Source organism: Frateuria sp. GZRR35 (genome assembly GCF_051900415.1).
GTDB lineage: Bacteria > Pseudomonadota > Gammaproteobacteria > Xanthomonadales > Rhodanobacteraceae > Frateuria_A.
On record NZ_JBHZGL010000002.1, the window covers coordinates 275,940 to 443,446 of the forward strand.

Below are 167,507 nucleotides of genomic sequence, written 5' to 3' on the forward strand. Positions count from 1 at the left end.
TATTCAAGATCATCGAGGCGCGGATGGATTCGAAGATGCAGGCGGACCTGCACCTCGCGCCGGCGCAGCGGTTCCTGCTCCGCGTGGACACGCCGCAGGGCCCGTTCATGCTGCCGGTGAACAACGCGACCTCACGCCTGCCGTTCGGCTTCCTGTGGCCGGTCACGCTGGCGCCCGGCTCATCCAACCAGGTGCGTTTCGCCTTCCAGCTGCCCGCGGCGCTGAAGGACGCGCCGATGGGCCTGTACTGCGACCTGGCCGGCGGCGCGTCGCTGCTTCCGGTCGCGGGCGGCAGCGCAGGCACCGCGGCGACGACCGGGCCGACCTTCCACGCCAAGGGCATGGACCTGACCGTCAATGCCTTCGCGCCCGCCACGTCACCCAACTGGCCCTACGGCAACTACGTGGTCGCCGACGTCACCGTGGCCAACACCCAGCCCGGTACTGGCCTGTCCGGCCTGCGCGGCGCCTTTACGCTGGTGCCGGACGGCACACCGCCCGCGGACGGCCCGGCGCAGGCATGGCCCGATGCGCTGACCGACCGCACGGCCCTGGGCATCGACCGCGACTGGCAGGTGTTCGACGGCGGCCGCCGGCGCGGGCTGCTGGTGTTCGCCATCCCGCGCGCCTGGGGCAAGCGCGGCGTCACGCTGCAATCGAGCTTCTTCCCCGACCTCAGGCTGCCGCTCGCGAAGGCCGCCTACGCGCAGGGCGGGCTGCTGGTCGATCGCGTCGAGCCGGCGGTCGACCGCCGCTTCGAGCACGCGCTGGCGATCGCCCTGAAGGACACCATCGCCACCCATCGCGCGCAGGTGGCCGCCAGCCAATCGCCACCGACCACGGCCGCCGGCCCGGCGCAGGATGCCCCGGTGCCGCCGCCGGCGCTGGCCGGCACCATCAAGCTCAACGCCGTCGCCAGCCTCGCCGGCGCACAGGCGCTGCTGCGTTCGTTGCGCTGGCTGCCTTCGCCTGACGCCTACTGGTATTACCGCAGCGCGCCGGAGTCCGTGCTCACCCAGGGCTGGGGCAACGAGGGCGACCTGGCCCACCTCGCCGGCGGCCTGCTCGCGCGGCTCGGCTATGCACCCCAGCTGCGCGCGGTGACGCTGACCGACGCCGGACGCAAGGCGCTCGCCACACTCGGCCACATCGACCAGGCGAAGGAGACCTCCCTGCCGGCCTGGTCCTACACCGACGCCAAGGGCGACGCGAAGCTGCTGTTGGTGCCGTTCATGCGCGACCTGTCCGAACTCGGCGGACTGGCCTTCCTCCCGGCCGACCAGGACGACCGCACGATGACGCCGCAGGAAGCACAGATCCGCGTCTACTTCCAGGTCCACCCGCGCCAGGCACGCGGCCTCACCGCCATGACCGGAACCATGGCCGACGCGCTGACCGGCGCCAGCGCCGGACCGGCCAGGGACAAGGACGTGCGCGTGCTGCGCACCACGCTGGCGCTGGACGCACTGGGCCGCGCGCCGGTCGACATCCGCGTCGGCGCGCAAAAGGGCTCTACACCGCCGTGCTGGAAAACCAGACCCTGCAGGTGCCCGGCGACGCCTACGTCGACCCGCACCAGTACACCGTGACCGGCGCGCGCATCGAACTGGCCCTGCCCGGCCACACGCTTACGCATGCGATCACGCTCAAGAAAGGCCAGGACATCGCCGGCGTGTTCTTCACCCTCGCCGCCAACCTGCCGGACCTGCCGCCGGAGGCCGCCGCACCACTGCAGAAGGCCGCCGACGCCGCCTACCACGCGGTCGCCAGGCCCACCGTGCATACGGCCCTGGACTGGTACACGCGCAGCATCGTTTACCGCTTCGTCGCCGGCCAGAGCCGTTACGAGTCCGACCTGGCGCAACAGCTCGGCGTCACCGCCGGCCGCACCGACCGCGCCCGCGCGCTGTTGATCACCGTGCAGCGCTACGGCGATCCGTCGCGCCTGCGCACCAGCGTCGACCTGATGCAGTCGGCCAACGACCTGCACAGCGGCGAGCCGGATGCGCGCCACGCCTTCAACCTGATGAGCGGCATGTTCGCCTCGCATCTGGAAGGCGCCGCACTGCCACTGCAGGGCGCTGACTATGCCGAAGTCTGGAGCCGCAGTCCCGCCGACACCCGGTTCCTGATGAGCCTGCGCGAGGGCCGCGCCGACGATGTGAAATACATGCAGGCGCAAGCCATGCCCGCCACGCTGATCGCCCGGGCGAAGGGTTCGGACAAGGTGCTGCTGGTGCCCACCAGGCCGGCCCGCATCTACGGCGAGGATCGCTGGGCCTGGTTGGAAATCGACCCGGACACCTACGAAACCATCGCCCTGACCGATACCGGCGAGCACGGCAGCTTCGCCGACTACGTGATGGCGCTGGAACCGGTCGCCCCGAACAACGGCGACTATCTGCAGTTCATGGTCGGCGGCCTGGTCGGCATCGACACCGCGGTCTGGAGCGTGAGCGCCTTTTCGCTCGAATCACAGGACTACCCCCAGGTCCTGGCCGCAGCCCAGGCCTATACGGCGCAGATCGGCAAGGTGATCGCCGGCGTCAAAGCCATCAAGGACATCAAGGTCTACGAAATCGACCTGGGCCTGATCAAGGGGTCGGTGAAGATGAGCCTGCCCGACATGTCGGCCGACACCTTCGAGCAGTTCATGACCAGCCCGCAGATGAAGGTCGGCGTCAAACAGAACGTGATGACCTTCGCCAAGGGCTTCCAGGCCGGCGCGGCCTATTACTTCAAGCAGGCCCGCGGACCGCGCGGACCCCATTGATCCGGTTCCCGGCACTCAACCAAAGGAAAAAGCCCATGCGCACATCCACGCTTCTCGCCCTGTCCCTCGCCTGCTGCGCGGCAGGCGCCAGCCACGCCTCGACGCTGGGCGACCAGTGCCTCGCCCTCGCACCCAAGTTCACCGAGGCGTTCGTGTCCGGCGACTACGCCACCGCCCACCAGCAATTGAACGGCTTCGCCAGCGCCATGTCCTCGCCTGAATCGCTCAAGAGCGACTGGGCCGACATGAACCGGGAATTCGGCGCCTACGTCTCCCACGGCAAGCCGACCGTGTTCCAGGACGACGGCAAGGACGCCTTCGTCCGCACCCCGATGACCTTCGCGCACCGTGCCGTGACCGTGCAGGTCGTATGCAGCAAGGACACCCACGGAAAGATCGGCAGCCTGGCGTTTCTGTGACGCCCCCGGGGCGGGACGAGGCTCGACCTGTCCCGCCCGCGGCCGATCTGGCACCATCGGCCGGTTATCCGTGCACGAAAGCCCCCGCATGAACCTGCAAGCCAACTTCGAACAGATCCCGCTCAAGGAATACGCCGAGCGGGCCTACCTCGACTACTCGATGTACGTGGTGCTCGACCGCGCGCTGCCCTTCGTGGGCGACGGCCTGAAGCCCGTGCAGCGGCGCATCATCTACGCGATGAGCGAGCTGGGCCTGGCGGCGACCGCCAAGCCGAAGAAGTCCGCGCGCACCATCGGCGACGTGATCGGCAAGTTCCATCCGCACGGCGATTCGTCCTGCTACGAAGCCATGGTGCTGATGGCCCAGCCGTTCTCGTACCGCTACCCGCTGGTCGACGGCCAGGGCAACTTCGGCTCGCCCGACGACCCGAAGAGCTTCGCGGCGATGCGCTACACCGAATCGAAACTCAGCCCGATCGCCGAGGCGCTGCTGGGCGAGCTGGCGCACGGCACGGTCGACTGGGTGCCGAACTTCGACGGCACGCTGGAGGAACCTTCCTGGCTGCCCGCGCGCGTGCCGCACGTGCTGCTCAATGGTTCGATGGGCATCGCCGTGGGCATGGCCACCGACATCCCGCCGCACAACCTGCGCGAGGTGGTGGCCGCCTGCATCCACCTGCTGGAAAACCCCGACGCCACCGTCGCCGACCTGGCGCAGCACATCCCCGCCCCGGACTATCCGACCGCGGCGGAGATCATCACCCCGCGCAAGGAACTGCTGTCGATCTACCAGACCGGCAACGGTTCGCTGCGCGCCCGCGCGGTGTACCAGGTGGAGGACGGCAACATCGTCATCACCGCGCTGCCGCACCAGGTCAGCCCCTCGAAGATCCTCGAGCAGATCGCCGCGCAGATGCGCGCGAAGAAGCTGCCGATGGTCGAGGACCTGCGCGACGAGTCCGACCACGAGAATCCGATTCGCCTGGTGGTGGTGCCGCGCTCCAATCGCGTGGATTCGGCCGAGGTGATGCAGCACCTGTTCGCCACCACGGACCTCGAGAAAAGCTACCGCGTCAACCTCAACATGATCGGCCTGGACGGCCGCCCGCAGGTGAAGGACCTCAAGAAGATCCTCACCGAGTGGCTGACCTTCCGCACCGACACGGTGACCCGCCGCCTCACCCATCGTCTGGGCAAGGTGGAGCGGCGCCTGCACCTGCTCGAAGGCCTGCACATCGCCTACCTCAACCTGGACGAGGTGATCCGCATCGTGCGCTCGGAGGACGAGCCCAAGCCGGTGCTGATGAAGCGCTTCAAGCTGTCCGAGGAACAGGCCGACTACATCCTGGAAACCAGGCTGCGCCAGTTGGCTCGCCTGGAAGAAATGAAGATCGAGGCCGAGCGCAACCAGCTGGAAGAAGAGCGCGCGCGCATCAACGTGCTGCTCAAGTCGCCGGCCAAGCTCAAGACCCTGATCAAGGGCGAACTGCAGGCGGATGCCGCCAAATACGGCGACGAGCGTCGCTCGCCGCTCATCGAGCGCGAAGTGGCGCAGGCGCTGGACGAAAGCGCGCTGGTCGCCAGCGAACCGGTGACCGTGGTGCTGTCCCAGAAGGGCTGGATCCGCGCCGCCAAAGGCCACGACGTCGACGCCGAGGGCATGAACTACCGCGAGGGCGATGGCCTGCTCGCGGCGGTGAAGGCGCGCACGACCCAGCAGATCGCGGTGATCGACTCCACCGGCCGCAGCTACTCCACACCGGCCCATACGCTGCCTTCCGCGCGCGGCAACGGCGATCCGCTGACCGGCCGCTTCAGCCCGCCGGCCGGCGCCAGCTTCGACGCATTGACCGCCGGCGACAACGACACGCGGCTGATCCTGGCCACGGATTTCGGCTACGGCTTCGTCACCCGCTTCGAAGCGCTCACCGGACGCAACAAGGCCGGCAAGCAGATCATCAGCCTCAGCGAGGGGGCGAAGATCCTGGCGCCCCAGGCGAGCGCCGACCCGGCACGCGACCGCATCGTGGTGGTCACCACCGAGGGCCACCTGCTGATGTTCTCCGTCGCCGAATTGCCGGAACTGGACAAGGGCAAGGGCAACAAGCTGATCGAGGTGCCCAAGGCCAAGCTGACCAGCGGCGAGGAACGGGTGGCCGGCATCGCCGTGGTGGCCGAGGGCAAGGGCGAAGTCACGCTCTACGCCGGCCAGCGCAAGCTCACGCTGCGCTGGAACGATCTGGTCGAATACGGCGGCAACCGCGCCACCCGCGGCGGCCTGCTGCCGCGCGGCCTGCGCCGCGTCGAGCGGATCGAAACCACCGGCTGACGCGATGTGCTTCCTCTCTTTCCCGGGAGAGGAAGCAAAGCTGACGCGTTGTGCACGCGCTCCCCTCCGGGGAGAGGGTTGGGGCGAGGGGCCACTCTTGCGGCAGCCTTCCGCCAGTGCGTGAGGCCTGATCAAACATCCCCGCGAGCTCCGGCCCCTCACCTCGGTCCTCTCCCCGGAGGGGTGAGGAAGAAGTGCTGACGCATGTGCTCCCTCCCCCCTCCGGGGAGAGGGTTGGGGTGAGGGGCCCACTCTGGCGGCAGCCTTCGCCGGTGCGTGAGACCTGATCGCACATCCCCGCGAGCCCCGGCCCCTCACCTCGATCCTCTCCCCGGAGGGGAGAGGAAGAAATGTTGTCTCCCGCCACTCCGAACTTTCCTTCCCACCACCACTCCAACCCCGGTACACGCGACCGCGCCCCGCCCGTTGAATACAGGCACCGCCCGACCGGATCCCCGCCCATGCGCTCCCTGCTTCCCGCCGCCACCTTTCTTGCCACCCTCCTGGCCACGCCAGCCTGGGCACAGAGCACCGGCCATCCGCTCAACCTCAAGCTCCCGCCCAGCGACCTGCCTGCGCCGGCCAGCACGGCACCGAAGCCATCCAGCGCCCCGGGCGTCTACTACGGCGACCACAGCGGTCGCACCGCCGCCGACGAAAGCATTGCCACCGACGACTGTGACGACGCCACCTACAACCAACCGCAGGTCCACGGCAGCGTCGGCATGGGCGTGATGAGCGGCAGCCACGTCGATGGCAACTACCAGCGCGGCACGGTCAGCCTCAGCAAGGCGTTCGGCAGCTGCGACCATCCCACCGGCGGCGTCAGCGTCTCGATCGGTGCCGGCAGCGGACATTTCCACCACCACGGCCACTGACGTCCGTCGGCCGGACATCGCACCCCGCACCACCGCGCTCGACCCCGCGCCGCCCAACGGTGGCATCCGCGCACATCGTTGTGCTCCACTTCGGGCGATGACGCCCCCCGGCCCACCCGCTCCCGCCACGCACTTGCGCGATCTCGCGCGCCTGCGCCGCGTGCGCGACCGCATCGACCGCGAATACGCGCAACCGCTGGACGTCGAAGCCCTCGCCCGCGGCATCGGCATGTCGGCCGGCCACCTCAGCCGCCAGTTCAAGCTCGCCTACGGCGAATCCCCCTACGCCTACCTGATGACCCGGCGCATCGAGCGCGCCATGGCGCTGTTGCGTCGTGGCGACCTCAGCGTCACCGAAGTCTGCTTTACGGTCGGCTGCGCCTCGCTGGGCACGTTCAGCACGCGCTTCACCGAACTGGTGGGCATGTCGCCCAGTGCCTACCGCGCCCGCGAAACACAGGCGACATCCGGCATCCCTTCCTGCGTAGCCAAGCAGGTCACGCGACCGATCAGGAATCGAGAAGCGCCCGCCGGCGAGCCGCACCTAGACTGAGCGCTCCCCACACAGGAGCGAACGCCATGGACCTGACCATCCACTCCACCTTCCTGCCGCACAACGACCCGAAGGCCTCGCTGGCCTTCTACCGCGACACCCTCGGCTTCGAAGTGCGCAACGACGTCGAGTACAACGGCCTGCACTGGATCACCGTCGGCCCGCACGGCCAGCCCGGCACCTCGATCGTGCTGCACCCGCCGGCCGCCGCGCCCGGCCTCACCGACGACGAGCGCCGCACCATCGGCGAGATGATGGCCAAGGGCACCTTCGCCATGATCATCCTGGCCAGCCGCGACCTCGATGCGACCTTCGCGCGTCTCGAAGCCAGCGGCGCCGAAGTCATCCAGGAACCGACCGAGCAACCCTACGGCGTGCGCGACTGTGCCTTCCGCGATCCGGCGGGCAACCACGTACGCATCAACGAGGTGCGGTGACCGTCATGGCAAAACCGCCACCCATGCCCCGGACCGCCGATCCCCTGACGCCTTCCCGGCTCCTCGACGCACGCATCGAGGAGCTGGCGGACTGGCGCGGCGAGACGCTCGCCCGCCTCCGCACGATCATCAGGCAGGCCGCCCCCGGGGCGGTCGAGGAATGGAAATGGCGCGGCGTCCCGGTGTGGTCCCAGGCCGGCATGCTCTGCACCGGCGAGACCTACAGGAACGTCGTGAAGGTGACCTTCGCCAAGGGCGCCAGACTGGTGGACCCGGCAGGTCTGTTCAACGCCAGCATGGAAGGCAACACGCGGCGCGCCATCGATTTTCACGAGGGTGACGAAATCGACGAGAAGGCATTGAAGGCACTCGTTCACGCCGCCGTGGCCTTGAACACGTCCCCGGGAACCTAGCCGGAAATACCGCAAGGATCTGCCGCCGGCACGCGCACGCCGGCGCAATCCTTCGCGGGAAAAAGCATTACCCTTCCCCGCCAGCGACAAGGCCCGGAGCGGCGGATGCACGGCGAATACAAAATGCCCGGCGGCAAGCTGATCGTGGCCGACCTGGCCATCGAGAACGGCTGCCTGGCCCGGGTCCAGGTGAGCGGCGACTTCTTCCTGGAACCCGACGACGCGCTGCACGCCATCGATGCCGCCCTGGAAGGCCAGGACGCCGGCGCCGACGAACACATGCTGGCCGCCGCCATCCGCGCGCAGCTCGCACCCGGCGTGATGATGTACGGCATATCGCCCGAAGCCGTCGCCGTGGCGGTGCGTCGCGCCATCGACCAAGGAACGGAAGCATGACCCGCACGCTCTGGCGCGATCACGACTGGCACCTGATCCACACCGATCCGCAATCACCCGCGCTGCACATGGCGCTGGACGAGGTGCTGACCCACGAGGTCGGCGCCGGCCGCCGACCGCCCACCTTGCGCATCTGGGAATGGGGCGGCCCCGCGGTGGTGATCGGGCGGTTCCAGTCGCTGCGCAACGAGGTCGACGGCGAGGCCGCGCGTCGCCACGGCATCGAGGTGGTCCGGCGCGTCTCCGGCGGTGGCGCGATGTTCATCGAACCGGGCAACACGATCACGTATTCGGTCTACGCGCCGCTGTCGCTGATCAAGGGCATGAGCTTCCAGGAGGCCTACGCCTGGATGGATGCCTGGACACTGGAAGCGCTGGGCGAGCTCGGCATCAAGGCCTGGTACCAGCCACTCAACGACATCACCTCCGAGGGCGGCAAGATCGCCGGCGCCGCGCAGGCCCACCGCGGTGGTGCGGTGCTGCATCACGTCACGATGGCCTACGACATCGACGCGGCCAAGATGCTCCAGGTGCTGCGCATTGGCCGCGAGAAACTCTCGGACAAGGGCACGCAAAGCGCAGCCAAGCGCGTCGACCCGCTGCGCAGCCAGACCGGCCTGCCGCGCGCGGCGATCATCCAGCACATGATCGCCACCTTCCGCCGCCTGCACGGAATGGTCGACGGCGCGCTGCGCGCCGACGAACTGGCCCAGGCCGGGATGCTGGCCCGGGAAAAGTTCTCCAGCACCGCCTGGACCGCCGACGTCCCGTGAGACGGCGGTCGCGACCCGCGCCCCGCGCTCCCCGTCACTGAGCCTTCCCCCGTAAACGGGCGAAAGGATCGGGCCTGCGCCCGCCCCTCCCAAACGTCACTTGCACCCCCTGGCCCGCCGCCGCAGGATCGGGCTTCCGTTCGCGTGGACAGAAGGAGATGCAGATGCGCGTTTTACGCACGGCCGCCCTGGTGGCGGGATTGGGCCTGGCCCTCGGGGCGCAGGCCGCCGACAGCGATACGTGGACATTGCCGGTCGCCGTCAAGAAGCTCGACAACGGCATGACCGTGGTGGTCTCGGAGGACCACAGCTCGCCCACCGTGGGCATCAGCATGGTCTACCACGTCGGCATGCGGCTGGAGCCGCAAAACCGCACCGGCTTCGCCCACCTGTTCGAGCACCTGATGTTCGAGGGCACGCCGGACGCGCCCAAGGGCACCTTCGAGCGCGTGATCCAGGGCGGCGGCGGCGTGTTCAACGGCTCGACCCGCGCCGACTACACCAACTACATCGCCTCGGCGCCCTCCTCCGCGCTGGCACCGATCCTGTGGCTGGAAGCCGATCGCATGAAGTCGCTCGACTTCAGTGCCAAGAACCTGGCCAACCAGCAGAACGTCGTCAAGGAAGAAATCCGCGTCAACGTGAAGAACCAGCCCTACGGCCTGTTCTTCTGGACCGACCTGAACGCGCTGGCCTTCGACAAGTGGGCCAACAAGCACGATGGCTACGGCTCGTTCAAGGACCTGGACCACGCCTCCATCGCGGACGTGAAGACCTTCCACGATACGTTCTATCAGCCGGCCAACGCGGTGCTGGGCATCGCCGGCGACGTCACGCCGGATGAAGCGTTCAAACTGGCGCAGGAGTATTTCGGCGACATCCCCGCGCGCGATCTGCCCAAGCGCCCGGATGTGTCCGAGCCGCTCAACACCAAGCCGCGCCACGCCGAGGAAACCGACGCGCTGGCCAAGGTGCCGGCGCTGGCGGTCGGCTGGAAGATGCCGCCTCGCGGCAGCACCGACCAGGTACCGATGATGGTGCTCTCGCAACTGCTGGTCGGCGATGACGCTTCGCGCTTCTACCAGGGCCTGGTCAAGGGCCGCCAGCTGCTGCTCAACATCCAGGGCGGCATGAACTTCCCGCTGGGCGACGGCAGCGACTACGCTGGCCCCGCGCTGCTGGGCCTGTTCGCCATCTACAAGCCCAACGCCACGCCCGACCAGGTGCTCGCCGCGCTCGATGAGGAGATCGCCAAGGTCGCCAACGACGGCGTGGACGACGCCACGCTGGCCAGCGTGAAGACCAAGATGCTGTCCGACTGGTACGGCGGGCTGGAGTCCTTCATCAACCGCGCCGACACCATGGCCAAGCTGCAAACGCTGTGGGGCGATGCCAACGTCGCCAACAAGATGCCGGGCTGGATCGAGGCCGTGAGCGCCGACGACATCCGGCGCGTGGCCCGCACCTATCTCACCGACGCCAACCGCAGCGTGGTCGTGCGCCGTCCCGTCGCCGCCGCGAAAGCCCCCGCCAAGTGAGGACCGCCATGAAGACGAACAAGACGTTCAAGCTGCTCGCGCTTGCCGTGGGCCTCTCGCTGGCCGGCTTCGCGCAGGCCTCCACCCAGCCGCTGCCGAAGGACCTGCCCGCCTACGGCCCGGAAAAGCCGCTGCCCACGCCGCAGATCCAGCAACGTACGCTGCCTAATGGGTTGACCGTGTGGGTCGTACCGCGCGACGGGTTGCCCAAGGTCAACGTGGAGCTGGCGGTACTCGGCGGCACCGCCGCCGATGACGCCGCGACGCCCGCACTGTCGGAGATGGTGGCGCGCCTGCTCGACGAGGGCACCGCCACCCGCAGTTCGCTCCAGATTGCCGAAACACTGCGCTCCATCGGCGGCGACTACCGCACCGGCGCCTACGCCGATGCGATCACCATCCGCGCCGACGCGCTGGCTTCGCATGCACCCGAACTGATCGCGCTGGTGGCCGACACCGCGCTGCATCCGAGCTTCCCGGCCAAGGAGGTGGCGCTGGCCCAGGCCAACGCCATGCAGGAGCTGAAGGTGCAGGAGTCCAGCCCGGCCTGGCAGGCGCAGCGCGCGTTCGACCATGCCGCGTTTGGCTCGCACCCGTATTCGCGCGACGCGTTGAGCGAGGCCACCGTGAAGGCGAGCGACCCGGCGGCGTTGCGCGCGTTGCACGACGCACGCTTCCAGCCGGACCGCGCGCTGCTGGTCATCGTCGGGCACATCGATGCCGGGCAGGCGTTCAAGCTGGCCGGCGAACAGTTCGGCGCGTGGAAAGCCGACGGCAAAGCCATGGCGACCACGCCCCCGGCGCCACACCAGGCCGCGGCCAAGCGGCTGATCGTCCCGCGCGAAGGCGCCGTGCAGAGCAACATCCGCTATGGACGTCCGTTGATCGCCGCCAGCAACCCGGACTTCATCCCGCTGACCGTGGCCGACACCATCCTCGGCGGCGGCTTCACCAGCCGCATCACGCAGGACATCCGCGAGGATAAGGGCTATTCGTACAGCCCGTTCTCGCAGTTCGACGCCCAGCGCGCCGGCGGCAGCGCGTTCGCCCGGGTCGACGTGCGCAACGAGGTCACCGGCGCCACGCTGGCAGAACTGGCCAAGCTGTACGACAGCATGGCCACGCAGGCGCCCAGCGAGGAGGAACTGACCGGCGCCAAGCGGCTGGTCGGCGGCATCTACCTGCTGCGCAACCAGATCCAGAGCGCGCTCACGGCGACCATGGCCGGCTACTGGATCGACGGTCTGCCGCCGGACTTCCTGGGCCGCTACGTCGCCGAAGCCAACAAGGTCACCGCCGACCAGGTGCAGGCCATGGGGCGCAAGTACTTCGCCTCCAGGGACCAGAGCATCGTGGTGGTCGGCGATCCCAAGGCGATCGACGCGCAGTTGAAGCCGTTCGGCACGTTCCAGGTTTACAAGCCCTGAGCGTAACCATGCGGCCACGGCCAAGCCCGTGGCCGCATGACCTTTTGCAGGAGCGCACCCAGTGCACGACCGCCATCCACATGGCCGGCGAGGCACCGCCATACACCGCGGTCGCGCACAGGGTGCGCTCCTACATGGAAAGCCGCGGCGGCGGCTCAACATGCGATCGTGAGAAATCCCCGGCACAACGCCACCCTGTAGGAGCGCACCTGTGCGCGACCGCCATCTACACGGCCCGCGAGACGCCGCCGTGCACCGCGGTCGCGCACCGGGTGCGCTAGCCGCAGCGGCGACGGCTCAACATGACGATCGCGAGAGATGCCCGGCACCGACGCCATCCTGTAGGAGCGCACCCTGTGCGCGACCGCCATCCACACGGCCTGCGAGGCACCACCAGGCACCGTGGTCGCGCACAGGCGCGCTCCTACACGGGCGTGTGTGCCGGCAGCAACGGCAGGATGTGCTCGCGGCTCAGCGTGGCGATCGGCAACTCGCCTGGCGCGGCCGGGTCGATCCAGCGCAACTGGGCAATCTCCGCCTGAGCGACGGGCTCGCCGCACACGTCCACCGTGTAGACCGCCGCCTCGACCCGATGACCCGGCTCGTTGGCGGCCGCCGCGCCTGCGTGGCACAGCAGCCGCGCGGAACCGGGCAAGAGCTCGCAACCCAGCTCCTCGCGCAATTCGCGCGCCAGCGTGGCCAGGTCGTCCGCATCGTCCGGATCACGCTTGCCGCCGGGCTGCTGGAACACCGTCGCGCCACGCTTGCGCACCAGCAGCGTGCGGCCGGCGCCGTCGCGGATCACCGCCGCGACGATGCGTATGACCGGCGAGCTCACAACCGCGTGACCGACCACGACTGCATCCGGCCATTCTCGTACGGCATCACGCCATGGAATGGCCGCGGGTCCTGGTCGAACACCAGCGGCAGGAAATGCCGGTCGCCCTCCCACATCGGCAGCTCCATCAGCCGTGCGCGCGGTACCCACTCCAGCGTGCCTTCGTGGTTGCCGGTGTGGCAGGTCCCCTCGAAGCCGTCGATCAGGAAGATGAAACCCAGCCAGTCCTCGCCCTGCTTGCCGAAGCCGGGCCAGTTGAGCGTGCCGCGCAGGCACATCGAGGTGCACTCGATGCCGGCCTCCTCGCGGATCTCCCGGCGCATGCAGGCGGCGATGTCCTCGCCCGGCTCCATCTTGCCGCCCAGGCCGTTGTACTTGCCCAGGTGCTGGTCGTCCGGCCGGGCGTTGCGGTGGATCATCAGCACGTGTTCGCGGTCGGGCGAGAGCACGTAGCCGAGCGTGGCGACGATCGGGCAGTAGGCGGTCGACATCGGCAGGAGGGCGGCGGCAAAGCGGCAAGTGTAGCGCCGGGCCTGAACATGCGCCCGCGCGCACACTTGCGTCTGTCGCGTCCGGGCGGCGACCATCGGGACATGATCCGCTTCGTCCCCCGCCTGCCGTTCGCCCCGATCGTCTCCCTGCTGCTCGCCGCCCTGGCCGGCTGCGCGCCGCAAGCGCGCGCGCTGGACAGCGAAGAGCGCGCGTTCGAGGGGCAGAACTACCGCGTGGTCAGCATCGACCTCAAGCGCGAGCCGCTGACCCTGCACTGGCGCGCGCCCGACAGCGGCGAAGCGTTCGGCAGCATCGACAGCCTGCGCCAATGGGGCGAGAGGCACGGCCGGCGGCTGCTGTTCGCCGCCAACGCCGGCATCTACGACGCGGCGTTCAAGCCACTCGGGCTGTACGTGGAGGACGGCAAGGCGCTGGTGCCGCTCAACATGGCGCACGGCAATCCCGCCGCCGGCAACTTCTCGCTGCTGCCCAACGGCGTGTTCGCGATCTACCCGGATGGCAAGGCAGCGGTCGAAACCAGCGCGGACTTCAAGGCCGATGGGCGCAAGGCGCAGTGGGCCACGCAGTCGGGGCCGATGCTGGTGATCGACGGCGAGATCAACCCGGCCTTCATGCACGATTCGGACAGCCTGAAGTGGCGCAGCGGCGTATGCGCCCGCACGCCGCGCAATGTGGTGTTCGCCGTGAGCGAGGCGCCGGTCAACTTCCACACCTTCGCGCGGCTGTTCCGCGATGAGCTGGGCTGCCGCGACGCGCTGTTCCTGGACGGCACCATCTCGCAGTTCTACCTGGGCGACGAAGGCTACGCCGGCGCGCCGGCTTTCATGGTCAAGCCCTACGCCGGCATGTTCGCGGTGTTCGCGCCGGAATGATTCGCCGCCGCTTTCCGTGGTGGCGTGCCCTCGCACTGGTGGTGCTGGTGCTGCTGGCCGCGGTGTTCGCCACCGGCTGGTACCTGCTGGCCGGCAGCCGCGCGCGGCTGGATGGCGGACTTCGGGTAGCGGGCCTGTCAGCGCCGGTGAAGATCGCGCGCGACGCCAACGGCAGCGTCACCATCGACGCGCGCAGCCGCGCCGACGCGACCTTCGCGCTGGGTTTCGTGCATGCGCAGGAACGCTGGTTCGAAATGGACCTGATGCGCCGCGTGGCGGCCGGCGAGTTGGCCGAACTGGTCGGCCCGGCGGCGCTGGACACCGACCTGGACATCCGTCGCCACCGCCTGCGTGCGGTCGCCGAGGCAGCCTACGCGGCGATGACGCCCGAACAGAAGCAGGTGCTCGACCGTTACCGCGACGGCGTCAACGCCGGCCTGGCCGACTTGCGCGAGAAGCCGTGGGAATACTTCCTGCTGGGCGGCACGCCCAAGCCCTGGCGGTCGGAGGACTGCCTGCTGGTGATCGGCGCGATGTACCTGGACCTCAACGGCCACGGCCGCAACACGCGCGAGCTGGACATCGCGCGCATGCGGGCCGCGTTGCCGGCGCCGCTGGTGGATTTCCTGCTTTCGCCCGATCCGAATTGGGAAGCGCCGCTCACCGGCACGCTGTCGCGCCCGCCCGTGCTGCCCGGCGCGGGCGTGTTCGACCTGCGCGCACAGCCGGCGCCTGCCACGCCGGTGGCATCGGTGGCCGCCGCGCTCGCGCCGGCGCTGGAAGAGCGCCATCCCGGCAGCAACAATTTCGCGGTCGCCGGCCAGCTCACCGACACCGGCGCGGCCATGCTCGCCAACGACATGCACCTGGGCCTGCGCGTGCCGGACATCTGGTTCCGCGCGCGCCTGCGCTATCCGGATGCCAAGGCGCCCGGCGGCACACGCGACGCGGTGGGCGTGACCCTGCCCGGCACGCCGGCACTCGTGGTCGGTTCCAACGGGCAGATCGCCTGGGGCTTCACCAACAGCTACGGCGACTGGCTGGATTGGGTGCGGGTCACGCGCGACCCGGCCGATCCCTCGCGCTACAAAGTGCCCGGCGGCTGGGCGACGATCGAGCACCACGCCGAACGCGTCCACGTCAAAGGCGCGCCCGACCGCGTGCTCGAAGTGCAGGACACCCGCTGGGGACCGATCCTCGCCAAGGACACCGACGGCACGCCGCTGGCCCTGGCCTGGATCGCGCAGGACCCGCATGCCTACAACCTGGGCCTGATGCAGCTGGAGCGCGCACCCAGCGTCGCCGCCGCACTGGACCTGGCGCCGACCCTGGGCATGCCGCCGCAAAACCTGCTGGTCGCCGATCGTGAGGGGCATATCGGCTGGACGCTCGCCGGCAATGCGATTCCCGTGCGCCCGTTCGGCAGCGAACCGCAGCAGCCGGCGGACTGGTCGCAGGCGGGCACGGGCTGGCAGGGCTGGGCGCCGCCCTCGCAGTACCCGCGCGTGGCCGACCCATCCGGCGGGCGGCTGTGGACCGCCAACAATCGCACCGTCGACGGTCCCGCGCTGGATCTGCTCGGCAACGGTGGCCATGACCTCGGCGCGCGGGCGCAGCAGATCCGCGACGATCTGAGGATGCACAGCGTGTTCACCCCCGGCAACCTGCTCGACATCCAGCTCGACGATCGCGCGGTCTTCCTCACCCCCTGGCAGCGGCTGCTGCAGGACACGCTGGCGGGGACCTCCGATCCCGTGCTCGAGGCGCTGCGCGAGCGCACCGCGACCTGGCGCAACCGCGCCGCTCCCGACAGCGTGGACTACCGGCTGGTGCGCGCCTTCCGCACCGAAGTGCACCGGCTGGCGCTGGCACCGTTCGTGGCGACGGTAAAGGCGCGCTACCCGGACTTCGGCTGGCCTTCGGGCACCGGCAACGCGGAGGCGGCTGTGTGGTCGCTGCTGCGCGACCAGCCCGCGTGGCTGCTCGACCCGCACTATCGGAACTGGAACGCGCTGCTCCAGGACGCCGCGCGTCGCGTGGCCACGGAGCTGGGCGGGCAGCCGGGCGGGCTGGCCGCGCGCACGTGGGGCGAGGTCAACCCCGCAGATATCCACCACGCGCTCTCGCCCGCACTGCCGCACTTCCTGGCGCGCTTCCTGGACATGCCCGACACGCCGCTGCCGGGGGACGCCAACATGCCCCGCGTGGCCGCGCCCGGTTTCGGCGCCTCCGAACGGCTGGCGGTTTCGCCCGGTCACGAAGCGCGAGGCATCCTGGAGATGCCCGGCGGCCAGAGTGACAACCCGCTCTCGCCCTATTACGGCGCGGGACACGCGGAATGGGTCGACGGCCGGCCCACCCCGCTGCTTCCCGGTCCCGCCAGGTGGACTCTGACGCTGAGCCCCGGCACGCCGTAACAGCGCCCCTCCGGGAGAGAGCTGGGGTGGGGGCGACCTGGCGAAAGGCTCACCGGCAGCCAGCAGGGGCTTCGAGCTGAAAGCAACGGCCAGCTTCCCCGCGAGCCCGGCCCCTCACCCAAACCCTCTCCCCGGAGGGGAGAGGGCTTCAATGCGGCCGCGGCTTCCCAAAGGGAACGAGCATTGCCTTTGCTCCCTCTCCCCTCCGGGGAGAGGGTTTGGGTGAAGGGCCGGGGCTCGCGCGGAAGCCCGCTCGTCAGACAGCAACCTCCCGGAAAGCCACCGCCATACCGGCGACGCCACGCGAAGAGCTTTACGCCAATTCGTACTCCAACGCGTACTCGTGCCGCCCCTGCTCGATGCGGATAGCCAGCTCGCCCTTGATGCCCACCAGCTCCCCGGTGCCCGAGTCCGGCACCACCGACACCCGCAGGCTCGGCGCGCCGCGCTCCATCAACCCGTAATGCATCAGCACGAAACTGCCCTGCCGCCCGTGCAGCGACCCGCTTACCCGCTCGATCGCCACGTAGCCGGCCGAACCGGGCACCCCGGTGCCCGCCGAGAGCATCTCGCCCAGGCTGGTGGCGTCCAGATCGCCCTGGAAGCGCTTGTCGATCGACAGCCGACCGAGCTGCGCTGCTTCGGTGCCGGGCGCGGCTGGCTGTGGCGCAAGCTTCACGTCGAAGGTTCCGCTGGCGTGCATGGGTAACTCCGGTCGGTGATGGCGGCCGTCCATCATGCCGCAGGCGCGGCGCGACGCGATGTCGAAAATGCCGGCGCCCGCGCGTCGTATCAACGGAAGCCGGCATCCGCCGGCGCACGAAGGAGAAAAGCGATGCGCTGCATGGTGATGGTCCGCGCCACGGCCGAATCGGAAGCCGGCGTGATGCCGAGCGAAAAGCTCATGCGCCAGATGATGGCGTTCAACGAAGAACTGGTGAAAGCGGGTGTGATGCTGGCCGGCGAAGGCCTCAAGCCCAGCGCCGCTGGCAAGCGGGTTCATTTCGCCGGCAACGGCCGTAGCGTGGTCGACGGACCTTTCGCCGAGGCCAAGGAGCTGATCGCCGGTTTCTGGCTGTGGCAGGTGCGCTCGATGGACGAGGCGCTCGAGTGGGCGCGCCGCTGCCCGCCGCCGTTCGAGGGCGAGTGCTCGATCGAGATCCGGCCGTTGTTCGAGGCCGACGACTTCGGCGAGGCGATGACGCCCGAGATGCGTGAGACCGAAGAGCGCCTGCGCGCCGAAGTGGCCGGGAAGGCGTAGCGCTCCGTAGGGTGGGCTGATGCCCACCCTGCCGTCACGACTTGCCGGCCCATGCGCGCGGTGGTCTGATCGGCCGCATGAGCCAAGCCGAAACCCACCGCGCGATCGAAACTGTCTGGCGCCTGGAAGCGCCCAAGCTGATCGCCGCGCTGATCCGCGTCGTACGCGACATCGACCTTGCCGAAGAACTCGCGCAGGACGCGCTGGTCGCGGCACTGGAGCGCTGGCCGACATCGGGCGTGCCGGACAACCCCGGCGCATGGCTGATGACGGCGGCCAAGCGGCGCGGCATCGACCTGCTGCGGCACCGCCAGCTGGTCGAGCGCAAGCACGCGGCGCTGGATGGCGACCCGGAGCACGAGGCGTTCACGATGCCCAACCTCGAAGCGCTCGACGACGACATCGGCGACGACCTGCTGCGGCTGATCTTCACCGCGTGCCATCCCGCGCTGTCCACCGAGGCGCAGGTGGCGCTCACCCTGCGCCTGCTCGGCGCCCTGACCACCGCGGAAATCGCCCGCGCCTTCCTGACCGCCGAGCCGACGATCGCCCAGCGCATCGTGCGCGCCAAACGCACCCTGGCCGACAAGCGCGTGCCGTTCGAGGTACCGCGCGGCGCCGAACTCGAGGCACGGTTGGCGGCGGTACTGGGCGTGATCTACCTGGTCTTCAACGAGGGCTATACCGCCACCGCCGGCGACGACTGGATGCGTCCGGCGCTGTGCGAGGAAGCCCTGCGCCTGGGCCGCACCCTGGCCGGGCTGATGCCACGCGAACCGGAAGTACTCGGGCTGCTTGCACTGATGGAGATCCAGGCTTCGCGCAGCCATGCACGCGTGGGCGCGGATGGTCGCCCCGTGCTGCTGCTGGAGCAGAACCGCGCGTTGTGGGACCAGTTGCTGATCCACCGTGGACTGGAGGCGCTGGAACGCGCCGGCCGCCTCGGTGGCGCCGGAGGCCCGTACGCGCTGCAGGCAGCGATCGCCGCCTGCCACGCGCGTGCGACCACGGCCGAGGCCACGGATTGGCCGCGCATCGCCGCACTCTACGCCCGGCTGGCGCAAGTGGCGCCGTCGCCGGTGGTGGAACTCAACCGCGCAGTGGCGGTGTCCATGGCCGAGGGCCCTGCTGCGGGGCTGGCGCTGGTCGATGCCTTGCGGGAGGTCGCGGCGCTGGCCGGCTATCACCTGCTGCCGGCGGTGCGCGGCGACCTGCTGGCCAGGCTTGGGCGAAGCGACGAGGCTCGCACTGAATTCGAGCGCGCTGCGGCGCTTACGCACAACGCGCAGGAACGCAGTGTCATGCTGGCGCGTGCCGGAGCGTGTGGGTGACGGCGGCGGGTTGGGCAGGGCTCCCGCCAAGGCGCCCTCATCCGCCCTTCGGGCACCTTCCCCGCAGTCGCGGGGGGAAGGGTCGGCAGCGCAAAGCCACCCATCGAGGCCTTCCCCTGCGAATGCGGGGGAAGGTGCCGACAGGCGGATGGGGGCGCTCTTGCGCCTTAGCCCAGCAACCTTTCGCAGATCGCCTGGTATAGCCCCGGCAACCGCTCCAGGTCTGCTACCGCCACGCACTCGTCCACCTTGTGGATGGTCGCGTTGACCGGCCCCAGCTCCACCACCTCGGCACCCAAGGGCGCGATGAAACGCCCGTCGGACGTCCCGCCGCCGGTGCTTTGCTCCGGCTCCACGCCGCATAGCTCACGGCACACGCCGAGCACGGTTTCGCGCAGGCGACCGCCCGCGGCGCTGAGGAACGGCTCGCCTGAGAGGTTCCAATCCAGCTGCCAGTCCAGGCCGTGGCGATCGAGGATGGCCTCGGTGCGCGCGCGCAGGTCCGCGGCCGTGCTCGCAGTCGAGTAGCGGAAGTTGATCAGTGCGACGAGCGTGCCGGGAATCACGTTGGTAGCACCCGTACCGGCGTTGAGGTTGGAGACCTGGAACGAGGTCGGCGGGAAGTCCGCGTTGCCCGCGTCCCAGCGGGTAGCCACCAGTTCGGCCAGCGCCGGGGCGAACGCGTGGATGGGGTTCCTCGCCTTTTCCGGATAGGCCACGTGGCCCTGCACGCCACGCACGGCGAGCGTGCCGGAAAGCGAGCCGCGGCGGCCGACACGGATCAGGTCACCCAGCCGCTCCTTCGACGAGGGCTCGCCGACCACGCACCAGTCCAGCCGCTCGCCACGCGCGCGGAACGTCTCGGCTACGCGACGCACGCCATCGAGGTTGGTCGGACCTTCCTCGTCGCTGGTCAGCAGCAGCGCGACGCGGCCGGTGTGTTGCGGGTGCGTCGTTACGAATCGCTCCAGCGCCAGCACCATCGCCGAAACCGAACCCTTCATGTCGGCCGCCCCGCGGCCGTAAAGACGGCCATCGCGCACGACCGGTTCGAACGGCGGGCTCTGCCACGCGTCCTCCGGACCGCTGGGTACCACGTCGGTATGGCCCAGGAAGATTAGCGTGGGGCCCTGACCGTGCGTAGCCCAGAGGTTGTCCACCACGCCGTGGCGAAGATGCTCGATGGCGAAGCCCGCCCGCGCGAGCCGTTCGGCGATCAGCGCCTGGCAGCCGGCATCCTCGGGGGTCACCGAGCGGCGGCCGATCAGATCACGGGTTAAGTCCAGTATGTCGCTCAAGCGAAACTCCCACCTGCTTACGAAATCCCTGTAGGAGCGCACTTGTGCGCGACCGGGTGCATGGCGGTCGCGCACAAGTGCGCTCCTACAGGAAGACTCCCGACGCGGGAACTTTATTTGCCGAACAGCTTCTTGAACCCGTTGTCGGTAAAACCGACGCTCACCGCCCCGTCGTCCTGCACCACCACCGGCCGGCGCACCAGCGCCGGGTATTCCTTCAGCAGCAGCGTCCACTCCGGATCGGAACCGGGGTTCTTGCGCTGCGGCAGCAGGTTGCGCCAGGTGGTGGAGGACTTGTTGACCAGTTTCTCCCAGCCGCCCAGCTGTTGCGCCCAGGCCTTGAGCGTCGCCGCCGGCACGGGATTGGCGCGGTAGTCGACGAACGCGTGCGGCACCTCGAAACGGGCGAGCCAGTTGCGCGCCTTCTTGCAGGTATCGCAGTTGGGCAGGCCGTACAGCGTGGTGCTCATTCGGCGCTCCTCAGCAGCTCGTTGATGCCGGTCTTGGCGCGCGTCTTCTCGTCGACCTGCTTGACGATCACCGCGGCGTACAGGCTGTGGCTGCCATCCTTCGCTGGCAGGCTGCCGGCGACCACCACGCTGCCGGCCGGGATGCGGCCGTAGCTGACCTCGCCGGTGGCGCGGTTGTAGATGCGGGTGGACTGGCCCAGGAACACGCCCATGCCGATGACGCTGCCCTTCTCCACCACCACGCCCTCGACCACTTCGGAGCGTGCGCCGATGAAGCAGTCGTCTTCGATGATGGTCGGGTTCGCCTGCAGCGGCTCGAGCACGCCGCCGATGCCCACGCCGCCGGACAGGTGCACGCGCGCGCCGATCTGCGCGCAGGAGCCGACCGTCGCCCAGGTATCGATCATGCTGCCGGCGCCGACATAGGCGCCGATGTTGACGTAGCTCGGCATCAGCACCGCGTCCTTCGCGATGTGCGCACCGCGGCGCACCAGCGCGCCAGGCACCACGCGGGCTCCCAGGCCCTCCAGCTCCGCGTCGTTGCCGTGGCCGAAGCGCAGCGGCACCTTGTCGAAGGCCAGCGCGGGCCCCCCGTCGACCACCCGGTTGCCGTTGATGCGGAAGTACAGCAGCACGGCTTTCTTGAGCCAGGCGTTGACCTTCCAGCCGCCCTGCCCGTCCGGCTCCGCGACACGCTGCTCGCCCTGCTCGAGCAGCTCCATCACTTGCGCGAGCGCCGGGCGCAGGTGGGTTTCGATCTCGCTCTGGCTGAGCTCGTTGCGGCGCTCGAAGGCGTCGTCGATCAGGGCGTCGATGGAAGGCATGGACTATCCGTCAGCAAACGTGGCGCTCCGGCCGCGGGAACGGGCAAGTATACGGAGAGCCAGGGCCACGGGCCGCGATGTTCGATCGCAGCGCAGGCAGCCGCCCTCGTGCTGCGGCCGTTCAATTTCCCTGCCGCCCAGCCGATAACGAAGCGTGGCCGGTCAAGCCGTGTCCGATGGGAGATCGCCCGGGGCGACGGACGGTTGATGCCGAGGTGGCGATGAACGACAGCAATATCCGCGGCAACACGGCACGCCCGCGCCTGTGGGCGTGGCTGGCGCTGCTTCTGCTGTGCGGCGCGTCGCCGCTGCTTGCCGCGCCCGCGATGCCCGCCACCGGCGCAGCGCTCGCCACCGAGGCGGGGCAGCCGGCCATCCGCAACTTCACACCCGCCGAGTACGGTGGCGCGCCGCAGAACTGGTCGGTCGTGCAGGGGCACGACGGCGTGATCTACATGGGCAATGTCGACGACGGCCTGTTCGCGTTCGACGGCTCGCGCTGGCAGCGCATTCCGATCCCCAATCGCAGTGCGGTGCGCTCGCTGGCGGTGGATGCCAGCGGCCGGGTCTACGTAGGTGCGGTCGGCGACTTCGGCTACCTGCAGCCCGATGCCGGTGGCCAGATGCATTACGTCTCGCTGCTCCACCGCGTGCCCTTGGCCGAACGGGAGTTCGCCGACGTATGGAAGATCCTGCCCGCGGCCGACGGCATCTGGTTCACCACCCGTAGCCGTATTTTCCGGTTGCAGGACGGACAGCTGAAGGTGTGGCGCGCGCGCGAGGCGTTCCACCTGGCCTTTCTGGTGCGCGATGCGTTGTACGTGCGCGAGATCGGCCACGCCCTGGTGCGGTTGACCGACGACGGCGGCGAGGCGCCGGTGCCGGGCGGGGAGCGCTTCGCCGAGCAGAAGATCTACGTGATGCTTCCCCTGGACGGCCCGGGAGCGGCGCCGGGCAGCATCCTGATCGGTACCTACACGGACGGCTGGTACGTGTTCGACGGCAACGGCTACCGGCCGTGGTCGGACGAAGCCAACGCGCTGTTCGCCGGCAAGCTGCCGTACTTCGGCCTATGGTTGCGCAACGGCCTGCTGGCGGTGGCCACGCCGCCGGATGGCCTGTTCCTGCTCGACCGCGAAGGCCATCTGGTCCGGCATCTGACCCGCGCCAGCGGGCTGGCGGACGACGCGGTCAACGCGTTGTACGAGGACCGCGAGGACGGCCTGTGGGCCACCAGCGACGTGGGCATCAGCCGTATCGCCATCGACAGCCCGCTGACCCGCTTCGACGAACATGCGGGCCTGGGCGGGGCCGTGTTGACCATGGCGCGTCACGCGGGCCGGCTTTATGTCGGCAGCACCGCCGGGTTGTTCCGGCTCGATCCCGGCGTCGCGGGCGATGCGCGGTTCCAGCAGATTCCGCTGGGCACGCACTCCGTCGTCTGGTCGCTGTTGGACAGCGGCCACGGCTTGCTCGCGGCCACCTTCTCCGGCGTGTTCCAGGTCGGTGAACACGGTGCCCCGACGCTGGTGCTGCGCAGCGACACCAGCGCCTTCTCGCTGCTGCACTCGCGGCGTGATCCGTCGCGAGTGTTCGTGGGCCTGCAGGCCGGGCTGGCTTCCCTTCGCTGGGACGGACAGCGCTGGGTCGACGAAGGCCGCATCGAAGGCGTGCACGACGAATTGCGCAGCCTCTACGAGGACGCCGATGGCCGCCTGTGGGCCGGCACCTGGAACAGCAACGTCTTGCGCCTGAGCTTCCCTGCCGGATGGGCCGGCACGAAGGCCGGCGGCACGCCCGTCCGGGTGGAGCGGTTCAACGCACGCCAGGGGCTGCCGGCCGGGCAACCGCTGCTGGTACCCATCGACGGGCAGCTGCGTTTCGCCACTTCCGCTGGCATCTACCGATTCGACGAGGCGAACGGCCGCTTTGCAGCGGACGCGCGCTTTGCCGGGCTGTTCCCTGACGGCGCGCGGCAGGTGGCGGCAGCACGCCAGGATCACCGGGGCCGGCTGTGGATGTACACCGCCGACCTCACCCGCGGCATCAAGGAAACCGGCCGTGCACAACGCGACGCCCACGGCGCGTGGCACTGGTCGACGACGCGGCTGCAGCCGATCGCCGGCAGCGCCATGACCTCGATCCGCGACGATGGCGAGGGCGTGCTCTGGTTCGGAGCGGAGCACGGCATGTACCGTTACGAGCCGTCGTCCGGCGCGCAGGTCGATGCCGATTTCCACGCCTTGTTGCGCGGAGTCCTCACTACCGCCGATGGCCGCCTGCTGCCCCGCCAGGGCCCGGCGGCCGAGGTGCCGTATGCACGCAACGCGCTGCGCTTCATGTTCGCCGCACCCAGCTTCGACACGCCCGAAGCCAACCGCTTCCAGGTCATGCTCGAGGGCCTGGACACCGGCTGGTCGCCATGGACCGACGAGGCCTACCGCGACTACACCAACCTGCGCGAAGGCGACTACCGCTTCCGCGTACGGGCGCGCAACGTGTACGGCGCGATCGGCAAGGAAGCCACGTTTGCCTTCCGCGTGCTGCCACCCTGGTATCGCACCGGCTGGGCCTGGCTGGCCTGGATCGCCGCGGGCATGCTGTTGCTTGTGCTGACGCTGCGCTGGCGGCTGGCCGCACTGCGCCAGCGCAACCAGGAGCTGGCGGCGCTGGTCGAGCGGCGCACGGTGGAGCTGAAGGCCGCCAACGAGGCGCTGGCCGAGCAGACCATCACCGATCCGCTCACCGGCCTGAAGAACCGTCGCTACCTGCACGACCATATCGAGCAGGACGTGGCGTTGGCGCGCCGCCACTTCCAGGAGCGCCAGCATCCGCCGCAGGCGCTGGGCCTATTGTTCCTGATGGTCGACATCGACCACTTCAAGGAGATCAACGACACCTACGGCCATGCGGCGGGCGACCGCGTGCTGCAACAGTTCCGCGACATCCTGCTCGCCGTGACCCGCGAGTCCGACACGCCGGTGCGCTGGGGCGGCGAGGAGTTCCTGATCGTGGCCCGGTTCGCGCCGCGCGATGCGGGACCGCAGTTCGCCGAACGGATCCGCGCCGCGGTGGCGAGCCATCGGTTCGACTTGGGCGAAGGCCGCCGGCTGCATCGCACCTGCTCGATCGGCTTCGCCAGCTACCCGGTGTTTGCCGCCGAGCCCGACCAGCTCAACTGGGAGCAGGTGGTGAACCTGGCCGACGAGTGCCTGTATGCGGCCAAGCGCCACGGCCGCAACGCCTGGGCCGGCGTGGCGCCGATGGATGAACCGCTGCAGGGCAACGTCATCGAGGCGCTGCACGCATCGTTTGCCTGCATGCCCGAACCCGGGCCGTTGCGCCTGATTGCCTCATGGGCCGAACTGGCGACCGCGTGAGGCGGCGCTAAAGTTTGGCGCGTACGCTGCCGATCAACTTGCGCCTCGCCTCGAACCGCCGGGCGGCGGCAACCGCATACGGCGAGAACGGCAAGACGGAAAAACCATGCCACGGCGTCCGATCGACCCGGCCGAGATCACGGTCGGCCAGCCATTGCGATTCAATGCCTACGACGCCCGGGGCAAACTGCTGATGCCCCTGGGCCAGGTGATCGGCACCGAAGCGCAACTTGAGAAGCTGCTCGAGCACGGCCTGTTCTACGGATCGGAAGAAGAGTGCCGCGGCCCCTTCCTGCCGCCACCGCCTTCGCCGCTGGCACTGGTGCTTCAGGCGCGCGAACAACTGCAGTCGCTGTTGGCCGACCCCTCGCCGACGGACTTCCCCGGCACCCTGGCCGAGATCGCCGAGCGGGTGCGCGAGGCTTGCCGCCGGAACCCGGACGTGGCGCTGGCCAGCATCCTGCTGCGTCCCGAGGGACCCTATGGCTCGCGCCATGCGGTCAACGCCGCGATCGCCTGCCAGCTCACCGGCGCCGCCATGGCGCTGGAGCCGGTCGAACTGGCGGCCACCGTGTCCGCCGCGCTGACCATGAACATCGGCATGTTCGAACTGCATGAGCAACTGGTCGCGCTGGAGGGGCCGCTTTCGGACGAACAACACCTGGCGGTGCGCGCACACTGCCGGCTCGGGGTAGCCCGACTGCGCGACCACGGCATCGCCAGCGCCGCGTGGCTCAACGCCGTGCGCGACCACCACGAGCGTGCCGACGGCAGCGGCTACCCGGGCGGCAAGATGGGCGAGGAGATCGGCCGGCCGGCGCGCCTGCTGGCGCTGGCGGACGTCTATTGCGCGCGGGTCTCCGGACGCGACTACCGGCCGCCGCTGCAACCGACGCTCGCCTTGCGCTGGCTGTTCCTCAACGAGGGAGCCGCGCTGGACGAGCGGCTGGCGCGGATGTTCATCAAGACGCTGGGCATCTATCCGCCCGGCACCGGCGTGCGCCTGCGCAATGGCTCACTCGCAGTGGTGATCCAGCGCGGAGCGGCCGGCCACCAGCCGGTGGTCGCCTCGCTCACCACCCACGACGGGCTGCGCGTGGGCTCCCCGATCCGTCGCCGCGGCGACGTGGAGGCCCACCACGTCAGCGAGGTGGTCGATCTGGCCGCGCTGGATATCGAGGTGGACATGCAGGCGCTCTGGGGTACCGACGCAGTGGCGTGACCGATCCCCCGTAGGAGCGCACCTGTGCGCGACCGCCATGCATCCGGTCGCGCACAGGTGCGCTCCTACAGGGGCCTCAGTTGCTCTGCCCCAACCGCGCCAGCAAGGCCTGGCGCAACCGTTCCTGCTGCGCCTCGCCCAGCGGCGCGTCGTGGCGGTCGGTGAGCTGGAAGAAATCCTCCACCCGCTCGCCGAAGGTGGCGATCCGCGCGTCGTGCACGCGCACTTGCGCTTCCACCATCGCCTGCGCCACTGCGGCCAGCAGGCCGGGGCGGTCCGTGCACACCAGCGCCAGCTGGGTGCGGCCGCCGGCGGCGTGGAAGCCGATCCGCGGGGTCATCTGGAAATGCTTGAGCTGGCGCGAGGCACTGCGTCGCGCCGGGTGCACCGGCACGGTCTGCGCCAGCGCGCGAGTCAGGCGCTGCTGGAGTTCGTCCGCGCGCGCCGGGGTGGCCGGTTGCTGCGTGTCGGTGTCCAGCAGCAGGAATGTGTCCTGCGCCATGCCGTTCGGCGAAACCAGCACGCGCGCCTCCAGCACCGACAGGCGCAGGCGATCCAGCATCGCGGTCACGGTGGCGAACAGGCCGTCGCGGTCGGGCGTGTAGACGAACAGTTCGGTGGTGCCGCGCACCGACAGCGGATGCACCGCGATCAGCGGCAGCACACCGTCGGCTCGCAGGATCGCGGCGGTCTGCCAGGCGATCTGCTCGGGCCGGTGGCGCAGGAAGCTCGCCTGCGGAAAGCCGGCCCACACGCGCTCGACGGTGGCCGTGTCGAAGCCGTCGGCCTGCAACAGCGGCAGTGCGTACTCCTGGCATTCGCGCACGCGGGTGGCGGCGTCGCGGGGCAGCTCCACGTCGCTGCGCAGGGCGTAGCGCGTGGCGCTGTAGAGGTCGGCCAGCAGGCGGTCCTTCCAGCCGTTCCACAGCCTGGGGCTGGTGCCGATGATGTCGGCGATGGTGAGCAAGTAGAGCTGGCCGAGCTGTTCGCGGTTTTCCACTACCTGCGCAAAGCGCGCGACCACGTCCGGGTCGGTGATGTCCTGCCGTTGCGCGGTGACGCTCATCAGCAGGTGGTGACGCACCAGCCAGGCCACGCGCTCGACGTCGTTGGGCGGCAGCCCGAGCTTCGTGCAGAACGCGCGCGCCTCCTCCTCGCCCAGCACCGAATGGTCGCCGCCGCGGCCCTTGGCGATGTCGTGGAACAGCGCCGCGAGCAGCAGCACCTCGGGCGTGGGCAAGGTCGGCCAGATCTCCCGGGCGAGCGGGAACTCGGCCTGCGCGGCCGGGTCGGCGAAACGCGCGACGTTGTGCAGCACGCGCAAGGTGTGCTCGTCGACCGTGTAGACGTGGAACAGGTCGTATTGCATGCGCCCGAACACGCGACCGAACGCCGGCAGGATCGCGGCCAGCAGGCCGTGGCGGTTCATCCGCCACAAGGCGTCCACCGAGCGGGCGCCCTGGCGCAGCAGGCGCAGGAACGCGGCAAGCACCTCCCGATCGTCGGCCAGTGCGCCGTCGAGCTGCGCAGTGGCCTGGTGGATGCGGCGCATGGTGTCGGCGGTGAAACCGACGATGCCGGGCTCGTCCAGGCGTGCGAAGAAGGCCTCCACCAGCGCGGCGGGGCGGCGCAGGAACACGTCCGGATCGCGCGCGGCCAGCCGCGAGCCGTAGCGCAGAAAGTGCTCGCCGACCGGCGCCGCCGTCTCGGCCGGCTCGAGCATTTCCTCGAAGCGTTCGACGATCTGCACCCCCAGCCGTTCGATCTGGCTGGCGGCGCGGTAGTAGCCCTGCATGAACTGCTCCACGCCCAGGTTGGTGGCGTGCTCGTCGACGAAGCCCAGTCGCGCGGCGAGCGCACGCTGGTAGTCGAACAGCAGCCGCTCCTCGGCGCGTCCGGCTTCCAGGTGCAGCGCGTAGCGGTAGCGGCGCAGGGTCGCTTCGGACTGCTCCAGGGTGGCGCACTCGGCAGGATCGAGCAGGCCCTCGCCGACCATCGCCTCGAAACCGTCGGCATGCGCCAGGCGCTTGCCGAGCCAGCGCAGCGCATCGAGCGTGCGCAGGCCGCCGGGGCCCTCCTTGATGTTGGGTTCGAGGTTGTAGGCGGTGTCGTCGTAGCGCGCGTGGCGTGCGTCGCGCTCGGCCAGGCGCACGGCGAGATAGGCGGACGGTGGCCACAGCGCCGGGTCGTCCACGATCGCCTGCAGCTCGGTGTCCATGGCCGGGTCGCCGGCCAGCCGGCGCGCGTCGAGCAGGCTGGTGAAGACGCTGGCTTCCTGCGCGGCCAGCGCCCGGCACTGCAGCGGATCGCGCACGGCGTGGCCGACCTTCAGGCCGACGTCCCACAGCGTGGCGAAGCATTGCTCCAGCGCGCGCAGGCGGGCCGGTTGCGCCTCCCGCACCAGCGCCAGCAGGTCGACGTCCGAATGGGGAAACAACAGGCCGCGGCCGAAACCGCCGACGGCGAACAGCGCCGCGCCGTCGACCTCGCCCAGGCAAGCGGTCCAGACGTGGGCGACCACGCGCGCGACCGCTTCGCCGCGGCGCCGGGCGAGCGCGCCGGCGTCGACACCCTCGCGGAAGGCGGCGGTCAGCGCGCGGTCGACGTCTTCAAGCAGCTGGCGCAGGGCGCGACGGGCTTCCACCGAGACGCCCGAGCGCGGCACGGCCGGGGGTAGGCGGGGAAGTGCGGGAAGGGTGGGTGGAATGGTCACCCTGGAAGCTTAACGGCCAGCGGTGGATGAGGCATGGTCGCGAGGCTTCCCCCATCCGCCCTTCGGGCACCTTCCCCCGCGGGCGGGGAAGGATCACGTGACGCGCACCGGGCTATCGGGCCTTGCCGTGCGGGCGAGGCGAGGCCCACGTGCCGCACACCCAGCTATCGAGCCTTCCCCCGCTCACGGGGGAAGGTGCCGACAGGCGGATGGGGCCGCCTTGCCTCAGGCATCCGGCCAGGGCGTCAGGATCTCGAAGCCGTCGTCGGTCACCGCCACGGTGTGCTCCCACTGTGCGGAGAGCGAGTGGTCCTTGGTGACCACCGTCCAGCCGTCCGGCAGCTGCCGGGTCTGCGGCTTGCCGGCGTTGATCATCGGCTCGACGGTGAAGGTCATGCCCTTCTTGAGCTCCACGCCAGTGTCGGGCTTGCCGTAATGCAGCACCTGAGGCTCGTCGTGGTAGACCTTGCCGATGCCGTGCCCGCAGTACTCGCGCACCACCGAGAAACCAGCCGCCTCGGCGTGCTTCTGGATCGCGTGGCCGATGTCGCCCAGGTGGGCGCCAGGCCGCACCTGCTCGATGCCGCGCATCATGGCCTCGTGGGTAGTCTCGACCAGGCGTTTTGCCAATACCGAAGGCGTGCCGACGAAGTACATGCGGCTGGTGTCGCCGTGCCAGCCGTCCTTGATGACGGTGACGTCCAGATTGATGATGTCTCCGTCCTTCAGGACCTTGCCCGGCGTCGGGATGCCGTGGCAGATCACGTGGTTGACCGAGGTGCACAGCGTCTTGGGAAAGCCGTTGTAGCCCACGTTGGCCGGCACCGCCTTCTGCACGTTGACGATGTGCTCGTAGGCGATCCGGTCCAGGTCCTCGGTGGTGACGCCTGGCTTGACGTGCTCCTTGAGCAGCGCCAGCACTTCGGCCGCCAGCTTGCCGGCGACGCGCATGCCTTCGAGGTCCTGGGGAGATTTGAGGGTAATGGCCATGGAATCCGCTTTGGAGAAGGCGGCAGCGCCGAGAGGCCGGCAGCTTGCCGCGGAGCCGGCGTACCGGCTACAATTGCACGGTTTTGCAAGCCGTTGAAGTCCTTCGAGAAGGTCCACGGCGCAAGACGAAACGGGATTGTAGCGCCCACGCGCTGCCAAGCCCAACCAACGCCACACACGCATCGGCACCGTCTTCGGGGTGCCGCGGTCCGTCGTTCGACGGTCGCGGTCGAGGCCGGGGATGCGTGGAGGTCCCAACCCCCGGGTCGTTTGCTTACGGCCCAACAATCGAGAACAGAACCATGGCACAAGTCACCATGCGCCAGATGCTTGAAGCTGGCGTGCATTTCGGTCACCAGACCCGCTACTGGAACCCGAAGATGGCCCCGTACATCTTCGGCGCGCGCGGCAAGATCCACATCATCAACCTCGAGAAGACCCTGCCGCTGTTCACCGACGCGATGAACTTCCTGTCGGGCCTGGCGCAGAAGCGCGGCACCATCCTGTTCGTCGGCACCAAGCGTTCCGCCCGCGAGCCGCTGGCCGAAGAGGCCGCCCGCGCCGGCATGCCGTTCGTGACCGCCCGCTGGCTGGGTGGCATGCTGACGAACTTCCGCACCGTCAAGCAGTCGGTGGCCCGTCTGAAGGAGCTGGAAGCGGCCGAGACCGACGGCACCTTCGACAAGCTGGTCAAGCACGAAGTGCTCTCGCTGCGCCGCGAGCGCGACAAGCTCGAGAATTCGCTCGGCGGCATCAAGAACATGAACCGCCTCCCCGACGCGCTGTTCGTGGTCGACATCGGCCACGAGGACATCGCCGTGCAGGAAGCGAAGAAGCTCGGCATCCCGGTGATCGCCGTCGTTGACACCAACTACAACCCGGAACTGGTGGACTACGCCATCCCGGGCAACGACGACGCGATCCGCGCGATCCAGCTGTACGCCCGTGCCGCCGCCGACGCGATCCTGGAAGGCAAGGCTGCCGCCCCGGACGCCGCCCACGGCGACGCCAACGAGTTCGTCGAGCTGGACGAGGAAGGCAACCCGGTCGCCAAGGACGAGCGCAAGGCCGCCCCGGCCCGTCGCGAGCGCGACAACCGTGGCCCGGCCAAGAAGGGCGCCGGCGCGCCGCGTCGTGATGGCGGCCGCGGCCGTGGCGGTCGCGAATCGACCGAAACCGCCGAGTAAGCCTTTCACGCTGCCGTGGCGGCCCGGCCGCCACGGCACACCAAGATTCGAGGATTCAAGATGAGCAATATCTCCGCACAACTGGTCAAGGAGCTGCGCGAGCGCTCCGGCGCCGGCATGATGGAATGCAAGAAGGCGCTGGTCGAAAACAATGGTGACATCGACGTCGCCATGGAATGGCTGCGCAAGTCGGGCCTGGCCAAGGCCGACAAGAAGGCCAGCCGCGTCGCCGCCGAAGGCCGCGTCGTCACCGCCCAGGACGGCGGCAAGGCCGTGCTGGTCGAGGTCAACTGCGAGACCGACTTCGTCACCAAGAACCCCGACTTCGTGAAGTTCAGTGACACCGTCGCCGACGTCGCGCTGAAGTCCGGCGCCGCCGACGTGGCCGCGCTGAACGGTGCTGCCTACCCGGGTGCCGGCAGCGTGGAAGAGGCCGCCAAGGGCCTGGTCGCGACCATCGGCGAGAAGATCGAAGTGCGCCGCATGGCGCGCGTCGAGACCACCGACGGCAAGATCGGCAGCTACGTCCACGGCGGCCGCATCGGCGTGCTGGTGGCGATCAAGGGCGGCTCCGAGGAGCTCGCCAAGGGCGTGGCGATGCACGTGGCGGCGATGAACCCGCCGTACGTGCGCGCCGATGACGTCCCGGCCGATTTCATCGCCAAGGAAAAAGAAATCGCGCTGAGCCAGATGTCGGACAAGGACAAGGCCAAGCCGGCCGAGATCCTGGAGAAGATCATCTCCGGCAAGATCAACAAGATCGTCTCGGAAGTGACCCTGCTGGGCCAGGCCTACGTGCTGGACACCAACATGACCGTGGGCGAGGCGCTGAAGAAGGAAGGCGCGGACGTGCAGCAGGTCGTGCGCCTGGCCGTCGGCGAAGGCATCGAGAAGGTGGAAGAGGACTTCCACGCCGAAGTGATGAAGCAGGCGGGCCTGGCGTAAGCGCCACCTGCACCGCTCAAAAAGGCCGCGGGCAACCGCGGCCTTTTTTTGTTCTTCACCCGATTAAGCGGCGCCCGTGCAGGCGCGCACCGTGTGCGCGACCGCGCGTGGCCGCTCTGGGCATGGTGCGGCCTGCGGTCGCGCACACGGTGCGTTCCGACGGGGTTCTCGGGGTTCAGGGGGTGTCCCGCAATGCGAGGCTCGCCTCTGGCGAACTCGCGGTCACGGGCATTCGCCCTTTCCGCCCATCGTGACCGCCGCGCCCCTCAGCCCCGCGGCTGCAACAGGTCCCAGCGGTTGCCGTAGAGATCCTCGAACACCACGACGGTGGCGTACGCCTCCTCCCGCGGTTCTTCAAGGAAGCGAACGCCCTTGGCGCACATCGCCTCGTAGCTGGCCCGGAAGTCGGCCGTCTGCAAAAACAGGAAAACACGTCCGCCCGACTGATTGCCCACCGCCTGCAACTGCTGCGGATTGGCAGCCTTCGCCAGCAGCAGACGCGTTTCGTGCGATCCCGGCGGAGCCACGATAACCCAGCGCTTGCCTGCGCCTTGCGGCGAGTCCTCGATCAGCGTGAGCCGAGGGAACCGGTGAAGTACGCGATGGCTTCGTCGTAGTCGCGTACAAGCAAGGCGATCGCGCCGAGGTGCATGGGAACTCCAGAGGTTGGCGGTTCTGCAGCATGAACGATTCGTCCCGTTCGCGCGGCCCTGCGCCTGACGTCGTACCGCCGCGCGGCTACAATATGCCGGTTTACCCACAATCCGGAGACCCCATGAGCGACCAGCCCAAGTACCGCCGCATCCTGCTCAAGCTCTCCGGTGAAGCATTGATGGGCGAGGCGGACTACGGCATCGACCCGAAGGTGATCGGCCGGCTGGCCAACGAGATCATCGAGGTGCGCAAGGCCGGCGTGGAAGCGGGCGTGGTGATCGGCGGCGGCAACATCTTCCGCGGCGCGGGCCTGGCGGCGGCCGGCATGGATCGGGTCACCGGCGATCACATGGGCATGCTCGCCACCGTCATGAACGCGCTGGCGATGGCCGACGCGATCGAGAAGCGCGGCGGCTATGCGCGGGTGATGAGCGCCATCCAGATCCACGACGTGGCCGAGGACTTCATCCGCCGCCGCGCCATCCGCCACATCGAGAAGGGCCGTATCGCGCTGTTCGCCGCGGGCACCGGCAACCCGTTCTTCACTACCGACTCGGCCGCCGCGTTGCGCGGGGTGGAGATCGGTGCCGACCTGCTGCTCAAGGCCACCAAGGTCGATGGCGTGTACACCGCCGATCCGGCGCGCGACGCCAGCGCGACCCGCTACGAACAACTGACCTACGACGAGGTCATCCAGCGCAACCTGCAGGTGATGGACACCGCCGCGATCGCGCTGTGCCGCGACCATGGCATGCCGCTGCGCATCTATGACATGACGGTGCCGGGCAACCTCATGCGCATCATGCGCGGCGACCAGGTCGGCACGCTGGTCACCGCGAGCTGATTTCCCTGTAGGAGCGCCCTTGGGCGCGACCGGCAACGGCGGGCCGCCAGGCAAGACCCGGGTGGCGGTCGCGCCCAAGGGCGCTTCTACACGGGACCGGGCGCGCCGGGCCGCTCACACTCCGCACTGCTATACTTGCCCGCTTCACGCAACGCCGGGTGACTCCCATGCTCAACGACATCAAGACCGATGCCCAGACCCGCATGGGCAAGAGCATCGACGCGCTAAAGCACGACCTGACCCGTCTGCGCACCGGCCGCGCCAGCACGGCGCTGGTCGACCACATCAAGGTGCCCTACTACGGTTCGGACATGCCGCTGAACCAGGTCGCCTCGGTCTCGCTGGCCGACGCCCGCTCGATCCAGATCTCGCCGTTCGAGAAGAGCATGGTCGCCCCGATCGAGAAGGCGATCATGGCCTCGGACATCGGCGTCACGCCGACCACCGCCGGCACCGTGATCCGCCTGAACATGCCGCCGCTGACCGAAGAGCGCCGCAAGGAGCTGGCCAAGCACGTGTCGCACGAAGGCGAGAATGCCAAGATCGCCATCCGCAACATCCGCCGCGATGCCATGCAGAAGGTCAAGGACCTGCTCAAGGACAAGCAGATCAGCGAGGACGACGAGCGCCGCGCCGACGACGAGATCCAGAAGCTGACCGATCGTTTCGTCAAGGAAGTGGACGGCGTGGTCAAGGCCAAGGAAGACGAGCTGATGGCGATTTGAGCGGCTTTCCGCTCATTGCCATGAACGCGACGCGGCGCTTTTGCTTCGCTCCCTCTCCCCTCCGGGGAGAGGGTTGGGGTGAGGGGTCACTCTTGCGAAGTATCCTCATCAGGGCCCACACGGACGACCGTCCCGGCGAGCCACGACCCCTCATCCGACCCTTCGGGCCACCTTCTCCCCGCAGGGGAGAAGGGATGATTCGCGCATGAGCATCCCCGGCCACATCGCCATCGTGATGGACGGCAACGGCCGCTGGGCGAAGGCGCGCCTGCGCCCGCGCAGCTTCGGCCACAACGCCGGCCGCAAGGCCGTGCGCGAGGTCGTCGAAGGCTGCCTGCGCCAGGGCGTGGAGGCGCTGACGTTGTTCGCCTTCTCCAGCGAGAACTGGCGCCGTCCCGATGAGGAAGTCGGCGCGTTGATGGAACTGTTCCTGCGGGCCCTGGACAAGGAAGTCGACGAACTTCACGAACAGGGCGTGCGCCTGCGCTTCATCGGCGACCTCAGCGCATTCAACGCCGAGCTGCGCAAGCGCATGGAGCTGGCCATGGCGCGCACCGCCGGCAACCTCAAGCTCGCGCTGAACATCGCGGTGAACTACGGCGGCCGCTGGGACATCGTGCATGCCGCCCGCCAGGCCGCCATCGCGGTGGCGCAGGGCGAGCTTCGGGTGGAGGACATCGACGAGGCACGCCTGGGCGGCTACACGTCCCTGGCCGAACTGCCGCCGCTGGATCTGTTCATCCGCACCGGCGGCGAAGTGCGCGTCAGCAATTTCCTGCTCTGGCAGATCGCCTACGCCGAGCTCTACTTCACCGACACCTTGTGGCCGGATTTCGACCAGGCATGCCTGGCCCGCGCCATCGAGGATTTCGACCGCCGCGAACGCCGCTACGGCAAAACCGGCGAGCAGGTCGCCCGATCCGTATGATCGATCGGTAAACCCCAAGGATCCTCGATGCTGCTCCAACGCACCCTCACTGCCCTGCTGCTCGCGCCCCTGGCGATTTTGGTGATCCTGCTACCGCCGGGCTGGACCTGGCTGTTCGCGCTGGTGACCGTGGCCGCCTTTCTGGCCGGGCTGTGGGAGTGGACACGTCTGTCCGGCCTGCGCAACCGGCCCGTGCGCGCCCTGCTGCTGGGGGGCGCGCTGGTTGTCTTTGCGCTGCTCTGGTGGCTGCGCGACACGATCCAGTGGCCAGTCCTGGTCGTGGGGGCCGCCTGGTGGGCGCTGGCCTGCGTGTGGCTCAAGCACTTCGCGTTCGCGGCTGCGCCCACGACGGAAAACCGCAATCTCAAGCTTGCCGCCGGCGCCCTGGTGATCTTCCCGGCGTTCGTAGGCCTGCTGGCGATCCACGCGAGCGAGCCCTACGGCCATTGGTGGACGTTGCTGACACTGTTGATCGTCTGGGCGGCCGACATCGGGGCCTATTTCAGCGGGCGCTTCCTGGGCAAGCGCAAGCTGGCACCCAACATCAGTCCCGGCAAGACCTGGGCCGGTGTATGTGGCGCCCTCATCGCGGGCGCACTGGTGGCAGTCGTCGGTGGCGCGCTGCTGGGCGTGGGAGGTTGGCGCCTGCTTGCACTGGCGCTGCTGGCGGTACTCACCGTGGCCGCCTCGGTAGTCGGCGACCTCATCGAGAGCCTAATGAAGCGCCATGCCCAGGTGAAAGATTCCGGGCGCATGTTCCCCGGCCACGGCGGGCTGCTCGACCGCATGGACAGCGTGTTTGCCGCAGTGCCGGTGTTCGCGCTGGGCAAGCTGCTGCTTGGCCTATGAGTAACGTCGCACCCCGCCGGGTCGCCGTGCTGGGCGCCACCGGCTCGATCGGCGGCAGCACGCTGGACGTGATTGCCCGCCATCCCGATCGCTTTCGCGCCAGCGTGCTGGTCGCCAACCGCAGCGTCGAAGCGTTGGTCGCGCTGTGCGTCACGCATCGGCCGGAGCTGGCGATCGTGGCCGATCCGGCCATGGAAGGCGCGCTGGCTCGCCAGCTCGCCGCCGCCGGCGTGCCGTGCGAAGTGGCGAGCGGTGCCGAAGCGATCACCGCCGCGGCGGCCGGCCCGCTGTGCGATATCGTGGTCGCCGCCATCGTCGGCGCCGCCGGGCTGGATTCGACCCTGGCCGCCGCACGCGCGGGCAAGCGCCTGCTGCTGGCCAACAAGGAGTCGATCGTGATGGCCGGGGCGCTGCTGCTGGCCGCGCTGCGCGAAGGCGGCGGCGAGTTGGTGCCGGTCGACTCCGAACACAACGCGATCTTCCAGTGCCTGCCTGGCGGCCGGCCGGAACTCGACGCGCACGGCGTGCGGCGGTTGATCCTGACCGCCTCCGGCGGCCCGTTCCGCGGCCGCAACCGCGCCGAGCTCGCCAGCGTCACGCCGGAACAGGCCTGCAAGCATCCCAACTGGGTGATGGGCCGCAAGATCTCGGTCGACTCGGCCACCCTGATGAACAAGGGCCTGGAAGTGATCGAGGCGCACCACCTGTTCGGTGCCGCGCCCGGGCGCATCGAGGTCGTGGTGCACCCGCAGAGCATGATCCATTCGATGGTCGAGTACGCCGACGGCTCGGTGCTGGCCCAGCTGGGCAACCCGGACATGCGCACGGCGATCGCCCACGCGCTGGCCTGGCCCGAGCGGATCGAGGCGGGCGTGGCGCCGCTGGACCTGGCCGCCTGCGCCCCGCTGGCCTTCGAGAAGCCGGATCTGGAAACCTTCCGCTGCCTGGCGCTGGCCTTCGCTGCCCTGCGCGAGGGAGGCGACGCCCCGGCAATCCTCAACGCGGCCAACGAGGTCGCAGTGGAGGCCTTCCTGGCCGGTGCACTGCCGTTCCTGTCGATCGCCGATCTCGTCGAGGGGGTGCTTGCGGAACTGCCGGCGCAGCCTGTGGTCGATGTCCAGACGCTGCGCGAGCGCGATGCGCAGGCACGTTCAGTGGCACGGCGGAAGTTGCGCACGGCTTGCTGATAAGCTCGGACAGAGAAGTACCTCCCCAGGTTTTTAGATGAATCCCTTCTTCGGCTCGGTGTTCTGGTTGCTGGTCACGCTGGGCGTGCTGGTGACCTTCCATGAGTTCGGTCACTACTGGGTCGCACGCCGCTGCGGCGTCAAGGTGCTGCGCTTTTCGGTCGGCTTCGGTCGGGCCGTGTGGAAGCGCATCGGTCGCGACGGCACCGAATACCAGGTCGCGATGATCCCGCTCGGCGGCTACGTGAAGATGCTCGACGCGCGCGAGGGCGATGTCGACCCGGCACTGCGCGAGGTCGAGTTCACCAGCAAGAGCGTGTGGAAGCGGATCGCCATCGTCATCGCCGGCCCAGGCTTCAACCTGATCTTCGCGGTGGCCGCGCTCTGGCTGATGTTCATGCTCGGTCGCCCGGACGCCGCGCCGGTGGTGACCGCCACGCCCGGCAGCATGGCCGCGGTCGCCGGCATCCAGTCCGGCGACCGCCTGCTGCGCGTGGACGGCGAGCCGGTGGCGACCATGAGCGACGCGATGGACGGTATCGCCACCGCCCTGCTCGGCCGCGAACCGCTGCCGATGGTGGTCAAGGGTCGCGACGGCAGCCAGCGCGACGTGGTGCTTCCGCTGCAGGAATTGCCGGCCGGCCGCAGCATCGACAAGTATTTCAACAAGCTGGGCCTGAAGCTGGCTCCGCCGCCTGCGGTCGCTGCCACGGTCGTGCCGGGCCAGCCGGCCGCACAGGCAGGCATGCAATCGGGCGACGTGCTGGAGGCGGTCAACGGCAAGCCGGTGGTCGATTTCGACGCGTTCGCCAAGGCCATCCGCGAGGCGTCGGCGCAGTCGCCCAAGCTGGACGTGACCGTGCGCCGCGGCCAGCAGACCCTGCACCTGCCCGTGGTGGCCCGCTATGAATCGCTGCAGGGGCAACCGGCCCGGTGGTCGGTCGGCGTCGGCGCGATCCCGCCGGAAAACGCCACGCGCCGCTACGGCCCGGTCAAGGCGCTCAGCGCAGCGCTTGGATCCACCTGGGACACCACCCGCCAGACCTTCACCATGATCGGCAAGATGGTCACCGGCGACGCTTCGACGAAGAACCTGTCGGGCGTGATCGGCATCGCCCAGGTGGCCAACCAGTCCGCCCAGGCGGGGCTGCCATACTTCCTCAACTTCCTGGCGCTGGTGTCGCTGAGCCTGGCGATCCTCAACCTGCTGCCGATCCCCGTCTTGGACGGCGGTCACCTGCTGTATTACCTTATCGAGTTGGTCAAAGGCAGCCCGGTAAGCGAGCGGACCCAGATGATCGGCCAGTACATCGGCCTGGTCCTGCTGTTCACGCTGATGGGGCTGGCGTTCTACAACGACATACACCGCACCCTGCTTTCGTGACGCGCGCGCTCTTCCCCGCGGCCATCGGCCCCGCCGTGGCAGTGACGCCCGCCGCGGCGCGCGGGTGCATTCCGGGACAGGGTTCGGCCCTTTCCCGTCCGTACATGCTGGAACGGCCTTGCGGCCGGCCGTCGGAATAACCCACCGGAATCGACGATGAAGCGTATCGCCGCCCTGCTACTGCTTGCCTCCCTCTCGGCCAACGTCCTGGCGTTCGAGCCGTTCGTCGTTTCCGACATCCGCATCGATGGCCTCAGCCGCATTTCGGCTGGCACGGTCTACACCTATCTGCCGGTGAACAAGGGCGACCGGCTGACGGACGAGGAGGCCGCCCGGGCGATCCGCGCCCTCTACGACACCAAGTTCTTCAGCGACGTGGAGCTCTCGCGCGAGGGCAGCATCCTGGTGATCAAGGTGGTCGAGCGCCCGTCCATCGCCAAGCTCACCCTGCGCGGCAACAAGGACATCAAGGAAGAAGACCTGCGCAAAGGCCTGAAGGAGATCGGCCTGTCCGAAGGCGAAACCTTCGACCGGCTCTCGCTCGACCGCGTGCAGCAGGAGCTGATCCGCCAGTACTACAACCGCGGCAAGTACAACGTCTCGGTCGACCCGCACGTGACCCGGCTGGACCGCAACCGCGTAGCGATCGACATCGAGATCCGCGAGGGCAAGGCCGCGCGCATCAAGCAACTCAACATCGTCGGCAACACCGCATTCACCGACAAGGACATCCGCGAAGACTTCGAGTCCGACACCAGCAATCTGATGTCGTGGTACTCCAAGGACGACCAGTACTCGCGCGAAAAGCTTTCCGGCGATCTGGAGAAGCTGCAGTCCTACTACATGGACCGCGGCTACGCCGACTTCGGCGTGGATTCCACCCAGGTCACCATCGCGCCGGACAAGCGCGCCATGTACATCGCCGCCAGCATCAAGGAAGGCGAGGTCTATACCGTCTCGGACGTGCACCTGCTCGGCGAGCTGATCCTGCCCGAAGAAGTGCTGCGCAAGCTGGTGTTCGTCAAGAAGGGCGACACCTTCAACCGCGCGCGGGTCGAAGCGACCTCCGATTCGATCAAGAGCATCCTGGCCAACATCGGCTATGCCTACGCCAAGGTCACCCCGGTGCCCAAGCTCGACAAGGACAAGCGCACCGTCGACATGACCTTTTTCATCGAACCGGGCCAGCGCGTGTACGTGCGCCGGGTGGTGTTCCAGGGCAACACCCGTACCGAGGACGATGTGCTGCGCCGCGAGATGCGCCAGCTCGAGGGCACGGTGTACTCGCAGGCGGCGGTCGACCGCTCGAAGATCCGCCTGCAGCGCCTGGGCTACTTCAAGAAGGTCGACATCGACAAGCAGCGCGTGCCGGGCACGCAGGATGCGGTCGACGTCACCGTGAAGGTCGAGGAGCAGTCCGCCGGCAGCCTGATGTTCGGCGTCGGTTACTCGCAGTACTCGGGCATGATCCTCAACGCCTCGGTGTCGCAGAACAACTTCCTGGGCACCGGCGACAGCTTCAGCGTAGGCGCCGAGCACAGCTCCTACTACTCGCGCGTCACGGCCAGCTATTACAACCCGTACCTGACCGACAACAACATCGGCATCGGCTACAGCGCGACGTACTCGAAGACCGACTACGGCAATACGGACTTCGCGAACTACGAGAACAGCACCAAGGCGTTCTCCACCTACCTGGGCATCCCGATCAGCGAAACCGACGGCCTGCGCGTGGGCCTGGGCCTGTCCAGCAACAAGATCAACACCTACCAGAACATCACGCCGCAGGTGCTGGTCGACTACCAGAACGCCATCGGCAACCGGACCGTGCACACCTGGACCGGCACGCTGGGCTGGAACCACGACACCCGCAACGGCTACTGGGCGCCCACCCGCGGTGGCCTGCTCTCGGCCAGCACCGAGGTGGCGCTGCCCGGTTCGACCGTGCAGTACTGGAAGTTCATGGGCGAGGCCAACCATTACTGGCCCGTCGGCGGCGGCTTCGTGCTCTACCTGGACGGCCAGGTGGGCTACGGCGAGGCGTATGGCAACCAGACCTACAGCCGCACGTTCGGCGACTTCGTGGCCGGCCAGCCGTACGACTTCCCGTTCTGGGAGAATTTCTATTCCGGCGGCGTGCGCGACGTACGCGGTTTCCAGGACAACACGCTGGGTCCGAAGGTGTGTATCGGCTCGGCCGGAGGCGGCACGCCCAACGCCAACGGCACCTGCAACGGCGGCTACTACGCCCAGCCGATCGGCGGTGCGTTCAAGGTGCTGGGCACGGCGCAGGTGTTCATCCCGCTGCCGTTCCTCAAGGACATCAACACCGCGCGCGTATCGGCGTTCGTCGACGTCGGCAATGCCTTCCGCAACTACCAGTCGTTCGACGCCAGCGATCTGCGCGCCTCGGCCGGTATCGCCCTGCAATGGCAGGCACCGATCGGCCCGCTGATCATCAACTTCGCCGTGCCGATCCGCTCCGACCCGATGGATCGCCACTACGAGGAGCGCATCCAGTTCACCTTCGGCAGCAACTTCTGACCCGGTTGCAAAGGTTCCTCCCGAAACGCGGCCCCACCGGGCCGCGTTTTTGTTTGGGCCTTCTGCAGGAGCGCACCTGTGCGCGACCACCATGTCTCCCGGTCGCGCACAGGTGCGCTCCTGCAGGAAGCCAAGCCGGCAGGCCTGCGGGAGTCGTCCCCCGCCCCGCCCTCGCCTACAATGCCCTGCCCCACAGGAGCGCGCATGAGCGAGCACAACTACACGGTGGCCGAGCTGGCCGAGCGGTTCGGCTTCGCCTTCCACGGCGACGGTACGCGGCGGATCGGTGGCGTGGGCACGCTCGCCGCGGCGCAGCCGGACCAGCTCAGTTTCCTTTCCAACAGCAAATACACCGCCCAGCTGAAGGCCACGCGCGCGGGCGTCGTGGTCCTGCGCGAGGAAAACGTGGGCGACTGCCCCACCGCAGCGCTTATCGCCTCCGACCCCTACGTCGCCTACGCGAAGATCGCCGCATTGTTCGAACGCCTCCCGGCAGCCCCCCGCGGCATCCATCCGAGCGCGGTGGTCGCCACCAGCGCGAAAGTGAGCGCCAGCGCCAGCATCGGTCCGCACTGCGTGATCGAGGATGGTGCGGTGGTCGAAGACGGCGCCGTGCTCGGCCCGCACTGCATCATCGGCCCCGATTGCACGGTGGGCGCGCAATCGCGCCTGGTCGCGCGGGTGACGCTGGTCACGCGGGTGACGCTGGGCAGGCGCGTGCTGGTGCATGCGGGCGCGGTCATCGGCTCGGACGGGTTCGGCCTGGCGTTCGAACGCGACCACTGGATCAAGATTCCCCAGCTGGGCGGCGTGCGGATCGGCGACGACTGCGAAATCGGCGCGAACACCACCATCGACCGCGGCGCGCTGGAAGACACTGTGCTGGAAGAGGATGTGCGCCTGGACAACCAGATCCAGATCGCCCACAACGTGCACGTCGGAGCACACACGGCCATGGCCGGCTGCGCGGCGGTGGCCGGCAGCGCCCGGATCGGCCGCTACTGCCAGATCGGCGGAAACGCGGGCGTGATCGGCCATATCGAACTGGCCGACCGGGTTACCATTACCGCCAAGAGCCTGGTCACGCATTCGATTCGCGAGCCCGGCGAATATTCCTCGGGCGTGCCGCTGCAGGACAACCGCCAGTGGCGCAGGAACGCCGCCCGCTTCAAGCACCTGGATGAGTACGCGCGCCGGTTGTCGGCGCTGGAGAAGGACAGTAACGATGAGTGACACCCCCGCGACGTGCGCCCTGCCGGTCAACGTGGAGCAGATCCAGCAACTGCTGCCGCACCGCTATCCGTTCCTGCTGGTCGACCGCGTGATCGAACTGGTGCCCGACAAGAGCGTGGTCGCGCTCAAGAACGTCACCATCAACGAGCACTTCTTCCTCGGCCATTTCCCTGGCCATCCGGTGATGCCGGGCGTGCTGATCGTCGAGGCGATGGCCCAGGCTGCTGGCCTCCTGACGCAGATCTCCAGCCGCCTCAAGGGTGACCAGGGCAGCCCGCTGTTCTATCTGGCCAAGGTCGACAACGCCCGCTTCAATGCCCCGGTGGTGCCGGGCGACCAGTTGCGGCTGGAGGTCTCGCTCAAGCGCCTGATGCGCGGCATGGGCCTGTTCGTCGCCCGCTCGCTGGTCGATGGCAAGGAAGTGGCCAGCTGCGAGCTGATGTGCGCCGCGAGGTCCGACAAATGATCCACCCCACCGCGCAGATCGATCCCGGCGCCGTCATCGGCAGGAACGTCACCATCGGCGCCTACAGCGTGATCGGTGCGGAGGTGGAGATCGGCGAGGGTACGGTGGTCGGTCCGCACGTGGTGATCGAGGGACCGACCAGGATCGGCCGCGAGAACCGGATCAGCCAGTTCGCCTCGATCGGCGGCGCGGCGCAGGACAAGAAGTTTTCCGGCGAGCGCACCGAGCTGGTGATCGGCGACCGCAACCTGATCCGCGAGTTCGTCACCATCAACCGCGGCACCGGTGAGGGCGGCGGCGTCACGCGCATCGGCGACGACAATTGGCTGCTTGCCTATGTGCACATCGCGCATGACTGCCAGGTCGGCAACCGCGTCGTGTTCTCCAACTATTCGGCGCTCGCCGGGCACGTGGAGATCGGCGACTGGGTGATCATCTCAGGCTATGCCGGCGTGCATCAGTTCTGCAAGGTCGGCGCACACGCGTTCATCGGCATGGGCTGCCTGGTCGGCTCCGACGTGCCGCCGTTCGTGATGATGGCCAACGAGCAGCACGGCCGCCCGCGCGGCATCAACAGCGAGGGCCTCAAGCGCCGCGGTTTCGATGCGCCACGCATCTCCGCGATCAAGCGCGCCTATCGCACGCTCTACATGGCCGGCCTGTCGTTGCCCGAGGCGCGCGTGCAGCTGGAAACCCAGGCACAGGACAGCGACGACGTGCGCGAGATGCTGGAGTTCCTGGGGCGCAGCGAACGTTCGCTGGCCCGATAAGCGCCTCGCTTATCGGAAATCGGCATGGGTTCTTGCTTTGGCTCCAGGAGACCTCGGCATGCAGGCTAGCGAAGTCTCCATACAAGTCCCTCTCATCGCCCTCATTGCCGGCGAAGACTCCGGCGACCAGCTCGGTGCCGAGCTGATCGCCGCGCTGCGCAAGCGTTATCCGCAGGCCCGCTTCGTGGGCATCGGCGGCGCGCGCATGCAGCGTGAAGGTTTCGAATCCTGGTACGACATCCGCGAGCTCTCGGTGATGGGTTTTGCCGAGGTGGTGCGGCACCTGCCGCGGCTGCTGCGCCTGCGCAAGGCGCTGCTCGGTCGCCTGCTCGAGACGCGCCCCGACGTCGTGGTCGGCATCGACGCGCCGGATTTCAATCTGGGCGTGGAGCGCCGCCTGCGCGAAGCCGGCCTGCGCACCGTGCACTACGTCAGCCCGTCGGTCTGGGCCTGGCGCGAGAAGCGCGCGGAGAAGATCGGTGCGAGCGCCGATCGCGTGCTGTGCCTGTTCCCGATGGAACCGCCGATCTACCAGCGCCACGGCGTCGACGCCCGCTTCGTCGGCCATCCTCTGGCCGACCGCTTCGCGCTGGTGTCCGATCGCGTGGGCGCGCGAGACGCCCTGCAATTGCCGCAGGACGCCCCGGTGCTGGCCGTACTGCCGGGCAGCCGACCATCGGAGATCGACCGGCTGGGCGCCATCTTCACCGATGCGGCGCGGCGCGTCAGCGCGGCCCTGCCTGGCCTGCGCATCGTGCTCCCCGCGGCCAACGCGCAGGTGCATGCGCGATTGAAGACCCTGCTGGCGAGGGGCTCGCGAGACGAGAGTGCGCCGCTGCTGATCGAAGGGCATGCCCACGAGGCCATGCTGGCCGCCGACGTGGTGCTGCTCGCCTCTGGCACCGCAACGCTTGAAGCGATGCTGGCCAAGCGCCCGATGGTGGTCGGCTACCGCGTGTCGCCGTGGAGCTACCGCATCGCCCGCGCCTTCAACATGCTCAAGACCGACGTGTACGCGCTGCCCAACATCCTGGCGCGCGCCTGCGGGCTGGGGCAGGAAAAGCTGGTGCCCGAGCTGATGCAGGACGACTGCACGGCGGAGAATCTGGCACAGGCCACGCTGGCGCTGTTCGCCGACAGCGAACGGCGCGGGCGGGTCGTCGCCGCGTTCGAACAACTGCACCGCGCGCTGCGCGGATCGGAAGAAGGTGGCGCGGGCGAGCGCGCGGCCGCCGCCGTGGCGGAACTGCTGGAGGCCGGACATGTGTCCTGACGGCCTCGATGACGCCCTAGACCTGCTCCCTCTCCCCCATCCCCAATCAGAAAAGGGGGAGAGGGCTGGGGTGAGGGGCCGCTCCAGCGATGAAGTGACTACGAAGCGTGCTCCGCTGGAACTCCCCGCAAGCCTTGTCCCCTCACCTCAATCCTCTCCCCGGAGGGGAGAGGAAGCAGACGTGCGATGCGATGTCGCCCCGCCGACCCGTCCAGCGCCTGGGCGAGCCAGGTCTCCGTCGAAACCCGCGCGATTGGTGGCCGGCGTCGACGAAGCCGGCCGCGGGCCGCTCGCCGGCCCGCTGGCAGTCGCGGCCGTCATCCTCAATCCGCGCCACAAAATCGAAGGCCTGGACGACTCCAAGAAACTCACCGAGGCCCGCCGCGAAGCGCTCTATGCCCAGATCGTCCAGCGTGCGCTGGCCTGGCACGTGGTGCTGGTGGAGGTCGAGGAGATCGACCGGATCAACATCTTCCAGGCGACCATGGCCGGCATGTGCCGCGCCGTGGCCGGCCTGGAGGTCGCCGCGCATGAGGCGTGGATCGACGGCAACCAGTTGCCCAAGGCGCTGCCCTGCCCCGGCAAGGCCATCGTCGGCGGTGACGCCCTGAAGCCGGCGATCAGCGCCGCGTCGATCATTGCCAAGGTCACCCGTGACCGTTTGATGCGCGCGATGGACGTGCAACACCCTGGCTACGGTTTCGCCAGCCACAAGGGTTACTCGACTCCCGAGCACCTGGCCGCGCTCAGGCAGCTCGGCCCCTGCTCGCTGCACCGGCGAAGCTTCGCCCCGGTGAAACTGCTGTTCGATCAGGGCAGTCTCTTCTGAGCCCGGCGCGGCATGCGTTTCCACACCGGGCACCGCTGCAAAAATAGGCCATCGGTCTATGCAACTTTTCCGCGGATAGGCGCATCCTATGGCTCAGGGAAGTCGGCCGGTCAGCGCCGCCTTCCAGCGTTCGCACGGACGCCGTCGTCCTCCACCGCGGAAACCCTCCGCAGGAGTCGTGCCATGTTGTCGCGCTTCTTCCATGTGCGCTCTGCACTCAAGCCGTTCGCCGCGCCCTCGGCCAGCCCGACCATCGAGCCCGGCATCAATCCCCCGCCCGAGCCTATCCTCCCCCACGTCGATTACGACAGGCATCCGCTGGAAACCAGCGGCTTCGACCACTACGTCGAGTGGAACGAGGACGACGAGCGGTTCTTGGTCCACTGAGCGCGACCGCCGGGTCCTGGCTCACTGTCAAGCTTGTAGGAAGCAGGCGCCGCGCGTAGCCTTCACGGACTAACCCGGGGATGCTCCCGAGTCCTTGATGTCTGCCCGCTTCGTCCACTTCCACCTGCACAGCGAGTACTCGCTGGTCGACTCGACCATCCGCATCAAGGCGCTGGTCGACGCCTGCGTGCGCGAAGGGATGCCGGCGGTGGCGCTCACCGACGACAGCAACATGTTCGCGCTGGTGAAGTTCTACAAGGCGTGCAGCGGCGCGGGCATCAAGCCGATCGGCGGTTGCGACCTGTGGATCGGCTCGCCGGATGATCCGCGTCCGTGGCGACTGACCCTGGTCTGCCAGAACCGCGAGGGCTACCTCAACCTGTCGCGCCTGGTCTCGCGCGCCTGGCGCGATGGCCAGCACGGCGGCAAGGCGCTGGTCGAGGCGAACTGGCTGACCCCGGACACGACCACCGGGCTGATCGCCCTGCTCGGGCGCGAGAGCGAGGTCGGTCGCATCGCGGTGAGCCAGGGCGTGGACGCCGGCATTGCCCGGTTGCAACCGCTGGTGCGTCTTTTTCCCGAGCGCCTGTATCTCGAACTCACCCGTTGCGGCCGTGAGGGCGAGGAAACCTGGAACACCGCTGCGCTGGCCCTGGGCGACGCGCTCGAACTGCCGCTCATCGCCAGCAACGACGTGCGCTTCCTCAAGCAGGACGACTTCGAGGCGCACGAGGCGCGCGTGTGCATCAACCAGGGGCGCGTGCTGGCCGATCCCAAGCGCCCGCGCGACTACTCCAACCAGCAGTACCTGAAGTCGCCCGAACAGATGGCGGAACTCTTCGCCGACCTGCCCGAGGCGCTTCAGAACACGGTCGAGCTGGCCAGGCGCTGCAACCTGGAACTGAAATTCGGCACGTACTACCTGCCCGACTTCCCGGTACCTGACGGCTACGACCTCGACAGCTACATCCGCGACACCGCACGCGCGGGCCTGGCCGAGCGCCTGGCCGCCAACCCGCTGGCGCCCGGCCACACGCTCGCCGACTACGAAACGCGGCTGGAACGTGAGCTCGACGTCATCATCGAGATGGGCTTCCCCGGCTACTTCCTGATCGTGGCCGACTTCATCAACTGGGGTAAGCAGAACGGCATCCCGGTGGGCCCGGGCCGCGGTTCGGGCGCCGGTTCGCTGGTCGCCTGGGTGCTCAAGATCACCGACCTGGACCCGCTGCAGTTCGACCTGCTGTTCGAGCGCTTCCTCAACCCCGAACGCGTGTCGATGCCCGACTTCGACATCGACTTCTGCATGGACCGCCGCGACGAGGTCATCGACTACGTCGCGCGCAAGTACGGCCGCGAGCACGTCAGCCAGATCATCACCTACGGCTCGATGGCCGCCAAGGCGGTGCTGCGCGACTCCGGACGCGTGCTCGGCATGGGTTACAACGCGGTCGACAAGATCGCCAAGCTGATCCCGCCGCGCCCGCTCGACCTGACGCTCTCCGACGCGCTCGGTCGCAGCGAGAAGTCGAAGAAGGAACCCGACCGCGTCGTCAAGGAGTTCTGCGAGCTGTACGAGCAGGACGAGGAAGCGCGCACGCTGATCGACCTGGCGCTCAAGCTGGAGAACCTCACCCGCAACGTCGGCAAGCACGCCGGCGGCGTGGTGATCGGGCCCAAGCCGCTCACCGAGTTCGCGCCGATGTATTGCGAGCCGGGCGGCGCCGGCATGGTCACCCAGTACGACAAGGACGACGTCGAAGCGGTCGGCCTGGTCAAGTTCGACTTCTTGGGATTGCGCACGCTCACCATCATCGACTGGGCGATGAAGGCGATCAACGCACGCCGCGCGCAAGCCGGCGAGGACCCGATCGACATCGGCGCGCTGCCGCTGGACGACGTACCGACCTACGAGTTGCTCAAGCGCGCGCAGACAGTGGCGGTGTTCCAGCTCGAATCCTCCGGCATGCAGCGCATGCTCAAAGACGCCAAGCCCGACCGCTTCGGCGACATCGTCGCGCTGGTGGCGCTCTACCGCCCCGGCCCGATGGACCTGATCCCCAGCTTCGTGGCGCGCAAGCACGGCCGCGAGGACGTGGAGTATCCCGACCCGCGCGTCGAACCGATCCTGAAAGAGACCTACGGCATCATGGTCTATCAGGAGCAGGTGATGCAGATGGCGCAGATCGTCGGCGGCTACACGCTCGGCGGCGCCGACCTGCTGCGCCGCGCGATGGGCAAGAAAAAAGTCGAGGAGATGGTCAAGCACCGCGCGACCTTCCGCGAGGGCGCCGCGAAGGACGGGCTCCCGGGCGACAAGGCCGACGCCATCTTCGACCTGATGGAGAAGTTTGCCGGCTACGGTTTCAACAAGTCGCACGCGGCCGCCTACGCGCTGGTGTCCTACCAGACCGCATGGCTGAAGGCGCACTACCCGGCCGAGTTCATGGCCGCGACGATCTCCTCGGACATGGACAACACCGACAAGGCGGTGACGTTCCTGGACGAGTCACGCGCGATCGGCCTGACCATCCTGCCGCCGGACGTGAACGCCTCGGATTTCATGTTCGTGGCCGTTGAACCGAAGGTCATCCGCTATGGCCTCGGCGCGATCAAGGGTGTCGGCCAGGGCGCCTGCGAGTCGATCGTCGAGGAGCGGCAGCGGGGCGGCCCGTACAAGGACCTGGCCGACTTCTGCCGCCGGGTCGATTCGGCCAAGCTCAACCGCCGCGTGCTCGAGGCACTCATCCTTTCCGGCAGCCTGGACGCGCTCGCGCCCAACCGCGCCAGCCTGATGCTGCAGTTGCCGGACGCGATCAAGGCCGCCGAGCAGCACCTGCGCGACAAGCAGTCCGGCCAGAACGACATGTTCGGCGCGCTGATGGGAACCAGCACGCCGGCGGTGCAGATCGAGCTGCCGACCGCGCCCGAGTGGCCGCTGGAACAGAAGCTGCAAGGCGAGCGCGACACGCTCGGCCACTACCTCTCCGGCCATCCCACCGACCCGTGGCGCGAGGAGCTGGCGCAGCTTTCCACCTGTCCGCTGGGCGAGATCGCCGAGCGCTACCAGCCGCCGCGCCCGCGCAAGAGCGACGGCGAGGAAAACCGTTTCCGCCGTGGCCCGGACACGCCCTGGACCGTGGCCGGCATGGTCACTGCCGTGCGCAAGCGCGGCGACAGCGACGCCTTCGTGCGGCTGGAGGACGGCACCGGCATCATCGAGGTCAGCTTCTTCGGCGAGCTCTACCAGCAGGTGGCGCCGCTGCTCACCCGGGACGAGATGCTCATCGTCGACGGCGGCCTGCGCATCGACGAGTTCTCCGGCGGCGGCTTCCAGCTGCGCGCCCGCGGTGCGATGACGCTGGCCGATGCCTGCCGCCGCCACGCGCGCGCTCTCAGGGTCAAGCTCAACGGCATCGGGCCGGGCTTCGAGCAGGAACTCAAGCAGACCCTCGCCGGCTACCGTGGCGGCCGCGCCACGGTGATCCTGCACGGCTACCACAACCGCAGCGCCCAGGCCGACCTGGAACTGGGCGAACAATGGCGCGTGGAAGCCATCCCCGACCTGCTGCGAGCCCTGCGCGGGCTGTCGTGGGTGGAAGCGGCCAAGCTCCGGATCGTCAAGTCCGAAGCCTGACATGCCCCTCTCCCGCCCGGCGGGATCCGAACGAGGGAACAAGGCACGCCCTTCCCTGGGCGTAGGCCTGAAGGGCCGAAGTCGAAGAACCACCCCGCCACAGGCGGCGCTTGGACTCCGATCCGCCCGGGGCGAACGGCCATGACCCCATACGCCTGCGTTCCCGCCTTTCCACCCACCCCGGCTATACTGGCCCGCTCAGCGTCCCGAATCGCCCGCGAATGAACCCCAACTTCCTCGATTTCGAACAACCGCTCGCCGAACTGGAAGCGAAGATCGAAGAACTGCGCCATGCCAGCCACGGCCAGGCCTTCAACATCGATGAGGAAGTCTCGCGCCTGCGCGAGAAGCTCAAGGTCAAGACGGCCGAGATCTTCCGCAACCTCAATTCCTGGCAGGTCACCCAGCTCTCGCGCCATCCGGCGCGGCCCTACACGCTGGACTACATCGGCGTGATCTGCGAAGAGTTCCAGGAACTGGCCGGCGACCGCGCCTACGCCGATGACGCCGCCATCGTGGGTGGGCTGGGCCGCATCAACGGCAAGCCGGTGATGATCATCGGCCACCAGAAGGGCCGCGACACCAAGACCAAGGTGCGCCGCAACTTCGGCATGCCGCGCCCGGAGGGCTATCGCAAGGCGCTGCGCCTGATGAAGATGGCCGAGCGCTTCGGCCTGCCGCTGCTGACCTTCATCGACACCCCTGGCGCCTACCCGGGCGTCGGCGCCGAGGAGCGCGGCCAGAGCGAGGCGATCGCCCGCAACCTGCTGGAAATGGCCGACCTCAAGACCCCGATCGTCTGCACGGTGATCGGCGAGGGTGGCTCCGGCGGCGCGCTGGCGATCGGCGTGGGCGACCGCGTGAATATGCTGCAGTACTCGACCTACTCGGTCATCTCGCCCGAAGGTTGCGCCTCGATCCTGTGGAAGAGCCAGGACAAGGCCCGCGACGCCGCCGAGGCACTGGGCATGACCGCCCCGCGCCTGCACGAGCTCGGCCTGGTCGACAAGGTCATCCGCGAGCCGCTGGGCGGTGCCCATCGCAGCCCGCGCTCGATGGCCGTGCGCCTCAAGGCCGTGCTGATGAACCAGCTCGACGAGCTCGAAGCGATCGCCGAGCCCGACCTGCTGGAGCAGCGCTACAAGCGCCTGCGCAGCTACGGCGCCTACGCGGAATAAGCCCATGGCCGGCGTGCGCGGCCTCGCCCACGCAAACATCCGCGCGCCGGAGGCCATGATCGCGCGCCTGTGCCGCTTCTATATCGACATAGTGGGCCTGCACGAAGGCCCGCGGCCGGCGTTCCGCTCCGGTTCGCGCGGCCACTGGCTCTACGCCAGCGAGACCGACGTGCTGCACCTGACGATCGCCGGCCCAGGTGACACCCCTGCTGCCCCGACCGGCCACCTCGATCACCTGGCCTTCGCCTGCACCGACCTTGCCGCCACCCGCGCGCGGCTGGATGCGGCCGGGCTGGCCTACGAGATCGACGAGGTGGACGAACTGGGCCAGGTGCAGCTCTTCCTCACCGATCCCTGCGGCCTGGACATCGAGCTCAACTTCAGCCGGTGAACTTGTAGGAGCGCACCTGTGCGCGACCCGCAGGCATCCCGGTCGCGCACAGGTGCGCTCCTACAAAGAGCCTCGACCCTCCGCGGTTTACTATCGAGACCCGTCCCGGAGAGGTTGCCATGGCCGACCACGCCAAGCTCGCCGTACTGATCGACGCCGACAACGCCCAGCCCGGCCTGGCCGAGGGCCTGCTCGCCGAAGTGGCCCGCTACGGCACCGCCCACGTCAAACGCGCCTATGGCGACTGGACCGACAACCACCTGCGCGGCTGGAAGGACCGGCTGCTGGACCTGTCGATCCAGCCGATCCAGCAATTCGGCTACACCAAGGGCAAGAACGCCACCGACTCGGCGATGATCATTGACGCAATGGACCTGTTGTACACCGGTCGCTTCGACGGCTTTTGCATCGTCTCCAGCGACAGCGATTTCACCCACCTGGCCGGGCGCATCCGCGAATCGGGCCTGACCGTGTACGGCTTCGGCGAGCGCAAGACGCCCGCGCCGTTCGTCGCCGCCTGCGACAAGTTCATCTACACCGACGTGCTCGGCAAACCGGACAGCGACAACGAAAAGCCGGCCGAGCTTGCGCCGCGCATGAACACGCAGGAGCTGCGCCAGGACACCCGACTGGTCAACCTGCTGCGCAACGCGATCGAGGATGCCGCCGACGATACCGGCTGGGCCGGCCTGGGCGCCGTCGGCAGCATGGTCAGCAAGCGTGCGCCGGAGTTCGACTCGCGCAACTGGGGCTATGGCAAGTTGAGTGGCCTCATCGCCGCGATCGGACTGTTCGAAACCGAGGACCGCCAGCACGGCAACGGCAAGCACATCTACGTGCGCAACAACAAGAAGAAGCCGGCTGCCCGTGAGTAGCCCACGCACGCTGCCCGAGACGCTGCGCCAGGCCCTCGACGGCCACCCGGACAGCCCGCTGTGCGTAGCTTTCAGCGGTGGACCCGATTCCGCGGCCCTGCTGCATGCGCTGGCCACACTGCCGCCGGCGCGTGCGCGCGGCTTGCGTGCGCTGCACGTGGACCATCGGCTACATCCGGAAAGCGGCGCCTGGGCCGCGCAGGCCGCCGCATTTTGTGTATCGCTCGACGTCGACTGCGAGGTGCGTCGGGTCGAGGTCGCGCGTGGCGGCAGCGACGGCCTGGAAGCCGCCGCGAGGCACGCGCGCTACGCCGCGTTCGCCGACGCGCTGCAACCGGGCGAATGGCTGCTGCTCGGACACCATCGGGACGATCAGGCGGAAACGGTACTGCTCAAGCTGCTGCGCGGCGCCGGCCCGCAAGGGCTCGGCGGCATGCGCGCGGTGCGTCCGCTGGGCGCCGGGAGGCTCTGGCGCCCGCTGCTGGACCTGCCGCGCGAGGTGTTGCGCGCCTATGTCGAAGCCCACGGATTGCCGTGCATCGACGACCCCTCCAACCGCGATACCAGCCTCGCGCGCAACCACCTGCGTCACGAGATCCTGCCGCGACTTCGCCTGCACTGGCCGCACGCGGTCGATTCGATCCTGCACAGCGCCTCACTCTGCCGCGCCGCCGACGACACCCTACGCGCGCATTGGCTCAAGGCCTTCGGCACCCTGCACGACTCCACCAACGACAGCCTCGATGCGCAGGCCTGGCTCACCCTCGACCCGGCCCTGCGCGAGCCCCTGCTCGACCACTGGCTGCACGCCAGTGGCCTGCCTGCACCCACCGCCGCGCAGCGGCGACAGATCGAGCGCCAGTGCCATGCCCGTGCTGGCCAGCAGCCCTGCGTGTGCTGGCCAGGAGCCGAGCTGCATATCTGGAAGGGCCGGCTCTGGGCACATGCGCCGCGGGCATCGGTCGATCCGCACTGGGAGGCGAACTGGCACGGCGAGGCATTGACCTTGCCCGACGGTGGCCGGCTGTCACTCAGCCCGGACGCGCGCCTGGACTCGCCGCTCACCGTGCGCCTGCGACGAGGCGGTGAACGCATCAAGCCCGCCGGCGACCGGCATACCCGCGAATTGCGCGATCTGTTCCAGCAGGTGGCGTTGCCGCCCTGGCGCCGCCTGGCCTGCCCGCTGCTCTACGCGGAAGGCGAACTGGTGGCGGTCGCCGACCTGTGGCGAACAGCACGCGGCGCGGCCTTGTTCGATGCCGCGCGCGCACGCCCGCGCTGGATACCACCTGGCTGAGCCAGAAGCTGGCCCTTCCCTTCCGGAACGGGGAAAGCGGCGAGTACACACTTCGCTCTGCCCGAACCCTCGCCCGCCTGACGGACCCTCTCCGGGAGGGAGGGGCTTCGGGCGCGCGACTCGAAGCAAAGTCCTTGCAAGGCCGCGAAAACATTGATTCCCGCCCCCCGCTGCGCTAGCGTTGCGGCCCATGGCCAAACCCGCTCCCGCCCCCGCGGAAACCCCGTCCGTCGCCGACTTCGAACACTCGCTGGACGAGCTCGAACAACTGGTGGCGCGCATGGAGGGCGGGGAGCTGAGCCTGGACGAATCGCTGGCCTCCTTCGAGCGCGGCATCGGCCTCTACCGTCACTGCCAGCAGGCCCTCGACAGGGCCGAGCTGCGCGTGCGCCTGCTGCTCGATCCCGATGCGCCCGACGACGCCGAACCCTTCGAATCCGAATCCTGACGCGCCCCAACTCGGCACACGGCTGCTCGCGCTGACCGCGCGCGCCGACGCCGCGCTGGCGCGCGTGCTGCCGTCCGAGCAGCAGCCGCCACTGGAACTGCACCAGGCCATGCGCTACGCCGTGCTCGGCGGCGGCAAGCGGCTGCGCCCGTTGATGGTCTACGCCGCCGGCCACGCGCTGGGGATGGACGGCATTGAACTGGATGCGCCCGCCTGCGCGGTCGAACTGATCCACGCCTACTCGCTGGTGCACGACGACCTGCCGGCGATGGATGACGACGCGCTGCGCCGTGGCCGCCCGACCTGCCACATCGTCTACGGTGAAGCGATGGCGATCCTTGCCGGCGACGCCCTGCAGGCGCTCGCCTTCGAGATTCTCGCCCACGATCCGCACAACGGCCGCGACGCCGCGCGCACGCTTCAGATGCTGCGCGTGCTCGGCCGCGCCTGCGGCGCCGAAGGCATGGCCGGTGGCCAGGCGCTGGACCTGTCGGCCGTGGGCCGCAAGCTCACGCTGGCCGAACTCGAACACATGCACGCCTGCAAGACCGGCGCGCTGATCCGCACTGCCGTGCGCCTGGGTGCGCTCACGGCCGGCGCGGACGCGACCGCGCTCGACGCGCTGGACCGTTACGCCGCCGCCGTCGGCCTGGCCTTCCAGGTGCGCGACGACATTCTCGACGTGGAAGGCGAATCGACGGTGATCGGCAAGACCGCCGGCAAGGACGCGGCGGCCGACAAGCCGACCTTCCCCTCGATCATCGGGCTGGACGCTTCGCGCGCGCGCCTGGCGGAGCTGACCGCCACCGCCCTGCAGGCGAGCGCGCCCTTCGGCCATGGGGCCGTGCTGCTCGAAGAGCTGGCGCACTACGCGGCCAACCGCTCCCACTGAAAACAACTGTAGGAGCGCCCTTGGGCGCGACCGGGATGCCTGCGGTCGCGCCCGAGGGCGCTCCTACAAAGTAGCCGGGCAGGCCGAGGCCCGCCCGGGAGTCACTTGATCAGCCGAAGCGTGAACGGATAGCGGTACCGCTCGCCTTCGTTCGACTTGATCGCGGCAATGATCGTGAATACCAGCCAGGCGATGCCGATCAGGATGCCGACCGGCACCGTCAGCAACGCGCCGAAGCCGAAAGTGATCAAGGTCAGCAGCAACAGCGCCACGCCCACGATGGCCAGGGTGATGTTGAAGTTCAACGCTTCCTTGGCCTGATCGTCCACGAAAGGCATCGTGTCCTTCTTGATCAGCCAGATGATCAGCGGCCCGATGAAGCAGCCGAGGCCGGCAAAGGCGCCCGTAAGCAATCCGCCAACCAACGCGGAAAGATGCGCGAACAGCGCCCACTGACGCTCTTCGTGACTGGGCATGCCGCCGGCCGAATCGAACGGCTCCGGCGGCGGAACCGGCTCGCCCGGAGGCGGCGGGGGCGGGACGACGGAATCGGGTGGAACGCTCATGCCAGGCTCCTCTTTCCTTCGATGACGCCGGCCTGTCGCCGGTGGCGCGATGCTAGCAAAGCCGCGCGGCGACGCCATAGGCCAAAGGCTACTGGCCGCCGACCGTCATCCGGTCCAGCAGGATCGAGCCGGTCAGGATCTGCGCCCGGCGGTCCACGTCGCTTCCCACCGCCACGATGCCGGCGAACATGTCGCGCAGGTTGGCGGCGATCGTGATCTCCTCCACCGGAAAGGCGATTTGCCCGTTCTCGACCCAGAAGCCCGCCGCGCCCCGTGAATAGTCGCCGGTGAGCGTGCTCACACCCTGCCCCATCACTTCGGTCACCACCAGGCCGGTGCCCATGCGCCTGAGCAGCGCGTGGAAGTCATCCTGGCCGGGCTCCACCAGCAGGTTGTGGATGCCGCCGGCGTTGCCGGTCGATTCCAGCCCGAGCTTGCGCGCCGAGTAGCTGCCGAGGATGTAGCGCGCCAGCACGCCGTTTTCCACCAGCGCGCTGTCCGCCGTGGCGACGCCTTCGGCATCGAATGCGCCCGAGCCCATGCCGCGCGGCAGGAACGGACGCTCGACGATGTTCATCCATTCGGGCATCACCCGCTTGCCGGCGTGATCGAGCAGGAAGCTGGCGCGCCGGTACAGCGCACCGCCGCTCACCGCGCTGACCAGATGCCCGATCAGCCCACGCGCGAGCTCCGGCACGAACAGCACCGGACACTGGCGCGTGCCCAGGCTGCGCGCGTTGAGCCGCGCCAGCGTGCGCTCGGCCGCCTTGTCACCCAGCGCCTGCGCGCTCATGAAGTCGTTGGCATCGCGCACCGAGTCATACCAGTAGTCGCGCTGCATGCCGTCGCCCTCGCCGGCGATCAGCGAGAGCGAAAGCGCATGCCGCGTGGCGCGCTCGCGCCCGACGAAACCGTGCGAGTTGGCGTACACCGAGAGCGTCTGGCCCGCCTGCACGGCAGCGCCATCGGAATTGGTGACGCCCGCGTGCGCGCGCCCGGCCGCCTCGATCTGTTGGCCCAGCGCGATCGCCTCGGCCGTATCGACCTGCCACGGGTGCCAAAGATCGAGGTCCGGAAAGCGGGTCGCCATGCGCGAGGCATCGGCCAGGCCGGCAGCGGGGTCGGCCTCGGTGAAGCGCGCGATCGCACAGGCCTGGTCGATTGTGGCCTGGATCGAGGCGGGATTGAGGTCGGCGGTGCTGGCCGTGCCCTTGCGCTGGCCGAAGTACACGGTCAGCCCGAAGCCACGATCGCGCGTGTGCTCGACCGTCTCCACCTCGCCCAGGCGGACGTTCACGTTGAGACCGCTGTCGATGCTCGCCGCCACCTCGGCCGCGCTGGCGCCGGCGGCGCGCGCGCGGCGGATGACATCCTCGGCGAGCTCGGCCAGGCGGTCGAGTTCCTGGTGGCTGGTGTCGGCGGACAGGACGGCTGCACTCACGGGGCGTTCCTTCAGGCAGGTAGAATGGGCGGCGAAACACTGCACGACTTCCGGACATGGGGTCGCCCCTGACCGATCAAAAGGAGCGCGCATGCCACCGGTCGCCGGCATCTACCGACACTACAAGGGCCAGCGCTACCAGGTGCTCGGCATCGCCCGCCACAGCGAGACGCTGGAGGAGCTGGTCGTGTACCGCGCGCTGTACGGCGAGCACGGCCTCTGGGTTCGCCCGCTGGCGATGTTCGTGGAGACCGTGACGGTCGATGGCGAGCCCGTGCCCCGCTTCGCGCTGGAAATGCCCAACCCACCCGATTCGATGGAAAGCCCGTGAGTCCCAGCCGCAGCCGCAACCAGACCGAACTCGACGAGCAGGACTACGGTCCCAGCCGTACCCAGCAGCGCCGCGAAGCGCTGGCCGTGCTGGCGCTCGCCAACCAGTTGGTCGAGCTCCCACCCAGCCGCCTGGCCAAGCTCGACCTTCCGGAGGACGTGCGCGAGGAGATCGCGAACGTCCGGCGGATCAGCGCGCACATAGCGCGCAAGCGCCAGCTTGCCTTCCTGGCCAAGAAGATGCGCCGCCACGAAGAGGCGGTCTTCGACAGCGTGCGGGCCGAGCTCGGCGAGAACCGCGAGCGTCAGCGCCAGGAAACCGCGGCCATGCATCGCCTGGAAGCGCTGCGCGATCGCCTGATCGACGACGACGAGGCCGCCGCCTCACTGATCGCCGAACACCCTTCGGTCGACCGCCAGCACCTGCGCTCGCTGATCCGCCAGGCCCGCAGCGAGCGCACCGCGAACAAGCCGCCGCGTGCCTACCGGGAGATCTTCCAGTTGCTGAAGGAACTGCAGCAGGAACAAGCGGGCGACGAGGGCGAGGACGCCCAAGACTGAAACACCCGCCGCCCTGGCTGACACGCCGAGGCGAGTCCCACCCCTCACCCCAACCCTCTCCCCGGAGGGGAGAGGGAGCTCGTTTTCCGCAAGCGTTTCACTCCAAGCCCTTCGCGGCGAAAGCAGTCTCGCCTCGCACTCCGGCTTTCGCTCCGCGCTCCGGCGCTGCGCCGTGGTTCTGCGATGTGGCCGTGCACTTCAGCCCACCTCGGCTCTGCACCTCAACTCTGCACTCTGGCCCAGCGCTCCGCATCTGCGCCCGACTCTGGGCTCTGGCCCTACGCTCTGGCTCCGCGCTTTGCTCCACGTTCCGGCTCTACGTTCTGGCTCTGCGCTCTGGCCTTATTGAAAAGTGCGCGCAGGAAGCGCGCTGCTTTTGCGACCCCTATGGCGCGGCGGGCGGGTGGCGGATCAGCCCGCAGGGTGGCCGGCAGGACGCCGGCCAGTTTTTCGTCGGGGCAGGAAGCCCCGTCGAAAAACCCCGCCATCCGCACGCGCACCCGGAGGGCCGAAGGCCCGTAGGGCGCGCCATCGGGTGCCCTTCTCTTTGGTTACTTTCTCTTGGGCAAGCAAGAGAAAGTGACTCGGGCGCCAACGGCGTCCGAAGCTCTTCGCTCTAAAGCCTCTCGCTCTAAGCCTTCGCTTCGAAGCGATTCGTTCCGAACGTTCGCTCAAGCAGCTCTCGAAGCTAGAGCGACCGCCGCGGCGACACCAGCAGATCCCCGAACAACAACCCCGCCACCAGCGAAATCAACAGCGTGATCAGCAGGATGAAGCTATCCATCCCCAACGTCGTGTCGCGCTCGAACAGATAAGACACGCTCTGGAACCCCACGCTGCCCGGCACCAGCAAAATGATCCCCGGCTCGCGCACCACCGCCCCAGGCCGATGCAAATAGCGCGCGTACAGATTCGCCATCGCCCCCAGCAACAACCCGCCCAGGAAGACGCCAAACGGCGCCCCGGGGACCGCATGAGATAACAGCCCGCCCCAGCGGGTGGCCAGATAACCCACCGCTACCGCAGCCACGACCACGATCCAGTCGCGCCGCGCCGCACGGAACAGGATCGCGAATCCCAACGCGCCAACCAGCAACGATGGCCAATCCATCCAGCGCGGCAACGGCTGCAACACGAACGTGCCCGCCGTGACGCCAAAGGCCGCGCACAACTGGCTGGCCGCCACGGTACCGAAGGTCAGCTTGAGCAGGGTCGCGATCGAACCGCCCATGCGCGCCATGCCCGAGGTCAGGTGCTGGCTGGAGATCTCGCGCACCGCCGTGGTCAACGACATCCCCGGCACCAGCACGATCAGCGCCGCCAGCACCACCGACTTGATTGCCAGCGGCACCACGAATGCACTGACCAGGATCGCGCCCGCCGTCGCCACCAGCGCACAGATTGCGTCGCTGGCGGCCGCCAGCCGCGGTCGGGTGGCTGCGAGCACCGTGATCAAGCCGATCAGCAGGCCGATCGCACCGGCCACCACCAGGTCGGCCCAGGAGCTGTGCAGGAACAGCGCCGCCACGCTCGCCGCCGACAGGCCGTAGCTGCCGATCACACCGGCCTGCGCCCGCCGCGTTTCCGGCCGACCCAGTTCGCGCAGCAGGCGAAAGCCCTCGCGCAGCCCCAGTTCCCCCGCGATGGCGCGATCGGCGATCGCATCGGCCTCGCACAGGCGCGCCAGGTGCACGTCGCCGGGCGGCAACCGCATCACCTGCGTGACCTGCGCCAACCCTTCCTCGGCGCCGGCGTCAGCGAAGGAGATGATGATGGCGGTGGGGCTGGACCAGACATCGGCGATCAGCGCCAGCCGCTGCGCCGACGCGGAAATGGCCATCTCCAGGCGCGGCGCCGACGTGCCGTACTGGTGCAGCCGGCGCGCCAGCTCCACCAGGAATGCGATGCGGGTTTCCAGCGGCGCCTGCGCCGCCCCGGGGATCAGCCCGCTCATGCGGCCGGTCGTACCTGCAGGGTGTTGCCGTCGACGCTGAGTACCTCGACCGTGGCGCCGAGCGGCAGGTCCGGGCCGTTGACCAGCCACTCGCCGTCACCCACGCGCGCCTTGCCGCGGCCATTGACGATCGGCTCGATCAGCACGTAGCGCTGGCCGACCATTTGCGCACCGCGGCGGTTAAGCCGCTCGCTGGCGGCGTCGCCGCGCCGGAGCCGGGGCTTGAGCACACGGGCGTAGACGGCACAGGCAAGGAACGCGAGCACCGCGAAGGCGATCGCCTGCGCCAGCAGCGACATGCTTGGGAATAGCCAGGCAAGCACGCCGGTGGCACCCGCGCCGATGCCGATCCACAGCAGGAAATAGCCCGGCAGGGCGACCTCCAGCGCAATCAGCAGCAGGGCCAGCAGCCACCAGAGGTGATGAATTGCGAGGGTGGAGAACATGCGGACTCCAGGTTGCGTGTGGCGATGGTGTCGCTTGCGAAAAGCGGCGGCAAGCGCGTGGCGTGCGGCAAGCTTGCCCCCATCCGCCCTTTGGGCGCCTTCCACCGTGAACGGAGGAAGGATCGGTCTTAGTTGCGCAAAGGCTAAGGAGCGAACCTCAGCTCTCACATCCCGGCCCTTCCCCCAAGCGCGGGGGAAGGTGCCGACAGGCGGATGGGGGAAGCCCCGCCTCAGCGCGGCGGTGGGACCGCCTTCGTCCCCTGCTGCGACAACGACTCCTTGGCCAGCTCGGCGATGCCCGCCAGCGAACCGATGATGCCGGTCGCCTCCATCGGCAGCAGCAACATTTTCTGGTTGGGCGAATGCGCGATCTCCTTCAGCGCCTCGACGTACTTGTTGGCGACAAAGTAGTTGAGCGCATTGAGATTGCCGTTGGCGATCGCGTCGGACACCATCTTGGTCGCTTCGGCCTCGGCCTCGGCCAGGCGGATGCGTGCCTCGGCCTCGCGGAAGGCCGCTTCCTTCTTGCCCTCGGCCGCGAGGATCGCGCTCTGCTTCTCGCCGTCGGCCTTGAGGATGGCCGCCTGCTTGAAGCCCTCAGCCTCCAGGATGTTGGAGCGCTTCTCGCGCTCGGCCTTCATCTGCTTGGCCATCGCGTCGACCAGGTCGCGTGGCGGCGCGATGTCCTTGATCTCGATGCGGTTGACCTTGACGCCCCAGGGATGGGTTGCCTCGTCGACCACGCGCAGCAGCTGCGCGTTGATGGTGTCGCGCTTGCTCAAGGATTCATCCAGATCCATCGAACCGAGCACCGTGCGGATGTTGGTCATCACCAGCGCGAGCGATGCCTGCTCCAGGTTGGCGACCTCGTAGGCCGCCTTGGCCGCGTCGAGCACCTGGTAGAACACGACGCCGTCCACGCGCACCACCGCGTTGTCCTTGGTGATGACGTCCTGCGAGGGCACGTCCAGCACCTGCTCCATCATGTTCATCCTGGCGCCCACGGCCTGGTAGAACGGAATCAGGAAATGCAGGCCCGGGCTCAGCGTACGCGTGTAGCGGCCGAAGGTTTCCACCGTCCATTCGTAGCCTTGCGGCACGATCCGTACGAGCTTGGCGATGACGATGATCGCCAGCACGATGATGACTACACCGATCACGATGCTGCCCATGTTCCCCCTCCCTTGACTGAGCAGCCAGTATAGGCGGCGGGCGACCCTGTAGGAGCGCACCTGTGCGCGACCGGGAGGCTCCACGGTCGCGCACAGGTGCGCTCCTACAGGGACCTCGCCGGCAGCAGCAGGCTCACCCGCAGGCCGCCATCTTCGCGATTGGCCAGGGCAATGCGTCCGCCGTGCGCCTCAGTGATCTCGCGCGCCAGCGCCAGTCCCAGGCCGGTCCCGGAACGCTTGGTCGAATAGAACGGCAGCAACGCCTGCGCCAGCACCGTCTCGCTCATGCCGGGACCGCGGTCGGCCACTTCGATGCGCCAGTCGTGGCCGACCTGGGCCAGCGAAAGCGTGACGCCTTCTTCGCTGCCCCCGGCCTCGTGGGCGTTCTTGATCAGGTTGATCAGCACCTGTTCGATCTGCGCCTTGTCGAACCAGCCCGGCTCGGTCGGCACCGATCCGGCGAACCGGAAACGGCAATGCAGCGCCAGGCTGTCCAGGAACGCCTGCCAGTCGATCGCCTGCGGTTGCGGGGTGGGCAGCTTGGCGAAGCTGGCGTAGCCGGCGATGAAGCCATGCAGGTGGCGCGCGCGCTCGCCGATGGTGGCGAACACGCCCGGCAGCCGCGCCAGGTCGCCGCGCCGGGCCAGTTCCGCGCCCGAATGCGCCAGCGACGAAATCGGTGCCAGCGAGTTGTTGAGCTCGTGGCTGATCACGCGGATCACCCGCTTCCACGTCGCCACCTCCTGCCGCGACAGCTCGCGCGTCATGCGGCGCAACGAGTAGAGCTTGTGCGGCCGCCCCTGCAACCGGAACAGGCGCTGGGACAGATGAAAGGTTTCATCGTTGCCGTCCATCGGCACGCTGAGCAGCGCATCCTCACCATTTTCCACCGCGCGCCGCAGCGCCTCGGGCACGTTGAGCAGCAGCTCGCCGAAATCCAGCCCGTTGAGGCTGCGCCCTTCGTTGAACAGGTGTCGGGCGGCGATGTTGGCGTAGGCAATGCGCCCCTGGGTGTTGGCCAGCACCAGCGACACAGGTGTGTGCTGCACCACGGTGTCGAGCAGCAGCTCGCGCTGCACCAGGTGCTGGCGTTGCTCGCGCAGGGTCTGGCCCAGCGCGTTGTGCATGCGGATCAGGGCGCCCAGTTCGTCGCGCCGGTCGGCCGCGATGGAAAAGCTGAAATCGCCATCGCGGTAACTGGCTACCGCGCCCTCGAGCGCGCGCAGCAGGCGACGGATCGGCGACATTACCTGCCCGCCCAGCCAGAATGCCAGCGGCAGCAGCACCAGCAAGGTGGCGAGCAGACCGCCGGAGATGCCCGGCCAGGCCGGCAGATGCACGCCCAGGCGCGGATCGTGGCGAAGCCACGCCAGCACCTGCGGCAACGGCCACTGGGTCAGGCCTGCGTAGACCAGCGCGCCACTGAGGCTCGCCAGCATCAGCAGCCCGGTCAACCGCGCCTGCAGCGATCTCAGTTGCATGCGAGGCTCCGGTCCAGGCGGATCAGTGGCACGCAGGGTCCATGGGGGTTTGCGGGCAGTTCACCGCCGGGCGCCCGTTGCGATCCATCGTGCCCATGGTGCCCACCCCGGCGTTGCCCGAGTGCTGCTGCGCGGCGTTGGCGTGCGGTGGGGTGAGGCCATCGCGCTCCTTGAACTTGAAGCGCGAGGCAGACTTCTTTTGCTGGACGGGAAGCGCCGCGTCGGCCCGATAGCTCGCCGTGGAAGCCGGTGCCGGGGTGCTCCAGCTGTCGCTGGCAGGCGTGCTGGTGGAAGGCACCGACTGGGCGTGCGCCCCGGCGGCGGACAACAAGGCGGCGAATATGAAAATCCGGATACGCATGGTTTCTGCTCCCTGGGGACTGGCGCCGATCATCCCGCGCGCCTGTGATACCGGCAACCGCCATCTGGCACACCCTGGCGCCGTAGGGTGGGCTTCAGCCCACCGCCCTGCGCCGCGATGTCCGCCGGTGGGTTGAAGCCCACCCTGCGCCCACTCAGCCGGTCGCCAATCCGTAGCGCTCCATGCGTCGGTACAGCGCCTGCCGCGACAATCCCAACGATTGCGCGGCCCGGCTGACCACGCCGTCGGCGCGATGCAGTGCAGTCTCGACCGCCTCGCGGCTGGGCTCGTCCAGGTTGCGCGCCACCGCGGGCGTGTGCTGCGGGAGATTGAGCAACTGCGGCGTCACCACGCCGTCGGTCGCCAGCAGCGCGGCGCGCTCGATCGCGTTCTTCAGCTCGCGCACATTGCCCGGCCACGGGTAGCTCACCAGCGCCTCGCGCGCCGCATCGCCGAGTTCGGCGCGGCCATCGAGAAAATGCTCGGCCAGCGGCACGATGTCGTCGGTGCGCTCGGACAACGGCGGCAGGTTCACCTCGATCACGTTGAGGCGGTAATAGAGGTCTTCGCGAAACGTGCCGGCGCGCACCATCGCCTTCAAGTCGGCGTTGGTGGCCGACAGCACACGCACCTTGACCTGTCGCGTGCGGCCCGACCCCAGCCGCTCGAACTGCCCGGTCTCCAGCACGCGCAGCAGCTTCACCTGGCCGGGCAACGGCAGGTTGCCGATCTCGTCCAGGAACAGCGTGCCGCCGTCAGCCAATTCGAAGCGGCCCTCGCGCGCCTTGTTGGCGCCGGTGTAGGCGCCGGCGTCGGCGCCAAACAGCTCCGCCTCGATCAGCTCGCCTGGCAACGCGCCGCAGTTGACGGCGACGAACGGCCCATTTCGCACCGGCGAATTGGCATGCACGATACAGGCGATACGCTCCTTGCCGGCGCCGTTGGGACCGGTGATCAGCACCGGCACATGCGAGCGGGCCACCTGGCAGGCCAGCTCCAGCGTCTGCGCCATCGCATCGGAGGCGAACACCAGCGAGTCCAGCGCGTAGGTCTGGCGCAGCACGTCGCGGCGCCGGCGGCGCTCGCGGCGGGTACGGTTGACCTCGCGGGTAGATTCGGAAAGCTCCAGCAGGTTTTCAACCGTGGCCAGCAGCTTGGTGTCGTCCCACGGCTTGGCCACGTAATCGGCCGCGCCCGCCTTGACCAGCTCCACTGCCGTCTCCAGGTGCGTCCAGGCGGTCAGCAGGATCACCGGCAGGTCGGTGTGGCGCTGGCGGATCGCACGGAACAGCGCCACGCCTTCCTCGCCGGAAGTGGTATCGGCGGTGAAGTTCATGTCCTGGATCACCACGTCGACCAGCTCGCGATCGAGCATCGCCAGGCCGTCCTCGGGCGTCAGCGCGATCAGCGGTCGGATGTCGTGCAGCGACAGCAGCAGCGACAGCGCCTCGCCGACCGCGGGGTTGTCGTCAATGATCAGGACGGTTCGCATTTTTTTCCTGCACATGTGGGCATGGATGCATCTCCACCCCAAAAGGTTGCCACAGGTCCGCCAAAGGGGAAGCCACCGCCCCTCAGACCGACCGCGTCGCCACCACCGGCGGCACGCGGGAGGCGCGCAGGGCCGGCGCCAGTACCGAAAGCTGGCCCAGCGCCCACAGCGCCAGCGCGCCGACCGGCAGATACCACAGCGGCAGGCGCGGCAGCTCGTAGCGGCTCATCAGCAGCAGGTTCAGTCCGACCGCCAGCAGCACGCCCAGCAGCACGCCGGCGCTGACGATCAGGAAGTTCTCCGCCTGGAAATAGCAACGGATGTCCGCGCGCGTGGCGCCGATGGCGCGGCGGATGCCGATCGTGCGCGTGCGCTGCTGTACCCAGAAATTGGCCAGCCCGGCGATACCGAGCGCGGTGACGAACAACAACCCGAGTGCCGAGGCGATCAGCAAGCCGATCATGGTGGTGTCGCGCTGGAAATAGCTGGCGCGTATTTCGCTGTAGGTCCGCAGCCGCTCGGGTTTGATCAGCCGCTGCGGGTTGACCCGCATCAGCGCGGCGCTCGCCTGTGCGAGTACCCGCTGGCGATCCTGCGGCGCGCTGCGCAACACGTAGAGCGCGCCGCCGCTATCGGGCGGTTGCGGCAGCAGCATGCTCTCGTCGTTGCTGCCGTCGGCGCGCAGGTCCGGGCGCACCAGCCTCTTCACGATGCCGACGACGCGGATGAACCGGTCGCCGTCGTACATGCTCTGCCCGAGCGCGCGCTGCCCGGGGTACAGGCGTTGCGCCAGTGCGCGCGTGATGATCGCGACGACCGGCTTGCCATGGGCCGGGTAGTCATCCGGGGTGAAACCGCGTCCCTCGACCAGATCCAGCCCCCAGGTGTCGATCAGGCCCAAGGTCCCGTCGTAGACGCTGGGCTCGACGCAGCCGCTCCCCTCCAGCGAATTGCGCTGTATCGCACGATCCAGTGCCTGCTTGTCGGGACAGATCCCCTGCGACCACTCGTTACGGTTGAGCGGCATCGAATAGCTGACCGCCACCGCGGCGCGCACGCCGGGGATGGCGCGCAACGCGGCCAGATCGACCACAAGCTGGGCGTCGGGATTCCCGACCTTGTCGATGTTCCGGCTGGGAACGGTCGAAAGCTCGTCCTCGGCCAGGCCGGTCGACACGCTGATCCGCTCCACGCGGCTGGCGATCATGTAGACCACGTTGCACACGATGGCCAGGGTGATGGCGACCTGCAGCGTCAGCAGCGTCGCGGTCAGCTTGTGGTGCCGCAAGCTGGCCAGTATGGGTTGCAATGGCATGCCGATGTGTCCTTGTGTGCGATCGGGCGGCTGGGTTGGCGCCATGGACGTCGATGGCCCGTCCGCGCCGGTGGATGGCGCGTCACAACGTCTTGAGCTGGAACCCGGGCGGCAGGCGGCACGCACGCCACGCCGGAAGCAAGCCGGCCAGCACGCTGGCGACGATCGCCAGCGCCACCGTACCCAGCAGCATCGGCACGTCCATCTGCGCCAGCCTCGCGTAGTCGTCGGGGCGCTGGCGCACGCTCCAAAGGCCCAGCTGCGCGATGGCCAGGCCGAACACGCCGCCGGCCACGCCGATCACCGCCGCCTCGATGCCCAGCTGAAGGAAGATGTCGCGCCGCCGTGCGCCCATGGCGCGGCGCACGCTGATCTCGCCGCTGCGGCGCAGGAACTTCGCCAACAGCAACGCCACGATGTTGGTCATGCACACCAGCAGGAAGCCCAGCGCCAGCCACAGTTGCAGGCGCACGTCGTCCGGCACCAGATTCTGGTGGGCCAGCCATGCCATCAGGCCGTACAACGCCGCGTGGGTCGCGGGTTTCTGGAAGCGGCCGAGCGATTTCTGCTCGGCCGAGTAGTCGACGAGGAACTGACGGTACGCCGCGACCTGCGCCGGGCTGTCCAGCTGCACCCAGAACTGCAGCCAGCTCGTGGTCGGGCTGTGCATCCGGTCCTCGGCCCGATCCTTGCCCCATCCGCTGAAGTTGCCGTTGACGCCCAGCTCGAGATCGACCGCGGTGGCCAGCGGCAGGAAGAACTCATCCGTATCGGCATACTGCCGGGTGGAGGTATCGGCGTAGAAGAGCGGATCGGGCTTCCACCGCGCGGTGACGCCAACGACCCGGAAATCGGTGTTCTCCAGCCGCACGGTCTGGCCGAGGCTGTCCTGGCCGCCGAACAGCTGGCGATTGAGTCCGTCGCTCAGCACCACCACGCGAGCACGCGTCTTGTCCTGCGCGTCCGACCAGCCCTGCCCGTAGGTGAACGGCACGCCGAACAGCCCGAAGACCTCCGCCGTGGCATAGCGCCCGGTCGCGTCGAACGGTTGCATGCCTGCACGCGCAGGGCGCACCAGCAGCGAGCCGCCCGCCATGGCCGCCTGCCGGGTGGCCTTGTGGGCATCGAGCAGCGCCATGGCGTCGGGCCAGGTGAAGTTGTCGCTCGGGTCGGGACTGCCCTCGTGCTGTTTGTAATCGAGCGGCGTGGGATCCAGGTGCGGGCGATACAACTGCGCGCTCCTGCCCGGGAGCGGATCGGCGGTCATCACGTGCAGCACGGTGATCATGGTCATGCTTGCGCCGATGCCGAGCCCGATCGCCCCCACCATCAGGCTGGTGAGGACCGGATTGCCCCTGAGGCTGCGCAGGGCGAGGTGGAGGTAGTAGGCGAACATTCCGTGTAACTCCTGGCAAATCGAATGCTGCGGCGGGTGGTCTTGCCCCTTGCTTACCGTCCTTGGAACCGAAAGGTTCGGCAGGTGATGGGAGCGCCCGCGCGCTTACGTCAAACCGACCGCGTCGCCACCACCGGTGGCACCGCCGCGGCACGCAGGGCTGGCGCAAGCACCGCCAGCTGACCCAGTACCCACAACAGCAGCGCGCCGGCCGGCAGGTAGTACAGCGGCAGACGCGGCAGCTCGTAGCGGCTCATCAGGACCAGGTTGAGTCCGAAGGCCAGCACCATGCCCAGCGCGATACCAAAGCTGACGATCAGGAAGTTCTCGGTCTGGAAATAACGCAGGATGTCGCCGCGAGTGGCGCCCAGCGCACGCCGCACGCCGATCTGCTTGCGCCGTTGCTGGACCCAGAAACTGGCCAGGCCCACGATGCCCAGCGCGGTGACCAGCAGCAGTGCCGCGATCACGCCCACGAGCATGCCGGCCATGGCACGGTCGGCGGCGAAGTAAGTGCGACGCAGCCCGCTGATCGTGTCGGTGTAGGTCTGGTTCACCACCACGGCAGGCGCGACCCGCGCGACCAGCGCGCGCGCCGCCTGCAGGACCTGGTCGGCCTTGCCCGGCGCCGTGCGCAATACGTAGACGCTGGCCAGGCCCTTGCCGGGGATGCCGGCCAGCAACAGGGTGTTGTGCGTGTGGCCGGGGTTGGGGTTGGGCCGCAGCAGCGAGCGGTAGGTGCCCACCACGCGGAAGACCTTGTCGATCGCGTAGACGGTCTTGCCGAGCGGACTCTCCCCCGGCCACAACGTCCTGGCGTAGTCGCTGTCGAGCATGATCGAGGGCGACCTGGGCAGGAACTCGCTGATCGGACCGAACTCGTCCGGGGTGAACCAGCGGCCTTCCGCAAGCTGCAGGCCCAGCGTCGAGGGCAACGCCGGGCCGCCCACGTAGAAGTGTCCCTGGTTGTCGTAATGCTGGTCATCCGCGCGCAGGCGGAAGCCGGCCTCGCCCGCCTGCTGCCCGAACGGCACCGCGTTGGTGACCGCCACCGACTGCACGCCGGCGATGCCGGCCAGGCCCGAACGCAGCCGCGCGGCCAGGTCGGCGGCAGCGCTGTCGTCGACGCCGTCGAGCGAGACCACCACGAGCCGGTCTTCGTCGACGCCGCTGCCCACCTGCATCGTGCCGATGCGGGCGGAGATGAGGAACAGCGCGTTGCAGAGGATCGCGCAGGCCAGGGCGATTTCCATGCCGATCAGGAACGCAGCCACGCGATGGCGGCGCAAGGCGGCGAGGATGGGTCGGATTTGCATGTGTGGGGTCCCGGATCTGTATCTAGGTTGGTGCGTTCCGTGGCGCTCGCGCGGGCGGCGCGGCTAAAGCGTCTTCAACTGCAGCGCTGGGGGCACGCGACTGGCACGCAGTGCCGGGAACGCGCCGGCCACGAGTGCCGCGGCAATCGCCAGCAGGATCGTGAGCAGCAGCATCGGCACGTTGAGCGCCACCACGTCGGCGTAGGCCACCGGCTGCTGGCGTACCAGCCACAGTCCCAGCAAGGTCAGCAGCAATCCACCCACGCCGCCGAGCAGGCCGATGACGCCCGCCTCGGCCAGGCATTGGGCGAAGATCGCGCTGCGCGTCGCGCCCAGCGCCCGGCGCACGCCGATTTCGCCGCTGCGGCGCAGGAACTTGGCCAGCAACAGGCCCACCGTGTTGAACAGGCACACCAGCAGGAAGCCGAACGCCAGCCAGGTCTGCAGCTTGACGTCGCTGGGCACCGCGTTCTGGTAGGCCATCCACTCGCGCAACGACATCATCCGCGTGTTGGCCGGGTGGGTGAGCCGGCCGAGCGCGCGCTGCTGCGCATCGTAGGCATCGAGATAACGGCGATAGGCGGCGGCCTTGGCGGCGGTGTCCAGCTGCACCCACAGGCCGACCGATTCGCACGGCGCGTTGCGCAGATCCATGCGGTCGGGCTTGCCCCAGCAACTGAACCAGCCGAAGTTGCCGGCATTGATGTCCAGCGCGGTCGGCATCGGCAGGAACACGTCCTGCGGCCGGACGTAGTAGCCACCGGTGTCGCCGCCCGAATAGCGCGCGCCCACCAGCATGTAAAACAGCGGTCGCGGCCGCCAATGGTCGAGCACGCCGACCACCTGTACGCCGGTGCCATTGAGCACGATCGTGCGGCCCACGCTGTTGGCGCCGCCGAACAGGCGCTGGTTGAGTACGTCGGAGATCACCACCTGGCGTATGCCGCGCGCCTCGTCGGCGGCATTCCACGCGCCGCCATAACGGAACGGCACGTCGAACATCGGGAAGAAGTCCGAGGTGGTGGCCAGCGTGTCGGCCATGAACGGGGATTGCCCGGCGAGCCCCGGCTGCACCTTGATCGAGCCGAACACGACCATCGTCTGCCTGTCGGCCTTGCCCGATTGCCAGAGGTCGTGCGCGGAGATGTAGTCCAGAAGATCCGCAGGGTTCTTGCGCACGTCGGCGCCGGTTTCCGGATCCAGCTGCGGGTAGTAGATCCGTGCGCTCTTGCCGGGCAGCGGATCGCCCGAGAGCAGGTACATCACCGTCAGCGTGGTCATACTGGCGCCGATGCCGACAGCGATCGCCAGCACCATCAGCGCAGTGAGTACCTTGTTGCGCTTGAGGCTGCGCATCGCCAGGTCGAAGTAATAGCCAAACATCAGGCGCGCGCCTCCGTCCTCTGCCCCCTCTCCCCGCCGGGGAGAGGGCTTGGGTGGGTCGGGCGGAGCGAGGGCTGCCGCCGTGCCTGAATATTCGTTCCGAATGCCATCATTAGCTTTGCCTCGTAAAAAAAACAGACTTCCCCGCGAGCCCCGGCCCCTTACCCCAACCCTCTCCCCCCTGCATCTATCAAAGATGGGGGAAAGGGAGCCAGATCAAACGCTTCGCGTGGCCACCACGGGCGGCACCGCGGCCGCGCGCATGGCCGGCCCCAGCACCGCCACCTGCCCGATCAGCCACAACGCCACCGCGCCGACCGGGAAGTAGTACGCCGGCAGCCGCGGCAGCTCGTAATGCAGCATCAGGAACAGGTTGATGCCGTAGGCCAGCGCCATGCCCAGCGCGATGCCGATGGTCGCCAGCAGGAAGTTCTCGGTCTGGAAGTAACGCAGGATGTTGCCCCGCGTGGCGCCCAGCGCACGGCGCACGCCGATCGTGCGTCGCCGCTGCGCGACCCAGAAGCTGCCCAGGCCGACGATGCCCAGCGCGGTCACCACCAGCAGCGCGATGCACACGCCTCCGAGCAGGCCGGCCATCGCGCGGTCGTCCTGGAAGAACTCGGCGCGGATGTCGTCCAGCGTCTTCTTCTCCAGGATGATGCGGTGCGGGTCGGTCTTGCGCAGCGTGGCGACCGCGGCGGCCAGCACGCGGTCACGGTCTTGTGGCGCGGTGCGGATCAGGTAGCGGCTGGCGTTGTCCGAATCCATCCGCAACGGGAACACCATCGACCACTGCGCGGTATCGTCGCCGCCGAACAACGCCGGGCGGATCAACCCGGCCACCACGCCGACCACGCGCACCGGATCGCCGCCGAGGTAGACGGTCTTGCCTAGCGCGGACTGCCCCGGCCACAGCTTCTCGCCCAGCCCACGGGTGATGATCACGGTGGTGATCTTCTTCGCAAGCTTTTCGTCGCGCGCCACCAGGCGCATGTCGAGGAACTCGCCCGGCTCGAAATCGCGGCCCGCCACCAGCTGCGTGCCGAGGGTCTGCAACAGGTTCTCGCCGAAGTACTGGGTGGCGTTGAGGGTCGCCTGCTTCTGCTTCGGATCGAGTTTGACGCTGGTGTTCCAGGAGCTGTTGGTGAACGGCACCTGGTTGGTCAGCGCCACCGATTTCACGCCCGGGATCTGGCGCAGCGCCACGAGGTCTTCCTGCGCGTGCGCCTTTGCGTCGGCGGTGTCGCCGATGCCGAAGGCCTGGATCTGGACCAGCTCGTGCTCGGCCACGCCGCTGACCATCTGCATGCGCTCGAGCCGTTGATTGATCAGGAACACCGCGTTGCAGACGATGGCGCAGGTCAGCGCGATCTCCAGCACCAGCAGCAGGGCCGTGATCTTGTGGCGGCGCAACGTGGAGAGGATCGGAAGAATGTCCATGGAATGCTCCTAGTTGCTCTTCAGCTGCAGCGCCGGGGTGACCTGGCAGGCCCGCCAGGCGGGCAGCAATCCGGCCAGCAGCGAGGCGCCGACGGCCAGCAGGAAGGTGGCCAGCAGCATCGACAGGTCCAGGTGGGCCAGTGCGGCGTAGTCGGACGGTTGCTTGCGCACCAGCCACAGGCCCACCAGCGAGAGCAGCAGGCCGGCGATGCCACCGGTGAGGCCGATCACGCCCGACTCCACCAACAGCTGCATGAAAACTTCGCGGCGCGAGGCGCCCAGTGCGCGGCGCACGCCCAGTTCCGGGCTGCGGCGCAGGAACTTGGCGAGCATCAGGCCGACCGTGTTGACCAGGCACACCAGCAGGAAACCCAACGCCAGCCACGCCTGCAGCCGCACGTCGCCCGGCACCACCTTGTTGTAGTCGAGCCAGCCCATCACGTCGAGCAGGCGCACGTTCGGCGGGCGCTGGAAGCGACCCAGCGTCTTCTGCTCCTGCGAGTAGTGCACCAGGAACTGCTTGTACGCGGCGGCCTTGGCCGGCGTGTCCAGTTGCACCCAGAACTGCAGCCACACGCAGGGCGCGGTGTCCATGTGGTCGGGGTCGGAGCCCTTGCCCCAGCAGTCGGTCGAACCGCTGCGGCCGAGCTTGAGCTCGTAGGCGGTGGTCAGCGGCAGGTACACGCCCTCGTTCTCGGCGTAGCTGCCGTTGTTGAGGTCGTAGAAATGCGGCGTCATGCGCCAGCTGTCCAGCACGCCGACGATGCGGAAGGCCACGTCGTTCATGCGCAGGGTTTCGCCCGTGCTGTCGCGGCCCTGGAACAGCTTGTCGTTGAGCTTGCGTGAGATGACCGCCACGCGCGCACGGCCTTCGTCGTCGGCCGCCGTCCACGGCCGCCCGTACCGAAGCGGCACGTCGAACATGGAGAAGAAGTCGGCCGTGGTGTAGCGCGCGTCTTCGAAGAACGGTTCGATCGCGGACTGCGCCGGCTGCACCGGCACCGCGCCACCGGTCATCAGCGCCTGGCGGTCGGCGCGCCGGGCATGGAGCAGGTTCATGCCGTCGGTCCAAGTCACCTGCACCGGCGGGTCCTCGTCGGGCTGATAGCCGTCCATGTCCTGCGGATCGAGCTGCGGGTAGTAGAGCTGGGCGCTCTTGCCGGGCAACGGATCGCCCGACAGCACGTGCAGCACGGTCAGCGTGGTCATGCACGCGCCGATGCCCAGCGCGATGGCCAGCACCATCAGCGCGGTCAGCGCCTTGTTGCGCCTCAGGCTGCGCAGGGCCAGGTCGAGGTAGTAGGTGAACATCAGGCGTGTTCCTCCGGGTACTGCGTCTGCACCCTCTCCCCCGCGGGGAAAGGGTTCGGGTGAGGGGCCGGGCGGAGCGTGATGTGCCGTCCCGACCTGGTAGCCAGATCCGTTGCTTTCATTGTTCTGCCTTCATCAGAACCAATTTCCTCGCGAGGCCCGGCCCCCCACCCCCGCCCTCTCCCCCGTCTTTGTAACGGGACGGGGATAGGGAGCAGAGCGCGAGCCAGGTCACGCACTTCGCGTCGCCACCACCGGTGGCACCTCGGCGGCGCGCAGCGCCGGGCCGAGCACCGCCAGCTGCCCGAGCAGCCACAACGCCAGCGCACCCGCCGGCAGGTAGCCGGCCGGCAGACGTGGCAGTTCGTAATGCGCCATCAAAAACAGGTTGAGCCCGTACGCCAGCGCCATGCCCAGCACGATGCCCGCGGTGGCGAGCAGGAAATTCTCGGTCTGGAAGTAGCGCAGGATGTCGGTCCGGGTGGCGCCCAGCGCGCGGCGCACGCCGATCGTGCGGCGGCGCTGCGAGACCCAAAAGCTGGCCAGTCCGACGATGCCCAGCGCCGTCACCGTGAGCAGCGCGATGCAGACGCCCAGCAGCGTGCCGGCCATCTCGCGATCGCTGCGGAAGAATGCCCGGCGAATCTCCTCGAAGGTGCGCTTGTGCGTCACCACGCGTTGCGGATCGGCCTTGCGCAGCGCGGCCACGGCGGCCTTGAGCACGCGCTGGCGATCCTGCGGGTGGGTGCGCAGCAGGTAGCTTTCGTCCTTGTCCGCGCCCATGGTGAGCGGCACGATCATCGCGAACTTCGCGGTCGCGTCGCGATAGGCGTTGGGCCGCACCAGGGTGTCGAGCACGCCGACCACGCGCAGGCCGACCTTGTCGGTCAGATAGACCGTGCGGCCGAGCGGTTCCTGGCCGGGCCACAGGCGCGCGGCGAGCGCGCGAGTGACCACAGTGACGGCCGGCAGCCCCTCGCTGCCGCCCTCGTTCAACGCCTTGAGCACCACGTCCGCGTTGACGTAGTCGTCCGGCACGAGCTCGCGGCCGGCCACCAGCCGCGTGCCCAGCGTCTGCGGCAGGTTCTCGCTGAAGTAGGTGGCCGCGTTGACGATCGGCTGGCGCTGCGCCGGATCGGTGCGCAGGCTGCTGTTGTCCCCCGAGCCGCCGAAGGGCACGGCCCGGCTCAGCGCGACCGACTGCACGCCCGGCACGCGCCGCAGCAGGGCGAGGTCCTCCCGCGCCCGCGCGTAGCGGTCCTCGCCCGCCGCCAGGTCGCCGAGCTGGATCTGCACGACCTCCTGTTCGGCCACGCCGCTGGGCATGTTCACCCGGTCGAGCCGCAGGCCGATCAGGAACACCGCGTTGCACACGATGGCGCAGGTCAGCGCGATCTCCAGCACCAGCAGCCAGGCTGTGGTGCGGTGCCGGCGCAGGGTCGAGACGATGGGTCCGATCTCCATGGCCATCGTCAGTTGCTCTTCAGTTGCAATGCGGGTGCCACCTGGCAGGCGCGCCAGGCCGGCAACAGCCCGGCCACCAGCGTCGCGCCGACCGCAAGCAGGAACGTCGCCAGCAACATCGGCGGATCAAGCTGCGCCAGAGCGGCGTAGTTCTCCGCGCGCTGGCGCACCACCCACAGCCCCAGCAGCGCCAGCAGCAGGCCGCCGATGCCCCCGACCAGGCCGATCATGGCCGACTCGACCAGCAGTTGTTCGAACACCGCCCGCCGCGATGCCCCCAGTGCGCGTCGCACGCCCAGTTCGCCGGCGCGACGCATGAACTTGGCCAGCATCAGGCCGACCGTGTTGACCAGGCACACCAGCAGGAAGCCGAAAGCCAGCCCGGTCTGCAGGCGCACGTCGTCGGGCACCACCTGGTTGTAGTCGAGCCACTGCATGAGGCTGGGCAGGCGCACGTTCGGCGCGCGCTGGAAGCGGCCCAGCCCCTTCTGCTCCTGCGAGTAGTGGACGAGGAAATCGCGGTAGGCGGCCACCTTGGCCCGGCTGTCCAGTTGCACCCAGAACTGCAGCCACACGCAGGTGTCCGACGGCAGGGTCGCGCCCAGGCCGCCAGCGCCGTTGGCCCAGCAGTCGTTCGATCCGTTGCGGCTCAGGCCGAGTTCCAGCGCGGTCTCCAGCGGAAGGAACACCTCTTCGGCGGGCGCATACACGCCGACGTTAAGGTCGTAAAAGTGCGGCGCCGGCCGCCAGTCGTCGAGCACGCCGGCGATGCGGTAGCTGGTGCCCGCCAGGCGCAGCTCGCGGCCCACGCTGTCCTTGCCGCCGAACAGCTGGTTGTTGAGTTCGCGCCCGATCACCACCTCGCGCGCCTTGCCCTCGTCGTCGGCGACGCTCCAGGCGTGGCCATACAGGAACGGCACCTCGAACATCGGGAAGAAATCGGCCGTGGTGTAGAACGCCTCCACGTAGAACGGATCGATCGCGGCCACGTCCGGCTGCACCGGCACCGAGCCGCCGGTCATCAGCGCCTGGCGATCGGCGCGTCGGGCATGCAACAGGTTGCGGCCGTCGATGAGCGTCACCTGCATGGGCGGGTCCTTGCCCGGCAGCAGCGCGCCGTTGTCGCGCGGGTCGATCTGCGGGTAGTACAGCTGCGCGCTGCGGCCCGGCAGCGGGTCGCCGGACAGCACATGGAACACGGTCAGCGTGGTCATGCTCGCGCCGATGCCCAGCGCCACGGCCAGCACCATCAGCGCGGTGAGCGCCTTGTTGCGGCCGAGGCTGCGCAGGGCAAGCTGGAGGTAGTAGGCGAGCATGGTGTCCTTGCGTGTCAGGCCGAGCGCGTGGCTTCCACCGGCGGCACCGCGGCGGCGCGGTGGGCCGGACCGAATACCGCGACCTGCCCGAGCAGCCACAGCGCGATGGCGCCGACCGGCAGGTAGTACCAGGGCATGCGGTCCATCTCGTAGTGCTCCATCAGGTACAGGTTGATGCCGAAGGCCAGCACCATGCCTAGCACCACGCCCGCACCACTGAGCAGGAAGTTCTCGGTGCGGAAGTAGTTGAGGATGTGGCTGCGCCGCGCGCCGACGGCACGGCGGATGCCGATCTGCCGGCGCCGCTGCGCGACCCAGAAGCTGGTCAGGCCGACGATGCCGAAGGCGGTCACCGCGAGCATCACCACGCATACGAGCACCAGCATCCAGACCATGCTGGCGGCCCCGGAAAAATAGTCGCTGCGGATGTCTTCGAAGGTCTTTGCCTCGGCCACGGCACCCGGTTCGAGCTTGCCCAGCACGTCTTCGGCGTGGCGCGCGACGCGGTCGCGATCGGCCGCTGCGCTGCGCAGCACGTAGTAGCTGAGCGCATCGGTCGGCTGCATCGGGAAGAACGCCGCATCGTAGATGCCGGGCAGGCCCGCGCCCGCCTGCTTGGGGCGCAGTACGTTCTCCACCACGCCCACGACCTGGTACCAGTACCGGTCCACGTACATGCGGCGTCCCAGTGCCGACTCCCCAGGCCACAACCGTTCGGCCAGGCGCTGGTTGACGATGGCGACGTGCGTTTCGGGCATGAACGACGCGCCCATCGAGGCACTGGCGTAGTCCTCGTCGCTGAACATGCGCCCCTGCTTCAGGCGCAGGCCGAGCGCGCGGTCCGCGCCCGCGCCCAGCAGGTAGACGTTGGAGTTGATGCTGGCCTTGTCGGTCGGCTTCATGTCCGGCCGCGTGGTGAAGTTGGTGTTCCAGCCGTTGCCCGACAGCGGCATGGTGTTGAGCACCGCCACCGACTGCACCCCCTGGATGCGTCGCAACGCCTCGAGATTCCGCGGGATTTCGCTGGCCGCACGGTCCGGATCGGCGCCAGCCAGCGTGACCACGCTCAGGCCCTGCTCGTCGATCGCGTTGGGCAGGCGGATCTCGCCGGCGCGCGCGCTGATCAGGAACACGGCATTGCACAGCACGGCGCAGGCGAGCGCGATCTCCAGCACGATGAGCAATGCCGGGATGCGGTGCTTGCGCAGGCTGGCGAGGATCGGTCCGATTTCCATGGTTTGGCCTCAGGCGCTCTTGAGCTGCGGCGCGGGCGAGACCACGCAGGCGCGCCATGCCGGCAGCAGCCCCGCAACCAGTGCCGACACCAGCGCGACGATGAAAGTGAAAGCGAACATCGAAAGATCCAGCCGGGCCAGGCTGGCGTATTCGGCCGGCTGGTGGCGGATGCCCCACAGGCCAAGCTCGGCCACCAGCAGCCCGAGCAGGCCGCCAGCGAGGCCGACGATCGCCGCCTCGACCATGAACTGCCCGAAGATCGCACCGCGCGTGGCGCCCAGTGCGCGGCGCACGCCGATCTCGCGCGAACGGCGCAGGCACTTGGCCAGCAGCAGGCCGATGGTGTTGGTCACGCAGATCAGCAGGAAGCCGAAGGCGAGCCCGGCCTGCAGGCGCGCGTCGTCCGGCACCACGTTTTCACTGCGCAGCCACTGCATCACGTCCGGCAGCGCGGTATCGGTGCGGTGGAAGCGGCCCTGCGCGATCTGCTCGCGCACGTAGCCATCGAGGAAGCGCTTGTAGCTGGCCACCGCGCTTGCCCCGGGCAGCTCCACCCACAGGCCGAGCCACATGCATGGCGCGGTTTCCAGGTGCTCGATGTCGGCCGCTTCCCAGCAGCTGATGTTGTTCGGCTGCAGTTCCACCGCGCGCGCCGCGCGCAGCGGCAGGAACGCGCCGTCGCCTTCGCCGTAGCTGCGCCCGATGTTGATCGCGTAGAAGCGCGGCTGCGGCGAGAAGTGGTCGAGCACGCCGACCACGCGGAAGTCGTGGCCGTTGAGTCGCAGCGTACGGCCCACGCTGTTGGTGCCGCCGAACAGCTTCTGGTTGAGGAAATCGGCGATCACGATGACCCGCGCGCCGGCGGCGTCATCGGCGGCGCTCCACCCGCTGCCGTAGCGGAAGGGTGCGCCGACCATCGGCAGGAAGTCGGCGGTGGTCATCACCGCGTCGCCGAAGAACGGCCGCCCACCCGCATCGCGCGACTGGATCTTTGCCGAGCCCAGCGCGACCAGCGCCTGCCGTGGCGCGCGGTGCGCGTCGAACAGGTTGTTGGCGTCGACCCAGGTGAGGTTTTCCTGCGGCCGGCTTTCGCCGGGGATATAGCCGTCCTTGGGATACGGGTCGATCTGCGGGTAGTAAAGCTGCGCGCTGCGGTCGGGCAGCGGATCGCCCGAGAGCAGCCGCAGCACGGTCAGCGTGGTGATGCACGCGCCGATACCCAGCGCCAGCGCCAGCACCATCAGCGTGGTGAGCACGCGGTTGCGGCCGAGGCTGCGCAGCGCAAGTTGGAGGTAATAGCCGAACATCCCAGGCTCCTGGTCATTGCTCCCTCTCCCCCACGGGGAAAGGGTCGGGGTGAGGGGTCGGGCAGCGCGTGGGCCCACGCCGGCCTTCACACCCCACCTGGCTCGATACCGTACGAGGCGAGCCCCACCCCTCATCCCAGCCCTCTCCCCGAAGGCAGAGGGCGCCAAAGCGTTACACCGAGCGCGTGGCCTCCACCGGCGGCACGCGCGAAGCCCTCATCGCCGGCGCCAGCACGGCTCCCTGTCCCAGCAACACAAGCAGCACCACGCCGGCCAGCAGATACAGCGGCGGCATCAGTTGCGCGCCGAGCCGCACCACCAGCCACACGTTCATCGACACGGCGAGCACGACGCCAAGCACGACGCCGCCGAGGGTGATCAGCAGGTTCTCGGTAAGGAAATGGCTGAGGATGTCGCGGCGGCGCGCGCCGAGCGCGCGGCGTACGCCGATCTGCCGACGCCGCTGGCCGACGCGGAAGCTGGTCACGCCCACGATGCCCGCGGCAGTGATCGCCAGCAGCACCGCACTGATCACCCCCAGCAACGTCGCCATGCCGCGGTCGCTCTCGTACGCGCGTTCGCGCACCTGGGCGAAACTCAGCACACCCAGCTGGGGGTCGAACATGCGGCGCGGATTGCGGGCCACCAGCGCCGCGGGTGCCGCGTGCATCGCGGCGGCCAGTTGGCCCGGACGCGTGCGCACGATGTAGAAGGTGCCCAGCGAACTGACCAGCCGCCGCGGAACGATCACCACGCGATGGGCGAAGTCCGCCGCCCAGCGAGCCACGCTCTGGGCCTGCAACCGCTCGACCACGCCGACGATGGTGGCGGGGTTGCCCCCCGCCAGGTAGACGGTGCGCCCGACCGCCCCGTCGCCGTGGAACAACGCCTGGGCCAGCGCCTGGGTGACGATGACCTCGGTCGGGTCCAGCCGGTCCTGGGCTCCCATGACACCGATCTCCTCGGGCCGGAAATCGCGGCCGGCGACCCGTTTCAGCCGCAACGTCCGCAGGAAATGGTCGTCGGCGAAGTACACGGTGGCGCCGGTTGTATCGGTGAGCTGGTCGGGACGCAGGCGAATGCCGTCGTCCCAGCCGGCGCCGCGCAGTGGATAGGAGTTGCTGACGGTCGCGTCGGCGACGCCTGGCAGGCCGCGCAGCACCTGCAGGTCGGCACGCGTCTCGGCGTCGAGCCGCGCGTAGGACGCCTTGCCGGCCCACTCGTTCTGGATCACGAAGGTGTTTGCCTCATCCAGCCCGGTCGGCTCGGACAGGTGGGACAGGCGCTCGTGCACGATGAACAGCGCGTTGCAGACGATCGCCAGGGTCAGTGCGATCTGCAGCGCGATGAGCACGGCGCCGGCCTTGTGGCGGCGCAAGGCGCTTAGGATGGGCCTGATCTGCATGTCCATGGCGCGCCTCAGTTGGACTTCAGCTGCCAGGCCGGCTGCACCTGTGCGGCGCGCCAGGTCGGATAGAACGCGGCCAGTACCGTGGCGCCGATCGCCACCGCCAGCGACAGCGCCACCAGCCGCAGGTCCAGGTGGGCAAGCCGGGCGATCTGCGGCTGGAACACCAGCCCCACGCCGAACATGCCCGCGCCGGTCAGCAGCACGCCCAGCGCGCCACCGGCCAGCCCCACCATGCCCGCCTCGGCCAGGAACTGCCGGTAGATGTCCCTCCGCGAGGCGCCCAGCGCGCGGCGCACGCCGATTTCGGGCGCGCGGCGCAGGAACTTCGCCAGCAGTAGCCCGATGGTGTTGACCAGGCAGATCACGAAGAAGCCGATCGCCACGGCCAGCGCGATCCGGCTCTCCGGTGGTACCGCGCCGCGATAGTCCAGCCACTGGCGCACGTCGCGCAGCCGCACGTTCGGTGCCCAGCCGAAACGGCCCGCCTCGCGCAACCGGCGCGCATAGCCCTCCAGGAAACGGCGATAGCCCTGCACCTGGGCCGCGTCGTCCAGTTCCACCCACGGGCTGATCCAGACGCACTCGCCGCGCAGCCAGCTCTCCCGGCCCGAGCCTCGCTTGCCGCCGCTGCCGCAACTGTTGTTGCCATAGGTTTCGATGCCTGCGGCGACGGCATAGGCAAACGGAATGAAGATCTGCGGCGCTTCGGCGTAGCCGTTGCTGCTGAACATGTCGAAGAAGCGCGGTTGCGGGTTCCAGTCGTCGATCACGCCGGCGACCCGGTAGGCCTGGTCGTCCATCACCAGTTCGCGTCCCACGCTGTCGGCTCCGCCGAACAGGCGCTGGTTGAGCTGGCGCCCGATCACCACCTCCGGTACGCCCGTATCGTCGCTGCCGGCAGGCCAGCCGGCGCCGTGCAGGAACGGCACGTCGAACATCGTGAAAAAGTCGGCGGTGGTGGCGTAGCCAAGCGCCTTGAACGGCAGCCGGCCCGGCTCCCGCGGCATCACGGACAACCCCACCGCGTACAGCACGGTCTGGCGCGGCGCGCGCCGGGCCTGCATCAGCGCCACCGCGTCGGTATAGGTCAGCGCGTCCGGCGGCTCGCCATTGCGGTTGTAGCGCGGCCCTCGGTTGTCGATCTGCGGCACGAACAGGCGCGAGGACTCGTGCGGGATCGGATCGCTGGAAACCACCCGGAACACCTCATAGGTGATCATCGACGCGGCCACGCCAAAGCCGATGGACATCACCATCAATGCCGTCAGCAGCGGGTTGCGCCGAAGGCTTGCCAGGCCGAGTTGGAGGTAATGGAGAAACATCCAGCATCCCTTGTCTGCCCGCTCCCGTCCGTGGGAAGAGGGTTGGAGTGAGGTAGGGGCGAAGCGCAAGCGCTGCCCCGGACCGGCACCCCGCCTTCGATCAACCTGCCGGACGGGTACCGCGCTTTGCGCCCGCACTCTTCCAGTGGGAGAGCAAGGCGGGGTTCAAACCGAACGCGTCGCCTCCACTGGCGGCACGCGCGAAGCTTTCATCGCCGGGGCCAGCACCGCGCCCTGCCCCAGCAGCAGCAGCGCGATCACGCCGGCGGCCACGTACAGGAGTGACAGTCGCTCCATTTCGAAGTGACTGACCAGCCAAAGGTTCATGCCGATCGCCAGCGCCGCGCCCACGATCACGCCACCGGCGCCGATCAACAGATTCTCGGTGAGGAAGTAGGAGAGGATGTCGTGCTTGGTTGCACCCAGCGCACGGCGCACGCCGATCTGCTTGCGCCGCTGTCCGACCCAGAAGCTGGTCAGGCCGACGATGCCCGCGGCGGTGATCGCCAGCAGCACCGCGCACACCACACCCATCAGGATCGCCATGCCGCGGTCGCTCTTGTAGGCCTGTTCGCGCACCTCGGCAAAGGTGCGCACGCCGCGCTCCTCGGGGATCACGCGCATGCGGTTGGTCTGGATCAGCAGCTGCGGCACCGCCTTGGTCAGGCGCTCGAGCTGCCCGGGCTGCGTGCGCACCAGGTAGCTGCCGAAGTTGCCGGTCAGCAGGCGCGGGATCAGGATCGTGTTCTCGGCGAAGTTGCCGGCCCAGGTGCCGGTCCAGGGCACCTGCAGGCGCTCGACGATGCCGATGATGGTGCTGGGCTTGGTGTGGCCGGAGTGGTACAGCACCTTGCCCAGCGCGCTGCCGTCCGGGTACAGCTTGTCCGCCAGCGCCTTGGTCACGATCACCACCGGCGTGGTCTGGAACTCTTTCGCGTCGACCCACTCGATCTCGCTCGGGCGGAAGTTGCGGCCGGCCACCAGCTTGGCCCCCATCGCCGCCAGCGCGTGGTCGTCGGTGAAGTAGAGGGTGGTGTGCGCCATCTCCTTCTTCGCCTCCGGCGTGGTGTTGACGCTGGTCGACCAGCCGCCGCCGCGCAGCGGGTAGGAGTTGGTCATGGTGGCGTCCACCACGCCCGGCATGCGGCGCAGCGCCTCCAGGTCGGTCTTGCCGAGCGACGGGGTGGCCTTGTCGTCGGCGCCGACCCAGCGGTTGGCCACGGTCAGCAGGTTGGTTTCGGTCATGCCGGTCGGGCGCGAGAGATGCTCGGTGCGCTGCTGGATGATGAACAGCGCGTTGCACACGATCGCCAGGGTCAGCGCGATCTGCAGCGCGATCAGGATGGTGCCGGCCTTGTGGCGCTTGAGGGCGGCGAGAATGGGCTTGATCTGCAACATCGTCGTCGCTCCTTTAGTTGGACTTCAGCTGCCACGCGGGCTGGACCTGCGCGGCCCGCCAGGTGGGATAGAACGCGGCCAGCAAGGTGGCCAGCACCGCGGCGAGCAGGGTCAGCGCCACCAGCGAGCCGTCCAGCGTGGCCAGGCGGGCGATCTGCTCGTCGAACACCCAGCCCACGCCGAGCACGCCCAGGCCGGTCAGCAGCAGGCCGAGCGCGCCGCCGGTCAGGCCCACGGTGCCCGCCTCGATCAGGAACTGCGCGTAGATCTCCTTGCGCGAGGCGCCCAGCGCCCGGCGTACGCCGATCTCCGGCGAGCGGCGCATGAACTTGGCCAGCAGCAGGCCGATGGTGTTGACCAGGCAGATCAGCAGGAAGCCCAGCGACACCAGCAGCGAGATCTTCGATTCCGGCGGGACGACCTTCTGGAAGTCCAGCCAGTCGGTGACGTCGCGCAGGCGCACGTTCGGCGCCCACTTGAAGCGGCCGGCCCGCTGCTGCTCGGCGGCGTAGCCGGTCAGCCAGCGCTTATAGGCATCGGCGTCGGCCGGGGTCGGAAGCTCGGCCCAGTACTCGATCCAGATGCACTCCGAATGCAGCCAGTTGTCCCAGCCGGTCCCGGGCGTTTCATTGCAGTTGTTGTTGCCCGCGGTGGTCATCTGCAGGTCGATGGCGCGAGTGAACGGAATGAACAGGCCAATCGGATCACCGAAGCCGCCGGTGTTGACCGGGTCGAAGAACAGCGGCTGCGGATCCCACTCGCCGATGACACCGGTGATGCGGTAGTCGTGGCCGTCCAGGTTGATCGTCTTGCCAACGCTGTTCTTGCCGTTGAAAAGCTTGTCGTTGAGCTTCTTGCCGATCACCACCACCGCCGCGCGGGCGTCGTCCTGCGCCTGCGTCCACGGGCCGCCGTAGAGGAAGGGGATGTCGAACATGGTGAAGGCATCGCCGTACCAGGCGTAGCTGTTCTCCTCGATCGGCAGGCGGCTGGCGTCGGCCGGAATCACCGACGGGGCGATCGGGTACAGCGCGGTCTGGCGCTTGGCCTTGTGCGCCTGCATGAACGCCATGGCGTCGGTGTAGGTCAGCGCCGGAGGCGGTTCGCCCTGGTCCAGGTCTTCCGCCTTCCAGTTGGCGATCTGCACGGCGTAGAGCTGGTCGGACTTCTGCGGGATGGGGTTGTTGGAGGTCGCCCGGAACACCGAATAGGTGATCATCGAGGCGGCCACGCCGAAACCGATCGCCATCACCATCAACGCGGTCAACAGCGGGTTGCGGCGGAGGCTGCGCAGGCCGAGCTGGAAGTAGTAGGCGAACATGTCGTGGTTTCCGGATAGGTGGACTTGCCGCACCGCTCCCTCTCCCCGGCGCACGCCAGGGAAGAGGAGTGGGAAAGGGGGAGGCCTTGCGCGGCCTTCCACGGCTGGAGAGCAAAAGCGAAGGGCTTCCCCCTCTCCCAACCCTCTCCGGCGGCGGTGCCGGTGGAGAGGGCTCTCAAGCAACCTCAGGCGTCGGCGACGCGCGTGTTGTGCGCGTGGAAGCGCGGTTCTTCGGACAGGTCGACCACCTGGCCGTCGATGATGTGCACGTTGCGCTGGGCGCGCGCGGCCAGCTCCGGGTCGTGGGTCACCATCACGATGGTGGCGCCCTCGCGATGGATCTCTTCCAGCAGCTCCATCACGCCGCGGGCCATCTGCGTGTCCAGGTTGCCGGTCGGTTCGTCCGCCAGCAGCAGGCGGGGCGAACCGGCCAGCGCGCGGGCGATCGCCACGCGCTGCTGCTGGCCGCCGGAGAGCTCGGCCGGGTAATGCTTGGCGCGCGAGGCCAGGCCCACCCGCTCCAGCGCGTCCATGATGCGCTGCTTGCGCTCGGCGCCCTTCATGCCGCGGTAGCGCAGCGGCACTTCGACGTTGTCGTAGACGTTCAGGTCCGGAATCAGGTTGAACGCCTGGAAGATGAAGCCGATCTTCTCGTTGCGGATCTTCGAGCGGGCGTTGTCGTTCAACTGGCTCACCTCGATGCCGTCGAGGTGGTAATGGCCACCGGTGAAGGTCTCCAGCAGGCCGGCGATGGTCAGGAAGGTGGTCTTGCCCGAACCGGACGGACCGGTGACGGCGACGAACTCGCCTTCCTTCACGTCGATGTTGAAGTCGCGCAGCGCGTAGGTCTCCACCACTTCGGTGCGGTAGACCTTGGACAGGTGGGTCATCTTGAGCATGGTTACGTCCTTCGGTGGTGGTGGTGTCTGGCTCTTTCCCCCTGCGGGCAGGGGGAAGGATCAATCGTCAGTCGCTGATCGCGACCTTGGCCGCATCCTTGAAGTTGTCGGTGCCGGAGATCACGATCCGGTCGCCTTCCTTGAGGCCTTCCAGGATCTCGACCTTGTCGATGCTGCTGGCGCCCACGCGGATCGGCTTCTTCTCGGCGATGCCCTCGTGCACGACGTAGGCGTAGTTGCCGCCGGATTCGTCGACGAACGAGCCGCGCTGCACGGTCAGCACGTTGTCGCGCTTGTCGAGCAGGATGCGCACGGACAGGCGCTGGTTCTGGCGCAGCTGCTTCGGCGTGCTGCCGTCGAAGCGCAGGCGCGCGGCGACCTCGCCATTGACGACCTCGGGCGAGATCGCGCTGACGATGCCCTTCCAGGTGTGGCCGTTGCCGGTGATCTCGCCGTTCATGCCGATCGCCAGGTCGCGGGCGAAGCTCTCGGGCACCTGCATCTCCACTTCCAGCGCGGACAGGTCGATGACGCTCAGCAGCTTGGCGTCCTTGGCCACGGTGGCGCGCTCGGCGATGAACAACTGGCCGACCTGGCCGTCCACGGGTGACTTCACGTTGAGGTCGTCCACCTGGCGCTGCAGGTCTTTCACCAGCAGCACCTGGCGCTCGTGGGCGAGCTTCTTGGACTTGATGTCGAAGTTGAGGCTCGCGTTGTCCATGCCTAAGTCGGACTTGGCGTGCTGGGTGGTCAGCTTGGCCTTTTGCAGGGTGTCCTTGGCGCGGTCCACGTCCATGCCGGAGACGGCGCCGAGCTTGAACGCCTTCTCGTTGCGGGCGAGGTCGCGCTCGGCCGCCTGCTGGTCGATCAACGCGTTGTCATAGGCCTTCTGCAGCGAAGAGCGCTGCTTGCGCGCCTCGATCTGCGCGCGCTGGTACTCCACTTCCATCGCGTCGGCGTTGGACTCTTCCTGCAGCAGCTTGTTGGTCAGCTCGGGGCTGTCGATGACGGCCAGCACCTGGCCCTTCTTCACCGTGTCGCCCGCATGCACCTTGACCGTGACCGCACCGCCGGAAGTGGCGTACATGGTCGGGCTGACCGCCGCCACCACCTTGCCCTCGGCTGCGATGTCGCGCACGAACAGGCCACGCTCCACGGTGGCGAAGGACAGGCGCGAGGCGCTCACCGAGGCGTCGGCCGAGAACAGCCGCATCGCGGTGGGCAGCGCGAGCGCCAGCGCGACCAGCACGGCCAGGCCGATGCCGCCGATGAGCAACTGGCGCTTGCGGTTGGGTTTGACCTCGACCAGGCGGTCTTGAGCGGAGGTGTCGCGGATCATCGGGCGGTCCTGACGGATATGACTGTGGCTGGTTGAGCAAGCGCCATGCCAACCGGTTCGGAACCGCGCGAGGCCGCGCAGCTGAGCGGGTTTGTTCGCTACCTCCCTCGACGTGTCCGCTGTCCGCGGACACCGTGACGGACAGGCGGACAAGCGGCCGGACAGTCGCCGGCGCAACAGGACTTGCGGGTTTTGTGCGCGCGAACGCGGCGCTCTGTTCCCTCTCCCGGGCCGGGGCGAGGGTTGGGGATGAGGGGCCGGGGCTCGCGGGGATGTTTCGTCCGGAGGGTGCTTTGGTTGTCGCCCTTGCGTGGCCTCACCGCAACTTGGCTCGCCTGCCGCGGGCTTCCGATCGCCTGACGGCGCCCGGGTCACTTTCTTTGCTGGCCCAAAGAAAGTAACCAAAGAAATGGCCTGCTAAGCACGGGGTGGCTAAAAAGCTAGGTGCCTGTGCGCTTTGCTTGGTCAGTCGCTCGCTCTTAGAGGAGCTGCCGCCGCTTTACCGCGGGCGCTCGGGAGCTGAGGCACGAAGAGTGCAAGGTCATGCACGTTCGCGGTACGTGGCTCCCTCTCCCCGGAGGGGAGAGGGAGCCAAGTGCGGCGCTCCTGTACCCAAACGCGCAAGCCCTCTTGCCTCAGCTCCCGAGCGCCCGCCGTAAAGCGGCGGCAGCTCCTCTAAGAGCAGGCGACTGACCCAGCAAGGCGCGGCGGCACCTAGCTCTTATTCCTCATCGGGCTTAGCCGGGCCATGTCTTTGGTTACTTTCTTCGGGCCAGCAAAGAAAGTAACCCAGGCGCCGGCAGGCGATCGAAAGCCCGCGGCAGGCGAGCCAAGTCGCGGGGAGGCCGCGCAAGAACGATAAGCAACATATCGCTCCTGCCGGCATTCCCGCGAGCCCCGCCCCTCACCCCAGCCCTCTCCCCGAGGGGAGAGGGAGCAGAGCGCGCAATCCTCAGCCTACGGCCTGCTCGATCCGCTGCTTGAGCCCCGCGTCGATGCGCGGCACCAGCTCCAGCGCCGCCAGGTTCTGCTCCAGCTGCTCGCGCCGGCTCGCCCCGAGCAGCACAGTGGAAACGTGCGGATTGGCCAGGCACCACGCAAGCGCCAGCTGCGCTTGGCTCACGCCAAGCTCCTGCGCGATCGGCGCCAGGTGGCGCACCCGCTCCACCCGTTCGCGCCCGGAACCGAGCACCGCCTCGCGCAGCCATTCGTAGCCGGGCTGCGCCAGCCGCGAGTCGTCCGGGATGCCCTCGTTGTAGCGCCCGGCCAGCAGCCCGGACGCCAGCGGCGACCAGATCGTGGTGCCCATGCCGAAGCGCTCGTACAGCGGCGCGTATTCGCGCTCGACCCGGTCGCGGTGCAGCAGGTTGTACTGCGGCTGCTCGACGACCGGCGCATAACAGTGGTTCTCGCGCGCGATGCGGTGGGCCTCGACGATCGCCTCGGCTGGCCATTCGCTGGTGCCCCAGTACAGCACCTTGCCCTGGCGGATCAGCGTGTCCATCGCCGCCACGGTTTCCTCGATCGGCGTGTCCGGGTCGGGACGGTGGCAGAAGTAGAGGTCCAGGTGGTCGACCCGCAGCCGTTCGAGCGCCTGGTGGCAGGCCTCGATGACGTGCTTGCGCGAGAGCCCGTGCTGGGTGGGTTTCGGATCGTCCACGGCGCCGAAGAACACCTTGCTCGACACGCAATAGCTGTCGCGCGGAAAGCGCAGGTCCGCGAGCACGTCGCCCATCAGCCGCTCCGCCTCGCCCTTGTTGTAGGTCTCGGCGTTGTCGAAGAAGTTGACGCCACGGTCATAGGCCAGGGCCAGCAACTCCCGCGCCTGCGAGCGCCCCACCTGCCGGCCGAAGGTCACCCACGCACCGAAGGACAGCGCGGACAGTTGCAGGCCGGTGCGGCCGAGGCGGCGGTAGAGCATGGCGGATCTCCTCAGGCGAAAGCGCCATTGTCGCCGACGCGGCCTCAAGATCCCGTAGGAGCGCACCTGTGCGCGACTGCCAGGCGCCGACCGCCGTACGGTCGCGCATAGGGGCACTCCTACCGGGCGAGGGCGATCAGCGCCAGCACGATGGCCGCGTAGACCCCCGCCACCACGTCGTCGATCATCACGCCCAGGCCGCCCTTCATATGGCCGTCCAGCCAGCCGATCGGCCAGGGCTTCCACACGTCGAACAAGCGGAACAGGCCGAAACCCACGGCGACCATCCACCATGGCGAGGGCACCAGCAACAGCGGCAGCAGTGCGAGCCACTGGCCGACGAACTCGTCCCACACCAGGCTGCGATGGTCGTCGACGCCGAGTGCGCGGCCGGCCGCGTTGCAGGCCCACACGCCCAGTGCAAAGGCCAGTGCCAGGACCAGCACGTAGAGCGGCACGCCCAGGTGGCGTAGCGCGAGCCAGGGCAGGATCGCGGCGAGCGAGCCGAAGGTGCCCTGCGCCACGGGCGCCAGGCCCGAGCCCAACCCGCATGCGAGCCAACCCGCCGGCGAGGCGAGCAGGCGGCGGCGTTGGTCGGCGGTGAGTTTCTTCCTGTCGGTCATGCAGATTCCGTTGGTTGCGCGCGGACGCGGGCTAGGCGCCGAAATGATCCCAGCCGCTGCGCATCGCGGCCAGTGGTGCCCCGTCGATCGCGCGCACGCCCTGGCCCTCGACGATCACGCCGATGCGCGTGGCGTGGGCCCCAACGGCGGCCAGCGCGGTGTGCATCGCGTCGACCGAGGCGGGTGGCACCGTGAAGCACAGTTCGTAATCGTCCCCGCCGGTCAGCGCCAGTTCGCGGGCAGTATCGACACCGAACACGCCCGGCAGTGCGGTCGACAGGGGCAACGCGTCGAGGTCGAGCTCGGCGCCGACGCCACTGGCCGCGCAAATGTGGCCCAGGTCGGCGAGCAGGCCATCGGAGACGTCAATGCAGGCCCTGGCATGCCCGCGCAGCGCCACGCCGGCACGCACGCGCGGCGTCGGGCGATCCAGCCGCTCACGCAAGGCGCGGTGCGCCTCGTCGTTCGCATCGAACGGCACCCTGCCCTGCAGCAACTGCAGCCCGCCCGCCGCGCTGCCGAGCGAGCCGGTGACGAACAGCGCATCACCCGCACGTGCGCCGCTGCGGGTCATCGCCCGCCCCGGCGGCACGAAGCCGTGCACCGCGACGCTCAGGCAGAACGGGCCGCGAGTGGTATCGCCGCCGACCAGCGCCACGGCATGTTCGCGCGCCAGCTCCCCGAAGCCGCCGGCGAGGCCGTCGACGATGGCCGCGTCGCCGTGCGGCAGGGTCAGCGCCAGCAGCGCCCAGGCTGGCACGGCACCCATCGCCGCCAGGTCGGACAGGTTCACCGCCAACGCCTTCCAGCCGATGTCGCGCGGCGCAGTGCCGTGGGGGAAGTGGACGCCCTCGACCAGGGTGTCGATCGCCACCGCCAGTTGCTGGCCGGGAGGCACCGCGAGCACCGCGGCATCGTCGCCGATGCCCAGCCGCACGTCCTCGCGCGCCAACGCGGTGCGGTCGCGGATGCGGTCGATCAGGCGGAATTCCATGGCAGGGCCGTCGGCGTGGAAACACGCAAGCAGAGCATCCGCGTGCACGCGAATGCAAGCCTCCGACGGCAACCAGGACCCTGTTCCGACTGCGGGATAGTCCGGCAAGCGGGTGAGGCGAACCGGCGGGCTCTCCGCAAGACTTCCCCCATCCGCCCTGCGGGCACCTTCCCCCGTGAACGGGGAAAGGATCCAGGCCGCAAGCCGTGCATCCAAGCCTTCCTCCGGCCCCGCATCCTAGCCTTCCCCCCGCGAACGCGGGGGAAGGTGCCGACAGGCGGATGGGGGCGCTCTTGGGCGCGATGCCGCGGTGCGCCCCGTGCCGGATGGCACAGCGCCCGCCGGCGACGGGGCTGGTTAGAATCGGTTGCCTTCAAGGGAGACTTCACTGATGCGCCCTGCCCTCCTGCAATGCGGCCATGCCATCCAACGCGCGGCATGGCTGTCGGCCCTTGCGCTCGCCAGCGGCGCGGCGCTGGCCGGCAGCACAGCCTCCCCCGCCAGCGTGCTCGAGCCAGTGCACGCCTTCTTCAACGCCATGGCGCAGCACGACCAGGCGGCCATGCGCGCGCAGGTGCTGCCGGCTGGTACTGCCACGCTGATGCGCGATGGGAAGCCGGTGCGACTGACCCTCGGCGATTTCGTCGACCACTTGAAGCCGGGCAAGGAGAAGATCGAAGAGCGCATCGGCACGCCGCAGGTGTTGGTCGACCAGGACCTCGCGGTGGTGTGGGCGCCCTACACCTTCCTGCTCGATGGCAAGCCGCACCATTGCGGCACGGACGTGTTCAACCTGGTGCGGGTGGATGGGCAATGGCGCATCGCGGCCATCGCCGACAACAGTCGCAAGTGCGAGCCGTAGGGCTGGCATAGGGTGGGTTTCAGCCCACCGCCGTTCCATCCACCCGAGCCGGTGGGCTAAAGCCCACCCTGAAGCTAGCGCGCGCCCTTCTCGGCCGAGCGCAGCTCGCCGGCAAGCTTGTCCAGCACGCCGTTGACGTAGCTGTGGCCGTGGTCGGCGCCGAAGCGCTTGGTCACTTCGATCGCCTCGTTGATGACCACGCGGTAAGGCACGTCGAGGCGATACTTCAACTCGTAGGCGGCCAGGCGCAGCGCGGCGCGTTCGATCGGGTCGATCTGTTCCACTTCGCGGTCGACGTAGGGCTTGATCGCCACATCGAGCTCGCCGACGTGCGTTTCCACGCCGTGCAACAGGTCTTCGAAGTATTCGAGGTCGGCCACTTCCATGTCCTGCTCGTGGCGGAACTGGTCGATCACCGCCTTCATGTGGCTGCCCGACAACTGCCAGGCGTACAGCGCCTGCAGCGCGCGCCGGCGGGCGCGCGAACGGGCGGCCAGGTCGATGCCTTGCGGAGCGCTCATCACAGCTTCCCGTACAGGTTGGCCATCTCCAGCGCGGCCAGCGCCGCGTCGGCGCCCTTGTTGCCGGCCTTGGTGCCGGCGCGCTCGATCGCCTGCTCGATGGTGTCGGTGGTCAGCACGCCGAATGCCACCGGCACGCCGGCGCTGTAGGCGGCCTGGGCCAGGCCCTTGGCGCATTCGCCGGCGACGTAGTCGAAGTGCGGCGTGGAACCGCGGATCACCGCGCCCAGCGCGATCACTGCCGCATAGCGGCCCGAGTTGGCGAGCTTGTGCGCGGCCAGCGCGATTTCCCAGGCGCCCGGCACGCGAATCAGGTCGATCGCGTCGTCCTTCACGCCGTGGCGCACCAGCGCGTCGCGCGCACCGGCCACCAGCGGCTCGACGACGAAGCCGTTGAAACGGCCCGCGACGATGGCGAAACGGCCCGTGGGCGTGGCGAAGTCGCCTTCGATGATCTTCATTGCGAATCCTTGGGCAGACGGGAAGCCCTTGCGGGGCCGGGTATTTTACGGGTTTGGGGCGTCGATATCTCCTGCACGAGCGCCCTTGCGCGCGACCGGACGCATCCGGGTCGCGCCCATGGGCGCTCCTACAGGGACATGTGCGGGTAGCCGGTGCACTCCAGGCGCGCCTCGCCACCGCTGACACGCAACCTCGCCTGGGCACCGAACGGCAGCGTGAGCTGGCGTGCGGCATGACCGTGCGGCAAACCGTGGATCACCGGGATGCCGGCCACGCGCGCCAGCTGCGCGAACGCCGCAGCCAGATCGTAGCCGTTGTCGCGCGGCCCCGGGCGGCAGGCGTGGAAGTCGCCCAGCACCACGGCGCGCTGCCTTGCCAGCACGCCGGACAGCTGCAACTGGTAGAACAGCCGCTCGATGCGATATGGCGGCTCGCCCAGGTCCTCGACGAACAGGATGCCGCCTTCGATCCGGGGGAAATAGGGTGTACCGAGCAGGCTGCACAGCACCGCCAGGTTGCCGCCCCACAGGGTGCCCTGCACGTCCAGTTCGACATCGCCCGCGCCGGACCAGGTGGCGACGCTCGTATCCGAACGGAGCGTGTTCCAGAAGTGGTCCCAGGTGAAGCTCGGCATCGGTTCGGCGCCCAGGTCCGCCAGCAGCGGGCCGGCGAAACTGCGCACGCCGCTTTTGGCGTACAGCGCCAGCTGCAGCGCGGTGAAGTCGCTGTGGCCGACCAGTGCGAGGTTCGAGCCGGCCAGCCGTTCGCGCAGGGCGCCGTAGTCGAGCTGGCCGAGCAGGCGCGCGGCGCCGTAGCCGCCGCGGGTGACCAGGGCGATGTCCGGCAGTTGAGTGAGCGTGGCCAGCGCGTTGATGTCGTTCGCGCGCTCGGCATCGGTGCCGGCAAAGCGCAGTTGCGCGCGTTCCAGCACTTCCTGGCCCTCGACGGTACAGCCAGCATCGCGCAGGCGCGCCACGCCGCGCGCCATGACGGCCGGGTCGTGGGCGTAGCCGGCGGGAGCGATCAAGCGGATGCGGGCGTTGGGCATGTCTAAATCCCTCGAAACGACCGACCCATTGTAGGGGCCCGCTTGCGAGCGATGCTCTTATGCCGGTCGCCAGAAGAGCATCGCCCGCAAGCGGGCTCCTACAGGGCCGGGTGGCGTCACACGTACTCGACCACTTCCAGATCAAACCCGGCCAGGCCCACCAGCTTGCGCGGCGTACCCATCACGCAAAGCTTGTGCACGCCCAGGTCGGTGAGGATCTGTGCGCCCAGGCCGAGCTGGCGCCACTCCTGCTGCTGCGCATCCTCCGGCGCCAGCGCGGCGGGCTGGCGCTTGAGCCGGGCGAGCAGGGCGTCGGTGGTGTCCTCGCCGGAAAGCACCAGCAGCACGCCGCGGTCCTCGTCGGCGATGCGCCGCAGCGCGGCGGTGACGGTCAGCCCAAGGTCTTCGCGCCTAAGGTGCAACACGTCGGACAGGGTGTTGCGCACATGTACGCGGGTGAGCACCGGTGCGCCGTCATCCACTGTGCCGCGCACCAGCGCGTAGTGGAGGCCGTGGCGAATGGCGTCACGGTAGGCGACCAGCCGGAACGGGCCGAACTCGGTGTCGACCTCTTCCTCGTGCACGCGCTGGATGGTTTTTTCGGTTTCCAGCCGGTAGCGGATCAGGTCGGCGATGGTGCCGATCTTCAGGCCGTGTCGGGCCGCAAAGACTTCCAGTTCCGGGCGGCGCGCCATCGAGCCGTCCTCGTGCAGGATCTCGATCAGCACGGCGGACGGTTCCAGCCCCGCCAGCGCCGCCAGGTCGCAGCCGGCCTCGGTGTGGCCGGCGCGGGTGAGCACACCGCCAGGCTGCGCGGTGAGCGGGAAGATGTGGCCCGGCTGCGAGAGGTCCTGCGGTCTGGCGTCGGACTTGACTGCCACCTGGATGGTGCGCGCACGGTCGTGCGCCGAGATGCCGGTGGTGACGCCCTCAGCCGCCTCGATCGAAACGGTGAAATTGGTGTGGTAGGGCGAGGTGTTGTCGCTGACCATGGGCTTGAGGCCCAACTGGCGCGTGCGCTGTTCGGTGAGGGTCAGGCACAACAGGCCGCGCGCCTCGCGAACCATGAAGTTGACGTCCTCCGGCCGCACCATCTGCGCCGCCATGACGATATCGCCCTCGTTCTCGCGGTCCTCGTCGTCGAGGATCACGACCATGCGGCCGGCGCGGAGGTCTTCGAGGATTTCGGGGATGCTGTTGAAGGACATGGGTCTACCTTGAGATGGGGTTTGCCCTTCCCTGCTTGCAGGGGAAGGCCGGGGAGGGTTCGCCCTGATTTCGACCAGGGCTCCAACGCCCTCCCAACCTCCCGCTGCGTTGCAGGGGAGGAGCGAAAAATCAGGCGAAGCCGTGCTGCTTGAGGAATGCTTCGTCCAGCCGCGGCACCTCGCCGCCGCCGATCAGCCGCTCGACGTAGCGCGCGATCACGTCCACCTCGATGTTCACCGCATCCCCCGCGCGCCTGGCGTGGAAAGCCGTGTGTGCCACGGTGTGCGGAATCAGGTTCACGCCGAACCGCGTGCCGGTTACCTCATTGACGGTGAGGCTGGTGCCATCGATGCAGATCGAGCCCTTGGCGGCGATGTAGCGCGCCAGGTCCGGCGGCACCTCGAACGTCCAGCGCTGCGAGCGTGCGTCGGGTGTGATGGAAACCACCTTGCCCACCCCATCGACGTGGCCGGACACCAGGTGCCCGCCCAGCCGGTCGGCCAGCCGCAGCGCCTTCTCCAGGTTGACCGGATCGCCGGCCTTGAGCTGGCCCAGCGTGGTAAGCGAGAGGGTTTCGTTGGACACGTCGGCGGCGAAGCCGCGTTCGCCCAGGCTGATCGCCGTCAGGCACACGCCGGACACGGCGATCGAATCGCCCAGTTGCACGTCGGCCAGATCGAGGTCGGCCGTATCGACATGAAGACGCACGTCGCCGCCGCGCGATTCGAGCCGCGCGATGCGGCCTACCGTCTGGATGATGCCGGTGAACATCAGCGCACCTCCCGGCCGGAGGTGGCGATACGAATGAACTTGGACATGAAACGTTCTCCGTGGACTGAACTGAGAACGCCCCAAGGCATGAGGCCCACGCACGGCCTTGGGAGCCATGCGCGCGACCGTCTTCTTTCATCCGGACTGTGACCGTCGGCTCCGGCATTCGACCGGATCTGCTGACCTTCCGCCGAGGCGGAAGCGCTCGCGGGCTCGTTTCTTGCGAAACCTACCGCCGGTGGGGAATTTCGCCCCGCCCTGAAGACGCGATTGCCGGCCAGGCCGGCGGGCGAAGTCTAGCATCGAGGTTTCTGTAGGAGCGCCCTTGGGCGCGACCGCGCGGCACGACGTCGCATGGCGGTCGCGCCCAAGGGCGCTCCTACATTCCAGGCCGCAGCCGAAGGCGGATGTCCTCGCCGACCATCCGGCGGTCCAGCGTCCTCAGCTGCCAGCGATCGGCCATCCGCGCCAGCGGCGGCAAGCCCAACAACGGGCGCGCCGTGTCGCCGAGCAACACGGGTGCGATATACAGCAGCAGTTCGTCGGCCAGGCCGGCCGCCAGCAGCGCCCCGCACAAAGTGGGACCGGCTTCGACGTGCAGTTCGTTGATGTCGCGGCGGGCGAGCTCGGCGAGTGCGGTCTGCAGGTCAAGACGGCCGGCGCCTTCGGGCAGCGACACGCGATCGATCGGCTCGAGATGAACCGGAACGGATGCATCGGACGCGTGCATCAGCAAGGTTGGCGCGACCGGTGCAAGCACATGGCTGCCGGCGGGCGTGCGTAGTTGGCGGTCGAGAATCACGCGCAGTGGTGCTACCGGGGCAAAGGCCTCCCCCTCTCCCCAACCCTCTTCCCCGACGGGGCCGGGGGAGAGGGAGTTGTTCCCTGCCCCGACCGTCTGCGCGGAAAATTGGGAGCTGTGTGCGCCTTCCTGCAAACGCACGGTGAGGCGCGGGTTGTCGGCCAGCACCGTGCCGCTGCCGGTGAGGATCGCCGAACTGCGCGCACGCCAGCGCTGCACGTCCGCCCGCGCGGCTTCGCCGGTGATCCATTTCGATTCGCCATCGGCCAGCGCAGTGCGGCCATCGAGGCTCATCGCCAGTTTGACCCGCACCCACGGACGCCCACGTTCGATGCGGCTGAAGAACCCGATGTTGAGCTCCCGCGACTCCTCCCGCAGCAGGCCCGTGTCCACCGTGATGCCCGCCGCGCGCAGTTTCTCCATCCCGCGCCCGGCCACCTGCGCGAACGGATCCTCCGCGGCTATCACCACCCGCGCCACGCCGGCAGCCACCAGCGCATCGGCGCACGGCGGCGTGCGGCCGAAATGCGCACAGGGCTCCAGCGTCACGTAGGCGGTCGCGCCACGCGCCTCCTCGCCAGCCTCGCGCAACGCGAACACCTCCGCATGCGGCCCACCCGCACGCCGGTGCCAGCCGGTCCCCACCACCCGTTCGCCGTGCGCGATCACGCACCCCACGCGCGGGTTGGGCTGCGTGGTGTAGAGCCCGCGCTCGGCCAGGCGCAACGCATGCGCCATGCGCTGATGGTCAATGCTGGAGAACGCTTCGGTCATGGCGTCGCTATCGTAGGGTGGGCTTCAGCCCACCGCTTCCTCCGCATCAGAGCCGGCGGGCTGAAGCCCACCCTACTTCGGTCCGCGCTTACTTGGCAGGCCGCTTACCGCCACCGAGCAACGGCAGCTGCAGGCCGTCAAGTCCCGGCAGGTCGCGCTCGAGCTTCTCGATTTCCTCGCGGAACGCCTGCACGTCCTCGAACTTCCGGTACACCGAGGCAAAGCGTACGTAGGCCACTTGGTCGAGCTTCTTTAACTCGCGCATCACCAGCTCGCCGACCTGGCGCGAAGGCACTTCGCGCTCGCCGCTGCGGCGCAGGTCGTTGATGATCTCGCGCACTGCGTTGTCGACATCGTGGCTCGCCACCGGTCGCTTCTGCAGCGCGCGATCGAAACTGGTGCGCAGCTTGCGCTCGTCGAACGCTTCGCGCCGCTCACCACTCTTGACGATCGCCGGCAGCTTCAGCTCCGCGGTCTCGAATGTATTGAAGCGCTCGCCACACTGGGGGCACTCGCGACGACGGCGCACGGTGGCGCCGTCCTCGGTCAGCCGCGAGTCGATCACGCGGGTGTCTTCGTGTTGGCAGAAGGGGCAGTGCATCCGGTGCGGATCAGCCGTAGACCGGGAACTTCTTGCACTGTGCCTCGACCTTCCCGCGCACCGTGGCGATCACCGCCTCGTCGCCCGGCGCATCGAGCACGTCGCACAGCCAGTTGGCGAGATCCACGCAGTCGGCTTCCTTGTAGCCACGGGTGGTGACGGCGGGGGTGCCCACGCGCAGGCCCGAGGTGACGAAGGGCTTCTGCGGGTCGTTCGGCACGGCGTTCTTGTTGACCGTGATGTGCGCCTTGCCCAGCGCCGCTTCGGCGTCCTTGCCGGTGACGCCCTTGCCGATCATGTCGACCAGCATCAGGTGGTTCTCGGTGCCGCCGGAAACGATCTTGTAGCCGCGCTGGATGATGGTCTTGGCCATCGCCTGCGCGTTCTTGACCACCTGCTGCTGGTACGCCTTGAAGTCCGGCTCCAACGCTTCCTTGAAAGCGACCGCCTTGGCCGCGATCACGTGCATCAGCGGGCCGCCCTGGATGCCCGGGAAGACGATCGACTGCAGCTTTTTCTCGATCTCCTCGCCCGCCTCGCCCATCGCGTCGCGGTTGGCGACGATGATGCCGCCGCGCGGGCCGCGCAGGGTCTTGTGGGTGGTCGAGGTGACCACGTGCGCGTGCGGCAGCGGACTGGGATACACACCGGCGGCGACCAGGCCGGCCACGTGCGCCATGTCGACGAAGAAGATCGCGCCGACCGAGTCGGCGATCTCGCGCATGCGCTTCCAGTCGACCACCTGCGAATAGGCGGAGAAGCCGCCCACCAGCATCTTCGGCTTGTGCTCGTTGGCCAGGCGCTGGACTTCGTCATAGTCGATCAGGCCCGCGTCGTTGACGCCGTACTGCACGGCGTTGAACAGCTTGCCGGAGATGTTCACCTTGGCGCCGTGGGTGAGGTGGCCGCCGTGCGCCAGCGACATGCCCAGGATGGTGTCGCCGGGCGAGAGCAGCGCCAGGTACACCGCCTGGTTGGCCTGCGAGCCCGAATGCGGCTGCACGTTGGCGTAGGTGGCGCCGAACAGCTGCTTGACGCGGTCCAGCGCCAGGCGCTCGGCCACGTCCACGTACTCGCAACCGCCGTAGTAGCGCTTGCCCGGGTAACCTTCGGCGTACTTGTTGGTCAGCACCGAGCCCTGCGCCTCCATCACGCGCGGGCTGGCGTAGTTCTCCGAGGCGATCAGCTCGACGTGGTCCTCCTGGCGACGTGCTTCGTCGGCGATGGCCTTGGCCAGCTCAGGGTCGAAACCTTCGATCGTGCAATCCTTCGGGAACATGCGTCGCCTCGGTGGTCGGGTGCGGGGGATAAGCCGAAAAGTGTAGTCCTCGCAGGGGTTGGCGGCCACTAGGCATGCTTGCGGCAAGGTTGCGTACATCGTACCGTACGCCGCACGCTAACCATGGAGCTCTCCCGATGGCTGTTCGCACACGTGCCGCGCGCCCATCTCTCGCACGCCGCCTGCGCGGCCTGCTCGCAGCCGCACTGCTGTCGATCCCGTTGGCGCTGTGCGCGGCCACGGTCGAGGGCGTGGGTATCCGGCCGACCACTTTCCCGGACCCGGTCAACCAGGGCCACACGCCGGGTTTCGTGTTCTATCCCTCGTCCGCGCCGACGCACGGCACGACGGCCTTCGGCCCGTACGACGTTGCCGCCACGCCCGGCGCCGAGGCGGCGTCTGGCGCGTGGCCGCTGGTGGTCATCTCGCATGGACATGGCGGTTCGGACCTGGGCCACCACGACCTGGCCAGCTATCTCGCGCGGCACGGCTTTGTCGTGGCCACCTTCGAGCAGCCCGGCGACAACTTCCACGACCAGAGCGGTTCGGCCACGTCCCGGGTGCTGGTGGGGCGCGCCGTCGAGGTCCGTGCCGTCATCGACACGCTGCTGTCCGATGCGCACTGGAAGCAGCTGATCGATCCGACGCGCATTGGCGTGGCGGGCTTCTCGGCTGGCGGCTACACCAGCCTGCTCGTGGTCGGCGCCAGGCCGCGCTTCGATCGTTTCATCGGCTATTGCCACCGTCATCCGAACGACATGGAGACGTGCGGCCCGGCGAAGAAGCTCACGCCCGAGGCGGCCGCCGCCTACCTGGCCGATATCCAGCACGACCTCGACCGCTGGGGCGACACGGCGGATCCTCGCGTCAAGGCCGCCTTCGTGATGGCGCCGCTGTCGCTGGTGTTCGACAAGGCCGGCGCCGGCGCGATCGATCGACCGGTCGACCTCTGGTATGGCCAGAACGACCACGTACTGCTGCCATCGGAAAACGCGCTGCACCTCAAACCGCTCGTACGCACCCTCACGCGCGTCACCGAAGTGCCGAAAGCCGATCATTGGGTGTTCCTGGCGCCCTGCTCGGCGGCGCTGGCGAAGGAGGCCGGCGCCATCTGCCAGGATCCGCCGGGCGTCGACCGTGCCAAGGTGCACGAGCGCATCAACGCCGACGCAGTGGCGTTCTTCCGCCAGACGCTGGGCACCCGCTGACATGCCCAAGGCACTCAGCGAACAGGACGCGGAAGCCTTCCGCGAGCGCATCTGCCAGGCGGCGGCGCGGCTGTTCGTCGAAGAAGGCCCGGCCGCCGTCAGCATGCGCCGGATCGCGGCCGAGCTCGGTTGCGGCACGATGACGCCCTACCGCTACTTCGCCAGCAAGGAGCAGATCGTCACGGCGGTGCGCACGCGCGGCATGCACCGGTTTTCCGAGGCGCTCGAACGCGCGCTGGACACACCCGGCGACGGCCGCGTGCGCAGCCGCGCGGTGCGCGATGCCTACATCGCCTTCGCCCGCCGCGAGACGGCCACCTACCGGCTGATGTTCGAATACCCCGAGCCGCACCGTGACGACCCGGCCTACCGCGAAGCCCACGCGCGCATGTGGCGCACCATCGCAGCCCACGTCGAGGTGCTGGTCGCCGAAGGCGCGGTGGAGGCTGACGCACCGCTGCTCGGCCACCAGATCTGGGCGGCCCTGCACGGTGCGGTGATGCTGGAGATCGCCGGCCTGCTGCCGGAGGGCTTCGATGCCGCCTCGCTGCACACCCGCACCGCAGGCACGCTGTTCGAGGCGGCGCGGCCCGGGCGCGGTCAGGCCTGATCCCTGCGGGCGCTTTCCTTGCGCCGGTGTAGCGCCCAGACCATCACGTAGCTGATCACCATCAGCAGCAGCCACGAGCCGAGCTTCGATAGCGGCACCATCGACCAACCGTGGCGCTGCGCCGGGTACAGCCAGGCGCGGCTGAAGGTGCCTACGTTCTCCGCCAGCCAGATGAACAGCGCCACCAGCACGAAGCCCAACAGCAGCGGCATGCGCCGGTGCACGCGGCGGACGCGGTAGTGCACCCAGGTGCGCCGGAACAGCCACGCCAGGCCGGCGAACAGCAACATTCTCGCGTCCGGCAGGTAGTGATGGGTGAAGAAGTTGAGGTAGATCGCCAGCGCCAGCGCCACCGTCGGCCCGAAGCCCGGATGGCCGGTAAAACGGAAATCGAATAGCCGCCAGGCCCGCGCGATGTAGCTGCCGACCGATGCGTACATGAAGCCGGAAAACAGCGGCACCCCGCCGAGGCGAAGCAGCGAGGGTTCGGGATAGACCCACGAGCCCACGGCCGTCTTGAACAGTTCCATCAGCGTGCCGACCACGTGGAACAGCGCGATCACCCGCGCCTCGCGCGAACTTTCCAGCCCGCTCGCCAGCAGCGCGAGCTGGATGCCGATCGCCGTCAGCGTGACGAAGTCGTAGCGAGCCAGCGGCGCGTCGGCCGGATACCAGCGCCAGCTTGCGAGCAGCAGCGCCACCATCAGTCCGCCGAACAGGCAGGCGGAGGCCTGCTTCACGCCGAAGCAGAGGAACTCGTAGGCGAAGGACGCCAGCCGCCCGCGGCGCGACGCCTGCCGGCCGATCCACCGCTCCCGCCCGCGCCATCCCCGCCGCGCGCTGCGCGCGCTGTCGATCGCGTCCATCGCCGCCTACCCCATGCCGAAACACGCAGCCTGCGGGGGCGACAGGCCCGCCGCATGGCAAGACACGGCCCGATCGGCGATAATTGGCGGTCATTTCCCCGCCTTTATCCGCCGGACCGCCCTCGCGGCCCGCGGACGCCCTTAGGGAGCCGAAGCATGCAGTACATCTACACCATGAACGGGGTGAGCAAGATCGTTCCCCCGAAGCGCCAGATCATCAAGGACATCTCGCTCAGCTTCTTCCCCGGCGCCAAGATCGGCCTGCTGGGCCTCAATGGCGCGGGCAAGTCCACGGTGCTCAGGATCATGGCCGGCGTGGACACCGACTTCCAGGGTGAAGCCCGCCCGCAGCCGGGCATCAAGGTCGGCTACCTGGCGCAGGAGCCGCAGCTCGACCCCGAAAAGACCGTGCGCGAAGTGGTCGAGGAAGGCGTGCACGAGATCCTTGACGCGCAGAAGCGCCTGGAAGAGGTCTACGCCGCCTACGCCGAGGAAGGCGCGGATTTCGACGCGCTGGCCAAGGAGCAGGAGCAGCTGGAGAACCTGCTCGCCGCCAACGATGCCCACGCGCTTGAGCGCCAGCTCGAAGTGGCCGCCGACGCGCTGCGCCTGCCGCCGTGGGACGTCAAGGTCGGCCCGCTCTCCGGCGGCGAGAAGCGCCGCGTGGCGCTGTGCCGCCTGCTGCTCTCCAAGCCGGACATGCTGTTGCTCGACGAGCCGACCAACCACCTGGACGCCGAGTCGGTCGAGTGGCTGGAGCACTTCCTGCAGGATTACCCCGGCACCGTGGTGGCGGTCACCCATGACCGCTACTTCCTGGACAACGCCGCCGAGTGGATCCTCGAGCTCGACCGCGGCCGCGGCATCCCCTGGAAGGGCAACTACACCGAGTGGCTGGAACAGAAGGACCAGCGCCTGAAGCAGGAAGCCCAGCAGGAGAAGTCGCGCCAGAAAGCGATCGAGAAGGAGCTGGAGTGGATCCGCTCGGCCGCCAAGGGCCGCCAGTCCAAGGGCAAGGCGCGCCTGAACCGCTTCGAGGAGCTCAACTCGGTCGAGTACCAGCGCCGCAACGAGACGAACGAGATCTTCATTCCACCGGGCGAACGCCTGGGCAACGAGGTGATCGAGTTCAAGAACGTCAGCAAGTCCTTTGGCGACCGCCTGCTGATCGACGACCTGTCGTTCAAGATCCCGGCCGGCGCCATCGTCGGCGTGATGGGCCCCAACGGCGCCGGCAAGTCCACGTTGATGAAGATGATCATGGGCAAGGAGCAGCCCGATTCGGGCGAGGTCAAGCTCGGCCACACCGTCAAGCTCGCCTACGTCGACCAGTCGCGCGACGCGCTCGATGCCAAGAACAACGTCTGGCAGGAAGTCTCCGGCGGTTCGGACATCCTCACCATCGGCAACTTCGAGATCCAGTCGCGCGCCTACATCGGCCGCTTCAACTTCAAGGGCACCGACCAGCAGAAGATCGTCGGCAACCTCTCCGGCGGCGAACGCGGCCGCCTGCACATGGCCAAGACCCTGCTGCAGGGCGGCAACGTGCTGCTGCTTGACGAGCCGTCCAACGACCTGGACGTGGAGACCCTGCGCGCGCTGGAAGACGCGCTGCTGGAGTTCCCCGGCTGCGCGGTGGTGATCAGCCATGACCGCTGGTTCCTGGACCGCATCGCCACGCACATCATCGCTTTCGAGGGCGACTCGCACGTGGAGTTCTTCCCCGGCAACTACAACGAGTACGAAGCCGACAAGAAGCGCCGCCTGGGCGACGACGCCGGCCCGAAGCGCGTGAAGTACAAGAAGCTGGCCTGAAGGCCGCGCGCCCCGCTCCCTCTCCCCTCCGGGGAGAGGGTTGGGGTGAGGGGTCGGCCTAGCCCGACAGCACCATCGAGCGACAGACCACTACACGATCAACGAGGAGCCCCCATGCACTTCATGCAGTCCCTGCACCAGTCATGGAAGCGCAATAACTCCCTCGTCTGCGTCGGCCTCGACCCCGAGCCCGCCAAATTCCCTGCCCACCTGCGCGACCGGCCCGAAGCGGTCTACACCTTCTGCCGTGCCATCGTCGATGCCACCGCCGACCTCGTCTGCGCCTACAAGCCCCAGATCGCCCACTTCGCCGCCCTGCGCGCCGAAGACGCGCTCGAGCGCCTGATCGCCCACATCCACGACGCGCACCCCGGCATCCCGGTCATCCTCGACGCCAAACGCGGCGACATCGGTTCCACCGCCCAGCACTACGCGACCGAAGCCTTCGAGCGCTACCAGGCCGACGCCGTTACCCTGAACCCCTACCTGGGCCGCGACTCGATCCAGCCGTTCCTGGACCGAGCCGACAAGGGCGTGATCCTGCTCTGCCACACCTCCAACCCGGGGGCCGCGGACCTGCAGGACCTGATCGTCGAGAGCACCGACGGCGAACGCCTCCCGCTCTACCAGCACCTGGCTCGCACCATCGCCCGCGACTGGAACGGCAACGGCAACTGCGCCCTCGTCACCGGCGCCACCTGGCCGGAGCAACTCGCGCAAGTCCGCGCCCTGGTCGGCGACATGCCCCTGCTCGTCCCCGGCATCGGCGCCCAGGGCGGCGACGTCGAAGCCGTCCTGCGCCACGGCCGCACCGCTGACGGCACCGGCCTGATGATCAGCTCCTCCCGCGCCATCCTCTATGCGGGCAATGGCGAAGACTTCGCCCAGGCCGCCCGCCAAGCCACTAACACGCTGCGCGACCAGATCAACCGCTGCCGCGGCTGACCCGCGCCTGCCCCGCATCAAGGGCGGCTCACACGCCCCGCCCTTGCGAGCCCCAGCGGCCACCATACGGTTTATTTCCTCATTTCTGAGTCATGAACATCATCGGCTCGACCCGGGATATATGCACCTCCCGCCACCCTTGAACAGCATGCACCCGAGCTTGCGTAACCGATTGATCCGGCTCGCTGCGCATACTCTTGACGCCAACCTTCGGGCAGCCTGACCATCGGTACATATCGCCCCTTTCGGGGTCTACCCGGCGTTCGACCACAAGGAAGTTCTCGCCGATGCAACAAGCCATTGCTCATATCGCGCTCGTGGTCCGTGACTACGACGAGGCGCTCGATTTCTACGTTGGCAAGCTTGGGTTTGCGTCGTCGAAGACACGTTCCAACCGGACCAGAACAAGCGCTGGGTAGTTGTCTCGCCAGCGGGTTCGTGCGGGGCGTCGTTGCTTCTGGCGCGAGCATCCACACCAGACCAAGAGGCCTTTATCGGCAATCAGGCCGGTGGGCGCGTCTTTCTCTTTCTGCAAACCGACGATTTCCGCCGCGACTACGACCGGATGGTTTCGGCGGGCGTGACGTTCGTGCGGCCTCCTCGTGAGGCACCCTATGGGACCGTCGCAGTATTCGAGGATCTTTATGGCAACCGCTGGGATCTGCTGCAATACAGCGCCAGCACGCCATATGCGTCTGCAGCGGTCTAACATGTCATTCGAAGCGGGCGGCTTCGCCGCCGCTCAATTCCAGCGTTAGGCGCGGACAAAATATGCCGCAATTTGTAACGCGCTACTTGCAGCTTGCCGGCCTTGCCGCAGCTGTAGGCGCAGCACTTCACATAGCCATCTTCTTCGGCGGGCCTGAGTGGTACGCCTTCTTTGGCGCGCCGGCTGGTTTAGTCGAAATGGCTCGATCCGGCAATGTCCGGGCGCCAATCAGCTGCTTGGTCATCGCTTCTTTCCTAGCGCTGCTTGCTGCTTACGCCTTCTCCGGCGCCGGCATCATTCGTCGGCTGCCATTCCTGCGCCTTGGGCTTGGCTCTATCGCCGCAGTGCTGATCCTGCGCGGCGCCCTGTTCATCCCATTGATCGTCTGGCGTCCTGTCGCCCTTTCCGGCGTTTGCGATTGCCGGAGCGTCGATGCGTTTATTATCGCCACCTCGGCGCTCTGTATCGCAATGGGCGTGGGCTATGCGCTGGGTGCTGTAGCCGCGCCTGATATTTCACCGAAGCCGCTTCACGGCCCCGCCTAATTCAGGCGTTAGATTGATGGATATCCACGCGAGATGAGCAAATGGAACAGTCCTTCCTGGCCTTCCTTACTTGATGGCTCTGCCTGCCCGATCTGCGTCCGTGGACAGCCACTTGATGTCATCGGCACCCTGGATTCTGCTTGGCTCACCATGAGCGAGAACGCACCGATGCCAGGCTATGTTTGCCTGGTCTCCCAAATACATGCTGTCGAGCTGCATGATCTTAGCGACTCTCAGGGGGACGCGTTCATCAGAGATGCCAGAGTCGTTTCAAAAGCGCTATCCATGGTCACTGGTGCAGTCAAGCTCAACTACGAGATCCACGGTAATACACTCCCTCATTTGCACCTGCACTTCTTTCCGCGTTATCCGGGCGACCCGTTTGAGGGGAGCGCTATCGAGCCTCACCGAGTCCAAGGGCCGGTCTATGCGCCCGGCCAGTTCGCGGAGGTCCGAGGCCAGTTGCTCGCGGCATTGCGGCCTAACAGTTCGTTCAAGGCAGGTGGCTTCGCCGCCGCTTAACTCCAGCATTAGGCGCCAGAGGAGGTTTCATGAGGAGTTGGAGTCGTTCCCTTGGCACATTTGGTGTCGGTTACTTCGTCGCAACTGCGGTCGGATTCGCGACCTTTACCCGACCGGTATTGATGTGGGCCATCACGTTCACGGTGATGCCACTGGTGTTCGCAGCACTCGCGTATTGGTACTTTCGCGGTACGCGTCTCAGAAAGGACGAGGCTCGCCGGGAAGCTTGGCGTTTGACGGCTTTCTGGATCGCATTGTCATTCCTGCTCGATGCACTCGCGTACGTTGTTGTTATTCCGCTAGCGTTCCACGCTCAGCCCAACTGGACGTTTTTCATTGACCAATCGCCTTGGATCTGGCCGTGTTACGCCACCATCGTCCCGATAGTCTTCGCCGGTCTGTGGGCCCAGCAGCGTCGCGCGGAAGGGGTTGCCTGCGCCCTGCGGCGCATGCCACCCAGCTAAAGGCCACTTCTCTTGCTAGCCAAGATCTCCGAGGTTCTTTTCGGTGGCACCCGCGCCTTTAACCAAGCGGAGCGACGCCTGCTTTCCTTTCTCCTGGAAGCCCTATCGGTCCAGGACCACGCGATTCTTTCCGCTCAGCTGAAATCCGTCCGCAAAGTACAAAGGCAGCATCCGGGCAAATTGTTGGCGGCTTATTACCGACCGGGCCACGACGTGCCCCGGTTGCCTTACTCGGGCGACGAGTACTGCCTGGCGATCATCCGCTACAGGTCGAATGTTCGCGTCAGGGCAACTGCGCTTGTTTTGCATGACGGCCGTTTTTCCACGCTGGAGCGGAACGTACCCAAGAGCCTCGCCGAAATTGGTGCGCTCGTATCGGTTGCATTGCATCCTGGCGGCTTCAGGAGCATCACTCGCCAGATTGATATGGAAGAGCATGCCGGGATCGAGTTGCGCTGACGGGATATCGGCTGGGAACGGGCTACCCTGGGTGCATGCACGAAAAGGGAGGGCTGATGAATCGGGAGAAGATCTGGGAGGCCATGTCCTATGCCTGGACGGAGGTCGGGCTGGACGCGGCCGGATTCCAGCGGTTCGCTCGGGACGCCGACCTCTCGGCCCATGATCCGCGTGCGCTTTTCCACGCGGTGTTCTGGCAGGTTTGTGGCGCCTTCGCGGTCGAGACCGCGTGGGCCCTCATGCTTATGGGCGTTACGTTGCCGGACTGGTTTTTTCCGGAGCCTGAAAAGAAGGTCTCGCGCTGGCTGGCACGCCCCCTGTCGTATTCGGTTCTGAATCCCCTCTGGTTGATGGGCTACCCGTTGTCCTGTCTCCTTGTCGCTAGCTACTGGCACCGGTTGCGGAAGGCCTCCGCCGCGCTTGCGCGAGCTACCTGAGAACGGACGCGCGCAACGGCCGCTCCAGGGTCACTGGCAACAACGGGGCGCATGGAAGCGGTTAAGCTCCAGCGCCGATTGCGAGGACCAACCGATGGCCACCGATCTCTCCTTCGTCGAGTACGTCGCCGAGCAATCCGGGCTCGGCGAGCGCTTCACGTTCAAGCGGATGTTCGGCGAGTACGGGCTCTACATCGACGGGAAAGTCGTGGCTTTCGCCTGCGACAACAGCGTGTTCGTCAAAGCCGCGGAAGCCACTGCCTCGCTGACGGCAAACCTTCCCCGGCGACCGCCCTACCCCGGCGCCAAGCCCTATCCGGTCGCCGATGAGCTGCTCGACGATTCGGAACAGTTGCATGCGCTTCTGATCGCGACAGTGCAGGCCATGCCCGAGCCCAAGGCGAAGAAGCCGAAGCGAAAAGCGCCTTAGATCGCAGACAAGCTGGGCGCGGAACGGGTGGGTCAGCAGAAAGGCGGACAGTCCCTCGATGGGGCGGCAGGGAGCTGGTGCCAACCCGCCGCCTCACCGCGACCGACAGGCCTCCCGCGAATACCAGCCTGGCGGGACGCCCGTACTGCGCCGTGCTGGACCGGATGTCCTGGATCTGGGTCTGGCCGCCCAATGGAGCGCGTCCCTGCGTTGTCGTGGTGAACAGCCGACCGCGCCCGATGAGCCGGGTCCCGCGGATAGTTCAACGGAACTGATCGCTCGCGGGCACCCAGGAACTGCCTGCCGCGGCAGGCGCCCGCGTCCGCGGCGCCGGTGTGGCTCCATCGTTGGGGCAGCCGGCTGGCAATGGCCCGCCGCTGACGCGTGCAGCGGCGCATTGCGCGGCGTTGTCCAGCTTGATCGGCGTAGCGGGCGGCGGGGTCGATGCGGCTGTCGCCGCGCTTGCGGCGACGGTGGGATCGAGTGATTTCACCGGCGCCAGGTCCAGCCGTTTGTAGAGCTCCGGATCCTTGGCGGCTTTCGCAGGCGGATCGCCGCCGCAGCCGAGCAGCGCCAGGGGGAACAGCGGGCTGACCTTGCAGTTGACCCGCACACCGCGCGGCAGGTGGAAGGTGTGTTTGATGGTGGTCTTCTCGACCGCGTGGCGCAGCGCGGTGTCGATGGCGCTTTCGCCTTCGGGCGCCCAATCGTCTTCGAACCGGGTCGGCCGGTAACCGATGTCGGGCGCGCGGTGTTCCATGATGTCGGTGTCGCCGTGCGGCTTGAGCTGGATGTAGCTGCCCAACTGGCCCTGTTGGGCACCCTCGGCCGCGCCCGGCTGTGCCTTGCCCTGTTTGCCCTTGCCCTGCCCCTTGCCCCGGCCGGCCTTCGGGGCCGGCGTGCCATTGGCGTCCGCCGCTTCGGGCGCGCCCTCACGTGCGCCCGGTGTGCCGGTGTCGCTGCCTTGTGGCGTTGCTTCAGGTGCGCTGGCGGGCGCGGTTTCCTGTGCGTTTGCGGCGCCCGGTGCCGTAGCGGCAGCTGCGCCCGCGGAAGCGGCAGGTGGGGCGGCTTGCGCCGGCGTGGCATCGGTCGACGGCGTGGCGGCGATCTGCGGGTGGGCCAGGATGATGGAGGCTGCGGACGACGTCGCGTTGGGCACATCGATGGCGGGCGCGGCCGGGTTCGGTGCAGCGGGCGCCGGCGTGGTTTCCCACGGCACGGCCGAGAGCTGCGGTTCAGCAAGCTGGATGCTGGGCGCCTGCACGCGCGGGCGTTCGCGCGGTACCTGCGGCGCAGGCACGTTGACCTGCGGCGCGAGGTTGATGGTCGGCGCGCCCTGTGCCGGCAGCGGGATCGCTTCGACTTCGGGCATGGCGGGCGCGGCCGGCGGTTGCGGGCGGACCAGTTCCACGGCGCTGGGCGGCAGCGCCTTCGGCGCAACGACCTGGTTTAGCGCGATGCTGGGCGCCGCGACCGGCGGGGCTGCCTGTGCGGGCACGGCGGGCATCGCCAGCGAAGGCGGCGTGGGCATGGGCCGATTGCCTTCGAGCTGCGGCTTGCGTACCGGTTCGGGCTGGAACTTCGGCGGCACCGGGCGCACCGCCGGTGGTGTATCGAGGTTGATCCTTGGCGGCGTCCCGGCGAGCGGCACGGGCGTGAGGTCCGGCGTCGGCTGCAGGCGCGGCAAGGTGAGTGGCGGCGGCGGCGCCGCGGCTTTGGCGATCTCGATGGTCGCCTTGGGCGCGGTCACGGTGATGACCGGCGTGTCGCGCCTGGAAGGCGCCGGCGTCGGAGCGGGGGTCGGCGTCTGGGTGGCTTGCGTCGCTGCCGCGGTGCTTGTGTTGCCGCGATGGCGCGGCCCAACGCGCTTGGGCGGCGTGCCACGCACCGGCGGCGGGGGTGGCGGCTCGGGCTTGTCGATCAGGCGCACCTGCAGCGGCGCGGTTTCGCGTGGCGGTTCGGGGAGGTCGTACGCGGGACCCAGGATGGCGCCGAACAGCACCATCAGATGCACCAACAACGTGCCCGCCAGTCCGGCGATGCGCAGGCCACGATCGCGGGGCCGCTCGGCACGCCGGCGGCGATAGACGAGGGCTTGCGCCGCAGCCTCGCGCGGTGCGCGCAGCATGACCACCGGGCGCGCGTCGGCGGGCGAGTCGCTCGGCTTGTCCGCGGGGGGCAGGGGCATGGCGAAAGTGTAGCTTGCGGGGTGGTTGGGCCGTGCGCCGTGAACGGGCGGGCCGTTTACCGCGGGACCCGACCGTGCCGGCGGCGGTGTCGGGCCGATGCATGAGACGGATCGCCCACAAGAGACCTCCTGCAGGCGTCCGATGGATGGATGGGCAACAGCGTCATGGCTTGCGGCAGTGCGCCGGTGGCGGCTTGCCGGCCTGCCGGGCCTCGCCGCACTCGGCATCGACGGCGCGTGCCGGCGTGTCGACCGGACACCCGTGGGGCAGCGGCTTGCCAGCGCGATAGATGGCAATGCATTCGGACAACGTGCGGGCGGGTGGCGCCAGTTCCTTCGCCAGCGGTGCGGGGGCCATGTCGAGGCGCTCGTCGCCGTCCTTCTTCGAGGGGGGCGCCGGCGGCATCGTGCAATCAGGGGTGGGGATGCCGAACAACGTCCGGCACTTGAGGTGGATGCCGTGACCCAGGTTGACGGACTGGTGTTCGTTCGTGTGGGTCGCGCTCATGGCGCGACGCACGCCCTGACCAACGATGGTTTCGCCGGGCGGCGGGAAATATTCCTCGAAGCGCGTGGCCTTGTACTTGATCGGCGTGTCGTGGCTCATCACCTGGCTGTCGCCCTGCGGCATGCGCTGGATGTAGCCGGGCGTCGGCGCGGTGGCGGTGGCGGCGCCCGCGGGCAACAGGGGTTGGCCGGTGCGGTCGTAGAGCCGGGGCGTTGCGGCGGTCGGTGCGCTGGCGGCGGCAGGCAGGCTGGCGGTCATCGCATCGCTGCGTGGCCGTTCGCGTGCGGGGAGCGGCAGCGTGGCCGGAGTCGGCTTCGGGAGGGCTGGCGGCGGTGCGGGTATCGCCGCGCGCGGACGCGCGATCAGGCGCACCTGCAGCGCTTCGCCTCGACGCACACGCACGACTTCACGCGCTGGCCGCGGCTGCATCTCCCACCACACGACGATGGCGAACAATCCATGCAGCGCCAGCATGAGCGCCAGCGCCAGACGGACGCGCCAGGGCTCGCGCGGCGGCGCCCGCTCCCGCCAGGCGCGCAACAACGCGCGCGTGTCCTCATCCAGCGGCGCCAGTCCGGTGCGGGGCGAGGGGGCGCGCCAACGGTGGGGTTCGACCTGCGGCGGGGAAACGATGGGGAAAGCTCCGTGCGTGGGGAAGCGGGCCGTCTCATGCCCACCTTCGCAAGACCATCACGTTTCCAAGGGGTTCCCGGCCGCATTGCAACTTGACCGCGCGGGCCGATCGCACAAGGCTACACAGGCGGCACCCGCCGCACCCCGCCATGACCGCCCCGCCCGCGCTCGCGCGCTTGAGGACGACCATGACGGCCCGCCATCGTCAGCCGCCATGCGCGGCCTCGTGCGGCGCCGTTCATGCCGATGCGAGTCCGCGCCTCTGCTTGAGGAGGGACGTCTCGTGTCGTACAGCACGGAAAACATCCGCAACATCGCGCTCGCCGGCCACGCCGGCACCGGCAAGACCACCTTGTTCGAAGCCTTGCTGCATGCCGGGGGCGTCATCCAGACGCCCGGTTCGGTCGAGCGCGGCACGACTCTGTCGGACACCGACGCGCAGGAGAAGGCGCGCGGGCATTCCATCGACAGCGCGATCGCCAGCATCGACCGCGACGGCTGCCACCTCAACCTGATCGACACCGCCGGCTACGCGGACTTCCGCGGTGCCACGCTGTCGGCGTTCGCGGCGGTGGGGACGGTGGCGATCGTGGTCAACGCCACCAACGGGATCGAGCACGGCACGCGGCGCATGATGGAGCGGGCGCGGGCACGCGGCCTGGCGCGCGTGCTGGTGGTCAACAAGATCGACTTCGAGGGCGCGCGGCTGGGGATGCTGGTCGATACGCTGCGCGAGGAGTTCGGCCCCGAGTGCCTCCCGGTGAACCTGCCCGCGCAGAGCGGCAAACTGGTGCTCGACTGCTTCTTCCACGACGAGGGCACCACCGATTTCTCTTCGCTCGCCGCGGCACACCAGCAGATCGTGGACCAGGTGGTAGAGATCAACGAAGCCACCATGGGCGCCTACCTGGACAAGGGCGAAGGCGCGCTCAGCCGCGAGCAGCTGCACGACGCGTTCGAGCAGTGCCTGCGCGAAGGCCACCTGGTGCCGATCTGTTTCGTCAGCGCGCGCACCGGCGTGGGCGTGAACGAGTTCCTGGACCTGGCCGCCCGCCTGCTGCCCAATCCGGCCGAAGGCAATCCGCCGCCGTTCGTCGATGGCCAGGGCGAGGCGATCATGGTCAATGGCGATCCTTCCGGACACGTGATCGCGGACGTGTTCAAGATCGTCAACGATCCGTTCGTCGGCAAGCTGGGCATCTTTCGCGTGTGGCAGGGCACGATCCGGCGCGACACGCAGTTGTTCGTCGACGACTCCCGCAAGCCGTTCAAGGTCGGCCACCTGTTCCGGTTGAACGGCAAGGCGCACGTGGAGATCGAGCAGGCCATCCCCGGCGACATCGCCGCGGTGGCCAAGGTGGAGGAGATCCACTTCGACGCGGTGCTGCACGACTCGCACGAGGAGGACGGCATCCACCTTGCGCCGATGGACTACCCGCAGCCGATGTTCGCCCTCGCGCTCACGCCCCGGCACAAGGGCCAGGAGCAGAAGCTCTCGCAGGCGCTGGCGCGGCTGGCCGAGGAGGACCCCTGCCTGCGCATGGAGCACCACAAGGAACTCAACGAGACGGTGGTGCGCGGGCTATCGGAACTGCACCTGAAGGTGATGCTCGAACGCATGCGCGAGCGCTACGGCGTGGAGGTGGACACGCACCCGCCGCGCATCGCCTACCGCGAGACGATCGGTGCACATGCCGACGGCCACCACCGGCACAAGAAGCAGACCGGCGGCGCCGGGCAGTTCGGCGAGGTGTTCCTGCGCGTGGATCCGCTCGATCGCGGCGCCGGCTTCGAGTTCGTCGACGAGGTCAAGGGCGGCGTGATCCCCAACCAGTTCCTGCCCGCGATCGAGAAAGGCGTGCGCCAGGCGATGGAAAGCGGCGCGGTCGCCGGGTACCCGATGCAGGACCTGCGCGTGACCGTGTACGACGGCAAGTACCACCCGGTCGACTCGAAGGAGGTGGCGTTCGTCAGCGCGGGCAGGAAGGCGTTCATGGATGCGGTGGGCAAGGCGCGGCCGATCGTGCTGGAACCGATCGTGGATGTGGAGGTGGCCATTCCCGAGGCCAGCGTGGGCGACGTCACGGGCAGCCTTTCGGCCAAGCGCGCGCGGATCATGGGGACCGATGCGCAGCGTGGCGGCGAACTATTGATCCGCGCGCAGGCGCCGCTGGCGGAGTTGACCGACTATCCGACCGAGCTGAAGGCAATGACGGGTGGGCAGGGGCGCTACAGCCTGGACCTGTCGCACTACGAGGCGGTGCCACCGCCGGTGCAGAGGCAGCTTTCCGAGGCGTGGAAGCCGCATGTGGAGGAGGATTGAAGGCTGAGGCAAGACCTCCCCCATCCGCCTGTCGGCACCTTCCCCCGTGGAACGGGTGAAGGCTCACGCTGGAGGCCGCGCCAGCTGCTTCTCCTCCGCACGCGGGGAAGGACCTGGCTGGAAGGCAGGCTACCGATCCTTCCCCCGTGGAACGGGGGGAGGCTCACGCTGGAGGCCGCGCCAGCTGCTTCTCCTCCGCACGCGGTGGAAAGACCTGGCCGGAAAGCACGCTACTGATCCTTCCCCCGCGCGCGGGGGAAGGTGCCCGAAGGGCGGATGGGGGAAGTCTTGCGGGAATCCCCCGGACTCAGGCCGCCAGCGCCTCGATCACCGCGTTGGCAAATGCCGGGATGTCATCCGGTTTGTGGCAAGACCTCCCCCATCCGCCTGTCGGCACCTTCCCCCGTGGAACGGGGGAAGGCTCACGCTGGAGGCCGCGCCAGCTGCTTCTCCTCCGCGCGCGGGGAAGGACCTGGCTGGAAGGCACGCTACCGATCCTTCCCCCGCGCGCGGGGGAAGGTGCCCGAAGGGCGGATGGGGGAAGTCTTGCGGGCAGCCCCCGGACTCAGGCCGCCAGCGCCTCGATCACCGCGTTGGCAAACGCCGGGATGTCATCGGGCTTGCGGCTGGTGATCAGGTTGCCGTCGCGCACCACCTCGCGGTCCTCCCACTTCGCGCCGGCATTTTCCAGATCCTGCCTCAGCGACGGCCACGAGGTCACCTTGCGGCCGTCGACCTGCCCCGCGTTGATCAGCGTCCACGGCCCATGGCAGATCGCTGCCACCGTCTTTCCCGCCTTGGCGAACGCCTGCACCAGCTCGACCGCGGCCGGCTGCGTACGCAACTTGTCGGGATTGATCACGCCGCCGGGCAGCACCAGTGCGTCGAAATCGGAGGCATCGACCTCCTCCAGCTTCATGTCCACCGGCACGCTGCCGGCCCAGTCGCCGCCCTTCCAGCCCTTGATCTCCTTGGCATCACCAGGCGCGACCACCTGGACGTCCGCGCCGGCCTCCTCCAGCAGGCGCTTGGGCTCGGTCAGTTCGGAATACTCGAACCCGTCGGTGGCGAGCACGGCGATGGCGCGGCCGCTGAGCTTCTTCGATGGCGTCATGGTGATCCTCCTGCGAACGAAGCGGGGAGGATGGCGCGTGGTGCATGCGCAAGGCGTCTTGCGCATGTCATCCGGGCGTTAGCGCCCGCGATCAGCGCTTGGGCTTGAGCAGCGTCCCGGTGCAGTTGGGCGAGCCGCACAGGCACTGCCACAGCTTCTTCAGCCGCGCGGTGTAGGGCACGTCCAGCACGATGCCGTAGTCGTACGTCAGTTCCTCGCCCGGCTTGATGTCGCGAATGGCCTCGATCAGCACGCGGTCCTTGCGCGGGTTGCCGCTCTCGCTTTCCTCCACCACGGCGCGGCAGTTCGGCGCGCAGCTGTGGTTGATCCAGCGCGCGGTATTGCCCTTGCGGTTGGCGTCGATGATGTAGTCGTCGTTGAGCGTGAACAGGAACGTGTGCCCGGTCTCGCCACCGTCCCCGTACATGTCGTCGGCTTCGGCGTGGGTCATCAGCGTGCCCTTGTACTCGACGATCTCCTCGCCCTTCTTGATCGGCGCGGTGGCGAACACGCCATTGCCGTGGATGGGGGAGCGGCGGGCGACGTAGCGGCGTGACATGCGTGGGGAACCCTGGGGCGAAAGACGCTGATGATGCCCGTTCGCCGCGCACCGCGAAACCACGCCAACCGTCGCGTCCGCCGGTCGGCTGACGCGAACCGGGCGGCTGTGGTTAGAATCGGGAATTCGAACGATCGTTTGGAGAATCCCACGATGCGTTTCCTGCGCTGGATCGTCCCGCTGTCGCTGGCCCTCGCCCTGATCGCCTGCGGCCCGCCCCGCAAGAGCGTGTTCCCGCCCACCGTGAGCATCCAGCAGTTGGAGCTTGCGCCCGGCGGCGCCTGGCGGCTGACCGTGCGCATCCAGAACAACAGCTACGCCGGCATGGATTTCAGCGCGCTCGACGCGCAACTGGCGATGGCCGACAGCGTGCCGGTGCGCGTGCACGGCAACTTCGAGCGCGACATCCCCGCCTTCGCTGGCGACTCGGTGCAGATCGACGTGTTGCCGACACCGGCGATGGGCAAGGCCTTGGCGGCCAGCGCCGCGAAGGGCAGTGCCGGCGCCCTGCCCTACACGCTCTCCGGCAGCGTTCGAGCCAAACCGGAGCAGGAGAAGGCGCCGCGCGATTTCGACTTCTCCGGCAAGGACTGGCTTTCGCCGGTACCGGGCATCGCCAACACCTGGCGCTGACCGCCCCCCGCACACACCGCAATGGCGGGCTGAAACCCCGCCCTACGCTTGATCCGAGGAACTTCCGATGACGATGTACAAGGCCCCGCTCGACGACATGCGCTTCGTGCTGCACGACCTGTTCCGCGCGGAGGCCACGCTGACGCCGCTGGCCGGCGGCGAGGGCCACACCCGCGATCTGCTCGATGCGGTGCTGGAGGAAGCGGCGCGCTTCAACGAGCAGGTGCTCGCCCCGCTCAACGCCTCCGGGGACGCCGAGGGTTGCCACTTCGACAAGGCCACCGCCACGGTCACTACCCCGAAGGGCTTCAAGGAGGCCTACCGCACCTACGTCGAAGGCGGCTGGGCCGGCCTGACCATGCCCGAGACGATAGGCGGCCAGGCACTGCCGGAAGTCATCGGCGTGGCAATGAAGGAAATGCTCGACTCGGCCAACCTTGCCTGGGGCAACTACCCGCTGCTCAGCCAGGGCGCGGCGCACGCGCTGCAGCTGCACGGCGACGACTGGCAGAAGGAAGTCTTCCTCAAGCCGATGGTCGAGGGCCGCTGGTGCGGCAGCATGTGCCTGACCGAGCCGCAGGCCGGCTCCGATCTGGGGCTGCTCAAGACCCGCGCCGAACCCGCCGCGGACGGCAGCTACCGCGTCACCGGGACCAAGATCTTCATCACCGCCGGCGAGCACGACCTCACCGAGAACATCGTGCACCTGGTCCTGGCCCGCCTGCCCGACGCGCCGGCCGGCAGCCGTGGCATCTCGCTGTTCGTGGTGCCGAAGTTCAAGGTCGCGCGCGACGGTTCCATGGGCGAGCGCAACGCGGTCGCCGCCGGTGCGATCGAGCACAAGATGGGCATCCACGGCTCGCCCACCTGCGTGATGAACTTCGATGGCGCCGAAGGCTGGCTGATCGGCCAGCCGCACAAGGGGCTGTTCGGCATGTTCACGATGATGAACGCGGCTCGCCTGGCGGTCGGCGTGCAGGGCATCGGCCTGGCCGAGCGCGGATGGCAGAACAGCCTCAACTATGCGCGCGAGCGCCTGCAGGGCCGTGCGCTGAGCGGCGCGGCCTACCCCGACAAGCCGGCCGACCCGCTGGTGGTGCATCCGGACGTGCGCCGCATGCTGCTGACCCAGCGCGCCATCGTCGAGGGCGGCCGTGCGCTGATGCTGTACGCCGCGCTGCAGCTGGACGTCGAGGAGCGCGCCGCCGACGAGGCCGCGCGGGCGAAGGCCGGCGAGCTGGTGGCGTTCCTGATTCCCATCGTCAAGGGCGTGCTCACCGAGCTGGCGCAGGAGAGCGTCAAGGAGGCCGTGCAAGTCTACGGCGGGCACGGCTATATCGCCGAGAACGGGGTGGAGCAATTCGTGCGCGACGCCCGCATCATCACGCTCTACGAGGGCACCACCGGCATCCAGGCGATGGACCTGCTGGGCCGCAAGATCATGCAGCTCAAGGGCGCGGGCTTCCGCCACTTCCTGGAGGAGATCGCCGGCTTCTGCCAGCAGCACGCGGGCGACGCGGCGCTGGGCGAATTCATCGGACCGCTGTCGAAGGCGGCCAAGGAGTGGCAGGCGCTCACGATGGCGCTGGCCGAGCGCGCGCAGGCCAACCCGGAAGAACTGGGCGCGGCGGCGGTGGACTACCTCTACTACTCCGGTTACGTGGCGCTGGCCTACATGTGGGCGCGCGGCGTGGCAGCCGCTGAGGGTAGCGCGCAGTCCGCGGCGTTCAAGCAGGCCAAGCGGGATACCGCTCGGTTCTACTTTGCCCGGATGCTGCCGCGCTGCGCGATGCACCGCGCGGCAATCGAGGCAGGCGTGGCGAGCATTCCTTCCGTGGGTTGAGGCGGGCGATGGGTGGGCTGAGGCCCACCCTCCCTCGTCGCGAGGTGGCGGTGGGATGAAGCCCACCCTACTTCAATCGCGCCAGATCAGGCTCGCGAAACGACCGCTGTTGGCTCCGTCCCGGCGGTAGGAATAGAAGCGCTCGTCGACCCGCGTGTCGAAGCCGCCGCCGTGGACACGTGTCACGCCAGCGGCGGCCAGTTTCTGCCGCGCCAGGCCGGCCAGGTCGCAGCGCCAGTGGCCGGGCCGCGTCGCGGTGAAGCAGGTGGACGCTTGCGCGTTCCGCTCCACGAAGGCCGCGCGCACTTCCTCACCTACCTCATAGGAAGGTGCGCCGATGCAAGGCCCCAGCCACGCCATCAGCCGCGCTGGCGCCATTCCCATCGCGTCGACCGTCGCCTCCAGCACGCCCGCGGCCAGGCCGCGCCAGCCCGCATGGGCGGCGCCGATGCGGGCGCCGTCCTCGCTGCAGAACAATACCGGCAGGCAGTCGGCGGTGAGGATCGCCAGCACGGTGCCGGACAGATGCGCCACGGCCGCATCCGCCTGGGGTTCTTCATCGCTGGCGAGCGGTCCCAGTTGCGCGACGGTGGTGCCGTGCACCTGGCGCAGCCAGCGCGGTTCGGACGGCAGATCGAGTGCGTGGGCCAGCGCGTCGCGGTTGCTCGCCACCGCCTCGGGACTGTCGCCACTGCGCAGGCCCAGGTTGAAGCGCGCATAGGCGCCCGTGGAAATACCGGGGCCATGACGCGTGGTCACGGCCGCATGCACGCCACGCGGCGTGGGCCAGTCGGGGAGGATCCAGGGTTCGGTCATGGGGATGGCCGTCTCGGGGGAGCGGCAAGCATAGCGCGCCCGTGCATGCCTCCCGGCGGTGGAAGGCCCGCGTTGCGGGCTACGGCTCGCGCGGCTCCAGCGCGTCGGCATGCAGCGTTGCGATCAGTGCGTCCAAGTCCGCCGGGCGCTTCGCCTCGAAAGCCATTGCTTCGCCCGTCGCCGGATGCTCGAAGGCCAGCCGCTCGGCATGCAGCGCCTGCCGACGGAAGCCGCGCAACGCCGCCACCAGTTCCGGCGTCGCCCCCTTGGGCAGGCGCAGGCTGCCGCCGTACAGCGGATCGCCGACCAGTGGATGGTGGATGTGCGCCATGTGCACGCGGATCTGGTGGGTGCGGCCGGTTTCCAGGTTGCACTGGATCAGGCTGTGCGCGCGAAAGCGTTCGCGCAGGCGGTAATGGGTGACGGCGTGCTTGCCGTCCTCCTCGTCGCGCACGGCCTGGCGCAGGCGGTCGCCCATGTGCCGGCCGATCGGCGCGTCGACGGTGCCGCCGGCCACCAGCGTGCCGAGCACCACTGCTTCGTACTGCCGCTCCACCTCGTGGCGCGACAGCATGTCCACTAGCGCGGTATGCGCGGCCAGCGACCGGGCCACCACCATCAGCCCGGAGGTGTCCTTGTCCAGCCGGTGCACAATGCCCGCGCGCGGCAGTTCGGCCAGCGTGGCGTCGTGGTGCAGCAGCGCGTTCAGCAGCGTCCCGGCCGGGTTGCCGGCGCCCGGATGCACCACCAGGCCGGCCGGCTTGTCCAGCACCAGCAGGTGCTCGTCCTCGTGTACGACGACCAGGTCGATGGCCTCGGGCGCGTTTTCCACCTCGTTGACCAGCTCGGCCTCCAGCCGCACCTGCTCGCCACCGCGCAACAGCTGGCGCGGCGGCGCCTTGACGCCATCGAGCGTCACCGACCCGGCCTTGATCCACGCAGCCAGACGCGAGCGCGAATAGTCGGGGAACATCTCGGCCAACGCCTGGTCGAAGCGCCTGCCTGCCGCCGACAGGGGGACCTGACCCTCGTGCCGGATGACGGTCATGCCGCCCTCCGCGGGTGGCTGGCGGTTTGGGCTATCATCCCCACGATCACATCCATACAAAATTCCCAATGCGCTTATTCTGCAAACTGCTCGCCGTGCTGGTCCTGGGCCTGTCCCTGGGCGCCTGCTCGATGTTCGGCCACAAGCGCGAGACCATCGACACGATGTCGGTGGAGAAGCTCTACGCCACCGCCCACGACGATGTGATGAACGGCGACTATGCCGCAGCGACCAAGGCTTACCAGCGCCTGATCGCTCGTTTTCCGTCCGGCGACTACAACGAGCAGGCGCAGCTGGAGCTGGCCTACTCGCAGTACAAGGACAACCAGCCGGACGACGCGTACTCGACGATCAACCGCTTCATCAAGACCTATCCGACCCAGAAGCATGTCGATTATGCCTATTACCTGCGCGGCCTGATCAATTTTGGCCGCACCAGCGGCGTGATCGAGCGCTTCGTCTCGCGCGAGGGCTCGCAGGCACGTCGCGACCAGGCGTACAACCTGCAGGCGTTCGACGACTTTGCCGAACTGGCGCGCCGCTTCCCCGACAGCGCCTACACCGCCGACGCGCGCCAGCGCATGATCTACCTGCGCAACATCCTGGCGCAGTACGAGATCAACGTGGCCGAGTTCTACTTGCGCAACAAGGCGTTCGTGGCAGCAGCCGACCGCGCGCAGTACGTGGTCGAGCACTACCAGCAGGCACCGCAGACCGGCGACGCGCTGGCCATCCTGTCGCGCAGCTATCTGGCACTGGGCCAGAACGAGCAGGCCGAGAACGTGCGCAAGGTGCTGGCGCTCAACTATCCCGATCACCCGTACCTGACCGATCCCAAGTGGCCGCATGCGCCTTCGACGCTGCGCAAGCTGATTCCCTTCTCGGGACATCATTGAGGAAAAAGGCCGGCGCATCGCCGGCCTTTTTTTCAGTAACGCGGCCTGTGCGTGGCCCATGCTGGATGGGGGTCGCGCACAGGTGCGCTCCTAGAGGGCTATTTCCAGCCGGAGGTGATGGGGTAGCGGCGTTCGCGGCCAAAGGCGCGGGTCGTGACGCGCGGGCCGGGGGCCGCCTGGCGGCGTTTGAATTCGTTGCGCAGCACCAGGCTGGCGACGCGCCGCACCGTATCGGGGTCGAAGCCGGCGGCGGCGATCTCGGCCTGCGATTGCTCGTCCTCGATGAAGCGCTGCAGGATGGCGTCGAGCACGTCGTAGGGCGGCAGCGAATCCTGGTCGGTCTGGTCCTCGCGCAGCTCGGCCGAGGGCGGGCGGTCGATCACTGCCGGCGGGATCACGCAGCCGGCCTCGTTGCGCCAGCGCGAGAGCCGGTACACCACGGTTTTGTAAACGTCCTTGAGCGGAGCATAGGCGCCGCACATGTCGCCATAGAGGGTGGCGTAACCGACCGCCATTTCGCTCTTGTTGCCGGTGGCAAGCAGCAGGTGGTGGTGCTTGTTGGACAGGGCCATGAGCATCACGCCGCGGGTGCGCGACTGCAGGTTTTCCTCGGTGGTGTCGGCGGCCTTGCCGGCGAAGGCGGGCGCCAGCGCGGCGACGAAACTCCGGTAGGTCGGCTCGATGTCGATCACGTGGTAGGCCACACCCAGGCGCTCGGCCTGGTCGCGCGCGCCATCCAGCGACAGTTTCGAGGTGTAGCGGGTGGGTAGCATCACCGCGGTGACGCGTTCGGCGCCCAACGCGTCGACCGCGAGCGCCAGGGTCAGCGCCGAGTCGATGCCGCCGGAAAGGCCCAGCAACACGCCGGGGAAGCCGTTCTTGTCGATGTAGTCGCGGATGCCGCGAACGAGCGCGGCGTACAGGGTCGCCTCCGGGCGGGTGTCGGCGGCGACCGGCCAGCCCTCGGCGCTCAGCGTGCGTGTGGACGGCTCGAAGGTGGCCCACAGCAACGCGTCGACGAAGGCAGGCGCGCGCGCGGCGATCGTGCCGTCACCGTTGACCAGCATGGATGCGCCGTCGTACACCACTTCGTCCTGGCCGCCGACCAGGTTCAGATAGACGATGGCGCAGCCGGTCTCCTTCGCACGCGCGGTGAGCAATGCCTCGCGCGTGGCCTGCTTGGCGTCGTCCCACGGCGAGGCGTTGATTACCACGATCAGCTCGGCACCGGAGCGCGCGGCCTGCGCGGCCGGCTCAGGCTCCCAGATGTCCTCGCAGACGAGGAAGCCCACGCGCACGCCGTTGACCATGCCGGTGGCGCTGGCGTGGCCCGGGCGGAAGTAGCGCTTGTCGTCGAACACGCCGTAATTGGGCAGCGCCTGCTTGTGCGCGACGCATTCGATGCGGCCTTCGCGCAGCAATGCGGCGGCGTTGTAGACCTCGCCCTCGCTGTGCGGGAAGCCGACCAGCGCAGCGAGGCCGTTGGTGCCGTGCGCCAGCGTGACGATCGCCTCGTTGCAGGCCTGCAGGAAGCTCGGGCGGATCAGCAGGTCCTCGGGCGGGTAGCCGCTGATTGCCAACTCCGGGAACACCACCAGGTCCGCACCGCCGGCGTGCGCCTGGGTCATCAGTTCGCGGATCTTCGTGGTGTTGGCAGCGACGGCGCCGACGGGGAAGTCGAACTGGGCCAGGGCGAGGCGGAGTTGGGTGGTCATCTGGGGGCGCGGTGGTGGGAGGCGCACATGATAAGCGAGGGGTGTGAGAGGCTCGAAAAGCCGGGGCTGAGGCAGGCTTCCCCCATCCGCCCTTCGGGCACCTTCCCCCGTGAAGCGGGGGAAGGATCACAACCATGCCATGCCGGCTTCTCCGCATGCTCGCGCCAGAGGCGCCATCCGATCCTTCCCCGCCCGCGGGGGAAGGATCACAACCATGCCGTGCCGGCTTCTCCGCATGCTCGTGCCAGACGCGCCGTCCCGATCCTTCCCCCGCCTGCGGGGGAAGGTGCCCGAAGGGCGGATGGGGAAGCCTTGCGGGGAGGCATCAAGGACGCCTCGCTGCCATGGTGCCCTCCAGCGAGCCCCGGCTCTTCGCCCCTCTCTCCGGAACGGAGAGAGACAAAAAAAGGCCACGCTCTCGCGTGGCCTTTTGTCGTGCGCAGAATCGCGCGCTTACTTCATCAACTTCGCCAGCGTCTTGCCCAGGTCGGCCGGCGACTTCACGGTCGTCACGCCCGCCTTCTCCAGCGCCGCGAACTTCGCCGCCGCGGTGCCCTTGCCGCCGGAGATGATCGCGCCGGCGTGACCCATGCGCTTGCCGGCCGGGGCCGACGCGCCGGCGATGAACGACACCACCGGCTTGGTCACGTACTCGCCGATGAACTCGGCGGCGTCTTCCTCGGCGCTGCCGCCGATCTCGCCGACCATGATGATGCCTTCGGTCTGCGGATCGTCCTGGAACAGCTTCAGGCAGTCGATGAAGTTCAGGCCGTTGATCGGGTCGCCGCCAATGCCGATGCAGGTGGACTGGCCCAGGCCCTCGTTGGTGGTCTGGAACACCGCTTCATAGGTGAGCGTGCCCGAACGCGACACGATGCCGACCTTGCCCGGCTTGTGGATGTGGCCCGGCATGATGCCGATCTTGCACTCGCCCGGGGTGATGACGCCTGGGCAGTTCGGCCCGATCAGCACGGTCTCCGGATGCTGCGCCAGCACGTTCTTCACGCGCAGCATGTCCAGCACCGGGATGCCCTCGGTGATCGCCACGATCACGCGGATGCCCGCATCGATCGCTTCCATGATCGAATCGGCCGCGAACGGCGGCGGCACGAAGATCACCGACGCGTCCGCGCCGGTCTCTGCGACCGCCTCGTCCATCGAATTGAAGACCGGCAGGCCGATGTGCTGGCTGCCGCCCTTGCCTGGGGTCACGCCGCCGACGATCTTGGTGCCGTAGTCGATCGCCTGCTCGGCGTGGAAGGTGCCCTGCTGGCCGGTGAAGCCCTGCACCAGCACCTTGGTGTTCTTGTTGACCAGAACGCTCATGCTTTCTCGCTCCTCACTTCGCGGCGGCCACGGCTTTCTGCGCCGCGTCGTTGAGATCGTCGGCCGGCGTGATCGCCAGGCCGGAGTTGGCCAGCAGTTCGCGGCCCTTCTCCACGTTGGTGCCCTGCAGGCGCACGACCACCGGGATGGTCAGGCCCACTTCCTTCACGGCGGCGATGATGCCCTCGGCGATCAGGTCGCAGCGCACGATGCCGCCGAAGATGTTGACCAGGATGGCCTTCACCTTGTCGGAGGAGAGGATCAGCTTGAACGCCTCGGTCACGCGCTCCTTGGTCGCGCCGCCGCCGACGTCGAGGAAGTTGGCCGGCTCGCCGCCCGCCAGCTTGATCACGTCCATGGTGGCCATCGCCAGGCCCGCGCCGTTGACCATGCAGCCGATCGAGCCGTCCATGGTCACGTAGTTGAGGTTGTGCTGCACGGCAGCCGCTTCGGCCTGGTCTTCCTGGGTCAGGTCGCGCATGGCGACCAGCTCGGGATGGCGGAAGTCGGCGTTGTCGTCGGAGTTGACCTTGCCGTCGAGCGCGGCCAGGTTGCCGTCCTCGAGGATCGCCAGCGGGTTGAGCTCGACCAGCGACAGGTCCTTCTCGTTGAACAGCTTGTACAGGCCCAGCATGATCTTGGTCAGCTGGTTGACCTGCTTGGCGTTGAGATCCATCGCGAAGCCGAGGTTGCGGCACTGGTAGGGCTGCAACCCCTCGACGAAATCAACGACGATCGTGTGGATGTCTTCGGGCGTGTCGCGGGCGACCTGCTCGATGTCCACGCCGCCGTGCTTGGAGGCAATGAAGGAAATCGCCTTCGAGTCGCGGTCCACCAGCACCGAGAGGTAAAGCTCCTTGGCGATGTTGGTGGCATCGGTCACCAGCACCAGGTTGACCGGCAGCGCGCGGCCGGCGGACTGGTAGGTCGCCATGTTCGTGCCCAGCATGCCCTTGGCGGCAGCGCGCACGTCGTCGAGGCTCTTGCAGAACTTGACGCCACCGGCCTTGCCACGGCCGCCTGCGTGGATCTGCGCCTTGACCATCCACTGCGAGCCACCGAGCGCCTTGGCGGCGTCGACGGCAGCGTCGGGGGAGTTGGCAACCTTGCCCGGCGGCACGGTAATTCCGTACTGCGCGAACAGCTCTTTGGCCTGGTACTCGTGGAAATTCATTCCTATACCTCGAGCGAACTTGGAAAACGTATCGGGCCGCACGCGCGCTAAGGCAGCGTGGACGCGGGAGAGGTCGGACGGCGGCTTTCAGCACGCTGCCGGCGTGCAGTGCGCGCTGCCTGGAGTCAACCGGGCACGAATCGCGCAATACGGCCGGGCATTTTCGCGCAAAGGCGGCCTTCATGGAAAGTGCCGCCCGTGCCGGCCCATCCGTGCGCCGCGATGCTGGCGGCGCGCGCCGGCCTGTCTATACTCGGACGAACGCCGCGTCGAAGCCGTCAACGTGCCTTCCACGATACCTACCGCCGAACCGCCCGTTTTCCAGCCCGCCCGCCCGGCGGCGATGGCAATCCGCCACGAACTGTTCTTCCTCAACTACTTCCGGCTGGCCCAGGCGCTGGTCTACACGGGCCTGGCGCTCAGCTCGCCCCGGCTGACCTGGCCGACCGTTGACCAGCCGGTGCTGGCCTACGTGGTGATCGGGGTCTACCTGTTGTTCGCGCTGGGCATGCTGGTGCAGACCCGCAACGCGATGGCCAACGCACGACTGGTGGTCTCCGGCGCGCTAGTGGTGGACATCATGGTGGCGGTGCTGGCGGCCTGGCTGATCCACGAGGCGCGCATCGGCATCGCGATGATGCTGGCGGTGAACCTTTCCACCGGCGCACTGGTGTTGCCGCTGCGGCTTTCGTGTTTCTTCGCCGCGCTGGCCACGCTGGGCATGCTCGGGCACACGCTGATCGTGCAGGCCCCGGGCGACGGCGATCTGCTCGAATCGGGCCTGCTGGGCGTGGCGTACTTCGCCACCACCACGCTCTGCCACGTGCTGGGACGCCAGTTGCGCGCCACCGAGGCACTGGCCGAGCAACGCAGCCTGGACCTGGCCAACCTGTCCCAGGTCAACGAGCTGATCATCCGGCGCATGAAGACCGGCGTGCTGCTGGTGGACGATGCCAACCGCATCCACCAGTTGAACGAGTCGGCCTGGATGCTGCTGGGCAATCCGCCGGCCGACCAGCGCGACCTGGGCAAGCTGGCGCCGGAGCTCTCGCGCCGCCTGTACCACTGGATGACCTCCGGCAAGCTGGACGAGACCGCCACGCAGCTGGCCGACGGTGTGCCGGAAGTGGTGCCGCGCTTTACCCGCCTGGCACCCAACGACGACTCGCACGTACTGATCTTCCTGGACGACACCTCGCTGCTCTCGCGCCGTGCGGAAGAGCTGACCCTGAGCTCGTTGGGGCGGTTGTCCGCCTCGATCGCGCACGAGATCCGCAACCCGCTGGCGGCGATCCGCTACTCGGCGCAGCTGCTGGCCGAATCCAAGGAACTTACCTCCAGCGACGCGCGCATGGTGGAGATCATCAACAACCATTGCGTACGGTTGAACGAGATCATCGAGAACATCCTGCAGCTCTCGCGGCGGGAGCGCTCGCGTCCGGAAACCCTGGACCTGGGTCGCTGGGCCCACGGGTTCGTGGAGGAATACAAGCAGGGCAACGACATTGGCGGCGACTCGCTGCGCGTGATCACCGGGTCCGTGCCGGTGGCCGCGGTGGCCGATCCGCAGCAGTTGCAGCAGGTGATGTGGAACCTGGTGCAGAACGCCCTGCGCTACGGCCGCATGCCCGGTGAACCGGCGCGGGTGATGGTGGTGGTGCGCCAGGGCGAACACAGCGTGCCCATCCTGGAAGTGATCGACCGCGGCCCGGGCATCGCGCCGAAGGTGGCGGCACAGATCTTCGAGCCGTTCTACACCACGCACGAGTACGGCACCGGGCTGGGCCTGTACCTGGCCAGGCAGATGAGCGAAGCCAACCAGGCCTCGCTCGAATACGTGCGCGTGGCCGGCGGCGGCAGTTGCTTCCGGTTGACCCTCACGCCGCCGGCAAGGCACCCGGCCGACGGCGGGGATGCGGCCTAAGCTTGCTCCCTCTCCCCTCCGGGGAGAGGGCTGGGGTGAGGGGCCGGGGCTCGCGGGAAAATTAATCCAGCCCCCCGCCAGAGAAAAGCTGAAGCCGGCTTTCGCGATCTTCTCCCCGGCGTTACCGAGCCAGCCGTAGTTCCAGGCGAGCCCGGCCCCTCACCCCACCCTCTCCTCGAAGGGATGAGGGAGCAAAGGCGTGAAGCGCGTAATCACGCCATTTCCTGCCCCGGAGCAGAGCACAGAACCGCCAAACTGCTATACCCTTTCGTTGTTACCGCCTGACGAAGAGAACCATGTCCGCACAGACCGTCCTGGTCATCGACGACGAACGCGACATCCGCGAGCTGCTCACCATCACGCTCGGTCGCATGGACCTCCAGGTGGAGGCGGTGGGCACCGTGGCCGAGGCCCGCCGGGCGCTGGGCGAACGCAGCTACGATCTGTGCTTCACCGACATGCGCCTGCCCGACGGCACGGGCCACGAGGTGATCGAGCTGATCGCTGCCACCCACCCGGACACGCCGGTGGCGATGATCACCGCCTACGGCAACGTCGACGCGGCGGTGAACGCGCTCAAGGCAGGCGCCTTCGACTTCGTCTCCAAGCCGGTCGACATCCAGATGCTGCGCCGGTTGGTACGCACCGCGCTGCAACTGGCCGAGGAACGCAAGAGCGGTGGCGGCGCCGCCTCCACCGGCGCGGCCGGGCGGCTGGTCGGCGACTCGCCGGCAATGCAGCAGGTGCGCGCCACCATCGCCAAGCTCGCGCGTAACCAGGCGCCGGTCTATATCGCCGGCGAATCGGGTGTGGGCAAGGAGTTGGTCGCGCGGCTGATCCACGAGCAGGGCCCGCGCGCCAACGGGCCGTTCGTGCCGGTCAACTGCGGCGCGATCCCCTCGGAGCTGATGGAAAGCGAGTTCTTCGGCCACAAGAAGGGCAGCTTCACCGGCGCCGGCGCCGACAAGGAAGGCCTGTTCCAGGCCGCCCATGGCGGCACGCTGTTCCTGGACGAGGTGGCCGAACTGCCGCTGCACATGCAGGTCAAGCTGCTGCGCGCGATCCAGGAAAAGGCGGTGCGTCCGATCGGTGCGCGCGAGGAAGTGCCGGTGGACGTGCGCATCCTCTCGGCTACCCACAAGGATCTCGCCCGGCTGGTCGAACAGGGCCAGTTCCGCCAGGACCTGTTCTACCGCATCAACGTGATCGAACTGCGCGTGCCGCCGCTGCGCGAGCGCCGCGGTGACGTGCCGCAGCTGGCCTCCTTCATCCTGCGCTCGCTGGCCGCCAAGAGTGGCGGCACACCCGGCCGGCTGAAGCCGGATGCGCAGCAGGCGCTGGAGGAATACGACTTTCCCGGCAACGTGCGCGAGCTGGAAAACATCCTCGAGCGCGCCATGGCGATGTGCGATGGCGACATCATCGGCGCCGATGACCTCATGCTGCCGCAACGGCCGTTGCGCCAGCCCGAACCGATGAATGCCGCGCATGCCGCCATGCACGCGCCGCAACCGGGCGCCGCGGTCGCCGCGCAACCGGCGGTGCCACATGCGACCGGGCCGGGGAGCGGCGTGCCGCTGGACGACTACATCAGCAATCTCGAACGCACGGCGATCATCAAGGCGCTGGAAGAGTCGCGCTACAACAAGACGGCGGCGGCGAAGAAGCTTGGCATCACCTTCCGCGCGTTGCGTTACAAGCTCAAGAAGCTGGGCATCGACTGACGCTTTTTGCGGCTTTTTCCTCTGGGGAGGACTGGGTGAGGACGAGGGGCTCGCGGGAATGCCCGCCGTAGCTGTTCGCTTGTTTGTCGTTCTTGGGCGGCCTCTCCGCGACTGGGCTCGCCTGCGGCGGGCTTCCGATCGCCTGCCGGCGCTCGGGAGCTGAAGCGGGAAGAACGCGCGATTGTGCCCGTCCGCCGCACTCTGCTCCCTCTCCCCTCCGGGGAGAGGGCTGGGGTGAGGGGCCGGGGCTCGCGGGGCTGTCTGCAGGAGCGCTGCCTTGCTTGTCGTTCTTGCGCGGCCTCTCCGCGACTGGGCTCGCCTGCGGCGGGCTTCCGATCGCCTGCCGGCGCTCGGGTCACTTTCTTTGCGGGCCCAAAGAAAGTAACCAAAGAAATGGCCTGGCTAAGTACCGGGTAGCTAAAAAGCTAGGTGCCTGTGCGCCCTGTTTGGTAGGCCTCTTGCTCTTAGAGGAGCTGCCGCCGCTTTACCGCGGGCGCTCGGGAGATGAGGCAAGGGAGGCACTTGGCGGGTTAGGTGGTGCCGGCGCGAGCGCCGCACTTGGCTCCCTCTCCCCTCCGCGGAGAGGGTTGGGGTGAGGGGCCGGCGCTCGCGGGGAATGTGCTTCCCGCCGGTACCCCATAAAACAATGCCGCCCCCTCACCCCCGGTGGCCTGGGGGAGAGGCGGCTATTCGCTCGCCTCCGTCTCCTGCCCGCCCAGCGCCTGCCGCATCGTCCGCAGCAGTTGTTGCGTGTTGATCGGCTTGTCGACCAGGTACAGCCGGTCCAGCCTGGGCAACTCCTCCAGATCCGGCGGCGCCTCGGGCCGCGCCAGCAGCAGCACCGAGCGCCGATAGCCGTGCTCGATCAGCGCCGCCAACGTGCGCACGCCGGTGAACAGGTTCATGTCCGCATCCATCACCACGAGGTCGGGCACGCCGTGGGCCTCGATCCACTGCAGCGCCGCGGTGCCGCTCTGGCTGGCGTGCGGCTGGTAGCCGTAGCCGTCGAGGATGTCGACCAGCAACGACAGCGGACCGGCCTCCTCCACGACGACCAGCACGCGCTCGGCCTCGCCCATCAGGCTTTCGCCCTGCTCCTCCTGTACCGCCGCCTCGACATCCGGTTCCGCGATCGGGATGTAGAGGTGGAAAGCGGTGCCTTTGCCCGGTTCGCTGTCCAGGCGCATGACGCCGTTGTGCCCGGCGACGATCCGCTGGCAAGAGAGCAGGCCCAGGCCGGTGCCGCTTTCCTTGGTGGTGAAGAACGGCTCGAACAGATGCTCGCGTACCTCCGGCGACATGCCCGGCCCGGTGTCGGCGACGGTCAGCCGCAGGTAGCGGCCTGGATGCGGTTGCTCGCCTTGCAGGAAGAAGTCCTCGGCCAACTCGCACTCGCACGCTTCGATGCGCAGATTGCCCCCGGCCTCGCCCATGGCCTGGATCGCGTTGAGACAGAGATTGAGCAAGGCCTGCTGCAGTTCGGTGTGGTTGCCTTCGAAAGCCAGTTCGCGATCATCGATCACGAGGTCCATTTCCACCGCACGCGGCACGCTGCCGCGCAGCAGCAGGCCCAGTGCATCCATCAGCGCGCCCACGCGCACCTGCTCGGCGCGCCGCGCGCCGCGGGCGAAGGAGAGCATCGACTGAACCATCTGCAGACCACGCCGACCGCAGTCGCGCACCAGCGCGCCCAGGCGCCCCAGGCGCGGGTCGTCCTGGTAGTCCTGCAGGCTGTCGCCGGCCAGCAGCAGCGGTTGCAACAGGTTGCGCAGGTCGTGGCTCAGGCCGCCGGCGAGCATGGCCAGGCTCTCGAAGCGCTGCGCACGGATCAGCTCTGCCTCGGCGCGGCGCTTGGCCCGCACGGCCTCGGCCTCGGCCAGCGCACGGCGCACGGCGCTGGCCAGCCGCGTGGGATTCTGCTTGAGGATGTAGTCCGTGGCGCCGTTGCGCAGTGCCTCGACCGCGGCCTCCTCACCCAGCGTGGCCGAGACGTAGATGAAGGGCAGATCCCCGTCATGCTGCCGAAGCAGCTCCAGCGCGCGCTGGCCGGAGAAGCCGGGCAGGCTCAGGTCCGACAGCACGATGTCCGGGTGGAACTCCTCGAGGCAGGCGATGTAGCCGGCCTCGTCGTCGACCAGCCGCACCTGATAGTCGATTCCGTCCGCGTCGAGTTCCGCCTGGATCAGCTCCGCATCGATCGGGTCGTCCTCGACCTGCAGGATGCGAATGGTGGGCAGCGGGCGTGTGGTGGCGTTGGGCATGCAGTCTATTGCGCTCCTGTTTCGTTCCGTCGTCCAGCACCCAAAGTCATTCGTGCTCCGGCAACTGGTTGAGCACGGCCCAGAAGCGGCCCAACGTCCGCACCGCCTCGAAGAACTGGTCCACGTCCACCGGCTTGATCACGTAGGCGTTCACGCCCAGGTCCCAGCTGCGCGCCAGGTCGCTTTCCTCGCGCGAGGAGGACAGGATCACCACCGGGATCAGCCGCCACCGCTCGTCCGCGCGCAGCCGGGTCAGCACTTCCAACCCGTTCATGCGCGGCATCTTGATGTCGAGCAGGATCACGGACGGATCAATATCCTCGCGCCCCTGCCAGGGGCCTCGGCATTGCAGGTAGTCCAGGCAGTCGACGCCGTCTTCCACGTGCACCACCGGATTGGCCAGGTTGGCCTCGCGCAGCCCGTCCATGGCCATCTCCGCGTCGGCCAGGCTGTCTTCGACCAGCAGCACGGGACCCAGGTGGCGGTTGTTCATGACGAAAGCCTCGTGGTGCGCGCTTCGGCCAGTTCAGTGGCCGGCAGCGAGAAGTGGAAGCTTGCGCCGCGGTCCGGTTCGGCTTCGGCCCAAACCCGGCCGCCGTGGCGCGCGACGATGCGGCGCACGTTGGCCAGTCCGATGCCGTTGCCGGGGAATTCGGAGGCACGGTGCAAGCGCTGGAACACGCCGAACAGCTTGCCGGCGTACTCCATATTGAAACCCGCGCCGTTGTCGGCCACCGTGAAGACGTATTCACCATCGCGGTCACGGTTCATGTCGATGGCGATCTTCGCCACCTCGCGCCGGCCGGTGTACTTGACCGCGTTGCCGATCAGGTTCTGCCAGACGGTGCGCAGCATGTTCTCGTCGCCGATCACGATCGGCAACGGCCCGATGGTCCACTCGATGGTCCGATCGGCCGCTTCGGACTCGGCCAGCGCGCGCGCCTCGTCGACCAGCGACTGCATGTCCACCGCCTGCAACCGGAGTGCGCCGCGGCCCAGGCGCGAAAACACCAGCAGATCGTCGATCAGCTGCGCCATGCGCGTGGCGGAGGTGGAGATCACGTCCAGGTAGTGGGCGGAGGTCTCATCCAGGTGCTCGTCCATGTGGCGCTTGAGCTTGCCGGTGAAGCCGGCGATGTGGCGCAGCGGCGCGCGCAGGTCGTGCGAGACCGAGTAGCTGAAGGCCTCCAGTTCGCGATTGACGTCGGAGATCTGCGCGACCTTGCCTTCGAGCTGGCGGTTGAGTTCTTTCACCTGCTGTTCGACCAGTGCGCGCGCGGTGACGTCGCTGACGGTGAGCAGCAACACCGGCTGCTCGCCCTCATGCTGCTGCAGGCGGCGGGCGTTGACCATGACGTGGCGGTCGATCCCGCCCACGGTACGCTGCACCAGTTCGTAGTCCCACAGTTCGCGGTCATGCAGCAGCACGTCGCGCAGGCGCTGCAGCAGCGCGCCATCGGTCCAGGCGCCCTCGCCCACTTCCTGGAGCGGGCGCAGCTCGCGTTGTTCCTCCTGCGGCAGGCCGTACAACTCGCTGAAGGCGGTGTTCACCAACAGCGTGCACAGCTGCGCATTGAGCAGTGCGATCGGCTCGCGCACCGCCTGCACGATCATCTGTGCCCGGCGCACGGCTTGGCCCTCGCGCGTCTCGGCGCGCATGCGGCGGGCAATCTGGCGTTCGGAGACGAACACGATGATCGAAAGCAACACCACCTGTGCGATCGAGGTGATGGTCAGCACCAGCGCACTTTCGAAGGCACTGCGCCGGGCGTGCGCGCGACGTTCCATCAACACCGTGCCTTCGTTACGCACCACGGTGTCGATCTGCCCGTCCATCGGAAACAGCGTGCCGGCGTCATGCAGCGCCGCCACTGCGCCGGCGCGGTCGCCCTGCTGGATCCGCGTGAGCGCCTGCTCCAGCAACGCCAGCCGCCCGTTCACCACGTTGCCCAGCGAGCCGATCGCCGCCTGCTGGGTGGGGTTGTCGCGGGTCATGTCGCTCAACTGCCCGAGCAGCGCGGGTACGTCGTTGCCGGCCTGGCGCGCCTTGTCGACCAGGCCCGGTTCGCGGGCACCCTCGAGCAGGCGGAAGATCGCCGCCTCGCTGCTGCGGGTGACGTAGGCAATGCGGTAAGTGAGCGACTTGACCTCGGAGGAATGCGTGACCAGTTGCCCCGCTTCCATCGCATCGTCGTGGCTGGTGCGGGTGGCCAGGTAAGGCAACAGCACGATCACCAGCACCGCGCACAGCAGCCCGGCCATGCGCCAGCGCGGTACCCGCCAGCGGTGCAGACCGCGGCGGAGCTCGGGCAACAGGGCGCGATGGCGGCTGGGCATGCGGAGAGGATTCCTCACGGCGCGTCGGACCAGCGGAGCTTACGGCCTATCGCCCCTCGGCCGGTAAACGTGCAATGAAAGCCTACGGCGCGTTAGGGGCGGGTGATGGCTGGCGTGCGACCGCCCCCTCCCCCCGGAGGGAAAAGGTTCAACAGCGCGCGCCCCGAGGCGCCTGGCCCGCACACCGCGCTGCTCCCTCTCCGCTCCGGGAAGAGGGTTCAACCAGCGTCATCGCGCCGGCTGCGCCTGCATGCGGAAGTGCAGCTCGCCGCCGGCGAGGATCTGCCCGTGGTGCAGGAACGGTTTGGCCAGCGGCTTGCCGTTGAGCGTGATCTCGCCGACGTAGGGGTGCGCATCATCCAGCGGCGCGGCGCTGATCGTGAAATCCCTGCCGTTGGTCAGGTGCAGCGAGGCCCGCTCCACGAACGGCCTGCCGATGGCGTAGACGTCGCTGGCGGGCGTCACCGGATAGAAACCCATCGCGGTGAACACATACCAGGCCGACATCTGGCCGAGGTCGTCGTTACCCGAGAGGCCGTCCGGCCGCGCGGCGTACTGGCTGTCCATGATCTGCTTGAGCCGCTGCTGCGTCTTCCACGGCGCGCCGGCGTAATCGTACAGGTAGGCGATGTGGTGGCTGGGCTCGTTGCCGTGGGCGTACCAGCCGATCAGGCCGGTGATGTCCTCCACGTGCTTGAAGTGGGCCGGGTCGATCTTTGCGTCGAACACCTCGTCCAGTCGCTGGATGAACTTCGCGTCTCCGCCCATTGCTTCGATCAGCCCGGGCACGTCCTGCGGGACGTACCAGGAATACTGGTAGGCGTTGCCCTCGGTGTAGTCAGTGCCGTAGCCCGCGGCCGCAGGGTCGAACGGCGCGCGGAAGGTCCCGTTGGACAGCCGTGCGCGCATGAAGCCGGTCTTGGGATCCCACGCATTCTTCCAGTTGCCGGCGCGCTTTTCGAAGGTGGCGGCGACGTCGCTGCGCCCCATGGCCTTGGCCATCTGCGCCAGCGACCAGTCGTCGTAAGCGTATTCGAGCGTCTTGGAGGCGCCTTCGGGTTCCTTGTCGATCGGCACGTAGCCGAGCTTCATGTAGTCGGCCAGGTCACCGTAGGGCCCGTACGTGGCACTGGCGACCATCGCATCGAGCGCCTTGCCGGCGTCGAAGCCGCGAACGCCCTTGATCCAGGCGTCGGCGATCACCGGCACGGCGTGGTAGCCGATCATGCACCAGGTCTCCAGGCCCTGGTACGCCCACACCGGCAGGATGCCGAACGGACTCGCCTCGCGCGCGGCGATCAGCGAGCGGATGAAGTCGGTGCTGCGCTCGGGGTTGAGCAACACCATCAGCGGCTGCTGCGCGCGGTAGACGTCCCACAACGACCAGGTCGAGTAGAACTCGTAGCCGTCGGCCTGGTGCACGGCGTGGTCAGGCCCGCGGTACTGGCCGTTGGCGTCCATGCTCAGCGTGGGCGAGAGCATGGCGTGGTAGAGCGCCGTATAGAACTGTTTCCGCACGATGGCCGATGCATCGATGTCGATCACCGCCAGCGCCTTGTCCCAGGCCGCCTTCGCCTGCGCGCGGCGGGCGTCGAAATCCCATCCCTTGCCGTCCACGTCGAGGTTCGCCACGGCATTGGCGGCGCTGACCGGCGAGATCGCCACCTTCACTTCCAGCGGCCTGGCGAGCCTGCCGAAGTCGAACACGCCGACCAGCGCGCGGCCGTTCTGCGCATCGCGGTCGACCGGCTGGTTGCCCGGACCCTTGAAGCCCTTGTAGACCACGTCGTTTTCGCGGTCGTACAGCGTGCGCGCGGTGATCGGCTGGTTGAAGCGCATGGCGAAGCACAGCTCGCGCCCCGGCGCCCAGCCACGGGTGGTGCGGCAACCGGTGACCGTCCCGTCGTCGTGCACCTGCAGGCGCGACCACAGCACCTTGCCCGGGTAGTCGTAGATGCTCGGGCGCAGGTCCAGCAGCAGGTGCGCGCTCTTGCCCTTCGGAAAGGTGTAGCGGTGCCAGCCCACGCGGCGTCCGGCGGTGAGTTCCGCACGGATGCCGTAATCGGCCAGGGTCACGGCGTAGTAGCCGGCCTGCGCGACTTCCGTGGCATGGTCGAAGCGCGAGCGGTAACCACTGCCCGGCTTGGCCGGATCGCCCGGCTCCAGCCTCACCTCGCCCGCGATGGGCATCACCAGCACGTCGCCCAGGTCCGAGTGGCCCGAGCCGGAGAAGTGCGTGTGCGAGAAGCCCAGGATGCTGTCGTCGCCGTACTGGTAGCCGGCCGCCCACTTGTAGGCGTGCTTGAAGTCCGGCATCGCCGTGTCCGGCGAGAGCTGGATCATGCCGAAGGGCACCGTGGCGCCGGGAAACGTGTGGCCGTCGCCGCCGGTGCCGATGCGCGGGTCGACTTCGCCCGCGTGGCCGGCGGCCGCAAGGGCAAGGCCGGGTGCAAGGGCCAGGGCGAAGGCAAGGCAGGACAGGCGGACGGCCATCGGAGGCTCCATTTGGATCGTTCCAAATGCGTACGCTAGCAGCGCGTCGCCCGCGGCGCATGTTGCGCTGCGTGAAGCCGGTTTGCTCAGGATCAGCTAGATTTGGATCGTTCCAAACCGTCTTTTCCACCGGGTGCCCAATGGAAAGCAACACCCCGCTCGGCCGCAAGGTTACCGTGCGCGACATCGCCGCGGCCTGCGGCGTCTCGCGCGCCACCGTATCGCTGGTGCTGCGCGACAGCCCCCTGGTCAACAAGGACACCCGCGCCCGCGTCGAGGAAGAACTGCGCCGCCAAGGCTACGTCTACAACCGCGCTGCTGCCAACCTGCGCCGGCGCACCTCCTCGTCGATCGCGCTGGTGATCAACGAGCTGGCCAACCCGTTCTTCGCGGAGTTCGCCGCGGGCGTGGACGATGTGGTGGGCGAGGCGGGCATGGTCACCCTGCTGGGTTCGTCCAGCGAGTCGCCCAAGCGCGAACAGGCCGTGCTCGGCTCGCTGATCGAGCACGGCCCCGGCGGCATCATCCTCTCGCCCGCCGAGGGCAGCGATGCCAGCCAGGTGCTGGCCGCGGTCGGCGCGCGCACGCCGCTGCTGGTGTTCAATCGCGAACTCAGTGGCGAGCAGCCCGAATACGCGCACTGGGATTCGCTGGCGCTGGACAACCAGCAGGGCGCGCGCGAGGCCACCGCGCACCTGATTGCGCAGGGCCACCGGCGCATCGCCTTCTTCGGCGGCCACGGGGATTCCTCGTCCTGCCGCCAGCGCCGCGCAGGCTATCGCGAGGCGATGAAGGCCGCCGGTTTCCCGATGGCGTCGCACTGGGAGGTCGAGTGCCTGCCCACCCGCCTGGATGCGGCCCGCTGCGCCGAGGCGCTGTTCAAGGCCGATCCCGCGCCCACCGCGGCGGTCTGCTACAACGACGCGGTGGCGCTGGGCCTGATGCACGGCCTGGCCGAGCGCGGGCTGGCGCCGGGGCGGGATTTCGCATTGACCGGCTTCGACGACATCGCCGAGGCCGCGCTTGCCACCCCGTCACTCACCACGCTCGCCGCCGCGCCGCGCGCGCGCGGGCGCCAGGCCGCGCAGATGCTGCTCGAACGCCTGCGCGATCCGGAAGCCGAAGCACGGCGCATCGTCGCGCCGGTCAAGTTGGTGATCCGCACCAGCAGTTGTCCGCCCCTCGCCTGACCGGACCGAAGGAGTCCCCCATGGCCATCACGCAAGCTCCCAACCGGTCGCCCGCCCCCCCTGCCGACGGGCCGCGCGAGCGCTACACCACCTATCCGGCAGCACTCGCGGTGGTCACCACGATCTTCTTCATGTGGGGCTTCCTCACCTGCCTCAACGACATCCTCATTCCGCACCTGAAGGCGCTGTTCGAGCTGAACTACAAGCAGGCGATGCTGGTGCAGTTCACCTTCTTCGGCGCGTACTTCCTCATGTCGCTGCCCGCCGGCCGGCTGGTGGCGCACCTGGGCTACAAGCTCGGCATCGTCGCGGGACTGGCGATCGCCGGGCTCGGCGCCGCCGGCTTCTGGCCGGCGGCGGGGCTGCACTCCTACCCCGCCTTTCTCGGCGCATTGTTCGTGCTGGCCACCGGCATCACCGTGCTGCAGGTGGCCGCCAACCCTTACGTGGCGCTGCTCGGACCGGCGCGCACCAGCTCCAGCCGCCTCACGCTGGCGCAGGCGCTCAATTCGTTCGGCACGTTCCTGGCACCCCACTTCGGCGGCCTGCTCATCCTTGCCGTCGCCGTGAAAAGCTCGCTCGAAGTCGCCCAGCTCTCGCCCGCCGAGCAACTGGTCTACCGGGCGCAGGAAGCGCAGGCCGTGCAGGGCCCCTACCTTGGGCTGGCCATCGCGCTGTTCGTGCTGGCCGTGCTGGTGTACCTGTTCCGCCTGCCGGCGCTGGAGGAAGCCACCGAGCAGGCCGACCGCGGGCACCACACGCTGCTCGACGCGCTGCGCATCCCGCACGTGCTGTTCGGCGTGATCGCGATCTTCTGCTACGTCGGCGCGGAAGTGGCGATCGGCAGCTTCATGGTCAACTACCTGTCGCTGCCGCGCATCGGCAACATGCCCGAGACCACGGCCGCGACCTACGTGTCCTACTACTGGCTGGGCGCGATGATCGGCCGCTTCGCCGGCTCCTGGCTGATGACCCGCTACTCGCCGCGCGCGCTGCTGGCACTGTTCGCCGCGGTCAATATCGTGCTGCTGGCGGTCACCATGAGCACCGCCGGCATGACCGCCACCTGGAGCATCGTGGCGATCGGCCTGTTCAACTCGATCATGTTCCCGACCATCTTCACGCTGGGCATCGAGCGGTTGGGGCCGCTCACCGAGAAAGCGTCGAGTTTGCTGATCATGGCGATCGTCGGCGGCGCGGTGATTCCCTTCGCACAGGGCGCCCTGGCTGACGCGATCGGCGTGCAGGCGGCCTTCGTCCTGCCGGCCGTGTGCTATGCCTACATCGTGTTCTACGGCCTGCGCGGTTCGCGGATCGTCGGCGCGCCGCTGGAGGGCCGATGAACCGTCCCATCCTCTGCTTCGGCGAGGCGCTGATCGACTTCCACGCCGAGGGCGCTGGCGCGACCGGCTTCCCGCGCGCGTTCGTGCCCTTCGCCGGCGGCGCGCCGGCCAACGTGGCGGTGGCGGTGGCGCGCCTGGGCGGCGTGGCGCGCTTCGCCGGGATGCTCGCGTGCGACCCGTTCGGCGACTTCCTGCTCGACAGCCTCCAGCGCGCCGGCGTGGGCGTGGCCGACGTGGCACGCACCGACGAAGCCAACACCGCGCTGGCGTTCGTCAGCCTGGACGCCCGCGGCGAGCGCAGCTTCAACTTCTATCGCCCGCCCTCGGCGGACCTGCTGTTCCGGCCGCAGCACTTCCGTGCGCAGGCGTTCGATGATGCGGCGGTCTTCCACGTCTGTTCCAACAGCATGACCGACCCCGACCTCGCCGAAGCCACCCGCGAAGGCATGCGCCGCGCGCAGGCCGCCGGCGCGCTGGTCAGCTTCGACCTCAACCTGCGCCCGGCGCTGTGGCCGCGGGAGTCGAACCCGCGTCCCTCGGTATGGCCGGCGCTGCACCTGGCAGACGTGGTCAAGCTGTGTGCCGAGGAATTCGCCTGGCTGGCCGAGGACGGCGCACTGCTCAACCGTCTGTGGCGCGGTCGCACGCGCCTGCTGGTGGTCACCGACGGTCCGCGGCCGCTGCGCTGGTTCCGCCGCGACGCAAGCGGCGAGCTGCCCTGTCCGCAGGTGACGGCGGTCGACACCACGGCCGCGGGCGACGCCTTCGTCGGCGGCCTGCTGTACCGGCTCGCCGCGCTCGGCGATGCCACCGCCTTCGAGGCGCTGCTGCGCGACGACGCGGCGCTTGAAGGAATGCTTTCCTTCGCCGCCGCCTGCGGCGCCCTCACCGTCACCCGCCAGGGCTCGTTCACCGCGATGCCGAGTGCGGCGGAAGTCGACGCCTTCCTGGAATCAAACCGATGAACACCCTGCCCGACTTCCGCAGCGAGAGTTTCCTGCGCGAGCACATCGCCCGGACCATGGCGTTCTATCACCCGCGCGCGATCGACCCGGCGGGCGGCTTTTTCCATTACTTCAAGGACGACGGCACGATCTACGACCGCAGCCATCGGCACCTGGTCAGCAGCACGCGCTTCGTCTTCAACTACGCCTTCGCGGCGATGGAGTTCGAAGACCCCGACTACCTGGAAGCCGCGCGCCACGGCCTGCGCTACCTGCGCGACGTGCACCGCGACCCGGCCACCGGCGGCTACGCCTGGACCCTTCGCGACGGCCAGCCGGATGACCGCACCAACCACGCCTACGGCGTCGCCTTCGTGCTGCTGGCCTGCGCCAGCGCGCTGCGCGCGGGACTGGTCGAGGCGGAGCTGTGGATGGACGAAACCTGGACGCTGCTGGAGAAGCACTACTGGGACGCCGCGGCCGGTCTGTATCGCGACGAGGCCGACGCGAACTGGCAGTTCTCCTCCTACCGCGGCCAGAACGCCAACATGCACATGTGCGAGGCGATGCTGGCCGCCTACCAGGCCAGCAACGACGTGCGCTACCTCGACCGCGCCCTGCTGCTGGCCGACCACATGACCCGCCGCCAGGCCGCCAAGGCCGGTGGCCTGGTGTGGGAGCACTACGACGTCGACTGGAACGTCGACTGGGACTACAACCGCGACAACCCGCGCCACCTGTTCCGCCCCTGGGGCTTCCAGCCGGGCCACCAGACCGAGTGGGCCAAGTTGCTGGTGATTCTGGAGTCGCACTTGGCCGGGCGCGGCCGCGAGGAGCGCTGGCTGCTGCCGACCGCCCGCCACCTGTTCGACACCGCGCTGATGCGCGCCTGGGACCCGAAGCACGGCGGCATCCATTACGGCTTCGCGCCCGACGGCAGCATCTGCGATCCGGACAAGTACTTCTGGGTGCAGGCCGAGTCACTGGCTGCCGCGGCGCTGCTGCACGCACGCACCGGCGAGGCGGTCTATGACCAGTGGTACGAGCGGTTGTGGGCGTACGCGTGGGAGCATTTCGTGGATCACCAGCACGGCGCGTGGTATCGCATCCTCACCCACGACAACCGCAAGTACGACGATCAGAAGAGCCCGGCCGGCAAGGTCGACTACCACACCATGGGCGCCTGCCACGAAGTGCTCGCGCTGATCCGCGCCGGCGGCCAACCATGAACAGGGGACTTTCGATGAAGGCACTCGCAGTCTGCATGATCGGCGCGCTCGCGCTGGCCACCACCCTCGCCGCCGCGGCGGACGCACCGCGCTACGACCCGCTCCAGACTTTTGCCCCGTTCACCTACCCCGACCCGGTCAACGCCTACCGCTCCGGCGACGGCAAGCCGGGCCCGCTGTTCTGGCAGAACCGCGCCGACTACACGATCGAGGCCACGCTGGACCCTGCCAGCCGCCTGCTCAGCGGCCACGAGACGATCACCTACACCAACCACAGCCCCAGCGCGCTGGACGTGCTCTGGCTGCAGCTGGACCAGAACCGCTACAAGACCGATGCGCGCGGCGCTTTCACTAGCGAGTTCCCGACCGAGTTCACGCACGGCTACCAGATCGCCTCGGTGCAGGTGGAAGACGGCAGCGGCCACCTGACGCCGGTGAAGTGGGTCGTCTCCGACACCCGCATGCAACTGCACCTGCCCGAAGCGGTGAAGGCCAAGGGCGGCAGCGTGCGCGTACACATCGCCTGGAGCTTTACCGTGCCGGGCGAGTTCGGCGGCCGCATGGACGTCAACGCGAGCAAGAACGGCGACATCTTCGAGATCGCCCAGTGGTACCCGCGCCTGTGCGTCTACGACGACCTGCGCGGCTGGGACACCGCGCCCTACCTCAACAGCGAGTTCTACCTGGAGTACGGCGACTTCGACTACAAGGTCACGGTGCCTTCGGACATGATCGTGGCCGGCTCCGGCGAGCTGGTGAACCCGCAGGAGGTGCTCACGCAGACGCAGATCAAGCGGCTGGACGAAGCCCGCCACAGCGACAAGACGGTGATGATCCGCACGCCGGCGGAGGTCAACCAGCCGTCCAGCCGTCCGAAACAGGGCGGCACGCTGACCTGGCACTTCCGCATGCACAACACGCGCGACGTGGCCTTCGGCGCGTCCAAGGCGTACGTGTGGGACGCCGCGCGCATCAATCTGCCCCATGGCAAGAGCGCGCTGGCGATGTCGGTGTACCCGGTCGAGAGTGAGTGGAACCGCGCCACCGAGTTCCTCAAGGCCTCGGTCGAGCATTTCTCGAAGGAGTGGTTCCCCTACCCCTGGCCGGTGGCGATCAACGAGGCAGGCACGGCCGGCGGCATGGAGTACCCGGGCATCACCTTCGACCACAAGCGTGCCAAGGGCGGCGCCCTGCACATGCTGATCGCGCATGAGATCGGGCACACCTGGTTTCCGATGATCGTCGGCTCCAACGAACGGCGCGACGCCTGGATGGACGAGGGCTTCAACACCTTCGTGGACATCTACGAGGACGAGGCCTTCAACCACGGCGAGTTCGCGCCCAAGCGCGACAGCGAGTACGCGCCCGGCGGCGGAAATCCGGCCGACGAGATCGCCAGGGTGATCGCGGATCCGCAAGCACCCGCACTGCTCAATGGCGCCGACATGACGCCGGAGAAGTACCGGCATCCGATCAGCTACTTCAAGGGCGCCTTCGGCCTGGTGCTGCTGCGCGAGCAAATCCTGGGGCCGGAGCGCTTCGACGATGCTTTCCGCAAGTACATCGCCACCTGGGCCTTCCGTCATCCGTCGCCGTCGGATTTCTTCCGCTTCATGGAAAGCGAAGCGGGCGAGGACCTCGGCTGGTTCTGGCGCGGCTGGTACCAGCACAACTGGACGTTCGACATGGCGGTGCGCAAGGTCGAACCGATCGATGGCGACTGGTCGCATGGCGCGGCAGTGACGGTGGCGAACCTGGACCGGCTCGTGCTGCCGAACACGTTGCGGCTGACCTACGACGACGGCAGTACCAAGGACGTGCGCGTGCCGGTGGAGACCTGGCAGCAGCACCGCGAGTACGTGGTGCGGGTGGCTGGATCACGCAAGGTGGTGTCGGTGGCGCTGGATCCGGCGCATGGGCTGCCGGAGGCGGATCGCACCAACGACGTGTTGCAGGTGAAGTAGCCCGCGGGGCTTCCCCCATCCGCCTGTCGGCACCTTCCCCCGTGGAACGGGGGAAGGCTTACTCGGGCGAAACTTCGACACCCGGTCCTTTCCCCGTTCCACGGGGCAAGCGCACTGGCCATACCTCGCGAGCTCGCTGAAAGCGCCACCCGATCCACGGAGAAGGCTCACTGGCCACACCTGGCAAGTTCGCTGAAAGCGCCCCCCGATCCTTCCCCCGTTCCACGGGGGAGGCCCACTGGCCATACCTCGCAAGCTCGCTGAAAAGCGCCACCCCGATCCTTCCCCCGTTCACGGGGGAAGGTGCCCGCAGGGCGGATGGGGGAAGCCCCGCCTCAGCCCTTCGGCAACCGCTGCTGCAGCTTGGCCATGCCTTCCCAGGGATCGGCCTTCAGGCTCCGCGCCCGCTCCATCGCAGCCTGCATGCCGAAAGCAGCGCCGCCTCCGACCTTCCCCAGCTCCTCCCACCGCAACGGCATCGCCACCGGCGCGCCCACGCGCGCCCGCAGCGACCAGCTGCACACGCTGGTTGCCCCGCGCGCGTTGCGCAGCCAGTCGATGAAGATCTTCCCTTCCCGCTGCGCCTTGCTGGCCGTGGCGATGTAGCGATCGGGCGCACGCTCGACCATCGTGTCCGCGACCCGCTCGCAGAAATCCTTCACCGCCTGCCAGCCGGGCCCGCGACGAAACGGCACCACCACGTGCAGGCCCTTGCCGCCGCTGGTGCGCACGAAGCTCGCCAGCTGCATCCCATCAAGCAACTGGCGAATGCCGCGCGCACCATCCACCACCGCCTCCCACGCCACGCCGGGCGCCGGGTCCAGGTCCAGCACGATGCGGTCGGGCGAATCGGGCTTGTCCACCCTCGAGCCCCACGGATGGAACTCGATCGTGTTCATCTGCACCAGCTGCAGCAAGCCCTTGCGGTCGCGGATGTAGACGTAGTCGTCCTCGCCACCGGCCTTTTCCTCCAGCGGAATGGGCCGCACGCTGGAGCCGAGCTTGGCCGCGTGGTGCTTCTGGAAGAAGCAGGCGCTGTCGGTGCCGCCAGGGCAGCGCACCATCGACAGCGGCCGATTGATCATCTCGGGGAGGATCCAATCGGCGACCGCCGCGTAATAGGCAGCCACCTCGCCCTTGGTGATGCGGTCGTCCGGATAGACCACGCGCGAAGGGTGGGTGATGCGCACGCCGGCGACGTCGACCGGCTTGTCGGTGCGTGGCCGGCGAGTGGCAGCCTCGGTGGTTTGCTCACGCATGGTCACGCAGCCTCATGTGTAGGAGCGCACCTGTGCGCGACCGGGATGCATGGCGGTCGCGCACAGGTGCGCTCCTACAGGGGATCATCCGGCCTTGCGCCCCTTGCGCGTGGCGGTCGCCTTCTTGGCCGGGCTCTTGCGCGAGGCCTTCTTGGTCTCGGGCTCGGCCTTCTTGGCGGCCGCCTTCTTCGCCGCAGGCTTCTTCTCGGCCTTGTCCGCCTTCTCCGGCTCGTCCTTGCCCTTGGCCGGCGTGCGCTGCTTGCCCTCGATGCTCTTCTTGAGCAACGCCATGAAGTCGACCACGTTGGTGGTGGCGTTGGCGTGCGCGGGCTCCTCTTCCTCGAGCGTGGTGGTGACGCCCTTGCTCTTGAGCCGCTGCTCGATCACCGCGGTAAGCCGCTCGCGGAACTCGTCCTTGTAGTTTTCCGGCTCGAACTTGCCGGACATCGACTCGATCAGCTCGCCGGCCATGTCCAGCTCGCGGTCGCTGATGCGGTATTCGGAGGCCGCCTTGTCCGGCAGCGCGTACTCCTCGGCGTCGACCAGTTCCTGCGGGAAGCGCAGCAGGATCAGCATCAGCGCCTCCTCCTGCGGCATCACCGCGCACAGGTATTCGCGCGTGCGGATAACCACCCGCGCAATGCCGATCTTGCCGGTGCGCTTGAGCGTCTCGCGCAGCAGCACGTAGCCCTTCTCGGCCTTCTTGCCGGGTACCAGGAAGTAGGGCTTCTCGAAGTACGCGGGGGTGAGCTGGCCGGCGTCGATGAAGGTGTCGATCTCCACCGTCTCGTGCGCCTCGGCCGCGGCGCTGCGGATGTCCGATTCCTCCAGCACCACGTAGCTGCCCTTGGAATACTCGTAGGCCTTGACGATGTCCTTCCAGGGCACCTCTTCGCCCGATTCGGCATTGACGCGCTCGTAACGCACCGGCTGGTTGTTGCGCTGGTCGAGCATGCGAAAGTGCAGGTCGACCTTGCGCTCGGCGGTCATCAGCCGGATCGGGACGTTCAGCAGCCCGAACGACAGCGTACCGGTCCAGATGGGGCGAGCCATGGGCCTACCTCCATAAGTGGCGGGTCTGGAGGTTTGACACGCGGGACGTGCATGAAACGCCAAGGATTCGCGCTGGCACCCACGCCAACGATCATCCAGACTTGGCCTGATGAGCGCCCTGCCCGCCACCGCCCGCCTGCTTGCCTGTGCGGCGCTGCTGTGCCCGCTCGCAGCCGGCGCGGCCGAGCATCGCTACCGCTACGACACGGTGCACAGCCAGATCCTCTTCAGCGTAAGCCACGACGGCTACTCGCGCCCGTTCGGCCGCCTGCACATCGCGCGCGGCTGGCTGCGTTTCGACCCGGACGACTGGAGCCACGCCGCCACGGCGCTGGACATCGACGTGGCCAGCCTGGACATGGGCGACGCCGACTGGAATGCCGCGGTGCTCAAGCCCGCCTTCCTCGACGCGAAATCGGCGCGCTACGCCCACTTCGCCAGCACCTCGGTCGAACGCAAGGACGACAGCCACGGCGTGCTGCATGGCCACCTCACCCTGCGCGGCGTCACCCGCCCGATCGATATTCCATTTACGTTCAACCGCCAGGCGCGCACCATCTTCGGCCTGCACACCATCGCCGGGTTCTCCGCCACCGCCATGCTCGACCGCACCGATTTCGGCATCACCGCCAACCAGGGCTCGATCGGCCAGCACGTTTCCGTGTGGCTGGAGATCGAAGCCATCCGCGAAGAACGCCACCGGGAGGACGCCGATGCTGCGCAATGACGCGTGGCGCTGGGGCGCCGTCGCCAAGTTCTTCCACTGGACGATCGCGCTGCTCATCCTGGGCAATGGCGTGTTCGGCCTGCTGATGGACCTGGCCAGCTCGCCGATGCAGAAGGTCAACTGGATGGCGCTGCACAAGTCGATCGGCCTCACCGTGCTGGCGCTGTTCGTGCTGCGCCTGCTGTGGCGGGCGTTCAACCGGCCGCCGCGCGAACTGCCGGCGCCGCGCTGGCAGCTGTGGGCCGCGCGCGTGGTCCACGCGGTGCTGTACCTGCTGGTCGCCGCGCTGCCGCTGTCGGGCTGGTGGTTCAACTCGGTGCGCGGTTATCCGCTGCAGTTCTTCAAGCTGTTCAACCTGCCCGCGATCGCGGCGAAGAACCCCGACCTGCGCCGCCTCTCGCACGAGGTGCACGAGTACCTTTTCTGGATACTGCTGCTGGTGCTGGTCGCCCATGTCGGCGCGGCGCTCAAGCATCATGTGTTCGACAACGACGACGTGCTCCGCCGGATGTGGCCGTTCGCCCGGCTCCGGCGCGAAACAAAGGAGACCGAAGCATGATCCGATCGCCCCTGGGACGCCTGACCCCGCTGCTGCTCTGCCTCGCCCTGCCGATAACCGCCTCGGCCACCGATTACCGCGTGCTGCAGGACCAGAGCTCGCTCGGCTTTACCGCCACGTTCCAGGGGGCGCCCTTCCAGGGCAGTTTCGCGCAATGGCACGCGGCGATCCGCTTCGATCCGGCGCACCTGGCCGGCTCGAAGTTCGACGTGACCGTGGACACCACCAGCGCCAACACCGGCGATGCCGATCGCGATGGCGCGCTGCCGGGCGCGGACTTCTTCAACGCGACCAAATACCCGCAGGCCCGCTACGTGGCGACCGAGTTCGTCCAGGCCGGGACGCACGCGATCGCACGCGGCAACCTGACGCTGCGCGGCGAGAGCCACCCGCTCAACCTCACGGTGACCTACTCCCCGCAACCGGACGGCACCGCGCTGATGGACGTGTCCGGCACCCTCAAGCGACTGGACTACGGCGTGGGCGGCGGCGAATACGCCGACACTTCGGTGATCGGCAACGACGTAACGGTCACCGCGCACCTGGTGCTCGCACCGAAGTAGCGCTCCGGGACGCCCCCATCCCCTGTCGGCACCTTCCCCCGTGGAACGGGGGGAAGGCTCACCAGGGAGCGCCCGCTACGGTCCTTCCCCCGTTCCACGGGGAAAGGTGCCCGAAGGGCGGATGGGGGAGGACTTGCCTCAGCCCCTCACGAATCCCCGCACCACCTCCGCATCGAACGGCCAATCCAGCTCCCGTCCGTCCCTTGCATCGCGCAACACCGGCACCCGCGTGCCATAGCGCGTTTCCAGCCCTTCATCGTCATCCACCCACACGCTGTCGAACTCCGGCGCACGCGCCGCAGCGAGCACCGCAAGCGCCTGATCGCACAGGTGGCAGTAGTCGCGCTGATAGAGAACGAAGTCGGCCATGCGGCGGCGAATGAACTGCCAAACGTGAAGGGGGCGCGTAGAATAACGGGTTCACCCCTTTCCACGCAGCGCACTCATGGCCGTCAGCGTTTTCGACATCTTCAAGATCGGTATCGGGCCGTCGTCGTCGCACACGGTCGGGCCGATGCGCGCGGCCGCCCGTTTCGGCGAGCGCTGGCTGGAGGAAAAGGGCGTGCTCGACCGTGTCGTGCGCGTACGCGCCGAACTCTACGGCTCGCTGGCGATGACCGGCCGCGGCCACGGCACCGACAAGGCGGTGCTGCTGGGCTTCGAGGGCCACCATCCGGACACCATCGATCCGGACCTGATCCCCGACATCCTCGCCCGTATCCGCGCCACCGGCCGCCTGCGCGTGCTGGGCACGCACGAGATCGCGTTCGACGAAAAGGCGGACCTGGTCTTCAACAAGCGCCAGAAGCTGCCCTTCCACACCAACGGCATGCGGTTTTCCGCCTATGACGCCGACGGCAACCAGCTGGCGACGCGCGACTACTACTCGGTCGGCGGTGGCTTCGTAGTCAACCACGACGAGGCGGCCGAAGACCGCATCGTTGCCGACACCACCGAACAGCCCTACCCGTTCTCCACCGGCGACGAGCTGTTGGCGCTGTGCGAACGGCACGGCATGACCGTCGCCCAGCTGATGATGGCCAACGAAAGCGTGTGGCGCCCCGAGGCCGAAACCCGCGCCGGCCTGCTGACCATCTGGAAGGCCATGCAGCACTGCGTCAGCCGCGGCCTGCGGTCCCCCGGCACCCTGCCCGGCGGCCTGCACGTGGCGCGCCGTGCCCCGGCGATGGCCGACGAACTGCGCAACCAGCCCGAAGCCTCGCTCAAGGACCCACTCACCATCCTGGACTGGGTCAACCTGTACGCGCTGGCCGTCAACGAGGAAAACGCCGCCGGCGGCCGCGTGGTGACCGCGCCGACCAACGGCGCCGCGGGCATCATCCCCGCGGTGGGCCACTACTACCTGCGCTTCTGCCCCAAGGCGGACGAGAACGGCATCATCGACTACCTGCTGACCGCCGCCGCCATCGGCATCCTCTACAAGGAGAACGCCTCCATCTCCGGCGCCGAAGTCGGCTGCCAGGGCGAAGTCGGCGTCGCCTGCTCGATGGCCGCCGGTGGCCTCACCGCCGCCCTGGGCGGCAGCATCTGGCAGGTCGAGAACGCCGCCGAAATCGGCATGGAACACAACCTCGGCCTCACCTGCGACCCCATCGGCGGCCTGGTGCAGATCCCCTGCATCGAGCGCAACGCCATGGGCTCGGTCAAGGCCATCAACGCCAGCCGCATGGCGCTCAAGAGCGACGGCAAACACCGCGTCAGCCTGGACAAGGTCATCAAGACGATGCGCGACACCGGCCGCGACATGAAGGACAAGTACAAAGAGACCAGCCGCGGCGGCCTCGCCGTCAACGTCATCGAGTGCTGAGCACTTAGCTCCCTCTCCCCTGCGGGGAGAGGGTTGGGGTGAGGGGCGGGGGCTCGCCGGACGCTTTCCGCCGAAACGCCTTTAGTGCGCCTTCCCACGCGCCTGCGCAAGCACCGCGATCAACTCGCGTACCAGCTTGCGCTGCGCTTCGGGCAGCAACAGAAACTCCTCGAACGCCAGCCGGTCATGGCCGCGCACATGATCGGGCCAGGTCGCGGGCGCCTCACGCACACCTTTCGAGGAGCCGCCGTACTCCAACTCATGCGCAGGAAGGCCGACGATCTTCGCCAACGCACGCACGTTGGCTTTCTTTGGCATGTGTTTGCCACTGAGCCAGCCCGAGATCGCCTGCGACGTCACGTTCTCGCCGCCATTGCGTGGCACCAGCTTCTCCAGCACCGCCGGACTCGCCTCGATCCCGGCCGCTTCCAGGGCCGCCACGAGGCGTTTGGCAAAGGCGGTCTGTTCGCTCGTCATGGCCGCGACCATAGGTCGCCGCCCGCGTCAGGCATGAAAGTTATGCTTTCTAATGATTGAAAGTTTTGTTTTCATTGACGGCCATACCGTTGCAAGCCGTCGCCATGCCCAAGTCCCTCCTCGAACAGCTCCCCGAAATCGTCGCCCGCGGGCGCCAGCAGGCGGAGAAGATCCTGGAGAGCCTGGAGGGGCGCCACCGCGTCGGCCTACAGACGCGCGAATGGGTCCTGCCCTCGAAGGACAGCCGCGATACGGACTGGATCGCCGCCGCCACCAGACAGGCGCACCTGAAGGCGGAAGACGGTATTGATTGGACCAATCGGCTGGTCTACGGCGACAACTTACTCGCGATGGCTGCACTGCTGGCAGGCGACGAGAACACGCCAAATCTGCGCGGCAAAATCGATCTGATCTATATCGACCCTCCATTCGATTCCAAAGCTGACTACCGCACCAAAGTCGCGCTCCCAGGAATCGAATTGGAACAGCGACCAACGGTAATTGAGCAGTTCGCTTATTCAGACACTTGGTCGGATGGCACAACATCGTATTTAGCAATGATCACGCCTAGGTTGATCCTGATGCGTGAACTGCTCAGCGAAGCAGGTTCGATTTACGTCCACCTGGATTGGCATGTAAGCCATTACGTCAAGCTCGTTATGGACGAAGTTTTCGGCAGAGCTAACTTCGTCAACGAGATTATCTGGAAGCGCCAAACAGCCAAGGGGGACATCACTCAAGGTGCCACCCACATGGGCCGCATCCATGACTGCATCTTCCTTTATGGAAAGTCCGATAGCCGTATCTGGAACCCCGTTTTTACGCCTTACGACCAGAAATACGTCGACGACTTCTACCGCCATGAGGACGCAGACGGGCGCCGATATCAGCTCAGCGACACGAGCGCGCCCGGCGGCGCCTCCAAGGGAAACCCGTACTACGAGTTCCTTGGCATCACTCGCTACTGGCGATTTTCCGAAAAGCGCATGCGAGAGCTGTACGAACAGGGCAGGATCGTCCAAACCAAGCCAGGAACAGTGCCCCGCCAAAAGCGCTACTTGGACGAAATGCCGGGCGTACCTTTGCAGGACCTGTGGACGGACGTTCAGCCAATTCAATCCCAAGCTAACGAGTTCGTTGACTACGGCACGCAAAAACCTGAAGCCCTGCTTGAGCGCATAATCAAGGCCTCCTCCAGCACTACATCGATAGTTGCCGACTTCAATGGGGGTTCCGGCACCACCGCAGCCGTTGCCGAAAAGCTCGGGCGCCGCTGGATCACCACGGACTTGGGCAAACCCGCCTGCATGATCATGCGCAAGCGCCTGATCGACCAAGGCGCAAAGCCGTTCCTCTACCAGGCCATCGGCGACTACCAGGTCGAAGCCGCCAAGAGCGCCATGGGCCGCAGCTTCCGCGTGGGTGACCTTTCCGCGATCGTGATGTCGCTCTACGGCGCCTTGCCGCTACCGGCCGAGGAGAACCCACTGCGCAACCTCGGCGCGGTCAACTTCGCAGGCAAGAAAACGCTGGTTCTGGTGGATTCGCCCAACAAGCTCACCGGTGATGCCACCCTGCGCAAGGCCATCGCCCAGCGCGACAACCTGATGGGCGGCTGGGACCGCGTCGTGGTGCTGGGCTGGAACTTCGAGCCCTCGATCGGCCAGAGCATCACCGCGCTCAACGACGATCGCCTGGAAGTGCTGGTCATTCCACCGGATCTGCTCGACCGGCTGAAGAAGAAGGGCGGCATCGAAAGACTGCGCGGCCAGGTGCGCTTCTCCAGCCTGCAATACCTCACGGTCAAGCCGATCCGGCGCCTGCCGCTGGATGGCGAGGAGCAATTGGTTGTCACGCTGGACAACTATGTGTTGCTGTCTCCCGAGGCGATCAATCTCGATGACGACAATCGCCAGAAGCTGGTGCGCGTGATGAACGCCGAGCCGCTGGCGCTGATCGAGTACTGGGCGGTTGACCCGGACTATGACGGCCAGGTGTTCCGCTCGGTGTGGCAGGACTACCGCGGCAACACCTCCAACGACGACGATCCGCTGCGGGTGGTCACCGAGGCCCGCTTCGCGGTGCCGCGCAGCCAGGGTGCTCGACGGGTCTGCGTGCGCGCGGTCGACGTGTTTGGCTTCGAGGCCGAAGTGGTGCAGGTGGTGCCGGAGCCGAAGGCATGAATGCTCCCGCCGAGCAGCCGCTCGCCCTCGCCGCTGCCCTCACCCGCCGCACCGACCAGCTCTGCGTCGGGCTGGAACAGGGCATCGCCGACCTCTACGAACTGGTGACGCCGGTGACTGCCGAACTGCTGCGCTGGTGGTTCGGTGAGGAGGCGTGCCAGACGCGCAGGTTCAACTTCCACCCGGGCCAACGCCAGGCGATCCTCAACCTGATCGTCGCGCACGAGGTGCTGGCCAGTCCCGATCTGGTCGACCTGTACCGGCAGGTATGCGAGGCCGCCCTGCTGGAAGGCACGCGCCTGGCCGACCTGGCGCAGGCGAAAAACGTCCACCCGAAGTACTGCCTGAAGATGGCGACCGGCACCGGCAAGACCTGGGTGCTGCAGGCGTTGCTGATCTGGCAGTTGCTGAACAAGACGGCGGCGCTGGACGAAGGTTGCGACGATCCGCGCTTCACCCGCCGCTTCCTGATCGTGGCGCCGGGCCTGATCGTCTACGAGCGCCTGCTGGACGCCTTCCTGGGGAAGGAGCGCGAGGACAAGAGCCGCGACTTCGCCAGTTCCGACGTGGCCAGCTACGCCGACTTGTTCGCGCCACCGGCGTATCGCGAGCGCATCGCGCAGTTCGTGCGCGGCAACGTCTGTACCAAGACCGAGATCGGCCTGAAGGCGACCGGCAACGGCATGATCGCCATCACCAACTGGCACCTGCTGAGTGACGCGGGCGACGAGATCGAGGAGGAGCAGGAAGCGGAATGGATCGACGCCCCTGGCATGGTGGCCGACGCATCGTCGGTGGCCTACGCCGTGTTGCCGCTCGCGCCCGCGCGTGCTGCCGGCAACAGTCTGGAGACCCTCGACCGGCGTTGGGCGCGCGGCAACGTGCTGGCTTACCTGGCCGACCTGCCAGACCTGATGGTGTTCAACGACGAGGCGCATCATATCCACGAGCTCAAGTCGGGCGGCGAAACCACCGAAGTGGAGTGGCAGAAGAGCCTGTCGATCATTGCCGAGGGCAAGGGCCGGCGCTTCGTGCAGGTGGATTTCTCCGCCACGCCATACAACGACGTGGGCAGCGGCAGGCGCAAGGCCAAGGTCTACTTCCCGCACATCGTGGTGGACTTCGACCTTAAGGCGGCCATGCGCCTGGGCTTGGTCAAGTCATTGGTGCTGGACAAGCGCCGCGAGCTCGGCGCGCTGCCGCTGGAATTCAAGGCCGAGCGCGACGAGGCGGGCAATCCGATTTTGTCGGAGGGCCAGCGCGTGATGTTGCGCGCGGGGCTGCAGAAACTGCGCAAGCTGGAAGCGGACTTCGCGCGTCTGGCCCCCACGCGCCACCCGAAGATGCTGGTGGTATGCGAGGACACCAAGGTCACCCCGCTGGTCGCCGAATTCCTGCAGGACGAAGGCCTGCTCGCGGACGATGTGCTCACCGTCGACTCCGGCAAGAAGGCCGAACTGGGCGAAAAGGACTGGGCGCCCTTGCGCCAGCGCCTGTTCGACGTGGACCGACACGCCCAGCCGCGGGTCATCGTCAGCGTGCTGATGCTGCGGGAAGGCTTCGACGTCAACAACATCTGCGTGATCGTGCCCTTGCGCTCCAGCCAGGCGCAGATCCTGCTGGAGCAGACGATCGGCCGCGGCCTGCGCCTGATGTGGCGCGATCCGGAATATGCCGACATCAAGCGCGAGAATCGGGAGCGGATCAACCGTGGCGAGGAGCCCGGCTCCCTGATCGACATCCTCTCGATCGTCGAGCACCCGGCCTTCCAGAGCTTCTACGACGAGCTGATGCGCGAAGGTCTGGTCGGTGCAACGGGTGATGACGACGAAGGCAGCAGCATCGGCGACCTGATGCCGGTAGAGCTGCGCGAGGACTACGAGCGTTACGACTTCGCCATCCCGTTCATCCTGCGCGAGGCGGACGAGAGTCTGGACCACCAACCCATCGACGTGCAGACACTGTTGCCCTTCAGCGGCATGAGCCGCGCGAAGCTGGCCGATCTGCTGGGCAGGGGCGACACCTTCACTTCGCAGGATCTTCAAAGCAACACCCTGTTCGGCGATTACCGGGTTGATGGTGCGGCCATGAACGTGAGCGGCTACAACGAACTGCTCTCGCGCCTCACGCGCCGCGTAAGCCAGGCTCTGAGCCAGCCACTGCCGCGCGGGAACAGGATCAGCCCGCGATTGGAGCGACCATACCTGCAGGTGCACACAGCTGCCCTGGCCACGGCGCTGGACGAATACATCCGCGAGCGGCTGTTCGACGAGCCCTTCGAGCCGTTCGATGACGAGGGCTGGCGCCTGCTGCTGTTGCAGCCGGTGATCGAGCACGTGGTGCGGATTTTCGGGTTGGCGCTGTCGCAGACCGAGCAGCGCGCGCTGGTCGGCGAGACCGAGGTCCGCCATCGCAACCTGTCCGAAGTACCCAGGCTGATGGTGCGCGAAAGCGCCTCGCTGGAAGTGGCCAAGAGCATCTACACGCGCCTGCCCTATCCCTCCCGAAGCGGTGGCCTGGAACGGGCCTTCATCGAATGGGCACAGGCTGACGCGAGCGTGGAGGCCTTCTGCAAGATCAGCGAGAACCGCCACGATTTCGCCCGGCTGCGCTATATCAAGGAGGACGGGCTGGCGGCGTTCTACATCCCCGACTTTTTCGTGCGGACGGCCGAGGGCATCTACTTGGTCGAGACCAAGGCGCAGCAGCAGGTGATCCACGCCAACGTGCAGCGCAAGCTGAAGGCCGCGGTGACCTGGTGCGAACGGATCAACGCGCTGCCCCCGGAACTGCGCAGCGACCGCCCGTGGCGCTACGCGCTGCTGGGGGAATCGATCTTCCACGACTGGCGCCAGAAGGGCGCCCATCTTGCCGAACTCCTGCAGTTCTCGCGTGCCCGACCGGCAGCCGCCGCCAGTGCGCAGGCAGGCCTGCAGCTCGGCTGAGCTATCCGCCCAAAGCTGCGAAGGGCGCGATGCTCGTTGGCTAGACAGTGCGATCAGTGGGTCGGGGCATATACCCTGACCCTTCCTTGTGCCTTTGACCTATCGTTTCGTGGCCATCAAAGCACCAGTCCGCCCCCCTTGGGAGCGAGCACCTTGCTGCGGTTCGCAGATGCCCCCGCACATCCACGGCTGATCGGGATGCGCCTTCAGGCACGCTTTGTAGATGATGATGCAGGGATCGGAGGACTCCGCCCTCGCTGCCTGGCTCAGGCTGGCGGTTGCGGCGAACAGAACCGTGGCTGCCGCCATAAGAAACATCTGACGCATGCGTTTACTCCCTTCACTCATGGTCCCCTGCGCGCGGCAACCTAGGGACGGGACCGTCAGGGGGAGATGAGCATTGCGGACACGCAGTCAATCGCGGCGCCTCCTTCCGCTGCGATCCGGCCTGCTGGACGACAATGCGTCCGCGCAACGCGCGCGGTGTGACAGCCGACACACCATGCCGGCTTGCTTGCGAGGGCTTCCAATCTCGCCGTTCATAGTCCTGAGAAACGCGCTTGGCGACGTGCGGATGGCGGTCGCGTTCACGTGCGCACCCAGATTGGGGATCGCCGCGCTCCATCCAACCGGCATTACTGCAATGCCGCATGCAAGCGCTTGCGGCCGATGCTACCTTGCCATATAGATCGATCTAAACGGCAGGCAATCGTGGAACATCTGCACCCGTCCCCAAGCGCATCCGCTTGCGCCACGCGCGTTGCGACCGTCGCCATTTACGGGGCGTGACCTGATGCCCGGACCCGCTGCCGCCCTGCTCGAAGTCGCCGCCAATTCGGTCGCCTCCGCGCTGGCTGCGCAGGACGGTGGCGCGGGGCGGGTGGAGTTGTGCGCCGCGCTGGAGTTGGGGGGCGTCACGCCTTCCTACGCCGAGATTGCCACCGCGCGTGACCGGCTGACGATTCCGCTGTACGTATTGATCCGTCCGCGCGCGGGCGACTTCCTCTACAACGACTTCGAGTGCGAGGTGATGCTGCGTGACATCGAGGTCTGCGCGTCGCTGGGGTGCGACGGCGTGGTGCTTGGCGCGCTGGATGCCGAAGGACGGATCGACCAGGCGCGTTGCCGGGCGCTGATCGGTGCCGCCGGCCCGCTGGGCGTCACGTTCCATCGCGCCTTCGACATGGCTGCCGATCAGGCGCAGGCACTGGAGGCGGTGGTCGGGCTGGGGTGCGAGCGCGTGCTCAGTTCGGGCGCGCGGGCGAATGCGGTCGAGGGCGCGCCGGCTTTGCGCGCATTGGTGGAACAGGCGGCCGGGCGGGTGGTGGTGATGCCCGGCGCGGGCGTCCATGCGGACAACATCGCGGCGCTGGCCCGGGCGACGGGTGCGCGCGAGTTCCATGCTTCGGCGAAACGTGCGTTGCCCTCGGGCATGCGCCATCGGCAAGCGGAGCCGGGCGACATGGTGGCGGGCGAGTGGCGAAGCGACGCTGCGGAAGTCCGCGCGATGGTGTCGGTGCTGCAAGACCTGGCCGAACGCGAAATGCCGACCGCGACCTGGCACGGGGCATCATGACGATTCCGGCCCCGCCGACCCGAGCGCGCCGCATCCCCAGCCTGGCCGGCCTGGCCGGCCTCGCAGGTGCGCTGCTGCTGTTGGCGGGTCCGGGTTGGGCGGCACCGGCGACGCAGGTTCTCGACCAGGGTTGGCAGGTCCGGCTTGCACCGGGCGATGCCCACGAGGCGGAGCACCCGCAAGCGGCCCGCTGGCTCGCCGCCACGGTCCCGGGCACGGTGCAAACCGACTTGATGGCGGCGGGGCTCGCCGCCGATCCGTTGGTAGGACGCAACGAGGGGACGATCCAGTGGATCGGCCTGTCCGACTGGGTCTATCGCACTCATTTCGACGTGGACCAGGCCACGCTCGCGCGCCGGCACGTCGAGCTGGTGTTCGACGGCCTGGACACTTTCGCTGAGGTCTACCTCAACGGACACAAGCTACTCAGTGCGGACAACATGTTCCGGCGCTGGGCGGCTTACGCGAAACCTTGGTTGCACGTGGGCGGCAACACGCTGGAAGTGCGGCTGTTCTCGCCCATCAAGCGCCTGCAGCCCTGGCTCAAGCGGCAGCCGTACGCGTTGCCGGGCGAGTTCGACTCGGCCTTTGGCGACGAGCCCAAGGGCCTGCAGACGGCCAACTACGTGCGCAAGGCCGCCTACCAGTACGGCTGGGACTGGGGTCCGCGCATCGTGACCGAAGGCATCTGGCAGCCAGTGCATCTGGACAGCTGGGATGGGCTGCGCGTGGCCGGTCTCCATGTCGCGCAGAAACACCTGGATGCGCAAGCCGCGCAGTTGGACGTGCAGCTGGATGTCGACACGGACAGCGACGCTTCGTTGCCCGCGGAAATACGCGTGTATGGGCCGCACGGCCAGCCGGTTGCCCGGCGGCTCGCGGATGTAGAAGTGGCTGCTGGGCATCACCGCGTGGGCGTGCCGGTAACGCTTGCCCACCCGAAGCGGTGGTACCCGGCCGGGTATGGCGCGCAGGACCTGTACACGGTCCGGGTGCGCCTTGGTGACAGCGACAGGCCGCTTTACGAAGGTTCGCGCCAGATCGGCCTGCGCACCGTCGAGGTTCGGCGCGAGAAGGACCCCTGGGGCCGCAGCTTCGCGTTCGTCGTCAACGGCATCCCGATCTTCGCCAAGGGTGCCAACCTGATTCCGTTCGACAGCTTCCCCACCCGCGTGGATGAGGCGCGCATGCGCCAGACGCTTGAGTCGGCGCGCGCGGCAAACATGAACATGCTGCGCGTCTGGGGCGGCGGCTACTACCTGCCCGACGCCTTCTATGCGATGGCCGACCGTATGGGCCTGATGATCTGGCAGGACTTCATGTTCGGTGGCGCGATCCCGCCGCGGGACGCCGCCTTCGTAGCGAACGTCCGCCAGGAGGCGGTCGAGCAGGTCGAGCGCCTGTCCAACCATCCGTCGATCGTGCTCTGGTGCGGCAACAACGAAGTCCAGAGCAGTTGGTTGTCCTGGGGCGACCGCAAGGCGCTGCAGCGATCGTTGGCAGCAGAGGAAAACGAACGCATCAAGCAGGGCATGCGCGACCTGTTCGGCGAGGTGCTGCGTGAGGTGGTCGTGCAGAACGATCCGGACGTGCCCTACTGGCCGAGTTCGCCCAGCCGGGGCGGCGATGGCTTCGCCAACAGCCTGGACGATGGCGATTACCACTACTGGGACGTCTGGTCGGGCGAGGCCAAACCCGCCACCGCCTATCTGGACATCACGCCGCGCTTCCAGTCCGAGTACGGCCTGCAGTCGTTCCCTGACCTGCGCACGATCCGCGCGTTCGCCGGCACGGAACCGTTGCAGGTGGATTCGCCGGTGCTGCGCGCGCACCAGAAGTTCGACGGCGGCAACGGCAACCGGCGCCTGCTCGATTACGTGCGGCGGGAGTACGGCGAGCCGAAGGACTTTTCCGCGCTCGTGTACCTGAGCCAGGTGATGCAGGCCGATGGCATCGCGCTCGCGGCCGAACACCTGCGCGCCTCGCGGCCCCGATCGATGGGCTCGCTGTACTGGCAGCTCAACGACCTGTGGCCGGGCGTGACCTGGTCGAGCATCGATGCGTACGGCCGGTGGAAGGCGCTGCAGTTCCGTGCCCGGCGCTTCTACGCGCCGCTGCTGGTGGCGGCGTTGCGTCATCAGGGCACGACCACCGTATCGCTGGTCTCCGACCGCACGACCCCGCTTGCCGCGCACTGGCGGCTGCGCCTGATGGACTTCGCCGGCCACGTGCGGCGCGAGGAAAACCACGACGTGACACTGGCTCCGCTGGCCAGCACGCAGGTCGCCCATTACACCGATGCGCAATTGCTCGATGGCGCCGATCCACGCACTACGTTCGCCGCCTTCGAACTGATCGCAGACGGCAAGCCCGTCTCGCGCAACCTGGTGTTCTTCGCGCTGCCGAAGGACCTGCGCCTTCCGCAGCCACACGTCCATGCGCAACTCGCGCCTGCGACCAGGGGGCACACGCTGACGCTCACCACCGATGCGCTGGCGCGCGACGTGTGGGTGTCTTTCGGCGATCTCGATGTCGGCCTGTCGGACAACGGCTTCGACCTGCTGCCGGGCGAGCCCGTCACGCTGGATGTCGAGAGCAAGGCTTCGGCCGAGGCGCTCCGGCAAGCCCTGCAGGTGCAGGACCTTGCGCATACCATGGGAACTGCGCCATGACCACCCGCCGCGACTTCCTCAAACTGCTCGGTACGACGGCAGCCGCCGGCGCCATTGGCAACGTCGCCATGGCCCGCACGCCCGGCTTTGCCAGCAAGCGCCCGCCGCCGGGCAAGCGCCGCTTTACCAGCGACGTGGTGGAGCGCGAGCTGGCGCGCGTGCAGGGCCGCATCGGCGATCCCAAGCTCGCCTGGATGTTTGGCAACTGCTACCCGAACACGCTCGACACGACGGTCGAACTGGGCACGCTGGAGGGCAAGCCGGACACCTTCGTGATCACCGGCGACATCGAGGCGATGTGGCTGCGCGACTCCTCCGCGCAGGTTGCGCCCTACCTGCCGCTGGCGAAGCAGGACCGCGCGCTGCAGCGGCTGTTCCATGGGCTGATCCGGCGCCAGGCGCGCTGCATACGGCTGGATCCCTACGCCAACGCGTTCATGCCCGATCCGCACGCCCAGCCGCTGTCGTGGGCGCGCAGCGACCAAACCGACATGAAGCCCGGCGTCGGCGAGCGCAAATGGGAGATCGATTCGCTGTGCTGGCCGATCCGCCTGGCGCACGGCTACTGGCAGGCGACCGGCGACACCACGCCCTTCGACGATGACTGGCGCGCGGCCATGCACCGGGTCGTGCAAACCTTCCGCGAGCAGCAACGCAGGCATGGCCGTGGCCCGTACCACTTCCAGCGCACCAGCGACCGCCCCACCGAGACGCTGGCGCTGGAGGGCTACGGCAACCCGACGCGCCCCAACGGCATGATCCACTCGATGTTCCGGCCGTCCGACGACGCGTGCCTGTATCCACTGTTCGTGCCGGCCAACCTGTTCGCAGTGGCCTCCCTGCGCCAACTCGCCACGATGAGCCGCGCCATCCACCAGGACGCGGGCTTTGCCGGCGACTGCACGGCGCTGGCCGACGACGTGGCCAAGGCCATCGAACGCGACGGCCGCGTGCCCGATGCCGACGGCGACTATTGGGCTTACGAGATCGACGGCTACGGCAACCGCCTGTTCATGGACGACGCCAACGCGCCGAGCCTGCTCAGCCTGCCTTACCTCGGTTGCTGCGCGACCGACGATCCGCTCTACCGTCGCACCCGCGCGCGCGCCTGGAGCGAACAGAACCCGTATTTCTTCCGCGGCACGGCCGCCGAAGGCATCGGCGGCCCGCACGAGGGCCTGCGCATGATCTGGCCGATGGCGATCACCATGCGCGCGCTGACCAGCAACGATCCGGCCGAGATCCGCCAGTGCCTGCGCTGGTTGCGCGACACCGATGCGGGCACCGGCTTCATGCACGAGGCATTCGACCAGGACGACCCGACGCACTTCACGCGCGCGTGGTTCGCCTGGGCCAACAGCCTGTTTGGCGAGCTGATCGTCAAGCTTGCCGACACCCGACCCGCCCTGCTGCGCAACCCGTGAACCCATTTTCCACCCCAAGGCCGGCATCCGTGTTGCCGCCCACCGACCCACAGGAGAACTCGACATGGTGACCCGCAGACGCTTCCTGCAAGGCATGGGCGCCCTGACTGCACTGGGCGGCGCCGGCACGCTGCCGGGTTTTGCGATGAGCCGGCTAGGCGCCGGCCGTTCATCGATGGGCGCGGGCGAAGGCGTCTCGCGCTTCGTGGATGTGTTCGTCGGCACCGGCGGCCATGGCCACACCTTCCCCGGCGCCACCCTGCCCTACGGCATGGTGCAACTGAGCCCCGACACCAACGACGCCGGCTGGGATGCCTGTTCGGGCTACCACCAGCGCGACGGGTCGATCATGGGCTTCTCGCACACGCATCTCTCGGGCACCGGGGCCAGCGACATGCTGGACGTGCTGGTGATGCCGGCGCAAGGGCCGGTGCTGCTGCAGCCGGGCGAGCGGGGGCTGCCGGACAAGAACTACCAGTCGCATTTCGACGAAGCGGCGTTCGCGAGCACGCGTTTGCCGCCCGACGTGGTCGGCCAGCCCGGCCATGGCTACCGCTCGCGCTACGACGGCGAGCAGGCGCAGCCCGGCTACTACCGCGTGCACCTGACCGACCACGACATCCTGGCCGAGCTGACCGCGACCTTGCGCGCCGGCCTGCATCGCTACACGTTCCACGGCGAGGGCGACGGCCACCTGCTGGTCGACCTGGCGCACGGCTTCCACGACGATCCCGACGTGCCGGCCAAGGTCAGCGACGCGACCCTGAAACTCGTTGGCGACGACCTGCTGGTCGGCAGCCGGCGCGTGCACCAGTGGGCGAACGGGCGCTACATGTATTTCGCCATGAAGCTCTCGCGCCCGGTCGCCCGCGCCACGCTCTACGTCGAGGACGCGCCACTGCCGACCGGCTCGCGCCAGGCGCAGGGCAAGCACCTGAAGGCCGCGCTGCATTTCAGCGACGTGGCGCGCGAGCCGCTGCTGGTCAAGGTCGGCATCTCGGCCGTCGACATCGACGGCGCGCGGCGCAACCTCGACGCCGAAGTGCCCGGCTGGGACTTCGAGGGCGCGCGGCAGCAGGCCTGCGACACGTGGGAGCGCGAGCTGTCGCGGATCCGCATCGACAGCCCGTCCGAGCCGTTCAAGCGCACCTTCTACAGCGCGCTTTACCACACCATGCTGGCGCCTACGCTGTTCAGCGATGTGGACGGCCGCTACCGCGGCATGGACCTCTGGGTGCATACGCTGCCCAAGGGCCAGCACAACTACAGCACTTACTCGCTGTGGGACACCTACCGCACGCTGCATCCGCTGCTCACGCTGTTCCAGAGCGAGCGCGTGCCCGACCTGGTCAACGGCCTGGTGCGCATGACCGCGGAAAGTCCGGACGGGCCGCCGGTGTGGCCGCTGCAGGGGGTGGAAACCGGCACCATGATCGGTTACCACTCGATCGTGGTGATCGCCGAGGCGCACGCCAAGGGCTTCACCGGCATCGACTACGCCAAGGCCTGGCCGCTTTTCCGCAAGCGCGCGATGGACGATGACTACCGCGGCCTGCCGGACTACCGCAAGCTGGGCTACATCCCGGCCGACAAGGAGTGGGAGTCGGTCAGCAAGACGCTCGAGTACAGCTACGACGACTGGGCGATGGCGCACCTGGCCGAGGCCGTCGGCGCGCACGACGACGCGAAGCACCTGCGCGAACGCTCGCGCAACTACCGCAACGTGTTCGACAAGAAGCTCACCTTCGTGCGCCCGCGCGGCAGCGACGGCAAGTGGCTGCAACCGTTCGACCCTCGCGCGATGGGCCATGGCGCCAAGTGGCGCGACTTCACCGAGTCCAACGCCTGGGAAGCGACCTTCCTCAACCAGCACGACCTGTACGGCTACATGCCGCTGTTCGGTGGCGAGCAGGCGTTCGAGCGCAAGCTCGACGAATTGTTCGAGACCAGCTCGGCGCTGCCCGGCGACGCGCCGCCGGATATCGCCGGCATGGTCGGCCAGTACGCGCACGGCAACGAGCCCAGCCACCACGTGGCCTACCTCTATGCCTACACCGGCGCGCACCACAAGACGCAGGCGCGCGTGCGCATGCTGCTGGAAAAGATGTACCGGCCCGAACCCGACGGGCTGGCGGGCAACGAAGACTGCGGACAGACCAGCGCTTGGTACGTGATGGGGGCGCTCGGGCTGTACCCGGTCGATCCGGTGAGCACGAACTACGTGTTCGGCAGTCCGCTGCTCGACCAGGCCGAGGTGATGCTCGCTGGCGACAAGAAGCTGGTGGTGCGCACGCAGGGGAACGGGCCAGACAAGCCGTACATCCAGTCGGTGCGCTTCAACGGCAAGCCGTGGACCAAGAGCTGGGTCAGCCATGCGGAACTGGCGGCCGGCGGAACGCTGGAGTTCGAGATGGGCGCGACGCCGAACCTGAAGTTCGGTGCGGCGCCCGCGGACCGGCCGCCGTCGTTCGGCCAGGCGGCACCGGCGGGCAAGGTTTAACTCCGGATGCGGGCCAAAGCAGGTGTCATGACCCCGGTACCCCTGCCCTCGGCACGAACGGGAGAATGTAGCCCTCTCGCGGCGGGACCTCTCGCGGCGGAAATGGGTAGAGGCTTACCTCGTTTCCCCAAAGCGAATCCTTCCCCCGCGACTGCGGGGAAGGTGCCGACAGGCGGATGGGGGCGCTCTTGGGCTAGATCGACGGGTAAGTCTTTCGCAAGACTTCCCCCCATCCGCCCTTCGGGCACCTCCCCCGCAAGCGGGAGAAGGATCCGCTTTGGCAGCGATCAGCGGGGATGCTCGCTGATGACAGGAAGCTGGTACCGAATCCCTCCCCCGCGACTGCGGGGGAAGGTGCCGACAGGCGGATGGGGGCGCTCTTGGACCAGATCCACGGGCAGGTCTTTCGCAAGACTTCCCCCATCCGCCCTTCGGGCACCTTCCCCCGCGTGCGGGGGAAGGATCCGCTTTGGTGGAAGGCCTCCTACAGCACGAGGCACCCGCTCCCCGGGGAGAGCGTCGCACTCATCCCAACCAGACATCCGGACGTCCGCGGGCCCAGGTAGCCGCCATCGCAGGTGACACGCCCGGCCCACTTTGCGACCATCACCGTTTTGGCGCTCAGCGCCTGACAGACACAGGGGCCCTCGATGGCGAACCAGACTTCCATCCGGCGTGACGTCGGTCCTCTCGCACTCATGTTCACCGGCCTGGGCTCGATCATCGGCTCGGGCTGGCTGTTCGGTGCGTGGAACGCGGCCAAGCTGGCCGGTCCCGGCGCGATCTGGGCCTGGGTGCTCGGTGCGGCGATCATCCTGTCGATTGCGCTGACCTATGCCGAACTGGGCGCGATGTTCCCCGAGTCCGGCGGCATGGTGCGCTACGGCCACTACTCGCACGGCTCGCTGGTCGGCTTCATCGCCGCGTGGGCCAACTGGATCGCGATCGTCTCGGTGATCCCGGTCGAGGCCGAGGCCTCGGTGCAGTACATGGCCGGCTGGAAATGGCAGTGGGCACAGGATCTCTACCACGCGGTGCCCGGTGCCCACGGCGAGCTCAGCACGCTGGGCGTGGGCATCGCCGCGGTGCTGGTCATCGTGTACTTCCTGCTCAACTACTGGAGCGTCAAGCTCTTCGCCAAGTCGAACAGCCTGATCACGCTGATCAAGCTGATCATTCCGGCGGCCACCGGCGTGGCGCTGATCGCCAGCGGCTTCCACGGCGAGAACCTCGAAGTGGGCGCGGCGGGTGGCAGCCACGCGAACGATTTCGCGGCGATCCTCACTGCCGTGGCCACCGCCGGCATCGTGTTCAGCTTCAACGGCTTCCAGAGCCCGGTGAATCTGGCCGGCGAAGCGCACAACCCGGGCCGCAGCATTCCGTTCGCGATCATCGGCGCGATTGCGCTGGCGACCGTGGTCTACGTGCTGCTGCAGATCGCCTACCTTGGCGCGGTGCCGCCGGATCTGCTGGCGCAGGCCGGCTGGAAGGGCATCAACTTCAGCTCGCCGTTCGCCGAGCTGGCGGTGCTGGTCAACCTCAACTGGCTGGCGATCCTGCTCTACGCCGACGCCTTCGTCAGCCCCAGCGGCACCGGCATGACCTACACCGCCACCACCGCCCGCATGATCTACGGCATGGAGCGCAACGGTACGCTGCCGCGCATCTTCGGCAGCATCGACCCGAAGTCGGGCGTGCCGCGCCCGGCCATGTGGCTGAACCTGGTGGTGTCGTTCCTGTTCCTGTTCTTCTTCCGCGGCTGGGATTCGCTGGCCGCGGTGATCTCGGTGGCGACGATCATCTCCTACCTGACCGGCCCGGTCAGCGTGATGACCTTGCGCCGCACCGCGCCGGAACTGCATCGCCCGTTCAAGCTGGCCGGCCTGCCCATCATCGCCGGTATCGCCTTCATCATGTCCGCCGAGCTGCTGTACTGGGCGAAGTGGCCGTTGACCGGTGAAATCATCCTGCTGATGGTGGTCGCGCTGCCCGTGTACTTCTATTACACGGCCAAGCACGGCTGGCACGAATTCGGCCGGCACCTGAAGGGGGCGTGGTGGCTGATCGCGTACCTGATCACGCTGGCGGCCGTGTCGCGCATCGGCAGCGCGAAATTCGGCGGCCTGGACTACATCCCCTATGGCTACGACCTCGCCGTGGTCGGGGTGATCGGCCTGGTGTTCTACCTGTGGGGCGTGGCGTCGGGCTGGCGCACGCCGGCCATCGAGGCCGAGCGCGAGCAGGCGGCGCAGCATCCGGATGCGCTGCAGATCCCGCCGGATGAGGAAACGGCTGAGCGAATCACCCACTGATTCTCCACGTGGGACAGGCAACAAACGCGCGGCCTTCGAGCCGCGCGTTTTTGTTTGTGTGGGCGGAAAACACGTTGTGGAATCTGAGGCGGGTGCTTCGACTTCGGCTACGTCTACGCTCAGCACGAACGGGGTTCTTGCGCGCGGCTAGCCTTCTCCCGCCGGCACTCTCACCACACCGTTCGCCCTGAGCGTAGTGCGCAGCGCCGAAGTCGAAGGGCCGCCAGCGCACACGCAGGAGTCACGTTCCGCGGCCGAAGCTCGAGCGGTTCAGTACCCGACGGAGAACGTCATGACAGAGCTCGACAGCAACGAACGGGATCACATGTCCAAAGCCGAGTTCGCCTTTCCCAAGGAGCGCAAGGAACCGCTGGAAGATGCCAGCCACGTGCGCAACGCGATCGCGCGCTTCGACCAGGTCAAGGGAGTGACCGACGACGAGCGCGACGAGGCATGGGAGCGGATCAAGGCGGCGGCGAAGAAGTTCGATGTCGACGTCAGCGAGGACAGCTGGCGCGAGCTGGGCAAGTAGCAAGCTTCCTCAGGCACCCGCACGCAGCGCCAGCACGTCCCCCAGCAAGGCCTGTGCCGTGACCTCCGGCCCGGCCCCCGGCCCCTGGATCACCAGCGGCTGGGTGTTGTAGCGGGTGGTGGTGAGGGCGAACTGGTTGTCGGTGCCGTACAGCCGCGCGGACGGATGCGTGGGTGGCACCTCGACCAGCCCGACACGCGCACGGCCGCGCTGGTTGAGGCGGGCCAGAAAGCGCAGCACGTTCCCGCGTGCGGCCGCCTGCGCGTGGCGCTCGGCCAGTGCCGCGTCGAGTTCGGGCAGGTGATCCAGGAACGTTGCGGCGTCCACTTCGCGCAGGGCGGGCGGCACCAGGCTTTCCACTTCCACCTCGTCGCTCCCCAGCGAGAAGCCGGCATGGCGGGCGAGGATCAAGAGCTTCCGCACGACGTCCTCGCCGGACAGGTCCGAGCGGGGATCCGGTTCGGTGTAGCCAAGCGCACGCGCCTGGGCGAGCAGCGCGGAGAACGGCAGGCTGCCGTCGTATTGATTGAACAGGTAGGAGAGCGAGCCTGAGAACACACCCTCCAGCGTGAGCAGGCTGTCGCCACAACTGCGCAGACGGCGCAGCGTGGAGAGCACCGGCAGCCCGGCGCCCACGGTGGCCGCGTCGCCATAGCGCGCGCCGCTCGCAAGCGCCGCCTGCAGTGCCCGCCAGCCGGCCAGCTCGCCGCCGGCCAATGCCTTGTTCGCGGTGACCACGTGGTAGCCCTGCGCCAACCAGGTCGCGTGCCGCGCGGCCAGCGCGGCGCTGGCCGTGGCGTCGATGATGACCCTGGCCGCCGCGTCGCTGGCGTCCAGGGCAGCGAACAGCGCAGCGTCGTCGCGAGGGTCGCCCTCGTGACGCAGCTGCTCGCGCAGGCTGCGCTGCGCCAGCCGCCGCGGATCGGTCTGCTGCCGCCGGGAGTTGGCCGCACCGACCAGCCGCAGCGGCGCCGCCGCCGCCGGCGTGTTGAGCAGCTTGAGCAGCGCGCCGCCGACTACGCCGGTGCCCAGCAGCACCACGGCGATGGGGGACCCGGGCTGCGGACAGTCGGCCAGCACCGCGCTCATGCACCCACCCGGCGTTTGGACAGCTGGGCGGCCGCCGCCCGGTCGAGCGCGCGGGAAAGGTCGAGCAGCAGGTCGTCGCCATCCTCGATGCCGACCGACACGCGCAGCAGCGTGTCGGCGATGCCAGCGTTGCGGCGCGCCTCCGGCGCCATCGCGGCGTGAGTCATGGAAGCCGGATGCGCGATCAGGCTTTCCACGCCACCCAGCGACTCGGCCAGCGAGAAGAAGCCGAGTCCGTCGACGAAGGCCCCAACGTTCGCCTGGTCGCCGGCCAGCTCGAAGCTCAGCATGGCGCCAAAGCCCTGCTGCTGGCGCGCGGCCAGCGCATGGCCCACATGACCCGGCAGGCCGGGGTAATACACCGCGCTCACCGCCGGATGCAGCGCCAGGTACTCGGCGATGCGCAGTGCGTTCTCCTGGTGCTGGCGCAGCCGCACGGCCAGCGTACGCAGGCCGCGCAGGGTGAGGAAGCTGTCGAACGGCGCGCCGGTCAGCCCCAGGCAGTTGCCCCACCACTTGAGCTTCTCGGCCACCGCCGCGTCGCGCGCGACTACCGCGCCGCCGACCACGTCACTGTGGCCATTGATGTACTTGGTGGTCGAGTGCACCACCACGTCCGCGCCCAGCGCGAGCGGCTGCTGCAGGGCCGGCGAGAGGAAGGTGTTGTCCACCACCAGCAGCGCGCCGACCGCATGCGCGGCCTGCGCCACGTGGCGGATGTCGGTGATGCGCAGCAGCGGATTGGACGGGGTTTCCACCCACACCAGCGCCGGCTTGCGCGCCAGGCCGTCGGCCAGTGCGGCGCGGTCGGTGAGGTCGGCGAAGACCAGCTCGAAGCGGCCCTTCCTCGCCCATGCGTCGAGCAGTCGCCAGGTACCGCCGTAGCAATCGTGCGCCGCGAGCACCAGGCCGCCGGGCGGCACTAGTTCCAGCGCCAGCGCCACCGCCGCCATGCCGCTGGCGGTGACCACTGTGCCCGCGCCCAGCTCCAGTTCGGCCAGCGCATTGCCCAGCAGGTCGCGCGTGGGGTTGCCGCTGCGCGAGTAGTCGTACGGCCGCTTGCCGCCCAGTCCGTCGAAGCTGTAGTTGGTCGACAGGTGCAAGGGCGGCACGATCGCGCCGTGCTGCGTGTCCGTCTCGATGCCGGCGCGCACGGCGCGGGTACAGGGGGCCGATTCGCTCATGGGGATGCTCCGTGGGGTGTCAGGCCAGCGCGGCGCGCAGCAGCGGCGCGAGCTGGTGGGTTTCCTTGAGGAAGCCGTCGTGCCCGTAGGGCGTCTGCAGGACTTCCAGCGTGGTGGGGCCATGCAGGCGCCGCTGCAGCTCGCACAGGTCGGCCAGCGGCACCAGCAGGTCGGAGGCGAAGCCGACCAGCGTGGCGGGCGTGGGGATGCGCTCGGGCGTGACGTCGTGCAGGTCGATCGACTCGGACAGAGCGAGGAAACGCTCGGCGTCGAAGCGCTCGACGAAGCGGCGGCCCTGGTGCTCCAGGTAATCCTCCACCGGCAGGCGGAAGCGGCCGTCGCGGAACTCGGGCGCGCCGGCGAACCGGCGGCCAAACTCCTCGCGGCCGCGATAGGTGGTGACCGCGAGCTGGCGCGCCAGGCCGAGCGCCTCGTCGACCTGGCCGCTGGCCAGCCCGAGCCGCACGATGCCGCGCTGCACGCTGCGCTGGGCCGAGGCCAGCGGATGCGGGCGATGTGCGCCGGCCAACACGACCAGTCGGTCCAGCGCGCGCGGATGGCGTGCGGCAAAGGCGAGCGCGACCATGGCGCCGTACGACGCACCGACGAAGGCATGCGCGCGATGGATGCCGAGCGCCTCCAGCAGCGCGGCCAGCGCGTCGGCCTGGTCTTCGCTGGAAACCGCCTCGACGCCCAGCTCGGTCGGCGCCAGCCAGTCGATCGCCAGCACGCGGTAATGGTCCAGGTCGATGGCGGCGCCCGCGTCGACCAGCGCTTGCCACCAGCCCACCGCGCCGTCGGAGGTGGCCACGTCGCGGCTGGCGGAAATGCCGCCCTGGACGATCACGGTCGGCGCATCGGCCGCGCCGCACCAGAGGTAGCGCACGTCGACTTCGCGCGCGCCATGGCCGTACTTCGGGGAAAGCGTCAGCCGGCGGGTGCTGCGCTGGGCGGTGAGGCCACCCATGCGGGCGTCCACGCGCGGCGTTACGGCGGCGGATACGGGCAGGGGCAGCGGCTGGGCGGTCATGCGGTTCTCCGTGGGCATCGCCCGCGGGAACCGGAAAGGTCGCCACCCGTCACCGACGGTCTGACGTCAGTGACGAATCACGCCCATCTCTCGGCGGCGACCAGCGCCCCGCAGGAATTGGCACCGTCGCGGGAACGCTTCCCGCAGGTTGCCCCGGCATCAAAGGGCCTATCCCTCCGCCGGTCTCGATGAGTGGGGCGCAGTGTGGGACTGACGCGCATTCATGTCAATAGACGTTTAGACGTCTGGATGTCCTTATGCCGATAGTCGCCACGATTTGCTCCCTCTCCCCTGCGGGGAGAGGGCTGGGGTGAGGGGCCACTCCTGCAGTAGCCCAGCTACAGAGCGACAAACGAGAACACCCTCAACGCACGAACAAGCCTTCCCGCGAGCCCAGGGCCCCCCCCCCCCCCCGGGGGCGGGGGGGGGGGGGGGGGGGGGGGGGGGCCCCCCCCCCCCCGGGGCTCGCCGGACGCTTTCCGCCGAAACGCCTTTAGTGCGCCTTCCCACGCGCCTGCGCAAGCACCGCGATCAACTCGCGTACCAGCTTGCGCTGCGCTTCGGGC

At 68.2% G+C, this 167,507-nt stretch carries 140 protein-coding genes, 2 pseudogenes and 2 riboswitches (1 of these 144 only partly in view); of the genes and pseudogenes, 77 read left to right on the top strand and 65 right to left on the bottom strand.

The annotated features are described in order from the left end of the window. The 12 genes from ACFWZ3_RS03840 to ACFWZ3_RS03895 all read left to right on the top strand — a co-directional run. Positions 1 to 1,589: the end of a VWA domain-containing protein gene (locus ACFWZ3_RS03840; RefSeq protein ID WP_439706459.1), read on the top strand. Its footprint begins 3,322 nt before the window's first position; only the last 1,589 of its 4,911 coding nucleotides appear in the window; its start codon lies off the left edge, out of view; it ends in the stop codon at positions 1,587 to 1,589. After that, positions 1,523 to 2,773, top strand: a complete 1,251-nt coding sequence (locus tag ACFWZ3_RS03845; RefSeq protein WP_439706460.1) for a hypothetical protein — start codon at positions 1,523 to 1,525, stop codon at positions 2,771 to 2,773. The genes ACFWZ3_RS03840 and ACFWZ3_RS03845 overlap by 67 nt, the downstream gene beginning before the upstream one ends. Positions 2,774 to 2,808: 35 nt before the next feature. After that, positions 2,809 to 3,192, top strand: a complete 384-nt coding sequence (locus ACFWZ3_RS03850; RefSeq protein WP_439706461.1) for a hypothetical protein — start codon at positions 2,809 to 2,811, stop codon at positions 3,190 to 3,192. An 88-nt stretch (positions 3,193 to 3,280) separates the two neighbouring features. After that, positions 3,281 to 5,521: a DNA topoisomerase IV subunit A gene (gene parC / locus ACFWZ3_RS03855; protein WP_439706462.1), complete on the top strand. Its 2,241-nt coding sequence runs from the start codon at positions 3,281 to 3,283 to the stop codon at positions 5,519 to 5,521. A gap of 461 nt (positions 5,522 to 5,982) precedes the next feature. Further along, complete coding sequence (locus ACFWZ3_RS03860) at positions 5,983 to 6,399, top strand: hypothetical protein (RefSeq protein WP_439706463.1); 417 nt, start codon at positions 5,983 to 5,985, stop codon at positions 6,397 to 6,399. 133 nt (positions 6,400 to 6,532) lie between these two features. After that, complete coding sequence (locus ACFWZ3_RS03865; protein ID WP_439706464.1) at positions 6,533 to 6,952, top strand: helix-turn-helix transcriptional regulator; 420 nt, start codon at positions 6,533 to 6,535, stop codon at positions 6,950 to 6,952. 26 nt (positions 6,953 to 6,978) lie between these two features. Beyond that, positions 6,979 to 7,389 carry a VOC family protein gene (locus tag ACFWZ3_RS03870; RefSeq protein WP_439706465.1) on the top strand — a complete coding sequence of 137 codons (411 nt, stop codon included), beginning with the start codon at positions 6,979 to 6,981 and terminating at the stop codon, positions 7,387 to 7,389. Positions 7,390 to 7,394: 5 nt separating this feature from the next. Next, on the top strand, positions 7,395 to 7,802 hold the full coding sequence (locus ACFWZ3_RS03875) for a DUF1801 domain-containing protein (RefSeq protein ID WP_439706599.1): 408 nt from the start codon (positions 7,395 to 7,397) through the stop codon (positions 7,800 to 7,802). Between the two features lie 105 nt (positions 7,803 to 7,907). Next, a complete protein-coding gene (locus tag ACFWZ3_RS03880) occupies positions 7,908 to 8,198 on the top strand; it encodes a biotin--protein ligase (RefSeq protein ID WP_439706466.1) in 291 nt (96 codons plus the stop codon). Next, positions 8,195 to 8,971, top strand: a complete 777-nt coding sequence (locus ACFWZ3_RS03885) for a lipoate--protein ligase family protein (RefSeq protein ID WP_439706467.1) — start codon at positions 8,195 to 8,197, stop codon at positions 8,969 to 8,971. The genes ACFWZ3_RS03880 and ACFWZ3_RS03885 overlap by 4 nt, the downstream gene beginning before the upstream one ends. Positions 8,972 to 9,135: 164 nt before the next feature. Further along, a complete protein-coding gene (locus ACFWZ3_RS03890; RefSeq protein WP_439706468.1) occupies positions 9,136 to 10,509 on the top strand; it encodes a M16 family metallopeptidase in 1,374 nt (457 codons plus the stop codon). A gap of 8 nt (positions 10,510 to 10,517) precedes the next feature. Further along, the gene (locus ACFWZ3_RS03895) at positions 10,518 to 11,936 is read left to right on the top strand and encodes a M16 family metallopeptidase (RefSeq protein WP_439706469.1); all 1,419 of its coding nucleotides are present in this window, start codon (positions 10,518 to 10,520) and stop codon (positions 11,934 to 11,936) included. Between the two features lie 424 nt (positions 11,937 to 12,360). Here ACFWZ3_RS03895 and ACFWZ3_RS03900 read toward each other — a convergent pair whose 3' ends face one another. Next, positions 12,361 to 12,774, bottom strand: a complete 414-nt coding sequence (locus ACFWZ3_RS03900; protein WP_439706470.1) for an NUDIX hydrolase — start codon at positions 12,772 to 12,774, stop codon at positions 12,361 to 12,363. Then, on the bottom strand, positions 12,771 to 13,265 hold the full coding sequence (locus tag ACFWZ3_RS03905; RefSeq protein ID WP_439706471.1) for an NUDIX hydrolase: 495 nt from the start codon (positions 13,263 to 13,265) through the stop codon (positions 12,771 to 12,773). Before ACFWZ3_RS03905 ends, ACFWZ3_RS03900 begins: the two co-directional genes overlap by 4 nt. Before the next feature lie 102 nt (positions 13,266 to 13,367). On the opposite strand from ACFWZ3_RS03905, the gene ACFWZ3_RS03910 reads away from it, so the two are divergent. After that, positions 13,368 to 14,159: a phosphodiester glycosidase family protein gene (locus tag ACFWZ3_RS03910; protein WP_439706472.1), complete on the top strand. Its 792-nt coding sequence runs from the start codon at positions 13,368 to 13,370 to the stop codon at positions 14,157 to 14,159. Next, positions 14,156 to 16,576, top strand: a complete 2,421-nt coding sequence (locus ACFWZ3_RS03915; protein WP_439706473.1) for a penicillin acylase family protein — start codon at positions 14,156 to 14,158, stop codon at positions 16,574 to 16,576. Before ACFWZ3_RS03910 ends, ACFWZ3_RS03915 begins: the two co-directional genes overlap by 4 nt. 313 nt (positions 16,577 to 16,889) lie before the next feature. Here ACFWZ3_RS03915 and ACFWZ3_RS03920 read toward each other — a convergent pair whose 3' ends face one another. Next, positions 16,890 to 17,279: a DUF3224 domain-containing protein gene (locus ACFWZ3_RS03920; protein ID WP_439706474.1), complete on the bottom strand. Its 390-nt coding sequence runs from the start codon at positions 17,277 to 17,279 to the stop codon at positions 16,890 to 16,892. Between the two features lie 132 nt (positions 17,280 to 17,411). On the opposite strand from ACFWZ3_RS03920, the gene ACFWZ3_RS03925 reads away from it, so the two are divergent. Further along, positions 17,412 to 17,837 carry a YciI family protein gene (locus ACFWZ3_RS03925; RefSeq protein WP_439706475.1) on the top strand — a complete coding sequence of 142 codons (426 nt, stop codon included), beginning with the start codon at positions 17,412 to 17,414 and terminating at the stop codon, positions 17,835 to 17,837. Positions 17,838 to 17,914: 77 nt separating this feature from the next. Further along, positions 17,915 to 19,168: an RNA polymerase sigma factor gene (locus ACFWZ3_RS03930; protein WP_439706476.1), complete on the top strand. Its 1,254-nt coding sequence runs from the start codon at positions 17,915 to 17,917 to the stop codon at positions 19,166 to 19,168. A 167-nt stretch (positions 19,169 to 19,335) separates the two neighbouring features. Here the strand turns inward: ACFWZ3_RS03930 and dapE are convergent, their stop codons facing one another. The 3 genes from dapE to dapD all read right to left on the bottom strand — a co-directional run bounded on the left by dapE (position 19,336) and on the right by dapD (position 21,760). Beyond that, entirely contained in the window at positions 19,336 to 20,466 is a 1,131-nt protein-coding gene (dapE, locus tag ACFWZ3_RS03935; RefSeq protein WP_439706477.1) for a succinyl-diaminopimelate desuccinylase, read from the bottom strand. A gap of 113 nt (positions 20,467 to 20,579) precedes the next feature. Further along, the gene (locus ACFWZ3_RS03940; protein ID WP_439706478.1) at positions 20,580 to 20,936 is read right to left on the bottom strand and encodes a Spx/MgsR family RNA polymerase-binding regulatory protein; all 357 of its coding nucleotides are present in this window, start codon (positions 20,934 to 20,936) and stop codon (positions 20,580 to 20,582) included. Continuing rightward, positions 20,933 to 21,760, bottom strand: coding sequence for a 2,3,4,5-tetrahydropyridine-2,6-dicarboxylate N-succinyltransferase (gene dapD, locus ACFWZ3_RS03945; protein ID WP_439706479.1), 828 nt, complete (start codon positions 21,758 to 21,760; stop codon positions 20,933 to 20,935). Before dapD ends, ACFWZ3_RS03940 begins: the two co-directional genes overlap by 4 nt. A gap of 221 nt (positions 21,761 to 21,981) precedes the next feature. On the opposite strand from dapD, the gene ACFWZ3_RS03950 reads away from it, so the two are divergent. Together ACFWZ3_RS03950 and ACFWZ3_RS03955 are read left to right on the top strand one after the other, a co-directional pair. Continuing rightward, positions 21,982 to 25,140: a diguanylate cyclase gene (locus ACFWZ3_RS03950; protein ID WP_439706480.1), complete on the top strand. Its 3,159-nt coding sequence runs from the start codon at positions 21,982 to 21,984 to the stop codon at positions 25,138 to 25,140. Positions 25,141 to 25,246: 106 nt separating this feature from the next. Beyond that, positions 25,247 to 26,362 (top strand): HD-GYP domain-containing protein, encoded by a 1,116-nt coding sequence (locus ACFWZ3_RS03955; protein ID WP_439706481.1) that lies wholly within the window; start codon positions 25,247 to 25,249, stop codon positions 26,360 to 26,362. A gap of 76 nt (positions 26,363 to 26,438) precedes the next feature. On the opposite strand, the gene glnD is transcribed toward ACFWZ3_RS03955, so the two are convergent. Together glnD and map are read right to left on the bottom strand one after the other, a co-directional pair. Next, positions 26,439 to 29,006 carry a [protein-PII] uridylyltransferase gene (glnD, locus tag ACFWZ3_RS03960; RefSeq protein ID WP_439706482.1) on the bottom strand — a complete coding sequence of 856 codons (2,568 nt, stop codon included), beginning with the start codon at positions 29,004 to 29,006 and terminating at the stop codon, positions 26,439 to 26,441. 294 nt (positions 29,007 to 29,300) lie between these two features. Beyond that, the gene (gene map, locus ACFWZ3_RS03965) at positions 29,301 to 30,065 is read right to left on the bottom strand and encodes a type I methionyl aminopeptidase (RefSeq protein ID WP_209616282.1); all 765 of its coding nucleotides are present in this window, start codon (positions 30,063 to 30,065) and stop codon (positions 29,301 to 29,303) included. Positions 30,066 to 30,367: 302 nt separating this feature from the next. Here map and rpsB point away from each other — a divergent pair, with 302 nt between their 5' ends. Together rpsB and tsf are read left to right on the top strand one after the other, a co-directional pair. Continuing rightward, complete coding sequence (rpsB, locus tag ACFWZ3_RS03970) at positions 30,368 to 31,252, top strand: 30S ribosomal protein S2 (protein WP_439706483.1); 885 nt, start codon at positions 30,368 to 30,370, stop codon at positions 31,250 to 31,252. 60 nt (positions 31,253 to 31,312) lie between these two features. Further along, positions 31,313 to 32,197: a translation elongation factor Ts gene (gene tsf / locus ACFWZ3_RS03975; RefSeq protein WP_439706484.1), complete on the top strand. Its 885-nt coding sequence runs from the start codon at positions 31,313 to 31,315 to the stop codon at positions 32,195 to 32,197. Between the two features lie 266 nt (positions 32,198 to 32,463). Here the strand turns inward: tsf and ACFWZ3_RS03980 are convergent. Beyond that, positions 32,464 to 32,849: pseudogene (locus ACFWZ3_RS03980) on the bottom strand (VOC family protein). Positions 32,850 to 32,972: 123 nt separating this feature from the next. Between ACFWZ3_RS03980 and pyrH the strand changes: the two are divergent. The 20 genes from pyrH to ACFWZ3_RS04080 all read left to right on the top strand — a co-directional run bounded on the left by pyrH (position 32,973) and on the right by ACFWZ3_RS04080 (position 54,988). Then, on the top strand, positions 32,973 to 33,695 hold the full coding sequence (gene pyrH, locus ACFWZ3_RS03985; protein ID WP_439706485.1) for a UMP kinase: 723 nt from the start codon (positions 32,973 to 32,975) through the stop codon (positions 33,693 to 33,695). A gap of 167 nt (positions 33,696 to 33,862) precedes the next feature. Further along, on the top strand, positions 33,863 to 34,420 hold the full coding sequence (gene frr / locus ACFWZ3_RS03990; RefSeq protein ID WP_439706486.1) for a ribosome recycling factor: 558 nt from the start codon (positions 33,863 to 33,865) through the stop codon (positions 34,418 to 34,420). 205 nt (positions 34,421 to 34,625) lie between these two features. Next, positions 34,626 to 35,348, top strand: a complete 723-nt coding sequence (gene uppS, locus ACFWZ3_RS03995; protein WP_439706487.1) for a polyprenyl diphosphate synthase — start codon at positions 34,626 to 34,628, stop codon at positions 35,346 to 35,348. 27 nt (positions 35,349 to 35,375) lie between these two features. After that, on the top strand, positions 35,376 to 36,197 hold the full coding sequence (locus tag ACFWZ3_RS04000; RefSeq protein WP_439706488.1) for a phosphatidate cytidylyltransferase: 822 nt from the start codon (positions 35,376 to 35,378) through the stop codon (positions 36,195 to 36,197). Further along, positions 36,194 to 37,384, top strand: coding sequence for a 1-deoxy-D-xylulose-5-phosphate reductoisomerase (locus ACFWZ3_RS04005; protein WP_439706489.1), 1,191 nt, complete (start codon positions 36,194 to 36,196; stop codon positions 37,382 to 37,384). The genes ACFWZ3_RS04000 and ACFWZ3_RS04005 overlap by 4 nt, the downstream gene beginning before the upstream one ends. A 37-nt stretch (positions 37,385 to 37,421) precedes the next feature. Next, entirely contained in the window at positions 37,422 to 38,768 is a 1,347-nt protein-coding gene (gene rseP, locus ACFWZ3_RS04010) for an RIP metalloprotease RseP (RefSeq protein ID WP_439706490.1), read from the top strand. Between the two features lie 156 nt (positions 38,769 to 38,924). Further along, positions 38,925 to 41,312: an outer membrane protein assembly factor BamA gene (gene bamA / locus ACFWZ3_RS04015; RefSeq protein WP_439706491.1), complete on the top strand. Its 2,388-nt coding sequence runs from the start codon at positions 38,925 to 38,927 to the stop codon at positions 41,310 to 41,312. Positions 41,313 to 41,516: 204 nt separating this feature from the next. Further along, complete coding sequence (gene lpxD, locus ACFWZ3_RS04020) at positions 41,517 to 42,545, top strand: UDP-3-O-(3-hydroxymyristoyl)glucosamine N-acyltransferase (protein WP_439706492.1); 1,029 nt, start codon at positions 41,517 to 41,519, stop codon at positions 42,543 to 42,545. Beyond that, entirely contained in the window at positions 42,538 to 43,011 is a 474-nt protein-coding gene (gene fabZ, locus ACFWZ3_RS04025; RefSeq protein ID WP_439706493.1) for a 3-hydroxyacyl-ACP dehydratase FabZ, read from the top strand. The genes lpxD and fabZ overlap by 8 nt, the downstream gene beginning before the upstream one ends. Continuing rightward, positions 43,008 to 43,781, top strand: coding sequence for an acyl-ACP--UDP-N-acetylglucosamine O-acyltransferase (gene lpxA / locus ACFWZ3_RS04030; RefSeq protein ID WP_439706494.1), 774 nt, complete (start codon positions 43,008 to 43,010; stop codon positions 43,779 to 43,781). Before fabZ ends, lpxA begins: the two co-directional genes overlap by 4 nt. Positions 43,782 to 43,839: 58 nt before the next feature. Next, a complete protein-coding gene (gene lpxB, locus ACFWZ3_RS04035; RefSeq protein ID WP_439706495.1) occupies positions 43,840 to 45,054 on the top strand; it encodes a lipid-A-disaccharide synthase in 1,215 nt (404 codons plus the stop codon). Between the two features lie 181 nt (positions 45,055 to 45,235). Then, the gene (gene rnhB / locus ACFWZ3_RS04040) at positions 45,236 to 45,883 is read left to right on the top strand and encodes a ribonuclease HII (RefSeq protein ID WP_439706496.1); all 648 of its coding nucleotides are present in this window, start codon (positions 45,236 to 45,238) and stop codon (positions 45,881 to 45,883) included. A gap of 183 nt (positions 45,884 to 46,066) precedes the next feature. Continuing rightward, positions 46,067 to 46,270 (top strand): hypothetical protein, encoded by a 204-nt coding sequence (locus tag ACFWZ3_RS04045; RefSeq protein WP_439706497.1) that lies wholly within the window; start codon positions 46,067 to 46,069, stop codon positions 46,268 to 46,270. 97 nt (positions 46,271 to 46,367) lie between these two features. Beyond that, entirely contained in the window at positions 46,368 to 49,907 is a 3,540-nt protein-coding gene (gene dnaE, locus ACFWZ3_RS04050) for a DNA polymerase III subunit alpha (RefSeq protein WP_439706498.1), read from the top strand. Between the two features lie 221 nt (positions 49,908 to 50,128). Next, the gene (locus ACFWZ3_RS04055; protein WP_439706499.1) at positions 50,129 to 51,085 is read left to right on the top strand and encodes an acetyl-CoA carboxylase carboxyltransferase subunit alpha; all 957 of its coding nucleotides are present in this window, start codon (positions 50,129 to 50,131) and stop codon (positions 51,083 to 51,085) included. A gap of 4 nt (positions 51,086 to 51,089) precedes the next feature. Continuing rightward, positions 51,090 to 51,476, top strand: coding sequence for a VOC family protein (locus ACFWZ3_RS04060; protein ID WP_439706500.1), 387 nt, complete (start codon positions 51,090 to 51,092; stop codon positions 51,474 to 51,476). Between the two features lie 119 nt (positions 51,477 to 51,595). Next, complete coding sequence (locus ACFWZ3_RS04065) at positions 51,596 to 52,351, top strand: NYN domain-containing protein (RefSeq protein ID WP_439706501.1); 756 nt, start codon at positions 51,596 to 51,598, stop codon at positions 52,349 to 52,351. Then, complete coding sequence (gene tilS, locus ACFWZ3_RS04070) at positions 52,344 to 53,648, top strand: tRNA lysidine(34) synthetase TilS (RefSeq protein WP_439706502.1); 1,305 nt, start codon at positions 52,344 to 52,346, stop codon at positions 53,646 to 53,648. The genes ACFWZ3_RS04065 and tilS overlap by 8 nt, the downstream gene beginning before the upstream one ends. Positions 53,649 to 53,838: 190 nt before the next feature. Beyond that, a complete protein-coding gene (locus tag ACFWZ3_RS04075) occupies positions 53,839 to 54,096 on the top strand; it encodes an exodeoxyribonuclease VII small subunit (protein WP_439706503.1) in 258 nt (85 codons plus the stop codon). Further along, positions 54,056 to 54,988 (top strand): polyprenyl synthetase family protein, encoded by a 933-nt coding sequence (locus tag ACFWZ3_RS04080; protein WP_439706504.1) that lies wholly within the window; start codon positions 54,056 to 54,058, stop codon positions 54,986 to 54,988. Before ACFWZ3_RS04075 ends, ACFWZ3_RS04080 begins: the two co-directional genes overlap by 41 nt. Positions 54,989 to 55,089: 101 nt before the next feature. Here the strand turns inward: ACFWZ3_RS04080 and ACFWZ3_RS04085 are convergent, their stop codons facing one another. Both ACFWZ3_RS04085 and pmbA read right to left on the bottom strand, forming a co-directional pair. Next, on the bottom strand, positions 55,090 to 55,434 hold the full coding sequence (locus ACFWZ3_RS04085; protein ID WP_439706600.1) for a DUF4870 domain-containing protein: 345 nt from the start codon (positions 55,432 to 55,434) through the stop codon (positions 55,090 to 55,092). A gap of 208 nt (positions 55,435 to 55,642) precedes the next feature. Then, positions 55,643 to 56,995 carry a metalloprotease PmbA gene (gene pmbA / locus ACFWZ3_RS04090; protein WP_439706505.1) on the bottom strand — a complete coding sequence of 451 codons (1,353 nt, stop codon included), beginning with the start codon at positions 56,993 to 56,995 and terminating at the stop codon, positions 55,643 to 55,645. Between the two features lie 91 nt (positions 56,996 to 57,086). Here pmbA and ACFWZ3_RS04095 point away from each other — a divergent pair, with 91 nt between their 5' ends. Continuing rightward, complete coding sequence (locus tag ACFWZ3_RS04095) at positions 57,087 to 57,326, top strand: DUF1653 domain-containing protein (RefSeq protein ID WP_439706506.1); 240 nt, start codon at positions 57,087 to 57,089, stop codon at positions 57,324 to 57,326. Beyond that, on the top strand, positions 57,323 to 57,886 hold the full coding sequence (gene yjgA, locus ACFWZ3_RS04100) for a ribosome biogenesis factor YjgA (protein WP_439706507.1): 564 nt from the start codon (positions 57,323 to 57,325) through the stop codon (positions 57,884 to 57,886). Before ACFWZ3_RS04095 ends, yjgA begins: the two co-directional genes overlap by 4 nt. Before the next feature lie 688 nt (positions 57,887 to 58,574). On the opposite strand, the gene ACFWZ3_RS04105 is transcribed toward yjgA, so the two are convergent. The 25 genes from ACFWZ3_RS04105 to thiL form a co-directional block, all read right to left on the bottom strand. Beyond that, a complete protein-coding gene (locus ACFWZ3_RS04105; protein ID WP_439706508.1) occupies positions 58,575 to 59,840 on the bottom strand; it encodes a threonine/serine ThrE exporter family protein in 1,266 nt (421 codons plus the stop codon). Further along, positions 59,837 to 60,286, bottom strand: a complete 450-nt coding sequence (locus tag ACFWZ3_RS04110) for an NfeD family protein (RefSeq protein ID WP_439706509.1) — start codon at positions 60,284 to 60,286, stop codon at positions 59,837 to 59,839. Before ACFWZ3_RS04110 ends, ACFWZ3_RS04105 begins: the two co-directional genes overlap by 4 nt. A gap of 230 nt (positions 60,287 to 60,516) precedes the next feature. Continuing rightward, positions 60,517 to 61,458, bottom strand: a complete 942-nt coding sequence (locus ACFWZ3_RS04115) for an SPFH domain-containing protein (protein ID WP_439706510.1) — start codon at positions 61,456 to 61,458, stop codon at positions 60,517 to 60,519. 104 nt (positions 61,459 to 61,562) lie between these two features. Next, positions 61,563 to 62,939: a sensor histidine kinase gene (locus ACFWZ3_RS04120; RefSeq protein ID WP_439706511.1), complete on the bottom strand. Its 1,377-nt coding sequence runs from the start codon at positions 62,937 to 62,939 to the stop codon at positions 61,563 to 61,565. A gap of 22 nt (positions 62,940 to 62,961) precedes the next feature. Continuing rightward, positions 62,962 to 63,300, bottom strand: a complete 339-nt coding sequence (locus ACFWZ3_RS04125; protein ID WP_439706512.1) for a hypothetical protein — start codon at positions 63,298 to 63,300, stop codon at positions 62,962 to 62,964. A gap of 154 nt (positions 63,301 to 63,454) precedes the next feature. Beyond that, the gene (locus tag ACFWZ3_RS04130) at positions 63,455 to 64,792 is read right to left on the bottom strand and encodes a sigma-54-dependent transcriptional regulator (protein ID WP_439706513.1); all 1,338 of its coding nucleotides are present in this window, start codon (positions 64,790 to 64,792) and stop codon (positions 63,455 to 63,457) included. 82 nt (positions 64,793 to 64,874) lie between these two features. Beyond that, positions 64,875 to 66,107 carry an ABC transporter permease gene (locus tag ACFWZ3_RS04135; RefSeq protein ID WP_439706514.1) on the bottom strand — a complete coding sequence of 411 codons (1,233 nt, stop codon included), beginning with the start codon at positions 66,105 to 66,107 and terminating at the stop codon, positions 64,875 to 64,877. Positions 66,108 to 66,189: 82 nt separating this feature from the next. After that, entirely contained in the window at positions 66,190 to 67,503 is a 1,314-nt protein-coding gene (locus ACFWZ3_RS04140) for an ABC transporter permease (RefSeq protein WP_439706515.1), read from the bottom strand. A gap of 110 nt (positions 67,504 to 67,613) precedes the next feature. Beyond that, positions 67,614 to 68,819, bottom strand: a complete 1,206-nt coding sequence (locus tag ACFWZ3_RS04145; RefSeq protein WP_439706516.1) for an ABC transporter permease — start codon at positions 68,817 to 68,819, stop codon at positions 67,614 to 67,616. Positions 68,820 to 68,882: 63 nt separating this feature from the next. Next, a complete protein-coding gene (locus ACFWZ3_RS04150; RefSeq protein ID WP_439706517.1) occupies positions 68,883 to 70,202 on the bottom strand; it encodes an ABC transporter permease in 1,320 nt (439 codons plus the stop codon). Positions 70,203 to 70,418: 216 nt separating this feature from the next. Then, complete coding sequence (locus ACFWZ3_RS04155) at positions 70,419 to 71,642, bottom strand: ABC transporter permease (protein ID WP_439706518.1); 1,224 nt, start codon at positions 71,640 to 71,642, stop codon at positions 70,419 to 70,421. Between the two features lie 9 nt (positions 71,643 to 71,651). After that, the gene (locus ACFWZ3_RS04160; protein ID WP_439706519.1) at positions 71,652 to 72,953 is read right to left on the bottom strand and encodes an ABC transporter permease; all 1,302 of its coding nucleotides are present in this window, start codon (positions 72,951 to 72,953) and stop codon (positions 71,652 to 71,654) included. Between the two features lie 231 nt (positions 72,954 to 73,184). Beyond that, a complete protein-coding gene (locus tag ACFWZ3_RS04165) occupies positions 73,185 to 74,417 on the bottom strand; it encodes an ABC transporter permease (RefSeq protein ID WP_439706520.1) in 1,233 nt (410 codons plus the stop codon). 8 nt (positions 74,418 to 74,425) lie between these two features. Next, on the bottom strand, positions 74,426 to 75,733 hold the full coding sequence (locus tag ACFWZ3_RS04170; RefSeq protein WP_439706521.1) for an ABC transporter permease: 1,308 nt from the start codon (positions 75,731 to 75,733) through the stop codon (positions 74,426 to 74,428). Between the two features lie 14 nt (positions 75,734 to 75,747). Further along, positions 75,748 to 76,968 (bottom strand): ABC transporter permease, encoded by a 1,221-nt coding sequence (locus ACFWZ3_RS04175; RefSeq protein WP_439706522.1) that lies wholly within the window; start codon positions 76,966 to 76,968, stop codon positions 75,748 to 75,750. A 9-nt stretch (positions 76,969 to 76,977) separates the two neighbouring features. Further along, positions 76,978 to 78,276 carry an ABC transporter permease gene (locus ACFWZ3_RS04180; protein ID WP_439706523.1) on the bottom strand — a complete coding sequence of 433 codons (1,299 nt, stop codon included), beginning with the start codon at positions 78,274 to 78,276 and terminating at the stop codon, positions 76,978 to 76,980. Between the two features lie 172 nt (positions 78,277 to 78,448). After that, positions 78,449 to 79,687, bottom strand: a complete 1,239-nt coding sequence (locus tag ACFWZ3_RS04185; RefSeq protein ID WP_439706524.1) for an ABC transporter permease — start codon at positions 79,685 to 79,687, stop codon at positions 78,449 to 78,451. An 8-nt stretch (positions 79,688 to 79,695) separates the two neighbouring features. Beyond that, complete coding sequence (locus tag ACFWZ3_RS04190) at positions 79,696 to 81,009, bottom strand: ABC transporter permease (protein WP_439706525.1); 1,314 nt, start codon at positions 81,007 to 81,009, stop codon at positions 79,696 to 79,698. Between the two features lie 165 nt (positions 81,010 to 81,174). After that, positions 81,175 to 82,407: an ABC transporter permease gene (locus ACFWZ3_RS04195; RefSeq protein ID WP_439706526.1), complete on the bottom strand. Its 1,233-nt coding sequence runs from the start codon at positions 82,405 to 82,407 to the stop codon at positions 81,175 to 81,177. 13 nt (positions 82,408 to 82,420) lie between these two features. Continuing rightward, entirely contained in the window at positions 82,421 to 83,728 is a 1,308-nt protein-coding gene (locus tag ACFWZ3_RS04200; RefSeq protein ID WP_439706527.1) for an ABC transporter permease, read from the bottom strand. Between the two features lie 185 nt (positions 83,729 to 83,913). Then, a complete protein-coding gene (locus tag ACFWZ3_RS04205; RefSeq protein WP_439706528.1) occupies positions 83,914 to 84,627 on the bottom strand; it encodes an ABC transporter ATP-binding protein in 714 nt (237 codons plus the stop codon). 67 nt (positions 84,628 to 84,694) lie between these two features. Continuing rightward, on the bottom strand, positions 84,695 to 85,966 hold the full coding sequence (locus ACFWZ3_RS04210) for an efflux RND transporter periplasmic adaptor subunit (protein ID WP_439706529.1): 1,272 nt from the start codon (positions 85,964 to 85,966) through the stop codon (positions 84,695 to 84,697). A 952-nt stretch (positions 85,967 to 86,918) separates the two neighbouring features. After that, complete coding sequence (locus tag ACFWZ3_RS04215) at positions 86,919 to 87,887, bottom strand: potassium channel beta subunit family protein (protein ID WP_439706530.1); 969 nt, start codon at positions 87,885 to 87,887, stop codon at positions 86,919 to 86,921. A gap of 119 nt (positions 87,888 to 88,006) precedes the next feature. Then, positions 88,007 to 88,510 carry a phosphatidylglycerophosphatase A family protein gene (locus ACFWZ3_RS04220; RefSeq protein ID WP_439706531.1) on the bottom strand — a complete coding sequence of 168 codons (504 nt, stop codon included), beginning with the start codon at positions 88,508 to 88,510 and terminating at the stop codon, positions 88,007 to 88,009. A gap of 31 nt (positions 88,511 to 88,541) precedes the next feature. After that, a complete protein-coding gene (gene thiL / locus ACFWZ3_RS04225; protein ID WP_439706532.1) occupies positions 88,542 to 89,504 on the bottom strand; it encodes a thiamine-phosphate kinase in 963 nt (320 codons plus the stop codon). Between the two features lie 391 nt (positions 89,505 to 89,895). On the opposite strand from thiL, the gene ACFWZ3_RS04230 reads away from it, so the two are divergent. Continuing rightward, on the top strand, positions 89,896 to 90,366 hold the full coding sequence (locus tag ACFWZ3_RS04230) for a nuclear transport factor 2 family protein (RefSeq protein WP_439706533.1): 471 nt from the start codon (positions 89,896 to 89,898) through the stop codon (positions 90,364 to 90,366). A 74-nt stretch (positions 90,367 to 90,440) separates the two neighbouring features. Here ACFWZ3_RS04230 and nusB read toward each other — a convergent pair whose 3' ends face one another. The 8 genes from nusB to glyA all read right to left on the bottom strand — a co-directional run bounded on the left by nusB (position 90,441) and on the right by glyA (position 97,833). Then, positions 90,441 to 90,887, bottom strand: coding sequence for a transcription antitermination factor NusB (gene nusB, locus ACFWZ3_RS04235; RefSeq protein WP_439706534.1), 447 nt, complete (start codon positions 90,885 to 90,887; stop codon positions 90,441 to 90,443). Then, positions 90,887 to 91,348 (bottom strand): 6,7-dimethyl-8-ribityllumazine synthase, encoded by a 462-nt coding sequence (ribH, locus tag ACFWZ3_RS04240; protein WP_439706535.1) that lies wholly within the window; start codon positions 91,346 to 91,348, stop codon positions 90,887 to 90,889. Before ribH ends, nusB begins: the two co-directional genes overlap by 1 nt. A 128-nt stretch (positions 91,349 to 91,476) precedes the next feature. After that, positions 91,477 to 92,397 carry a muramoyltetrapeptide carboxypeptidase gene (ldcA, locus tag ACFWZ3_RS04245; RefSeq protein ID WP_439706536.1) on the bottom strand — a complete coding sequence of 307 codons (921 nt, stop codon included), beginning with the start codon at positions 92,395 to 92,397 and terminating at the stop codon, positions 91,477 to 91,479. Positions 92,398 to 92,513: 116 nt separating this feature from the next. Then, positions 92,514 to 93,605 carry a bifunctional 3,4-dihydroxy-2-butanone-4-phosphate synthase/GTP cyclohydrolase II gene (gene ribBA, locus ACFWZ3_RS04250; protein WP_439706537.1) on the bottom strand — a complete coding sequence of 364 codons (1,092 nt, stop codon included), beginning with the start codon at positions 93,603 to 93,605 and terminating at the stop codon, positions 92,514 to 92,516. Between the two features lie 130 nt (positions 93,606 to 93,735). Continuing rightward, entirely contained in the window at positions 93,736 to 94,377 is a 642-nt protein-coding gene (locus ACFWZ3_RS04255; protein ID WP_439706538.1) for a riboflavin synthase, read from the bottom strand. A gap of 123 nt (positions 94,378 to 94,500) precedes the next feature. Beyond that, positions 94,501 to 94,647, bottom strand: a riboswitch (FMN riboswitch). Positions 94,648 to 94,756: 109 nt separating this feature from the next. Next, positions 94,757 to 95,953 carry a bifunctional diaminohydroxyphosphoribosylaminopyrimidine deaminase/5-amino-6-(5-phosphoribosylamino)uracil reductase RibD gene (ribD, locus tag ACFWZ3_RS04260; protein WP_439706539.1) on the bottom strand — a complete coding sequence of 399 codons (1,197 nt, stop codon included), beginning with the start codon at positions 95,951 to 95,953 and terminating at the stop codon, positions 94,757 to 94,759. A gap of 88 nt (positions 95,954 to 96,041) precedes the next feature. Next, positions 96,042 to 96,554, bottom strand: coding sequence for a transcriptional regulator NrdR (gene nrdR, locus ACFWZ3_RS04265; RefSeq protein ID WP_439706540.1), 513 nt, complete (start codon positions 96,552 to 96,554; stop codon positions 96,042 to 96,044). Positions 96,555 to 96,564: 10 nt separating this feature from the next. Continuing rightward, on the bottom strand, positions 96,565 to 97,833 hold the full coding sequence (glyA, locus tag ACFWZ3_RS04270; protein WP_439706541.1) for a serine hydroxymethyltransferase: 1,269 nt from the start codon (positions 97,831 to 97,833) through the stop codon (positions 96,565 to 96,567). Between the two features lie 137 nt (positions 97,834 to 97,970). On the opposite strand from glyA, the gene ACFWZ3_RS04275 reads away from it, so the two are divergent. Both ACFWZ3_RS04275 and ACFWZ3_RS04280 read left to right on the top strand, forming a co-directional pair. After that, on the top strand, positions 97,971 to 99,041 hold the full coding sequence (locus ACFWZ3_RS04275) for an alpha/beta hydrolase family protein (protein WP_439706542.1): 1,071 nt from the start codon (positions 97,971 to 97,973) through the stop codon (positions 99,039 to 99,041). Position 99,042: 1 nt separating this feature from the next. Further along, positions 99,043 to 99,651 carry a TetR/AcrR family transcriptional regulator gene (locus ACFWZ3_RS04280; RefSeq protein ID WP_439706543.1) on the top strand — a complete coding sequence of 203 codons (609 nt, stop codon included), beginning with the start codon at positions 99,043 to 99,045 and terminating at the stop codon, positions 99,649 to 99,651. Here the strand turns inward: ACFWZ3_RS04280 and ACFWZ3_RS04285 are convergent. Further along, positions 99,642 to 100,517: a DUF817 domain-containing protein gene (locus tag ACFWZ3_RS04285; protein WP_439706544.1), complete on the bottom strand. Its 876-nt coding sequence runs from the start codon at positions 100,515 to 100,517 to the stop codon at positions 99,642 to 99,644. The genes ACFWZ3_RS04280 and ACFWZ3_RS04285 overlap by 10 nt on opposite strands. Positions 100,518 to 100,673: 156 nt before the next feature. On the opposite strand from ACFWZ3_RS04285, the gene ettA reads away from it, so the two are divergent. The 9 genes and pseudogenes from ettA (at position 100,674) to ACFWZ3_RS04330 (ending at position 106,843) form a co-directional block, all read left to right on the top strand. Further along, a complete protein-coding gene (ettA, locus tag ACFWZ3_RS04290) occupies positions 100,674 to 102,332 on the top strand; it encodes an energy-dependent translational throttle protein EttA (RefSeq protein ID WP_439706545.1) in 1,659 nt (552 codons plus the stop codon). A 114-nt stretch (positions 102,333 to 102,446) separates the two neighbouring features. After that, entirely contained in the window at positions 102,447 to 103,277 is an 831-nt protein-coding gene (gene pyrF, locus ACFWZ3_RS04295) for an orotidine-5'-phosphate decarboxylase (protein ID WP_439706546.1), read from the top strand. Between the two features lie 287 nt (positions 103,278 to 103,564). Beyond that, positions 103,565 to 103,986 (top strand): annotated as a pseudogene (locus tag ACFWZ3_RS04300) (VOC family protein). Between the two features lie 62 nt (positions 103,987 to 104,048). Then, positions 104,049 to 104,531: a hypothetical protein gene (locus ACFWZ3_RS04305; RefSeq protein ID WP_439706547.1), complete on the top strand. Its 483-nt coding sequence runs from the start codon at positions 104,049 to 104,051 to the stop codon at positions 104,529 to 104,531. 33 nt (positions 104,532 to 104,564) lie between these two features. Then, positions 104,565 to 105,053 (top strand): HIT family protein, encoded by a 489-nt coding sequence (locus tag ACFWZ3_RS04310; RefSeq protein WP_439706548.1) that lies wholly within the window; start codon positions 104,565 to 104,567, stop codon positions 105,051 to 105,053. A gap of 29 nt (positions 105,054 to 105,082) precedes the next feature. Further along, entirely contained in the window at positions 105,083 to 105,517 is a 435-nt protein-coding gene (locus ACFWZ3_RS04315) for a hypothetical protein (protein WP_439706549.1), read from the top strand. A 12-nt stretch (positions 105,518 to 105,529) separates the two neighbouring features. Then, on the top strand, positions 105,530 to 105,976 hold the full coding sequence (locus ACFWZ3_RS04320) for a hypothetical protein (protein ID WP_439706550.1): 447 nt from the start codon (positions 105,530 to 105,532) through the stop codon (positions 105,974 to 105,976). A gap of 56 nt (positions 105,977 to 106,032) precedes the next feature. After that, the gene (locus ACFWZ3_RS04325; RefSeq protein ID WP_439706551.1) at positions 106,033 to 106,413 is read left to right on the top strand and encodes a hypothetical protein; all 381 of its coding nucleotides are present in this window, start codon (positions 106,033 to 106,035) and stop codon (positions 106,411 to 106,413) included. Positions 106,414 to 106,507: 94 nt separating this feature from the next. Beyond that, on the top strand, positions 106,508 to 106,843 hold the full coding sequence (locus tag ACFWZ3_RS04330; RefSeq protein ID WP_439706552.1) for a TfoX/Sxy family protein: 336 nt from the start codon (positions 106,508 to 106,510) through the stop codon (positions 106,841 to 106,843). Positions 106,844 to 107,105: 262 nt separating this feature from the next. On the opposite strand, the gene ACFWZ3_RS04335 is transcribed toward ACFWZ3_RS04330, so the two are convergent. Continuing rightward, a complete protein-coding gene (locus tag ACFWZ3_RS04335) occupies positions 107,106 to 109,031 on the bottom strand; it encodes a hypothetical protein (RefSeq protein ID WP_439706553.1) in 1,926 nt (641 codons plus the stop codon). 163 nt (positions 109,032 to 109,194) lie between these two features. After that, positions 109,195 to 110,079: a hypothetical protein gene (locus ACFWZ3_RS04340; protein WP_439706554.1), complete on the bottom strand. Its 885-nt coding sequence runs from the start codon at positions 110,077 to 110,079 to the stop codon at positions 109,195 to 109,197. Positions 110,080 to 110,455: 376 nt separating this feature from the next. On the opposite strand from ACFWZ3_RS04340, the gene fusA reads away from it, so the two are divergent. After that, the gene (fusA, locus tag ACFWZ3_RS04345; RefSeq protein ID WP_439706555.1) at positions 110,456 to 112,495 is read left to right on the top strand and encodes an elongation factor G; all 2,040 of its coding nucleotides are present in this window, start codon (positions 110,456 to 110,458) and stop codon (positions 112,493 to 112,495) included. Between the two features lie 565 nt (positions 112,496 to 113,060). Here fusA and ACFWZ3_RS04350 read toward each other — a convergent pair. Further along, on the bottom strand, positions 113,061 to 113,609 hold the full coding sequence (locus ACFWZ3_RS04350) for a type 1 glutamine amidotransferase domain-containing protein (RefSeq protein WP_439699570.1): 549 nt from the start codon (positions 113,607 to 113,609) through the stop codon (positions 113,061 to 113,063). A 91-nt stretch (positions 113,610 to 113,700) separates the two neighbouring features. Next, positions 113,701 to 114,168, bottom strand: a complete 468-nt coding sequence (locus tag ACFWZ3_RS04355; protein WP_439706556.1) for an SET domain-containing protein — start codon at positions 114,166 to 114,168, stop codon at positions 113,701 to 113,703. Between the two features lie 153 nt (positions 114,169 to 114,321). On the opposite strand from ACFWZ3_RS04355, the gene ACFWZ3_RS04360 reads away from it, so the two are divergent. Next, positions 114,322 to 114,801 (top strand): hypothetical protein, encoded by a 480-nt coding sequence (locus ACFWZ3_RS04360; protein ID WP_439706557.1) that lies wholly within the window; start codon positions 114,322 to 114,324, stop codon positions 114,799 to 114,801. Between the two features lie 67 nt (positions 114,802 to 114,868). Further along, a complete protein-coding gene (locus ACFWZ3_RS04365; RefSeq protein ID WP_439706558.1) occupies positions 114,869 to 116,644 on the top strand; it encodes an acyl-CoA dehydrogenase C-terminal domain-containing protein in 1,776 nt (591 codons plus the stop codon). A 72-nt stretch (positions 116,645 to 116,716) separates the two neighbouring features. On the opposite strand, the gene pgeF is transcribed toward ACFWZ3_RS04365, so the two are convergent. Further along, positions 116,717 to 117,460: a peptidoglycan editing factor PgeF gene (gene pgeF, locus ACFWZ3_RS04370; RefSeq protein ID WP_439706559.1), complete on the bottom strand. Its 744-nt coding sequence runs from the start codon at positions 117,458 to 117,460 to the stop codon at positions 116,717 to 116,719. A 79-nt stretch (positions 117,461 to 117,539) separates the two neighbouring features. Continuing rightward, on the bottom strand, positions 117,540 to 118,508 hold the full coding sequence (gene rluD, locus ACFWZ3_RS04375; RefSeq protein ID WP_439706560.1) for a 23S rRNA pseudouridine(1911/1915/1917) synthase RluD: 969 nt from the start codon (positions 118,506 to 118,508) through the stop codon (positions 117,540 to 117,542). A gap of 68 nt (positions 118,509 to 118,576) precedes the next feature. Between rluD and ACFWZ3_RS04380 the strand changes: the two genes are divergently transcribed. Then, a complete protein-coding gene (locus ACFWZ3_RS04380; RefSeq protein WP_439706561.1) occupies positions 118,577 to 119,404 on the top strand; it encodes an outer membrane protein assembly factor BamD in 828 nt (275 codons plus the stop codon). A 98-nt stretch (positions 119,405 to 119,502) separates the two neighbouring features. Here ACFWZ3_RS04380 and ACFWZ3_RS04385 read toward each other — a convergent pair whose 3' ends face one another. From ACFWZ3_RS04385 to sucC, 3 genes are all read right to left on the bottom strand, one after another. Beyond that, complete coding sequence (locus ACFWZ3_RS04385; protein ID WP_439706562.1) at positions 119,503 to 121,119, bottom strand: NAD+ synthase; 1,617 nt, start codon at positions 121,117 to 121,119, stop codon at positions 119,503 to 119,505. 453 nt (positions 121,120 to 121,572) lie between these two features. Then, complete coding sequence (gene sucD, locus ACFWZ3_RS04390; RefSeq protein ID WP_439706563.1) at positions 121,573 to 122,445, bottom strand: succinate--CoA ligase subunit alpha; 873 nt, start codon at positions 122,443 to 122,445, stop codon at positions 121,573 to 121,575. A gap of 13 nt (positions 122,446 to 122,458) precedes the next feature. After that, positions 122,459 to 123,619 carry an ADP-forming succinate--CoA ligase subunit beta gene (gene sucC, locus ACFWZ3_RS04395; RefSeq protein WP_439706564.1) on the bottom strand — a complete coding sequence of 387 codons (1,161 nt, stop codon included), beginning with the start codon at positions 123,617 to 123,619 and terminating at the stop codon, positions 122,459 to 122,461. Between the two features lie 343 nt (positions 123,620 to 123,962). Here sucC and ACFWZ3_RS04400 point away from each other — a divergent pair, with 343 nt between their 5' ends. Next, positions 123,963 to 125,543 (top strand): sensor histidine kinase, encoded by a 1,581-nt coding sequence (locus tag ACFWZ3_RS04400; protein WP_439706565.1) that lies wholly within the window; start codon positions 123,963 to 123,965, stop codon positions 125,541 to 125,543. A gap of 296 nt (positions 125,544 to 125,839) precedes the next feature. Continuing rightward, a complete protein-coding gene (locus ACFWZ3_RS04405) occupies positions 125,840 to 127,267 on the top strand; it encodes a sigma-54-dependent transcriptional regulator (protein WP_439706566.1) in 1,428 nt (475 codons plus the stop codon). Positions 127,268 to 127,953: 686 nt separating this feature from the next. On the opposite strand, the gene ACFWZ3_RS04410 is transcribed toward ACFWZ3_RS04405, so the two are convergent. The 4 genes from ACFWZ3_RS04410 to ACFWZ3_RS04425 all read right to left on the bottom strand — a co-directional run bounded on the left by ACFWZ3_RS04410 (position 127,954) and on the right by ACFWZ3_RS04425 (position 134,370). Continuing rightward, the gene (locus ACFWZ3_RS04410) at positions 127,954 to 129,528 is read right to left on the bottom strand and encodes a response regulator (protein ID WP_439706567.1); all 1,575 of its coding nucleotides are present in this window, start codon (positions 129,526 to 129,528) and stop codon (positions 127,954 to 127,956) included. A 46-nt stretch (positions 129,529 to 129,574) separates the two neighbouring features. Then, a complete protein-coding gene (locus tag ACFWZ3_RS04415) occupies positions 129,575 to 130,021 on the bottom strand; it encodes a response regulator (RefSeq protein WP_439706568.1) in 447 nt (148 codons plus the stop codon). Beyond that, entirely contained in the window at positions 130,018 to 131,790 is a 1,773-nt protein-coding gene (locus tag ACFWZ3_RS04420; RefSeq protein ID WP_439706601.1) for an ATP-binding protein, read from the bottom strand. The genes ACFWZ3_RS04415 and ACFWZ3_RS04420 overlap by 4 nt, the downstream gene beginning before the upstream one ends. Before the next feature lie 303 nt (positions 131,791 to 132,093). Beyond that, positions 132,094 to 134,370, bottom strand: a complete 2,277-nt coding sequence (locus ACFWZ3_RS04425; RefSeq protein ID WP_439706569.1) for a GH92 family glycosyl hydrolase — start codon at positions 134,368 to 134,370, stop codon at positions 132,094 to 132,096. 128 nt (positions 134,371 to 134,498) lie between these two features. On the opposite strand from ACFWZ3_RS04425, the gene ACFWZ3_RS04430 reads away from it, so the two are divergent. From ACFWZ3_RS04430 to ACFWZ3_RS04450, 5 genes are read left to right on the top strand one after another with little or no spacing between them, the layout of a single operon-like run. Next, positions 134,499 to 135,548 (top strand): LacI family DNA-binding transcriptional regulator, encoded by a 1,050-nt coding sequence (locus tag ACFWZ3_RS04430; RefSeq protein WP_439706570.1) that lies wholly within the window; start codon positions 134,499 to 134,501, stop codon positions 135,546 to 135,548. A gap of 20 nt (positions 135,549 to 135,568) precedes the next feature. Next, positions 135,569 to 136,891, top strand: coding sequence for a sugar MFS transporter (locus ACFWZ3_RS04435; RefSeq protein WP_439706571.1), 1,323 nt, complete (start codon positions 135,569 to 135,571; stop codon positions 136,889 to 136,891). Beyond that, complete coding sequence (locus ACFWZ3_RS04440; protein WP_439706572.1) at positions 136,888 to 137,856, top strand: carbohydrate kinase family protein; 969 nt, start codon at positions 136,888 to 136,890, stop codon at positions 137,854 to 137,856. Before ACFWZ3_RS04435 ends, ACFWZ3_RS04440 begins: the two co-directional genes overlap by 4 nt. Next, positions 137,853 to 139,064: an AGE family epimerase/isomerase gene (locus ACFWZ3_RS04445; protein WP_439706573.1), complete on the top strand. Its 1,212-nt coding sequence runs from the start codon at positions 137,853 to 137,855 to the stop codon at positions 139,062 to 139,064. The genes ACFWZ3_RS04440 and ACFWZ3_RS04445 overlap by 4 nt, the downstream gene beginning before the upstream one ends. A gap of 14 nt (positions 139,065 to 139,078) precedes the next feature. Then, on the top strand, positions 139,079 to 141,028 hold the full coding sequence (locus ACFWZ3_RS04450) for a M1 family metallopeptidase (RefSeq protein ID WP_439706574.1): 1,950 nt from the start codon (positions 139,079 to 139,081) through the stop codon (positions 141,026 to 141,028). Positions 141,029 to 141,363: 335 nt separating this feature from the next. Here ACFWZ3_RS04450 and ligD read toward each other — a convergent pair whose 3' ends face one another. Together ligD and ACFWZ3_RS04460 are read right to left on the bottom strand one after the other, a co-directional pair. Beyond that, entirely contained in the window at positions 141,364 to 142,287 is a 924-nt protein-coding gene (gene ligD, locus ACFWZ3_RS04455; protein ID WP_439706575.1) for a non-homologous end-joining DNA ligase, read from the bottom strand. 84 nt (positions 142,288 to 142,371) lie between these two features. Then, the gene (locus ACFWZ3_RS04460) at positions 142,372 to 143,340 is read right to left on the bottom strand and encodes a Ku protein (protein ID WP_439706576.1); all 969 of its coding nucleotides are present in this window, start codon (positions 143,338 to 143,340) and stop codon (positions 142,372 to 142,374) included. A 109-nt stretch (positions 143,341 to 143,449) separates the two neighbouring features. Here ACFWZ3_RS04460 and ACFWZ3_RS04465 point away from each other — a divergent pair, with 109 nt between their 5' ends. From ACFWZ3_RS04465 to ACFWZ3_RS04475, 3 genes are read left to right on the top strand one after another with little or no spacing between them, the layout of a single operon-like run. After that, positions 143,450 to 144,067 carry a YceI family protein gene (locus tag ACFWZ3_RS04465; protein ID WP_439706577.1) on the top strand — a complete coding sequence of 206 codons (618 nt, stop codon included), beginning with the start codon at positions 143,450 to 143,452 and terminating at the stop codon, positions 144,065 to 144,067. Further along, complete coding sequence (locus tag ACFWZ3_RS04470) at positions 144,054 to 144,626, top strand: cytochrome b (RefSeq protein WP_439706578.1); 573 nt, start codon at positions 144,054 to 144,056, stop codon at positions 144,624 to 144,626. Before ACFWZ3_RS04465 ends, ACFWZ3_RS04470 begins: the two co-directional genes overlap by 14 nt. After that, on the top strand, positions 144,623 to 145,189 hold the full coding sequence (locus ACFWZ3_RS04475; RefSeq protein ID WP_439706579.1) for a YceI family protein: 567 nt from the start codon (positions 144,623 to 144,625) through the stop codon (positions 145,187 to 145,189). Before ACFWZ3_RS04470 ends, ACFWZ3_RS04475 begins: the two co-directional genes overlap by 4 nt. A gap of 138 nt (positions 145,190 to 145,327) precedes the next feature. Here the strand turns inward: ACFWZ3_RS04475 and ACFWZ3_RS04480 are convergent, their stop codons facing one another. Next, positions 145,328 to 145,558, bottom strand: coding sequence for a glutaredoxin family protein (locus ACFWZ3_RS04480; protein ID WP_439706580.1), 231 nt, complete (start codon positions 145,556 to 145,558; stop codon positions 145,328 to 145,330). A 76-nt stretch (positions 145,559 to 145,634) separates the two neighbouring features. Between ACFWZ3_RS04480 and ACFWZ3_RS04485 the strand changes: the two genes are divergently transcribed. Beyond that, positions 145,635 to 147,017, top strand: coding sequence for an L-serine ammonia-lyase (locus ACFWZ3_RS04485; RefSeq protein ID WP_439706581.1), 1,383 nt, complete (start codon positions 145,635 to 145,637; stop codon positions 147,015 to 147,017). Between the two features lie 81 nt (positions 147,018 to 147,098). Here the strand turns inward: ACFWZ3_RS04485 and ACFWZ3_RS04490 are convergent, their stop codons facing one another. Further along, a complete protein-coding gene (locus tag ACFWZ3_RS04490) occupies positions 147,099 to 147,494 on the bottom strand; it encodes a helix-turn-helix domain-containing protein (protein ID WP_439706582.1) in 396 nt (131 codons plus the stop codon). A gap of 104 nt (positions 147,495 to 147,598) precedes the next feature. Here ACFWZ3_RS04490 and ACFWZ3_RS04495 point away from each other — a divergent pair, with 104 nt between their 5' ends. The 8 genes from ACFWZ3_RS04495 (at position 147,599) to ACFWZ3_RS04530 (ending at position 163,638) form a co-directional block, all read left to right on the top strand. Then, positions 147,599 to 149,677, top strand: coding sequence for a site-specific DNA-methyltransferase (locus ACFWZ3_RS04495; RefSeq protein ID WP_439706583.1), 2,079 nt, complete (start codon positions 147,599 to 147,601; stop codon positions 149,675 to 149,677). Next, positions 149,674 to 152,622 (top strand): DEAD/DEAH box helicase family protein, encoded by a 2,949-nt coding sequence (locus tag ACFWZ3_RS04500; RefSeq protein ID WP_439706584.1) that lies wholly within the window; start codon positions 149,674 to 149,676, stop codon positions 152,620 to 152,622. Before ACFWZ3_RS04495 ends, ACFWZ3_RS04500 begins: the two co-directional genes overlap by 4 nt. Before the next feature lie 793 nt (positions 152,623 to 153,415). Next, positions 153,416 to 154,198, top strand: coding sequence for a copper homeostasis protein CutC (locus ACFWZ3_RS04505; protein WP_439706585.1), 783 nt, complete (start codon positions 153,416 to 153,418; stop codon positions 154,196 to 154,198). Then, positions 154,195 to 156,870: a beta-mannosidase gene (locus ACFWZ3_RS04510; RefSeq protein WP_439706586.1), complete on the top strand. Its 2,676-nt coding sequence runs from the start codon at positions 154,195 to 154,197 to the stop codon at positions 156,868 to 156,870. The genes ACFWZ3_RS04505 and ACFWZ3_RS04510 overlap by 4 nt, the downstream gene beginning before the upstream one ends. Next, entirely contained in the window at positions 156,867 to 158,294 is a 1,428-nt protein-coding gene (locus tag ACFWZ3_RS04515) for a glycoside hydrolase family 125 protein (RefSeq protein ID WP_439706587.1), read from the top strand. The genes ACFWZ3_RS04510 and ACFWZ3_RS04515 overlap by 4 nt, the downstream gene beginning before the upstream one ends. 64 nt (positions 158,295 to 158,358) lie before the next feature. Beyond that, positions 158,359 to 160,794, top strand: a complete 2,436-nt coding sequence (locus tag ACFWZ3_RS04520) for a GH92 family glycosyl hydrolase (protein WP_439706588.1) — start codon at positions 158,359 to 158,361, stop codon at positions 160,792 to 160,794. A 650-nt stretch (positions 160,795 to 161,444) separates the two neighbouring features. Then, a complete protein-coding gene (locus ACFWZ3_RS04525) occupies positions 161,445 to 163,106 on the top strand; it encodes an APC family permease (protein ID WP_439706589.1) in 1,662 nt (553 codons plus the stop codon). Between the two features lie 292 nt (positions 163,107 to 163,398). Continuing rightward, entirely contained in the window at positions 163,399 to 163,638 is a 240-nt protein-coding gene (locus ACFWZ3_RS04530; protein WP_439706590.1) for a DUF6582 domain-containing protein, read from the top strand. A gap of 9 nt (positions 163,639 to 163,647) precedes the next feature. Here ACFWZ3_RS04530 and ACFWZ3_RS04535 read toward each other — a convergent pair whose 3' ends face one another. Genes ACFWZ3_RS04535 through metX form a run of 3 tightly spaced genes read right to left on the bottom strand, consistent with a single transcriptional unit; the run spans position 163,648 to position 166,941 of the window. After that, a complete protein-coding gene (locus ACFWZ3_RS04535; protein ID WP_439706591.1) occupies positions 163,648 to 164,727 on the bottom strand; it encodes a homoserine dehydrogenase in 1,080 nt (359 codons plus the stop codon). After that, positions 164,724 to 165,911, bottom strand: a complete 1,188-nt coding sequence (gene metB / locus ACFWZ3_RS04540; protein WP_439706592.1) for a cystathionine gamma-synthase — start codon at positions 165,909 to 165,911, stop codon at positions 164,724 to 164,726. The genes ACFWZ3_RS04535 and metB overlap by 4 nt, the downstream gene beginning before the upstream one ends. Positions 165,912 to 165,930: 19 nt before the next feature. Beyond that, positions 165,931 to 166,941 carry a homoserine O-succinyltransferase MetX gene (metX, locus tag ACFWZ3_RS04545; protein WP_439706593.1) on the bottom strand — a complete coding sequence of 337 codons (1,011 nt, stop codon included), beginning with the start codon at positions 166,939 to 166,941 and terminating at the stop codon, positions 165,931 to 165,933. An 80-nt stretch (positions 166,942 to 167,021) separates the two neighbouring features. Then, a riboswitch (SAM riboswitch) is annotated at positions 167,022 to 167,136 on the bottom strand. Positions 167,137 to 167,507: the final 371 nt, after the last annotated feature.

What these genes read in the sequence shown, in the direction of transcription:
- ACFWZ3_RS03850 (WP_439706461.1), top strand. Translation starts at nt 2,809, where the DNA reads ATGCGCACATCCACGCTTCTCGCCCTGTCCCTCGCCTGCTGCGCGGCA.
- parC (WP_439706462.1), top strand. Translation starts at nt 3,281, where the DNA reads ATGAACCTGCAAGCCAACTTCGAACAGATCCCGCTCAAGGAATACGCC.
- ACFWZ3_RS03860 (WP_439706463.1), top strand. Translation starts at nt 5,983, where the DNA reads ATGCGCTCCCTGCTTCCCGCCGCCACCTTTCTTGCCACCCTCCTGGCC.
- ACFWZ3_RS03870 (WP_439706465.1), top strand. Translation starts at nt 6,979, where the DNA reads ATGGACCTGACCATCCACTCCACCTTCCTGCCGCACAACGACCCGAAG.
- ACFWZ3_RS03875 (WP_439706599.1), top strand. Translation starts at nt 7,395, where the DNA reads ATGGCAAAACCGCCACCCATGCCCCGGACCGCCGATCCCCTGACGCCT.
- ACFWZ3_RS03880 (WP_439706466.1), top strand. Translation starts at nt 7,908, where the DNA reads ATGCACGGCGAATACAAAATGCCCGGCGGCAAGCTGATCGTGGCCGAC.
- ACFWZ3_RS03885 (WP_439706467.1), top strand. Translation starts at nt 8,195, where the DNA reads ATGACCCGCACGCTCTGGCGCGATCACGACTGGCACCTGATCCACACC.
- ACFWZ3_RS03890 (WP_439706468.1), top strand. Translation starts at nt 9,136, where the DNA reads ATGCGCGTTTTACGCACGGCCGCCCTGGTGGCGGGATTGGGCCTGGCC.
- ACFWZ3_RS03895 (WP_439706469.1), top strand. Translation starts at nt 10,518, where the DNA reads ATGAAGACGAACAAGACGTTCAAGCTGCTCGCGCTTGCCGTGGGCCTC.
- ACFWZ3_RS03905 (WP_439706471.1), bottom strand. Translation starts at nt 13,265, where the DNA reads ATGTCGACCGCCTACTGCCCGATCGTCGCCACGCTCGGCTACGTGCTC.
- ACFWZ3_RS03910 (WP_439706472.1), top strand. Translation starts at nt 13,368, where the DNA reads ATGATCCGCTTCGTCCCCCGCCTGCCGTTCGCCCCGATCGTCTCCCTG.
- ACFWZ3_RS03915 (WP_439706473.1), top strand. Translation starts at nt 14,156, where the DNA reads ATGATTCGCCGCCGCTTTCCGTGGTGGCGTGCCCTCGCACTGGTGGTG.
- ACFWZ3_RS03920 (WP_439706474.1), bottom strand. Translation starts at nt 17,279, where the DNA reads ATGCACGCCAGCGGAACCTTCGACGTGAAGCTTGCGCCACAGCCAGCC.
- ACFWZ3_RS03925 (WP_439706475.1), top strand. Translation starts at nt 17,412, where the DNA reads ATGCGCTGCATGGTGATGGTCCGCGCCACGGCCGAATCGGAAGCCGGC.
- ACFWZ3_RS03930 (WP_439706476.1), top strand. Translation starts at nt 17,915, where the DNA reads ATGAGCCAAGCCGAAACCCACCGCGCGATCGAAACTGTCTGGCGCCTG.
- ACFWZ3_RS03940 (WP_439706478.1), bottom strand. Translation starts at nt 20,936, where the DNA reads ATGAGCACCACGCTGTACGGCCTGCCCAACTGCGATACCTGCAAGAAG.
- dapD (WP_439706479.1), bottom strand. Translation starts at nt 21,760, where the DNA reads ATGCCTTCCATCGACGCCCTGATCGACGACGCCTTCGAGCGCCGCAAC.
- ACFWZ3_RS03950 (WP_439706480.1), top strand. Translation starts at nt 21,982, where the DNA reads ATGAACGACAGCAATATCCGCGGCAACACGGCACGCCCGCGCCTGTGG.
- ACFWZ3_RS03955 (WP_439706481.1), top strand. Translation starts at nt 25,247, where the DNA reads ATGCCACGGCGTCCGATCGACCCGGCCGAGATCACGGTCGGCCAGCCA.
- map (WP_209616282.1), bottom strand. Translation starts at nt 30,065, where the DNA reads ATGGCCATTACCCTCAAATCTCCCCAGGACCTCGAAGGCATGCGCGTC.
- rpsB (WP_439706483.1), top strand. Translation starts at nt 30,368, where the DNA reads ATGGCACAAGTCACCATGCGCCAGATGCTTGAAGCTGGCGTGCATTTC.
- tsf (WP_439706484.1), top strand. Translation starts at nt 31,313, where the DNA reads ATGAGCAATATCTCCGCACAACTGGTCAAGGAGCTGCGCGAGCGCTCC.
- pyrH (WP_439706485.1), top strand. Translation starts at nt 32,973, where the DNA reads ATGAGCGACCAGCCCAAGTACCGCCGCATCCTGCTCAAGCTCTCCGGT.
- frr (WP_439706486.1), top strand. Translation starts at nt 33,863, where the DNA reads ATGCTCAACGACATCAAGACCGATGCCCAGACCCGCATGGGCAAGAGC.
- uppS (WP_439706487.1), top strand. Translation starts at nt 34,626, where the DNA reads ATGAGCATCCCCGGCCACATCGCCATCGTGATGGACGGCAACGGCCGC.
- ACFWZ3_RS04000 (WP_439706488.1), top strand. Translation starts at nt 35,376, where the DNA reads ATGCTGCTCCAACGCACCCTCACTGCCCTGCTGCTCGCGCCCCTGGCG.
- ACFWZ3_RS04005 (WP_439706489.1), top strand. Translation starts at nt 36,194, where the DNA reads ATGAGTAACGTCGCACCCCGCCGGGTCGCCGTGCTGGGCGCCACCGGC.
- rseP (WP_439706490.1), top strand. Translation starts at nt 37,422, where the DNA reads ATGAATCCCTTCTTCGGCTCGGTGTTCTGGTTGCTGGTCACGCTGGGC.
- bamA (WP_439706491.1), top strand. Translation starts at nt 38,925, where the DNA reads ATGAAGCGTATCGCCGCCCTGCTACTGCTTGCCTCCCTCTCGGCCAAC.
- lpxD (WP_439706492.1), top strand. Translation starts at nt 41,517, where the DNA reads ATGAGCGAGCACAACTACACGGTGGCCGAGCTGGCCGAGCGGTTCGGC.
- fabZ (WP_439706493.1), top strand. Translation starts at nt 42,538, where the DNA reads ATGAGTGACACCCCCGCGACGTGCGCCCTGCCGGTCAACGTGGAGCAG.
- lpxA (WP_439706494.1), top strand. Translation starts at nt 43,008, where the DNA reads ATGATCCACCCCACCGCGCAGATCGATCCCGGCGCCGTCATCGGCAGG.
- lpxB (WP_439706495.1), top strand. Translation starts at nt 43,840, where the DNA reads ATGCAGGCTAGCGAAGTCTCCATACAAGTCCCTCTCATCGCCCTCATT.
- ACFWZ3_RS04045 (WP_439706497.1), top strand. Translation starts at nt 46,067, where the DNA reads ATGTTGTCGCGCTTCTTCCATGTGCGCTCTGCACTCAAGCCGTTCGCC.
- dnaE (WP_439706498.1), top strand. Translation starts at nt 46,368, where the DNA reads ATGTCTGCCCGCTTCGTCCACTTCCACCTGCACAGCGAGTACTCGCTG.
- ACFWZ3_RS04055 (WP_439706499.1), top strand. Translation starts at nt 50,129, where the DNA reads ATGAACCCCAACTTCCTCGATTTCGAACAACCGCTCGCCGAACTGGAA.
- ACFWZ3_RS04060 (WP_439706500.1), top strand. Translation starts at nt 51,090, where the DNA reads ATGGCCGGCGTGCGCGGCCTCGCCCACGCAAACATCCGCGCGCCGGAG.
- ACFWZ3_RS04065 (WP_439706501.1), top strand. Translation starts at nt 51,596, where the DNA reads ATGGCCGACCACGCCAAGCTCGCCGTACTGATCGACGCCGACAACGCC.
- ACFWZ3_RS04075 (WP_439706503.1), top strand. Translation starts at nt 53,839, where the DNA reads ATGGCCAAACCCGCTCCCGCCCCCGCGGAAACCCCGTCCGTCGCCGAC.
- ACFWZ3_RS04080 (WP_439706504.1), top strand. Translation starts at nt 54,056, where the DNA reads ATGCGCCCGACGACGCCGAACCCTTCGAATCCGAATCCTGACGCGCCC.
- ACFWZ3_RS04095 (WP_439706506.1), top strand. Translation starts at nt 57,087, where the DNA reads ATGCCACCGGTCGCCGGCATCTACCGACACTACAAGGGCCAGCGCTAC.
- ACFWZ3_RS04105 (WP_439706508.1), bottom strand. Translation starts at nt 59,840, where the DNA reads ATGAGCGGGCTGATCCCCGGGGCGGCGCAGGCGCCGCTGGAAACCCGC.
- ACFWZ3_RS04110 (WP_439706509.1), bottom strand. Translation starts at nt 60,286, where the DNA reads ATGTTCTCCACCCTCGCAATTCATCACCTCTGGTGGCTGCTGGCCCTG.
- ACFWZ3_RS04115 (WP_439706510.1), bottom strand. Translation starts at nt 61,458, where the DNA reads ATGGGCAGCATCGTGATCGGTGTAGTCATCATCGTGCTGGCGATCATC.
- ACFWZ3_RS04120 (WP_439706511.1), bottom strand. Translation starts at nt 62,939, where the DNA reads ATGCAACTGAGATCGCTGCAGGCGCGGTTGACCGGGCTGCTGATGCTG.
- ACFWZ3_RS04125 (WP_439706512.1), bottom strand. Translation starts at nt 63,300, where the DNA reads ATGCGTATCCGGATTTTCATATTCGCCGCCTTGTTGTCCGCCGCCGGG.
- ACFWZ3_RS04130 (WP_439706513.1), bottom strand. Translation starts at nt 64,792, where the DNA reads ATGCGAACCGTCCTGATCATTGACGACAACCCCGCGGTCGGCGAGGCG.
- ACFWZ3_RS04135 (WP_439706514.1), bottom strand. Translation starts at nt 66,107, where the DNA reads ATGCCATTGCAACCCATACTGGCCAGCTTGCGGCACCACAAGCTGACC.
- ACFWZ3_RS04140 (WP_439706515.1), bottom strand. Translation starts at nt 67,503, where the DNA reads ATGTTCGCCTACTACCTCCACCTCGCCCTGCGCAGCCTCAGGGGCAAT.
- ACFWZ3_RS04145 (WP_439706516.1), bottom strand. Translation starts at nt 68,819, where the DNA reads ATGCAAATCCGACCCATCCTCGCCGCCTTGCGCCGCCATCGCGTGGCT.
- ACFWZ3_RS04150 (WP_439706517.1), bottom strand. Translation starts at nt 70,202, where the DNA reads ATGTTTGGCTATTACTTCGACCTGGCGATGCGCAGCCTCAAGCGCAAC.
- ACFWZ3_RS04155 (WP_439706518.1), bottom strand. Translation starts at nt 71,642, where the DNA reads ATGGACATTCTTCCGATCCTCTCCACGTTGCGCCGCCACAAGATCACG.
- ACFWZ3_RS04160 (WP_439706519.1), bottom strand. Translation starts at nt 72,953, where the DNA reads ATGTTCACCTACTACCTCGACCTGGCCCTGCGCAGCCTGAGGCGCAAC.
- ACFWZ3_RS04165 (WP_439706520.1), bottom strand. Translation starts at nt 74,417, where the DNA reads ATGGAGATCGGACCCATCGTCTCGACCCTGCGCCGGCACCGCACCACA.
- ACFWZ3_RS04170 (WP_439706521.1), bottom strand. Translation starts at nt 75,733, where the DNA reads ATGCTCGCCTACTACCTCCAGCTTGCCCTGCGCAGCCTCGGCCGCAAC.
- ACFWZ3_RS04175 (WP_439706522.1), bottom strand. Translation starts at nt 76,968, where the DNA reads ATGGAAATCGGACCGATCCTCGCCAGCCTGCGCAAGCACCGCATCCCG.
- ACFWZ3_RS04180 (WP_439706523.1), bottom strand. Translation starts at nt 78,276, where the DNA reads ATGTTCGGCTATTACCTCCAACTTGCGCTGCGCAGCCTCGGCCGCAAC.
- ACFWZ3_RS04185 (WP_439706524.1), bottom strand. Translation starts at nt 79,687, where the DNA reads ATGGACATGCAGATCAGGCCCATCCTAAGCGCCTTGCGCCGCCACAAG.
- ACFWZ3_RS04190 (WP_439706525.1), bottom strand. Translation starts at nt 81,009, where the DNA reads ATGTTTCTCCATTACCTCCAACTCGGCCTGGCAAGCCTTCGGCGCAAC.
- ACFWZ3_RS04195 (WP_439706526.1), bottom strand. Translation starts at nt 82,407, where the DNA reads ATGTTGCAGATCAAGCCCATTCTCGCCGCCCTCAAGCGCCACAAGGCC.
- ACFWZ3_RS04200 (WP_439706527.1), bottom strand. Translation starts at nt 83,728, where the DNA reads ATGTTCGCCTACTACTTCCAGCTCGGCCTGCGCAGCCTCCGCCGCAAC.
- ACFWZ3_RS04205 (WP_439706528.1), bottom strand. Translation starts at nt 84,627, where the DNA reads ATGCTCAAGATGACCCACCTGTCCAAGGTCTACCGCACCGAAGTGGTG.
- ACFWZ3_RS04210 (WP_439706529.1), bottom strand. Translation starts at nt 85,966, where the DNA reads ATGATCCGCGACACCTCCGCTCAAGACCGCCTGGTCGAGGTCAAACCC.
- ACFWZ3_RS04215 (WP_439706530.1), bottom strand. Translation starts at nt 87,887, where the DNA reads ATGCTCTACCGCCGCCTCGGCCGCACCGGCCTGCAACTGTCCGCGCTG.
- ACFWZ3_RS04220 (WP_439706531.1), bottom strand. Translation starts at nt 88,510, where the DNA reads ATGACCGACAGGAAGAAACTCACCGCCGACCAACGCCGCCGCCTGCTC.
- thiL (WP_439706532.1), bottom strand. Translation starts at nt 89,504, where the DNA reads ATGGAATTCCGCCTGATCGACCGCATCCGCGACCGCACCGCGTTGGCG.
- ACFWZ3_RS04230 (WP_439706533.1), top strand. Translation starts at nt 89,896, where the DNA reads ATGCGCCCTGCCCTCCTGCAATGCGGCCATGCCATCCAACGCGCGGCA.
- nusB (WP_439706534.1), bottom strand. Translation starts at nt 90,887, where the DNA reads ATGAGCGCTCCGCAAGGCATCGACCTGGCCGCCCGTTCGCGCGCCCGC.
- ribH (WP_439706535.1), bottom strand. Translation starts at nt 91,348, where the DNA reads ATGAAGATCATCGAAGGCGACTTCGCCACGCCCACGGGCCGTTTCGCC.
- ldcA (WP_439706536.1), bottom strand. Translation starts at nt 92,397, where the DNA reads ATGCCCAACGCCCGCATCCGCTTGATCGCTCCCGCCGGCTACGCCCAC.
- ribBA (WP_439706537.1), bottom strand. Translation starts at nt 93,605, where the DNA reads ATGTCCTTCAACAGCATCCCCGAAATCCTCGAAGACCTCCGCGCCGGC.
- ACFWZ3_RS04255 (WP_439706538.1), bottom strand. Translation starts at nt 94,377, where the DNA reads ATGTTCACCGGCATCATCCAGACGGTAGGCCGCATCGCGCGGCTCGAA.
- ribD (WP_439706539.1), bottom strand. Translation starts at nt 95,953, where the DNA reads ATGACCGAAGCGTTCTCCAGCATTGACCATCAGCGCATGGCGCATGCG.
- nrdR (WP_439706540.1), bottom strand. Translation starts at nt 96,554, where the DNA reads ATGCACTGCCCCTTCTGCCAACACGAAGACACCCGCGTGATCGACTCG.
- glyA (WP_439706541.1), bottom strand. Translation starts at nt 97,833, where the DNA reads ATGTTCCCGAAGGATTGCACGATCGAAGGTTTCGACCCTGAGCTGGCC.
- ACFWZ3_RS04275 (WP_439706542.1), top strand. Translation starts at nt 97,971, where the DNA reads ATGGCTGTTCGCACACGTGCCGCGCGCCCATCTCTCGCACGCCGCCTG.
- ACFWZ3_RS04280 (WP_439706543.1), top strand. Translation starts at nt 99,043, where the DNA reads ATGCCCAAGGCACTCAGCGAACAGGACGCGGAAGCCTTCCGCGAGCGC.
- ACFWZ3_RS04285 (WP_439706544.1), bottom strand. Translation starts at nt 100,517, where the DNA reads ATGGACGCGATCGACAGCGCGCGCAGCGCGCGGCGGGGATGGCGCGGG.
- ettA (WP_439706545.1), top strand. Translation starts at nt 100,674, where the DNA reads ATGCAGTACATCTACACCATGAACGGGGTGAGCAAGATCGTTCCCCCG.
- pyrF (WP_439706546.1), top strand. Translation starts at nt 102,447, where the DNA reads ATGCACTTCATGCAGTCCCTGCACCAGTCATGGAAGCGCAATAACTCC.
- ACFWZ3_RS04305 (WP_439706547.1), top strand. Translation starts at nt 104,049, where the DNA reads ATGCCGCAATTTGTAACGCGCTACTTGCAGCTTGCCGGCCTTGCCGCA.
- ACFWZ3_RS04310 (WP_439706548.1), top strand. Translation starts at nt 104,565, where the DNA reads ATGAGCAAATGGAACAGTCCTTCCTGGCCTTCCTTACTTGATGGCTCT.
- ACFWZ3_RS04315 (WP_439706549.1), top strand. Translation starts at nt 105,083, where the DNA reads ATGAGGAGTTGGAGTCGTTCCCTTGGCACATTTGGTGTCGGTTACTTC.
- ACFWZ3_RS04325 (WP_439706551.1), top strand. Translation starts at nt 106,033, where the DNA reads ATGAATCGGGAGAAGATCTGGGAGGCCATGTCCTATGCCTGGACGGAG.
- ACFWZ3_RS04330 (WP_439706552.1), top strand. Translation starts at nt 106,508, where the DNA reads ATGGCCACCGATCTCTCCTTCGTCGAGTACGTCGCCGAGCAATCCGGG.
- ACFWZ3_RS04335 (WP_439706553.1), bottom strand. Translation starts at nt 109,031, where the DNA reads ATGCCCCTGCCCCCCGCGGACAAGCCGAGCGACTCGCCCGCCGACGCG.
- ACFWZ3_RS04350 (WP_439699570.1), bottom strand. Translation starts at nt 113,609, where the DNA reads ATGACGCCATCGAAGAAGCTCAGCGGCCGCGCCATCGCCGTGCTCGCC.
- ACFWZ3_RS04355 (WP_439706556.1), bottom strand. Translation starts at nt 114,168, where the DNA reads ATGTCACGCCGCTACGTCGCCCGCCGCTCCCCCATCCACGGCAATGGC.
- ACFWZ3_RS04360 (WP_439706557.1), top strand. Translation starts at nt 114,322, where the DNA reads ATGCGTTTCCTGCGCTGGATCGTCCCGCTGTCGCTGGCCCTCGCCCTG.
- ACFWZ3_RS04365 (WP_439706558.1), top strand. Translation starts at nt 114,869, where the DNA reads ATGACGATGTACAAGGCCCCGCTCGACGACATGCGCTTCGTGCTGCAC.
- pgeF (WP_439706559.1), bottom strand. Translation starts at nt 117,460, where the DNA reads ATGACCGAACCCTGGATCCTCCCCGACTGGCCCACGCCGCGTGGCGTG.
- rluD (WP_439706560.1), bottom strand. Translation starts at nt 118,508, where the DNA reads ATGACCGTCATCCGGCACGAGGGTCAGGTCCCCCTGTCGGCGGCAGGC.
- ACFWZ3_RS04380 (WP_439706561.1), top strand. Translation starts at nt 118,577, where the DNA reads ATGCGCTTATTCTGCAAACTGCTCGCCGTGCTGGTCCTGGGCCTGTCC.
- ACFWZ3_RS04385 (WP_439706562.1), bottom strand. Translation starts at nt 121,119, where the DNA reads ATGACCACCCAACTCCGCCTCGCCCTGGCCCAGTTCGACTTCCCCGTC.
- sucD (WP_439706563.1), bottom strand. Translation starts at nt 122,445, where the DNA reads ATGAGCGTTCTGGTCAACAAGAACACCAAGGTGCTGGTGCAGGGCTTC.
- sucC (WP_439706564.1), bottom strand. Translation starts at nt 123,619, where the DNA reads ATGAATTTCCACGAGTACCAGGCCAAAGAGCTGTTCGCGCAGTACGGA.
- ACFWZ3_RS04400 (WP_439706565.1), top strand. Translation starts at nt 123,963, where the DNA reads ATGGCAATCCGCCACGAACTGTTCTTCCTCAACTACTTCCGGCTGGCC.
- ACFWZ3_RS04405 (WP_439706566.1), top strand. Translation starts at nt 125,840, where the DNA reads ATGTCCGCACAGACCGTCCTGGTCATCGACGACGAACGCGACATCCGC.
- ACFWZ3_RS04410 (WP_439706567.1), bottom strand. Translation starts at nt 129,528, where the DNA reads ATGCCCAACGCCACCACACGCCCGCTGCCCACCATTCGCATCCTGCAG.
- ACFWZ3_RS04415 (WP_439706568.1), bottom strand. Translation starts at nt 130,021, where the DNA reads ATGAACAACCGCCACCTGGGTCCCGTGCTGCTGGTCGAAGACAGCCTG.
- ACFWZ3_RS04420 (WP_439706601.1), bottom strand. Translation starts at nt 131,790, where the DNA reads ATGGCCGGGCTGCTGTGCGCGGTGCTGGTGATCGTGCTGTTGCCTTAC.
- ACFWZ3_RS04425 (WP_439706569.1), bottom strand. Translation starts at nt 134,370, where the DNA reads ATGGAGCCTCCGATGGCCGTCCGCCTGTCCTGCCTTGCCTTCGCCCTG.
- ACFWZ3_RS04430 (WP_439706570.1), top strand. Translation starts at nt 134,499, where the DNA reads ATGGAAAGCAACACCCCGCTCGGCCGCAAGGTTACCGTGCGCGACATC.
- ACFWZ3_RS04435 (WP_439706571.1), top strand. Translation starts at nt 135,569, where the DNA reads ATGGCCATCACGCAAGCTCCCAACCGGTCGCCCGCCCCCCCTGCCGAC.
- ACFWZ3_RS04440 (WP_439706572.1), top strand. Translation starts at nt 136,888, where the DNA reads ATGAACCGTCCCATCCTCTGCTTCGGCGAGGCGCTGATCGACTTCCAC.
- ACFWZ3_RS04445 (WP_439706573.1), top strand. Translation starts at nt 137,853, where the DNA reads ATGAACACCCTGCCCGACTTCCGCAGCGAGAGTTTCCTGCGCGAGCAC.
- ACFWZ3_RS04450 (WP_439706574.1), top strand. Translation starts at nt 139,079, where the DNA reads ATGAAGGCACTCGCAGTCTGCATGATCGGCGCGCTCGCGCTGGCCACC.
- ligD (WP_439706575.1), bottom strand. Translation starts at nt 142,287, where the DNA reads ATGCGTGAGCAAACCACCGAGGCTGCCACTCGCCGGCCACGCACCGAC.
- ACFWZ3_RS04460 (WP_439706576.1), bottom strand. Translation starts at nt 143,340, where the DNA reads ATGGCTCGCCCCATCTGGACCGGTACGCTGTCGTTCGGGCTGCTGAAC.
- ACFWZ3_RS04465 (WP_439706577.1), top strand. Translation starts at nt 143,450, where the DNA reads ATGAGCGCCCTGCCCGCCACCGCCCGCCTGCTTGCCTGTGCGGCGCTG.
- ACFWZ3_RS04470 (WP_439706578.1), top strand. Translation starts at nt 144,054, where the DNA reads ATGCTGCGCAATGACGCGTGGCGCTGGGGCGCCGTCGCCAAGTTCTTC.
- ACFWZ3_RS04475 (WP_439706579.1), top strand. Translation starts at nt 144,623, where the DNA reads ATGATCCGATCGCCCCTGGGACGCCTGACCCCGCTGCTGCTCTGCCTC.
- ACFWZ3_RS04480 (WP_439706580.1), bottom strand. Translation starts at nt 145,558, where the DNA reads ATGGCCGACTTCGTTCTCTATCAGCGCGACTACTGCCACCTGTGCGAT.
- ACFWZ3_RS04485 (WP_439706581.1), top strand. Translation starts at nt 145,635, where the DNA reads ATGGCCGTCAGCGTTTTCGACATCTTCAAGATCGGTATCGGGCCGTCG.
- ACFWZ3_RS04490 (WP_439706582.1), bottom strand. Translation starts at nt 147,494, where the DNA reads ATGACGAGCGAACAGACCGCCTTTGCCAAACGCCTCGTGGCGGCCCTG.
- ACFWZ3_RS04495 (WP_439706583.1), top strand. Translation starts at nt 147,599, where the DNA reads ATGCCCAAGTCCCTCCTCGAACAGCTCCCCGAAATCGTCGCCCGCGGG.
- ACFWZ3_RS04500 (WP_439706584.1), top strand. Translation starts at nt 149,674, where the DNA reads ATGAATGCTCCCGCCGAGCAGCCGCTCGCCCTCGCCGCTGCCCTCACC.
- ACFWZ3_RS04505 (WP_439706585.1), top strand. Translation starts at nt 153,416, where the DNA reads ATGCCCGGACCCGCTGCCGCCCTGCTCGAAGTCGCCGCCAATTCGGTC.
- ACFWZ3_RS04510 (WP_439706586.1), top strand. Translation starts at nt 154,195, where the DNA reads ATGACGATTCCGGCCCCGCCGACCCGAGCGCGCCGCATCCCCAGCCTG.
- ACFWZ3_RS04515 (WP_439706587.1), top strand. Translation starts at nt 156,867, where the DNA reads ATGACCACCCGCCGCGACTTCCTCAAACTGCTCGGTACGACGGCAGCC.
- ACFWZ3_RS04520 (WP_439706588.1), top strand. Translation starts at nt 158,359, where the DNA reads ATGGTGACCCGCAGACGCTTCCTGCAAGGCATGGGCGCCCTGACTGCA.
- ACFWZ3_RS04525 (WP_439706589.1), top strand. Translation starts at nt 161,445, where the DNA reads ATGGCGAACCAGACTTCCATCCGGCGTGACGTCGGTCCTCTCGCACTC.
- ACFWZ3_RS04530 (WP_439706590.1), top strand. Translation starts at nt 163,399, where the DNA reads ATGACAGAGCTCGACAGCAACGAACGGGATCACATGTCCAAAGCCGAG.
- ACFWZ3_RS04535 (WP_439706591.1), bottom strand. Translation starts at nt 164,727, where the DNA reads ATGAGCGCGGTGCTGGCCGACTGTCCGCAGCCCGGGTCCCCCATCGCC.
- metB (WP_439706592.1), bottom strand. Translation starts at nt 165,911, where the DNA reads ATGAGCGAATCGGCCCCCTGTACCCGCGCCGTGCGCGCCGGCATCGAG.
- metX (WP_439706593.1), bottom strand. Translation starts at nt 166,941, where the DNA reads ATGACCGCCCAGCCGCTGCCCCTGCCCGTATCCGCCGCCGTAACGCCG.